General features: G+C 48.3%; 203 protein-coding genes, 17 tRNA genes and 6 rRNA genes (2 of these 226 only partly in view). 149 read left to right on the top strand and 77 right to left on the bottom strand.

The annotated features are described in order from the left end of the window. From fkpB to EK374_RS16140, 13 genes are all read left to right on the top strand, one after another. Positions 1-391, top strand: partial view of an FKBP-type peptidyl-prolyl cis-trans isomerase gene (fkpB, locus tag EK374_RS16200; protein ID WP_127025587.1) — the 3' portion only. Its footprint begins 41 nt before the window's first position; only the last 391 of its 432 coding nucleotides appear in the window; its start codon lies off the left edge, out of view; its stop codon occupies positions 389-391. A gap of 2 nt (positions 392-393) precedes the next feature. Continuing rightward, on the top strand, positions 394-1,323 hold the full coding sequence (gene ispH / locus EK374_RS16195) for a 4-hydroxy-3-methylbut-2-enyl diphosphate reductase (RefSeq protein ID WP_127025586.1): 930 nt from the start codon (positions 394-396) through the stop codon (positions 1,321-1,323). Positions 1,324-1,493: 170 nt separating this feature from the next. Beyond that, on the top strand, positions 1,494-2,021 hold the full coding sequence (locus tag EK374_RS16190; RefSeq protein ID WP_127025585.1) for a GspH/FimT family pseudopilin: 528 nt from the start codon (positions 1,494-1,496) through the stop codon (positions 2,019-2,021). 12 nt (positions 2,022-2,033) lie between these two features. After that, the gene (pilV, locus tag EK374_RS16185; RefSeq protein ID WP_127025584.1) at positions 2,034-2,456 is read left to right on the top strand and encodes a type IV pilus modification protein PilV; all 423 of its coding nucleotides are present in this window, start codon (positions 2,034-2,036) and stop codon (positions 2,454-2,456) included. Continuing rightward, complete coding sequence (locus EK374_RS16180) at positions 2,453-3,385, top strand: PilW family protein (RefSeq protein ID WP_127025583.1); 933 nt, start codon at positions 2,453-2,455, stop codon at positions 3,383-3,385. Before pilV ends, EK374_RS16180 begins: the two co-directional genes overlap by 4 nt. A 2-nt stretch (positions 3,386-3,387) precedes the next feature. Continuing rightward, positions 3,388-3,918, top strand: a complete 531-nt coding sequence (locus EK374_RS16175) for a pilus assembly PilX family protein (RefSeq protein WP_127025582.1) — start codon at positions 3,388-3,390, stop codon at positions 3,916-3,918. Positions 3,919-5,028: 1,110 nt separating this feature from the next. Next, the gene (locus EK374_RS16170; RefSeq protein ID WP_407691847.1) at positions 5,029-7,392 is read left to right on the top strand and encodes a pilus assembly protein; all 2,364 of its coding nucleotides are present in this window, start codon (positions 5,029-5,031) and stop codon (positions 7,390-7,392) included. Beyond that, a complete protein-coding gene (locus EK374_RS16165; protein ID WP_127025580.1) occupies positions 7,392-7,817 on the top strand; it encodes a type IV pilin protein in 426 nt (141 codons plus the stop codon). Before EK374_RS16170 ends, EK374_RS16165 begins: the two co-directional genes overlap by 1 nt. 63 nt (positions 7,818-7,880) lie before the next feature. Next, positions 7,881-8,372 carry a prepilin-type N-terminal cleavage/methylation domain-containing protein gene (locus tag EK374_RS16160; RefSeq protein WP_164731898.1) on the top strand — a complete coding sequence of 164 codons (492 nt, stop codon included), beginning with the start codon at positions 7,881-7,883 and terminating at the stop codon, positions 8,370-8,372. A gap of 1 nt (position 8,373) precedes the next feature. Then, entirely contained in the window at positions 8,374-9,315 is a 942-nt protein-coding gene (locus EK374_RS16155; RefSeq protein ID WP_127025578.1) for a PilW family protein, read from the top strand. 12 nt (positions 9,316-9,327) lie between these two features. Beyond that, positions 9,328-9,711: a hypothetical protein gene (locus EK374_RS16150; RefSeq protein WP_127025577.1), complete on the top strand. Its 384-nt coding sequence runs from the start codon at positions 9,328-9,330 to the stop codon at positions 9,709-9,711. After that, positions 9,698-11,254 (top strand): hypothetical protein, encoded by a 1,557-nt coding sequence (locus EK374_RS16145; RefSeq protein WP_127025576.1) that lies wholly within the window; start codon positions 9,698-9,700, stop codon positions 11,252-11,254. Before EK374_RS16150 ends, EK374_RS16145 begins: the two co-directional genes overlap by 14 nt. Then, positions 11,251-11,655, top strand: coding sequence for a type IV pilin protein (locus EK374_RS16140; RefSeq protein ID WP_127025575.1), 405 nt, complete (start codon positions 11,251-11,253; stop codon positions 11,653-11,655). Before EK374_RS16145 ends, EK374_RS16140 begins: the two co-directional genes overlap by 4 nt. Here the strand turns inward: EK374_RS16140 and EK374_RS16135 are convergent. Next, positions 11,652-12,176, bottom strand: a complete 525-nt coding sequence (locus EK374_RS16135; RefSeq protein WP_127026574.1) for a GspH/FimT family pseudopilin — start codon at positions 12,174-12,176, stop codon at positions 11,652-11,654. The two genes, EK374_RS16140 and EK374_RS16135, sit on opposite strands and share 4 nt — an antisense overlap. 162 nt (positions 12,177-12,338) lie before the next feature. On the opposite strand from EK374_RS16135, the gene EK374_RS16130 reads away from it, so the two are divergent. Both EK374_RS16130 and glnB read left to right on the top strand, forming a co-directional pair. Next, on the top strand, positions 12,339-13,952 hold the full coding sequence (locus EK374_RS16130) for an NAD+ synthase (protein WP_127025574.1): 1,614 nt from the start codon (positions 12,339-12,341) through the stop codon (positions 13,950-13,952). A 7-nt stretch (positions 13,953-13,959) separates the two neighbouring features. Then, positions 13,960-14,298 (top strand): nitrogen regulatory protein P-II, encoded by a 339-nt coding sequence (gene glnB / locus EK374_RS16125; protein WP_053425941.1) that lies wholly within the window; start codon positions 13,960-13,962, stop codon positions 14,296-14,298. A 68-nt stretch (positions 14,299-14,366) separates the two neighbouring features. Here glnB and ettA read toward each other — a convergent pair whose 3' ends face one another. Beyond that, positions 14,367-16,028, bottom strand: coding sequence for an energy-dependent translational throttle protein EttA (gene ettA, locus EK374_RS16120; protein WP_127025573.1), 1,662 nt, complete (start codon positions 16,026-16,028; stop codon positions 14,367-14,369). Between the two features lie 162 nt (positions 16,029-16,190). Here ettA and EK374_RS16115 point away from each other — a divergent pair, with 162 nt between their 5' ends. The 3 genes from EK374_RS16115 to EK374_RS16105 all read left to right on the top strand — a co-directional run bounded on the left by EK374_RS16115 (position 16,191) and on the right by EK374_RS16105 (position 18,254). Continuing rightward, the gene (locus EK374_RS16115; protein ID WP_127025572.1) at positions 16,191-16,544 is read left to right on the top strand and encodes a DUF2750 domain-containing protein; all 354 of its coding nucleotides are present in this window, start codon (positions 16,191-16,193) and stop codon (positions 16,542-16,544) included. A gap of 272 nt (positions 16,545-16,816) precedes the next feature. After that, a complete protein-coding gene (locus EK374_RS16110) occupies positions 16,817-17,371 on the top strand; it encodes a glutathione peroxidase (RefSeq protein ID WP_127025571.1) in 555 nt (184 codons plus the stop codon). A gap of 136 nt (positions 17,372-17,507) precedes the next feature. After that, positions 17,508-18,254, top strand: coding sequence for a sulfite exporter TauE/SafE family protein (locus EK374_RS16105; RefSeq protein ID WP_164731897.1), 747 nt, complete (start codon positions 17,508-17,510; stop codon positions 18,252-18,254). A gap of 15 nt (positions 18,255-18,269) precedes the next feature. Here the strand turns inward: EK374_RS16105 and rnhA are convergent, their stop codons facing one another. After that, positions 18,270-18,740, bottom strand: coding sequence for a ribonuclease HI (gene rnhA / locus EK374_RS16100; protein WP_127025569.1), 471 nt, complete (start codon positions 18,738-18,740; stop codon positions 18,270-18,272). 65 nt (positions 18,741-18,805) lie between these two features. Between rnhA and dnaQ the strand changes: the two genes are divergently transcribed. The 7 genes from dnaQ (at position 18,806) to EK374_RS16065 (ending at position 22,700) form a co-directional block, all read left to right on the top strand. Next, positions 18,806-19,510 (top strand): DNA polymerase III subunit epsilon, encoded by a 705-nt coding sequence (gene dnaQ, locus EK374_RS16095; RefSeq protein WP_127025568.1) that lies wholly within the window; start codon positions 18,806-18,808, stop codon positions 19,508-19,510. Beyond that, complete coding sequence (locus EK374_RS16090; RefSeq protein ID WP_127025567.1) at positions 19,498-20,895, top strand: TIGR03503 family protein; 1,398 nt, start codon at positions 19,498-19,500, stop codon at positions 20,893-20,895. The genes dnaQ and EK374_RS16090 overlap by 13 nt, the downstream gene beginning before the upstream one ends. A gap of 108 nt (positions 20,896-21,003) precedes the next feature. Further along, positions 21,004-21,080: transfer RNA gene (locus EK374_RS16085), tRNA-Asp, on the top strand. Between the two features lie 19 nt (positions 21,081-21,099). Then, positions 21,100-21,176, top strand: a tRNA-Asp gene (locus EK374_RS16080). Between the two features lie 28 nt (positions 21,177-21,204). Continuing rightward, positions 21,205-21,281: transfer RNA gene (locus EK374_RS16075), tRNA-Asp, on the top strand. 42 nt (positions 21,282-21,323) lie between these two features. Continuing rightward, a tRNA-Asp gene (locus EK374_RS16070) sits at positions 21,324-21,400 on the top strand. A 149-nt stretch (positions 21,401-21,549) separates the two neighbouring features. Next, positions 21,550-22,700 (top strand): IS3 family transposase gene (locus EK374_RS16065; protein WP_127019331.1). Its coding sequence is split into 2 segments (ribosomal slippage): positions 21,550-21,787 and positions 21,787-22,700, totalling 1,152 coding nucleotides; the frame shifts between segments, so codons are not numbered across the junction. 994 nt (positions 22,701-23,694) lie between these two features. Here the strand turns inward: EK374_RS16065 and EK374_RS16060 are convergent. Further along, a complete protein-coding gene (locus tag EK374_RS16060; protein ID WP_127025566.1) occupies positions 23,695-24,060 on the bottom strand; it encodes a cupin domain-containing protein in 366 nt (121 codons plus the stop codon). Between the two features lie 114 nt (positions 24,061-24,174). Between EK374_RS16060 and EK374_RS16055 the strand changes: the two genes are divergently transcribed. The 4 genes from EK374_RS16055 (at position 24,175) to rrf (EK374_RS16040) (ending at position 30,954) form a co-directional block, all read left to right on the top strand. After that, entirely contained in the window at positions 24,175-25,038 is an 864-nt protein-coding gene (locus tag EK374_RS16055) for a LysR family transcriptional regulator (protein WP_164731896.1), read from the top strand. 1,032 nt (positions 25,039-26,070) lie between these two features. Continuing rightward, positions 26,071-27,605, top strand: a 16S ribosomal RNA gene (locus EK374_RS16050). Positions 27,606-27,885: 280 nt separating this feature from the next. Next, a 23S ribosomal RNA gene (locus EK374_RS16045) occupies positions 27,886-30,763 on the top strand. Positions 30,764-30,839: 76 nt separating this feature from the next. Further along, positions 30,840-30,954 (top strand): 5S ribosomal RNA (gene rrf, locus EK374_RS16040). Together the 16S, 23S and 5S rRNA genes form the textbook arrangement of a ribosomal RNA operon. Positions 30,955-30,997: 43 nt before the next feature. On the opposite strand, the gene EK374_RS16035 is transcribed toward rrf (EK374_RS16040), so the two are convergent. From EK374_RS16035 to EK374_RS16020, 4 genes are all read right to left on the bottom strand, one after another. Next, entirely contained in the window at positions 30,998-31,489 is a 492-nt protein-coding gene (locus EK374_RS16035) for a C-glycoside deglycosidase beta subunit domain-containing protein (protein WP_127025564.1), read from the bottom strand. Positions 31,490-32,299: 810 nt separating this feature from the next. After that, positions 32,300-33,478 (bottom strand): acetyl-CoA C-acetyltransferase, encoded by a 1,179-nt coding sequence (locus EK374_RS16030; protein ID WP_127025563.1) that lies wholly within the window; start codon positions 33,476-33,478, stop codon positions 32,300-32,302. Beyond that, positions 33,475-34,146 (bottom strand): CoA transferase subunit B, encoded by a 672-nt coding sequence (locus EK374_RS16025; RefSeq protein ID WP_127025562.1) that lies wholly within the window; start codon positions 34,144-34,146, stop codon positions 33,475-33,477. Before EK374_RS16025 ends, EK374_RS16030 begins: the two co-directional genes overlap by 4 nt. Positions 34,147-34,155: 9 nt before the next feature. Next, positions 34,156-34,857 (bottom strand): CoA transferase subunit A, encoded by a 702-nt coding sequence (locus tag EK374_RS16020; RefSeq protein ID WP_127025561.1) that lies wholly within the window; start codon positions 34,855-34,857, stop codon positions 34,156-34,158. 113 nt (positions 34,858-34,970) lie between these two features. Between EK374_RS16020 and EK374_RS16015 the strand changes: the two genes are divergently transcribed. The 3 genes from EK374_RS16015 to EK374_RS16005 all read left to right on the top strand — a co-directional run bounded on the left by EK374_RS16015 (position 34,971) and on the right by EK374_RS16005 (position 38,283). After that, on the top strand, positions 34,971-35,870 hold the full coding sequence (locus EK374_RS16015; RefSeq protein WP_127025560.1) for a LysR family transcriptional regulator: 900 nt from the start codon (positions 34,971-34,973) through the stop codon (positions 35,868-35,870). Between the two features lie 223 nt (positions 35,871-36,093). Further along, positions 36,094-37,113, top strand: coding sequence for an oxidoreductase (locus EK374_RS16010; protein ID WP_127025559.1), 1,020 nt, complete (start codon positions 36,094-36,096; stop codon positions 37,111-37,113). Positions 37,114-37,116: 3 nt separating this feature from the next. Then, positions 37,117-38,283, top strand: coding sequence for a serine hydrolase domain-containing protein (locus EK374_RS16005; protein ID WP_127025558.1), 1,167 nt, complete (start codon positions 37,117-37,119; stop codon positions 38,281-38,283). Between the two features lie 28 nt (positions 38,284-38,311). Here the strand turns inward: EK374_RS16005 and EK374_RS16000 are convergent, their stop codons facing one another. Together EK374_RS16000 and EK374_RS15995 are read right to left on the bottom strand one after the other, a co-directional pair. Further along, positions 38,312-39,406, bottom strand: coding sequence for a GGDEF domain-containing protein (locus EK374_RS16000; protein WP_164731895.1), 1,095 nt, complete (start codon positions 39,404-39,406; stop codon positions 38,312-38,314). A 316-nt stretch (positions 39,407-39,722) separates the two neighbouring features. Further along, the gene (locus EK374_RS15995) at positions 39,723-40,976 is read right to left on the bottom strand and encodes an HD-GYP domain-containing protein (protein WP_127025556.1); all 1,254 of its coding nucleotides are present in this window, start codon (positions 40,974-40,976) and stop codon (positions 39,723-39,725) included. 172 nt (positions 40,977-41,148) lie between these two features. On the opposite strand from EK374_RS15995, the gene EK374_RS15990 reads away from it, so the two are divergent. The 3 genes from EK374_RS15990 to moeA all read left to right on the top strand — a co-directional run bounded on the left by EK374_RS15990 (position 41,149) and on the right by moeA (position 46,053). Next, positions 41,149-41,889, top strand: a complete 741-nt coding sequence (locus EK374_RS15990) for a HesA/MoeB/ThiF family protein (RefSeq protein ID WP_127025555.1) — start codon at positions 41,149-41,151, stop codon at positions 41,887-41,889. A 223-nt stretch (positions 41,890-42,112) separates the two neighbouring features. Beyond that, positions 42,113-44,800, top strand: coding sequence for a nitrate reductase (locus tag EK374_RS15985; protein ID WP_127025554.1), 2,688 nt, complete (start codon positions 42,113-42,115; stop codon positions 44,798-44,800). Further along, entirely contained in the window at positions 44,797-46,053 is a 1,257-nt protein-coding gene (gene moeA, locus EK374_RS15980; protein WP_127025553.1) for a molybdopterin molybdotransferase MoeA, read from the top strand. Before EK374_RS15985 ends, moeA begins: the two co-directional genes overlap by 4 nt. Here the strand turns inward: moeA and EK374_RS15975 are convergent. From EK374_RS15975 to EK374_RS15915, 13 genes are read right to left on the bottom strand one after another with little or no spacing between them, the layout of a single operon-like run. Beyond that, entirely contained in the window at positions 46,050-46,724 is a 675-nt protein-coding gene (locus EK374_RS15975) for an ATP-binding cassette domain-containing protein (RefSeq protein WP_127025552.1), read from the bottom strand. The genes moeA and EK374_RS15975 overlap by 4 nt on opposite strands. Then, entirely contained in the window at positions 46,721-47,404 is a 684-nt protein-coding gene (modB, locus tag EK374_RS15970; protein ID WP_127025551.1) for a molybdate ABC transporter permease subunit, read from the bottom strand. Before modB ends, EK374_RS15975 begins: the two co-directional genes overlap by 4 nt. Beyond that, the gene (gene modA, locus EK374_RS15965) at positions 47,404-48,186 is read right to left on the bottom strand and encodes a molybdate ABC transporter substrate-binding protein (protein ID WP_127025550.1); all 783 of its coding nucleotides are present in this window, start codon (positions 48,184-48,186) and stop codon (positions 47,404-47,406) included. The genes modB and modA overlap by 1 nt, the downstream gene beginning before the upstream one ends. Further along, the gene (locus EK374_RS15960; RefSeq protein WP_127025549.1) at positions 48,173-48,724 is read right to left on the bottom strand and encodes a molybdenum cofactor biosynthesis protein MoaE; all 552 of its coding nucleotides are present in this window, start codon (positions 48,722-48,724) and stop codon (positions 48,173-48,175) included. Before EK374_RS15960 ends, modA begins: the two co-directional genes overlap by 14 nt. After that, entirely contained in the window at positions 48,725-48,973 is a 249-nt protein-coding gene (gene moaD / locus EK374_RS15955; protein ID WP_127025548.1) for a molybdopterin converting factor subunit 1, read from the bottom strand. Then, entirely contained in the window at positions 48,966-49,469 is a 504-nt protein-coding gene (gene moaC, locus EK374_RS15950; protein ID WP_127025547.1) for a cyclic pyranopterin monophosphate synthase MoaC, read from the bottom strand. The genes moaD and moaC overlap by 8 nt, the downstream gene beginning before the upstream one ends. Next, entirely contained in the window at positions 49,469-50,017 is a 549-nt protein-coding gene (gene moaB / locus EK374_RS15945; RefSeq protein WP_127025546.1) for a molybdenum cofactor biosynthesis protein B, read from the bottom strand. The genes moaC and moaB overlap by 1 nt, the downstream gene beginning before the upstream one ends. Continuing rightward, complete coding sequence (mobA, locus tag EK374_RS15940; RefSeq protein ID WP_127025545.1) at positions 49,990-50,592, bottom strand: molybdenum cofactor guanylyltransferase; 603 nt, start codon at positions 50,590-50,592, stop codon at positions 49,990-49,992. The genes moaB and mobA overlap by 28 nt, the downstream gene beginning before the upstream one ends. Before the next feature lie 9 nt (positions 50,593-50,601). Continuing rightward, the gene (moaA, locus tag EK374_RS15935; RefSeq protein ID WP_127025544.1) at positions 50,602-51,606 is read right to left on the bottom strand and encodes a GTP 3',8-cyclase MoaA; all 1,005 of its coding nucleotides are present in this window, start codon (positions 51,604-51,606) and stop codon (positions 50,602-50,604) included. Positions 51,607-51,621: 15 nt separating this feature from the next. Next, on the bottom strand, positions 51,622-52,857 hold the full coding sequence (locus EK374_RS15930; RefSeq protein ID WP_127025543.1) for an NAD(P)/FAD-dependent oxidoreductase: 1,236 nt from the start codon (positions 52,855-52,857) through the stop codon (positions 51,622-51,624). Between the two features lie 30 nt (positions 52,858-52,887). Then, positions 52,888-53,733 carry an ABC transporter ATP-binding protein gene (locus EK374_RS15925; protein WP_127025542.1) on the bottom strand — a complete coding sequence of 282 codons (846 nt, stop codon included), beginning with the start codon at positions 53,731-53,733 and terminating at the stop codon, positions 52,888-52,890. Between the two features lie 8 nt (positions 53,734-53,741). Continuing rightward, positions 53,742-54,728 carry an ABC transporter permease gene (locus EK374_RS15920; protein ID WP_127025541.1) on the bottom strand — a complete coding sequence of 329 codons (987 nt, stop codon included), beginning with the start codon at positions 54,726-54,728 and terminating at the stop codon, positions 53,742-53,744. A gap of 12 nt (positions 54,729-54,740) precedes the next feature. Further along, positions 54,741-56,099: a CmpA/NrtA family ABC transporter substrate-binding protein gene (locus EK374_RS15915; protein ID WP_127025540.1), complete on the bottom strand. Its 1,359-nt coding sequence runs from the start codon at positions 56,097-56,099 to the stop codon at positions 54,741-54,743. 423 nt (positions 56,100-56,522) lie between these two features. On the opposite strand from EK374_RS15915, the gene EK374_RS15910 reads away from it, so the two are divergent. Continuing rightward, entirely contained in the window at positions 56,523-57,254 is a 732-nt protein-coding gene (locus tag EK374_RS15910; RefSeq protein ID WP_127025539.1) for a FadR/GntR family transcriptional regulator, read from the top strand. A gap of 45 nt (positions 57,255-57,299) precedes the next feature. Here the strand turns inward: EK374_RS15910 and araD1 are convergent, their stop codons facing one another. Both araD1 and EK374_RS15900 read right to left on the bottom strand, forming a co-directional pair. Beyond that, a complete protein-coding gene (gene araD1 / locus EK374_RS15905) occupies positions 57,300-58,295 on the bottom strand; it encodes an AraD1 family protein (RefSeq protein WP_127025538.1) in 996 nt (331 codons plus the stop codon). Between the two features lie 171 nt (positions 58,296-58,466). Continuing rightward, positions 58,467-59,426 carry a glycoside hydrolase family 43 protein gene (locus tag EK374_RS15900; RefSeq protein WP_127025537.1) on the bottom strand — a complete coding sequence of 320 codons (960 nt, stop codon included), beginning with the start codon at positions 59,424-59,426 and terminating at the stop codon, positions 58,467-58,469. A 230-nt stretch (positions 59,427-59,656) separates the two neighbouring features. Between EK374_RS15900 and EK374_RS15895 the strand changes: the two genes are divergently transcribed. The 15 genes from EK374_RS15895 to EK374_RS15825 all read left to right on the top strand — a co-directional run bounded on the left by EK374_RS15895 (position 59,657) and on the right by EK374_RS15825 (position 79,580). Beyond that, positions 59,657-61,396, top strand: coding sequence for an IlvD/Edd family dehydratase (locus EK374_RS15895; RefSeq protein WP_127025536.1), 1,740 nt, complete (start codon positions 59,657-59,659; stop codon positions 61,394-61,396). A 71-nt stretch (positions 61,397-61,467) separates the two neighbouring features. Next, positions 61,468-62,238, top strand: coding sequence for an SDR family NAD(P)-dependent oxidoreductase (locus EK374_RS15890; RefSeq protein WP_127025535.1), 771 nt, complete (start codon positions 61,468-61,470; stop codon positions 62,236-62,238). Between the two features lie 73 nt (positions 62,239-62,311). Continuing rightward, on the top strand, positions 62,312-63,910 hold the full coding sequence (locus tag EK374_RS15885) for an aldehyde dehydrogenase (NADP(+)) (RefSeq protein WP_127025534.1): 1,599 nt from the start codon (positions 62,312-62,314) through the stop codon (positions 63,908-63,910). 1 nt (position 63,911) lies between these two features. Further along, entirely contained in the window at positions 63,912-64,958 is a 1,047-nt protein-coding gene (locus EK374_RS15880) for an aldose epimerase family protein (protein WP_127025533.1), read from the top strand. A gap of 100 nt (positions 64,959-65,058) precedes the next feature. Then, positions 65,059-66,006 (top strand): ABC transporter substrate-binding protein, encoded by a 948-nt coding sequence (locus EK374_RS15875; protein WP_127025532.1) that lies wholly within the window; start codon positions 65,059-65,061, stop codon positions 66,004-66,006. Between the two features lie 47 nt (positions 66,007-66,053). Continuing rightward, positions 66,054-67,589 carry a sugar ABC transporter ATP-binding protein gene (locus tag EK374_RS15870; protein WP_127025531.1) on the top strand — a complete coding sequence of 512 codons (1,536 nt, stop codon included), beginning with the start codon at positions 66,054-66,056 and terminating at the stop codon, positions 67,587-67,589. Positions 67,590-67,606: 17 nt separating this feature from the next. Continuing rightward, positions 67,607-68,704 carry an ABC transporter permease gene (locus EK374_RS15865; protein WP_206099227.1) on the top strand — a complete coding sequence of 366 codons (1,098 nt, stop codon included), beginning with the start codon at positions 67,607-67,609 and terminating at the stop codon, positions 68,702-68,704. Further along, positions 68,704-69,675, top strand: coding sequence for a galactofuranose ABC transporter, permease protein YjfF (gene yjfF / locus EK374_RS15860; protein ID WP_206099226.1), 972 nt, complete (start codon positions 68,704-68,706; stop codon positions 69,673-69,675). The genes EK374_RS15865 and yjfF overlap by 1 nt, the downstream gene beginning before the upstream one ends. Continuing rightward, positions 69,672-70,607, top strand: coding sequence for an SMP-30/gluconolactonase/LRE family protein (locus tag EK374_RS15855; protein WP_127025528.1), 936 nt, complete (start codon positions 69,672-69,674; stop codon positions 70,605-70,607). The genes yjfF and EK374_RS15855 overlap by 4 nt, the downstream gene beginning before the upstream one ends. Then, positions 70,600-71,586, top strand: coding sequence for a glycoside hydrolase family 43 protein (locus EK374_RS15850; protein ID WP_127025527.1), 987 nt, complete (start codon positions 70,600-70,602; stop codon positions 71,584-71,586). Before EK374_RS15855 ends, EK374_RS15850 begins: the two co-directional genes overlap by 8 nt. Positions 71,587-71,754: 168 nt before the next feature. After that, entirely contained in the window at positions 71,755-73,080 is a 1,326-nt protein-coding gene (locus EK374_RS15845; RefSeq protein WP_127025526.1) for a M16 family metallopeptidase, read from the top strand. Continuing rightward, positions 73,077-74,495 carry a M16 family metallopeptidase gene (locus EK374_RS15840; protein ID WP_127025525.1) on the top strand — a complete coding sequence of 473 codons (1,419 nt, stop codon included), beginning with the start codon at positions 73,077-73,079 and terminating at the stop codon, positions 74,493-74,495. Before EK374_RS15845 ends, EK374_RS15840 begins: the two co-directional genes overlap by 4 nt. 83 nt (positions 74,496-74,578) lie before the next feature. Beyond that, positions 74,579-75,784 (top strand): DUF3142 domain-containing protein, encoded by a 1,206-nt coding sequence (locus tag EK374_RS15835; RefSeq protein ID WP_127025524.1) that lies wholly within the window; start codon positions 74,579-74,581, stop codon positions 75,782-75,784. Positions 75,785-75,788: 4 nt separating this feature from the next. Further along, positions 75,789-77,948 carry a hypothetical protein gene (locus EK374_RS15830; protein ID WP_127025523.1) on the top strand — a complete coding sequence of 720 codons (2,160 nt, stop codon included), beginning with the start codon at positions 75,789-75,791 and terminating at the stop codon, positions 77,946-77,948. Positions 77,949-78,068: 120 nt separating this feature from the next. Beyond that, complete coding sequence (locus EK374_RS15825; protein ID WP_325049671.1) at positions 78,069-79,580, top strand: glycoside hydrolase family 43 protein; 1,512 nt, start codon at positions 78,069-78,071, stop codon at positions 79,578-79,580. Between the two features lie 61 nt (positions 79,581-79,641). On the opposite strand, the gene EK374_RS15820 is transcribed toward EK374_RS15825, so the two are convergent. From EK374_RS15820 to EK374_RS15805, 4 genes are all read right to left on the bottom strand, one after another. Then, a tRNA-Gln gene (locus EK374_RS15820) sits at positions 79,642-79,716 on the bottom strand. A 59-nt stretch (positions 79,717-79,775) separates the two neighbouring features. Then, positions 79,776-79,850, bottom strand: a tRNA-Gln gene (locus EK374_RS15815). 27 nt (positions 79,851-79,877) lie between these two features. Continuing rightward, positions 79,878-79,962: transfer RNA gene (locus EK374_RS15810), tRNA-Leu, on the bottom strand. A gap of 23 nt (positions 79,963-79,985) precedes the next feature. Next, positions 79,986-80,062: transfer RNA gene (locus EK374_RS15805), tRNA-Met, on the bottom strand. Between the two features lie 254 nt (positions 80,063-80,316). Here EK374_RS15805 and EK374_RS15800 point away from each other — a divergent pair. Then, the gene (locus EK374_RS15800) at positions 80,317-81,867 is read left to right on the top strand and encodes a POT-type proton-dependent oligopeptide transporter (RefSeq protein WP_127025522.1); all 1,551 of its coding nucleotides are present in this window, start codon (positions 80,317-80,319) and stop codon (positions 81,865-81,867) included. Positions 81,868-82,387: 520 nt separating this feature from the next. Here EK374_RS15800 and EK374_RS15795 read toward each other — a convergent pair. The 8 genes from EK374_RS15795 to lolB all read right to left on the bottom strand — a co-directional run bounded on the left by EK374_RS15795 (position 82,388) and on the right by lolB (position 90,294). Then, positions 82,388-83,701: an IS4 family transposase gene (locus EK374_RS15795; protein WP_127025521.1), complete on the bottom strand. Its 1,314-nt coding sequence runs from the start codon at positions 83,699-83,701 to the stop codon at positions 82,388-82,390. 138 nt (positions 83,702-83,839) lie between these two features. Then, positions 83,840-84,931 carry a redox-regulated ATPase YchF gene (ychF, locus tag EK374_RS15790; protein ID WP_127025520.1) on the bottom strand — a complete coding sequence of 364 codons (1,092 nt, stop codon included), beginning with the start codon at positions 84,929-84,931 and terminating at the stop codon, positions 83,840-83,842. Between the two features lie 69 nt (positions 84,932-85,000). Then, the gene (pth, locus tag EK374_RS15785; RefSeq protein WP_008899749.1) at positions 85,001-85,591 is read right to left on the bottom strand and encodes an aminoacyl-tRNA hydrolase; all 591 of its coding nucleotides are present in this window, start codon (positions 85,589-85,591) and stop codon (positions 85,001-85,003) included. Continuing rightward, positions 85,591-86,193, bottom strand: a complete 603-nt coding sequence (locus EK374_RS15780) for a 50S ribosomal protein L25/general stress protein Ctc (protein ID WP_127025519.1) — start codon at positions 86,191-86,193, stop codon at positions 85,591-85,593. Before EK374_RS15780 ends, pth begins: the two co-directional genes overlap by 1 nt. Before the next feature lie 196 nt (positions 86,194-86,389). Continuing rightward, positions 86,390-87,703, bottom strand: coding sequence for an IS4 family transposase (locus EK374_RS15775; RefSeq protein WP_127025518.1), 1,314 nt, complete (start codon positions 87,701-87,703; stop codon positions 86,390-86,392). A 130-nt stretch (positions 87,704-87,833) separates the two neighbouring features. Further along, positions 87,834-88,769, bottom strand: coding sequence for a ribose-phosphate pyrophosphokinase (locus tag EK374_RS15770; protein WP_233280404.1), 936 nt, complete (start codon positions 88,767-88,769; stop codon positions 87,834-87,836). A gap of 80 nt (positions 88,770-88,849) precedes the next feature. Then, entirely contained in the window at positions 88,850-89,695 is an 846-nt protein-coding gene (ispE, locus tag EK374_RS15765; RefSeq protein WP_127025516.1) for a 4-(cytidine 5'-diphospho)-2-C-methyl-D-erythritol kinase, read from the bottom strand. Continuing rightward, the gene (lolB, locus tag EK374_RS15760) at positions 89,683-90,294 is read right to left on the bottom strand and encodes a lipoprotein insertase outer membrane protein LolB (protein ID WP_164731894.1); all 612 of its coding nucleotides are present in this window, start codon (positions 90,292-90,294) and stop codon (positions 89,683-89,685) included. The genes ispE and lolB overlap by 13 nt, the downstream gene beginning before the upstream one ends. A 99-nt stretch (positions 90,295-90,393) precedes the next feature. Here lolB and hemA point away from each other — a divergent pair, with 99 nt between their 5' ends. From hemA to EK374_RS15695, 13 genes are all read left to right on the top strand, one after another. Then, positions 90,394-91,641, top strand: a complete 1,248-nt coding sequence (gene hemA, locus EK374_RS15755; RefSeq protein WP_127025514.1) for a glutamyl-tRNA reductase — start codon at positions 90,394-90,396, stop codon at positions 91,639-91,641. A gap of 19 nt (positions 91,642-91,660) precedes the next feature. Next, positions 91,661-92,752, top strand: coding sequence for a peptide chain release factor 1 (gene prfA / locus EK374_RS15750; protein ID WP_127025513.1), 1,092 nt, complete (start codon positions 91,661-91,663; stop codon positions 92,750-92,752). Continuing rightward, a complete protein-coding gene (prmC, locus tag EK374_RS15745; RefSeq protein ID WP_127025512.1) occupies positions 92,739-93,611 on the top strand; it encodes a peptide chain release factor N(5)-glutamine methyltransferase in 873 nt (290 codons plus the stop codon). Before prfA ends, prmC begins: the two co-directional genes overlap by 14 nt. Positions 93,612-93,883: 272 nt before the next feature. Further along, positions 93,884-94,699 (top strand): prolipoprotein diacylglyceryl transferase, encoded by an 816-nt coding sequence (gene lgt, locus EK374_RS15740; RefSeq protein WP_127025511.1) that lies wholly within the window; start codon positions 93,884-93,886, stop codon positions 94,697-94,699. Between the two features lie 69 nt (positions 94,700-94,768). Beyond that, positions 94,769-95,005, top strand: coding sequence for a DUF3303 domain-containing protein (locus EK374_RS15735; RefSeq protein ID WP_127025510.1), 237 nt, complete (start codon positions 94,769-94,771; stop codon positions 95,003-95,005). Positions 95,006-95,037: 32 nt separating this feature from the next. Next, positions 95,038-95,442 carry a DUF1801 domain-containing protein gene (locus tag EK374_RS15730; protein WP_127025509.1) on the top strand — a complete coding sequence of 135 codons (405 nt, stop codon included), beginning with the start codon at positions 95,038-95,040 and terminating at the stop codon, positions 95,440-95,442. Positions 95,443-95,612: 170 nt separating this feature from the next. After that, a complete protein-coding gene (locus EK374_RS15725; protein WP_127025508.1) occupies positions 95,613-97,166 on the top strand; it encodes a response regulator in 1,554 nt (517 codons plus the stop codon). Between the two features lie 82 nt (positions 97,167-97,248). Further along, positions 97,249-97,623 carry a SirB2 family protein gene (locus EK374_RS15720; protein ID WP_127025507.1) on the top strand — a complete coding sequence of 125 codons (375 nt, stop codon included), beginning with the start codon at positions 97,249-97,251 and terminating at the stop codon, positions 97,621-97,623. 49 nt (positions 97,624-97,672) lie between these two features. Then, positions 97,673-98,458, top strand: a complete 786-nt coding sequence (locus EK374_RS15715) for a tetratricopeptide repeat protein (RefSeq protein ID WP_127025506.1) — start codon at positions 97,673-97,675, stop codon at positions 98,456-98,458. Positions 98,459-98,628: 170 nt separating this feature from the next. Continuing rightward, positions 98,629-99,480 (top strand): 3-deoxy-8-phosphooctulonate synthase, encoded by an 852-nt coding sequence (gene kdsA, locus EK374_RS15710; RefSeq protein WP_127025505.1) that lies wholly within the window; start codon positions 98,629-98,631, stop codon positions 99,478-99,480. A gap of 121 nt (positions 99,481-99,601) precedes the next feature. After that, positions 99,602-99,677: transfer RNA gene (locus tag EK374_RS15705), tRNA-Phe, on the top strand. A gap of 49 nt (positions 99,678-99,726) precedes the next feature. Continuing rightward, a tRNA-Thr gene (locus EK374_RS15700) sits at positions 99,727-99,802 on the top strand. Between the two features lie 10 nt (positions 99,803-99,812). After that, positions 99,813-99,888: transfer RNA gene (locus EK374_RS15695), tRNA-Phe, on the top strand. A gap of 74 nt (positions 99,889-99,962) precedes the next feature. Here the strand turns inward: EK374_RS15695 and hxpB are convergent. Beyond that, positions 99,963-100,631, bottom strand: coding sequence for a hexitol phosphatase HxpB (hxpB, locus tag EK374_RS15690; RefSeq protein ID WP_127025504.1), 669 nt, complete (start codon positions 100,629-100,631; stop codon positions 99,963-99,965). Positions 100,632-100,824: 193 nt separating this feature from the next. Here hxpB and EK374_RS15685 point away from each other — a divergent pair, with 193 nt between their 5' ends. After that, positions 100,825-102,648, top strand: coding sequence for a M61 family metallopeptidase (locus EK374_RS15685; protein ID WP_164731893.1), 1,824 nt, complete (start codon positions 100,825-100,827; stop codon positions 102,646-102,648). A 17-nt stretch (positions 102,649-102,665) separates the two neighbouring features. Here the strand turns inward: EK374_RS15685 and EK374_RS15680 are convergent, their stop codons facing one another. Continuing rightward, positions 102,666-103,658: an extracellular catalytic domain type 2 short-chain-length polyhydroxyalkanoate depolymerase gene (locus tag EK374_RS15680; RefSeq protein WP_127025502.1), complete on the bottom strand. Its 993-nt coding sequence runs from the start codon at positions 103,656-103,658 to the stop codon at positions 102,666-102,668. 184 nt (positions 103,659-103,842) lie between these two features. Here EK374_RS15680 and EK374_RS15675 point away from each other — a divergent pair, with 184 nt between their 5' ends. After that, positions 103,843-104,619, top strand: coding sequence for an MBL fold metallo-hydrolase (locus EK374_RS15675; RefSeq protein ID WP_127025501.1), 777 nt, complete (start codon positions 103,843-103,845; stop codon positions 104,617-104,619). Positions 104,620-104,634: 15 nt separating this feature from the next. Continuing rightward, positions 104,635-105,159, top strand: a complete 525-nt coding sequence (locus EK374_RS15670) for a 2-amino-4-hydroxy-6-hydroxymethyldihydropteridine diphosphokinase (RefSeq protein WP_127025500.1) — start codon at positions 104,635-104,637, stop codon at positions 105,157-105,159. Here EK374_RS15670 and EK374_RS15665 read toward each other — a convergent pair. Next, the gene (locus EK374_RS15665) at positions 105,040-105,732 is read right to left on the bottom strand and encodes an SDR family NAD(P)-dependent oxidoreductase (RefSeq protein ID WP_127025499.1); all 693 of its coding nucleotides are present in this window, start codon (positions 105,730-105,732) and stop codon (positions 105,040-105,042) included. The two genes, EK374_RS15670 and EK374_RS15665, sit on opposite strands and share 120 nt — an antisense overlap. Before the next feature lie 175 nt (positions 105,733-105,907). Here EK374_RS15665 and EK374_RS15660 point away from each other — a divergent pair, with 175 nt between their 5' ends. The 4 genes from EK374_RS15660 (at position 105,908) to gpt (ending at position 110,262) form a co-directional block, all read left to right on the top strand. After that, positions 105,908-107,524, top strand: a complete 1,617-nt coding sequence (locus tag EK374_RS15660) for a methyl-accepting chemotaxis protein (RefSeq protein WP_127025498.1) — start codon at positions 105,908-105,910, stop codon at positions 107,522-107,524. A 323-nt stretch (positions 107,525-107,847) separates the two neighbouring features. Then, positions 107,848-109,050, top strand: coding sequence for a phosphopentomutase (locus EK374_RS15655; RefSeq protein WP_127025497.1), 1,203 nt, complete (start codon positions 107,848-107,850; stop codon positions 109,048-109,050). 13 nt (positions 109,051-109,063) lie between these two features. Continuing rightward, positions 109,064-109,768: a purine-nucleoside phosphorylase gene (deoD, locus tag EK374_RS15650; RefSeq protein WP_127025496.1), complete on the top strand. Its 705-nt coding sequence runs from the start codon at positions 109,064-109,066 to the stop codon at positions 109,766-109,768. A gap of 17 nt (positions 109,769-109,785) precedes the next feature. Then, complete coding sequence (gpt, locus tag EK374_RS15645; RefSeq protein WP_127025495.1) at positions 109,786-110,262, top strand: xanthine phosphoribosyltransferase; 477 nt, start codon at positions 109,786-109,788, stop codon at positions 110,260-110,262. Between the two features lie 55 nt (positions 110,263-110,317). Here the strand turns inward: gpt and EK374_RS15640 are convergent, their stop codons facing one another. Continuing rightward, positions 110,318-111,442 carry an endonuclease/exonuclease/phosphatase family protein gene (locus EK374_RS15640; RefSeq protein ID WP_127025494.1) on the bottom strand — a complete coding sequence of 375 codons (1,125 nt, stop codon included), beginning with the start codon at positions 111,440-111,442 and terminating at the stop codon, positions 110,318-110,320. 394 nt (positions 111,443-111,836) lie between these two features. Between EK374_RS15640 and EK374_RS15635 the strand changes: the two genes are divergently transcribed. The 13 genes from EK374_RS15635 to EK374_RS15575 all read left to right on the top strand — a co-directional run bounded on the left by EK374_RS15635 (position 111,837) and on the right by EK374_RS15575 (position 128,993). Further along, the gene (locus EK374_RS15635) at positions 111,837-115,016 is read left to right on the top strand and encodes a TonB-dependent receptor (protein WP_127025493.1); all 3,180 of its coding nucleotides are present in this window, start codon (positions 111,837-111,839) and stop codon (positions 115,014-115,016) included. Positions 115,017-115,134: 118 nt separating this feature from the next. Next, on the top strand, positions 115,135-115,767 hold the full coding sequence (gene udk / locus EK374_RS15630; protein WP_127025492.1) for a uridine kinase: 633 nt from the start codon (positions 115,135-115,137) through the stop codon (positions 115,765-115,767). Positions 115,768-116,071: 304 nt separating this feature from the next. Then, positions 116,072-117,286: a NupC/NupG family nucleoside CNT transporter gene (locus tag EK374_RS15625; RefSeq protein WP_127025491.1), complete on the top strand. Its 1,215-nt coding sequence runs from the start codon at positions 116,072-116,074 to the stop codon at positions 117,284-117,286. 13 nt (positions 117,287-117,299) lie between these two features. Continuing rightward, positions 117,300-118,253 carry an isopenicillin N synthase family dioxygenase gene (locus tag EK374_RS15620; RefSeq protein WP_127025490.1) on the top strand — a complete coding sequence of 318 codons (954 nt, stop codon included), beginning with the start codon at positions 117,300-117,302 and terminating at the stop codon, positions 118,251-118,253. 204 nt (positions 118,254-118,457) lie between these two features. Then, positions 118,458-118,541 (top strand) — tRNA-Leu (locus EK374_RS15615). Between the two features lie 28 nt (positions 118,542-118,569). Beyond that, a tRNA-Leu gene (locus EK374_RS15610) sits at positions 118,570-118,653 on the top strand. Positions 118,654-118,831: 178 nt separating this feature from the next. After that, complete coding sequence (locus tag EK374_RS15605) at positions 118,832-120,463, top strand: methyl-accepting chemotaxis protein (RefSeq protein ID WP_127025489.1); 1,632 nt, start codon at positions 118,832-118,834, stop codon at positions 120,461-120,463. A 577-nt stretch (positions 120,464-121,040) separates the two neighbouring features. Beyond that, a 16S ribosomal RNA gene (locus EK374_RS15600) occupies positions 121,041-122,576 on the top strand. Positions 122,577-122,783: 207 nt separating this feature from the next. Continuing rightward, positions 122,784-122,860 (top strand) — tRNA-Ile (locus EK374_RS15595). Positions 122,861-122,904: 44 nt separating this feature from the next. After that, positions 122,905-122,980 (top strand) — tRNA-Ala (locus tag EK374_RS15590). A gap of 196 nt (positions 122,981-123,176) precedes the next feature. Beyond that, positions 123,177-126,058, top strand: a 23S ribosomal RNA gene (locus tag EK374_RS15585). A gap of 76 nt (positions 126,059-126,134) precedes the next feature. Next, positions 126,135-126,249 (top strand): 5S ribosomal RNA (gene rrf, locus EK374_RS15580). A 701-nt stretch (positions 126,250-126,950) separates the two neighbouring features. Beyond that, a complete protein-coding gene (locus EK374_RS15575; protein WP_127025488.1) occupies positions 126,951-128,993 on the top strand; it encodes a methyl-accepting chemotaxis protein in 2,043 nt (680 codons plus the stop codon). A gap of 88 nt (positions 128,994-129,081) precedes the next feature. On the opposite strand, the gene EK374_RS15570 is transcribed toward EK374_RS15575, so the two are convergent. The 5 genes from EK374_RS15570 to EK374_RS15550 form a co-directional block, all read right to left on the bottom strand. Next, the gene (locus tag EK374_RS15570) at positions 129,082-129,972 is read right to left on the bottom strand and encodes a hypothetical protein (RefSeq protein WP_127025487.1); all 891 of its coding nucleotides are present in this window, start codon (positions 129,970-129,972) and stop codon (positions 129,082-129,084) included. Between the two features lie 3 nt (positions 129,973-129,975). Continuing rightward, the gene (locus tag EK374_RS15565) at positions 129,976-130,842 is read right to left on the bottom strand and encodes an isocitrate lyase/PEP mutase family protein (protein ID WP_206099225.1); all 867 of its coding nucleotides are present in this window, start codon (positions 130,840-130,842) and stop codon (positions 129,976-129,978) included. Positions 130,843-130,937: 95 nt separating this feature from the next. Beyond that, the gene (locus EK374_RS15560; protein WP_127025486.1) at positions 130,938-131,870 is read right to left on the bottom strand and encodes a polysaccharide deacetylase family protein; all 933 of its coding nucleotides are present in this window, start codon (positions 131,868-131,870) and stop codon (positions 130,938-130,940) included. Next, positions 131,870-132,811 (bottom strand): polysaccharide deacetylase family protein, encoded by a 942-nt coding sequence (locus EK374_RS15555; RefSeq protein ID WP_127025485.1) that lies wholly within the window; start codon positions 132,809-132,811, stop codon positions 131,870-131,872. The genes EK374_RS15560 and EK374_RS15555 overlap by 1 nt, the downstream gene beginning before the upstream one ends. 17 nt (positions 132,812-132,828) lie before the next feature. Then, positions 132,829-133,494 (bottom strand): isochorismatase family protein, encoded by a 666-nt coding sequence (locus EK374_RS15550; RefSeq protein WP_127025484.1) that lies wholly within the window; start codon positions 133,492-133,494, stop codon positions 132,829-132,831. Positions 133,495-133,627: 133 nt separating this feature from the next. Here EK374_RS15550 and EK374_RS15545 point away from each other — a divergent pair, with 133 nt between their 5' ends. Together EK374_RS15545 and EK374_RS15540 are read left to right on the top strand one after the other, a co-directional pair. Beyond that, positions 133,628-134,812, top strand: coding sequence for an acyl-CoA dehydrogenase (locus EK374_RS15545; RefSeq protein ID WP_127025482.1), 1,185 nt, complete (start codon positions 133,628-133,630; stop codon positions 134,810-134,812). Positions 134,813-134,901: 89 nt separating this feature from the next. Then, positions 134,902-135,615, top strand: coding sequence for a GntR family transcriptional regulator (locus tag EK374_RS15540; RefSeq protein ID WP_127025480.1), 714 nt, complete (start codon positions 134,902-134,904; stop codon positions 135,613-135,615). A 44-nt stretch (positions 135,616-135,659) separates the two neighbouring features. On the opposite strand, the gene EK374_RS15535 is transcribed toward EK374_RS15540, so the two are convergent. From EK374_RS15535 to EK374_RS15525, 3 genes are read right to left on the bottom strand one after another with little or no spacing between them, the layout of a single operon-like run. Then, a complete protein-coding gene (locus EK374_RS15535; protein ID WP_127025478.1) occupies positions 135,660-136,010 on the bottom strand; it encodes a c-type cytochrome in 351 nt (116 codons plus the stop codon). A gap of 16 nt (positions 136,011-136,026) precedes the next feature. Beyond that, the gene (locus tag EK374_RS15530; RefSeq protein WP_127025476.1) at positions 136,027-136,530 is read right to left on the bottom strand and encodes a LeuD/DmdB family oxidoreductase small subunit; all 504 of its coding nucleotides are present in this window, start codon (positions 136,528-136,530) and stop codon (positions 136,027-136,029) included. Continuing rightward, positions 136,527-137,822 (bottom strand): 3-isopropylmalate dehydratase large subunit, encoded by a 1,296-nt coding sequence (locus tag EK374_RS15525; RefSeq protein ID WP_127025474.1) that lies wholly within the window; start codon positions 137,820-137,822, stop codon positions 136,527-136,529. The genes EK374_RS15530 and EK374_RS15525 overlap by 4 nt, the downstream gene beginning before the upstream one ends. 163 nt (positions 137,823-137,985) lie before the next feature. Between EK374_RS15525 and EK374_RS15520 the strand changes: the two genes are divergently transcribed. The 21 genes from EK374_RS15520 to EK374_RS15415 all read left to right on the top strand — a co-directional run bounded on the left by EK374_RS15520 (position 137,986) and on the right by EK374_RS15415 (position 160,473). After that, positions 137,986-138,759, top strand: a complete 774-nt coding sequence (locus EK374_RS15520; RefSeq protein WP_127025472.1) for an enoyl-CoA hydratase/isomerase family protein — start codon at positions 137,986-137,988, stop codon at positions 138,757-138,759. Further along, positions 138,759-139,178, top strand: coding sequence for a PaaI family thioesterase (locus tag EK374_RS15515; protein ID WP_127025470.1), 420 nt, complete (start codon positions 138,759-138,761; stop codon positions 139,176-139,178). The genes EK374_RS15520 and EK374_RS15515 overlap by 1 nt, the downstream gene beginning before the upstream one ends. A 108-nt stretch (positions 139,179-139,286) precedes the next feature. Then, positions 139,287-140,018, top strand: a complete 732-nt coding sequence (locus EK374_RS15510; protein ID WP_127025468.1) for a hypothetical protein — start codon at positions 139,287-139,289, stop codon at positions 140,016-140,018. After that, positions 140,015-141,217, top strand: coding sequence for a class I SAM-dependent methyltransferase (locus EK374_RS15505; protein WP_127025466.1), 1,203 nt, complete (start codon positions 140,015-140,017; stop codon positions 141,215-141,217). The genes EK374_RS15510 and EK374_RS15505 overlap by 4 nt, the downstream gene beginning before the upstream one ends. Continuing rightward, positions 141,214-141,576 (top strand): hypothetical protein, encoded by a 363-nt coding sequence (locus EK374_RS15500; protein ID WP_127025464.1) that lies wholly within the window; start codon positions 141,214-141,216, stop codon positions 141,574-141,576. Before EK374_RS15505 ends, EK374_RS15500 begins: the two co-directional genes overlap by 4 nt. Positions 141,577-141,580: 4 nt before the next feature. After that, the gene (locus EK374_RS15495; protein WP_127025462.1) at positions 141,581-142,966 is read left to right on the top strand and encodes an MmgE/PrpD family protein; all 1,386 of its coding nucleotides are present in this window, start codon (positions 141,581-141,583) and stop codon (positions 142,964-142,966) included. Between the two features lie 10 nt (positions 142,967-142,976). Further along, complete coding sequence (locus EK374_RS15490; protein ID WP_206099223.1) at positions 142,977-144,347, top strand: MmgE/PrpD family protein; 1,371 nt, start codon at positions 142,977-142,979, stop codon at positions 144,345-144,347. Positions 144,348-144,351: 4 nt separating this feature from the next. Next, positions 144,352-145,758: a phenylacetate--CoA ligase family protein gene (locus EK374_RS15485; RefSeq protein WP_127025460.1), complete on the top strand. Its 1,407-nt coding sequence runs from the start codon at positions 144,352-144,354 to the stop codon at positions 145,756-145,758. Between the two features lie 13 nt (positions 145,759-145,771). Continuing rightward, a complete protein-coding gene (locus EK374_RS15480; protein ID WP_127025458.1) occupies positions 145,772-147,121 on the top strand; it encodes an amidase in 1,350 nt (449 codons plus the stop codon). Between the two features lie 12 nt (positions 147,122-147,133). Further along, positions 147,134-148,303 carry a CaiB/BaiF CoA transferase family protein gene (locus EK374_RS15475; RefSeq protein ID WP_127025456.1) on the top strand — a complete coding sequence of 390 codons (1,170 nt, stop codon included), beginning with the start codon at positions 147,134-147,136 and terminating at the stop codon, positions 148,301-148,303. A gap of 469 nt (positions 148,304-148,772) precedes the next feature. Further along, positions 148,773-149,339, top strand: a complete 567-nt coding sequence (locus EK374_RS15470; RefSeq protein WP_127025454.1) for a hypothetical protein — start codon at positions 148,773-148,775, stop codon at positions 149,337-149,339. 99 nt (positions 149,340-149,438) lie between these two features. After that, complete coding sequence (locus EK374_RS15465) at positions 149,439-150,152, top strand: hypothetical protein (RefSeq protein ID WP_127025452.1); 714 nt, start codon at positions 149,439-149,441, stop codon at positions 150,150-150,152. A 253-nt stretch (positions 150,153-150,405) separates the two neighbouring features. Then, complete coding sequence (locus EK374_RS15460) at positions 150,406-150,720, top strand: REDY-like protein HapK (protein WP_127025450.1); 315 nt, start codon at positions 150,406-150,408, stop codon at positions 150,718-150,720. 2 nt (positions 150,721-150,722) lie between these two features. Continuing rightward, the gene (locus EK374_RS15455) at positions 150,723-151,565 is read left to right on the top strand and encodes an SDR family NAD(P)-dependent oxidoreductase (RefSeq protein WP_127025448.1); all 843 of its coding nucleotides are present in this window, start codon (positions 150,723-150,725) and stop codon (positions 151,563-151,565) included. 56 nt (positions 151,566-151,621) lie between these two features. Continuing rightward, complete coding sequence (locus tag EK374_RS15450; RefSeq protein ID WP_127025446.1) at positions 151,622-152,500, top strand: polysaccharide deacetylase family protein; 879 nt, start codon at positions 151,622-151,624, stop codon at positions 152,498-152,500. Beyond that, entirely contained in the window at positions 152,497-153,333 is an 837-nt protein-coding gene (locus EK374_RS15445; protein ID WP_206099222.1) for an HpcH/HpaI aldolase/citrate lyase family protein, read from the top strand. The genes EK374_RS15450 and EK374_RS15445 overlap by 4 nt, the downstream gene beginning before the upstream one ends. An 18-nt stretch (positions 153,334-153,351) precedes the next feature. Beyond that, positions 153,352-153,870 carry a MaoC family dehydratase gene (locus tag EK374_RS15440; protein WP_127025444.1) on the top strand — a complete coding sequence of 173 codons (519 nt, stop codon included), beginning with the start codon at positions 153,352-153,354 and terminating at the stop codon, positions 153,868-153,870. A gap of 26 nt (positions 153,871-153,896) precedes the next feature. Further along, the gene (locus EK374_RS15435; protein WP_127025442.1) at positions 153,897-155,072 is read left to right on the top strand and encodes an acyl-CoA dehydrogenase family protein; all 1,176 of its coding nucleotides are present in this window, start codon (positions 153,897-153,899) and stop codon (positions 155,070-155,072) included. A 14-nt stretch (positions 155,073-155,086) separates the two neighbouring features. Beyond that, the gene (locus EK374_RS15430) at positions 155,087-156,277 is read left to right on the top strand and encodes a CaiB/BaiF CoA transferase family protein (protein ID WP_127025440.1); all 1,191 of its coding nucleotides are present in this window, start codon (positions 155,087-155,089) and stop codon (positions 156,275-156,277) included. 60 nt (positions 156,278-156,337) lie between these two features. Then, entirely contained in the window at positions 156,338-157,501 is a 1,164-nt protein-coding gene (locus EK374_RS15425) for a CaiB/BaiF CoA transferase family protein (protein WP_127025438.1), read from the top strand. Between the two features lie 338 nt (positions 157,502-157,839). After that, entirely contained in the window at positions 157,840-160,473 is a 2,634-nt protein-coding gene (locus tag EK374_RS15415; protein ID WP_164731891.1) for a TonB-dependent receptor, read from the top strand. 470 nt (positions 160,474-160,943) lie between these two features. On the opposite strand, the gene EK374_RS15410 is transcribed toward EK374_RS15415, so the two are convergent. The 15 genes from EK374_RS15410 to EK374_RS15340 form a co-directional block, all read right to left on the bottom strand. Further along, positions 160,944-161,612, bottom strand: a complete 669-nt coding sequence (locus tag EK374_RS15410) for a hypothetical protein (protein ID WP_127025432.1) — start codon at positions 161,610-161,612, stop codon at positions 160,944-160,946. Between the two features lie 20 nt (positions 161,613-161,632). Next, positions 161,633-162,673, bottom strand: a complete 1,041-nt coding sequence (locus tag EK374_RS15405) for an alpha/beta hydrolase family protein (RefSeq protein ID WP_127025430.1) — start codon at positions 162,671-162,673, stop codon at positions 161,633-161,635. Next, complete coding sequence (locus EK374_RS15400; protein WP_164731890.1) at positions 162,666-163,616, bottom strand: alpha/beta fold hydrolase; 951 nt, start codon at positions 163,614-163,616, stop codon at positions 162,666-162,668. Before EK374_RS15400 ends, EK374_RS15405 begins: the two co-directional genes overlap by 8 nt. Positions 163,617-163,630: 14 nt before the next feature. Continuing rightward, complete coding sequence (locus tag EK374_RS15395; RefSeq protein WP_127025426.1) at positions 163,631-164,551, bottom strand: hydroxymethylglutaryl-CoA lyase; 921 nt, start codon at positions 164,549-164,551, stop codon at positions 163,631-163,633. An 8-nt stretch (positions 164,552-164,559) separates the two neighbouring features. After that, positions 164,560-165,759, bottom strand: a complete 1,200-nt coding sequence (locus tag EK374_RS15390; protein ID WP_127025424.1) for a CaiB/BaiF CoA transferase family protein — start codon at positions 165,757-165,759, stop codon at positions 164,560-164,562. 94 nt (positions 165,760-165,853) lie between these two features. Further along, positions 165,854-166,879 (bottom strand): hypothetical protein, encoded by a 1,026-nt coding sequence (locus EK374_RS15385; protein ID WP_206099221.1) that lies wholly within the window; start codon positions 166,877-166,879, stop codon positions 165,854-165,856. Further along, positions 166,866-167,642 carry a maleate cis-trans isomerase family protein gene (locus EK374_RS15380; RefSeq protein WP_127025422.1) on the bottom strand — a complete coding sequence of 259 codons (777 nt, stop codon included), beginning with the start codon at positions 167,640-167,642 and terminating at the stop codon, positions 166,866-166,868. The genes EK374_RS15385 and EK374_RS15380 overlap by 14 nt, the downstream gene beginning before the upstream one ends. 45 nt (positions 167,643-167,687) lie before the next feature. Further along, positions 167,688-168,893: an FAD-dependent oxidoreductase gene (locus tag EK374_RS15375; RefSeq protein ID WP_164731889.1), complete on the bottom strand. Its 1,206-nt coding sequence runs from the start codon at positions 168,891-168,893 to the stop codon at positions 167,688-167,690. A 13-nt stretch (positions 168,894-168,906) separates the two neighbouring features. Continuing rightward, positions 168,907-169,494 (bottom strand): isochorismatase family protein, encoded by a 588-nt coding sequence (locus EK374_RS15370; protein WP_127025418.1) that lies wholly within the window; start codon positions 169,492-169,494, stop codon positions 168,907-168,909. Beyond that, complete coding sequence (locus EK374_RS15365; protein ID WP_127025416.1) at positions 169,475-170,305, bottom strand: alpha/beta fold hydrolase; 831 nt, start codon at positions 170,303-170,305, stop codon at positions 169,475-169,477. Before EK374_RS15365 ends, EK374_RS15370 begins: the two co-directional genes overlap by 20 nt. Beyond that, entirely contained in the window at positions 170,302-171,741 is a 1,440-nt protein-coding gene (locus tag EK374_RS15360; RefSeq protein ID WP_127025414.1) for an aldehyde dehydrogenase family protein, read from the bottom strand. Before EK374_RS15360 ends, EK374_RS15365 begins: the two co-directional genes overlap by 4 nt. Continuing rightward, entirely contained in the window at positions 171,738-173,180 is a 1,443-nt protein-coding gene (locus tag EK374_RS15355; RefSeq protein ID WP_127025412.1) for an aldehyde dehydrogenase family protein, read from the bottom strand. The genes EK374_RS15360 and EK374_RS15355 overlap by 4 nt, the downstream gene beginning before the upstream one ends. Beyond that, on the bottom strand, positions 173,177-174,448 hold the full coding sequence (locus EK374_RS15350) for an acyl-CoA dehydrogenase family protein (protein ID WP_206099220.1): 1,272 nt from the start codon (positions 174,446-174,448) through the stop codon (positions 173,177-173,179). The genes EK374_RS15355 and EK374_RS15350 overlap by 4 nt, the downstream gene beginning before the upstream one ends. A gap of 32 nt (positions 174,449-174,480) precedes the next feature. Continuing rightward, entirely contained in the window at positions 174,481-175,215 is a 735-nt protein-coding gene (locus tag EK374_RS15345) for a hypothetical protein (RefSeq protein WP_127025408.1), read from the bottom strand. Further along, positions 175,212-176,912, bottom strand: a complete 1,701-nt coding sequence (locus EK374_RS15340; RefSeq protein ID WP_127025406.1) for a carbon-nitrogen hydrolase family protein — start codon at positions 176,910-176,912, stop codon at positions 175,212-175,214. Before EK374_RS15340 ends, EK374_RS15345 begins: the two co-directional genes overlap by 4 nt. A 108-nt stretch (positions 176,913-177,020) precedes the next feature. Between EK374_RS15340 and EK374_RS15335 the strand changes: the two genes are divergently transcribed. Further along, complete coding sequence (locus EK374_RS15335; RefSeq protein WP_127025404.1) at positions 177,021-177,722, top strand: hypothetical protein; 702 nt, start codon at positions 177,021-177,023, stop codon at positions 177,720-177,722. Between the two features lie 3 nt (positions 177,723-177,725). Next, positions 177,726-179,072, top strand: coding sequence for an MFS transporter (locus tag EK374_RS15330; RefSeq protein WP_127025402.1), 1,347 nt, complete (start codon positions 177,726-177,728; stop codon positions 179,070-179,072). A 48-nt stretch (positions 179,073-179,120) separates the two neighbouring features. Here EK374_RS15330 and EK374_RS15325 read toward each other — a convergent pair whose 3' ends face one another. After that, positions 179,121-179,561 carry a DUF2141 domain-containing protein gene (locus EK374_RS15325; protein ID WP_127025400.1) on the bottom strand — a complete coding sequence of 147 codons (441 nt, stop codon included), beginning with the start codon at positions 179,559-179,561 and terminating at the stop codon, positions 179,121-179,123. Positions 179,562-179,586: 25 nt separating this feature from the next. Then, the gene (locus EK374_RS15320; RefSeq protein WP_127025398.1) at positions 179,587-180,354 is read right to left on the bottom strand and encodes a GntR family transcriptional regulator; all 768 of its coding nucleotides are present in this window, start codon (positions 180,352-180,354) and stop codon (positions 179,587-179,589) included. 254 nt (positions 180,355-180,608) lie between these two features. On the opposite strand from EK374_RS15320, the gene EK374_RS15315 reads away from it, so the two are divergent. Both EK374_RS15315 and EK374_RS15310 read left to right on the top strand, forming a co-directional pair. After that, positions 180,609-181,271, top strand: a complete 663-nt coding sequence (locus EK374_RS15315; protein WP_127025396.1) for a hypothetical protein — start codon at positions 180,609-180,611, stop codon at positions 181,269-181,271. 7 nt (positions 181,272-181,278) lie between these two features. After that, positions 181,279-181,926 carry a glutathione S-transferase family protein gene (locus EK374_RS15310; protein WP_127025394.1) on the top strand — a complete coding sequence of 216 codons (648 nt, stop codon included), beginning with the start codon at positions 181,279-181,281 and terminating at the stop codon, positions 181,924-181,926. 112 nt (positions 181,927-182,038) lie between these two features. On the opposite strand, the gene EK374_RS15305 is transcribed toward EK374_RS15310, so the two are convergent. Genes EK374_RS15305 through EK374_RS15290 form a run of 4 tightly spaced genes read right to left on the bottom strand, consistent with a single transcriptional unit; the run spans position 182,039 to position 185,785 of the window. Beyond that, positions 182,039-182,536, bottom strand: a complete 498-nt coding sequence (locus tag EK374_RS15305) for a flavin reductase family protein (protein ID WP_127025392.1) — start codon at positions 182,534-182,536, stop codon at positions 182,039-182,041. Between the two features lie 20 nt (positions 182,537-182,556). Next, complete coding sequence (locus EK374_RS15300) at positions 182,557-183,531, bottom strand: hypothetical protein (RefSeq protein WP_127025390.1); 975 nt, start codon at positions 183,529-183,531, stop codon at positions 182,557-182,559. A gap of 26 nt (positions 183,532-183,557) precedes the next feature. After that, on the bottom strand, positions 183,558-184,943 hold the full coding sequence (locus EK374_RS15295) for an FAD-dependent oxidoreductase (protein ID WP_127025388.1): 1,386 nt from the start codon (positions 184,941-184,943) through the stop codon (positions 183,558-183,560). A gap of 26 nt (positions 184,944-184,969) precedes the next feature. After that, entirely contained in the window at positions 184,970-185,785 is an 816-nt protein-coding gene (locus tag EK374_RS15290; RefSeq protein WP_127025386.1) for a red chlorophyll catabolite reductase, read from the bottom strand. A gap of 186 nt (positions 185,786-185,971) precedes the next feature. On the opposite strand from EK374_RS15290, the gene EK374_RS15285 reads away from it, so the two are divergent. Next, positions 185,972-187,192 (top strand): aromatic ring-hydroxylating dioxygenase subunit alpha, encoded by a 1,221-nt coding sequence (locus EK374_RS15285; protein WP_127025384.1) that lies wholly within the window; start codon positions 185,972-185,974, stop codon positions 187,190-187,192. 82 nt (positions 187,193-187,274) lie between these two features. On the opposite strand, the gene EK374_RS15280 is transcribed toward EK374_RS15285, so the two are convergent. Further along, positions 187,275-187,865 (bottom strand): hypothetical protein, encoded by a 591-nt coding sequence (locus EK374_RS15280; RefSeq protein WP_206099219.1) that lies wholly within the window; start codon positions 187,863-187,865, stop codon positions 187,275-187,277. A gap of 95 nt (positions 187,866-187,960) precedes the next feature. Between EK374_RS15280 and EK374_RS15275 the strand changes: the two genes are divergently transcribed. Continuing rightward, positions 187,961-188,767 (top strand): SDR family NAD(P)-dependent oxidoreductase, encoded by an 807-nt coding sequence (locus EK374_RS15275; RefSeq protein WP_127025382.1) that lies wholly within the window; start codon positions 187,961-187,963, stop codon positions 188,765-188,767. An 81-nt stretch (positions 188,768-188,848) separates the two neighbouring features. Here the strand turns inward: EK374_RS15275 and EK374_RS15270 are convergent, their stop codons facing one another. Together EK374_RS15270 and EK374_RS15265 are read right to left on the bottom strand one after the other, a co-directional pair. Next, positions 188,849-189,535: a hypothetical protein gene (locus EK374_RS15270; RefSeq protein ID WP_127025380.1), complete on the bottom strand. Its 687-nt coding sequence runs from the start codon at positions 189,533-189,535 to the stop codon at positions 188,849-188,851. Then, entirely contained in the window at positions 189,525-189,995 is a 471-nt protein-coding gene (locus EK374_RS15265; RefSeq protein ID WP_127025378.1) for a VOC family protein, read from the bottom strand. Before EK374_RS15265 ends, EK374_RS15270 begins: the two co-directional genes overlap by 11 nt. A gap of 69 nt (positions 189,996-190,064) precedes the next feature. Here EK374_RS15265 and EK374_RS15260 point away from each other — a divergent pair, with 69 nt between their 5' ends. Genes EK374_RS15260 through EK374_RS15230 form a run of 7 tightly spaced genes read left to right on the top strand, consistent with a single transcriptional unit; the run spans position 190,065 to position 196,307 of the window. Further along, positions 190,065-190,919, top strand: a complete 855-nt coding sequence (locus EK374_RS15260; RefSeq protein WP_164731888.1) for an NAD-dependent epimerase/dehydratase family protein — start codon at positions 190,065-190,067, stop codon at positions 190,917-190,919. Next, positions 190,920-191,708, top strand: coding sequence for an SDR family NAD(P)-dependent oxidoreductase (locus EK374_RS15255; RefSeq protein ID WP_127025374.1), 789 nt, complete (start codon positions 190,920-190,922; stop codon positions 191,706-191,708). It abuts the gene before it with no gap. A 16-nt stretch (positions 191,709-191,724) separates the two neighbouring features. Then, entirely contained in the window at positions 191,725-192,543 is an 819-nt protein-coding gene (locus tag EK374_RS15250; protein WP_127025372.1) for a hypothetical protein, read from the top strand. A 23-nt stretch (positions 192,544-192,566) separates the two neighbouring features. Continuing rightward, positions 192,567-193,886, top strand: coding sequence for an MFS transporter (locus EK374_RS15245; protein ID WP_127025370.1), 1,320 nt, complete (start codon positions 192,567-192,569; stop codon positions 193,884-193,886). After that, entirely contained in the window at positions 193,886-194,647 is a 762-nt protein-coding gene (locus EK374_RS15240; RefSeq protein WP_127025369.1) for an alpha/beta hydrolase, read from the top strand. Before EK374_RS15245 ends, EK374_RS15240 begins: the two co-directional genes overlap by 1 nt. A 4-nt stretch (positions 194,648-194,651) precedes the next feature. Continuing rightward, a complete protein-coding gene (locus EK374_RS15235; RefSeq protein WP_127025367.1) occupies positions 194,652-195,428 on the top strand; it encodes a maleate cis-trans isomerase family protein in 777 nt (258 codons plus the stop codon). 6 nt (positions 195,429-195,434) lie between these two features. After that, positions 195,435-196,307 carry an isocitrate lyase/PEP mutase family protein gene (locus EK374_RS15230; RefSeq protein WP_127025365.1) on the top strand — a complete coding sequence of 291 codons (873 nt, stop codon included), beginning with the start codon at positions 195,435-195,437 and terminating at the stop codon, positions 196,305-196,307. 4 nt (positions 196,308-196,311) lie between these two features. Here EK374_RS15230 and EK374_RS15225 read toward each other — a convergent pair whose 3' ends face one another. Further along, positions 196,312-197,013 carry a Crp/Fnr family transcriptional regulator gene (locus tag EK374_RS15225; RefSeq protein WP_127025363.1) on the bottom strand — a complete coding sequence of 234 codons (702 nt, stop codon included), beginning with the start codon at positions 197,011-197,013 and terminating at the stop codon, positions 196,312-196,314. 336 nt (positions 197,014-197,349) lie between these two features. On the opposite strand from EK374_RS15225, the gene EK374_RS15220 reads away from it, so the two are divergent. Together EK374_RS15220 and EK374_RS15215 are read left to right on the top strand one after the other, a co-directional pair. Then, the gene (locus EK374_RS15220) at positions 197,350-198,102 is read left to right on the top strand and encodes an electron transfer flavoprotein subunit beta/FixA family protein (protein ID WP_127025361.1); all 753 of its coding nucleotides are present in this window, start codon (positions 197,350-197,352) and stop codon (positions 198,100-198,102) included. Next, the gene (locus EK374_RS15215) at positions 198,099-199,031 is read left to right on the top strand and encodes an electron transfer flavoprotein subunit alpha/FixB family protein (RefSeq protein WP_127025359.1); all 933 of its coding nucleotides are present in this window, start codon (positions 198,099-198,101) and stop codon (positions 199,029-199,031) included. Before EK374_RS15220 ends, EK374_RS15215 begins: the two co-directional genes overlap by 4 nt. Positions 199,032-199,102: 71 nt before the next feature. Here the strand turns inward: EK374_RS15215 and luxS are convergent, their stop codons facing one another. Next, a complete protein-coding gene (gene luxS, locus EK374_RS15210) occupies positions 199,103-199,612 on the bottom strand; it encodes an S-ribosylhomocysteine lyase (protein ID WP_127025357.1) in 510 nt (169 codons plus the stop codon). 255 nt (positions 199,613-199,867) lie between these two features. On the opposite strand from luxS, the gene dnaK reads away from it, so the two are divergent. From dnaK to EK374_RS15195, 3 genes are all read left to right on the top strand, one after another. Next, positions 199,868-201,775 (top strand): molecular chaperone DnaK, encoded by a 1,908-nt coding sequence (gene dnaK, locus EK374_RS15205; protein ID WP_127025354.1) that lies wholly within the window; start codon positions 199,868-199,870, stop codon positions 201,773-201,775. Positions 201,776-201,875: 100 nt separating this feature from the next. Next, positions 201,876-203,006, top strand: coding sequence for a molecular chaperone DnaJ (gene dnaJ / locus EK374_RS15200; protein ID WP_127025353.1), 1,131 nt, complete (start codon positions 201,876-201,878; stop codon positions 203,004-203,006). A gap of 144 nt (positions 203,007-203,150) precedes the next feature. Continuing rightward, positions 203,151-203,957, top strand: coding sequence for a M48 family metallopeptidase (locus tag EK374_RS15195; RefSeq protein WP_127025351.1), 807 nt, complete (start codon positions 203,151-203,153; stop codon positions 203,955-203,957). 97 nt (positions 203,958-204,054) lie between these two features. On the opposite strand, the gene EK374_RS15190 is transcribed toward EK374_RS15195, so the two are convergent. Continuing rightward, positions 204,055-205,374: a Na+/H+ antiporter NhaC family protein gene (locus tag EK374_RS15190; RefSeq protein ID WP_127025349.1), complete on the bottom strand. Its 1,320-nt coding sequence runs from the start codon at positions 205,372-205,374 to the stop codon at positions 204,055-204,057. 285 nt (positions 205,375-205,659) lie between these two features. Here EK374_RS15190 and EK374_RS15185 point away from each other — a divergent pair, with 285 nt between their 5' ends. The 6 genes from EK374_RS15185 (at position 205,660) to EK374_RS15160 (ending at position 213,238) form a co-directional block, all read left to right on the top strand. Continuing rightward, complete coding sequence (locus tag EK374_RS15185) at positions 205,660-206,814, top strand: iron-containing alcohol dehydrogenase (RefSeq protein ID WP_127025348.1); 1,155 nt, start codon at positions 205,660-205,662, stop codon at positions 206,812-206,814. Positions 206,815-206,901: 87 nt separating this feature from the next. Beyond that, positions 206,902-207,711, top strand: a complete 810-nt coding sequence (gene dapB / locus EK374_RS15180) for a 4-hydroxy-tetrahydrodipicolinate reductase (protein WP_127025346.1) — start codon at positions 206,902-206,904, stop codon at positions 207,709-207,711. Between the two features lie 196 nt (positions 207,712-207,907). Beyond that, positions 207,908-209,038 carry a glutamine-hydrolyzing carbamoyl-phosphate synthase small subunit gene (gene carA, locus EK374_RS15175; protein WP_127025344.1) on the top strand — a complete coding sequence of 377 codons (1,131 nt, stop codon included), beginning with the start codon at positions 207,908-207,910 and terminating at the stop codon, positions 209,036-209,038. 27 nt (positions 209,039-209,065) lie between these two features. Beyond that, complete coding sequence (carB, locus tag EK374_RS15170) at positions 209,066-212,287, top strand: carbamoyl-phosphate synthase large subunit (protein WP_127025342.1); 3,222 nt, start codon at positions 209,066-209,068, stop codon at positions 212,285-212,287. Next, entirely contained in the window at positions 212,284-212,760 is a 477-nt protein-coding gene (gene greA, locus EK374_RS15165) for a transcription elongation factor GreA (RefSeq protein ID WP_127025340.1), read from the top strand. The genes carB and greA overlap by 4 nt, the downstream gene beginning before the upstream one ends. Positions 212,761-212,827: 67 nt before the next feature. Further along, entirely contained in the window at positions 212,828-213,238 is a 411-nt protein-coding gene (locus tag EK374_RS15160) for a hypothetical protein (protein ID WP_127025338.1), read from the top strand. On the opposite strand, the gene yhbY is transcribed toward EK374_RS15160, so the two are convergent. Further along, positions 213,235-213,531 carry a ribosome assembly RNA-binding protein YhbY gene (gene yhbY, locus EK374_RS15155; protein WP_008900389.1) on the bottom strand — a complete coding sequence of 99 codons (297 nt, stop codon included), beginning with the start codon at positions 213,529-213,531 and terminating at the stop codon, positions 213,235-213,237. The two genes, EK374_RS15160 and yhbY, sit on opposite strands and share 4 nt — an antisense overlap. Positions 213,532-213,615: 84 nt before the next feature. On the opposite strand from yhbY, the gene rlmE reads away from it, so the two are divergent. The 17 genes from rlmE to EK374_RS15070 form a co-directional block, all read left to right on the top strand. Next, entirely contained in the window at positions 213,616-214,245 is a 630-nt protein-coding gene (gene rlmE / locus EK374_RS15150) for a 23S rRNA (uridine(2552)-2'-O)-methyltransferase RlmE (protein WP_127025337.1), read from the top strand. An 80-nt stretch (positions 214,246-214,325) separates the two neighbouring features. Then, positions 214,326-216,236, top strand: coding sequence for an ATP-dependent zinc metalloprotease FtsH (ftsH, locus tag EK374_RS15145; RefSeq protein WP_206099218.1), 1,911 nt, complete (start codon positions 214,326-214,328; stop codon positions 216,234-216,236). A 72-nt stretch (positions 216,237-216,308) separates the two neighbouring features. Next, a complete protein-coding gene (folP, locus tag EK374_RS15140; RefSeq protein ID WP_127025333.1) occupies positions 216,309-217,151 on the top strand; it encodes a dihydropteroate synthase in 843 nt (280 codons plus the stop codon). After that, positions 217,144-218,478: a phosphoglucosamine mutase gene (gene glmM / locus EK374_RS15135; RefSeq protein ID WP_127025332.1), complete on the top strand. Its 1,335-nt coding sequence runs from the start codon at positions 217,144-217,146 to the stop codon at positions 218,476-218,478. The genes folP and glmM overlap by 8 nt, the downstream gene beginning before the upstream one ends. An 83-nt stretch (positions 218,479-218,561) precedes the next feature. Beyond that, positions 218,562-219,308 carry a triose-phosphate isomerase gene (tpiA, locus tag EK374_RS15130; protein ID WP_127025330.1) on the top strand — a complete coding sequence of 249 codons (747 nt, stop codon included), beginning with the start codon at positions 218,562-218,564 and terminating at the stop codon, positions 219,306-219,308. Continuing rightward, a complete protein-coding gene (gene secG / locus EK374_RS15125; RefSeq protein ID WP_127025328.1) occupies positions 219,308-219,646 on the top strand; it encodes a preprotein translocase subunit SecG in 339 nt (112 codons plus the stop codon). The genes tpiA and secG overlap by 1 nt, the downstream gene beginning before the upstream one ends. A 19-nt stretch (positions 219,647-219,665) precedes the next feature. Next, positions 219,666-219,750 (top strand) — tRNA-Leu (locus tag EK374_RS15120). Positions 219,751-219,958: 208 nt separating this feature from the next. Further along, a tRNA-Met gene (locus EK374_RS15115) sits at positions 219,959-220,035 on the top strand. 259 nt (positions 220,036-220,294) lie between these two features. Then, positions 220,295-220,750: a ribosome maturation factor RimP gene (gene rimP / locus EK374_RS15110; RefSeq protein WP_008900382.1), complete on the top strand. Its 456-nt coding sequence runs from the start codon at positions 220,295-220,297 to the stop codon at positions 220,748-220,750. Between the two features lie 28 nt (positions 220,751-220,778). Beyond that, on the top strand, positions 220,779-222,275 hold the full coding sequence (nusA, locus tag EK374_RS15105) for a transcription termination factor NusA (RefSeq protein ID WP_127025326.1): 1,497 nt from the start codon (positions 220,779-220,781) through the stop codon (positions 222,273-222,275). 26 nt (positions 222,276-222,301) lie between these two features. Beyond that, positions 222,302-224,980, top strand: coding sequence for a translation initiation factor IF-2 (gene infB, locus EK374_RS15100; protein ID WP_127025324.1), 2,679 nt, complete (start codon positions 222,302-222,304; stop codon positions 224,978-224,980). Positions 224,981-225,068: 88 nt separating this feature from the next. Continuing rightward, positions 225,069-225,497, top strand: coding sequence for a 30S ribosome-binding factor RbfA (gene rbfA / locus EK374_RS15095; protein WP_127025322.1), 429 nt, complete (start codon positions 225,069-225,071; stop codon positions 225,495-225,497). Further along, positions 225,497-226,438 carry a tRNA pseudouridine(55) synthase TruB gene (gene truB, locus EK374_RS15090; protein WP_127025320.1) on the top strand — a complete coding sequence of 314 codons (942 nt, stop codon included), beginning with the start codon at positions 225,497-225,499 and terminating at the stop codon, positions 226,436-226,438. The genes rbfA and truB overlap by 1 nt, the downstream gene beginning before the upstream one ends. A gap of 100 nt (positions 226,439-226,538) precedes the next feature. Then, positions 226,539-226,808: a 30S ribosomal protein S15 gene (gene rpsO / locus EK374_RS15085; protein WP_046519467.1), complete on the top strand. Its 270-nt coding sequence runs from the start codon at positions 226,539-226,541 to the stop codon at positions 226,806-226,808. A 547-nt stretch (positions 226,809-227,355) separates the two neighbouring features. Beyond that, positions 227,356-229,488, top strand: coding sequence for a polyribonucleotide nucleotidyltransferase (gene pnp, locus EK374_RS15080; protein WP_127025318.1), 2,133 nt, complete (start codon positions 227,356-227,358; stop codon positions 229,486-229,488). Further along, entirely contained in the window at positions 229,469-230,386 is a 918-nt protein-coding gene (gene nlpI / locus EK374_RS15075; RefSeq protein WP_127025316.1) for a lipoprotein NlpI, read from the top strand. Before pnp ends, nlpI begins: the two co-directional genes overlap by 20 nt. A 76-nt stretch (positions 230,387-230,462) precedes the next feature. Next, positions 230,463-230,686: the 5' end (the start) of a hypothetical protein gene (locus tag EK374_RS15070; protein WP_127025314.1), read on the top strand. 937 nt of this gene lie beyond the right edge of the window; the window shows 224 of its 1,161 coding nt (coding positions 1-224); its start codon is at positions 230,463-230,465; the stop codon falls past the right edge of the window.

Raw genomic sequence — 230,686 nt, 5'->3', positions numbered from 1 at the left:
TATTAAATTATCCGATGGCAGCGCCGCCGAAAGCACCCGTGTGCATAACAAACCGGCCAAATTACAAATGGGTGATGGCAGCTTGTCGCCCGCTTTTGAAGCTCAGTTAGGTGGTATGGCGGCTGGCGATAAACGTACTTTTACGCTGGCACCTGAAGATGCCTACGGTATGCCAAACCCTGACAATATTTATTATGTCGACCGCAGTAAATTCTCGAGCGATGCTCCGGCCAAAGTCGGCATGATCGTGGGTTTTGCTATGCCAGACGGTTCTGAATTGCCGGGCCTCATTCGTGACGTGGTGGGCGAGTCTGTTACTGTGGATTTTAACCATCCACTGGCAGGTCAGACTCTGACCTTTAGTGTTGAAATCGTACAGGTTATCAATTAATTATGGATATCTTACTCGCCAATCCACGGGGTTTTTGTGCAGGTGTTGATCGTGCTATCAGCATAGTGTCGCGTGCGCTGGAAATTTACGAACCGCCTATTTATGTGCGCCATGAAGTGGTGCATAACAAATTTGTGGTTGATGGTTTACGTCGTGCCGGTGCAGTTTTTGTCGACGAGCTGGACGAAGTGCCGGACGATGCCATCGTTATTTTCAGTGCCCATGGTGTGTCACAGGCCGTACGTGAAAATGCGAAACAACGGGGTTTGAAAGTATTTGATGCGACCTGCCCTCTGGTGACTAAGGTACATATGGAAGTCACTCGTGCCAGTCGTAAAGGCATCGAATGCATTTTGATTGGCCATGCCGGACACCCTGAAGTCGAAGGCACTATGGGCCAATACGATAACGCCGAAGGTGGTATTTATCTGGTTGAGTCGGTCGAAGATGTCGAACAGTTGCAGGTGAAAAATCCGGCTGCTTTATGTTTCAGCAGCCAGACCACCTTATCCGTAGATGACACAGCGGATGTGATTGACGCACTGCGCCAACGTTTCCCAGATATTGAAGGGCCGCGTAAAGATGATATTTGTTATGCGACGCAAAACCGGCAGGACGCAGTACGTGAACTTTCCGCCAAAACAGAATTATTGCTGGTGGTCGGTGCGAAAAACAGCAGTAACTCAAATCGTTTGCGCGAACTGGCTGAAAAAATGGGGTGTCGCTCTTACCTGATTGATACCGCTGCGGATATTCAGCAGGACTGGCTAAAAGATGTCAAATCTGTCGGGGTTACAGCAGGTGCTTCTGCGCCTGAAGTACTGGTGCAGCAGGTTGTGCAGCGTTTGACTGAATGGGGTGGCAAACAAGTGATTGAACATCCTGGCCGTGAAGAAAACGTGATTTTTGCTGTGCCGGCAGAGCTTCGCTAATCCCCTCATTCTGTACTCCTTTTCTTTTTGTTTACCAGCTATCTCTAAAGTTCAGGCTTTAGGGATAGCTGCAGTATTGGCTTCCTAGCGCCCTTCAGATCTTTTGCTATGCTTAAACCCTTGGTCCATATCAGCAGATATAAGCAGGTGGCTATGGGAGTAGTAAACAAATGGATGATCGTCCTTTGTTGCAGCGACAAAACGCTTTTACCCTGATTGAACTAATGATCTCTATTCTGGTGCTAATGGTACTTGTAGCTGTTGCTGTGCCGTCATTTACTGATCTATTGGCTCGAAACCGCTTGTCGGGTCAGGCTAATGAACTACTTTCTGTGATCCAGCTGGCCCGATCTGAAGCCATTAAACAAAATCAAACCATACGTTTATGCAAGGCTAATGCAGAGCTGAGTGACTGTTCGGCAGCTTCAGGATCCTGGAGTGGCTGGCTGATCATAGATACAGCCTCACCAGCTACTGTGATCCGGGGGGGGCGTTTTGATGCTCGACTGATCATCAGCGCGGCTTTCACCGAACTGCGTTTCAGTGGACAAGGCCTGATCCGAGGTCAAAATAACCAACCGTTGAATTCAGCCTTTGAGTTATGTGCCGATGGTGCTGAATTTGACGACAATGGCAGGACCCTGACTTTCTTATCCGGTGGGCGCAGCAGTATTCAGCTGTCCCAGTGCGGCAGCTAAAAAGGAGCACTGATGCGTAGCCATTGCAACCGTTGCTATCTCCAGCGTTACCGCCAACAAGGCATTGCATTGATAGAAATTCTGATCTCTGTGCTGGTGCTGGGCATAGGTTTATTGGGTATAGCCGCGTTGCAAAGCAGTTCAGTGCGTTATAGCCAAAGTGCTCAGGAGCGCACTACAGCTTTGATACTGGCCGGCACTTTAACTGAGATCATGCGATCAAACCCTGATGTGGCACGCTCTGGCTCTTACGCCGGAGATTGTGAGTCTGAACTACTGGCTGAATGGGCATTGCAGTTACAAGCTGCTACAGGCACAACCACTTGCCCTGAAGTGGTGTGGGATGCAGGGGCCGGCGTTTATACCATCAGCATCAGTTGGCAAGATGAGAAGGTGACAGGGTCTACCAATTTTGCCATGCAGGTTCGGCCATGAAACAGCAACTGGGTTTTACTTTATCCGAACTGATGATCGCCATGGTGTTGGGCTTGTTGCTGACGGGGTCAGTGATTGGGGTTTACTTATCCAATAGCAAAACGGCCGAACTGAATGCCGTGCTTGGTGAGTTACAAAACTCCAGTCGTACCACCTTTGAGCTGATGGCAAATGATATCCGGCGCTCCGGCTACATAGGCTGTGGCAACGCATCCCGCGTTGTTAATGTGCTCAATGCCGCCAATGTGGCGGGTTCTGCCTGGGCTATCTGGAATGGTGGTATTGAAGGCTTTGAACAACCAGCTCCTGCTATCAACGGCGTTAGTCCGCTCTCTGATACGGATGCTATCCGACTGATGTTTGGCTCTGGTCGAAGCTACAGTGTGGAATCGCATGACGCGGCGCTGAGTCAGTTGGTTCTTAGCACTGAGCATCAGGTTCAAAACGGCGACTTACTCATGCTGTGTGATGAGGGGTTAAGCAGTATTTTCAGCGCCAGTGGCACAGATTTAACCAGCGTGTTCCATGAAGCTAACGCCGACAATTGCACCTCGGGCCTGGGATTTCCATTGTTGTGTGATGGCGCTGCCGGCACAGTAAAACAATATGCAGTGAATGCGATGCTGATGAATTTTGATTCTGTCAGCTGGTACATTGCAGCCAGTACCGATCAACAAAGTACATCCTTGTTTCGGGTCAGAAACAACAGTGCGGCGGAAGAAATTCTGTATGGTGTAAGCGATTTACAGCTGGAGTTTATGGACGAGCGCAGCAGAAGCTGGCGTGATGCTGATCTGGTCGTGGACTGGATGGACATTATTTCAGTGCGGATTTCTTTGCAGTTTATTGCTACCGGCGATTCGGATCTGCAGTTACCTGAAGAGATGAGCAGGATGAACTACCAGATCAGCATCAGGAACAGGATTTAGCTATGCAAACAGCCCAGCGCCTGCCACTTTGTCCTGTCTGTCAACAACAAGGAATCGCCTTGATTGTCAGCTTATTACTGTTGCTGGCCATTACGCTGGTTGCTGTCAGCAGTATGCAATCAAGTTTGTTGCAGGAGCGAATGAGTGCCAATTTATACGACCGGCAGTCCTCTTATCAACAGGTAGAAGCTGCGTTGCTTGAAGCTGAGGAGATGTTAAATGTCAACGATCCTGTGGCTCTGATTGATAGTGCCGGAGTCTATGATTTACCTGTAGCTGGGGCTGATGATCGCTGGAACGACAATGGTTTGCTGTGGTTATCCGCGACTGCGCTGAACGATAGCAATGAAACCGGTGCAGAGTTTCTGATTGAATACATGGGAGACTGGCCTTATCCACCGGAATGCGCTGATGTCGCCAGCAAAGATAAAATTTCGGTAGGGTGTTTATCACCTACTTTCCGTATTACGGCACGCACAGTGTCGGACAACGGCAGAGCTGCTGTCATGCTGCAAAGTTTGTTCAGACGTTAAACTGCAAAGGCTGATGTAATGAAAATAAATACATCCTGCACAAAATTTATGCTGGTGAGCCTGATGATCACCAGCTTCTGTAGTCTGGCGGCGCTGGATTTAACTTCCCCGCCACTGCAAACCGGCAGTTCAGTCGAGCCTAATATCATGTTTATGATTGATGACTCGGGTTCCATGCACTGGGAGATCACACCTGATTTATATGCGGACGATCCGCATTATGTCTATCCCAGAGTCACAGGGCTTTATGGTGATTCAGACGCAACGCATCAGGTGGTGTCGTTTCGGGATGAAAGTAATGCAACTAACCTCAATGCGGCCAATAACAATGAAGCGTTATTTGCAAGAGCGCTGCGCTCTTACGCACTGAACAAGTCTTACTATAATCCGTCAATTACCTATAAACCCTGGATTAAAGCTGACGGTACGTCTTTTCCAAACTCCAACCCGGCAGCCGCTTATCACCATCCGTTTCGAACCTTCAAAGGCAGCCGTAACCTGACAGTGAATGAAACCTCCAGCGCAGGCTGGCGCTATTGCACTATAACCTCAACAGCAAAAACGAATTGTCAGAACGTAACTGCCAGCCGGACTTTTTACCCTGCTGTGTATTACAACCATACAGGCGGCAGTTTATTTACCTACACCAATTATCAGCGTATAGAAATTAACGCTGCCACTTTAAGCTACAGTGGCGAAGGCCGGATCAATCGCACCGATTGCACTGCAGGGACCTGCAGTTATGCGCAGGAAATACAAAATTTTGCCAATTGGTATACTTATTACCGCTCCCGATTGTTGGCTTCACAAGCAGGCATAGGCCGCGCATTTTCGACCCAGACTGAAGCTTTACGGGTTGGTTTTGGGGCGATAAACAAAGGTAGCAGTACTGTTGATGGAGCTGCTGTCAGCACAGTGATCAACGGCGTGCGGCCTTTTACGGGCGCTGACAAACAGAGTTTTTATGATCAGCTGTATGAGCGGGTCTATGACTACAACGGCACACCTTTGCGCAAGGCACTCAATGATGCGGGTTTGTATTTCTCCAGAACAGACAATAAAGGACCCTGGGGGGGGACGCCAGGGACAGACGATGACTCCCAACATATTATGTGTCGCCAGAGTTACAGCATTTTGATGACAGATGGTTACTGGAGTGAAGACAGTGCCTCTCAAGCACAAACGGCTGCTGCGCGCTCTAATAACGATGGCAGTACCAGCAATAATCAAACGATCAGCAAACCAGGCGGTACCTCCTACGTGTATGCGGCAACCGGGCCTTTTTCTGACAATCGCAGCAATACGCTGGCCGATGTGGCTATGTACTATTGGAAACGGGATTTACGCACCGACCTGGATAATTTAGTTCCCACCAGCCCGATTAATCCGGCATTTTGGCAACATATGGTGACTTTTGGTGTTGGGCTTGGTGTGGAAGGCACCATAAGTTCAGCTACAGCTTTTAACGCGATAGGGGCAAGCAGCGCCATATCCTGGCCAGATCCTCTGGCAACACAACCTGCCAAAATTGATGATTTATTACATGCTGCAGTCAACAGCAGGGGCGGCTTTTTTAGTGCGGCGGATCCAGATGCCTTTGCCACAGGTTTGTCCAATACCTTATCCGCTATTATTGCCCGGGTCGCTTCTGGTTCAAATTTAGCCGGCACTACCACTTCTTTGCAGGCTGAACAAAGTGTGTATCAGGGCCGCTTTAACAGTGGTGACTGGAGTGGTGATCTGGTGAATTACAACATTGAAGACACCACTAGTTATGTCTGGAGTGCGGCTGAAGAAATGCCGGACTGGGACGACAGGGTCATTTACTTTGGTAAAACAGAAACCACAGCGGATCTATTTGTCTGGGCGAACTTAACCAGTGGCGTCGGGAGTCAGCAGGCCGCTTTAGGTAGCAGCAATGTGGTGGATTATATCCGCGGTAACACCGCGTTGGAGCAACAAAATGGTGGCAGTTATCGCAATAGATCCACTGCTTTAGGCGATATTGCCAACTCCTCTCCTGTTTACGTGGGCGCACCGGTTAATTTTAATTACCACTCTTACAATTGGCCCGAAGCCAGTAGCTATAAAGCTCATGTGGCTACTTACAAAAGCCGCCAGCCACTGATTTACGTTGGGGCCAATGACGGTATGCTGCATGCGTTTAATGCCACAACAGGTGCCGAAGCTTTTGCTTACGTGCCGCGACAAATGCTGACTGCTGCGACAAACCTTAAAGCTCTGAGCGAACCTAATGTCAGCGGGGTGATCCAAAAGGATTATTTTGTTGATGGCACAGCCGTTTCCGCCGATGTGTATTTTGATGGCGGTTGGCGCACAGTGTTGGTGGGCAGCACAGGGCGAGGTGGAAACAGTATGTTTGCTCTTGATATCACCGATCCCGGGCAAATCAGCGCAGCCAGTTTATTGTGGGATAAAAGTTTTCCGCAGTTAGGGATCACCACTGCCAAACCTATAATCACCCGTTTAAACAATGGTAAATGGGCCGTGGTTATTGGTTATGGTTACAACAACAGCACGGGCCGGCCAGGTTTGTTAGTGCTGGATATTGAAACTGGCGAATCCATGGTCAGCGGGGATGGTTTGGAAGTCACAACCGGTTCAGGCGATACAGGTTTAGGCCAGATTGAAGGCTGGGATTACAGCAAAAACGGCAACACCGACTGGTTTTTTGCCGGAGATTTACAAGGCAATGTCTGGAAGTTTGACTTGTCGTCGAATAACCCGAATAACTGGACTATAGCCTATGGCGGCGGTCCCTTGTATCAGGCAGAAGATGCTGCAGGTGATCCTCAATCTATTACGGGCGGCATAGCTCTTGGTTCAGAACCTAAAACCGGCAAGTTGTGGGTGTTTTTTGGCACAGGTCGCTATCTGGAAACTCCAGACCCTCAGCTGGATGATGAACAAAGCTGGTATGGTGTTATGGATGGTATAGCCCTGTCAGGCCGTACTTTACTTAAGGAGCGCATACTGAGCAATGTTAACCACAGCAATGGCACCGAAGGGCGCACTGTATCTTCTTCTGCCGCCAACGATATGGCGGGTTTTAAAGGCTGGTTTATCGACTTACCTGACGAGCGCGAGCGCATAGTGTCTTCGCCCCGTATAGTAGGCACTACCTTAGTGGTGAACAGTATTATTCCCGACAGTAACGTGTGTAACCCTGAAGGCGATGGCTATGTGATGGCGGTGGATCCTTACCATGGTGGTCGGCTGAAGTATCACTTTTTTGATATTTCCGGCGATGAAAGCTTTAATCAGGACGACGGCGTGACCGAAGATGATGAAATTTTAGAACTGTCCGGAGTGCGTTTTGACAGTATGCCGACTGAACCATTGTTTTTTGAAGATAAAATGGCGGTAGGTTTAGCCGACACCAATGTGGTGAATTTAGACGTAAACACTCAAATCAGACGTGGCCGCGTGTCATGGCGCGAGGTAGACAACTAATGCAAACAAGCAAAGAGCGTGGCTTTTCCCTGATTGAGCTGTTAATTGCTATCACCATAGTGGGCACTTTAACCGCTATAGCTGTGCCCTCTTATCAGGGCTATATGCTAAGCAGCGCCAGAGCAAGCGCCACCGCCTGCTTGTTGGAATACGCTCAGTTTATGGAAAGGGTGTATACCACCAATATGACCTACGCCACCAACAATGGTGAAACAACAGAGTTGCCAGAGCTGCAATGCAGCAACGACTTATCTGAGCGTTTCAGCTTTGATGTCGACGATTTGGACAGCCGCACTTTTACGCTGACCGCAACGGCCACAGGCGCTCAAAGTAATGACGATTGCTCGTCCTTAAGTTACAACCAGGCGGGGATAAAAGGCGCTAACGGTGGTACTGGTGCGACCATTGTGAAAAAGTGCTGGTAAAATTTGACCTTTTAAGGAACGGAGGTAAATTTAAGGTAAACGGATTTTGACAGGCGAATGGATATGCCAAATGCCTCAGGTTTTAGCTTAATCGAAGTTCTGATCAGTTTATTGTTGCTGTGTCTGACAGGGCTTGGTGCTTTAAGTGCATCCTTGTTTGCACGTCAGCAAGTTATTATGGCAACACAGCAAACCATAGCTTTGTCTCTGACCTCTGAACTGGCTGGCCGGATGGCAAGTCATAATAGTTCTGCTGAATTCTATGAAGGAACGCATCCGCTCTGGACCACAGAGCAGCCAGCTGATTGTACTGAAAACCAGCGTTGTGATGCAGAGCAGTTAAGTCAGTTTCATTTATACAGCACCTTAAGCGCCTCTGGTCATCCGGAAACTTTACAGCTATTGCAGCAACCCACACTTTGCATTCGTCAGCAGGCCACTCAGACACTGGTGCAGTTGAGCTGGCGTTCTCAGGCTAAAGTTCAGATACAGAGGCCGGCTTCTGTCTGTGAGCTATCACCCGATCGGCTGCAAGTCTCTGTGGTGGTGCCTTGAGATGCGCGGTTTCACTTTACTGGAGTTGCTGGTTAGCCTGACTTTAGGTCTGCTGTTGATGACCTTTTTGATTGGGACTTTATTTGCGACTCAGCAGTCCAACCGTCAGACTCAGCAATTGGTGCAATTGCAGCAAAATAGTCAGATGCTGGTCAGTTTATTTCAGGCTGAATTACCGAATCTGATGTTTTTTGCCGGACGTAGTCTGGCTGATGTCGCACATGCTTCGCATCAGTTACCGCCAGTATTAGGCGACTGTGTGGCTGAGTTTGATACAGGTAGTTTTCCCGTTAAAGGCCAACCTTATCTGAGCTTGTATGCGCAGCTGGTGCAGCGACACAAACATCTGAATTGTGTAAGCCAGCCTAAAGCCGGCTCTGAATTATTGCAGTTCAAACGTATTGTTGGCAACAGTGTACTGGCAACTCAGATGCGTGCAAATCGGTTTTATTTCGAAACCTCAGCAGCAAGCAGCCGTTTTGTAAATAGCTCCAGTGCTGAGTTAACCCCTGACTCAAGGTATTGGCCGCTCAGCCATCAGGTTTTTTATATCAGCGAGCAAAAACATGCAGGTGACACTATACCAGTACTGATGCGTAAACGATTAATCCGCAATGCTGCTGGCCAATCCATCATGGACACAGACTCTATTATGGACGGTGTTGAGAGGATGCATTTTGAATTCGGCTTAGATGCCAATTTAGACGGGCAAGTGGATTACTACCTGAGCACAGAACAGATGCAGCCAGAGCATTGGCAGCAACAAAAGCACCGTATCATCAATATTAAATTTTATCTGCTGTTACGTAGTTTAGACGAAGATTTTAGTTACCAAAATAACCAGCTTTATCAGATGGGACAACAGTGGTTCAAGGCCCCTTCTGACCCGTTTCGACGCCTGTTAGTCAGCAGTTCTGTGGCATTTAGCAACACACGCTTATAAAAGGAGGTCGTTATGATGTTCAGTTCTAAAGGTTTTATCCTGGTTACTACGTTGGTGTTGATGCTAATTTTAAGCTGCATCACCATACCTATGTTGGTTCAAACACAGTTGAGTCAGAAGTTGGCAGGCAGTGCCACTTTATCTGTGCAATTAAAACAGCAGACTCAAAGCAAGCATGCCCGGCAATTAGAGCAACTCAAACAAGGTATGTTTGAGTCTGGTGTTTTTGTGTTGGCACCTTGTCCGGCACTTTATGCCGCCTGGAGCAGTGTCTCGCTGCATTGCGAGTGGCATGAGCTGCGAACTACAGAACAGTCCGCCTACCAGCAGCACAGTATTACCAGCTTTTTAGTCAGGCAGTCTTTGCCTGAAGGGGACTGGGATGGGGTTCTATAAGTTTGGGCTCATTTTATTGCTTTGCAGTCATCAGCTGTTTGCAAGCAGCTACTGGAGCCATCTGCCGGGTTTTGGTTCTGTGCAACTGACAGAATTGGATCCGCAGCAGCACCGAATGTTGTCTGTACATTTGAAGTTGAGTGATGCCGACACCAATGAGTGGCTCAGTCGTCTTCCTGAGCTGCTGGACACCTTATCCTGCAGTACTGTTGATGTACAAAGTCAATCGTTGCCCGCTTATATTGACGCTGGTTACAGGGTCGTTAGTTACGCTGGGGTGTTGAAATTTAACACGGATGATAAAGACAAAAGTACGGTCTGGTGGTTACCCTGGTCGCAGTTACCCTCGCTATCAGAGCTGCAGATTAAACTGACTGATCCGGCTGTGCAGATCCATCAGCCTTTGTTGCTTACAGAACAGGAACTGAAACGCGAAGGCCAGTTTATTATTGTCAGCGGCAGTAGCAGCCTGACTTATTTTGCGTTAGAACTCAACACTATGCATTTACCTGAGCTCTTGTGGTCCATTAGTTCTGCAGATGTTGGTTTTGAAGCTTTAACCGGAGCTATGGCACAACCTGTATTACTGACCGAGCAAAGCTCCGGGTTTGAAAAGGCTGCTTTGTCGCTTTTATTACCAAATACAGCAGCAACAGAGCAGCGGTCTTTGGTATATAAAGTGGAAGCACTCACAGGAAGGCTGCAAAGCCAGTTAGTTGCACAACAGAAGATGACTGAACTCTCCGGTGCAGTCACTCTTTACGATCAAAATAGAGATTCTGTGCCGGAGACTTTGTTGTTCAGCACAAAATCTGGTCAGCTCTGGCAAACTCAGATTGATGGAAATCTGTTTTATAACATGCAGTTGATTGCCGATCTTTCCGGGCTTGAGCTTAGCGATGTGCAATTTATCCGCACCTTGTATGCTGCAGTTCCTGTCGGCGGTTCAGCCAGCGATTTTCATTCCAGACGCAGCCAGTGGCTGGTATTACTCAGCGCTTTGCAGCATGACCAAAGTGTTTTTGTAGTATTGAAACACCAAGCTGGATCAATTCTGCAAGCCTCAGATTTAGTTAGTCGAACTGTGCCAGCTGCGCCAGCTCTTGCCGTGTTAACTGATCAAGAGTGGCAACAGATCCAACAAAAAAACGGTTGGTACAGTCCGTTAGTTGGTCGGTTGAGTCATGCCCCCGTTGTGGTGGCCGGAGTCGTTTATATGAGGGCGCTTAATCCAGCTTCTGAGCAATTCTGCAGTATGGAAAATGCGACTTCAGTTTTATTGGCCTTACACTTACATCACGCTTCTGTCCTCTATAGACCAAAGGTTTTTCCGGCAGAGAAAGCAACGGGAACGCTGGCGGTAAAAGCAAATACTGAAGGTGGTTTTGCATTAATTGATCAGCATCACCAGCAGATTTTGATTGAAAATATAGTGGAGATCAGCCCTGATTGTACCCATTGCAGCAGCACTATGAAACAAAGCAGCTTCCCGCGCTGGCAGTTGATAGGCACTTATCATAGTGAAGAAGGAGCTTATGAATGAGGTGCAGACAACAAGGCATTGGCATGATTGAACTGCTAGTCGTGCTGGCTATTATGGGGATTCTGGCTTCGGTGTTATTACCTGGTTATCAGGACCATGTATTAAAAAGCTACAGAGCAGAAGCCATGCAGGAATTGTTAAAAGTGGCTGGTTTACAGGAGATGTTACTGGTGGATCAGCGCCGATACAGCGCAGATCTTACGGAGTTAGGTTTTGCAGCTAAGCAGTATGTCACCGAATCAGGCCGTTATAAAATCAGTGCTGTGGTGACTGAGCAAGGCTATCAGTTAAAAGCTCAGGCACAACAAGCGCAGGCGGAAGATAAGAGCTGTCAGATCTTCTTGTTGAACAGCTATGGTCAAAAAAGCAGTGAGCCAGAAACTGGTTGCTGGAGTTATTAAGGTGAATAAGGGCAAGGCGTATTTTCTTGCCATAACCGGCTACGCCCGGCCTGGCTAATGCTCAATCTGAAATGCCAGCGGTAGTTATCTTTACTGCAATACACAAAAGTACCGGACTCTAATAAATCCAGACTGCCGTCACCGCGAAATTGCAGTGACGGTCTGTTATAAAACAACTGATGACTGTTAACCGGATGTTTGAGTTCACGCAATAACAGGTCCTGCCAGTTTTTTAACGCTTTCTGATGCAGTTGAATAGGGGCTGCATTCCAGTCGGCACTGCATACCTGACCCACGCGCGGGCAAATCTGTACTGGATATTGTTGGGCTATTGCATGCACTCTGGCATACGCCAGATGCTGGCTGAGCTGGCGCATAAAGTGCTCTGCCTGCAGGCGCTGCCAGACTTCCCGCAGATTAGGCATGCCAATAGCGGACACTATGGCAAGAATAGCCAGTACCAATAAAACCTCAATCAGGCTAAAGGCATTTGATGATTTGGCGGGACTATATGCATTCATCTGCAAAAAACTCCCTGTGGATCTGTCTGACAGAGTTTAGTTGCATTTATGTTAAATATCTAAAATCGCAATGGGATCTTGCTTATCAAGATGCTTGATTGAGTCTGGCGTTAAAAATCGCTACCATAGCGGCAGTTTTTTCATCCTTTAGTGCAGGTTCAGATGTCCTCTGCTGTCTCTATTACCCTGGTACAGCAGCCCTTTATTGTGGCTGCTGTGGCGCAAAACACCGCAAAAGTGCTGGAGATTGCCACAAGCAGTCAAAGCGATTTGTTGTTATTTCCTGAGCTGACCTTAACAGGCTACCCGCCAGAAGATTTATTGCTGCGCGGCGACTTTCAGTTGCTGGTCGAGCAAAGCCTGCAGCAGATTTGTGCGGCTAAGCTGCCAAATACACTGGTTGTCGGTCACCCATGGCGCGATGGCGAAGCCTTATATAACGCAGCTTCTGTCATTCAAAACGGTGAAGTGATAGCCCGTTATTACAAACAGGCACTGCCCAATTACGGTGTCTTTGATGAAAAACGTTATTTTACTGAAGGCACAGAAGCTAGTTGTTTCGAGCTGAAGGGCCAACGTTTTTCAGTGCTGATTTGCGAAGATGTCTGGCAGGGCGCTCCGGCTGCTTTGGCCAAAGAGCAGGGCGCAGATTGGGCTTTGGTATTAAACGCTTCACCTTATGAAATAGGCAAAGCCCAGCAGCGTGAAGCCTTATTACAAACCTTAGCTAAACACCTGCATTTAGGTTTTGTCTATGTCAATAACGTCATAGGTCAGGACGAGCTGGTGTTTGATGGTCAATCGCTGGTCGTCAGCCCGGATGCGCAATTACTGTTTCGTGGTAAAGCCTGCGAGAGCGAACTTGCCACAGTCAATTTAGCGGCCCGTGGTCAGCAATATGGTCATGTAGAGCTTGCACCACGCTTATCGGTTGAAGCTGAAGTTTATGCAGCTTTAGTGATGGCCACCCGCGATTATATTCAGCACAACGGTTTCCCTGGCGCAGTGCTGGGGTTATCCGGTGGTATAGATTCGGCTTTAACGCTGGCGATAGCCGCAGATGCAATAGGCGCTGACAAAGTACAAGCCCTGATGCTGCCTTTTGCTTATACCTCCTCTATGAGTGTGGAAGATGCCAAAGCTCAGGCACAAATGATGGACGTTGAGTTTGATTCAGTCTCTATTGAGCCTATGTACAACAGCTTTATGGGTCAGCTGACGCCTTTGTTCAAAGGCAAAGGCAAAGATACGACAGAAGAAAACCTGCAAGCCCGTATTCGTGGTGTGTTGTTGATGGCGATGTCGAATAAAACTGGCCGTATGCTACTCACTACAGGCAATAAAAGTGAAAACGCTGTAGGCTACTGCACTTTGTATGGCGATATGTGTGGTGGTTTTGCGGTCATTAAAGATGTGCCAAAAACGCTGGTGTATCGTTTAGCAGAGTATCGCAACAGCATTTCTCCTGTGATCCCACAACGGGTGATAGACCGTCCACCATCGGCTGAGCTGGCGCCGGATCAAACCGATCAGGACAATCTGCCGCCTTACGATGATTTAGATGCAATGATTGAAGCTTATGTCGAGCACGACAAATCGCTGCCCGCCATAGTGGCGATGGGCTATGATGAAGCAACAGTTCGCAGGGTGTTAAACCTGATTGATATCAACGAATACAAAAGACGCCAGTCGGCCGTGGGTCCAAAAGTGACCAGCCGCAACTTTGGTAAAGACAGAAGATACCCCATCACATCGTGGATGCGGAAACAGCGCTGAGGAAGTCATGAAAAAAGTTGAAGCTATTATTAAGCCTTTTAAATTAGACGATGTACGCGAAGCTCTGGCCGAAATTAATATCACCGGCATGACAGTCACTGAAGTCAAAGGTTTTGGCCGCCAGAAAGGCCATACCGAACTGTACCGTGGTGCTGAGTATATGGTCGACTTTTTACCTAAGGTAAAAATTGAACTGGTACTGCCGGATGAACAAGTAGAGCGCTGCATTGATGTGATTATCAAAACAGCCCAAACAGGCCGCATTGGTGATGGCAAAATTTTTGTGTTTGATGTGGAGCGAGTGATCCGTATCCGCACAGGCGAAGAGAACGAAGACGCAGTGTAAAACCAAAGGTTAAAAAAAGGGGTAAAGCCATTGGCTTTACCCCTTTTTCGTTAGATCTCCGTTTACTCTTAGATCTTCTTGTATTTAATGCGGTGCGGTTGCATTGCATCTGAGCCGTAAGTGGCCTTCATCCAGGTCTCGTAGTCTGAATAGTTACCTTCGAAGAAGTTCACCTTCCCTTCGTCGCGGTAATCCAGAATATGAGTGGCAATACGGTCAAGGAACCAACGGTCGTGCGAGATCACCATGGCACAGCCAGGGAAGTCGAGTATGGCGTTTTCCAGAGCACGTAGGGTCTCAACGTCCAAATCGTTGGTCGGTTCGTCGAGTAACAGCATGTTGCCGCCCGCTTTTAACAGCGCCGCTAAATGCACACGGTTGCGCTCACCACCTGACAACTCGCCGATAAACTTCTGCTGATCGTTGCCTTTGAAGTTAAAACGACCGACATAAGCGCGGCTTGGAATTTGGAAGTTACCGATCTGCAAAATATCCTGACCGTTGGAGATTTCCTGCCATACGGTATTTTTTGGATCCATGCTGTCGCGGAACTGATCTACGCTGGCGATTTGTACTGTTTCACCGACTTCAATAGTACCGGCATCGGCTTGTTCAGAACCTGTGATCATCTTAAACAGAGTGGATTTACCCGCACCGTTCGGGCCGATGATACCCACTATGGCGCCTTTTGGAATGCTGAAGCTTAAATCGTCAATCAGGACGCGGTCGCCAAAAGTTTTACGCAGGTTCTTCACTTCCAGCACTTTGTCGCCTAAACGTGGTCCAGGCGGAATAAACAGCTCGTTGGTTTCATTACGTTTCTGGAAATCCTGGCTTTGCAGCTCTTCAAAACGGGCCATACGGGCTTTGGATTTGGCATGGCGGCCTTTTGGATTGGTACGTACCCATTCCAATTCCTGTTTGATAGAACGCTGGCGTGCGTTTTCACTGCGTTCTTCCTGCTCCAGACGGGCATCTTTTTGCTCTAACCATGAAGAGTAGTTACCTTCCCATGGAATACCTTCACCACGGTCCAGCTCTAAAATCCAGCCGGCGACGTTATCGAGGAAATAACGGTCGTGGGTAATGGCCACTACAGTGCCGGTGTAGTCGTGCAGGAAACGTTCTAACCAGGCGACAGATTCAGCATCCAAGTGGTTAGTAGGTTCGTCCAGCAGCAGCATGTCTGGTTTTTCTAACAGCAAACGACAGATCGCCACACGACGGCGTTCACCACCTGATAAGTGCTTCACTACAGCATCCCAGGCGGGCAGACGTAAGGCATCCGCTGCACGGTCCAGGATATTGTCGAGGTTATGACCATCTTTAGCCTGAATAATAGCTTCCAGCTCACCTTGTTCGCGGGCTAAAGCGTCAAAGTCTGCATCTTCTTCTGCGTAAGCTGCATACACCTGATCCAAACGGGTTAAGGCGTTTTTCACATCAGCAACGGCTTCTTCTACCACTTCACGCACAGTTTTTTCCGGATCAAGCTGAGGTTCCTGCGGTAGATAACCAATATTGATACCGGCTAAAGGACGGGCTTCACCGTCAAACTCTGTGTCCACGCCTGCCATAATGCGCAGCAAGCTGGATTTACCTGAACCGTTTAAACCCAAAACACCAATTTTTGCACCTGGGAAAAACGACAGCGAAATGTCTTTTAAAATAGTGCGTTTTGGCGGCACTACTTTCGACATGCGGTACATGCTGTAAATATACTGAGCCATAAGAGTCACTCATCTTGTTGGTTAGAATGCGGCAATTGTACGTTATTTTTAAAAAACAGGGGAACAGAGCACAACAGGAAAGGGGATTTTAATTCGTCTTTAATCTGGTTTTCTGCTCTAATAGTAGCAATTAAACTAACAGTTCAGATAAAGGTGGTTGCCATGGGCGAATATTCACATGATCCGGTGTTTCAAAATTTTATTGCTGAAGCCAAAACTCATGGTGTGGTTTGGACTTTAGCCAATGGCGAAGATTTATTGGTGGTTGAGTCTGTTGATTTTGAAGACACAGACGTGATGCCATTCTGGTCTAGCCAGGAAGCGGCTTTAGTACACTGCTCTGAAGAATGGTCTGACTACAAACCAGAAGCTATTCCACTGGATGTATTTTGTGAAGGCTGGTTGCAAGAAATGTACGATGACGGCGTACTGATCGGCACCAACTGGGATGAATCTTTAAATGGCCCTGAAGTAGAGCCGCGTGAAATTTTAGAAGCTTTGGCTTTAGTGCAATAAAGCCAGGTGAACGAAAAGGCGACTCAGGTCGCCTTTTTTGTCCTCGTCGTACTTGCAGCTACAGCGTTGTTGACTGCGCGCTCTCGCTCCAGTCACATAGCTGACTATGTTCCCGGAGACTCACGGGCTTGTCGCCTAGCTGCAACAGCAATTACTTTGAGGATAGATTACGTGAAATAACAGCCTCAGATAGCCGGTCTGTTGTTAAAGCTCAGATCCAGCATCTGACTTGGTCCGTATCAATTCATATCGTTTAATCACAGGAGCTAATAATGAAAACAATGAAGAAAATGCTGACTGCGGCACTGCTGCTCAGCGCAAGCGGCGTCGCTTTTGCCAATAGCTGTGGCGAAATTTTGGGCCATTCCCTGCCGCAGTTACGTAAAAAGGAAACGCTGGATTTATGTGAAACCTACAAAGGCAAAACCTTACTGATTGTAAATACCGCCAGTAAATGTGGTTTTACGCCTCAGTTTAAATCTCTGCAATCTTTATACGAAAAGTACAAAGATCAGGGGCTAGTGGTGCTGGGGTTCCCATCTGATGATTTTATGCAAGAACATGACGACGCGGAAAAAACGGCTGAAGTTTGTTACATCAACTACGGTGTAACTTTCCCCATGTTTGCCACCAGCGCTGTGCGTGGTGATGACGTGAACCCGGTATTTAAAGCCTTAATCGCCAAAACTGGTGAAAAGCCGTCCTGGAATTTCAACAAGTATCTGGTTAGTAAGGACGAGCAGCAGGTTAAGCACTTTGGCAGTAAGGTGTCACCAGATGATGCTGATTTTGTTAAAGAAGTGGAAGCTTTATTAAAAGCTGACTAAGCCGTTTAATATCGCATGCCAAAGGTCAGCTGATGCTGGCCTTTTTTTATTCTGTTTGTTCAAGATGAAGTCTGCTTGCTTATTCCTTTATTGGAGCTTAATATTTCTTTTAGTTATTAAAACGGTCTGGTTTTTTATGTCGGCTCTGGTACTGATTTCAGCCTTAATTATCGGCTTAAGTGTGGGATTATTAGGTTCAGGCGGTTCAATTCTGACCGTGCCTGTGCTGGTGCATTTAGTGCAGCTGCCGGAAAAAGTGGCCATAGTCTCGTCTTTGGGTGTGGTGGCTCAAATCAGCTTTATCGCTTTATTGCCTTATCTGTGGCGTCGTCATCTCGATTTTTCCTTATTTAAGCGTTTTGCGGTTCCGGCTTTTTTTGGCACTTTACTGGGTGTTGCTTTAGCTCAATGGCTGCATTCTTCTGTGCAACTGCTGATCCTGGCAGTTTTGATGTTAGGCAGTGCGGCTAATATGTGGCGTAAGACCATTTGGCAGTGGCAGATCCAGTCGCCCTGGCTATTGGCTGCTCTGGCGATGTCTTTAGGTATGTTAACTGGTTTGGTGGGGGTTGGCGGTGGCTTTTTAATAGTGCCGTTATTGCTGGCAGTCACTGTGATCCCGATGTCCGGAGCTATAGCCTGTAGCCTGGCGCTTATTTTTTTGCAAAGCAGCACAGGTTTTATCAGTCACTATTGGCTAATGTCGGTGCAAGGTCAGACTTTACCGCTGGAGCTGATTGGCTGGTTGGGCTTGATAGGTGCTTGTGGCAGTCTTTTTGGCATTATTTTGTCCGCTTACATTCCACAGCTCTGGGTGCGGAAAACCTTTTCCGCACTGTTGGTTGGTACAGCAGTTTCGCTGCTTTGGCCAATCATCCGCTGATAGTTCTGGGCCAGATCAAGCGGAAGGCTGAAAACCCTCGTCCACTGCTGTGGCCTGATGGGTTGCAGCAACGCGGGCCAGTTCATCACAACGTTCGTTCTCCGGATGTCCTGCATGGCCTTTGACCCAATGCCAATTCACTTTATGGCCCTGACAAGCAAGGTCTAAACGGCGCCATAAGTCCTGATTTTTCACAGGCTCTTTCTGACTAGTTTTCCAGTTGTTTTTTTTCCAGTTCGCTAGCCACTGGGTAATACCCAAACGCACATATTGGCTGTCTGTGGTTAAATCGACCTCACAAGGTTGTTTTAAACTTTCCAGACCTACAATAGCAGCCAGTAACTCCATCCGATTATTAGTGGTTTGTTTATAGCCTGCAGACATTTCTTTTTGGTGTTGCTGGTAGCGTAACACCACGCCATAACCGCCCGGACCGGGGTTTCCAAGACAAGAACCGTCTGTATAGATAGCTACTGTTTTACGCATCGATGCTTCCCACAACTGAAATCGGCGTATAATCTAACGTAAAAGCGCTAAGAACACGAATCAGAATGCTGAAAAGACAGATAGTACTCGACACCGAAACCACAGGTTTAAGCCCGCAGGAAGGCCATCGCATCATTGAAATTGGTTGCGTGGAGCTGATTAACCGCCGCCTGACCGGCAATAATTTCCATGTCTATTTGCAGCCTGACAGATTGATTGATCAGGAAGCCATAGCGGTTCATGGTATAACCAATGAATTTTTAATTGGTAAACCACGTTTTGCCGAAATAGCTCAGCAGTTTTGCCAGTACATAGCTGGTGCTGAACTAGTGATCCATAACGCCGTGTTCGACGTTGGTTTTATCAATCACGAGTTTAATCTGCTACGCCCTGCGCTCGCACCTGTCACAGACATCTGTGGGGTGCTGGATACGTTAAAAATGGCGCGTGAGGCGCACCCAGGGCAGAAAAATAACCTCGATGCCCTATGCCGTCGTTACGACATCAACAACAGCCACCGTACCTTACACGGCGCCTTGTTGGATGCTGAAATTCTGGCTGATGTCTATCTGGCGATGACAGGTGGCCAGGTCAGCTTAAATTTAGCCAATGACGAGCAAGCAGCTGCCCAACAAAATGTAGTGGTAGGGCAACTTAAACGCACCAGTCGTTTACCTGTGGTGTTTGCCTCTGAAACCGAATTGCAGTCGCACGAGCAACGTCTGGATCTGGTACAGAAAAAAGGAGGGAGCTGCTTGTGGCGAAATTAATTCATATCCTGTTGTTATGTTTTAGCCTGCAGTTGATGGCGCAGGAAGCCACTACTACAGAAGCTACGGCGACAGCAGAGTTGGAAGACCAAACAGGCTTAAGTCTGTTGCCTGATTTACCAGCAAAAAACCAAATTCCCTTGTTTGATAACAGATTCCGCATCGATTATGAAGTGGAAGAAATTACTATGGTGTTTTTCCGTAAACGCGGTTCGGCTTCGGTCATTTTAGTCAAACCTGATGGCAGCAAAGTGAATGTCATTAATGCCGATGATCAGGATATTCAATGGTATGACGATAAAACCTACGATTTGATCAAAATTAAAAAACCGACACCTGGTCCCTGGCAGGCGCTAGGACAAATTCTGCCAGAAAGCAAAATTATGGTGCTGACAGACATAGAGTTAAAAGTGGATCCTTTGCCTGATCACTTAATGACAGGCGAAACCATTAAAGTCACAGCGACCCTGACCAATGGCGGTAAGCCAATAGTTGCAAAAGACTTTCGGGATTTATTGCGCCTTGATGTGCTTTTTATCAGCAGCAATAATGCTGAGTATGAGAATTTTGGTGCTGGTGTGATCGAGCTCACTACTTTAGCGGATGACGGCCGTAATTTTGATGAAAAGCCACGAGATGGTATTTTTACCGGCGAATTCAGGCTGGATATGAAACCAGGGCAGTGGCAACCCAAGTTTGTTGTGAAGACGCCGCTATACACCCGGGAAGTAGTTCAGGAACCTGTAATTCTGCACAAAAGCCCTATCAGTTATGATATAGCTCAGGCAACCAAAGCTGAAGATTTGCATTGGCTGACTTTTAAAGTGACAGATCCGATGCTCAACCCAAATTCTGTCGCTTTACAAGGCAAAGTGCGCTTTCCAAATAACGAAGTGCAGAGTTTTACCTTGGGTGAAAGTGCTGAAGTGGATAAAAAGCTGAAAATTGTTAATTATGCCAGTGGCACTTATAAAGTAGACAGTACCTTGTTTGCTCAGACAGTTGCTGGGCGTGATGTCGTTATTACTTTGCCTCAGGCGTCTTTTGTTGCTGAAGTGGTTGAGCCAGAACCTGTGGCACCAGTTGCTACCGACGGAGGCGATGCTACCCCAGCTGCTCCTGTTGAACCTGTAGTGCAAGAAGAAACGTCTTTCCCTTGGGTTTTAGTGATCCTGAGTAACATTTTTATTTTGGGTGGTGGTGGTTTTGCGATCTGGATGGTGGCCACTGATCGTTCTTTTAAGACTTTGTTTGCGAGAAAGAACAACTCAATGGATTTGGATTCTCTTGCTATGCCTGGGGCTGCTGAAGCAAAAATGAACAACGCGGCACAAAAAAACGCCAAGAAGAACGACATTATGGAACTTTCTTTACCGGATGATTAAGGAATAAACAAAAGCGGCAAAAAAGTCGTTGACGGCCCTCCGGTGAATCCGTATTATTCCCGCCGCACCGCAGCATACCCAATTGAAAATGCTGCAGTGTATTGGCGCGGAGCGGTAGTTCAGTCGGTTAGAATACCGGCCTGTCACGCCGGGGGTCGCGGGTTCGAGTCCCGTCCGCTCCGCCAATTTAATAAATGCTTCTTCGGAGCGGTAGTTCAGTCGGTTAGAATACCGGCCTGTCACGCCGGGGGTCGCGGGTTCGAGTCCCGTCCGCTCCGCCACTTAAGCATTTATCGTTTGTCTGATTCCGGAGCGGTAGTTCAGTCGGTTAGAATACCGGCCTGTCACGCCGGGGGTCGCGGGTTCGAGTCCCGTCCGCTCCGCCAATTCAGCAAACAAGCCATTAGAGCCTAAGCTCACTCCAGCGCGGAGCGGTAGTTCAGTCGGTTAGAATACCGGCCTGTCACGCCGGGGGTCGCGGGTTCGAGTCCCGTCCGCTCCGCCATTTTACTGGTGTAAAGACCAGTAATAAAATCAACCAGCCTTGAGCTGGTTTTTTTATTAGCCGCCATCCTTGGCGCTCACTCTGTCTGAATCGACCAGAGTTTCCTAGACACAAAATAGCATTACAATGCAGTGTGTTAAGGGGGACAAATGACGACAAAACGGTTTCCAGAAGAATTTAAGATTGAAGCAGTCAAGCAAATTACGGAGCGCGGCCATTCTGTGGCGAGCGTTGCGAAGCGTTTAGACATCTCTACAAACAGTCTTTACCTGTGGCTTAAAAAATACGGCAGCAACAGCGAACATTATCAACAGGTTTCTGAGCAGGAAGCCAAGATCCGTGAGTTAGAGAAACAACTGAAACGGGTGACGATGGAACGCGATATATTAAAGGAGGCCGCCGTGTACTTTGCCGTGGAGTCAAAGAAAAGTACACGTTCATAAAATCCAGACTGGCTCACTATCCGGTGCAACTGATGTGTCAGGTGCTGAATATTCAGCGCAGCGGGTTGTATGCATGGTTAAAACAGCCACATTCTGGCCGGACCTTGGAAGACAACCGCTTGTTAGGGTTAATTAAGCATTCGTGGCTGGAAAGTGGCTGTGTTTATGGCTATCGCAAAGTCACCAGCGATTTGAAAGATTTAGGCGAACGATGCAGTAAAAACCGCGTGGCCAGGCTGATGAAGCAGGAAACGCTGAGTGCGCAAGTGGGATACCGCAGACGGAAAGGCCACTACCATGGCAAGCCTGCGGTGGTGGCGCAGAATGTGTTGCAACGCGAGTTTGATGTCACAGAACCGAATCGGGTTTGGGTCACCGATATAACTTACATCAAAACCCATGAAGGCTTTCTGTATCTGGCGGTCGTACTGGACTTGTTCTCGCGTCAGGTTGTTGGTTGGTCGATGCAGCCGAGAATGGATGCGGATGTGGTGCTCAAAGCGTTACTAATGGCGATCTGGCGCAGAAAACCCAAGCAGGAAGTCCTTGTTCATTCCGACCAAGGCAGCCAGTTTACTGGCTACGAATGGCAAGGCTTTTTAAAAGAACACAACCTCAAAGCCAGTATGAGTCGTCGCGGTAATTGCCATGACAATGCGTGTGCAGAAAGCTTTTTCCAGTTGTTAAAGCGAGAGCGGGTCAGGCGAAAAGTGTATGTAACCAGAGAAGAAGCGAAGTCGGATATCTTTAATTACATCGAAATGTTCTATAACATCAAACGCAAACATGGGTACAGTGGTGATCTGCCTCCTGCTGTATTTGAAAAGCAGTACTTTATGAGGCAACAAACTGTCTAAGAAAGTCTGGTCGATTCAGTCGGACCAACGCTAGGCGTTGTACATAATTCGGTCATCTGGCGACAGCAGTTCAGTCGGTTGCTCTCTGTTACAACTAGGCCGGCCTGTCACGCCGGGGGGCGCGGGTTCGAGTCCCGTCCGCTCCGCTATTTTATTTCTGATGTATCTATCTGATTTAATTGAAGTTTATGCTAAAAACACTGGGTTTCAAAACACGGTATTTCTGCCTTTTTGGACACAAAAAGTCACCAAAGTGTCCAAAACGTGCCCAAAGCCTAAATCGGCCGGGGATCAATTCTAAGTGGAAAAAACACCATTTAACGCCTGCTAATCCCTTCACATTTTGTTTACTAAAAGTCTCCGGCTTGCTGTATATAAATCAATAAGTTAGCAAATCCACTTTGTAAAAAATACGGTGTCCAACGGTGACCAAAAAAATCGCATAATGCTGAGTTCTGTTTTCATAAAAATGAATATAAACAAGAAGATAGATGGCTGGTTTGGTGACCAATCATGGTGACCAACTATGATGCTACGATTTTTAAATGGCATTTTTATTTGTTATTAAAATCACTTTTTCAAGGCGATGTGTCAGATCAAGTCGAGACTAATTCAGGTACTCTGAGCTGTCAGGACAAGCCGCTTTTGAAATTTTCGGTATCCCCATGACAGCAGGATTTAATCTGTTGCTTTGAAACCAGCCAGAGCCAATGCTTCAGGAGTACAAACTACTTCTTTCGCGATGCTAACAACAGGATTCCTCGTATGCAGCTTTTCGCTAGTTTGGTTGACTGACTAATTTGTGGAAACTACTTTTGCAATCTTAATTCAAAGCATGGCAGGGACGTGCTTCCCGATCTCTGGTTTCAAAGAAAGCAAAAAGATTAACTTTTTCACTTTCCTTTAACGCAGTGGCAATTGAACTAACAATAGTATCCAAGGCTGCTTGGTGTTTCTAAAAAATAGCGGCCTGAATTTGGAATGTGCTGTTGCATCAGATCCAAACGTTATTTGCCGCTGTCAGTTCATGACCAGTCTCACCTGTATTAATGATGCCTTTAGGTTCGATTAACATGACATGGCATTCTTGATCTGCATAAGGCCTGTGTTGCACTCCTTTCGGCACCACTAGTAACTCTCCTGCCTGCAACTCGATAGTTTGATCACTGAACTCAATGCACATAGATCCATGCAGCACCAAAAAGGTCTCGTCGGTATCCTCATGCTGATGCCAGACAAAACTGCCAAGAAATTTCACCAGTTTAAACTGATCATGGTTCATTTCTGCAATCACCCGTGGAGCCCAGTGATCAGAAAATAAACTCAGTTTGTCGGCAATCTGGACTTTTTGAATAGACATAACGGTCGCTCCGTATTTTGCTGTAAAAATGAATGCTCAGTGTAAGAACGCCCTTTTAATTAGTGAATCGAATAGTTATGATTCATGATATTAAAAATATTAATTGGTTGTCAGATGCGAGATCTGGAAATTAGTTTGCTTCGTTGCTTTTCGCTGGTTGCCCGCTTAGGAAATATGACGGAAGCATCGCGGTTATTACATCTGAGTCAGGGGGCTGTCAGCCTGCAAATTAAAAAGTTAGAACAGCAACTGGACACTCTGTTGTTTAACAGAAGTAAAAAAGGACTGGAACTAACTCGCCGAGGAGAACACTTATTTGCGCTGGCGCAAAACCTATTACAACAGCATGATCAACTTTGTGCCGAATTTAACGGGATACGACTGAGCGGTACTGTGCATATAGGTCTACCTCCTGATTTAGTCAGAGCTTGGTTACCCAAAATTTATCTGCTTCTGCAGCAGGAGTTTCCTCAACTTGATGTTCAGGTAAAGGCTGCTGGATCAATTGTATTGAAGCAGGAAGTCGATCGTGGTGTATTAGATCTGGCACTGGTGGAAATTGCCACCGATCAGGTGCTATCAGGAGCATTGCTCCGTGTTGAACCATTAGTTTGGATTGGTGCGCGTTTTGGTAAAGCCCGATTGATGGAGCCTTTACCGGTGTCATTTGTGCACGAGGACTGTGTATTTAAAGCCGCAATTCGACAGCAACTGGCTTTTCATCATCATGATTATAAAGTCGTGCTTGAAAACGGCCATCTTGAAACAACATTGACGGCAGTACGGGCAGATATGGCAGTAACGGCTCAACTGCGCTCTACAATCACGGACGAATTTCAAATAATTGATGAGCTTCCTCCCTTACCTGATTTTGCCATTCATCTCTACAGTGGCGATCGTCCGCTGCGCGCTGCAGCGTTAGTGTTGGCGGATACTCTGGTGAAATTGCTTGGCAAGAGTAGTCTGTACCAGAACTAAATAAGAAATAGCTTATAACTGACGTTAGCTCGCATGAATGGAATCGTGTCAAGGAGCATTTTCATTGTAGCATTGCTATGGTTTTGTATTATGAAGCATCTGAATACGGCTTTTGTCTTTGTCCTGTACCTCACAAAAAGCGTTTACAGGCCTAATGTGATGACTTGCATCCCGTCATGACTTAGGAAGATGTGACCAAACCAAAGAACCCGAATAATCATGTCTGTAAAAACATCAGCTGTAGATCTTGGAGAGCTCAACACAGGGCAGCCTGGTTGTCCCTGTTGGACAAGAGTCGGCTTCCCCTGATTGTGACCTTGAGTAGTCTGTGAGCTTTAGCTGCGGATTGCTGAGAAATGTTAAGTACCGCGCTTTGGTTGCAAAATACGAGTACGGTTATACATTCAGAAATAAGATTTTCGGGCATCGAGAGTTAACGCATGGATGATAACGAATTAGAAATTGAGGTGATTACGTCTCCGCACGATCCTATTGTAGGTGCTCACGTGGGCGTCAGAGTCTGGCATAAAGTATCAGGGCTAACAGACGAGAGTTCTTCAGAGGCAACGCAATATGCGAACAGGCTCAGAGCAATGGACCGGCTGAAAATGCAACTGATGCAAGTCAGTTCTGGAAATTGAAAAAACTGATCAAAATCACTTTTATAATTAGTAGATGCTTTATAGGTATTGACCTCAATATGGATTATGCGCTGTGAATAGCCTAGGTATCCAACAGGAATGCTCAAAAATGAAGCAAAGTGAGTTGAATTTGTGGATTTAATAAATAAATTCAAAACACTGGCTTGACATAAATTCTGTGGAGTGTAAGATGCGCCTCCTCGCTGAACGAGGTCTTAACCGGTTCAGCACAGCTCTTTAACAATAAGCAATCAATCATCTGTGTGGGCACTCACGGTTTAGATTCTGCAGCGAGCAATCGCACAAAGAATATATATCAGTGAAGTGACTTACATAGAAATATGTTTTAAGTCAGTGATACTGAGCAGCTACTTCGGTAGCAATTAAACTTTAATTGAAGAGTTTGATCATGGCTCAGATTGAACGCTGGCGGCAGGCCTAACACATGCAAGTCGAGCGGATGAGGGGAGCTTGCTCCCTGATTTAGCGGCGGACGGGTGAGTAATGCGTAGGAAGCTGCCCGATAGAGGGGGATACCAGTTGGAAACGACTGTTAATACCGCATAATGTCTACGGACCAAAGTGTGGGACCTTCGGGCCACATGCTATCGGATGCGCCTACGTGGGATTAGCTAGTTGGTGAGGTAACGGCTCACCAAGGCGACGATCTCTAGCTGGTTTGAGAGGATGATCAGCCACACTGGAACTGAGACACGGTCCAGACTCCTACGGGAGGCAGCAGTGGGGAATATTGGACAATGGGCGCAAGCCTGATCCAGCCATGCCGCGTGTGTGAAGAAGGCCTTCGGGTTGTAAAGCACTTTCAGCGAGGAGGAAGGGAGTTGTGTTAATAGCGCAGCTTTTTGACGTTACTCGCAGAAGAAGCACCGGCTAACTCTGTGCCAGCAGCCGCGGTAATACAGAGGGTGCAAGCGTTAATCGGAATTACTGGGCGTAAAGCGCACGTAGGCGGTTAGTTAAGTTGGATGTGAAAGCCCCGGGCTCAACCTGGGAATTGCATTCAAAACTGGCTAACTAGAGTATGTGAGAGGGGGGTAGAATTCCAAGTGTAGCGGTGAAATGCGTAGAGATTTGGAGGAATACCAGTGGCGAAGGCGGCCCCCTGGCACAATACTGACGCTGAGGTGCGAAAGCGTGGGGAGCAAACAGGATTAGATACCCTGGTAGTCCACGCCGTAAACGATGTCTACTAGCTGTTCGTGGTCTTGTACTGTGAGTAGCGCAGCTAACGCACTAAGTAGACCGCCTGGGGAGTACGGTCGCAAGATTAAAACTCAAATGAATTGACGGGGCCCGCACAAGCGGTGGAGCATGTGGTTTAATTCGACGCAACGCGAAGAACCTTACCTACTCTTGACATCTACGGAAGACTGCAGAGATGCGGTTGTGCCTTCGGGAACCGTAAGACAGGTGCTGCATGGCTGTCGTCAGCTCGTGTTGTGAAATGTTGGGTTAAGTCCCGCAACGAGCGCAACCCCTATCCTTAGTTGCCAGCGATTCGGTCGGGAACTCTAGGGAGACTGCCGGTGATAAACCGGAGGAAGGTGGGGACGACGTCAAGTCATCATGGCCCTTACGAGTAGGGCTACACACGTGCTACAATGGTACGTACAGAGGGAGGCAAGCTGGCGACAGTGAGCGGATCTCTTAAAGCGTATCGTAGTCCGGATCGCAGTCTGCAACTCGACTGCGTGAAGTCGGAATCGCTAGTAATCGCAAATCAGAATGTTGCGGTGAATACGTTCCCGGGCCTTGTACACACCGCCCGTCACACCATGGGAGTGGGTTGCAAAAGAAGTAGGTAGCTTAACCTTCGGGAGGGCGCTTACCACTTTGTGATTCATGACTGGGGTGAAGTCGTAACAAGGTAACCCTAGGGGAACCTGGGGTTGGATCACCTCCTTACCTAAAGCAGACTAGTTCGTGTAGTGTCCACACAGATGATTGATTGATACGTAGAGCAAACAGACAAGCTAGAGCGATCCCGCTTAACGCCACCATTCCTTGTGAATGAATACTGTTTGAAAACTCAAAAACAACCATTCTTTGAAAGAATTGTTCTTTTTGAGCTTTATGCTCGAAGTGCTCTTTAACAAATTGGCAAGCTGATAGAAAGAAAACAAGGTAAAACAATTTAGTTGTGAACCTTATCACACCTATAACTTCAGACATTTTGGGGTTGTATGGTTAAGTGACTAAGCGTACACGGTGGATGCCTTGGCAGTCAGAGGCGATGAAGGACGTGCTAACCTGCGAAAAGCTGTGAGAAGTCGGTAAGAGACGTTAGACTCACAGATGTCCGAATGGGGAAACCCACCTGATTTATCAGGTATCGTATGATGAATACATAGTCATACGAGGCGAACCGGGAGAACTGAAACATCTAAGTACCCCGAGGAAAAGAAATCAACCGAGATCCCCTTAGTAGCGGCGAGCGAACGGGGGCTAGCCCTTAAGTTGGTAAAGCGTTAGTGGAAGGCTCTGGAAAGTGCGGCGATACAGGGTGATAGCCCCGTACACGAAAAGGCTTTATCAATGAAAACGAGTAGGACGGGACACGTGGTATCCTGTTTGAACATGGGGGACCATCCTCCAAGGCTAAATACTCCTGACTGACCGATAGTGAACCAGTACCGTGAGGGAAAGGCGAAAAGAACCCCTGTTAGGGGAGTGAAATAGAACCTGAAACCGTGTACGTACAAGCAGTGGGAGCCCACTTGTTGGGTGACTGCGTACCTTTTGTATAATGGGTCAGCGACTTACATTCTGTAGCGAGGTTAACCGAATAGGGGAGCCGTAGGGAAACCGAGTCTTAACTGGGCGAATAGTTGCAGGGTGTAGACCCGAAACCGGGCGATCTATCCATGAGCAGGTTGAAGGTTGGGTAACACTAACTGGAGGACCGAACCCACAAATGTTGAAAAATTTGGGGATGACTTGTGGATCGGAGTGAAAGGCTAATCAAGCTCGGAGATATCTGGTTCTCCTCGAAAGCTATTTAGGTAGCGCCTCGAGCGAATACCATTGGGGTAGAGCACTGTTAAGGCTAGGGGGTCATCCCGACTTACCAACCCTTTGCAAACTCCGAATACCAATGAGTACTACTCGGGAGACACACGACGGGTGCTAACGTCCGCCGTGAAAAGGGAAACAACCCAGACCACCAGCTAAGGTCCCAAAGTCATGGTTAAGTGGAAAACGATGTGGAAAGGCATAGACAGCTAGGAGGTTGGCTTAGAAGCAGCCACCCTTTAAAGAAAGCGTAATAGCTCACTAGTCGAGTCGGTCTGCGCGGAAGATGTAACGGGGCTAAACCATGCACCGAAGCTGTGGACTTGCACTATGTGCAAGTGGTAGAGGAGCGTTCTGTAAGCCGTTGAAGGTGACTCGTGAGGGTTGCTGGAGGTATCAGAAGTGCGAATGCTGACATAAGTAACGATAAGGGGAGTGAAAAACTTCCCCGCCGGAAGACCAAGGGTTCCTATCCCATGCTAATCAGGGTAGGGTAAGTCGGCCCCTAAGGCGAGGGCGAAAGCCGTAGTCGATGGGAAACGGGTTAATATTCCCGTACCGACAATACTGCGATGGGGGACGGAGAAAGCTAGGCAGGCATGGCGTTGGTAGTCCATGTGAAAGTGCGTAGGAAGGGGGATTAGGCAAATCCGGTTCCCTATATTCTGAGACACGAGACGAGCCACTAAGGTGGTGAAGCTGTTGACGCTACGCTTCCAGGAAAAGCCTCTAAGCTTCAGGTATTGTCGACCGTACTCGAAACCGACACAGGTGGTCAGGTAGAGCATACCAAGGCGCTTGAGAGAACTCTGGTGAAGGAACTAGGCAAAATAGTACCGTAACTTCGGGAGAAGGTACGCTCTTGTGTGTGAAGGACTTGCTCCGTAAGCATATGAGAGTCGCAGTGACCAGCTGGCTGCAACTGTTTATTAAAAACACAGCACTCTGCAAACTCGTAAGAGGACGTATAGGGTGTGACACCTGCCCGGTGCCGGAAGGTTAATTGATGGGGTTAGCGCAAGCGAAGCTCTTGATCGAAGCCCGGTAAACGGCGGCCGTAACTATAACGGTCCTAAGGTAGCGAAATTCCTTGTCGGGTAAGTTCCGACCTGCACGAATGGTGTAATGATGGCCAGGCTGTCTCCACCAGAGACTCAGTGAAATTGAAATTGCGGTGAAGATGCCGTATACCCGCGGCTAGACGGAAAGACCCGTGAACCTTTACTATAGCTTGGCACTGAACATTGACCCTACATGTGTAGGATAGGTGGGAGGCTTTGAAGTTGGAACGCCAGTTCTGATGGAGCCGTCCTTGAAATACCACCCTTGTATGTTTGATGTTCTAACGTGGGTCCCTGATCGGGATTGCGGACAGTGTCTGGTGGGTAGTTTGACTGGGGCGGTCTCCTCCTAAAGAGTAACGGAGGAGCACGAAGGTTGGCTAAGTACGGTCGGACATCGTACGGTTAGTGCAAAGGCAGAAGCCAGCTTAACTGCGAGACAGACACGTCGAGCAGGTACGAAAGTAGGTCTTAGTGATCCGGTGGTTCTGTATGGAAGGGCCATCGCTCAACGGATAAAAGGTACTCCGGGGATAACAGGCTGATACCGCCCAAGAGTTCATATCGACGGCGGTGTTTGGCACCTCGATGTCGGCTCATCACATCCTGGGGCTGAAGTCGGTCCCAAGGGTATGGCTGTTCGCCATTTAAAGTGGTACGCGAGCTGGGTTTAGAACGTCGTGAGACAGTTCGGTCCCTATCTGCCGTGGGCGTTGGATGATTGATTGGAGTTGTTCCTAGTACGAGAGGACCGGAATGAACGAACCGCTGGTGTTCGGGTTGTCATGCCAATGGCACTGCCCGGTAGCTATGTTCGGAACGGATAACCGCTGAAAGCATCTAAGCGGGAAGCCGGCCAAAAGATGAGTCATCCCTTGTACCTTGAGTACACATAAGGGTCGTTGGAGACCACAACGTTGATAGGTGAGGTGTGGAAGCGCAGTGATGTGTTAAGCTAACTCATACTAATTGCCCGAGAGGCTTAACCATACAACGCCCAAGGTGTTTGTTGGTGTGATAAAGAATTCTATCGGTTTGCTTGTTAAAGACATAAAAACAGTTTTTGCCTGGTGGCAATAGCGCTGTGGAACCACCTGACTCCATTCCGAACTCAGAAGTGAAACGCAGCCGCGACGATGGTAGTGTGGCAGATGCCATGCGAGAGTAGTTCACCGCCAGGCTCCCAATAAATGGAAAAGCCCTTCGCGAAAGCGAGGGGCTTTTTTATTTACTTCGAAATCGGTGGTGGGCTGTGTAGATATCGTTGGTAAAGCTGTAGGTCGAGACCCCTAACTGAGGGCCTGAGATGGCATGGTTTGGTAATACTACGAGTTTGGCGGAAGAACTAAAAGGAGAGTCGCAATACGGAACAGGGATATAAGGGCGTCTGATATTTATCGTTACATCAATCTGGTAAACACCTGCTGTTGCCACTTTTTCTAATGGCACCGTAATGGTCGCCATTTCATCAAGCTGCCAGCGACCCGTTACTGTAGTTTGTAGCTCGTTGTGGCTGTAAACCTTGTCTTGTAAGGTGACCAACACCACTTCTCTGGGGTATTTATTGCCATTGATCCAAACATCAACTCCGATAAGTAAGCTTGCCTGAATGCCTCGGTAGTTTGGATTTCTGACTTTAAATTGCAGGCCGGGTCTACCGTCTGCAAGTGTTACAGCTGAGCAGCCGCGAGATTGGATTACGTTTGTGTCTAACATGCCTTTATCCTTGTTTATTATATATTTTGCAGCAACTCACTATTGCTTAAAGCCGTCCATTTATAAATTTATAAATGGGATCTATAGATAACTTAAATATAAGTGGCAGATAAATTAATTAGTTTGCATAGGTACTGCTGCGTTTCAATTCTGCTTACGTCATGAAAAAATCTGTTGGGTGGAATCTTGCGGCTAGTAAATCAAGAGTGGGAAATGACATTTTCAAAGCTCGATATTTCTTCATTGAGGCGCGTTTATTTGCGGCCGGATACGACTTCATGCCTCCATTAATACTGGACTTGGTAATCGACAGCAATCAGTGGATCTTCGTTTTAGGTTCTATTGCATTGTTTTTCAGGCGAGGTTGCGGTTTTTGCCTGAAAAATAGCCATAGTTAGGGGGTATTTGTATCGATTGAACGACAGAATAGAGAATACTGACTGCATTGAGTCCACCCTTCACTTTGAGTTTTTCCTTTGCCTTTGCTATCAGACCTCCGGATTTGGTTGGCGCTGGGATGTGCTTAGGGTTGTGTTTTTTGCAAGCGAGGTTATCTGAGTTACCGCGAAATATGATTGGTTATTGTACCTGTGAGCAGGGGGGCCGGAATTTACATAGTGATAAGCCGATAGCAATATTAAATCAGCGGTGCAGTAAAAAGGGGGCACTGGAGTTCTGAGGTATAGACGGCTTTGAGTTTGCCGCTGCAATCTGACACTGCTTCAGCTACTAAGAAGGCTAACTCTGGCGTCAGTGAGAAAGAAAAGCCAAAGCTGAGGCTTTGGCTAAGAAGGCTGCCGCTTCTGCAGATTAAGTCCGGCTGACCAACATTGCTATTCCCATACCGCCACCTATACATAAAGTGGCTAAACCTTTATCGGCTTGTTGCTGGTGCATAGCATGCAATAGTGTCACTAAAATACGGCAGCCAGAGGCTCCAATAGGATGTCCCAAAGCAATGGCTCCACCATGAATGTTTACTTTGGCCGGTTCAAGTTGCAAATCCTGACTAACGCATAATGCCTGAGCAGCAAAAGCTTCATTGGCTTCTATTAAATCGACCTCAGCCATCTGCCAATTCGCTTTTGCCAGTACTTTATGGCTGGCGGCTATAGGACCGCTACCCATCAATTCCGGAGCTACGCCAGCGCTGGCTGTCGCTACTACATAACCCAATATAGGCAGGCCAAGCCGCTTTGCTTTTTGTTCACTGGCCAGAATAACAAAGGCAGCACCGTCATTTATACTTGAAGCATTTCCTGCGGTAACTGTTCCCTCTGTTTTAAAGACAGGGCGCAAAGTACTGAGTTTCTCCAGGCTGCTGTCAGGCCGTATCTGTTCATCCGTTTCAATCAGCTGGCTTTTTCCTTTAGACAAGGGAACTTCAAGCGGAATAATTTCCGCTGAAAATGCCCCTTGTTGTTGTGCGCGGGCGGCTTTTTGCTGCGAAACTAACGCATACTGATCTTGTTGCTCGCGACTAATCTGCCACTGCTGAGCAATATTTTCGGCAGTGATCCCCATGTGATAACCACCCAGAGCATCGGTCAAACCGTCGCTAAGCATGGAGTCGACCAACTGCCAGTTGCCCATTTTGATGCCTTTGCGGCTTTGGGGTAGCACATGTGCAGCCTGGCTCATCACTTCCTGCCCACCAGCTACAACTAGTTCGGCGTCTCCATTTGCTATGGCTTGCATGCCCAATTGCACAGCTTTTAAGCCAGAACCACAGACTTTGTTAACAGTCGTCGCCGGTACCTGTTGCGACAAGCCAGCGCGCAATGCTGTTTGTCTGGCTGGATTTTGTCCACACCCAGCGGTAAGTACCTGGCCGATAATTACTTCGTCGATTTCGCTCACGAGACCAGGGATTTTCTCCAGCATCTTGCGCAACAGTTGGCTACCAAGCTCGACTGCAGTGAGCTGAGCGAAGGCGCCGCCAAAGCTACCAATAGCGCTGCGCTGTGCTGCAATTATAGCGACCCTCATACAAGCTCCTGCTGAAAGGACATCACTGGCACTGTCTCTGGCACAATCAATTTGCCGGCGGTTTTGGCTACAACTTCTTCAACGCTGACGCCCGGTGCAAGTTCTTTTAAGACAAAGGCATTGTTGGCAACTTCCAGCCATGCTAAATCAGTCAGGATATGAGTGACGCAGTGTTTACCTGTCAAAGGTAAAGTACAGGCGGGAAGAAGTTTGGACTCACCGTCTTTTGAGGCATGCGTCATCGTCACTATGATGTTACTGGCACCTGCAACCAGATCCATGGCTCCGCCCATACCTTTCACCAGCTTACCCGGGATCATCCATGAGGCGATATTGCCTTGCACATCCACTTCAAATGCGCCTAACACCGTAAGATCGACATGACCACCCCGAATCATGGCAAAAGATTCGGCTGAAGAGAAAATTGCTGCGCCTGGTACTGCGGTCACTGTTTGTTTGCCTGCGTTAATCATGTCGGCGTCTACTTCGTCTTCAGCCGGGAAAGGACCCATACCTAACAAGCCATTTTCTGATTGCAGCATAACGTTTATAGTGGCCGGTACATAGTTGGCTACCAGGGTTGGAATGCCTATACCCAAATTCACATAGTAGCCATCCTTCAGCTCACGAGCGACTCGCATGGCCATTTGTTCTCTGCTTAGTGCCATTGGTATTCCTTACTCTTGTTTGACTGTTCGTTTTTCAATGCGTTTTTCAAAACGCCTCTGGATCACACGGCTAACATAAATACCTGGCGTGTGTATATGTGCCGGATCAAGTTCGCCGGGTTCAACAATTTCCTCTACTTCTACTACTGTAATTTTGGCTGCAGCAGCCATCAGCGGATTAAAGTTTTGTGCTGTGTGGCGATATATCACATTGCCATAGCGATCGGCCTTCCAACCTTTGATAATGGCAAAATCTCCGGTGATAGCCTGTTCCAGAATGTATTCACGTTGGCCAAAGATCCGGCTTTCTTTGCCTTCGGCCACCAGCGTGCCTGCGCCCACTGCGGTATAAAAAGCCGGGATCCCTGCGCCACCCGCTCTTAATCGCTCAGCTAAAGAACCTTGTGGAGTAAGCTCTACCTCCAATTCGCCGCTGAGCAGTTGCTGTTCAAACAGTGCGTTTTCGCCAACGTAGGACGAAATCATTTTACGAATTTGTTTATCTTCCAGCAGCAAGCCCAAGCCAAAACCATCAACGCCACAGTTATTGGACACCAGGGTCAGATCGCGGGTATTCCGGTTTTTGATCTCGGCTATCAAATTTTCAGGAATGCCGCATAGTCCAAATCCACCAGCCAGCAGCGTCATTCCATCCGTCAGGCCGCTGAGTGCTTCGCTGTAGCTATTCACTACTTTATTAAATCCCGCCACCTTCACTCCCTTTTCAATTCGTTATTAAGTTTCTATTGAGGTTTTTAGTTTGCATGACATTGTTTAATAAATTAAATTAAAAATAATGAGAGATTGATTTGGATAATTAATTAATGACGTTAAAACAGGTGCAGGCTTTTCTTGCTGTAGCAGCCAGTGGAAATTTTGCTGATGCTGCTCAGGCTATGTTTCTTAGCCAGCCTGCTTTAAGTTTGATCATTAAAGCCTTTGAAGAGGAATTAGGTGGCAAGCTGTTTTTGCGCAGTACCCGTCGGGTAGAACTGACAGCAGAAGGTGAAGCTTTTTTACCAAGGGCCAGAGAGTTGCTGGCGCATTGGCATAGCACCACTGAAGATTTGCGTCTGAGAATGGCATTAAAAAAGGGAAAGATTGCCGTAGCAGCGATGCCATATTTTGCAGCTACAGCTTTGCCGTCTTTGCTAAAACGCTTTAAACGCTCGTATCCGGATCTGCAAATAGAAATTCACGACGTTGTTGCCGAAAAAGTGGTGGAGTTAGTACAGGCGGGCTCGATCGAGCTAGGCATCACCTTCGAACCAACGGCACTCAATGGTTTAGAGTTCGCACCATTGTACCGAGATCGTTTTGTTGCGGTGCTGCCGGCAGATTATCAAACCAGCGGCAACCGGATCAGCTGGCGGGAGCTTTTAACGTCAGATTTCATCACTTTACAGCATCCTTCAGGTATCCGGAGCAGTATCGAAGCTGAGTTGGCAAAAGAAGGTATAGAGTTTACAGTGGCCTATGACTGTCATCAGCTTGCAACTATAGGCCAGTTAGTTGCGAATGACTTTGGTGTTGCCGTTATTCCGTCTTTGTGTAGCAAGCAAATGAACGACTTAGGATTGAAATGTTTGCCTATCACTGAGCCTGTGATTGAAAAATCCGTCGGATTGTTAAGCCGGCCAAAAAACTTACTTTCAGTCGCAGCGCAAGCTATGTACGAACTGGCTTTGAAATCATATGGCTCAGATTGGCCTCCTCAAGACTGATCCAGCACTTACTGTTCAGTAATAATGAAGCTGTGTGCCGGTGATAAAACCCACCAAGGCCTGATCTTTTCTGGCTATTTAGCCAGGCAGCCACTGTCGGTGAACCCAAGCAGACGTGATGGTTCAGTTTTGTCCAACCTCTAGAGCAGTTGTATTTTTCCCCTCTTGATGCAGAGGTCGTATTAGAATGCATGCCTATGCCCGAAATCATGCAGGAGCATCCATGATCAAAACCGCCGTTATTGGCTATGGCTTGTCTGCCAAAACCTTTCATTTACCTTTTATTTTGCTACAACCAGAGCTTGAGCTGGTGGCGATCAGCAGCAGTCAGCCTGAACTCCGATTGGAGTACCCGCAGCTTACTCACTATCAAAATGGTGATGAGCTTATTCGTTTGTCCGATGCAGATCTTGTGGTGATCACGTCACCTAATGACAGTCATTACCCGTTGGCAAAACAAGCTTTACTGGCCGGAAAACATGTGCTGGTGGAAAAACCTTTTGTGTTGACGGAGGCGGAGGGGCGGCAGCTGTTTGAGCTGGCTGAGCAACAACAACGCCAGCTTTTTGTTTACCATAACAGACGGTTTGACGGTGACTTTCTGACGCTTCAACAGTTGCTTGAGTCTGATGAACTTGGACCTATCCGCTATTTTGAATCGCACTTTGACCGTTTCCGGCCTGTACCAAGGCAGCGCTGGCGTGAACAGCAAGGAGCTGGCACCGGTATTTTGTATGACTTAGGGCCACATCTGATTGACCAGGCTATCGCATTATTTGGTGCACCAGAAGCACTAACTGCACGCTGCCGGGCTTTACGTCAGGGCAGTGACACTGTGGATTATTTTCATTTGCTGCTGCATTACGCTGATAAAGAAGTGGTGCTGCATTCCAGCCCTTTTTGTGCGCTGCCAACCACTCGTTTTATTTTGCAGGGTGATTTAGGTTCTTACCATAAAACAGGCTTGGATCCACAGGAAGATGCATTAAGAGCTGGTCAAAAGCCTGTGGGTGCACACTGGGGATTGGAGCCTGCAGCCATGTATGGCGTAGTGGCTAACGCCGATGGACAAAGAACTTATCCAACCCTGGCCGGTAACTATCAGTTGTTTTATCAGCAACTGGTGGCCACTTTACAACAAGGGAAAGCCAGCCCTGTATCGGCAACCGAAGCGTTGCAGGGTATTCGGCTGATAGAGTTGGCACTGCAAAGTCAGCAACGTGGTCGCACTGTGGAGTTCTGAACTATGCTTTCTGCTGCAAGTAAACAGCTGATCTCTGGCGCTCTGTTGTTTTGTGCTTTGTTTCCTGCTTTGGCGCAAAGCCAGCAGGCACCACAGACTCAGATCCCCGCTTATCAAACTGCGGCGTCCGATACTTTTCTTCCGCAGCAAAGGCCAGCAGAGCAAGGGCTGAATGAACAGGTATTGCAGCAACTGCTGCTGCAAATTCAGAACAAAACCAAGCCTGGTTACCAGCAGGTGCATAGCCTTCTGTTGTATAAATCCGGTGCTTTGGTGGTCGAGCTCTATCAAAAAGGCAATAACGACTTTATCAACTTTGAACTGGGAATAAAATTGGTCAAAGGTCAGCAGGATTTTGTCTGGTCTATTGAGCAACCCCATTATGTTGCTTCAGTGACCAAAGCTGTAACTGCCACTTTAACTGGCATTGCTTTAAAGCAGACAGGTTTGACTATCGACAGTACGCTGGCCGAGCTGTTACCACAGCATCCTGTGATCAAAGCTGATCCGCTAAAAGCCAGTATTAGCCTGCATCAGTTATTGTCGATGCAGGCCGGTTTTGTCTGGGATGAATGGACAGGCGATGATTTAATCCAACTGTGGCAACAGCAAAACTTTGTCGATTACCTGCTGCAACAACCTAATAACGGGCCTGGCAAAAGCTGGGTTTATAACAGTGCTTTACCCAACCTGGTATTACATCTGTTGCAGCAACAGCTAAAGCAGCCGTTGCAGCCATGGGCTAAACAGCAGCTATTTGATCAATTAGGATTTAGCCACTACCGCTGGGATACTCAGCCGGACGGTGTACCTGAAGGCTCGGCTCGTTTATGGCTGACCCCACGCGATATGCTCAAATTAGGCATTTTGTATTTGCAGCAAGGGCAGTGGCAAGGTAAACAGCTGCTGCCATCTGGCTGGGTGCAACAAATGACCAGTCGTCAGGCCAGCAGCCCAGCTGGTGATTACGGTTATTATTTCTGGCTACGACAGCAGGATGGAGTTTCTTATTACACAGCTGAAGGGGATGGTGGTCAGTATATTGCTGTATTTCCGACTCTGGATATGGTGTTGGTGCTGACTCAAGGCAATTACCTGCAATGGCCTCTGTATAAATCTCAGGCCGATCGTATCATTCAACATCTGCTGAGCAGTATCAGAGCCAGTTGATCTGTTGAGCGCAACAGAAACCGTATTGTTAGTCTGCTACTGCAGCACAGGCTTTGTTGCGTCCTTCAGCTTTTGCTTTGTACATAGCGTTATCTGCCAGCGTTAGCAAATGCTCAGCTTTGGCTCCGGGATATACAGTGATATAACCCAAACTGGCGCTGAGTTCTATCGGCTGGTTTTGCCAAATCAGCTGGCAGCCAGCCAGAGTCATTCTTATTTTTTCGGCGATCAGAGGAAGCTCTGTCGCTGCAACTCCCGGAAACAATAATAAAAACTCTTCGCCACCATAGCGGCTGACCAAATCCTGAGTGCGTACTACCGCAGATAAAGTGGTCGCACAGCGGCGCAGGGCTGCATCTCCGGCATCATGGCCTAAACTGTCATTGATCAGTTTAAAGTGGTCTAAATCCAGCAAAATCAGGCTGTAACTTTGCTGCTGCTTTTGCCACAGCTCATGCGCTTCCTGCAGCTTTTTAAGTACAGCTCTTCTGTTCCATAAGCCTGTTAGTTGATCCCGTTCGGCAAACTGGCGGATTTTAGCCACTAAGCGCGCTAAAGCCCCACCAATCATCACTATATTAATGGCCAGAGTCAGCAGGATATAAGACCACAACAACGGCATAGCTTCCGCTTTATTTGTTGCTACAAAATTGTCTGTATTCGTTTCTGGCCAGAGCAAAATTAAAGTACGGGCGAAAAAAATAGCGGTCACAATAAACAAAGGGGCAGACATCAGGCAAGCCGCAACAAAACCAAAATCCTTTTGTATGGCCTGAAAATTATGTTGGCTGGCTGAGTATAAAAATACAGTGGCAGTGACTGAAAATACCACGCCCAAAAAAATCGGATGCAGTTGTTGTAACTGGCCTGCCAGCATCAGCAGACTGGTGAGTCCTAACAGCAGACAATCGCGTTTAACACTCGAGTGCAGTTTAAATAGCTGTTGAATACCCCAGCCAATCAGCATAAAACTGGACAGTATGGCGATATCAGCCAGAAACCAGTTCAGTAAACTGGCGTTGGTTGTTCGTAAGGTTAATAAATAGACACCCGCGCTTAAGGATATATTTGCGAAAAAAAAGCGGATACTGGCTTTGGGGGCTATACGTAGTGGCCGGGTCATAAGACCCCATGCAATACCTGCGATCAGGGCCAACAACCAAATGAAACAGATCAGTAACTCTGATCCAAGATGATTATTCATAAATTTTTAGTTCTGTCCGGCGGGCAATAAAACCACTTTATTGAGCGCTTTAAGTCGTCTGCAAAACAGCAGTGTAAAAATTCAGCGTACTACATCCTGACAGCTGATCATTGATTTGTATACAGGAGCAAAACAGAGCTTTACAACTGGTCGGACATTATAAAGCTAAACAGGGCATTCTCGTAGCAAAAAAAAGCCACAACTTTAGTCAATAGTCCGAAGTAGTTGACCCGACTCAGTTTTTTTGTTGCACAAAGTAACTGACTTGAGCTCGTGGATTTAAATAGGCAAAAACCTCAGGCGGTAAGGCTTTGGGTTTGATCACTTTTTCAATTGAAAGTTTATTGGCTTCCAAGGGCACGATGGCAGCTTCAAGCCGTGGCACATCGGCATCATAAATCAGTACGTTAGGGTAGAGCATGGATTCAGAATTGACCGCCATGACGATACCGACCCGTTTATCTGACAACATCACTACAGTGCCAGGCGGATAAACCCCCATCATCTTAATCATGACCTTCATTTCCAGATCGCCAAGTTTGCCTTTCATTGTTTTAAACATGACAGACAAGGCATGATGGGGTGAGCGGGCCTGAGTCATATCAGCCGGATGACAGAGGTTATCAAACTCATTTACGACAGCGACAATGCGGGCCAGCTTGTTAATTTCATCTGCTTTTATACCTGCCGGATAACCACTGCCATCCAGGTATTCATGATGCTGTTCTACTATGGCCTTGGCTTCAACCGGAAATTGTTGGGTTAGGCCAAGCAACTCCAGTCCCAGTTTGGGATGCAGTTTTAAAAAATTCAGCTCGGGTGTGGTTAAAGGCGTGGTTTTTCGCAAAATCTGGCTGGGTATTTTCAGTTTTCCGATGTCGTGAAACATCGCACCTAAACCTACCCATTTCACTTCATCAGTGCTGCATTTTAAGTTTTTTGCCAGCATCATCGCCAGAATAGACACGTTTAGGACATGGAAGTACATCGACTCCTGCTCTTTGCCGGCCTGAGAAATCAGGTGCAGTACCAATGCATCTTCACTCAAAATGGTATCGGCCAGGTTGCTGATCAACTGGGTAGCATCTTCAATGGCATTCAGTGGGCGCCCCTGAACTTTGGTCATCAGGTTGCGGACTTGCGCCATTGACTGAGCAAAAGCTTTTTCAGTTTTTTGCAGCTCTCGTCTGTGGGCTTTGGCTTGTTCTATGCGTTGCTCTTTATCCAGTTGCATTTCAGTGCGTAGTTGCACATCTTCTAAATCCTGACTGACAGAACATTCGGTGTTGTCTGTTACCGGTTCAACTACAACAGAGCTGCGCTCCGGATAAAAATACACATAATCCAGTTCTAATGACAAAATAATCCGCAATTGCTGAGCTGATTCCACCACCAGTTTATTGGTCAGAAAAGGATGTTTCATCCAGCCTACAGGCAACTTGATGGCGTAGCCCAGCTTAATATCTTTTGGCGCTATTTTCACTGGCACTTGTACTACAACCTCTGCTGAGTAGTTAATCCGGACACTCTACCGGCGGCTTTATAATAGAGAACAGCATCAAAGGCAATATGGGTTTACTGTTTTTATCACTTTCATGTGCTGGCACAATAAATGCTCACATTTTATGGAAGTTCAGAGCCCGAGTTTTAAGGCGTTACCTATGACAGAGCAATTAAGGTATAGCAGGCATTTTCTGTTATCGCAGTGGGATGAAGAGCGTCAGTTGCAACTGGCGGAAAAAAAAGTCCTGCTGGTCGGTCTGGGAGGTGTCGGTTCTGCTGTAGCGCCTTATCTTGTCAGCTCTGGCCTTGGCCACTTAACACTGGTGGATTTTGACCAGATTAGCTTAAGTAACTTATCCCGTCAGTTGTTGTATCAGGATGCCGATCTGGGGTTGGCTAAAGCCGCAGTGGCAGCGGAAAAGCTGCAACTGATTAACCCCCATTGCATGCTGCAAAGCTGGCATGAGCAAGCCACGGCTGATAGCCTGAATCACAGGCTGGCTGAGTTTGATTTAGTTTTGGATTGCACCGACAACCTTGTCACCCGCCAGCAATTACAGGCGGCCTGTTATCAGCAACAGAAACCTCTGCTTACTGCTGCTGCAGTGCGGCTGGAAGGTCAAATCAGTTATTTTCCTGTATCTGCTACTGGTCCTTGTTATTGTTGTTACAGCAGTGCTTTGGCCGAGCAGGAATTCAGTTGTCTGGATCAAGGGGTGTTATCGCCTTTGGTCGGAGTGATTGGCAGTTTAGCTGCGCTGGAGACGGTAAAGATTTTAGCTGGTTTAGGTTCTGAACTGGCAGGCAAACTCTGGTGTTTTGATGCCTTGTTTAGTCAATGGCAACAATTGAAAATTGCTAAAAATCCGATTTGTCCTGTGTGTTCTGTTGCGCTATAAATCGCGCACAACTGCACTTTTTTAGGTCAGTCTGCACCAGAATCATGCCCTTTTTGTTGTGACCATCCAGTTGATCAGGCTGCAACCAGCCAAAACTCCACAGACTGAGGTTGGCATCGGCTTTGCTTAAGCTTTACTCAACTATATGAGCAAAGGCGCTCGTCTTACTGTTTCTTTTTTTGGATGCAGGGACGGGCGTTTTTTTATTGGAAGAGGAAAAGGCATGCAACTGCAAAGCACGTGCCCATACTGCGGCGTGGGTTGTGGCATAGTCGCCGATCAGCTAAGTGAACTGAGAGTGTCAGGTGACGCCAGCCATCCGGCCAACTATGGCCGTTTATGTGTCAAAGGCTCAGCTTTGGCCCAGACCTTAGGTGAACAGGGGCGTTTGCTGGCGCCGAAAGTGGCTGGTCAAACGGTCAGTTGGCCTGAAGCTATAGACACTGTAGCCAGCCGGCTTAGCGCAATTATTGCGCAGTATGGCCCAGGCTCTGTGGCTATGTATTTGTCAGGCCAGTTGCTGACCGAAGATTATTATGTCGCCAACAAGCTGATGAAAGGTTTTATTGGCAGCCCTCATGTCGATACCAATTCCAGACTCTGCATGGCTTCTACTGTGGCTGGTCATAAACGCGCTTTTGGCGCCGATATAGTACCGGGCTGTTATGCCGATATTGAGCTGGCGCGTTGTTATATTCTGGTTGGGGCCAATATGGCCTGGAATCATCCGGTGTTGTTTCAGCGCATTCAGGCCAGCAAACAGCAAGACCCCAGCCGGAAAATTATCGTGATAGACCCACGTCGCTCGGCCAGCTGCGAGGGGGTTGACTTGCATCTTGCGCTGAAACCCGGCACTGACCTGTTGTTATTTAATGGCTTGTTGAGCTTTCTTGCCAAAGAAAACCAGCTGGATCACGACTTTATCCTCGCCTATACCCAAGGTTTTGCCGAAGCACTGGCGACTGCACAGCAACAAGCCGGCACTATAGAGCAAGTGGCTTTGGGCTGCGACTTACCAGCAGAGCAAGTGGCAGCTTTGTACCGTGCTTTTGTCGATGAGCCTCTGACCTTAACTTTGTTTTCGCAAGGGGTAAATCAGGCGCAAAACGGCACAGATAAAGTCAACGCTATTATCAACTGCCATCTGGCCACTGGCCGCATTGGCAAAGCAGGTAGTGGGCCTTTTTCTTTAACTGGTCAGCCCAATGCCATGGGCGGGCGCGAAGTGGGGGGGCTTGCTAATCAACTGGCGGCCCATATGGATTACAGCCAAAACGCTGATATCGAACTGGTGCAAGAGTTCTGGCAAGCGCCGAACATCTGCCGTCAGCCAGGTTACAAAGCGGTGGATTTATTCGCCGCCGTAGAGCGCGGCGATATAAAAGCCATCTGGATTATGGCGACTAATCCAGTGGTCAGCATGCCGGAAGCCGACAGGGTGAAAGCCGCTTTAGCAGCCTGTCCATTGGTGATCGTATCCGACATTGTAACTCACACCGACACCATAGACTGCGCTGATATAGTATTGCCTGCCACAGGCTGGAGTGAAAAAGACGGTACTGTCACCAATTCAGAGCGGCGTATTTCCAGGCAGCGCGCCTTGTTACCAGCACCTGGGTTAGCCCGGCATGACTGGCAGATTATCTGTGATGTGGCTCAGGCTATGGGCTTTGCTGATCACTTTAACTTCAGCGGGCCTGCCGCTATTTTTGCCGAACATGCCGCTTTGTCAGCTTACAAAAACCATGGCCAGCGGGCTTTTGATTTATCCGGTTTAACGCAGCTAACAGTACAGCAGTATCAGGATTTAGCGCCTGTGCAATGGCCGGTCAATAGCAAATATCCGCTCGGGGCCTCTCGTTTAGGCGCGGATGGCCAGTTTTATACCGCCTCTGGCAAAGCAGGTTTTATTGCGGTATCGCAACAACAGCCTGCTGAGCTGGCAACTGATCATCTGCTGCTGAACACAGGTCGTATCCGGGATCAGTGGCACAGCATGACCCGAACTGGCCGCGCTGCTTCTTTGCTACAGCACAGAGCCGAGCCTTTTCTGGAGCTGCATCCACAGGATGCGCAGCTGCTGGGCCTCAGCGATGGTGGTCTGGCTCGTTTATCGAATTCATTAGGCCAGATGGATGCCCGGGTCCGGCTGACGGAAGCTCAGCGCAACGGCGAATGTTTTGTGCCTATTCATTGGACAGAGCAATTTAGCAGTCAGGGCCGTTGTGATGTGCTGGTGCCTGCTTTAGTCGACCCGGTGTCAGGACAGCCCGCATTAAAACAAGCTCAGGTACAAATTCAGCCGCTTGCTCTGTATTGGCAGGTTTGGCTGATGCTAAAACCAGAACTGGATGAGCGGCTCTGGCTTTTATGTCGCAGCAGGGGTTATGCCAGCAAACAAAAACACAGTCGGACTGTGCTTTATCAGCTGGAACTGGCAGAACTTGAGCTGGCCACTACAGCAGGTGGCGGGCTGGACCCAACAAAACTGCAGCAGTGGTTGTGCTCTTTAGCTATTCAGCCAGAGTTGAGTAGTCAGGCCTTAGCCCTTGGTCATTACAGAGCTGCAGCTTTTGAAGCGGAGCAGTTAAGTTGTTGTGTGTTTATCAGCCCGGCACCGCTGAATCTAGCTGTGGAGTATCTGGACCAGCAATTTAATAAAGAACTCAGTCTGAACGAAAGACGTCAGCTACTGACAGGCCGCAGCAGTTCTGGCGAGGCGCAAAGTTCAGTAATTTGCAGCTGTTTTCAGGTGCGTGAAGCCTCAATTTGTGCGGCTATTCGGCAAGGTTGCCATAGCTATCAGCAACTGGGGCAGCAGCTGAAATGTGGCACCAATTGCGGTTCCTGTATTCCTGAATTAAAAGCCCTGATTGCCGCAGAGCTTAGCCTGCATGGAGAAACATTATGAGCCACAGCGTTATGAACAGCAGCGCCTGTTTGCAGCAACAGAGTTTAAGTTTGGCAGAGGCGCTTGAGTTGATGCTGTCTGAAGTACAGCCAATGACACCACAGCAGTATTGCCCACTACCACAACTGCTTGACAGAGTGCTGGCTGAAGCAGTCTATAGTCCTGTAGCTATGCCGGCTTTTACTCAATCAGCTATGGATGGTTATGCGCTGCGTTATGAGGATCTTCAGGCTGGTAGAGCTTTAGAGCTGGTTGGCATTGTATTGGCTGGCCAGCAAGCGCAAAACCCGTTGCAAGCAGGACAGGCCATGGCGGTGATGACGGGCGCCGCTATTCCGGCTGGTGCTGATACAGTGCTGATGCAGGAATATTGTGTGGTTGTTCAAGGCAAACTCCAGCCCGATCCACTGCAGCGTTACAAAAAGGGCGATCATATCCGCTGGGTTGGCGAAGATTTAGCCGCTGGTGCCTTGTTATTTGCCGCGGGTCACAGAATGGGCGCTTTGGATTTGGCAGTGTTAGCTGCTTCAGGTCTGGCTGGAGCCCAAGTCTATACCCGGCTGAAAGTGGCCTATTGTTCCAGTGGTAATGAGTTAACTGAACCTGGTTTGCCGTTAAAACCCGGCCATTGTTACGATGCCAACCGCTATTTATTGCACGCAGCGTTACAGCGGCTGGATTGCGAAGCCTTGGATCTGGGGGTTGTACCGGACAATCCGGATCTATTGCGACACACTTTTTTACAGGTAAGTAACGACGCTGATGCATTGATTTGTTCTGGTGGCGTGTCGGTCGGCCAGGCTGATTTTACCCGTCAGGTACTCACCGAACTAGGACAGGTGCAGTTCTGGCAGGTGGCCATCAAGCCGGGTAAACCTTTTGCCTTTGGCAAATTAGGCCATTGCTGGTTTTTTGGTTTACCAGGTAATCCGGTGTCTGCTGCTATTACGTTTCAGCAACTGGTGTTGCCAGTGTTAGAACAAGCTGCTGGTGTAGTGGCTGTGCCCGAAACCCATGTTTATACCACCGCAGCGGCAGATTTTGCTAAAAAAACCGGGCGGCTGGAGTTTCAGCGTGCGCATTTTTGCACTGAACAAGACTCAGGCTCCGTAGTGCCTGCCGCCAGTCAAAGTTCTGCGGCTTTAATTGAACTGGCGCGTGCTGATACCCTGGTGGTGTTGCCCGCTGCAGGTTCAGGCGTCAAAGCCGGGGAGCAAGTATTGTTACAGCCTTTGGCCTTTTGTTTGCGCTAAATAGCATAAAAGATCCGGCTGGGGTCTGGTGATGACAGCTGCTGTTGCAGCTGCAACTTGCCTTGTTTTAACCAGATAATTTCATCGCAGTGCAGGCATAAATCTTCCATCTGGTGACTGACCCAAAGCAGCATAAAACCTTGTTGTTGCTGATAGTGTTTCAGCTTTTGCAGCACTGCTGCTTTTTGTTGATGATCCAGATGGGCCAGCGCTTCATCCAGCAACAGCAGGCGGGGTTTGGCGATAAGCGCCTGAGCCAAGGCCAGTTTTTGCTGCTGCCCTGAAGACAGCTGTGACGGATACAAGGCCAGAAGTGACTCTAATTCAAAGTCCTGAATAATTTGCGTGATATCTGCAGTGGATTGGCTCCAACGGCTGGCCAGTTGTAACTGTTGCAGTGCAGTTTTATGTGGCATTAATACAGCTTCAGGTGCCAGATAGAGCGCTTTACGTTTTGATAACGGCTGCTGAAATGAGCCTTGTTGCCACAACTCGTCATCAACACTGCAAAACGCTGCGGCTGCAGGGAATAATCCGGCTATGGCTTTAAGCATCGAGGTTTTACCACTGCCGGATTGACCATAGATGCCAATCCTGTGATTGGTAAGCTCTACTTCTAGGAGCAGAGAAAAGTTGGTGGCTGACCAGTTCAGCTTTAGTTTCAGACTCATTGCTGGCTCCTCTGTTGCAGCCCTCGCTGTTGCTGATACAGCCAAAACAATACAGAAAAAGAAAACAGCAATAACAAGCCGGATAACAGATGGGCGCGGGCATAATTCAGGCTTTCGACCTGATCATAAATCAGCATCGACAGCAGCTGGGTTTGGCCCGGAATATTGCCGCCTATCATCAGCACTATGCCGAATTCGCCGAGGGTATGGGCAAAGCTTAAAATAAAAGCGCTGACAAGAGCAGGGCGGCTTAAAGGCCAAATGAGCTGAGCCACTAACTGCCAGCGGTTGGCACCTAAGGCCTGGCTTTGCTGTAGTAAATCCTGAGCGATTTGGCCAAAGCCCTGTTGCAGCGGTTGCACCACAAAAGGCAAAGAATACAACATAGAGGCAAGGACTAACCCCTCAAAACGAAAGGCCAAAGCTTCAACCCCCATCAGGCGTAATAACTGGCTAAACCAGGAGTCCGGACTCAGTAACAAGACTAAATAAAAACCTAAGACGGTAGGGGGTAAGACCAAAGGCAAGGTCAGTAGGGCATTGATTGCATTACGGCCTGAACTTTGGCCCCTGCTCAGCCACCAGGCCAGCGGTGCGGTCAGTAGCAGTAATAGCAGGCTGCTCAGTAGCGCCAGTTTGATTGTCAGCCATAAGGCTTGCCATTCGGCTGGATACAGCATTAGTGCTGCACCATTTTAAAACCCGCTGCAGACCAAAACTGCTGTTGTTTTGCAGCCAGCATCCAGTCTAAAAATGTTTTGATTTCTGGTTGGTTGGCATCGGGCCGGTAAAACCAGCTATGACGGATAGCCGGATATAAATGCCTGGCTACCACGTCGGTTCGGCCCAGCTTTTGTAACAACTGCAACTGCTGCTGTTGGGCTTGTGGTAATAACTGCTGTAGCCTTGTCTCTGGCAATAATGCGTGACCGATGAAACCTACTTCGGCCTGACCTGTACTTAGCATATGCAACACCAAAGCAGCATTGTCGCTGCGGCGAATTTTAGGCTGTAGTTGTGACCAAAGTGCATGCTGCTGCAAATAGGCCAAAGCGGCTTTGCCATAAGGCGCGTGGTTTGGATCAGCTATGGCTATATGTTGGCTTTGCGCCAGCGCTTGTTCTGCAGTTTCAAAACGATGGTGATACCAAATCACTAACTGGCCCTGACCATAGATGCCTGTCTGGCAGTGCTGCATTAGGCTGCATTGTTGCAGCAAGTTGTTGGTGTACAAAGAGTCGGCCGCCAAAAATAACGAAAAAGGCGCGCCATGCTGAATTTGTTGACTGAGCTTGCCGGAGGAGGCAAAGACCGGCTCGATATTAACGCCGGTTTCAGCCTGATACTGCTGCAATAGCAATGGCAGTACTAAGCGCAAATCCGAAGCCGCCGCTATCAGCTGTGCAGCATTGGTACTGCAACTGAAGATCAACGCAGCAAAAACTTGCTTAAGGCCGCGCATCTGTGGCCTTTAACAGCAGTGGTAACTGTTCCGGGTTGTACCAACGCCGGGCCGCGACCAGATCGCTGTCTTTTGATTGCAACCACTGGCTTTGTAGCTGGTGCTGTTGTGGGTATAAATGGTGCTGTTTTTTCCAAAAGGGTGCCTGGCTTTTAAGCTGATCCATTAAAAACTCCGTGGCGGCAAAACTATCAGCTCTGTGTGGTGAGCTAACGGCCACCAGCACGATTTGTTCATTTGGCCCCAGCAGCCCTGTTCTGTGGAACAGCTGAATATGCTGCAAAGGCCAGCGGCTGGCGGCTTGTTCAGCCAGTTGCAGTAACACCCGCTCTGTCATGCCCGGATAATGTTCCAGCAATAAAGCGCTGGTGTGTTGCGGGTTTTGGCCTGCATCGTCCAGTTGAAACTGCCGTACTTTACCGACAAACAGACAAATAGCGCCACAGTCCGGACTATGGCTAAGTAACTGCTGATAAACAGCTGCAACGGCAAAGTCTTCTGTTTGTACCCGAACTTCAATCTTGCAACTGAAAGACATTCAGCCTCCTGTCACCATAGGAAAAAACGCCACTTCATCACCTTGCTGCAGTGGATGGTCCGGCCCAACAAGTTGCTGATTGACCGCCTGCAATATTTGCCGCTCGCACAGCTGGCGCAACCACAAAGGGCTGGTTAAGGCCAGTTGTTGTTTTAGCTCTGCCACTGTTAAAGGCTGATGCAACACTAGCTGCAATTCACGGGTCGCCAGCTCTTCACGCAAACTGGCAAAAAACACCACTTTAAGCATCTGCTGTTTCCTTCTGTATATGGGGTGACAGCCAGAGCCCGGATTTACCACCTTGTTTTTCCAGCAGTTGCACAGCACTGATTTGCAGGGCTGGGTCTACAGCTTTAACCATGTCGTACAAAGTTAAAGCCGCAATACAAACCCCTGTCATGGCTTCCATTTCAACACCCGTATTGGCTGTGACTTTGCAGCAGCACTGAATACGAATTTGGCCTTTGGCCTGATCCAATTGAAAATGCACCTGCACCTGGCTCAGTGGCAGAGGGTGACACAAAGGGATCAACTGACTGGTTTGTTTGGCTGCCATAATGCCGGCAAGACGGGCTGTTGCCAGCACATCGCCTTTTTTTACCAGTTGCTGTTCTATCAGTTGGATCACCTGGCTGGTGGTGTGCAGCAAGGCTGTGGCTGTAGCTTGCCTGGTGGTCACTGCTTTTGGGCTGACATCGATCATAAAAGCCTGACCGCTTTGATCCAGATGAGTGAGCTGTTGCATCAGGCGCTCCTTGGCTGGCATAAAGTCACAGCGGAGGCTTTTAAATGTGGTACTAAATTACAGGGCTTGTGCCGTGAATCCAGCTGATCCAATAAAATCAAATCCCAACCTGTGGCACAGGCGTTGGGTGACCCAGGTAAGCAAACAATCAGGGTTTTATTGGCTAAACCGGCCAAAGCGCGCGACTGAATAGTAGAGCTGCCGACCTGCTGCCAACTCAACTGACGAAACGACTCACCAAAACCAATAATTTCTTTATCCAGCAAAGGTTTAATCGCTTCTGGTGTTGAGTCGCGCTCGGTAAAACCTGTGCCACCTGTCAGTAAAATTACCTGAATAGCAGGCGAGATAAGCCATTGCGAGACCAAAGCCCGAATCTGATACAGATCGTCTTTGACAATACGCCGCTCCGCCAGCTGATGGCCTGCCTGGGTTAAACGCTCGACCAGGCAATCCCCAGAACTGTCGTTATCCGGCGTTCTGGTGTCGGACACCGTCAGCACTGCGATGGATAAAGGCGTTAATAAGCTACTGAACTGAAAGGCCATAGATTCTCCCTGGCGCTTTGGTGCTGGCGCCATTCTGTGATGGTATTGAGGTTAAACAGCTGCTCCGGCGACGGGCAGGGCGTTTGATAAACTTGCCATTGTTGTTGCAATTGCCAGAGTGAACACTCTGAACCCCCTTGCTGCAATTGCAGCTCCAGGTAGTCGAGCATGGCTTCTGAACGGCGCAGCACACAAGGCATAGTGCTCTCGGTAAAAGCGCTGATATCGCCCTGATGCCGCTGCACTAAAGTTTCCAGCAAAGCCGGACTCAGGCCGGGCATATCGACAGGGATCACCAGATTCAGCTGGTGTTTACCCAGAATTAAACAGGCATGAATACCGGCCAGCGGGCCTTTGTCAGGCCAATGATCGGCAATGGCGCCTGCTCTGTTACCACTGAGTAAAATTTCGCTGGCACCGGCCTGAATTAGCAGCAGTTGCTGGTGTTCCAGCAAGGTCGGTGCCATACCTTGCCAACGATAAGGTGAAGCTTCATAACGCATTAAGGCTTTGTCCTGGCCCATTCGGCTGGACTTGCCACCACAGAGTAAAATTGCGCTAAAGTTTTCAAGCATTTTTCCTCCTTAGCCACCTATCATGGCGAAGTCCCGGGTTGCGCCCGGGTTCTGTTGGTGTAAAAAGTGGCTGGCTTTTTTCTGCTGAACTTGCAGCTGTAACCAGCTTTTGAGTTGAGCAGCAGGCTCGCTCAGTAAAGGCCGCAGGTTTTGGTGTTGTTCGGCAAATAAACACAAAAATAACTGACCTGTGCTGGACACCCGCAACCTGTTGCAACTGTCACAAAAATCTTGCTGGTAGGGGGTAATAAAACCTAAACGGCCGGGATAATCCGGGTGCTGGTATTCGCGGGCCGGGCCTGAAGTAGCGGTTTTTGTTAAGGCGGTCCAGCCTTGTTGTTGCAGTTGTTGTTCAAGCTTCTGGGCCGATAAATGCTGTTGACGAAAAAACGCCACACCGCTTTGGGTTTGCATCAGTTCGATAAAACGTAAGGTCCAGTTTTTCTGCTGCACTAAAGTCTGAAAGTCACTCAAGGCCGCTGCATTGTGTTGTTTTAACAGCACAGTATTGAGTTTAATACTGTCAAACCCCAGGCTGTCTGCCAGCTCCAGCCCTGCCATAATTTGTGGCAATTTATCCTGACCTGTCACCAGCTCAAAAGTGGCTCTGTCCAGACTGTCGACACTAACCGTCAGTTGATCCAAACCTGCTTGGCGCCAGTTGCGCACTTCTTTTTCTAGCCGGTAACCATTGGTACTTAAAGCCACAGTCTGAATGCCGGGAATAGCTTTGACTGTGTTGATAATGGCGGTTAAGTCTTTACGTAAACTGGGTTCTCCGCCTGTGATCCGTACTTTGCTGGTGCCAAGTTCAGCAAATACAGTCACCAGCTGTTTAATTTCCTGCAGGCTTAATTCGGTTTTCATTTCGCAGTGGCTGCCATCCGGCAGGCAATACAGGCAGCGAAAATTACATTGCTCTGTCACAGATAAACGCAGGTAACCAAAGCTACGGCCAAAGCTATCGGTTAAAGCGCTGGTGCTCTGTGATGAAACGGCTAACTGGTGCTGCATATCAGTCCTTAGCATTTAAGCCGCAATTTGCGCTGAACCAAATACTGCTGGGCCAAACAACAGCTCTGTACTGCAATGGATCACAGTGCCTTGATTAATCAGTCCGGCATAAAAGCCAGATAAGCTGGTATCCCCTAAACAGACAGCGCCAACAAGTCGCTGCTCTGCATCCAGCCAGAGTCTGCGGTAGTCGTGATGCTGCTGATCCTGATAACAAAGCTGCTGCAGAGTGGGCTTTGATACTAAAGCCGGAATATCACCGCAGGAGCTTAATTGAATACCGCTGATTTTAAGCTGGGTGCTGCTGTCGGACGGCTGATAGCTGGCGTGTTGGCCTGCTAATACCGCGGCTAACACCATCGCCTGAGCGGTAATAGGGGCCACCAGGCCAAAGGTCTGTTCACCCAACTGGCAACATTCACCTAAGGCAAACACTGCGGGGTCTGAGCTACGTAACTGGGCGTCGACACAAATACCTGCATCGGTTTTTAATCCGGCCTGTTGCGCCAATTGAATATCAGGACTGATACCAAGTGCCAGCACCAGCACATCAGCTTTTAGTTCTGTGCCATCAGTCAGTACTAAGCCACTGAATTTGTCATCCTGTTGCAGCAGCTTTGCTACTGTGGTGTTGGTGAACAGCTGCAGGCCTCTGAGCTCCAACCGTTGCTGCAATAAAAGCGCTGCTGTTGGGTCGAGCTGGCGATTTAGCAGATAAGAGCTGCGTTGCAACAAAGTGACTTGCATGCCTTGTTTGCGTAAACCTTCAGCCGCCTCCAGACCTAAAAAACCACCGCCCAGCACTATGGCTTTGCCGCCTTTGGCTGCCACTTCACGCAACTGTGCTAAATCCTGCCAGTTTCTGAAGCTGCAAAGCCCGGCCATACCAGTGTGAGCATAAGCCGGTTTGGTTGCTTGCGCGCCCACAGCCATGACCAGTTGCTGATAGTGCACTACTAAGCCACTGCGGCTAATCAGCTGTTTTTTGTCTTTATCCAGATGTACTATGGCGTCATTCAGCACCAGTTCTATGCCGTGCTGCTGATACCAGTCGGCAGAGCACAATTCTGCTGCTTCGTCAGCAAGCTCGCCAGCCAGTAGTGAGGACAGCAAGACTCTGTTGTAGGCTGCTTTGGTTTCAGCACCAAACACCAGAATACGGGCAGGCCGGCCTGGCTGTTGCACCAATTCAGCCAGCAATTTATGACAGGCCATACCGTTACCAATAATGACTAAATCTGCTGCTTTCATTGCTTGCTCCTTGTCGCCTTATACTGAAGCTCAGGCGCTGGCCTGAGTTTTTTGCTGCTGTTTTTCTGCTCTTTTACTACCCAAATCTTCCACTTTGCGCTGCTTTTCATACAAAAAGCTCAGCACCTGATGGCGGTAGTGGTTATAAGTCGGATCATCGGCCAGTTGCAGTCTGTGGCGCGGGCGAGGCAAATCGACTGTTAAAATTTCGCCTATAGTGGCGGCCGGGCCATTGGTCATCATCACAATGCGGTCGGACAACAGCACGGCTTCATCCACGTCGTGGGTGATCATCATCACAGTGGTATTTAGCTGCGCCTGAATATCCATTAACGAATCCTGCAAGTGAGCGCGGGTTAACGCATCCAAAGCGCCAAAGGGTTCATCCATCAACAGAACTTCAGGTTGCATCGCCAAAGCCCGAGCTATGCCGACCCGTTGTTTCATACCGCCTGATATTTCATTAGGCCTTTTATCCAGCGCATGGCTCATATGCACTAAGGCCAGATTGTGTTCCACCCAATCTCGAATTTCTGCTTTGGTTTTTTTGCCCTTGGACTGCTGTTTTACCGCCAGCTCGACGTTTTGATACACAGTCAGCCAAGGTAATAATGAATGGTTTTGAAATACCACAGCCCGCTCAGGACCTGGCTCTGTGACTTCTTTCTGATTTAAAATCACCCCCCCAGCACTTGCCTGATGTAGACCGGCGACAATATTCAGCACTGTGGATTTACCACAGCCGGAGTGACCAATCAGGCTGACAAACTCGCCTTTTTTAATATGTAAATTGACGTTTTGCAGTGCTACAAAAGGGCCTTTTTCGGTCGGGAAACTGATGCCTACCTGAGTCAGTTCTAAATGAGTTTTTTGCATACAAGCTCCTAGCGGCTGACCGCTGTTTTATCCCAGTTCACTTTGCGCTGTAGCATCAGCATCAGCCTGTCCAGCGCAAAACCCAGCAGGCCAATCACCAGCACTGCGACACAAATCCGGCTCAACGAGTCGGACGAACCATTCTGAAATTCATCCCAGACAAATTTGCCAAGCCCGGGGTTTTGCGCCAGCATTTCGGCGGCGATAAGCACCATCCAGGCAATACCCAAAGACAAACGTAAACCGGTAAAAATCATCGGCACAGCAGAGGGAAGCACTATGATGCGCAGGTGCCGCCACCAGCTTAAGCGCAGCACTTTACTGACATTGAGTAAGTCCTGTGGCACCTGGCTGACGCCTACTGCAGTGTTTAATAAAGTGGGCCAGAGCGAACACAGCATCACTGTGCACACCGACACTACAAAAGAGCGACTGCCCCAGGCTGAGCTTAAATCCACCGAGCTGACAATTAAGGTCACCAGCGGTAACCAGGCCAAAGGTGAAATAGGTTTAAACAGCTGAATGAGCGGGTTAAAGACCTGATACAGGTTGCTGCTTAGGCCAATCAAAATGCCGAGCGGTATAGCAATCAAGCTGGCCAGCACAAAGCCGGTTAATACCGTTTGCAGGCTGGTCAGAATTTGTGAAAAAAAGGTCGGTCTGGCGCGGTACGGCAAGCTGGGTAATTCAGCTTGTGGATCGGCAGCCAATAGAGCGGCATTGCGCTCTTGCTGGCGTTGATAAAACGCATCTTCTCTTTGCTGCTCAGCCTGATATTCATCCATCAACTGCGACCACTGGGCCGCTGCCTGGGCTGGCCCCGGAAATTGGCCCAACGAGGTTTGGATTTGGCTGGACGCCAGTTGCCAGCACAAAACAAACACCAGCAGGCCACTCAAGGTCAACAGACTTTGTTTCAGCTGTTTACGCCAGAACAGCAAAGAACTGAACTGGCTTTGCCACTGGTTAAAGCCCGGGTGGTGCAGAATTTTCATCTCAAGCTCCTGTTAGTTTTTGGCTGCGGCCACGTTTGGCGTAGTTGCGCTTTGTTGTCCTATCGCAAACTGCTGCAAATAGGCGTTAGGCTGAGTTGGGTCAAAGTTTTTGCCATCGATAAAGCCGGACGCTTTGCCTGGTCTGGTTAAAGCAGCGGTTTTAAAGTCGATAAAATCAGTCGCTTTTAATTTGCCTTCGGCAATCAATTCAGCAGCAGCCTGTTGATAGGGTTCTGGCTGAAACACCTGCTGAGCTTGTTGCAAATACCAGGCATCGTCCTGAGCATTAGCAATTTGGCCCCAGCGGCGCATTTGCGTCAGGTACCAAATTGCATCGGCATAAAAGGGGTAGGTGGCGTGATAACGGAAAAACACATTAAAATCCTGTTGCTGACTGGCTTTACCTTGTTCAAATTCAAAAGTACCTGTCATGCTGCGGCTTAAAATGCCTACGTCTGCGCCGACATAATGCGGCTGAGCGATCATTTTTGCCGCTGCAGCTCTGTTGGCATTGTTGTTTTGATCCAGCCAGTAACCCGCACGCAATAATGCTTTAATCAGTTTGATATGGGTGTTCGGATTGGCTTTGGCCCACTCTGCTGTCACGCCCAGCACTTTTTCTGCCATAGCGCCGTGCAGTTGCTCATTGGTCACCAGCACCACACCTAAACCTTTTTGCACTGCCTGTTGATTCCAGGGTTCACCTACACAAAAGCCCTGCAAAGTACCAGCTTCCATAGTGGCTGGCATTTGAGGTGGCGGAGTCACTGAAATCAGTAACTGCGCTTGCAACTGGCCTGAGTTATCGCCTTGCTCTGGTGCATAAAAACCAGGGTGAATACCACCAGCGGCCAGCCAGTAGCGCAGTTCATAGTTATGGCTGGAGTAAGGAAATACGGTACCAAACTGCATGGTTTTGCCTTGTTCAGCATAAGCTTTTAAGGTGGTTTGTAGCACTGAAGCCGATTGCGCCTGACCTGCAGCCGATTTTTGCGCTGCAGGTACTTGCTGCCATATAGCTTTAGAGACGGTGCAGGCATTGCCATGTAAATCCAACACCAGGCTGGTTTGTAGTCTGGCCTGACTGCCTAAACCGGCAGAAGCTGCTACCACTTGTCCTGCCAGCATATGAGCTGCATCGAGTTGGCCGTCTGTCACTCTATCCTGTAACACTTTCCAGTTGGCCTGAGCTTCTACACTGACAAACAAGCCTTCATCTTCAAAAAAGCCTTGCTCCAGCGCTACAGCCAAAGGTGCCATGTCGGTCAGTTTGACGAATCCTAAACGCAGGTCAGTTTTTTCTGCAACTGCAGCTTCTGCCTGACTCAGGCAACAGGCGCCGAGCAACAGAGTAAGAGCTATACGTCTCATAGATTTTCCTCAAAAAAAAACGCCATCTGTCTGACCCCGAAAACCGGAGACAAGCAGATGGCGTCTTTGCCAAAAGATGATTATTTAACCGCAGCCAATGCGATAACAAAATAAAGCAGTTCTTATGCCATCTTTTAAATCTTTATATTTTTCATTTGGTTAGTTTTATTTTTGCTGATGCTGTAGCGCTGAAACATCGAAAGCTTGCGCTGTGATTGTGCAAAAACGCACCAAGGCGGAACAGCAAAGGCGGCTATTGCTATTTGCTAACCTAATGCCTATGATTTTTTTGCTTTTAGAATGAAAAACTAATGAAATCAGACTGCTGTTAGGTTTTTTAGCAGCAAATCGGTTAACATAAATCCTATTGTAGTAAGAATTTGTTTTTGGCCTGAATTGCAGGTCGATGTTTAGGGGATCTGCATGGCAAATCAGTTAAAAAGCCGGCCTCAAAGTATTCATGGCTGGGTTGCGGAAGAATTGGGGACCCGTATTGTCAGTGGCATTTATTCACCAGGTGAATATATTCCGAATGAAACCACTATAGGTGAAGAGTTAGGCGTGTCTCGCACTGCGCTGCGTGAAGCTTTTAAAATTCTGACCTCCAAAGGTTTGCTGGAATCGCGGCCTAAATTGGGTACCCGAATTCGGCCGCGTAAACACTGGAATATGTTCGACAGCGAAATTTTAAGCTGGTGTTTTGAATCCAAGCCATCGCCACAGTTCTTTATTTCTCTATTTGAAATTCGCGAAATTTTTGAACCAGCAGCAGCAGAGCTGGCAGCTAGAAACCGCAGTGAAGAACAATCCGCCACTTTAGGCGCAGCCTACGATGCGATGGAAAAAGCTGAAATTGGCACTGATGCAGTGTTCTCCAGCGATTTAGACTTTCACATGGCGGTTTTGGACGCCACCAATAATGAATTTATGATTTCGTTGGGTATGACAATACAAACTGCTCTGATGGGCTTATTCCGTTTAAGCAGTGCTATTGCAGAAGAGTATGTCGATTCATTACCGGGTCACAAAGCTGTGTATCAGGCCATAGCATCAGGCGATGCCGCCAAAGCCAAAATTGAGATGTTCCAGTTACTGGCTAAATCAAAAGAAAATTTAGAGTATGCTTTAAAAAATCTGGCCAAGCAGCCGGATTAAACAACAAGGGGTCAGGTAACAAAGTTCACCGACCCCTTTTCACTGCTACAGCGTTTTTACCTTCACCGGTGTCTTATTGTCGACAGCCAAAGTATTCCGCAGCGGTAAGCCAAAGAGCGGAGCTTCAATTTCAAACAGATCACCAGGCTGAGTTTCTATGCCATCACCAACACTTAAAGTGGCAGTGCCAAAATAATGCAGATGGGCATCACCAGGGCGGCAAAATAAATCGTATTTAAAGTGGTGATGCTCCAGATTACTGATGCTGTGCGACATATTGTCTTCACCGCTGACAAAAGCTTTTTGCCACAGTAATTTACCGTCGCGGTAAATACGTGAGGTGCCTTCAATATGAGCTGGCAACTCACCTAGCAAGAGTTCAGGCCCTACTGCACAAGGCCGCAATTTGGAATGCGCCAGGTATAAATAATTCAGCCGTTCAGTTTTGTGATCGGAAAATTCATTGCCTAAAGCAAAACCAATACGCCAGGGCTGACCTTCAGCATCATTGATATAAACCCCAACAATTTCAGGCTCTTCGCCACCATCTAAAGCAAAAGAAGGAGAGAGCAACTGTGCACCGGGGGATACCACTATGCTGCCATCCCCTTTATAAAACCATTCAGGCTGCACACCTGTTTCCCCTGCAGCAGGTTTACCGCCATCCAGACCCAACTTAAACATTTTCATCGTATCTGTCAGCTCAGCCACTGCTTTGCCGCTGGTTTGAGCATGCATAGTAGCGCGGGTATCGGCGCTGCCCAAGTGAGTCAGCCCTGTGCCTGTCACTAGCAAATGGGCTTGATCCGGATGATCAAAAGGCGCCAATAAACGTCCTTCGGCTACTATGGCCTGATAATCCAGTTTCTGGTCACTAACCAGCTCTGTGACCAGCTGCTGCAATGGTTTATTTGCAGACAAAGCCTGATTCGCCAACTGATAGACAGTCTGGACACCACTTAAAAGCTGAACCTCTGTGCTGGATAACACCAGAGCCACAGCGCGTTGCTGCTCTGGTGTCACAAATTGAATTAAACGCATCGCACATCCTCGTTAATTTTATATTTGTATTACAATAAGATTAATATCTGTTTTCTATACTCTATTGTCAAGCAGAACTGTAGGGGCGGGTCTTGCACCCGCCCGTCTATTGATACCGCGGTACTAATGGAAGTGCCGGGACAAGCCGCTGCCTCTACTACCCGCCATTTATCAGTTCTGCTCCTTGTCCAAACCTTCACTGGTCATAATGACGCGTTTTAAAGTGCCATCTTTGTTGTAATACAACCGATCGATGGCCACAGAACGGCGAAATTCACCGCCATCAGGCTGAGCTGCTCCTGTGTGGTAAATAAAATAATCTTTGCCTTTAAATTCAATAATAGCCTGATGGTTAGTGGGGGAATTGCCTGCTACTTCGTTCAGGATGTCCTGATAAACCCAGGGGCCGGAGATTTTTTTACTGGTGGCATAAACAATTTTCTCCGGAAAGCCTGAAGCATACGACAGGTAATACAGATCGGCTTTTTTATGCACCCAAATAGCCTCGGTAAAATTGGGCAGATCCAAATTTTGAATTGGGCCATCCAGCTCTGTCATGTTGGCTTTGAGTTTGGCGTAACGGGGTTTGGTATTGCCCCAAAACAAATAGGCCTGACTGTCGTCATCAATAAAGACCGAAGGGTCTATATCATCCCAGTCGATGTGGGTGTCGGTCGTCATATCGTTGGTAATAAGCGCAGTGCCGCGGGCATCTTTAAAGGGCCCAAGTGGGCTGTCACCTACAGCAACACCAATAGCAAAACCATTGATACTGGCGTGGCGTACTGTGACATACCAATAAAACTTGCCATTTTTTTCAATCACCTGAGAGGCCCAGGCATCGCCCTTCGCCCAGCTGAAATCTTTGGCCTTGAGTTTAGCGCCATGGGCTTGCCAGTTTTTCATGTCTTTGGAGGAAAACACCAGCCAGTCATGCATGACAAAAAAGGTTTTATTGTCTTTGGCTTCGTCATGGCCCGTGTACAAATAGACCGTATCGCCCACCACTAAAGCAGCCGGATCTGCAGTACGTACATCAGTAAAAATAGGATTGGCGGCCCATAGTTGGAAGCTCACCAGACCCAGTACTAGGCTTCGCAGTAAAAAGGTAAAAATCTGAACGTTTTTCATAATACCCCTGTCGTGATTTAATGATAATTATCTTATAGTATTACTAAATGAGCCGAATGTGCAAAAGTTGCACAAATCAGGGGCAGGAAAAAATTCTAATTAAATCAATGCAGAATGAATAAATCTGCACAGCTTTGGTGAAAATTTTTTACGAACTGCTTGAACTTAGGCTTCAGCTTGATGTATTAGTAATACAATATTATTAAATTAAATTGCTTCAGGATTCAACTATGGCCCAAGACGAAAAGAAAAAAGTGCAGCTTCGTTCTGCCAGCTGGTTTGGTACTAACGACAAAAACGGTTTTATGTATCGCAGCTGGATGAAGAATCAGGGTATTCCTGATCATCACTTTCATGGCAAGCCGGTGATTGGGGTTTGTAATACCTGGTCTGAGCTGACGCCTTGCAATGCACATTTTCGTCAAATCGCCGAACGGGTCAAAAATGGTATTCGTGAAGCAGGTGGTATTCCGGTTGAATTTCCAGTGTTCTCCAACGGTGAATCGAATTTACGTCCAACCGCCATGTTAACGCGCAACCTCGCCGCTATGGATACTGAAGAAGCAATCCGTGGTAACCCTATTGATGGTGTGGTGCTGTTGGTGGGCTGTGATAAAACCACACCAGCTTTATTAATGGGCGCTGCAAGTTGTGACTTACCCACAATAGTAGTCACAGGTGGCCCTATGTTAAATGGTAAACACCATGGCAAAGACGTCGGCTCAGGCACGCTGGTTTGGCAGGCTCATGAAGAATATAAGGCTGGCCGTATTACGCTGGAGCAGTTTATGGATATGGAAGCCAGCATGTCACGTTCTGCTGGTACCTGTAATACCATGGGCACTGCTTCTACTATGGCCTGTATGGCGGAATCTTTAGGCACCAGTTTGCCTCACAATGCGGCTATCCCTGCTGTGGATTCACGCCGTTATGTGCTGGCGCATTTATCCGGTATGCGTATTGTTGATATGGTGCATGAAGATTTAAAACTGTCGAAAATCCTGACTAAAGACGCCTTTATTAATGCTATTCGTACTAACGCTGCTATAGGTGGTTCTACTAATGCGGTGATCCACTTAAAAGCCATAGCCGGTCGTATTGGTGTGGATTTGTCTTTGGATGACTGGTCACACGGCAAAGGTGTTCCAACCCTGGTTAACCTGCAACCGTCCGGTAAATACCTGATGGAAGAGTTTTATTACTCAGGTGGTTTGCCTGCAGTGCTGCGCCGTTTAGGCGAAAACGGCATGCTGAATAATGACGCGTTAACTGTAAATGGCAAAAGTATTTGGGAAAACGTCAAAGACTCTGAGTGCTACAACGACGATGTGATCCGCACTATGGACAATCCACTGGTGGCCAGTGGCGGCATTTGCATTTTACGCGGTAACTTAGCACCTCGTGGTGCTGTGTTAAAACCTTCAGCAGCCAGCCCGCATTTACTCAAACACCGTGGCAAAGCAGTTGTCTTTGAAAACTTCGATATGTACAAAGCCCGCATTAATGACCCAGAGCTTGATATAGATGAAAACAGCGTGATGGTGCTGAAAAACTGTGGGCCAAAAGGCTACCCAGGCATGGCTGAAGTCGGCAATATGGGGTTACCTCCTAAGGTGCTGCAAAAAGGCATTAAAGATATGGTGCGTATTTCAGATGCCCGCATGAGTGGTACAGCTTTTGGTACTGTCGTACTGCATGTCACGCCTGAAGCCATGGAATTAGGGCCTTTAGCTGCAGTGCAGGAAGGGGATTATATTCAGCTGGATGCCCACAATGGCGTGTTGCATCTGGAAGTGTCGGACGAAGAAATCGCCGCACGTTTAGAGAAATTAAAAGCCACGCAGGTGATTATGCGCACTGGTGGTTATATGGAAATTTATCGCGAACGGGTATTACAAGCCGATGAAGGCTGCGACTTCGACTTTTTAGTCGGCTGTCGTGGTGCTGCAGTGCCAGCCCATTCGCATTAGTTTAGGCATTAGGCCAAGCCTGTCAGGTGGGTGGTGCCAGCCTGACAGGCTATTTTATACGAGGCAACAGAATGAATTTAACCAATCACTACCCCAGCCTGAAAGGTAAGACAGTATTTATCAGTGGCGGTGGTTCAGGCATTGGTGCTTGTCTGGTCGAAGCTTTTATCGATCAGGGCGCTAAAGTAGCTTTCGTTGATATTTTAGAAACTGAATCTAAGGCCTTAGTGGCTAATTTAACAGCAAAATACCCAGAGGCCCGGCTAAAGTTTTATGCCTGTGACTTGCTGAATATTGATGATTTAAAGCAGGTAATAGAAGAGGTTAAACAACAGCTTGGTGCTATCGGTGTATTAATCAATAACGCAGCCAGCGATACCCGACATAACTTCCTTGAAGTGACACCGGAATATTGGGACCAGAGGGTTAACATCAATTTACGTCACCAGTTTTTTGCTATTCAGGCTGTCTATCCACAGATGAAGCAACTGGGGGGCGGCTCCATTATCAACTTAGGCTCAATGAGCTGGTATGAAAGTCAGGGCGGCATGCCGGGTTACACCAGTTCTAAAGCCGCTGTGTTGGGGTTAACCCGGGGTTTAGCCCGGGATCTGGGGCCGGATAAAATCCGCGTCAATACCTTAACACCGGGCTGGGTGATGACAGAACGTCAGTTGAAGTTTTGGGTGAACGAAGAAACAGCACGGGATATTGAAAAAAATCAATGCGTCAAAGACAGCCTTATGCCGGAAGATGTGGCAGCTATGGCGCTGTTTTTGGCTTCCGACGACAGCAAATTGTGTACTGCACAAAACTTTATTGTGGACGGTGGCTGGATTTAATTGCTTACGCAGTGTTTCAGCCGCTTTTTTTACCACCACTTTTTATGACTTAAGAGTAAACAAGGGTTTAGCAATGATGATTACAGGCCAACAACTGATTAACGGGCAATGGGTGCAAGGCGAAGCGGGTCAGTACCAGGCGGTCAACCCAGCTGCTGCAGCTTTTATTGAACCTGTGATGAGTTATGCCAGCAAAACTCAGGTGCATCAGGCTGTGGCTGCCGCTGCAGCAGCTGCACCGGTTTTTGCGGCTACGACACTTGAACAGCGTGCCGCCTTTTTAGAATTGTGCGCCGATGAAATTATGGCTTTGGGTGATGTATTGCCAGAGCGTGTTGCATTGGAAACAGGTTATCCAAAAGCCCGTGGTGAAGGCGAACGTGCCCGCACTGTCAATCAGCTGCGTTTATTTGCATCTTCTATCCGCTCTGGTGAATACCTGAATATTCGTATTGATACAGCCTTGCCTGAACGTCAGCCTTTACCTCGTCCTGACTTGCGTTATACCAATCAGCCGATAGGCCCTGTAGTGGTATTTGGTGCCAGTAACTTTCCTCTGGCCTTTTCTGTGGCTGGTGGTGATACAGCTGCTGCTTTAGCTGCGGGGTGCCCTGTCATAGTCAAAGGTCATAACTCACACCCCGGAACTTGTGAGCTGGTCGCACGTGCTTTACATAAAGCTGTGCAAAAAGCCGGTTTACCTGCTGGCGTATTCTCTCTGATCATGGGTTCTGGTCGAGAAGTAGGTTCTGAACTGGTGGTTGCGCCAGAAGTAAAAGCTGTAGGTTTTACCGGCTCTTTAGCTGGGGGCATGGCGCTGTTTCAGCTAGCCAATAACAGACCTGAACCTATACCTGTGTTTGCTGAAATGGGTAGCGTCAACCCTGTGGTGCTGTTGCCACAAGCACTGGATCAAAATGCCGAAGGGATAGCAGCTGGTTTTGTTGGTTCTTTAACTTTGGGGGTGGGCCAGTTTTGCGTCAATCCTGGTGTGGCTGTGGCGATTCAAAGCCCAGCGCTGGACAGGTTCTGTGCTGCTGCATCCGCTGCTTTAGCCAAAGTACCAGCTGGTGTCATGCTGAATGAAGGCATAGCTGCGGCTTATCAAAAGGGGACAGCGCATTTGGCCGCTCAATCCGGTGTTGAGCTGGTTGGCAGTGGTGAAGCTGTGGGCGATAAAGCAGGCTTCTGCACTCAGGCTCAACTCTTTAAAGTCACAGCCGAAGCCTTTTTAGCCAATCCACATTTGCAGGAAGAAGTCTTTGGTCATGTCTCTGTGCTGGTGAGCTGTGCCGATCAGGCACAATTACTCGCCGTAGTGCGGACTTTAAAAGGTCAACTGACTGGTACTTTACAGGCCACAGCAGCAGAACTTGCCACTCAGGCCGAACTTATCAGCCTGCTGCGCCAAAAAGTAGGCCGTCTGGTGGTCAATAACTTCCCGACTGGTGTGGAAGTTTGTGATGCCATGATGCATGGCGGGCCTTTCCCTGCGGCCACTGATGCCCGTTTTACGTCGGTAGGTACGGCCTCTATCGCCCGTTTTGTCCGTCCTATTTGCTTCCAGAATTACCCGGCAGAGTTATTGCCACCAGAGCTGCAAAACGCCAATCCATGGGGCTTGCCTCGTCTGGTGAATGGCGTAAAAACCAACGCAGCGGTTGACGCTTAACATGGGCTTTGTCGTCACTACCGACACTGTGCAGGTGGCTGCGTTAAAGCGGCCCTTGCAGCTGATTAAGCTGACTAATCCTGCAGGACTCTGTGTGACCTTAAGTAATTTGGGCGCGGGTTTATGGTCAGTGTTGATGCCAGAGCCTTTAACAAACAAGGCTGTAGAGCTTCTGCAAAATTATCAGGACCCGGGCCAATTCGCCCGCAATCCTTATTATTTTGCGGTGACTATAGGTCGCGTGGCGAACCGCATTGGTGCTGCCGCTTATATGCACAAAGGCCAGGTGCTGTCTTTGCTTGCCAATGAAGGGCCCAATCAATTGCATGGTGGCCCTGATGGTTTAGGCAGTCGCTTCTGGGATTTTGATATAGACCAGCAAAAAGACAGAGTCAGTGTCACTTTTCGTATCACCAGCTTAGAGGGCGATCAAGGTTTCCCTGGGCAGTTGGATGTGCAGCTGTGTTACACCTTGCTGGCGCATCATGAATTGGTGCTGGAATACAGCGCTGTGTCAGATAAAGACACTCCGGTCAGTCTGACCAATCATGCCTATTGGGCTATTGGCGGAGTAGGTCAAAACACTGTACTTGAACAGCAATTGCAGCTGGATGCTGACTTTGTTCTGGCGTTGGATAAACAACTGGTGCCCACAGGCGAGTTAGTGCCGGCAGCCGGTGCTTTTGATTTTAAAGCAGGCAAGCGGATAGGCAAGGATATTGGATTGCTTGAAAACGGCTATGACCATTATTTTGTATTGAATAAAGATCGTGATCAGAACAGAGCAGCGGCTTTAGTACGGGATGCTGTTTCAGGTCGTACTCTGCAGTTGTTTACTGATCAACCTGGTATTCAGTTTTATAGTGGCAATTTTCTCGATGGCAGCATAGTAGGTAACCAAGGCAAGCCAATAGAGAAATACGCGGCTTTATGTCTTGAGCCTCATGGCTACCCAAATGCGGTCAATAAAGCAAATTTTCCAACAGCTTTGCTGAAAGCAGGGCAGTTATACCGGCAGTGCAGCCGTTTTGTATTGGGGTATAGCTAAGGTTTTCTAACAACAGTTTATAAATACAGAATTCAATCACAGCAGGCCTGCCATTTAAAAATATTATATGGGTCTGTCAGTAGACAAGGGGAGTCGACGTATGAAGATCAAATCTCTAGTTGCAGGTCTTGGCCTGTGTTTAGTTTGTCACAGCAGTTTTGCCACCACTATAGGTTTTGCTCAGGTGGGGTCAGAAAGCGGCTGGCGTACCAGTTTTTCTGAATCAGTGAAAGCTGAAGCGAAAAAACGCGGCATCGATCTGAAATTTTCAGATGCGCAGCAAAAACAGGAAAACCAAATCAAAGCTGTGCGCAGTTTTATTGCGCAGGGCGTGGACGCCATTATCATAGCCCCAGTAGTCGAAACCGGCTGGACTCCAGTGTTGAAAGAAGCCAAACGTGCCCGTATTCCTGTGGTAATAGTAGACCGTAATGTGCAGGTACAGGACGAGTCGTTATTTGTGACCCGCATTGCCTCTGACTTTGTCGAAGAAGGTCGTAAGGCGGCCAACTGGCTATTGAGCCAACCCCAGGCCCAGCAGCAATGCAATATCATCGAGTTACAAGGCACAGTAGGAGCTACGGCTGCCATAGACAGAGCCAAAGGTTTTAACGAAGTGCTGGCAAAACACCCGCAAGCTAAAATTGTCCGCAGTCAAACCGCAGAATTTACCCGCGCCAAAGGCAAAGAAGTGATGGAGTCGCTGTTAAAAGCGGAGCAGGGTGGCAAAGGCATTTGTGCACTCTGGGCTCATAACGATGAAATGGCTTTAGGCGCTATTCAGGCCATTAAAGAAGCCGGCCTGAAACCAGGCAAAGACCTGCTGGTGGTCTCGGTAGACGGTGTGCCGGATTATTTCAAAGCTATGGCGGACGGTGATGCCAATGCCACTGTAGAGCTGAATCCACATTTAGGTGGCCCGGCTTTTGATGTGATTGAAGCTTATCTGAAAGGAAAAAAAGACACAGCCAAATTGATCAGCACCACAGGAGATTTATTCCTGCAGGATACGGCTGCCGCTGAGTATGAAAAAAGACGCCTGAACTAATTTATTTTGTAGCGCCAGCCAATACGGCTGGCCTTCAGGAGAGCCTGATGTCAGAACAGAACAACAGCAGCGCCCTGCCAGTGCTGCAACTGCGGCAGATCGATAAAAATTTCCCCGGTGTAAAAGCACTACAGCAAGCTCAGTTGAGTTTATATGCCGGTGAAGTGCATGCCTTATTGGGTGAAAATGGCGCCGGTAAATCCACTTTAGTCAAAGTGATGACCGGCGTGCTGCAAAAAGATGCTGGCGAGATGCTGTTGGATTCAACAGCTCAAAGTTTTGATTCACCTAAAGATGCGCAGAAAGCTGGCATCAGCACTGTGTATCAGGAAGTGAATTTACTGCCGAATTTATCTGTAGCCCATAACCTGTTTTTAGGTTCAGAACCTAAGCGTTTTGGCCTGATAGATAAAAAAGCCATGGCAGAGCAGGCCAGGCAATTACTACGTACTTTTGGCCTGGCTATTGATGTCACAGCCCCTCTGTCTGAGTTTTCTGTCGCAGTGCAGCAACTGGTGGCTATAGCCAGAGGCATAGCCCCGAAACGTGGCGCGGCTTGCACCAAAGTGCTGGTGCTGGATGAACCCACGGCTAGTCTGGATGCCGACGAAGTCCAAAATTTGTTTCTGGTGCTACGCCAGTTGAAACAACAAGGGGTGGCCATAGTTTTTATTACCCACTTTTTGGATCAGGTGTATCAAATCAGCGACCGCATTACGGTCATGCGTAACGGCTGTTTTGTCGGTGAATACCAGACGGCCAGCTTAAATAAAGCTGAACTCATTGCCGCTATGCTCGGCAAAGAACTATGTCAGCAGCGTCATCAGGCGCCTTGTCTGGCAGTGGAGCAGTCAGAATCTATTTTAACAGCGCGGCAGTTAAATTCTGGCCAGTCTGTGCAGCAGCTGGATCTGGATTTACCTGCGGGCCAGGCTGTGGGTTTAGCGGGTTTATTAGGTTCAGGTCGTACTGAAATTTGTCGTCTGCTATTTGGTTTGGATCAAGTCGATAGTGGCACTTTAAGTTTTGCAGGTAAGCCCATTAAACTGAATAATCCGGCACAAGCCATAGCCCTTGGTATTGCGCTTTGTCCTGAGGATCGTAAATCCCAGGGCATGATTGCGCCTTTATCCATCCGCGAAAATATCAGCTTAGCGCTGCAGGCCAAACTAGGTTGGTGGCGGGTAATTTCGAAAAAGAAACAGCAGCAACTGGCTGATTTTTATATTGATAAACTACAAATTGCCACACCGGACGCCGACAAAGCCATAGGTCAGCTCAGTGGCGGTAATCAGCAAAAGGTGATTCTGGCACGCTGGCTGGCGGTAGAGCCTCAGTTGTTGTTACTAGACGAGCCAACCCGCGGTATCGACATTGGTGCTCATGCTGAAATACTGCAGCTGATCCGTCAGCTTTGTCAGCAGGGGATGTCTTTATTGGTAACGTCATCCGAGTTGGAAGAACTCACCGCCTTTTCCAGCAAAATTGTGGTCATGCGTGACCGCAAAAAAGTAGCAGAACTCAGCGGTGAGGATCTGGATCCAGATCGCATTATGGCTGCAATAGCGGGAGCCAGTGTATGACGACCGAAGGAGTAATTTTGAACTCAAGCCAACCTGAACACCAAAACGCCGGGCAATCCAATGCGGAGCAACTCAAGGCTGCCCGCCAGGCGCGTTATAGCCCTGGCCAGTCGGCGCATAAATTCAGCTTATACCTCTATCCTTTAGTGGCTTTAGCCTTGTTATTGCTGGTGAATCTGCTGCTGGACCCACAGTTTTTTTCACTGCAATGGCAGGATGGTCGTTTGTATGGGCCTTTGATTGATATTGTAAACCGCAGTGCGCCTGTGGCTTTGCTGGCCATCGGCATGAGTTTAGTGATAGCCACAGGTGGCATTGACTTGTCGGTTGGTGCTGTGATGGCTATTTGCGGCGCAGTGTGCGCTAACTTATTAGTGCTGGGTGACTGGTCTATTCCGACTGTGATAGGCCTGGCTGTACTGACAGGTTTAGCTTGTGGACTGGTGAATGGCTTTATGGTCAGCTATCTCGGTATTCAGCCCATAGTGGCGACTTTAGTCTTGATGGTGGCGGGTCGTGGTGTGGCGCAGCTATTAAACCAGGGCCAGATTGTCACCTTTCAGAACCCTGACTTTGCCGCTTTAGGCTCAGGCTCCTTTTTAGGCTTGCCTGTGCCTGTCTGGCTGGTATTGCTGGCGCTGCTGATTATGCAGTTGCTATTGCGACGCACCGCTTTAGGCTTATTTATCGAAGCTGTAGGCTGTAATGCCAAAGCCAGCCGTTATTTAGGCATAGATGACAGAGGCATTAAGCTGACAGTGTATTTGCTGGCCGGTGGCTGTGCTGCGCTGGCTGGTATTATCGCCACCGCTGATATTCAGGGTTCGGATGCCAATAACGCTGGTTTATGGTTAGAACTGGATGCCATTTTAGCTGTAGTGATAGGCGGAGCCGCTTTAACGGGCGGGCGTTTTTCTCTGCCTCGGGCCGTGATAGGAGTACTGATTATTCAGGCTTTGAGCACCACCATAGTGGTCAGCGGTTTGCCTTCCAAATTTAACTTATTGATCAAAGCTTTAGTGATATTGCTTGTGCTAATGTTGCAGTCGGAATTGTTTCGCAACCAGCTAAAGGCTTTGTTTAGCTTTGGCAAAGCGCGTGGAGGTAAAGCCTGATGTCCCGCACTTATTTACCTTTGTGGATCACTTTTGCCCTGGTGTTGTTGATGTTTGGCGCTGGTGCCAGCCAGTTTGATGGTTTTGCCAGTCTGCGAGTGGTTACTAACTTAATTAGCGACAATGCCTTTTTGCTGGTGACTGCTTTGGGTATGACTCTGGTGATTTTATCTGGTGGCATTGACCTGTCCGTCGGCTCAGTGATTGCCTTAAGCGGCGTGGCGGCGGCTTTATTGATAGGGCCTTATCAGTGGCATCCACTACTGGCTTTTGCAGTGATATTGCCCTGTGCTGCGCTTTTTGGTGCTGGGATGGGCGCTTTAATTCAGTACTACCAATTGCAGCCTTTTATTGTCACTTTGGCTGGTATGTTTTTGGCGCGCGGTGTGGCAACGCTGTTGAGTGAAGAGTCTGTGGCTATTGAACATCCGTTTTATGATGCAGTGGCCGAGTTTGGCCTGGAGCTGCCGGATGGCGGCTGGCTGGGTGCCACATCTTTGCTGACCATAGCGCTGGTGCTGTTGATGTTGGTACTTACTCACTACAGTCGCTTTGGCTCTTATGTCTATGCTTTAGGCGGAAATAGCCAATCCGCTCAACTGATGGGTGTTCCAGTGGCCCGCACTACTATTTTGCTGTACGCCTCAAGCAGTATGCTGGCGGCCATGGCTGGTATTATTTTTAGTTTTTATACCTACTCAGGTTATGCGCTGGCAGCTGTAGGTGTCGAGCTGGATGCTATAGCAGCAGTAGTGATAGGCGGTACCTTACTGACAGGTGGCAGCGGTTTTATTATCGGCACTGTGTTGGGGGTATTGCTGATGGGCCTTATTCAAACTTATATCAATTTTGACGGTAGTTTAAGCAGTTGGTGGAGCAAAATAGTCATAGGTGGCTTGTTGTTTTTCTTTATCGCTTTGCAAAAGCTACTGAGTAAAAAATTACAGAATAAAACCGGAGGCCACGCATGAGCGAGTTCACCTTATTGCACAGCATCCCGCTTAAAAACAAATTAGGTGAAGGTATTGTCTGGCATGTCGCTAGCCAGTCGGTCTGGTGGACTGATATTCATGGCCGCTTTTTGTATCAGTTGTTTTGGCCTTCATTGCAGTTAAATACCTATCCGCTGCCAGAACGCATCAGCTGTTTTGCCTTACTCAACCCAGCTGACCCCATGCGCTCTGACTATTCGATGCTGGTGGCCTTTGAGTCGGGTTTTGCATTGTATCAGCCCGAAAGTCAGGGCATCTTTTGGTTAGCTAAACCTGAAGCACATCTGTCCGGTAACAGAATGAACGACGGTCGAATCGACCGTCAGGGCAGGTTTTGGGCCGGCACTATGCGTGAAGTTGATCAAGGGCAAACCGGCACTTTATACCGGCTGGACCAACAAGGTTGTCATGCTGTGATCTCCAACTTATTAATACCTAACAGTCTGTGCTGGAATAAAAACAGTAGCCTGATGTATCACGCCGATTCTCCCACTGGAGTGATTTATAGCTATGGCTTTGATGCAGAACAAGGCACAGCTTCACAGCCACAGTTCTTTGCTAGCGTGCCTGATGGCGCTGAGCCCGATGGTGCTGTCATAGACGCGGACGATCATCTGCTCTGCGCTTTATGGGGCGGCGCTGCGATAGCCCGTTATTCGCCTTCAGGGCAGCAAACTGCTTTACACGCTTTACCTGCCAGTCAGCCAACTTGCCTGGCTTTTGGTGGGCCTGAGCTGGATCTGCTGTTTGTCACTACAGCGCGTCAGGGCTTAACAGAGGCACAACTGGCGGCTGAGCCTGATGCAGGTAGTTTATTGATTTATCAGTCTGCTTATCAGGGCTTACCAGAGTCTGAACTGGCCGTGCAGGATTGGCTGGCTTTGCAAAAAACTGGGGGTGCTGATGTTTAAGTTTTGTAGTGGTCTACTGATAAGCCTGCTGAGTTTTTATGCACTGGCGCAGGATGCAGAGCCTTTGATTAAAAACCGCGCCGATCCCTGGGTGTACAGAGCGGCTGCAGATTCTTACTACTTCACGGCCTCAGTACCAGAATTTGATCGCATAGAGCTTAGATACAGCTCCAGTATTAAAGGCCTGGCTCAGGCTACACCCAAAATTATTTGGCGTAAAAAAGACAAAGGCCCAATGAGTGCTAATATCTGGGCGCCTGAACTGCACCGTATAGACGGCAGCTGGTATATCTACTTTGCTGCAGGCAAGGCGGAAGAGCCTTTCCATATCCGCACTTATGTATTGAAAAATAACTCTGCCGATCCATTACAAGGGCAATGGCAAGAGCTGGGGCCACTGAACACTGGCTGGGATAGTTTTAATCTGGATGCGACTCACTTTGAGCATCAGGGCCAGCATTATCTGATCTGGGCACAGCAGGATAAAAACAAAAGCTACAACAGCGCTTTGTGGATAGCCAAAATGCGTAGCGCTACAGAGCTTGAATTGCCCGCTACTTTACTGACAGAACCCACTCTGGACTGGGAGGTTTTGGGTTATAAGGTCAACGAAGGACCAGCTGTGCTGATTAAAAACGGCCACGTCTGGCTGGCTTATTCAGCCAGTGCCACCGATCACCGCTACGCTATGGGCTTGCTAAGTGCAGCAGCGGATGCAGACTTATTGAAGACAGAAAGCTGGAGCAAAGCGCTCAAACCGGTGTTTTATACCAACGACAGCCTCAAACGTTTTGGCCCTGGCCATAACAGCTTTGTGTTAGCCGAAGATGGTGTCACCGATTTAATGTTCTATCACGCCCGTGATTACAAAGAAATTCAGGGCAATCCATTGCTGGATGGCAATAGACATACCCTTGTGCGGCCTGTGTACTGGACAGACAAAGGCCAGTTAGATTTTGCGCAGGATAAACCTGACTAAAGTATTGCTCCGCTGTGCGTCAGCAAAAAATACACGCCTTGTAACAATTTTGTTGCAGGGCGTTTTTTGTTTTTCGTTTAGTCTTAGACTTTTGTTTTGCTGATGCTTTTTTTAAAAGGCTAACCAAGGCAGAGTAAAACGTTGATAAAACAAAGGCAGGGAGAGAGTATGAAGTTAAAACATTCAGCTTTGGCGCTGATGCTCGGGCTGACCATCAGTTCAGCGCAAGCAACTGAAGCCAAAGATATTCAAAGCTTTACGCTTAAAAATGGTATGAAAATTCTGGTACTGGAAGATGCATCTATTCCTAATGCCAACAGCTATTTATTCTGGAAAGTAGGTTCGCGTAACGAACATCCGGGTATTACAGGTATTTCGCATTTTTTTGAGCATATGATGTTTAATGGCGCGAAAAAGTACGGCCCAAAGATGTTTGACCGTACTATGGAAGCCGCAGGTGGCGCCAATAATGCTTACACCACAGAAGATTTAACTGTTTATACCAACTGGTTTCCCGCCAATGCATTAGAAACTATTTTTGATTTAGAAGCTGACCGCATAGCTCATCTGGATATCAACGCCAAAATGGTCGAAAGCGAACGAGGCGTTGTTGCTTCTGAACGCACCACAGGTCTTGAAAACTCCAATTTCCGTACTATTCAGGGCGAAATGAAAGGGGTGGCTTTTCAGGCCCATCCGTACAGCTGGTCTGTGATTGGTCATGAATCAGATATCAAAGCCTGGACTTTGGACGATTTAAAGCGGTATCACAAAACCTACTACGCACCGAACAATGCTGTGATGGTGGTGGCTGGTGATGTGAAACTCTCTGAAGTAAAGAAGCTGGCAGAGCAGTATTTTGCTCCTATTCCATCTCAGCCTAAGCCAGAGGACGTGCGCACTGTTGAACCAGAACAAAAAGGCGAGCGTCGGGTTTATGTGCAAAAAGCGTCGGTGACCAGCCCTAACTTATTGCTAGGTTTTCATATCCCAGCCAGTTCCAGCCCAGATTATTATGCGCTGGATTTGCTGAACTCCATTTTAGGTGAAGGTAACAGCTCACGTTTATATCAGGGCCTGGTCGACAAAGAGCTGGCAGTGGATGTATTCAGCTATTTGCCGATGTCCTTCGATCCAAATCTGTTTTATCTGATGGCTATCGCCAGCCCTGGTGTAAAAGCTGCTGATCTGGAAACTGCGTTCATTGCGGTGATCAACAAAGTAGCCAAAGAAGGTGTCAGCCAGGACGAACTGGAAAAAGCTAAAAACCAAAAATTAATGCAGTTCTACCGCGAAATGGAAACCATCAATGGCAAAGCCGATATTATCGGCACCTACGAGCTGTATTTTGGCAGTTATCAAAAATTGTTTGATGCACCAAAAAATTATCAAAAAGTCACTCCTGCTGATATTCAGCGCGTGGCACAAAGCTACCTGAAAAAATCCAACCGCACTGTTGCTGTGCTGGACTCTGCTGAGGATAAAGATCTATGAGCTATTTCACAAAAACTCCTAAAGCGGCGGCGCTGGTTTTACTAAGCTCTTTTGTTTTTGCCTTGCCGGTTATGGCAGAGCAAGCAAAAAGCCATAGCAGCTTCCAAATGCCAGCTTATGAGCAATTGAAGCTGGATAATGGCCTAACGGTATTTTTATTGCCGCAACATGAAGTACCATTAATTACAGTGCAGGCCACAGTACGTGCTGGTGCAGTCAACGACAAAGTGGCGGGTTTATCCCAGTTAACCAGTCAGGCTTTGTTGTTAGGTGCTGGAGGTAAAACCAAAGCAGAAATTGAACAACTGGTCGACTTTTTAGGTGCCAGTTTAAACAGCGATGGCTCTATGGAAGGTTCCAGTCTGCGCGCCAACTTTATGGCCAAAGACACTGAGCAAATGCTTGCTGTACTGCATAGTGTGCTGACTCAGCCCAGTTTTGACCAGACGGAGTTTGATAAGTTAAAAGCTCGTCAAATCGCCGCTGTGGCCCAGGCGAAAGAAAGCCCGCGTATGGTGATGGAGCAGTACTTTAATAAACTGGTATTTGGTTCTCACCCTTATGGCAACGCTAGTTCAGGCACCGCAGAGTCATTAAAAGGTATCAGCCAGGCGCAGGTAAAAAACTTCCATCAAAGCTTTTATCAGCCAGGTAATACCGCCATCAGCATAGTGGGCGATTTCAAACCTCAACAGATGAAAGCTCAGCTACAAAAAATCTTTGCCAGTTGGAAAAACGGCGACGCGGTGAAGCAACCCGATTTAACGGCCGCTTTACCAAAGGCAAAAAATGCCAAAGTGTTGCTGGTGAACAAAGCTGATGCAATAGAAACCACTTTTACTATCGGTGGTGTTGGTATTAAGCAAGATAACCCGGATTATGTAGGTATCTCAGTGGTCAATACTGTACTGGGTGGCCGTTTTACCTCTTGGTTGAATGACGAGCTTAGAGTGAACTCAGGTTTAACCTACGGCGCCCGTTCTGGTTTTGATCGGTACTCTGCCAGTGGCACTTTTAGTATCGGTAGTTTTACTAAAACTGAAAGCACCAAGGCCGCTGTGGATTTAGCTTTAAAAACCTACCAGCGCTTATGGGATCAGGGCATAGATCAAGCGACGCTGGATTCAGCTAAAGCTTATGTCAAAGGCCAGTTCCCGCCTCGTTTTGAAACCAATACGGCCTTAGCTGGTTTGTTAGGCGATATGTACCTGTATGGTTTTAATCAGGACTTTATCAACAGTTTCCAAAGCAAGGTAGACCAACTGACAGTGGCTGAAAGCAAGCGTTTGATCAACAGCTACTTTCCAAAAGATAAGCTGCAATTTGTGCTGATTGGCAAAGCAGAAGCTATTAAAGACATCGCCAAAAATTATGGTGAAGTCACACAAGTAGAAATCACCGCCGACACTTTCTAGTGACGCGGGACCATAAAAGGATGGCCCTGCAGCAATGCAGGGTCTTATACTCAAGGCACAGCCTCTTTAGATAAGTACGTCGCTTGAATCTTCAGTTCAAAATAATCAGCCTGTTGTTTAGTCTTTGGGTGTTGTGCTCTTGCACTCCACAGCTCAATTCCACTTTTTCTCAGCATATTTATATCTGGCAGCGCGTCTGGAACTCAGAACATGCGCAAGCTTTGGCCCAAAGCAAAGCTGACTTCAGTGTATTGAGAGTATTAGGCTTACAGCTGCATCAGACAAAAACCGGCCCGGTCTGGACACAAGCTAAGGTTGGTTTACCGCTGCTCTCTGCTGATGGACGGGCTGTACAGCTAGTGGTGCGCTTCGATGGTCAGCTCAAACTCTTACCAAAAGCAGTGTTGCAACAAAAAATACTGACGCTGCTGCAATTGTGGCAACAGCAAGGTGTAAAGGTCACTCAACTGGAGCTGGATTATGACTGTGCCAGCAGCCAGCTCGGCGCTTATGCGCTCTGGATAAAAGAATTACGTCAGGTGTTGCCTCAGACTCTGGCTTTAAGCATAACGGCTTTACCGGACTGGTTAGGCAAGCCGGGTTGGTCCGAGTTACAACAGCAGATTGATGAACTGACCTTACAGGTGCATTCGGTTATATCGCCTGAACAAGGCTTGTTTCAACCAGAGCTCGCCAAAAGATGGGCGCAACAATTGGCGGCAAAGGCACAAAAGCCATTTTATATTGCTGTGCCTTCCTATCATTCTGCATTGTTAAAACAAGAACAGGGCTGGCTTGTTGAGAGTGAACAAGCATTGCAAAGTCAAAGCGAACGACAAGAGTTATGGCTGGATGCTTTAGCAGTGCAGGGCTTTAGTTTGTGGTTAAAGCAGCAAGACTGGCCGCTGTTGCAGGGGCTAGCCTGGTTTCGTTTACCTTTGCCATCCGATAAACGCAGCTGGTCCTATTCCCAATTACAGGCAGTCAGTTCGGGTAAAACGCTCACGGCTGACTTGAAATTAAGTTTGCATGGTGAAGCTCCGCAGTTTGAACTGGTGGCAGAAAACCATGGGTTTGTAGCCGCACCATTACCTGCAGAGATCAACTTGTCTGGCGCTTTGTGCAGTGCTGCAGATGCGGTTTCCGGGTATATGCTACAGCGTGCAAAGGACAAGAATCAGTTGCGTTTTGTTTTAGCTGAAGCTGGAACCATGGTGCAACCTCGTCAACGTTTGGTACTGGGCTGGGCGTCTTGCCAGAGCTTAACCCTTTGGGCATTTAAAGGATGATTGTATGCTGAAATTTAATAAAGCCTTGCTGCTTAGCAGCATGACCTTAGCTGGCAGTGCGCTGGCCTGTGGACCAGACTTTCCAATGATGCTGAGTTCGGACAGAGCCCAAACTTTTGCTGTACTGACAGAACCTGTATTTTTAGTTGAAGTTCAGGCTCTGGCCTCAGCTGTGCCTGATTTCTCTGCTGTGTCAGCAAAACCTGATGCCGTTGTATTTGAAGACTCCTACGATTATCAGAATGACAAGTGGCTCAGCGCCACAGAACAAGCTGAACAGCAGTTACTGACCAAAGAGCAGGCTCTGTTGGTAAAACAGATGCGGCAAAGTGCTACCGCACAGCAGGCTTTAGCTGCAGGTGAAGCTTTGCCGGCTGAGCTGCGTTTCTACACCGCAGGCGCTGTGGCTTTTACCCAGAAAGATTACGGGCAAGCTATTCAATTATTTCGCCAGGTGCTGGCTTTAGCTGAAGACCAGCAACAACAAAGACGTAGCTGGGCTTTGTATTCACTGGGCCGGGCCTTATTAAAGCAAAAAGTATCAGAGCAAAACGATCAGAACCAAACTACTGAAGTTTCAGCATTGTATAGCCAGTTACAGCAAGAGGTCGCGGCCGGATTAGCGGATCCTCTGCAGCTGGCAGTGGCGAGCTTAGGTGAACAGGCCAAACTAGCCAAACAACAAGGTGATTGGGCGGGCGCTATAGGATTATATGCAGCCCAAAGTCGCTGGAGTGAAAGTGGCCGCGCGTCTTTATTGTGGTTAAGTAAAGAGCTGGCTGCTATGCCGGATCAGGAGTTAATGCCTTTAGTGCAAGTTCCTGCTGTGGCTGCTTTATTAAGCCGTTACCTGATGACACAGTTCAGCGCTTTAAGTTATCTGGAACCAGAACAGTTGCAGCGTTTGCTGGTGGTGCTAAATCAAGTACCGGATATTCAACTGAAAAATGCCACACAACTTGCCACAGTGGCGTATCAGCAAGGCCAGTTTGCGTTGGTAGAGCAGTTATTGCCTCATTTGGATCAAACGGTTTTGGCTTTCAGCTTGCAGGCAAAAATGGCATTAAAAGCCGGAGATACAGCCAAAGCTGCAGAGTTTTATGCTAAAGCCAGTAAATCTTTTACCCCCTTGGCTAAACAAGCTGATGTAGCAGTACAACAGGATTATTACAGTAAACCTTCAATAGCTGAGCTACAGCAGCAACAGTATTGCCGTGTTCAGGCTGAACAGGGCATTCTGGAATTAAGCCGCGGTGATTATTTGCAGGCCATCACTTTACTGACAGCTGCAGGCATGGAGTACTGGCAGGATACGGCATATATCGCAGAGCGGGTTTTGACGCTGGATGAGCTAATAAGCTTTACCGCTTTACATCCTGTGACTGCGGTACCAGAAAAAGCGCAGTGGCATTATTTTGGTGATACACCAGTAGAAGTTTTATTGCATCACTTAACCGCGCGACGATTGATGCGCGCTGGTGAATACCAGCAGGCTCAGGCCTATTTTGTCGAGCCGGAATTAAAGCAACTGGCAAAGCGTTATCAGCAGCATGCAGAAAAAGCCGCAAGCAGCTGGACCGACAATGCCAAAGCTCAGGCCCTATTTGAGCAGGCAAAGCTAGCCAGAGAGCATGGCCTGGAGTTGTTAGGTTTTGAACTGGCGCCCGATTATCAGGTGTTTTATGGGCAGTTTGAGCCTTACGAATTTGATGCGAAAACACCGGCTTTGCCTGCAGCAGAGTTACAGCGTTTAAACAGTTCAGGTTCAACCTACAGCAACAGATTCCACTACCGGCAACTGGCCGCCGAATTATCCGCGCAAGCCGCAGGGCTGCTACCACAGAATAGCCAGGCTTTTGCAGCAACGTTGTGTTATTCCACAAAATGGCTATTAATACGTCAGCCAAAGCTGGCAAAAGGCTTTTATCAGCAGTACCTGCAACAAGGGCCTTATGTCAGTTGGGGCACTGAGTTTGGCCAACACTGCCCTGAACCTGATTTTGTCGCAGCAAAACAACGGCAGTACGACAACTGGAAACAGCAATTACGCCTGTCAGCCAGGCCTTTTAAGTTGCCTATTTATGCTGCCGCTGTATTGGCGCTAGTGGGGCTGGGTTATCTGTTTTGGCGGCGTAGAACACAAAAGCAGGGCAGGCCTTCATAGCGCCTGGATGACTTCTGTTATTAAGTTTATTTGTAATACAATAATATTGAATTATTATTAACCCTGTCTGTTTCAGACGAGCCAGCAGCATAGCTGGCCTATCCAATATGACAGGGGATTATGATGACAATAGTAAAGTTTAAAAAAGCGCCTTTATGGCTGGCGCTTAATTTGATTTTGGTATCAGCTTGTGGCGGTTCTGGTGGTTCTGAACCTGCTGTAACGCCGCCAACTTCGGGTAATCCACCGCCAGTGGTGATACCTCCACCAGTAACGAATGCGCCCACTTTTACTAACGTGGCAGTGCATGACCCGTCCGTGATCAAAGTAGGTTCAGACTTCTATATTTTTGGCTCGCACTTAGCAGCGGCGAAGTCCACGGATTTACAAAACTGGACCCTAGTGGCCGATGGCGTCAATGCCAACAATAAGCTGATGCCCAATGCCGCCACAGAAATCAAAGAAACCTTTGACTGGGCTCAAACTTCAACGCTTTGGGCAGCTGATGTGATTGAAATTGGTGGCAAGTTTTATATGTACTACAACGCCTGCAAAGGCGATTCACCACGCTCGGCTTTAGGTATTGCAGTGGCAGACTCAGTCGAAGGGCCCTACAAGAACCAACAGCTGTTACTGAAATCCGGTATGTGGGGCGAACCCAGCGAAGATGGTTCAATTTACGATGCCACCATTCATCCGAACGTCGTAGACCCGGATGTGTTTTTTGATAAAACCGGCCGCTTGTGGATGTTGTATGGCTCCTATTCGGGTGGCTTGTTTATTCTGGAGCTTGATAAAGCAACAGGAATACCTTTACCGGACCAAGGCTATGGCAAACACCTGATGGGGGGGAATCACAGCCGGATAGAGGGCGGATACGTGCTGTACAGCCCTGACAGCGATTATTATTATCTCTTTGTATCTTTTGGTGGCCTGGATGCCAATGGTGGCTACAACATACGTGTAGCGCGATCCAGTAATCCTGAAGGCCCTTATTTTGATGCACTTGGCAATTCAATGGCTGACGTAAAATCCAACCCGGCTTTGCCTTTGTTTGACGACGCCAGCATAGCGCCTTATGCCGAAAAATTAATGGGCAACTTTTTATTTGAACGTAAAAGTGGTGAGGCCGGTACAGGCATAGGTACTGGTTATGTCTCGCCTGGTCATAACTCGGCTTATTACGATGAAAGCTCAGGTCAGTACTTTCTGATGTTCCATACCCGCTTTCCACAGCAAGGGGAGCAGCATCAGGTGCGGGTGCATCAGATGTTTATCAATAAAAACGGCTGGCCAGTGGTAGCGCCGCACAGGTATGCCGCCAACACTGACAAAACAGTGACGGCAGAGCAGTTGGCTGGTAGCTACAAGCTGATTGAGCATGGCAAAGATATTTCGCCCGACATTAAAAAGCCGCTCAGTATTAACTTGTTGGCCAATGGTAGTATCAGCGGTGAGAAAACCGGTAGCTGGGTGTATGGCACTAATCAGCAGATCAGCATTAACCTTGATGGCAGTGGCAGTTATGAAGGAGTGGTATCACGGCAGTGGCATGAAACACCAGCCAAATGGACTGTAACTTTTAGTGCGTTATCCACTGAAGGAAAAACAGTTTGGGGTTCGCAGAACTAGCCAATAACAAAACTGAAATAGCAGAAAAGAAAAAACCCAGCCGAGGCTGGGTTTCAATTTATGGCAGGGGTACAGGGATTCGAACCCCAGAATGGCGGGATCAAAACCCGCTGCCTTACCGCTTGGCTATACCCCTGCAGAACTGTTGTAGCTAAAATTGTGTAATTTGATGATTACACTGCCACTTCAATTAAATGGCAGGGGTACAGGGATTCGAACCCCAGAATGGCGGGATCAAAACCCGCTGCCTTACCGCTTGGCTATACCCCTGCAGAAACTGCAGAATTCTTACTTGCTTGGTGCGGAAGAAGAGACTCGAACTCTTACGCCTCGCGGCGCTGGAACCTAAATCCAGTGCGTCTACCAATTTCGCCACTTCCGCTAACACTGGACGAACAAATTAAGTGGTGGCTACAGCGGGAATCGAACCTGCGACCCCAGCATTATGAGTGCTGTGCTCTAACCAGCTGAGCTATGTAGCCACTATGTCTTAGTTGTCCTAAGCAAGTGGCGCGTATTATGCTCATCAGGCTTTTTTGCGTCAACCGTTTTTTTATCACATCTTTGTCTATTCGGTTTGTTTGCTGGTTTTCTATGCAAGTTGGTGTTAACACAACCAGTTTTTTCGCTTTTTCTGCTGCTGGTTTGGGATTATACGACTGATGGGGTAGTATCGGTTTGTACTTAAAACTAAAAAATAAGCTGCTTTTATAGAGAGCAAGCCAGAGGAAAACTCATGTCCACAGATGTAAAACAGGCCCGTTGGCCACGACAAATCCCCTACATTATTGCCAGTGAAGCATGCGAACGCTTCAGCTTCTACGGTATGCGCAATATTTTAACGCCATTTTTAATGACGGCTTTGCTGTTAGCTGTGCCTGAGCACCTGCGAGCAGGCGAAGCCAAAGACGTATTTCACTCTTTTGTGATAGGCGTTTACTTTTTCCCTTTATTAGGCGGCTGGCTAGCAGACCGTTATCTGGGTAAATACAACACTATTTTATGGCTGAGCATTGTGTATGTGATTGGTCATTTGTTTTTGGCTTTGTTCGAAACCAGCAAAGAGGGCTTTTACACCGGCTTGTTTCTGATAGCGCTGGGGTCGGGGGGCATTAAACCCTTAGTTTCTGCTTTTATGGGCGATCAGTTTGACCAGAGTAATAAAAAACTGGCGCAAAAAGCTTTTGATATCTTCTATTTCACCATTAACTTCGGCTCCTTTTTCGCATCCTTATTAATGCCGCTAACACTGAAGCACTTTGGTGCAGCCGTGGCTTTTGGTATTCCGGGTGTACTGATGGCACTCGCTACCTTGTTTTTCTGGTTGGGCCGCAGCCGTTATGTGCATGTTGCACCAGAACCTAAAAATCCACACAGCTTTTTAAAAGTAGTGAAAACTGCTTTATTGGCGAAAGAGCAAGGCAAAGCCAATGGCGGCTTTTATCTGGCTTTAGTAGGTTTTGCGTTAGCGCTGTTTAGCTTAAGCCAAACCCCAACTTTAGGTTTTGTCGCAGCCTTTTGTTTAGCTTTAGTGCTGGTGATGGGCTTTGGTGGTGCAGGTGCAGCTATTCAGTTGGAAAGGGCACGAGGTGTGCACCCTGATATAGCCGTAGATGGTGTGCGCTCCGTGTTGCGTATTCTTATTCTGTTTGCTTTGGTGACGCCGTTTTGGTCTTTGTTTGATCAAAAAGCTTCGACCTGGATTTTACAAGCCAATGAAATGAGCAAACCACACTGGTTTGAACCTGCCATGATGCAGGCGTTAAATCCATTACTGGTGATGTTGCTGATCCCTTTTAACCATATAGTGCTGTATCCGCTGTTGGAACGTTGTGGCGTGCGTATTACTGCACTGCGCCGCATGGGCGCCGGTATTGCCTTTGCGGGCCTAAGCTGGATTGTAATTGGTTCAGTGCAACTGGCCATGGACGGCGGCACTGTGATGTCTATTGTCTGGCAGGTATTGCCTTATGCGCTGCTGACTTTTGGCGAGGTTTTGGTATCAGCCACAGGGTTAGAGTTTGCCTACAGTCAGGCTCCTGCAGCGATGAAAGGCACCATTACCAGCTTCTGGCAGTTGTCGGTAACCGTAGGTAACTTATGGGTGCTTTTAGCAAATAACAGTATTCGCAGCGAAACCGTGTTGTCGCATGTAGCCTCAACCGGCTTGTCGCAAACCGCATTTTTAATGTTTTTCTTTGCAGGTTTTGCGTTATTAGCCGCTGCTGTTTTTGCGCTTTATGCCCGAAGTTATACCATGTTGGATAACTATAGGGCTGCGGCTTAGTCTGGTGAAATGTGGTGTGCGCTGTAGTGGGTTATGTCGCTGCGGGAAGGGCATAGTCCACGCAGACACGCCGTGAATACATCCATGTAGGCTCGTGTTTCGCTATCCTTGCGAAACACGGTCTGCTTAGAACTATACCCATCCTCGCTTTTGAGGCTGCCGGATAGTAGATTAATCGCCGTGGTATCAACTCAAAACTCGGGGCACACCGCTAGGCTTTACTCCAGCGTTTAATTTTTGAGTAGGGTTATAGTCCATCACTCGATTCATCTTCAAGTTTTTCAGTAATTGCTTTAGGCATTTCCAATTGCCTCATTACGTATTGCAGCATCACCTAAAAGTAAAAGGTTTTCAACCCCCGCCGTGTAGGTTATGGGGAAACAATGCAATACTATAGCCGTATGGTTAAATCGTGATTAGATGGTGTTGAGTAAAAAATAGATTGAAAATGCAGGCTCCGTTGCAACCAACAAAAAACCGGACTAAAAAGTCTAATGCCAGTCAGTTAAGCTGACTGGCATTATTTTTTGTACGCATATTTACTCGGTTTTCGTTTCACTTGCCTTGGATACATGCGCTCTTCACGCCGGAACGGCAAGATAAAAAATTCGGCTTTTCGAGTTAAGTCATCCAGCTCTTTTGGAATATGGTGGGCGCTGATTAAGGTAAACCCATGCTCAAATAAGCTGACTATGGCATTCGCGCATAAAGTAAAACTCAGCTCATTAGGGTAAATACCTGGCAAGGTTTTCGCCATCCTTACCATCTGGTTACGGATAAGGTTGTAGCACAGCAGTACTCCCCACAGCTCTTGCTTGACCATGTCTGATTTCTTGCTTCGTAGCGTAAATTCGCTGTCCAGCAGATGCTGCTTCATCTCCCGATAACCCAACTCGATTTCCCAGCGCTGACTATATAAATCCACAATTTCATCGCCCATGAACGCTTTGGTATCAAGCATTGAGGTCAGGATAAAGCACTCTTTGCCTTTGATTTTTTTCTGCAGTAACCGCGCTTCCATATACTCCGGCAAGCACTGCCATTTCTTTCTTGCCTGAGGACTTGTTGTCAGTCGTACCAGGTAGTCCTGCTTTCCAAGCTTTTCTATCACTTCATACTGAGTGCCTTTTTTCAGCGGGATAAGCCAGTGCCGGTTTTCTCCTTTACTCTGCCATGCGTGCAGCAGGCCTAACGAATAAAACCCACGGTCAAATAGCGTCAGGCTGTTGTCCGGCGTATTTTCAACCAGTTGCTCTGCCAGCACCATTTCATTGGTGCTGTACCCATCCATGGCAGCGTTCACCAGCAAATGACTGGTCAGTTCCATCTGACACACCATTCTGACCATGGGCCAGGCTGATTCGCCTGCTGTTGTTTTTGGCTTCGTAAAGGCGTCTGTATTTTCCTTTGTATCTGGTGCACGCCAGACGACTCCGTCCACCCCCAGTAACTGCAGTCCGCACCAGCGTGGGTGTTCGGCTTCCTTGTGCCACAGCCTTTGGGTGTGATGAAACACCTGCCGCATCGCTTCAAAACCCAACCGCTGCCTCCCCTGAACAACAGCGCTGGGGGCCACCAATTCACGTCGACCGGGTAGCATAATTTGCATTTTATCTGCAATGCTCCAGACATCTTTACCACGATAAAGCGCCATACCAAGTACGACCAACACCAAGGATTCTAAGGGCAATCGACGACGACGCACGGTCGCGATACCAGCCTCTTCAAGGCACTGGCTGATAAATTCTTCGGGTAAAAGCTGGTGTAATGCACCTGTGTTCAGGTTTGTTGGGAAATAGCGATTGGCAAGGGTTAAAGCGGTAACTAATTGCATAGAAAAAGGCCTGCGACATCTCTGTTGCAGGCCTTTATACATCAACCACTGGATCGGTCAACCGATCTGATATTTGCTTAACTGATCGGCATTAGACTAAAAAGTCCGGTTTTCAAAGCTAACGTAAAAACTAAAAGGTTAAACGTTAAACAAGAAATGCATCACGTCGCCGTCTTTACAGACGTAGGTTTTACCTTCCACGCGCAGTTTGCCTGCTTCTTTGGCACCGGCTTCACCGTTACAGGCGATAAAGTCGTCGAATGACACCACCTGAGCACGGATAAAACCTTTTTCGAAGTCGGTGTGGATCACACCAGCTGCCTGTGGGGCTGTGGCGCCAACCGGGATAGTCCAGGCGCGTACTTCTTTAACACCAGCAGTGAAATAAGTGTGCAGGTTCAGCAGTGAATAACCACCACGGATCACGCGGTTTAAACCTGGTTCAGTTAAGCCCATAGACTCTAAGAATTCAGCTTTTTCGTCGTCTTCCAGCTCAGATATTTCTGATTCAATAGCAGCACAAACTGGTACTACGATAGCGCCTTCTTTGGCGGCAATTTTACGCACTACGTCTAAGTGTGGGTTGTTTTCAAAACCATCTTCCAGCACGTTGGCAATGTACATGGTAGGTTTGATAGTCAGGAAGTTCATGTAGGACACCAGCGCTTTATCTTCTGGTGACAATTCCAGCTGGCGTAAGGTTAAGCCTTGCTCTAAATGCGCTTTTACTTTTTCCAGCACTTCAATTTCAGCTTTGGCGTCTTTATCACCGGCTTTGGCTTTTTTGCTGACGCGGAAAATGGCTTTTTCAGCACTGTCCATATCAGCCAGTACCAGTTCCATATTTATGGTGTCTATGTCATCTGCTGGGTCTACTTTATTGGCAACGTGGATTACGTTGTCGTCTTCAAAGCAACGTACCACGTGGCCTATGGCGTCGGTTTCACGGATATTAGCCAGGAATTTGTTGCCTAATCCTTCACCTTTAGAAGCGCCTTTGACCAGGCCAGCTATATCCACAAACTCCATGGTCGTTGGCAGAATGCGCTGCGGGTTAACAATAGCAGCCAGTTGGTTCAGACGTGGATCCGGCACTGGCACCACACCGGTATTTGGTTCGATAGTACAAAACGGGAAGTTAGCCGCTTCAATACCAGCTTTGGTCAGTGCGTTAAACAGAGTGGATTTACCTACGTTTGGTAAACCAACGATGCCACATTTAAAACCCATGGGTGTTTCCTTTGTGCTGTAGACGGCAAAGCCGTGCTGTTTGCGAACCGGACGCGCTTAAACTTTGGCTTAAGCCGCGCTAAAACTATGTAATCTGTGCTGCGCTTTAATTAAGCCATCGCTTAACCAAAGCTCAAAACAACGCATCGATTCATCCAGAGCTTCATCAATCAGCTTCTGTTCGGATTGCGGTGCTTTGCCCAGCACATAACCTGTGACTAGATCTTTGTGGCCAGGATGACCAATGCCCAGTCGCAGGCGATAAAAATTGGCATTATTGCCGAGTTTACTGGTGATGTCTTTTAAACCGTTGTGACCAGCATGGCCACCACCCAGTTTAAATTTCGCTACTCCGGGCGCTATCGCCATTTCGTCGTGAGCCACCAGAATATTTTCGGGTAAAAGTTTATAGAACTGCGCCATAGCTGCAACGGCTTTGCCACTTAAATTCATGTACGTAGTGGGGACCAGCAATTTATATTCCTGACCCTGTGTAACAAATTTACCAGTCAGGCCAAAAAATTTACTGTCAGGACGAAGAGATACGTTATAGCGGCGGGCTAGTTGTTCTACAAACCATTGACCTGCGTTGTGGCGGGTCTGGCTGTATTCTGGGCCTGGATTACCCAGGCCCACAATTAACTGAATTGCTTCAGTCATTACTCAGCTGTGTCTTCGTCTGCTTTGCCAGCAGGCTTGTTCACAGTAACAACGGCTTGGTCATGACCAGCGCCTTTGGCTAACTCAGTGATAGTTACGCCAGCAGGAACTTTCAGGTCTGACAGGTGCAGTGTTACACCAACAGCAACATCAGCTAAATCCACTTCAATGAATTCTGGCAGGTTCTGTGGTAACACAGTGATAGCCAGTTCGTTGATGTGGTGAGCAACTACGCCACCTTTTTTCACAGCAGCAGCTTCGTTGATGAAGTGTACTGGAACTACAGTGTGTAACTCGTGGCCAGCTTCTACGCGTTGGAAGTCAACGTGCATAACTTTTGGCTTGAACGGGTGACGTTGCATAGCTTTAACGATAGCTTTCACTTCTTCACCGCCAACATTGATAGTCAGGATGTGAGTGTAGAAACCTTCGTTAGCCTGAGCTTGTAACAATTTAGAGTGATCTAAAGTGATAGACAGAGCTTCTTTGTGACCACCGTAAATGATAGCTGGTACTTTGTCTGCGTGACGTAGGCGGCGGCTCGCACCTTTCCCTAAATCAGCACGGACTTCTGCATTTAACGTGTAAATGGCGTTTGACATGGTATTCTCCAAAAATTAATAGACCCTGAGTTCCGCGACCTGACCCCAGGAAGAAGCTTTTCTGCTTGGCGAACCTAAATTCAGCCGACGCAAAAAAGCGCGCTATGGTATCACTGGAGCTTTAAGGCTGCAAATGAAAGCTACAAAAAGAAAAGGCACCAAACGGCGTAATGCCAGTCAGTTAAGCTGACTGGCATTATTTTTTGTACGCATATTTACTCGGTTTTCGTTTCACTTGCCTTGGATACATGCGCTCTTCACGCCGGAACGGCAAGATAAAAAACTCGGCCTTTCGGGTTAAATCATCCAGCTCTTTTGGAATATGGTGGGCGCTGATTAAGGTAAATCCATGCTCGAATAAGCTGACTATGGCATTCGCGCATAAAGTAAAACTCAGCTCATTAGGGTAAATACCTGGCAAGGTTTTCGCCATCCTTACCATCTGGTAACGGATAAGGTTGTAGCACAGCAGTACTCCCCACAGCTCTTGCTTGACCATGTCTGATTTCTTGCTTCGTAGCGTAAATTCGCTGTCCAGCAGATGCTGCTTCATCTCCCGATAACCCAACTCGATTTCCCAGCGCTGACTATATAAATCCACAATTTCATCGCCCATGAACGCTTTGGTATCAAGCATTGAGGTCAGGATAAAGCACTCTTTGCCTTTGATTTTTTTCTGCAGTAACCGCGCTTCCATATACTCCGGCAAGCACTGCCATTTCTTTCTTGCCTGAGGACTTGTTGTCAGTCGTACCAGGTAGTCCTGCTTTCCAAGCTTTTCTATCACTTCATACTGAGTGCCTTTTTTCAGCGGGATAAGCCAGTGCCGGCTTTGCCCTTTGCTCTGCCATGCGTGCAGCAGCCCTAACGAATAAAACCCACGGTCAAATAACGTCAGGCTGTTGTCCGGCGTATTTTCAACCAGTTGCTCTGCCAGCACCATTTCATTGGTGCTGTACCCATCCATGGCTGCATTCACTAGCAAATGACTGGTCAGTTCCATCTGACACACCATTCTGACCATGGGCCAGGCCGATTCGCCAGCTGTGGTTTTTGGCTTCGTAAAGGCTTCTGTATTTTCCTTTGTATCTGGTGTACGCCAGACAACTCCGTCCACCCCCAGTAACTGCAGACCGCACCAGCGTGGGTGTTCGGCTTCCTTGTGCCACAGCCTTTGGGTGTGATGAAACACCTGCCGCATCGCTTCAAAACCCAACCGCTGCCTCCCCTGAACAACAGCGCTGGGGGCCACCAATTCACGTCGACCGGGTAGCATAATTTGCATTTTATCTGCAATGCTCCAGACATCTTTACCACGATAAAGCGCCATACCAAGTACAACCAACACCAAGGATTCTAAGGGCAATCGACGACGACGCACGGTCGCGATACCAGCCTCTTCAAGGCACTGGCTGATAAATTCTTCGGGTAAAAGCTGGTGTAACGCACCTGTATTCAGGTTTGTTGGGAAATAGCGATTGGCAAGGGTTAAAGCGGTAACTAATTGCATAGAAAAAGGCCTGCAACATCTCTGTTGCAGGCCTTTATACATTAACCACTGGATCGGTCAACCGATCTGATATTTGCTTAACTGATCGGCATTAACCAAACGGCGCCTTTTTTAAATCTTCAGTCTGAAATTAGTCAAACATTGAAGAGATAGACTCTTCGTTGCTGATACGACGGATACATTCGGCCAGCATATCGCTTAAAGTCAGCTGTTTTACTTTGCTGACTGCGCGCATTTCTGCACTCAGCGGAATAGTGTCAGTAATGATCAGCTCGTCAATCACTGAGTTTCTGATGTTCTCAGCGGCAGTACCGGAGAAAATCGGGTGAGTGGCGTAAGCAAATACACGTTTTGCGCCTTGTTCTTTTAAGGCTTCAGCGGCTTTGCATAAAGTACCGCCTGTATCAATCATGTCATCGACAATAATACAATCACGATCTTTCACATCACCAATGATATGCATCACCTGAGACACGTTGGCCTTAGGACGACGTTTATCGATAATGGCTAAGTCAGCATCGTTTAACAGTTTGGCGATAGCGCGGGCACGCACTACACCACCGATATCCGGAGATACCACTACTGGTGCTACGAATTCACGTTTGCGCATATCTTCCAGCAATACCGGGCTACCAAAAACGTTATCCACTGGTACGTCGAAGAACCCCTGAATTTGCTCAGCGTGTAGGTCAACCGTTAATACACGGTCTACACCAACGCTTGATAAAAAGTCAGCTACTACTTTGGCAGTGATTGGCACACGGGCAGAGCGTACGCGTCTGTCCTGACGGGCATAGCCAAAGTAAGGGATAACAGCGGTAATACGACCGGCAGAGGCGCGGCGTAAGGCGTCTACCATCACAATGAGTTCCATCAGGTTGTCATTGGTTGGGGCGCAAGTAGACTGGATAATAAAAACGTCAGATCCCCTGACGTTTTCATTGATTTGTACACAGACTTCACCGTCACTAAAACGGCCGACTTCGGCATCGCCCAGCTTGATATATAAACGGCTGGCTATCTTCTTGGCGAGTTCTGGTATGGCGTTACCAGCGAAAATCTTCATGTCGGGCACGGTAGGATCCTCAGGGCAGTTTGTGAGTCCGGTTAATAATGCAGCAGGCTTTTTATGTCGCCTGCTGTGCGTCATACGGCTTGTTCCAATTCAGTCAGGACAGCAGACTGATTGACCCCTTTAGCAACAAAACCACGCCATGATGGTGGCAGTTTTGCTAGGGTTTGACGGGCACTTAATTCATCCTGGAACTCGGCAAACACGCTGGCGCCGGTACCTGTCATTCTGGACGGCGCGTATTCTATCAACCAGTCCAGCACCATTGCAACCTCGGGGTAGAGCCGTTTCACCAGAGTTTCGCAGTCATTTTTCCACTGACAGTCTAGTAGATCTTTCACCGACATGATGGGCGTGTTGCGGATTAAATCAGGATGGCCAAAGACTTCCGCCGTGCTGACATGCAGTTCCGGCGTCACAATCAGGTAATATTTTTCCGGCAAACTGATGGGTTGTAATTTTTCTCCGACCCCTTGGGCAAATGCCGTTTTTCCGAACACGAATACAGGCACGTCGGCACCTAATTTTAAGCCGAGTTCACACAACGCTGCGTTCGACAGCTGCAGTTGCCATAACTGATTCAGAGCCAGCAAAGTGGTTGCAGCGTCGGACGAACCGCCACCCAGGCCACCGCCCATAGGCACTTGTTTATCCAGATGGATCTTTACCCCGGCGTTTTTAGCTGCCAAGGGTTGTAATAACTTCGCAGCGCGAACCACTAAATTACTGTCGTTTTCGATGCTCTTATCTGAACAATTAAAGTGGATTTCACCGTCCCTGGTGAGTGTGAAACTAAGCTGATCACCACAATCCAGCATTTGAAACAAGGTTTGCAGATTGTGATAACCATCGGCCCTGCGGCCTGTGATATGTAAAAATAAATTCAGTTTGGCCGGAGCTGATAAGGTTAAAGTTGCCATTTACGCACCACCAGCTTAATACGGCTACCATCGGTTTTAGAGTCCAGCAGAATAAGTTTGGGTAAAGCTAAAGCATCAGGGAAAAACTCGCGGTAACTGACTTGCCAGTCCCGCTGTTGGCTGTCTTTCAGCGTAAAACTGGTTAAACGGCCTTGCGCATCCCACTGATGATTAAAACTTTCCTGGCTTGCTACACCTTTAAGCCACAACGGCATTTCTTCAATAGGTAAACTCCAGCCGGATAAATAATCCAGCAGGGCACTGGCTGACTGGGCTTTATGAGTTTCACCATCTGCTTTGACCGTAGCGCCACGGGCATCGGTTTCCAGTTCAAAAACACTGATGCCCACAAAGGTGGTCATATTGGCCTGAAAATAAGGCCCTTGTTGTTGCCAGTTTAAACTGCCGCTGACACTTTCTTCAGGTGATTTTACATTTAAGGCCCCAGCCAGAGTAAACTCCTGTAATTGCTCTAATTGCAGTTGTCTTTGTTGGGCTGATAGGGGAATAACTGGTTTTAGCTGGCTGCTGTTGCTGGCACAACCTGTCAAAATCAGACTGAAAACTACAAAACAACCAGTTTTTATCGCTGCAAACACACTAATTCCTTCTCTACGCTTTTTTTAGTTTGGGCTTTTTCGTACAATTCGCCCTCTTTTGACTAACGCCGGTTTTTTCGAAACGGGCCAAACAGGTGAATGACCATTTTTGCTTTAGGTATTAATCATAAAACTGCACCTGTCTCCTTACGTGAGCAGGTCGCTTTTGCGCCTGAACAAATTTTGGACGCCTTAAGGGATCTGACGACGACGACCCAGGTGTCTGACGCTGTGATTTTGTCTACCTGTAACAGAACTGAGCTGTATTTTAGCGGCAGCCCTGAACAATCGAAACAAGTAATTGACTGGCTGAGCAAATTTCATCAGCTCGACCTGGCCGAATTGCAGCATCATTTATACCTGCATCAGGATCAGCAGGCCAGCAGTCATTTAATGCGGGTGGCCTGTGGTTTGGACTCCTTAGTGCTGGGTGAGCCACAAATTTTGGGGCAAGTGAAGCAGGCCTATAGCCATTCGCGTCAGGCCGGCACTATTAATCCGGCTTTTGAGCGCTTGTTTCAAAAGACCTTTTCAGTGGCCAAGCAGGTTCGTACTGAAACTGATATTGGTGCCAGTGCCGTATCTGTCGCTTTTGCAGCAGTCAGCCTGGCGCGGCAAATCTTCGGTCAGCTCGGCAAAGTCAAAGTGCTGCTGATTGGCGCTGGTGAGACCATAGAGCTGGTAGCCAAACATTTATTAGAGCAGGGCGCAGAAAAAATTACTGTAGCGAACCGCTCTTATGACAAAGCGGCGGCTTTAGCCAGCCAGTTTAACGGTGAAGCCGTCAGTCTGGCCCAGGTGCCCCAAGCTTTGGCCAATGCCGATGTGGTGATTAGCTCCACTGCCAGTACTTTGCCTATTGTTGGTAAAGGTATGGTGGAGCAGGCGCTGAAGAAACGCCGTCACAAGCCAATGTTTTTTGTCGATTTAGCTGTGCCACGTGATATTGAAGAGCAAGTAGCCGAGCTGGAAGACGCCTATTTGTATACAGTGGATGACTTGCAATCCATAGTGCTGCAAAACCTGCAGAACCGTCAGGAAGCGGCGGCTGAAGCTGAGCACATGATTTTGCAGGGCGTCAATGAGTTCAATTCGTGGCTGAGTTTGCATGGCCAGTTGGACGTAGTGCGCGACTATCGCGACAAAGGCGAAGCCATACGTGACGAACTGCTGGCTAAAGCGGGCAAACAAATTGCAGCAGGGCAGGACCCGGAAAAAGTATTAGCTGAACTTGCGACTAAACTCAGCAACAGGTTGATGCATGCACCAACCAAGGCGCTGCGGCAGTTACTGCAGGACGAGCAGCCTCAACAACAATCTTTGATCAACACTTTGTTAGATCTGTAATCAGGTAAATAGAAACAACATGAAAGAATCGGTGTACCGCAAACTCGAAGCTCTGGTCGAACGTTATGAAGAAGTTCAGGCGTTATTAAGTGACGCTGGCGTAATTTCTGACCAAAGTCGTTTTCGGGAACTGTCCAAAGAGTACAGCCAACTGGAAGAATTGAGTAAGGCTTTTGGTTTGTATCGTCAGGCGCAGGACGATCTAGCCAGTGCTGAAGAGATGATGAAAGACTCAGATCCGGATATGCGTGACATGGCGCAGGAAGAATTCAAAGCCGCCAAAGAACGTATAGAGCAACTGGACCAGGACTTACAAATTCTGTTGTTACCTAAAGATCCAAACGACAGCAACAGCTGCTTCCTGGAAATTCGTGCCGGTGCTGGTGGTGATGAAGCTGCAATTTTTGCCGGTGACGTGTTCCGTATGTACAGCCGCTTTTGTGAACGCAAACGCTGGAAAGTAGAAATTGTCAGCTGCAACGACGGCGAACACGGTGGTTATAAAGAAGTGATCGCCAGCATTCAGGGCGAAGGCGCTTACGGTATTTTGAAATTTGAATCCGGTGGTCACCGCGTACAACGTGTACCGGCCACTGAATCTCAGGGCAGGGTACATACTTCAGCTTGTACTGTGGCCATTATGCCGGAAGTACCAGAAAGCGAAGCCATCGAAATTAACCCTGCTGATTTAAAAGTAGATACCTACCGCGCCTCTGGTGCCGGTGGTCAGCACGTGAACAGAACCGATTCTGCTATACGAATCACTCACTTACCGACTGGTATAGTGGTGGAATGTCAGGACGAACGTTCGCAGCATAAAAACCGCGCCCGAGCTATGAGCGTGTTGCAGTCGCGTATTCAGGCGGCTGAAGATGAAAAACGCCGTTTACAGGAAGAATCCACCCGTCGCTCATTAGTCGGCAGTGGTGACCGTTCCGAACGCATCCGTACTTACAACTTCCCGCAAGGCCGCTTAACGGATCACCGTATCAACCTGACCATCTATCGTTTATTAGACGTGATGGAAGGTGATTTAGACCTGGTGATTGGTCCACTAAGTCATGAACACCAGGCCGACTTGTTAGCTGCTTTGGCTGATGAAAACCGCTAATAGCCTGACTCTGACGCAGTGGCTGCAACAAGCCACTGCGTTACTGACTCCTCTGCTTGAAACCGGCCCTGTACCTGCAGATGCAAAACAGGAAGCGCGGCGTATGCTGCTGGAAGTGCTGGATATTAATGCCACTAGCTTGATGCTGTATCCAGAGCGCGAACTCAGCGAATCCCAGTTGTTGCAATTGGAGCCCGTATTAAATCGTCGTCTGACCGGTGAGCCTTTGGCGCATATTCTCGGCTATTGGTATTTCTGGGATTTTAAACTCGCTGTAGCCCCTTGTACTTTAATACCAAGACCTGATACCGAACTTTTAGTGGAACAGTCGTTAGCTTTGCCTTTGCCTGCCAAAGCCAAAGTGCTGGATTTAGGCACTGGAACCGGAGCTATAGCTTTGGCCTTAGCCAAAGAAAAGCCAAACTGGACCCTGACCGGTGTTGATTTACAACCAGATGCTGTAGAGCTGGCAAAGCAAAATGTTCAGCAATTGGCGTTAGCTAACTGCCAGATCAAACAAAGCAGCTGGTTTGACGCTGTGGCTGGCGAGCAGTTTGATTTAATCGTCAGCAACCCGCCTTATATAGATGCCCAAGACCCACATTTAGCTTTAGGCGATGTGCGCTTTGAACCCGACTCGGCGTTAGTGGCACCAGAGCAAGGCCTGGCTGATATCCGCCATATTTGCACCCAAGCCCCACAATTCTTAACGCCATCCGGCTGGTTATGGCTGGAACACGGCTACCAGCAAGCCGAGGCCGTACAACAGATCCTAACCGACGCAGGTTTTACCTCTGTGCAATCGGTAAAAGACTACGGTGGTCAGTGGCGTATTAGCGGTGGACAACTTCCCGCTTAAGTTTGGATTTATCTTTCCTTAAACTACTTATCCTGAAATCTGCTGTAGGAGCGTGGTTTATCCGCGCCCTTCAGACCTCTAAGGTTGTATCCATATGCTTTTATTGGGTTATTGCTGAATAAAGAAATATGAGCTAATTTAGGTACTTGCGTGGCAAGGTTATTAAAATAAATGACCGTGACTATCGATCTTTACCTTTATTTTTTGTGTCTGAATTTAAGTACTGTTTAATACCTAATATCAGACACTCATTATTGAGATGAATAAACATCATGATCATTAACTGGAGTTTCGATCCTGTTTTAGTATCTGCCGGGCCCTTCGCAATAAATTGGTATGCATTATTATTTGTTGGCTCCTTTCTTGTTGGTAAAGCCATACTAAGCCGGATTTTCACGCTTGAAGGTGTTCCACAGGAGAATGCCGAACGCTTATTTGTATATGTGTTACTGGGCGCTATTATTGGGGCCCGCTTGGTTCATTGTGTGTTCTATGATCCGCAATACTACCTTGCAAACCCATTAGCAATATTTCGCACATGGGAGGGAGGGCTTGCCAGTCATGGTGGAGCGGCCGGAATTCTTATTGGTCTGTGGCTTGGTGTCCGCAACACCGCACCTCAGCTAACCTTCCTGTGGATAGTTGACCGTATCAGCATCCCTGCGGCACTCGGCGCTGTATTTGTGCGGATAGCCAACTTCCTGAACTCTGAGATTGTTGGTGTTCCGACAGGAGCTGGATGGGGAGTTATATTTGAGACTGTAGATGAACTCCCTCGGCATCCAACTCAGCTGTATGAGGCTGCGGCTTACCTGATTGTTTGTTTGATATTACTTGCCATCTATCGGCGTTGTGGCCGCGACACACCTCAAGGTTTGATGTTTGGGGTTTTTATGACTCTCGTATTTTCAGCACGCATAGTGGTTGAGTTTTGTAAGACGTCCCAGGCCGTATATGAATCAGGGCAATTCTTGAGTGTGGGGCAGTATTTAAGCTTACCTTTTGTTGCTTTGGGAATAGCGTTGGTGCTTTGGTCAATAAAGTATCCGACTGGTTTTCCTGCTGTGTCGATAAAAACAGCACCGTAATGATCGAGCGCCAGTGGCTGTTCCTGTAGATCAACGTCAATAATGCATAACCTGACATAAGGACATATTTTGAAAAAATACATGGTAGTAGAAAATTTCAAGCCTGGGCTAATGGCAGAAAACTACAAAGTGTATAACGCCAAAGGGCGTCAGTTTCCTGATGGCTTGTACTACCTAAATTCATGGGTGAATGCGGAGAAAAACATCTGTTTTCAGCTGATGGAATCGAATGACGAAGCTCTGTTTTACCAGTGGTTTAAGACCTGGGAAGAGTTTGTTGATTTTGAGCTTTATCCTCTTGATTAAGCTTGATGCCCCCTTACTCATTTGAGCGCGAAATGACACCTGACATCCGTGCTAAATTCTCCAGCTATCCGTTAGCGGCACAAAAGCAGCTTGAAGAGGTACGCCGACTTATCCTTGCTGTTGCAGAGGAAAATGCGTTAGGCGCAGTGGAGGAAAGTCAAAAATGGGGGCAAGTCAGTTATCTGGTCAAAGGTGGTAGCTCGATTCGAATCGACTGGAAGCCAAAAGATCCTGATGTTATTAAGGTCTATTTTCATTGCCAGACCAGCTTGGTTGAAACCTTCAGGGAAATATACCGGCAGGAATTTGACTATGAGGGTAATAGGGCTATTGTTTTGCCATTAACTGCTGAAGTGAATGGCGGACCGCTAAAACATTGTTTGCAGCTGGCATTGAAGTACCATAGCCTGAAACACCTTTCATTACGTGGTGTTTGAATTGTGGCTATGCTTATTAGAATACATAGCTCAGTCAACAAAGCGGCATCTTCAAAGAAGAAGATTATAAAATATTTATATTTTCAACGACTTTGCTTTGACCCATCCCTGTTTAGCGCATATAAATAAACACAAAGCGATAAAAACGCAACAAGCTAAAGGAGTGCGGTATGGCAAATGATTTTTTATTTGCTGAGGAACCCGAGGAAGTTGTACAGATTTCCCGTGGCAGTTGGAAAGTACTTATAGTGGACGATGAGCCAGAGGTTCATGCTGTTACTAAACTGGCATTAAGTGACTTTTCTTTTCAGGGTAAACACCTTGAATTTATCAGCGCCTACTCAGGCCGCGAGGCCAAAGAAATGCTGGCTAAGCATACGGATGCTGCCATCGTACTCTTGGACGTGGTGATGGAAACCGATGATGCTGGTTTGCTGGTGGCCCGTTATATCCGCGAAGATCTGCATAATCATTATGTGCGCATTATTTTACGTACCGGCCAGCCGGGCCAGGCGCCTGAACGGCAGGTGATCGTTAATTACGATATCAACGACTACAAATCTAAAACTGAGCTGACGGCACAAAAGCTCTTTACTGTGGTGATGTCTAGCTTACGTTCTTACCGCGATATTCTGGCTATTGACCACAGCCGTCAGGGCCTTGAGAAAATTATTACCGCCTCTGCTGATTTGTTTTCAGCTCATTCGATGGAGCAGTTTATTGATGGTGTCTTGCAGCAATTAACTTCTATTTTAGGCTGTAACGACAATGCCTTGCTGGTGACCTCATCGTTAGTAGCTGGCAATATTAATGAAGACGCAGACCCTGAACGTTTGGTGGTGTTTGCTGGTTTAGGTCAGTTTGAAAAACAAGAAGGTAAACACATCAGTGATGTGCTGGAACCGGCTTTACTGGACGCCTTTCATCAGGCGCTGAACAGCCGCAGCATTGTGTATCGCGACAATTACCTGGTGGCGTACTGCACCAGTAAATTTACCTCAGGTTCTTTATTGTATGTGTCTGGTTTGCCAAATCAGATAACAGACACACAAAAGCGCTTAATTGAACTCTTTTCACAAAATGTACAAATTGCCTATGAAAATGTGCAGCTACAAAGCGAAATTGAAGATACTCAACGCGAAATTGTCTATCGCTTAAGTGAAGCTGTTGAGCACAGGTCTATCGAAACAGGTAATCATGTCAAGCGGGTGGCTTTTATTTGTTACGATCTGGCCAAAGCTTATGGTTTACCAGAAGAAGAAGCTGAAAAGCTTATGTTTGCTTCGCCTTTGCACGATGTAGGTAAAGTCGGCATTCCTGATGGCATTTTAAATAAACCTATGAAGCTGCATGGTCAGGAGTGGGAAGTGATGAAAACTCATGCCAGCATAGGCTATGAAATTTTAAAGAACTCCAAACGCACTATTATTCAGGCTGGCGCAGTGATAGCGCAGGATCACCATGAAAAATGGGACGGTTCAGGTTACCCCAGTGGTAAAAAAGGCGAAGAAATTCATATTTATGGGCGTATTGCTGCTTTAGCTGATGTTTATGATGCATTAAGGCACAGACGCTGTTATAAATCGGCCTGGACTCTGGAGCAGGTGCTGGAGAAGATCAGCAGTGAGTCAGGCAAACATTTTGACCCTAAACTGGTCGAAATCTTTAAAACCCGGGTCGACAAACTGGAAGCAATACTGCAAAAATACCCAGACGAAGAATGAGTTTTACTCATCGGTGATTCAGGCCACCTGCGGGTGGCTTTGTTATTCTGCAGACGTTAAATATCTTTAAGGACTATTTCTTATGAATATGGCATTAAAACATTCGCATATGCTGTTTATTGCGCTCAGCGTGTCTTTTCTGGCGGTACGGTTTTTATTGAGTTTGAGAGCACCGGCTTTACTGCAAAAAAAGTTCTTTAAAATTGCGCCCCATGTAGTGGATACCTTTTTATTGTTAACAGCTATTGGCCTGATGCTGACTATTCAGCAATACCCGTTTCAAGCACCATGGCTGACAGAAAAACTCTTTGGTTTATTTGCTTATATTGGTCTGGCGATGATGGCGTTAAAAGGCCGCACTTTACTGATGCGTTGGGTGGGCTTTGTTGGTGCTTTAAGCTGGCTGGCGCTGGTCGCTAAAATAGCTGTTACTAAAACCCCACTGTTTTTGGGTTAATTGAGAGACTCTTTTTTGTGATGTCCTTTTTTGTTGTATTGGGTAGTACATGAAATATGAGTTAAAGCAGCAGGGTTTGGCCCTGCTTGAGTTGTTGTTAGAGATAGAACAGCAGTGGATTGATGCCGGACAAATTCAGCAGGCAAGAGAATGCTGGTTGGCTATGGCTCCGGCCAGCGCTGAAAAAATGCCGACTATGAATGCTCTGGCCCGTCATGTGGAGAACTTCTATCAGGATGCCTTTTTTACCCCACCTATCAAACCTTTGCTGATTGAAGAGATGCATCAGCCCACCTTACTAAGTTACGCCATTAGTCAGCGTGAAGCCGACCCTTTAGTGCTGGTATTGCTGCTGCTATGCTGGCTGCAACAAGCGGGTTTTGAGAGCGATATAGTGCGCTATAAAGGCGAATATTTAGTACAGGTGCATTTATCTAAATCTGAGAAAGTATGGGTAGACCCACACACCGGCGCCTGGCAATGTTTGTTGAGTCCTGAAAATGGCTTGGCGTTGAGTATCACTCAGGAACTGGCAACACAAACTGTGGATTTTTCTGCTTTCTGTGCAGGGCTTTGGCAACTGCAAAAGCAGCTGTTGCTGGCATTGGGTAAACGTGAACAGGCGATGGCAGTGGTGCAGCATTTACTGGACCAAAAGCCAGGGGATCCTTATTTACATCGCGAGCGGGGGTTATTGTCTGAGCTGTTGGATCATTGGTCTTTAGCGATCAGCGATTATCAGTATTTTGTTGATCAAAAACCGGATGACCCTTCGAATGATCATATGAAACAACAAATCCGCCAGCTGTCGTCCTACCCACAGTGGCTGCATTAGAGGTATCATACCCTTCTTACTTGAAGCCGCAGCTTTGTTGACGGCGCGTGCTCGGCCCAGTCACATAGGACAACTATGCTCCTGGGGGCTCACTCGCTTGTCGCCGCCCTGCAACTTCAATTACTTTGGGTATTAGCACAAGCAACGGTATTTTGTCTGAGGAATTGAAAGTGACAAACCAACATACTATTCAGGTTGGCGCTATTGAAGTCGCCAATAACAAACCTTTTGTGCTTTTTGGTGGCATGAACGTTTTAGAGTCGCGTGATTTAGCCATGCAAGTGGCGGAATACTACGTCAAAGTCACAGAAAAGCTGGGCATTCCTTATGTTTTTAAAGCCTCTTTTGACAAAGCCAACCGTTCTTCTGTGCATTCGTACCGTGGCCCAGGCATGGAAGAAGGTTTAAAGATTTTTGAAGAAATTAAAAAAACCTTTAACGTACCGCTGATCACTGACGTGCATGAACCTTATCAGGCCGCTATTGTGGCTGAAGTGGTGGATGTAATTCAGTTGCCGGCTTTTTTAGCTCGTCAAACTGATTTAGTCATAGCTATGGCGCAAACCGGTGCTGTGATTAACGTGAAAAAACCACAGTTTTTAGCACCGCACGAAATGCGTCATATCATCACCAAGTTTCAGGAAGCGGGTAACGATAAAGTTATCCTTTGTGAACGTGGCTCCAGCTTTGGCTATAACAATCTGGTGGTCGACATGCTGGGCATGGACGATATGAAGCAATACGCTCCGGTGATTTTTGATGCTACTCATGCGTTACAGCGTCCGGGGGGCCGTGCTGATTCTGCTGATGGCCGTCGTGCTCAGGCGGCTCAATTAGCCCGTTCTGGTATGGCTTTAGGTTTAGCTGGTTTATTTATCGAAGCACATCCGAATCCAAATGAAGCCAAATGTGACGGTCCTTGTGCTTTGCCACTGAATAAACTGGAAGCGTACCTGCAGCAAATGAAAGAATTGGATCAGTTAGTCAAATCTTTTGCGCCTTTGGATACATCGGCAAATTGATGGAAAAAGGCGGACAAAACTCTTAAAAAATGTCCGCTTTGTTCAAGTATTAAGCTAACGATTCAAGCAACTAAAAAATAAGTTGACTTGGATCGCCGAAATCCGTTTAATACCCCCCGTTGCCCAGATAGCTCAGTCGGTAGAGCAGCGGATTGAAAATCCGCGTGTCGGTGGTTCGATTCCGCCTCTGGGCACCACAAATTTTGTGATGTGGTTGCTTTGTAATCCTGTCACCCAGTTTAGGTTGCCGCTTTAGCTCAGTTGGTAGAGCAACTGACTTGTAATCAGTAGGTCATCCGTTCGACTCGGATAAGCGGCACCATTCACGTTACGCCCAGATAGCTCAGTCGGTAGAGCAGCGGATTGAAAATCCGCGTGTCGGTGGTTCGATTCCGCCTCTGGGCACCATAAAAAACAAAAAGCCCGTCCTTGTGACGGGCTTTTTGTTTTCTGTCATTCAGTAGGATGGAGCCTGAATCCAATTACTTCTGCTCAAATCCCCAGCTCTGAAAATGCGCTGCTTCTATGTCGCTAAAACACTTTAAACGGCTTTCGGCCTGATCGTATTCAGCTCTGTGCCAGTGATGTTCAGCAGGTAATGCAACTACTTTCATACCTGCTGCTTTGGCTGCTGTTAAACCTGTGACTGAGTCTTCAAATACCAGACAATGTTCTGAAGCCACACCTAACTTGCTGGCAGCTAAATGGTAAATTTCTGGCTTGGGTTTGCCTTGTGTAACCAACTCAATAGAGCAAAGCGCCTGAAAATAAGGGCGGATTTGTAGTTTATCCAGCACAGTATTCATCAGTGAGCCTGGTGAATTGGTGGCTAGTGCCACTGGAATTTGCCAGCTTTGCAGTTGCTGCAACAGCTCCACTACACCTTTTTTCACGACACCACGTTCCATTACTGCAACCGCCACGTAATCAATCACAGCCTGTTCGGCTTGTTCAATGGTAAAACCCTGCCATGGTGAATGCTTAAACCACAATTCTGTGACAGAGCGGGTGGTCATACCGCTGGTTTGTGAGGTTATAGCAGGATCTAGTGTGACACCTAACTGACGAAACACATGCTGCTCGGCTTCAGCCCAATAAGGTTCAGAATCAATCAGCACCCCATCCATATCAAAAATAACTGCCTGAACCACCTGATTGCTCCTTCTGTGCTGTATCAGGCTGTATTATTCAACAGCCACAAGCTCTGCACCACAGCTTTATCGATCTTTATGGACGAAATTCTGTACATGGCTTTGTTTTTGCGATGAAGTGCAAAGATGCAGATTGGAGTGTGCCATCAATTGCTCTATGGTAGAGCGATACACTTTAAGAAAGGATATTGTAGTGCGCCTGTTTTTTGCCTTGTCTTCTTTTACTTTGGTTAGTTTCAGCCTGCTGGCGGCAGATAATCCGGTTCAAGCTGCGGTAAGTTATCAGTTGTCTTTTAATAATGCCGCGCACCATGAAGCCGCTATTCAGGCCCGATTTGATGGTGTCAGCTCTGCTAATTTGTTGCTGAGTATGAGCAGTGCTTCCCCTGGCCGTTACGCCCCTCATGCTTTTGCTAAAAATATCTATGATTTAAAAGCCACTGACAGTACAGGCAAAAGCTTATCTATGCTGCGCATCAGTCCAAGCCAGTGGTCGGTCGGGCAACACAATGGCACTGTGATTGTGAGTTATCGTCTGTACGGTGATTGGGGCGACGGTACTTATAACCAGATAGATCGCACTCATGCCCATTTAAATATGCCTGCCACTTTATTGTTTGCTCCGGATTATGCACAACAAAGCGCTTCGTTACGTTTTGAGTTACCCGACGCTCGCTGGAAAGTAGCAACTCAGCTGCAGTTGCAAGCGGATGGCAGCTACATTGCGCCAGACTTGCAGTATCTGATGGACAGCCCGGTTGAGTTAAGTGCTTATGGCCAGCGCAGTTGGACAGTAGCGGATCAGCAGTCTGAAGCCACTATTCATCTGGCTTTGCATCATCAGGGTACAGAGCAACAACTGGATACCTTCACTGAAAAAGCCAAAGCCGTAGTAGCAGAGCAGGCAAAAATATTTGGTGAGTACCCCAAATTTGATTATGGCCAATATGTGTTTATTGCCGACTATTTGCCTTATGTAGATGGTGACGGTATGGAGCATCGCAATTCTACTATTCTGACCGACGAGCGTTCATTACTCGAAGCGAATTACGCCCAGATAGAAACCTTATCGCACGAATTTTTTCATGCCTGGAATGTGGAGAGGTTGCGCCCAGCCGATTTAGAACCTTTTGATTTCCAGCGCGCCAATATGAGCCGTAATTTATGGTTTGCCGAAGGGGTGACCAACTACTACGGCAAACTGACGTTAAGCCGCACCGGGCATTTTGATTTAGCCACCTATTTAGATAAAACCGTAGCTGCAGTAAACAAAGTGAAACTTTCACCGGGCCGACAGTTTTTCCCTGCCACAGGTATGAGCGAGATGGCGCCTTTTGTTGATGCGGCAGTGTCGGTCGACCCCACTAACTATGCCAATAGCTATATCTCTTATTACACCTACGGAGAAGTACTGGGGCTGGCGCTGGATTTAACCTTACGTGCTGAATTTGAAGGTCTGAGCCTGGATCTACTGATGCGAAAGTTGTGGCAGGACTTTGGAAAAGTGGGGCGTTCTTATACAGAACAGGATCTGCAACAGGCTCTGGCGGAGCTTACAGCCAATCCGGACTTTGCCAGCAACTTCTTTAGCCGTTATATCCATGGTCAGCAATTACCTGATTTCGAAGCTTTATTTGCAGCTATGGGCTTGAAGCTAGCGATAGCTAAACCAACACAAGCCTTTTTAACTGCTGTCACTTTAGTGGAGCAGGATAAGCAACTCAAAGTAGACAGTAATCCGCTGATGGGTACGCCTTTGTATCTGGCTGGAGTGGAAAAAGGCGATCTGCTGTTAAAGCTGGGGCGTTATAAACTGGGCTCTAAAGAGCAATGGGATAAAGCCTTAGCCAGTTACAAAGTGGGAAATACCGCACAACTAAGTTTTAGCAGCCGTGGTAAAACCTATACTACAGAGGTCACCTTTACGGCTGATCCAAGCTGGATTTTGACCGAAAACAAAGAGGCGAGCGCTGAACAGTTAGCGAAAAGGGGGTTGTGGTTAAAAGCCCAGCCTTAGCCAGGCTTCGTCTGCACTTACTTAGCGCTAAGAGACTGAGCTAGTTTTACAACCGCCTGAATTTGCTGACCTTTACGGTTGGCATAATTGGCATCTGTGTAGCCCCACCAGTCCCAACAGGCTTGTGGGTTCATTGGCATCAGGTTGGAGGCGCGGCTTTGTGGATACAGCACCACCAGGTTGTTGCTGTCGGCATAGCGGTTAAAGCCCGCTTTTTCGACATAAGCCATGCCTACCGCATCTGCATGTTGGTTACAACCATGAAAGCTGATATGCAAAGTACAGCTTTGGCCTTGCTCGCAACTTTTGGGCACATAAACAAAACCTTGCTCTGCCATAGTGGCGGCCAGATCTCCTGCAATTTTTTGCTGCTCAATTGGATAAACAGTACCACTGGGGTGATCGGCTGGGGCTTTTAAACCGGCATGAAGAAACTTCAGTGCTTCACCTGCCGCATCATAATTACATTGGCCTAAAAACGGTGCTTCGGAGCTAGTGCACGCGCTGCCTTCGTTTAATGTCGGCATATGGTGAGCGAAGTTTTTATCCTGCACATACCGCAGCTGTGTTGCCGGTAACCACTCTTGGTATTGCTGATACAGCGCATCAGCCACTTCTTTGGCAATCTTTTGATCGGCGGTGCCGTGCAATAACCAGATTTTGCTTTGTTTAATCTCTGCTTCGGACGCCAACAAGCCCTGAACTGACCAGTCTTTTAGCTGCTTATTGATATCAGCCAAAGGAATAGGACTGCCCACTTTATTGATGCAGTGATCCAGAGCTGTCATTAAATTATTCTGCGCACAATACACCGGACCTGCCGCCACTATGGCTGCACCTTTCACCCAATCGGCATGAGCAAGCTGAAACTGCGATGCCATGTAGCCGCCGCTGGATAAACCCGACACTGTGGTTTGGTCTAAATTTAGTTTTAATGCAGGCAAAGCCGCATAAGCTGTGCTGCTCAGAGCAAAAGCGAAAGAAGATAAAACAAAAGGCAAGGTTTTCATCTGAACTGTCCTTTAAAAGCCAAAGCTATAGTGCTTCCATTTTGATCCCTTTAACCAGATGAGGCTATAGCACTAAGGTACAGTAAGTTGTCAGAGCCGCTTCAGTAAAAAGATCCGCTAAAGCGGTGATACAATCTGCAGCAAAAGCCGTACTATAGAAGCACTTTGCTTTGGGTAGAAATAAATGATGTTGTCCAATTCCAATGAACTGTTAATTCTCGGCTGTGGTCATTCAGAATCCGATACCTTGTTTAATAACAATGCATTGGTTACAAATGCCAAAGGAACTTTGCTGATTGACTGTGGCTACACCATCAAACCCGCTTTGTTAGCTCAGGGGTTAAAGCTGCAGGATATAGACGCTGTGTTTATTACCCATGTGCATGCCGATCATATGTTTGGTCTGGAGCGGCTGGCGAATGAAGGCCGTTACAAATACCATAAAAAAGCCAAGCTGATTTTGCATTATGAGTTGTATGACGAGTTATGGCATCAGTGTTTAAAAGGTGTGCTGGCGAAAAATGGCGAGGGTGAAAATGAGCTCTCCGATTATTTTGATCTGGTGCTGTTACAAAACGATGAGTTTGAGCTCTTTGGTAACTTTTACCAGTTGCACAGGGTATCTCACACGCCGGGCAAAGTCTGTTTTGGTTTGATGATTAACCAGAGCATTTTTTATTCCGGCGATACAGTGGCCGTACCACAACTGCTGATGCAGTTAAAGCCCGATATCATATTCCACGATGTGACCTTAACCGAATACAACCCTGTGCATGCCTCTGTGCATTCTCTGCTGAGTTTGTATCCGGCTGAGCTCTGTAAAAAAACCTATTTAATGAGTTATGAAGACCACTGGCCAGACTATCAACAGATGGTGGATCAGCATTTTGCCGGCTTTGCCCGGCAAGGGCAGCGGGTGCTGTTAAGCAAGGAACATCAGACGGATACAGCAGCAAGCTGAGTCACAAGGAGTTTTATGTATTATGTGATTTCGATAGGCTCAAATATTCAGCCTGAACAGCATGTGGCTGCAGCTGTCAGTGCACTGGCCAAAAACTTTGGGTCCTTGTACTTATATCAGCGGGTGTACACTCAGGCGCAATTGGTTGAATCTAATCATGTGTTTATTAATTCAGTGCTGGTGCTGAACTCAAGCCTGATAGCTTCTGAATTAAAAGCGCAACTTTGCCATATTGAAGAGTTATTGGGTCGCGACAGAAGCGATCCCAAACGAAGTGTCAAAGATCGCAGCTGTGATTTGGATATTATTTGGTATCAGGAGCAGTGGTCGGAGGCATGGAAAACTGCACTGACTGAATCTTACCTTCAACAAGTGTTTGATCCAGCCAGTAAGCAAGCACCTATCCAGTTAGGTTGTCAGTTATTTTCCGAGCGACCTGCCGCCATCTATTTTCAGGCTGAGACCGGTGACAAATTTGTTGTCGATCAAAAAACGGACGCCCTGGTAAATTGGCTCGAAACCAGCTTCCTGCGCAATTAAAGTTTGTTGCATCACCTGCTGTTTTTCGCTGCTGCTATGCTCTGGCAAAAACATAATAGGGCCGGGCTGAATACTGTTAACCCGTATTTGTGGGGCATAAGCTTTAGCTGCGGACTTCATTAAGTTCTCAAGTCCTGCTTTGGTGCTGCAATAAAGTGAAAACGCTGGATTTGGGTTTTCACTGTAAATATCAGTGATATGTACAATCAAACCACCGCCCTGAGTTTTTGCTATATGTGGTGCTAAGTGTTGGTTCAACAGTGCAGGCAGCTGCATATGCACAGCAAACAAAGCCTGATAAAAACTCACAGTGTCTTCGGTATGTAACTCATCTTTTTCAAACAAAGATGCGTTATGGATCAACAAGTCGATACTGCTTTGCTGCTGCAGCTGACGAATAGCCGACATAACAGAATCTGCTGACTGATAGTCCACCGCTATTTGCGTTAAATACTGCTGCTGTGGATTGATTTGTCTGGTAAGGCCGAACACCTGATAGCCCTCTGCACTGAGTTTCTCTGCCAAATAAGCGCCCAGACGACGGCTTGTTCCTGTAATTACAGCGGTTTTCATTTACAAACTCCATTCATTCATCAGCAGGAATATACGCAAACCAGCTGCTTTAGTTCATTGCATCAATAATGTCGCGGCTTTACAGCGCGGCGGAACTATTTTTCTCTAAAATTTGGCGGAAAGTCATTCTGTTATCAATACTTAGGAGAGTATTACACCCTTGCAAGGACTCATTATGAATCTGCACAGTATCAGAGTTAAAAGCAGTTTACCTATGCTTATTCTGGCGTTCACTTTATTGATTGTTGTCTCCATGTTCAGCTATTTATCTGGTTTGCAAAAAAGTGCGTTGGCAGTTCAGGCGGATAATTTTCTGCAAGCAATCTCGGTGGTTTTAAACGCTGACCGCGATTTATACCAGGCGAAATTAGCTTCCACTATGTACTTGAGTAAACAAGGTGACAGTGCTGCGCTTGAAGCAGATGTGGAAGACAATGCTCAACAGGTTAAACAGAGGTTTGCTGACTATTTAAAATATTTGAAAAGCTATCCTGATATACAGCAACAGTTTTCCGCTTTTGAGCAGGATTATCAGCTGTGGTACCAAAGTGCTTTAGCTTTACTGCAGGCCAGCAAAGCGGGCAATGCAACGCCTGAACTGATAGCCGAAGAGCAAAAGCAGTTTAGCGCTTTACGTAGTGTATTGGATAAAGCCGGTGAAGCAGCGCTCAATAAATCTATCAGTGAACAGCAAGTGCTAACCTCCGAAATTAGTTTTTTCCAGAACACCACTTATAGCATCACTGCGGTTATCCTGCTGATCGCAGGCTGGTTTAGCTACAGTGTGCCTAAATCTTTGACTACTCAAATTAACGCTTTAACTGCACGTTTATCTGAGATCGCGTCAGGCGATGGCGATTTAACAGCTCGGCTTGATACCAACTCCCAAGACGAATTCGCTGCGTTGGCAGGGCAGTTTAATGGTTTTGTCGCTAACTTATGTCAGTTGATTGCCTCAGTGCTGCAGCAAGCCGCACAGCTGAGCAAACTAACGCAGGTGTTGTCTGAATCTGCTATTAAAACCAATGATATTACCCGTTCATTGAATGTGGCCTCCGATTCTATTGTCAGCGCAGTACATGAAATGACGCTGGCGAACAAAGAAATGGCACAAGTGGCAACAGATTCTGCGCATGAAGCAGATGAAGCCAAAATGAGCGCAGAGCGTGGTTTAGTGGTGGTGACCAGTGTCACTCAAAGCATGGCGAGTTTAACCAAAGATGTGGATAAAGCTCTGGCCTGTTCCGGCGAGTTGGAAAACAGTTCTGAAAACATAGCCTCGGTATTGGATGTCATACGTGGCATTGCTGAACAAACCAATTTATTGGCCTTAAACGCGGCAATTGAAGCTGCCCGTGCCGGGGAGCAAGGCCGTGGTTTTGCCGTAGTGGCCGACGAAGTCCGCACTTTAGCCTCCCGGACTCAGCAAAGCACCAACCATATTCAGGAAATGATCCAAGCTCTGCAAAGCCGGGTGAACGAAGCGGCCACGGCCATTAGCAGTGGTAAAACCAATGCCGATTTAACCGTCAGTAGTTTTTCTCAGGCCGAGCAAGTGTTCCGTGAGCTGCAGCAATCTTCAATTAAAGTGAATGATATGGCGACACAAACCGCTGCCGCCACCGAAGAGCAGGCAGTGGTGTCTGAGGAAATCACCAAGAACCTGTATGCACTGCATGATCAGGCCAGTGCTGCAGGCGATATAGCCAAAGATAATGATCGTTTGTCGAATGAAATTCGCCTGCTGTCTGATACTTTGTTTGGTTTGGTAGGGAAATTCAAAATCAGTTAGCAGAATGTAAAAAGTTGGGATTGCCAAAGGGTGCGTTTTTGCATAAGCTGCGTGCCCTTTTTAATTTTTGCCACTTGTGGCTGGCTGTACCGAACCTCACTATTGTTTATAGCCAAAGTAATTGGAGTTGCAGGGAGGCGACAAGAGCGTGAGACCCCAGGAGCATAGTTAACCTATGTGTCTATGGATTGAGGCGGATGCTCGCCAGAAGGCAAAGTTCACCCGCTAAAATAACTGACTGGGGCGAGAGCTTGCAGTCAACAAAGCTGCAGCTTCAAGTACGAAGGGTATATGATTGGGGTTGATGTAATAGGTAGGTAAGTATGTCAAAGGCAGTAATTTTAGTAATGGATAGCTTTGGGATTGGCAGTGCGCCCGATGCAGCTAAGTTCGGTGACGTAGGTGCCAATACCTTTGCCAGCATCAGCAAAGCGTTTTTTCAAGCCAAAGGCCGCCAATTGCAGTTGCCCCACCTGGCCAGTTTAGGTTTGGTTAAAGCAGGTTTTGCTGCCAGCGGTGAAATGGCATTAGTTGAAGACAGTCCAACTCTACTTGGCAGTTATGGCCATGCCCGTGAATTATCCAGTGGTAAAGACACTCCAAGCGGTCATTGGGAAATTGCTGGTGTTCCCGTGTTGTTTGACTGGGGTTATTTCCACGATAAACAAAACAGCTTTCCTGCAGAACTGATTGACGAGTTAGTACGCCGCACTGGTGTGCCAGGCATTTTGGGCAATTGCCATGCCTCTGGCACTGACATTCTGGTGAAGCTGGGCGATGAACATATCAAAACCGGCAAGCCTATTTGTTACACCTCGGCTGACAGCGTATTTCAGGTGGCCGCTCATGAAGAGCATTTTGGTTTGGACAAGCTTTTGCAGTTCTGTGAAACAGCTCGTGAGCTTCTGGACAGTTACAATATAGGCCGTGTGATTGCCCGTCCTTTCCTTGGTACAGATATCAGCAACTATGCCCGCACTGGGAATAGAAAAGACTATTCGGTTTTACCTCCGGCTCCTACAGTGCTGGATACCCTGACTCAATCTGGCGGTACAGTTGTCAGCATTGGTAAAATTGCTGATATTTATGCGCATCAGGGCATCAGCAAAGAAGTCAAAGCCACTGGCTTAGCCGCTTTAGTGGATAAAACCTTGGCTGAAATGGCGATAGCGCCAGAACGCAGCCTTGTTTTTACCAATCTGGTCGACTTTGATCAGAACTATGGCCATCGCCGTGATCCTATCGGCTATGGTGAAGCGCTGGAGTATTTCGACACTCGTTTACCGGAAATTATGGCTGCACTGGATGAAGATGCCGTGTTGCTGTTAACAGCGGATCATGGCTGTGATCCAACATGGGTAGGCACAGAGCACACCCGTGAATATGTGCCAGTGCTGTTTTATGGCAAAAACCGTGCAGCCAAAGATTTAGGCGAAAGAGCAAGTTTCGCTGATATGGGCCAGACTCTGGCCGACTATTTTGATTTAGCGGCCATGCCTTATGGTCAATCCTTTTTAGCTTCTTAATTTAGAGTAACTCATGGCAACTCCTCATATTAATGCGCCAGAAGGCGCTTTTGCAGAAACCGTATTAATGCCTGGCGACCCGCTGCGCGCTAAACATATTGCCGACACCTTTTTACAGGATGTTGAGTGCGTGAACACAGTACGTAATATGTTTGGTTATACCGGTACTTATCAGGGCAAAAAAGTCAGCGTATTAGGCTCAGGCATGGGTATTCCTTCTATGTCGATTTATGCCACTGAACTGGTAAAGTTTTATGGTGTAAAAAACATTATCCGCATCGGCTCCTGTGGCGGTTTACCGCTGGATGTAAAAGTGCGTGATGTAGTGATCGCTATGGGCGCCAGCACAGATTCGAATGTGAACCGTAACCGTTTAGGTGGCAATCTGGATTTCGCAGCTTTAGCTGATTATGGTCTTTTAGAGCGCGCTGTAGCCGCAGCTCGCGCCAAGAGTATTGATGTCAAAGTAGGTAACTTATTTACTTCAGACTTATTCTATAACCCGGATCCAACTTTATTTGATCGCCTAGAAAAATATGGTGTGTTGGGTGTTGAAATGGAAGCTGCTGGTTTATACGGCGTGGCCGCAGAGTTTGGTATTAAAGCGCTGGCCATTATGACGGTGAGCGACCATATCCGTACCGGCGAAGCTTTGAGTGCCGAATTGCGTCAGACCTCGTTTAACGAGATGGTCGAAATCGCTTTGGCTCTGGTTTAAGGATCTGAGGAACTGTTATGTCACTGACCACCAACAAAATGTTTTATGTGTCATGGGAAGCTTTTCACAGAGCAACCAAAGAGTTGGCTAAAGGCTTATTAAACCGCGATTTTGACAGCATAGTAGCAGTCAGCCGTGGTGGTTTAGTGCCTGCAGCTATTCTGGCGCGCGAGCTGGATATTCGTGTGGTGGACAGCATTTGTGTCTCCAGCTACGACTATGATCAACAACGTGAATTAAAGGTATTGAAAGATGCTTCTTTGGCGGATAGCCCACGTTTATTGATAGTGGACGATTTGGTTGATACTGGCGAAACAGCAAAAGCGCTGCGGGAACATTTTCCTACCGCTTGTTTTGTCACTGTGTATGCTAAACCTCAGGGCAAACCGCTGGTTGATCACTATGTGACAGACATAGAGCAGGACACCTGGATCCAACTGCCATGGGATATGGAGCTGGCTTACAGCGTGCCACTGGCTGAGCAGAAATCTTAAGTGATGTACTAAGCAAAAAAACGGAGCTGTTAGGCTCCGTTTTTTTATCTGTTTATTATTTAGTTAATTTAAGCTTTACCCAAACCAAACGATGATCTGAACTGGCGGACCTGTCAGCCACTAATTCATAAAATGGTTGACCAGTCGCTGGCCAGAACACGCCGCTGGATAACACATTAAAACCTGATTTGGATGGCAGTACATAGTCTGCTCGCATCCGCCAGCCTGCAGTGTGAGTCGCAGCATATGGGCTGTCAGGGCTATGCGCCTTACCACCAGCACTTTGTGGCGTAAAGCTGCTATCAACCCTAGGGTGCATCAACAAGTTACCTATACCTTCTTTATAGGCATTGCCTTCTACTGGCGACGAATTTAAATCACCAAGGATCACAAAGCTTTTATCTTCAGCTAAACCACCTTTTTGGCCTCTGTCATCATAGATATAACTGGCTTTCTCCGGGCTAAGGTAGTCAGACCAAAACCGCACTTCGTCATGGTTACGTTTGCCGTTTCTGTCCTCTTCACCGTCAAACACAGGCGGAGTAGGGTGACTGATCAGCACATGCACAGACTTTTTATTCACCAGTACGGGCACATCCCAATGTGCTTTTGATGACAGTGGCATTAACTGCCATGCATCAGCACTGTACCAGGGAGAACCATCGGCTTTTGTTGTTTGCAAAGCGCCCGGCATATCTTTCCATTTAAAATGCTGGAAGGTTCTGACTCTGCTACTGTCTATAGGATACTTCGACAACAACATCATGCCGTACTGACCTGGATACTGACCAAAACCCCAGGCGTCTGAACCTTTATTAGTTAACTGGCCGTCATTGTCCAAATCAAAACCGCTGGGTTGACCTGTGTTGACGGTGCTGTAGTAAAAATAAGGGTAATCGATGGTTTTACCATCAGCACTTTGCGCTTTGTTTAAATAGTTGCGGATAAACAACTGCACACCGGCTTTTGGGTCTTCGATGTAATCAAACTCATTCAGCAACAGAATGTCGGGCTGGGTTTGTTGCACTATAGCCGCGATGTTTTTTATTTGGGGATGATTCCCATCAGCGAGCAGAGTACTTAAAACTTGTGGACTTCCCGCCACACCTTTGGCCAGATAGTTCTCAGACTCCATGCTGACATTAAAAGTAGCGACAGTCAGTGTTTGCTCTTTAGCCATAGCTATTCCGCTGAATGAGAAAAAAGAAGTAACTAAAATAGATGAAAAAATATAATTCATAATTAACAGCCAATTAAATATTTAAGCAAGCATATCCTGAATCAGCGCTAAAACCCAGTTTCCGCGGTGATTTTGCTTTGGGATAAGTTGTTCAGCATTAAACAGAAAATGCTGTTGATTAAGCACAGCAAATGTACGATTTTTACAGTTGATATGTTACACTTGCGTGACAAATCGGACCTGACAACCAAAGTTGATCTTAGTTCAACGGCAATCTGGTTCGATGTAAGAAAAACGTAATAAAAGTTCGATATAGTTGTCGCCCAAATTGAAAGCAGGAAGTTTTCAGCTTGGCTGAAACATAAAATTTACAACTACCAGGTGAAGAAATCATATGAAAATTAAATATTTGGCTCTAGCTGTTGCAATCGGTGTTGGCGCAACTAACATCGCATCAGCAAGTGATACTACCAGCTCGATTCGAGGTGCTTTGACTTCTCCAGCCGGACAAGTTGTAGCTGATGCCAAAGTTGAAATTGTGCACGTTCCTTCAGGTTCACGTGTCGTTACGACAAGCAACTCGTCAGGTGAATTTTCAAGTTCAGGTTTACGTGTAGGTGGTCCGTACACTGTGACCATCACTAGTCCTGAAGGTGTTAAAAGCTACGAAAACTTATATTTGTCTTTGGGCAATGGCTTAAGACTTGCTGCTCAGTTAGAGCCTACTTCTGTTGAGCGTATCGCCGTTACTGGTAGTTCTTTGAATATCGCCAGCAACACAGGCGCAAGCAGCTTCTTCGGTGAAGAGGCAATCAAAAACGCACCAAGTTTTAACCGTGATCTGAAAGATATCATTCGTAACAACCCGTTGGTCAACGTCAATGGTGCTGATGGTACTATTTCTGTTGCAGGTACCAACCCACGCTTTAACAACATCACTGTTGATGGTATTTCAATGAACGACGATTTCGGTTTAAACATGACCGGATATCCGACAACTCGTTCTCCAATCTCTTTAGACGCTATTGATCAAATCATTGTTGATACCTCTCCGTTCAAAGCCAAAGACTCAGGCTTTCAAGGCGCAAAAATTAACGCTGTAACGAAGTCTGGTACCAACGAAGTGAAGGGTTCGTTTTTCTATGAATTTCAGAACGACTCTTTAGCAGGCAAAGCGCCTAAAGCCACTAGTGGTATCCTGAACGGCGATAAAGCTGCACTGGATTTTGATGAGAAGACATTTGGCACGACCTTGGGCGGAGCTATTGTCGAAGATAAATTATTCTATTTCGTTTCTTACGAAAAGTTTAAAGGTGAAACTACAGGCTGGGGTCCGTCAGGCGGCACTGGTAGCTTTATCAACACAACTACCGCTTCGGTAACTCAATATGATGAATTAAAGCGCATCGCTTCAGAAGTTTATGGTGTTGATGTCGGCGAATATGCCGTCAATCCGGAAACTGAAGAAGAAAAGCTGTTAATGAAGTTGGACTGGAACATCAATGATAGTCAGCGTGCTGCATTCACTTATCAATATAGTGATGGCAACCAAATTAACAATACAACAGACTCAACAAACGAACTGAAATTGTCATCTCACTGGTACGATAAAAATGAAAGCTTAGAAAGCTATTCATTTAAACTTTATTCAGATTGGACTTCTGAGTTTTCAAGTCAGTTTAGTTTGACCTATCAGGATAACGCCACAGATCAAACTCCAGGTAGTAAGCTGGTTGGTGATGTACAGATTTATCCTAACTATGCAGCAGACCGTAACACCTCAATTTCTTTTGGTGCTGACAACTCACGTCATGCGAATGACCTGGATAAGAAAACTATTGTTGTTGATTGGGATGCAGATTACTTATTAGATGACCACAAAATTAGCTTTGGTTATAACTTTAAGCGTTTAGATATCTATAACGAGTTTGTACAAAACTCGCTGGGTGTTTGGGTATTCCGCTCTATGGCTGATTTTGAGTTAGGTAACGCATATTCTTTCCGTTACAACAACTCTCCTACGTTGAACACAAAAGATGCTGCTGTTTCTTTCGTTCGTGATGAGCATGCTTTATATGTGCATGATGAGTGGGCTGCAACAGAATCATTACTTGTAGATGTTGGTCTGCGTTACGAGCGTCTGGCTTCTGATGATTCGCCAGTCAGCAATCCGGATTTTGTTGCCGCAACAGGGTATAACAATACTGAAAACTTAGATGGACTGGACATTTTCCTGCCGCGTCTTGGCTTTAAATGGGATGCAACAGAAGATTTAGTAGTTCGCGGCGGTGTTGGTCGCTTCTCTGGTGGTAGCCCATCAGTGTGGTCTGGTAATGCTTACGGTAAAAACGGTCTTACGCAGGTCGATACTCAAACTATCACCAGTAGCAATGCACGGTTTGGCTCTCTGTTAAGAGGAATGGACATTACTCAGATCCCTCAGCAGATCCTGGATTTTGTGCAAAACAGTGACGTGACCTCAGAAGTGAACTTGAATGATCCTAATTTCAAATTACCTTCAGACTGGCGTTTCCAAATTGCAACAGACTACAACGTAGATATTCCATATATTGTGGATGATGCGATGTGGACTGTTGAATACACCTACAAAAAACCAGAAAACACAGCATTCTGGAAAGACATCACTATTGGCGATAAAGTAGGCACTACTCCGGATGGTGGTCGTGACTTGTATGTTAGACCAGCTGATACGAACTATCGCAGTCTGATGTTAACAAATGCTGATGATGAAGGACGTTCGCACATTATCTCTACTTCATTGTTTTCTAAGTGGGATAACGGTATATCTCTGAATACTTCATACACCTATTCAGATATTACTGATGTGACAGTTGGTACCTCAAGTACTGCAAGCAGTAACTATGGTAACAACATTACAATCAACCGTAACGAATCTTATGTTGGAACCTCTCCGTTTGAGACTAAGCACCGTTTCCTGATTAACTTAGGTTACGAAGCAGAGTTTTTTGCAGGTTATAAAACTAAGTTCAATTCTTTCTTCGAGCGCAGAAGTGGTAAAGCTTTGTCTTTCTTAGCTTTTATGAGTTCTGGTTCAAACGCTGTGAACTTTACTGGTCGTGAGAGTTCTGGTGGCTTAGTCCCTTACATCGCTAAAGCTGGTGATGCAGCCAATGGTGTTGTTCGTTACACTGGTGGTACTACAGAAGAGCAATATTTAGCTTTTGTTGATGCTTTAGGTCTGTCAGGTTATGGCGGTGGTTATTTACCTAAAGGTGTAGCAAACTCTCCATGGGTTACTACATGGGATGTGAGCATTCGTCAAGAAATCCCTGGCTTTGTTATGGATCATAAAGGCGAAGTTTATGTAACTATAGATAACTTCCTGAACTTTATTGATTCGAGCAAAGGTCATGTATTTGACACCTCATTTGGATCTTTAAGCCCGTTTAACTACAACATCGGTGCTGATGGTGTTCATGAACTTTCTTTACCTAATGCTTCATTCCAGCAGCAGGCTATCCAAGGTTATGATCGCGTTAACGAGAAAGAATCTGTATGGCGCTTAAAAGTCGGTGTGAACTACCGCTTCTAATCTGAAGCTTTACAGCCTTAAACTAAAAATGCCGGTGTAATACCGGCATTTTTTATTTAATCAAAAGCTAAAATCCGCGATAATGCCGCAAGTTTGAAATTCAAGTAGAAGTGACACTGTGCCTAAAAGTACCATTATTGCTATTGCCGGCGCCTCGGCTTCTGGCAAAAGTTTATTTGCATCCACTGTTTATCAGGAATTAGTAGCGGAGTTAGGAGGGGAGCGCATTGCAGTATTGGCGGAGGACGCCTATTACCGTGATCAGGCACATTTGTCTTTTGATCAGCGCACCCTGACGAATTACGATCATCCTGCCGCTTTTGAGCATGAATTGCTGGCGTCACATTTACAGCAGTTAAAAGCTGGTAAAGCTGTATCTATGCCGCAGTACTGTTATAAAACTCATACCCGTAAAGCTGAAACTATTACTGTACACCCAGCTAAAGTCGTTCTGGTGGAAGGTATCTTATTGCTGACCGACGATAAGTTGCGGCAGCAATTTAATATTACCGTCTTTATGGATACACCTTTGGATGTGTGTTTATTGCGCCGCATCAAGCGTGATATGGAAGACAGAGGTCGTAGTTTAAGTTCTATTACTGAGCAATACGAAAACTATGTGCGTCCGGCATTTTTTGAGTTTATTAACCCGTCCAAACAGTATGCTGATTTGGTGGTAACCCGTGGTGGTAAAAACGAAATTGCCATCGATATTATCAAAACAAAAATTCGTCAGTTATTGCAGGAATAACCTCATTATCTTCAAAGGTAAAACAACAGTCAGAGCTGCGTTTTGGCTGTTGTTTTCTAACTGCTATCTCCAACAACATTTGCTTTGCAAGCTTTTCACATCTGCTGCTATAATCGCCCGGCAAAACGTCAAGTTTAGACAACCCCTGAACAGCAACTACAAGTGTTTGAAGCCGGCTACGGTGGTTAACACTCCCGCTCGGAAACTGTAACTACTTGATCTTTTGATGCTATTCTAGGATTTGGCATCACAAGAACAAAAATCTGCGCCTTCTATGGCCAGACCCTATATCCAAGGAATAACTATGATGAGTTTGGTTGGCATTCTTGCCATCTTAGTAACTGCGTATTTAGCTTCGGCTAACAGAAATCGCATCAAATGGCGCACTGTCGTAGGTGCTTTTGCGATCCAGTTGGCAATCGGTGCTTTTGTGCTTTATGTGCCTTTTGGTAAAGATGTGCTGTTAAGCATTTCTGCCTTTGTTGGCAATATTATCTCCTATGCTCAGTCCGGCATTATCTTCTTATTTGGTGATGCGGGTGCGCAGAAATATGGCTTCGTTTTTGCCATTCATGTGCTGACGGTCATTATCTTCTTCTCTTCATTAATCGCAGTGCTGTATCACATAGGGGTGATGCGTATCATCATCACTGTGTTAGGTGGTGGTTTGCAAAAGCTGCTTGGCACCAGTCGACCTGAGTCTATGAGTGCTGCGGCCAATATCTTTGTAGGGCAGACAGAAGCTCCGCTGGTTGTTCGTCCTTTTATTCCCACTATGACCCGCTCAGAATTATTTGCGGTGATGGTAGGGGGCTTGTCTTCAGTAGCAGGTTCTGTGTTAGCGGGCTATGCCGGTATGGGCATTGAGCTAAAGTACCTGATTGCCGCTAGTTTTATGGCAGCCCCAGGTGGCTTACTGATGGCGAAACTATTACTGCCGGAAACTGAAACACCTAAAAATGATTTAACTGATATTGGTGTGGTTGAGAAAAATACTAACGTGATTGATGCCGCCGCCTCAGGAGCAGCCAGCGGTTTACAACTAGCATTAAACGTTGGCGCTATGTTGTTGGCTTTTGTTGGATTAATTGCATTAGTGAATGGTTTAATTGGCTGGTTGGGGACTTTAGTTGGCTTTGAAGGTTTAACTCTGCAGTTAATTTTTGGTTATATTTTCCAACCACTAGCATTCATCTTAGGTGTGTCCTGGGAAGAAGCTCGTTTAGCGGGTAGCTTCATTGGCCAGAAATTAGTCATAAATGAGTTTGTGGCTTATCTGGACTTTATCCAGTATGTCAAAGCCGGACAGCTAAGTGAACACACACAGATTATCGTCACTATCGCTTTATGTGGTTTTGCAAATTTCTCATCGATTGCCATTCTGTTAGGTGGCTTAGGAGTGATGGCTCCGAATCGTCGGTCAGATATTGCAGAGCTGGGTTTAAAAGCTCTATTAGCTGCTACTCTGGCTAACCTGATGAGTGCGGCAATAGCAGGCTTTTTCTTTTCGTTAAGTTAAATAGGTTATAACTATGACTCAACAACAAGTCCCTACGTTGGACATCAGACGGTTTGCCACCGACAAAGACACCTTTGTTGCCGAGATTGGCAAGGCCTACACTGAGTTTGGATTCTGTGGCATTAGCGGCCATGGCATTCCGGATGAAGTTGTGGACAATACCTACAAAGCAATTAAGAAATTTTTTGCTTTACCGACTGAAGTAAAACAAAAGTATCATGTGCCTGGCCAAGGCGGCGCACGTGGTTATACGGGATTTGGTGTTGAAAAAGCCAAAGACAGTAATCACCCGGATTTAAAAGAATTCTTCCACGTTGGCCGTGAGTTATCAGGCCCGGCACCACACCCAAGTTTGTATCCAAACCTGTGGCCGTCTGAAGTGGCAGAATTTAAAGACGCAACCTACGGTTTATACTCTGCGCTGGAGAAGTTAGGTAATACAGTACTGGAAGCTTTAGCTTTATTCTTAAAGCAGGATCAGGCGTATTTTGCCGACAAAGTGAATTACGGCAATTCGATTTTGCGTCCAATTCATTACCCGCCAATTCAGGATACCTCTACTCAGTCTATCCGTGCAGGTCAGCATGAAGATATCAACCTAATCACTTTATTGGTTGGATCACACGAATCTGGTCTGGAAATTCTGCGCCGTGATGGTAGCTGGTTACCTGTGACTACTATTGAAGGCACAATAGTGGTCAATATTGGTGATATGTTGCAGCGCCTGACCAACCATCTGTTGCCTTCGACTACTCACAGAGTTGTCAATCCGGCTGGAGCTGCAGCTGGTCAGCCACGTTACTCTATTCCGTTTTTCATGCATCCGAATCCGGACTATGTTATCGAAACTCTGGATAGCTGTATCACTGCGGATCAACCAAACCGTTACCCTGAACCTATCAATTCAAACGACTACCTAATGCAGCGTTTGGAAGAAATTGGGTTAATCAAAAAAGCCAAGTACTGATAGTTCGAGGCTTCCTCTGATTAAAAGGCGAACATCAGTTCGCCTTTTGTCTTTTTATCTGTTTTTTAAATGGGTATCCGACGTAAAAGCTAGCACTTTGCTGAATATTTCAGCAGTGGTGGTAAAAACCACTGAAAATTTGCATCAGACAGTTGACGATTGCCGACTTGACGCATAACATGCACGCCGTCAACGACGCTTTGCGCCGCGGTGGTGGAATTGGTAGACACACTAGCTTCAGGTGTTAGCGCTTCACGGCGTGGGGGTTCGAGTCCCCCCCCGGCACCAAACTTCGTTGACAGAGACAAATTGAGTTGCCGCGGTGGTGGAATTGGTAGACACACTAGCTTCAGGTGTTAGCGCTTCACGGCGTGGGGGTTCGAGTCCCCCCCCGGCACCAACTCTCTTTAAACCTATATTGCCCTCCATTATTACCTATCGCTTTATACTCTCTATCAAATAAATACTGCTTTTTGAGTTATCTTTCTAAATTGATGTTAATTTGATTCACGCTTGCTATTTCCTATCTTCAGCCTACTCTTTACAAAACAAATAGATACGTCTTGTACAGGTTGGCTATGTTAAAAAATCTGAGTATCAAAACCCGTCTTTTTGCCATAGTCGGCGTGGCCGTTCTTGGTCAAATTCTGGTGTGCTGGTTAGTCCTTTCTGGTTTAAAGCAAAGTATTCTGGAAGAGAAACGACTCTCCACTCTTTATTTGTCGCAAGTTGCAGTTGCTTTAGTCAATAACTATCACAGTAAAGTAGGTACTGGAGAGTTAGACGAAACTAAGGCAAAACAACTGGCCTTAGCCGAACTGAAATCCCTTCGCTATAAAGAAAACGACTATTACTTTGTCATTGATCAGCAGGTCACAATGCTGATGCATCCATTCAGGCCTGATCTGGATGGTAAAGATGTTGCCAGCTTCAAAGACAAACAAGGCGAACCTCTGTTTCAGAATATGGCGGATGGGGTTGTCGATGACGGTTCACATTCAGTGTTCTATAACTGGCCTAAACCAGGTGCTACCGAAGAAGTGCCCAAAATTACCCATGTTGAGTTATTTAAACCCTGGGGTTGGATTGTTGGGACTGGTATCTATATAGATGATGTCGAGGCCTCTTTTTATGAGGTTGTCATGCAGCTTGCTGTCCTGGTCTTTTTGGTTGTTGGCTTGATGTTGGCGTTAAGCTGGTATGTGACACGTTCTGTCGTAAAACCTATGATTGATGTTGTCGCTGCTATGCAGGACATAGCTTCGGGCGATGGCGATCTGACTGTCAAACTTAGTTATGACGGCAAAGATGAATTAGCTGCACTGGCTACAGCATTTAACCTTTTTGTCGGCAAAATCCGCCAGTTAATTGCTTCAGTAGGCGTCACCGCTTCTGATGTCAGCGACAGTGCATTGGATGTAGCCCGTATTTCTCAACAAATTTCCAAAGAGAGTGTGCAGCAACAACAAGAAACCGATATGGTTGCTACTGCTATTACCCAAATGAGTTCGGCTATAGCTGAAGTGGCACAAAGTGCTGAACAAGCCAATCATGAAACTGGTCAGGTTGAAAGCTTGGTTCAGCAGGGCATGAAGCTAATGAAAGCTTCAGTAGAGAGTATTCATACCCAAAGTCAGACGATAGAACAAAGCTCGCTAGTCGCTTCCTCTTTATATAGCTCGTCACAAAATATCAGTCATGTACTGAACATCATTAATAAGCTGGCAGATCAAACTAACTTACTTGCACTCAATGCTGCTATAGAAGCCGCACGAGCAGGTGAACATGGCAGAGGTTTTTCAGTGGTCGCAGATGAAGTTCGCACCCTGGCGCATCAAACGCAAAAATCGACTCAGGAAATCTCCGGTATTATTGCTGAGTTGCAACAAGGTACTCAGCAAATGACTGCTGCTGTACAGGAAAGTAAAACTGCAGCAGAGCTGAATATCAATCTGGCGGCCCAGGTTCAGCAAGCATTGACGGACATAGCCAATTCAATAGCGCAAATTTCGGATATGAATGCGCATATCGCCACAGCAGCTGAACAACAAAGTGCTGTAGCTGGCGAAGTGGATCAGAACGTACATACTATTAGTCAGTTAGTACATCAGACGGCTGGGGCTATCAAGGGGAGCGATCAATCCACACAACGCCTAACTCAGCTGAGCCAGGATCTAAAAGATTTGGTGAAGCAATTTAAGGTGCAATAACAGTTTTTATTCGCTAGCCGCCATTTCTGTAAATAAAACGGGAAAAAAGGTTTCTTTTTTGCCCGTTTTGCTTTTTTTCTGAGCGAACGCTCACGGATATCATCAAATTGTCATTTTAGGTGTTGCGTCGGAATTAAAACTCCCTATAATGCGCGCCATGCCAACGGGGTGGTGCGAAAGCAGCTCTGGGGTGGTTTTGAAATGAAGTGAAAAATGATGCAAAACATCGCTTGACACGGAGTTGAAAATCACTAAAATGGCCGCCTCGCAACGCGGTGGAGTCGAAAGGCTCAAAAGTGAAGCGAAGCGCGTTGAGTAGGTGGGTTTGATAAATAATTTCAAGACGCTGGCTTGACACAAATTCTGGGAAGTGTAAGATACGCCTCCCGCTGAGCAAGGTAATAACCGGTTCGGCACAGCTCTTTAACAATAAGCAATCAATCATCTGTGTGGGCACTCACGGTTTAGATTCTGCAGCGAGCAATCGCACAAAGAATATATATCAGTGAAGTGACTTACATAGAAATATGTTTTAAGTCAGTGATACTGAGCAGCTACTTCGGTAGCAATTAAACTTTAATTGAAGAGTTTGATCATGGCTCAGATTGAACGCTGGCGGCAGGCCTAACACATGCAAGTCGAGCGGATGAGGGGAGCTTGCTCCCTGATTTAGCGGCGGACGGGTGAGTAATGCGTAGGAAGCTGCCCGATAGAGGGGGATACCAGTTGGAAACGACTGTTAATACCGCATAATGTCTACGGACCAAAGTGTGGGACCTTCGGGCCACATGCTATCGGATGCGCCTACGTGGGATTAGCTAGTTGGTGAGGTAATGGCTCACCAAGGCGACGATCTCTAGCTGGTTTGAGAGGATGATCAGCCACACTGGAACTGAGACACGGTCCAGACTCCTACGGGAGGCAGCAGTGGGGAATATTGGACAATGGGCGCAAGCCTGATCCAGCCATGCCGCGTGTGTGAAGAAGGCCTTCGGGTTGTAAAGCACTTTCAGCGAGGAGGAAGGGAGTTGTGTTAATAGCGCAGCTTTTTGACGTTACTCGCAGAAGAAGCACCGGCTAACTCTGTGCCAGCAGCCGCGGTAATACAGAGGGTGCAAGCGTTAATCGGAATTACTGGGCGTAAAGCGCACGTAGGCGGTTAGTTAAGTTGGATGTGAAAGCCCCGGGCTCAACCTGGGAATTGCATTCAAAACTGGCTAACTAGAGTATGTGAGAGGGGGGTAGAATTCCAAGTGTAGCGGTGAAATGCGTAGAGATTTGGAGGAATACCAGTGGCGAAGGCGGCCCCCTGGCACAATACTGACGCTGAGGTGCGAAAGCGTGGGGAGCAAACAGGATTAGATACCCTGGTAGTCCACGCCGTAAACGATGTCTACTAGCTGTTCGTGGTCTTGTACTGTGAGTAGCGCAGCTAACGCACTAAGTAGACCGCCTGGGGAGTACGGTCGCAAGATTAAAACTCAAATGAATTGACGGGGGCCCGCACAAGCGGTGGAGCATGTGGTTTAATTCGACGCAACGCGAAGAACCTTACCTACTCTTGACATCTACGGAAGACTGCAGAGATGCGGTTGTGCCTTCGGGAACCGTAAGACAGGTGCTGCATGGCTGTCGTCAGCTCGTGTTGTGAAATGTTGGGTTAAGTCCCGCAACGAGCGCAACCCCTATCCTTAGTTGCCAGCGATTCGGTCGGGAACTCTAGGGAGACTGCCGGTGATAAACCGGAGGAAGGTGGGGACGACGTCAAGTCATCATGGCCCTTACGAGTAGGGCTACACACGTGCTACAATGGTACGTACAGAGGGAGGCAAGCTGGCGACAGTGAGCGGATCTCTTAAAGCGTATCGTAGTCCGGATCGCAGTCTGCAACTCGACTGCGTGAAGTCGGAATCGCTAGTAATCGCAAATCAGAATGTTGCGGTGAATACGTTCCCGGGCCTTGTACACACCGCCCGTCACACCATGGGAGTGGGTTGCAAAAGAAGTAGGTAGCTTAACCTTCGGGAGGGCGCTTACCACTTTGTGATTCATGACTGGGGTGAAGTCGTAACAAGGTAACCCTAGGGGAACCTGGGGTTGGATCACCTCCTTACCTAAAGCAGACTAGTTCGTGTAGTGTCCACACAGATGATTGATTGATACGTAGAGCAAACAGTAAAAGCGGTATCCGCGAGGATAACGCAGGATGTTTGGTTTAGCGCAAAGCGTAGCCTGAGCGAATGAAGGAGTGTACGAAAAGTACATGACTGAGTGAGCGATGGTTGCAACGAAGCGATAAGACAAACAGACAAGTTAGAGCTGGTCTGTAGCTCAGGTGGTTAGAGCGCACCCCTGATAAGGGTGAGGTCGGTAGTTCGAGTCTACTCAGACCAACCAATTCGCTGCAAGTCAGCTTGACAACGAATGAACCAATGTAGATTGGGGTTATAGCTCAGCTGGGAGAGCGCCTGCCTTGCACGCAGGAGGTCAGCGGTTCGATCCCGCTTAACTCCACCATTACTTAAGAAGATTCTGAAAGTAAATACTGTTTGAAAACTTAAAAACAACCATTCTTTGAAAGAATTGTTCTTTTTGAGCTTTATGCTCGAAGTGCTCTTTAACAAATTGGCAAGCTGATAGAAAGAAAACAAGGTAAAACAATTTAGTTGTGAACCTTATCACACCTATAACTTCAGACATTTTGGGGTTGTATGGTTAAGTGACTAAGCGTACACGGTGGATGCCTTGGCAGTCAGAGGCGATGAAGGACGTGCTAACCTGCGAAAAGCTGTGAGAAGTCGGTAAGAGACGTTAGACTCACAGATGTCCGAATGGGGAAACCCACCTGATTTATCAGGTATCGTATGATGAATACATAGTCATACGAGGCGAACCGGGAGAACTGAAACATCTAAGTACCCCGAGGAAAAGAAATCAACCGAGATCCCCTTAGTAGCGGCGAGCGAACGGGGGCTAGCCCTTAAGTTGGTAAAGCGTTAGTGGAAGGCTCTGGAAAGTGCGGCGATACAGGGTGATAGCCCCGTACACGAAAAGGCTTTATCAATGAAAACGAGTAGGACGGGACACGTGGTATCCTGTTTGAACATGGGGGGACCATCCTCCAAGGCTAAATACTCCTGACTGACCGATAGTGAACCAGTACCGTGAGGGAAAGGCGAAAAGAACCCCTGTTAGGGGAGTGAAATAGAACCTGAAACCGTGTACGTACAAGCAGTGGGAGCCCACTTGTTGGGTGACTGCGTACCTTTTGTATAATGGGTCAGCGACTTACATTCTGTAGCGAGGTTAACCGAATAGGGGAGCCGTAGGGAAACCGAGTCTTAACTGGGCGAATAGTTGCAGGGTGTAGACCCGAAACCGGGCGATCTATCCATGAGCAGGTTGAAGGTTGGGTAACACTAACTGGAGGACCGAACCCACAAATGTTGAAAAATTTGGGGATGACTTGTGGATCGGAGTGAAAGGCTAATCAAGCTCGGAGATATCTGGTTCTCCTCGAAAGCTATTTAGGTAGCGCCTCGAGCGAATACCATTGGGGGTAGAGCACTGTTAAGGCTAGGGGGTCATCCCGACTTACCAACCCTTTGCAAACTCCGAATACCAATGAGTACTACTCGGGAGACACACGACGGGTGCTAACGTCCGCCGTGAAAAGGGAAACAACCCAGACCACCAGCTAAGGTCCCAAAGTCATGGTTAAGTGGAAAACGATGTGGAAAGGCATAGACAGCTAGGAGGTTGGCTTAGAAGCAGCCACCCTTTAAAGAAAGCGTAATAGCTCACTAGTCGAGTCGGTCTGCGCGGAAGATGTAACGGGGCTAAACCATGCACCGAAGCTGTGGACTTGCACTATGTGCAAGTGGTAGAGGAGCGTTCTGTAAGCCGTTGAAGGTGACTCGTGAGGGTTGCTGGAGGTATCAGAAGTGCGAATGCTGACATAAGTAACGATAAGGGGAGTGAAAAACTTCCCCGCCGGAAGACCAAGGGTTCCTATCCCATGCTAATCAGGGTAGGGTAAGTCGGCCCCTAAGGCGAGGGCGAAAGCCGTAGTCGATGGGAAACGGGTTAATATTCCCGTACCGACAATACTGCGATGGGGGACGGAGAAAGCTAGGCAGGCATGGCGTTGGTAGTCCATGTGAAAGTGCGTAGGAAGGGGGATTAGGCAAATCCGGTTCCCTATATTCTGAGACACGAGACGAGCCACTAAGGTGGTGAAGCTGTTGACGCTACGCTTCCAGGAAAAGCCTCTAAGCTTCAGGTATTGTCGACCGTACTCGAAACCGACACAGGTGGTCAGGTAGAGCATACCAAGGCGCTTGAGAGAACTCTGGTGAAGGAACTAGGCAAAATAGTACCGTAACTTCGGGAGAAGGTACGCTCTTGTGTGTGAAGGACTTGCTCCGTAAGCATATGAGAGTCGCAGTGACCAGCTGGCTGCAACTGTTTATTAAAAACACAGCACTCTGCAAACTCGTAAGAGGACGTATAGGGTGTGACACCTGCCCGGTGCCGGAAGGTTAATTGATGGGGTTAGCGCAAGCGAAGCTCTTGATCGAAGCCCCGGTAAACGGCGGCCGTAACTATAACGGTCCTAAGGTAGCGAAATTCCTTGTCGGGTAAGTTCCGACCTGCACGAATGGTGTAATGATGGCCAGGCTGTCTCCACCAGAGACTCAGTGAAATTGAAATTGCGGTGAAGATGCCGTATACCCGCGGCTAGACGGAAAGACCCCGTGAACCTTTACTATAGCTTGGCACTGAACATTGACCCTACATGTGTAGGATAGGTGGGAGGCTTTGAAGTTGGAACGCCAGTTCTGATGGAGCCGTCCTTGAAATACCACCCTTGTATGTTTGATGTTCTAACGTGGGTCCCTGATCGGGATTGCGGACAGTGTCTGGTGGGTAGTTTGACTGGGGCGGTCTCCTCCTAAAGAGTAACGGAGGAGCACGAAGGTTGGCTAAGTACGGTCGGACATCGTACGGTTAGTGCAAAGGCAGAAGCCAGCTTAACTGCGAGACAGACACGTCGAGCAGGTACGAAAGTAGGTCTTAGTGATCCGGTGGTTCTGTATGGAAGGGCCATCGCTCAACGGATAAAAGGTACTCCGGGGATAACAGGCTGATACCGCCCAAGAGTTCATATCGACGGCGGTGTTTGGCACCTCGATGTCGGCTCATCACATCCTGGGGCTGAAGTCGGTCCCAAGGGTATGGCTGTTCGCCATTTAAAGTGGTACGCGAGCTGGGTTTAGAACGTCGTGAGACAGTTCGGTCCCTATCTGCCGTGGGCGTTGGATGATTGATTGGAGTTGTTCCTAGTACGAGAGGACCGGAATGAACGAACCGCTGGTGTTCGGGTTGTCATGCCAATGGCACTGCCCGGTAGCTATGTTCGGAACGGATAACCGCTGAAAGCATCTAAGCGGGAAGCCGGCCAAAAGATGAGTCATCCCTTGTACCTTGAGTACACATAAGGGTCGTTGGAGACCACAACGTTGATAGGTGAGGTGTGGAAGCGCAGTGATGTGTTAAGCTAACTCATACTAATTGCCCGAGAGGCTTAACCATACAACGCCCAAGGTGTTTGTTGGTGTGATAAAGAATTCTATCGGTTTGCTTGTTAAAGACATAAAAACAGTTTTTGCCTGGTGGCAATAGCGCTGTGGAACCACCTGACTCCATTCCGAACTCAGAAGTGAAACGCAGCCGCGACGATGGTAGTGTGGCAGATGCCATGCGAGAGTAGTTCACCGCCAGGCTCCCAATAAATGGAAAAGCCCTTCGCGAAAGCGAGGGGTTTTTTTATTTACTTCGAAATCGGTGGTGGGCCATTCGAGCAGGGCATTCCCCATGCGACAAAAACGTCCGGAACGTTTTTGGACCGCCAACGGCGGGTCCCGCAGGGACGAACCCCACGGACGGGGTGAGCAACGTAGTTCACCGCCAGGGTGAAACAGGGAATTCGGGACGCAAACAGTTTTGCGTCACGCCTGTTTCACGCCTTGAGCTCTGCGACCAAACTGCCGGGAGCAGTTTGGGACCGCTTCAGCGGGTCGCGAAGCGACGAGGCCCAGGATGGGTCGAGCAATGGCCGGACAAGACGACCTGCTGCCACCTGACCTGAACCCCAGGATGGAGTGAGCACAAAAACGTCCGGAACGAACTGGAACGGCGAAGCCGGCCCGAAGGGTGGAGGGCAGGACGCCCGCAATAAAGTAGTTCACCGCCCCCGAATTCAGAACAAATCCGCTCAAACCAACACCCAAAACTGCTCAACTCTCAGACAAAAATAAAACTCAGCGGCCCCAAAATAACCCAACCGCACCAAAATCACCCATTAATACGCACCAATCTGATACATCTAAATCATTGATTAATTTCACTTATTCACCTAAGTAAATTCAGTGGTAAAACCAGCAGCTTTATGTTTTTATAATGCGGTATCCATTTGGGGGTTGTTATGTCTTACATTAAAAATCTATCCATAAAACAAAAACTATTAATGGCGGTAGGTGGCTCAGTTGCAGTGCTGTTATTGCTCTCTGCGCTTTTTACAGTGAACCATTTAAGCCAGCTGACACGCCAGCAAGTGCAGGCTGAGGTTGACTCATTAGTCACTACTGAATCGGTGAATATAGGCAAGTTTTTTGCTGAGTATGCGCAGGTTGCCCGTACTTTTCTGGAGGCTCCGCAGTTTCAGGCCTGGTTTCAGGCTTACCCGGGCCGTAATGCCGAATTGAATTCAGTGCCTGGTTATCAGGACATCAACAACAGTTTTATTAAGATCAGTGAGCGGGATCCCAATATACTGTCGGCTTTTTTTGCACTGGATCGCAGTGCTGAATACTTCAGGGAAAGCTCCAGAACGGGCGTGGATAAAGAAGGTCCGGATGCCGGGGATGTCAGCAAGGGCTATTTTGCAACCCAGCGCCCGTGGTACAAATTAAGCCTTGAGCACAATAAGTTTTTTGTCGGCTCACCTTCTGCTGATTTCACTACGGGTATTGTGTCAGCTGTAGTGGAAGGGCCAGTGTATTTACCTGACGGGACTTTATTGGGTGTCGGTGGTTTGGATCTGCATTTGGATAAGCTGGGTGAGCAGGTAGAACGTATCCGTTATCAGGGGGAAGGCTTGCCATTTTTGCTTGATAGCGTGGGGCAGGTCGTGCATTTCTCTAAAGCAGCAGGAATTGAAGTTAAAGCCAATGATCCGCTGGACCTGTTAGATAAAAATATTGCTGGTACAGCAGGTTTCAGCGCAGTTGCACGAGCAGCCAAAGAGCAAAAATCTGGTTTTACCAAAGTCAGTTTGTCAGGCAAAAGTTATTATGTGTCGTATAAGCCTGTCAGTCTGGAGTTTCCTAAAATGAACTGGCTGGTTGGTTTATTAATACCTGCAGAGCTGATTGAGACGCCAGTACAACAAGCTACGGGTTGGGCGTTGTTTGCTACCTTGCTTATGCTGGCAGTCATCACGCTGGTTGTGGTGCTGACAACACAACGTATTATCCGGCCTTTATCTGATTTAACTGTGGCGATGAAAGATATCGCCAGCGGTGAAGGTGATTTAACCCGCACACTGGCTATTCAAAGTTCGGACGAAGTTGGTGTTCTGGCTCAGCATTTCAACAGCTTTATTGGCAAGTTGCGTTTGTCTTTACAAAGTACTTCCGAGCAATCTGCTTTGGTGCACCATTCCAGTCAGCAATTGAACAAGGTGGCGTCACAAACGGATCAGGAAATTCAGAACAATAAATTGCAAATTGATGCAGTGTCTGCTGCTGTGACCGAAATGTCGGCCACTGTGCATGAAATTAGCCGCAACGCTCAGGAAACAAGCTCTGCTGCTTCTGCTGCGCAAAAGCGTGGTTCTGAAGGTTCTGCGTTATCGCAGGCTGCATTACAGGATATGTCCGCTTTGGCGGGCACTATGTCTGATGCTGTGGATGTTGTGGTGGGCTTAGCAAAAGAATCCGAAAATATCGGTGCTGTGGTGGATGTGATCAAAGCAATCGCCGATCAGACCAATTTATTAGCCTTAAATGCAGCTATTGAAGCTGCGCGTGCTGGTGAACAGGGCCGTGGTTTTGCGGTCGTAGCGGATGAGGTTCGTTCTTTGGCAGGACGTACCAGCGAAAGTACTGGGCATATCCGTTCTATGGTGGAGAAGCTACAAGCCATTGCCAAAGAAGCTGAGTTGAAAATGCAGCAAGGCCGGGAGCAGACTCAGTTAAGTTCAGAGCGGGCAAAAGCCATGCAAGGTGCGTTATTCGCTATAGGGCAGGCGATTGAAGTGGTGCAGCAACAAAGCTCGCAAATTGCAGTAGCGACCCAGCAACAAGGTGTAGTGGCAGAAGATATTAATCAGAATCTGCACCGTATTACCCAACTGGTGGATACCACTGCAGCTCATGCCGCTGAGTTAACTTCTGAGGCACAACAATTGGATCAGGCCGCTACGACGTTAAGTTCTGTAGTGTCCCAATTCAGAATTCATAGTTAATCATTGAAGCAGCACAGGCATTGGCAACGGAACCAGTGCCTGAGCGCTACTGAATGAACTTTACAAGGCTATTCAGCACTATGATGCTTCAGCCCTCCACCAACTCAATCAACTCACCTGCAGTGCCAGTCAGTAAAATAAAGCGATCAGAAGGGTAATAAGGGTCATGAAATTGATGAATGCTGGCGCCTGTTAAAGCGGCAACCCGGTCTAAGTCTTTACAGATACAACTGATCAGCGCTATGCCTGAAGGCAAGCTGCCTGCGGCTTTGGTCAGAGGTAAAGCTTGCGGCAGTTCATCTATTTCAAACAAACATAAACCATCAAGCTGCAAGGTTGCCACAGGGTATTGCTGGTCGGGGGCTTTCTGCCAAGTTTTGTTTAGTACGGTAATTTTGGTGTTGAACAGCAAGGCTTTATCGGCATTGTGTAAGTTCTGATAAAAGTCGACTGCGGCCTGCCGGTCTGGTACCGCCAGCACCGGAATAAAAATACTGGCGCTGAAGTGACGGGTTTGCGGCAGTTCAAAGGGGGGGACGGGCCGCTGTATTTCCGTCAGGTAGCTGACTTCGCCTGCAGGTCCTATCACCTGCATTGCTTTGATGGCATCACTCAATTGCAAGTAGGCCGGTTCCCCCATCACTGTGAACTGCTCCGGATCAATGGCAGTGCGCACTGCATCCACATTGGCGACATTGGTTTCCAGTGCCAGCCAGCCTTGCCGTTGCAGCGGCTTATTGTCTGGTGCATTGGGGTCTTCAACCATTCGTAACCAGGGATCGCTATTGGCGGCGGCCAGTATCTGCAGCCTGTTACCACAGAGGTCCGGCGCTTGCCAAAACGCCGCTAAGGCCTCGCTGACCGTGCCTTGATAGCTCAGTGTAAAACCCAATTGCTGGCAGTAGGCCAAACTGGTCTGATCAAAATGCCTGGTCACTAGCGTTGCACCCAGTATAGGCCCGAGCTGGCGTTGGCTCATGGCTTAGCCCTCATACTTTTTACCGTTGCTCAGAATATCCTCTGTCCCAAGCAACTTATTCAGACTTGTTAAATCCAGCATCTTATCGCGGTAATTTTGGGTGCTGCCTTCGGTTTTCAGTGTGGCCAAAAAGTTCTGCGCCAAAAAGCTATAAGCCCGAACCAGGGCGCCAGGGAAAATCACCAATTGATAGCCTAACTTTTGTAAGTCTGCTGCTGATTGCAACGGGGTGTTACCGCCTTCCACCATATTGGCCAGCAGCGGTACTTTGCCTTCAAAGTAGCTGTTCATATGCTGCATTTGCGCCAGCGATTCTGGGGCTTCAATAAAAAGTACATCAGCACCGGCCTGGTAGTAAGCGTCTGCCCGCTCCATGGCTTTGTCAAAACCTTCCACTGCGATAGCGTCAGTGCGGGCAATAATGAAGGTATCGCTGTTCTGGCGGCTATCGGTAGCGGCTTTGATTTTTCCGACCATTTCTGCGGTTGAAATCAGCGATTTTCCTTTCAGATGGCCGCAGCGTTTTGGCATTTGCTGGTCTTCTAACTGAATAGCTGAAGAACCTGAGCGCTCAAACAACCGCACAGTGCGCTGCACATTAATGGCATTACCAAAACCGGTGTCAGCATCAACAATGATAGGTAAATCAACACGTTCGCGGATCAGCGCTATGGTTTCTGCCACTTCACTCATCGACACTAAACCTATATCAGGGCGACCCAGTCTGGTGTAAGCAATGCTGGCCCCTGATAAATACATAGCTTTAAAGCCAGCTTTCTCAATCAAAGAGGCGGACAAGGCGTCATAGCCACCCGGCGCCAGCAGAATATCGGGGCCTTTCATCAGGTCGGCCAGTTTTTTTGCATGCATACTCTATCCTGTTGTTCGCCGCCGATGCGGCGAACTCTTAGTTAAGGTTGGGATTAACCTGCTGTGGTTAAGTTGTTGTGGTCAATGCACTCTGATTAAGCGCCCGCCTGCTGCTGTGCGGCAAAGGCCTGCACTATGTCACTGCCCGACGCATTCCACACCGGCTGTTGGCTCAGATACGCCAGTAGCTTTTCCAGATAACCAATCCGATGCGGCTGACCAAGCAGCCAGGGGTGAATATTCAGCGCCAACAAGCGGCCACCCTGAGTCGTGGCTTCCTGCAGCAGTAAATCGCAGGCGTCTTCAATTTGCTGGACATAAGAGGATTCGCTGTGCAGGTTATTGCCGAGAATAAAAAAGTCTTCCAGTTCAGTGGAAAGCGGCAATGCCCACAGCGGTTTTTTGCTGTGAGTGTAACGATAGGGCATGTCATCATTGACCCAGTCGGCACAGTACTGAATACCTTGCTCTGCCAGCAGTGCCAATGTGTGCTCGCTTTGGTTACGTGCCGGACTGAGCCAGCCGGTAATGGGCTGGCCTGTTAAATCACGTAAGGTATGCAGCGAACGGCTGATCAAGGCTTGTTCCTCTGCCTCTGGCATACCACCATAGTGCAGGCTGTCCATATTCCAGCCATGGCAAAGAATTTCATTCCCCCGCTCTTTCAGCAGGTTCAGCAGATATGGAGTGCGCAGTGCCAGCTCGCTGTTAACGGCAAAAGTGGGAGTGATGCCGTATTTATCCAGCGCAGCCAACAGCCGGAAAATACCCACTCTGTTGCCATAATCGCGCAGGCTGTAGTGGCGCAGATCCGGGTAGGGCATAGTCATGCCACCCGGCACTTTATAAGGTTTACCCTGCTGATTAAGCGGATAAAACTGCAGGCTGATATTGACCCACAGCGCCAGTGGTTTATTGCCGGGCCAGCGCACTGCTGGTCGCTCTGCCAGCATAGACCAGTCGTAGTAGTCATGGTCCATGCCATAACGGCGTAGCGGGTAGCTTAAATGAGAGTCGTCCAGTGCCATTATGCAGCTCCTTGTTTCGCAGCTATATCAGCCAGGGCTGTGTCGTAATAATGCTGACGGTAGTAGTCGGCAATCTCACGGCCTGTGGTGATCCAGACATCAGGGTGGCTGGTAATGTAATCCAGCGCTTCCTCAAAGGCTTTAAGCCGGTGCGGGCAGGCCACCTGATAGTTATGGGTAGGAATGCACATAATGGTGCCGGATTGCTCGCCTTCAGCGTACAGGGTGTCAAAATTATCTTTTAACATCTGACCATAACGACGCGGTTCAACTTTATTTACCACATAAGCAATGGTGTCGTTCATTTCCAGAGAATAAGGAATAGAGACAAAACGTTTATTGCTGCGCAGCTGAATAGGGGTGGGCTGATCATCATGAAATAAATCGCAGGTGTAAAAGCCTGCCTGGTCACCAAACAACTCTGTGCCCACTTCGGCAAATAAATCCAGCGTCAGCTCGGAATGCGACAAAGCCGGAGCTAAATAGCCGGCACAATGCTGGCCGGTATGGCGATAAATACTTTCGATGGAATCGCGGATCATGTCGCGTTCCTGCTGCTCCGACATGCCGTAGGTATAGCGGGTGTTGTAAATGCCGTGGCTGAAAAACTCCCAGTTGCGCTCTTTGCACATGGCAATGATTTCCGGGTGATGGTCGCATAAGGCGGTTGATAAACTGATGGAGCCACGAATGCCGTATTTGTCCAGCAAAGCCATTTGCCGCAGGTGGCCCACTCTGTTGCCATAGTCACGGATACCATAACCCTGTATTGCCGGAAAGGGCTGAGGCCAGGCTTTGCGGTGTGGGTTATCTGGCGGGTTCAGCTCGTAAAATTCAATATTGGGCGCCAGCCAGAACGCCAGCTTTTTGCCACCTGGCCAACGAATTTTCGGCCGGTTTTGATAGGGCCAGTACTGATAAAACCCCGGATCTGCTTTCATGCTTGCCTCCTTTATGCTCAGCCTTGCTGACGAACCCAATCCAGCACAGTACTGACGTCCAGCACATCGGCATACTTCAACGCCAGATCGGTCAGATTGGCGTAGTGGTAACTTTCATGTTTATCGGCGACACATTGCTCCGGCACTATGGTGCGGTAGCCGCGTGACAGCGAGTCCACCGCTGTGGCGCGGATACAACCTGAGGTAGAACCACCCGTCAGGATCACAGTGTCGACCTGATGCCATACCAGCAGGGATTGCAATTGAGTTTCAAAAAAAGCTGAGGGCATTTTTTTGCAGTAAATCACATCGCGTTGCGGATCGATCTGCAGTCGCTCATCAAAACTGGCGCGTTCAGAACCAAACTTAATATTTTGCAAGGAGTCCGGTGTATTAGTGCGGGTGCCCCAGACGCCGGCATCTTCGCCTGACTGCATATAGGCAACATAAGTCCAGACCACAGGCCAGTTCAGGCGGCGGAACTGGGCAGCGAGTTGATTGACATAATGCAGCTGCTGTGGGTCGGTTTCATAAGCGCTGTTAAATTGCCCGACTGCGGTATAGGCCTTTTGCGGATCGATATTCACCAGCACAGCTTTTTTGCCAAAACCAAACAATTTACGGGTCGGATTGTTTTTCACCTCCGCATAAATTTCTTTTGCAGTTTTTGTTGTGGTTTCCATAATTCACCCCTTGCCAACCCAAGATGAAAAAAATACTACGACATGAAACCCGCTGTTTAATTGACAAATATCAGTCCAAGCCACAATTGTATCTACTACCATGCCGGTAAATTACGATGATTCGAGGTGCACTGTGAGTAATGGCGTATTAAGTAACTGGGACGATATTCTGCTGTTAAATGATCAGCTGTCGGAAGAAGAGCGGCTGATCCGGGATATGGCTCACGACTTTTGTCAGCTAGAGCTGATGCCTGGCATTCTGAAGGCCAATCGCGAAGAACATTTTGACCCTGACGTAATGCGCCGTTTTGGTGACGTTGGCTTACTGGGCGCCACCATTGAAGGCTATGGCTGCTCGGGCGTTAACTATGTCAGTTATGGTTTAGTGGCGCGCGAAGTTGAACGAGTAGACAGTGGTTATCGCAGTGCAATGAGCGTGCAGTCCTCCTTAGTGATGCATCCTATTTATAAATTTGGTAGCGAAGCGCAGCGGGAAAAGTATTTACCAAAACTGGCCAAAGGCGAGTGGATTGGTTGTTTTGGTTTAACTGAGCCTGATTCAGGTTCGGATCCGGCCAGTATGAAAACCAGAGCGAAAAAAGTACCTGGTGGCTATCGCCTGACCGGCAGCAAAATGTGGATCACCAATTCGCCGATCGCCGATGTGTTTGTGGTCTGGGCAAAAAATGAAGCCGAAGACAACGCCATTTGCGGTTTTGTGCTGGAAAAAGGCATGGCGGGTTTATCAGCACCAAAAATTGAGGGCAAGTTGTCGCTGCGCGCCTCTATTACAGGTGAAATCGTCATGGACAATGTATTTGTGCCGGACGAGAACATGTTCCCAGAAGTTCGAGGCTTAAGAGGGCCATTCAGTTGCCTGAATATGGCGCGTTACGGTATTTCCTGGGGCGCTTTGGGGGCGGCGGAATTTTGCTGGCATGCAGCACGGCAATATGGCCTGGATCGCAAGCAGTTTAACCGGCCTTTGGCGCAAACTCAGTTGTTCCAGACCAAGCTGGCGAATATGCAAACCGAAATCAGTCTGGGCTTGCAAGGCTCGTTAAGGGTTGGCCGCATTATTGATACGGGGCGCTGGGATCCCACCATGATTTCACTGGTCAAACGCAACAACTGTGGTAAGTCGCTTGATATAGCCCGTATGGCGCGTGACATGCACGGTGGCAATGGCATAGCGGATGAATTCCACGTGATCCGTCATATGATCAACCTGGAAACCGTCAATACCTACGAAGGAACCTACGACGTGCACGGGCTGATTTTAGGCCGGGCGCAAACCGGATTGCAGGCGTTTTTCTAAAGCGGATAAAGGCGCAGACTGCAGACTATAGCCAGGTAAACTGAATCGCTTGGAGCAATAGCCTGAGCGCTTTAGCAAGAGGCAGCATCATGGCAAAGTACCGTGCTTTGGCACAACAACTGACAGAAGACATCCTGTCCGGCCTGTTTCCACTGGGCGCTGTGCTGCCGACTGAACGTGAACTTTGCCTGCGCTGGCAGATCAGCCGGCATACAGCGCGTGAAGCACTGCGTAGTGTCGAGCGGGTTGGTTTAGTCAGCAGGCGACAGGGCTCAGGTACCGTGGTGGTGCGCACCAGTCTGCCGGAGCGCATTAATCAGTTTGTTAGCTCAGTGCAGGATGTGCTGCAGTTTGGTCAGCAAACCCGGTTCAGGCTGGAGCAGTGTGAGTTGATCCAGGCCGACACTGGTCTGGCTGAATTATTGGGTACTACAGAAGGCACGGCTTGTGTGTATTTAGGTGGCGTCAGAACTGATCCGTACAGCAATGCCGCCATTTGTTATACCCAGATTTACCGTATTGACCAGCAGGATGCCACCACCGAAGCGCTGAAAAACAGCAGCACAGCGGTGCAAACTATGGTGAATATTTTACAGGCCAGCCGCATAGGTAAAGTGGAACAGCAGTTGTCCGCCAGCCTGATGGACAAAAGCTACGCCAAAGCGCTGCGGGTTGAAGAAAATTCGGCAGCCATGCGAATAAGCCGCCGTTATTTTGATAAAAACCAGCAACTTATTCTGGTTGCTCAAAGCGTTTACCCGGCACATCGCTATAGCTACAGCCATGTGCTGTTACCGCAATAACACTGCGCTTTGCAGCACTATGTTTAATTCCCATTGCTCCACTATTAATTTTTAGCAGCTGGTAAAGCGGCAAAATAAGCTGACAGCAATTCAATATCGGCATCAGACAGTGCGCTGGCCTGAGCTGACATCAGTGCATTGGTTTTTTCACCACCGCGATAGGCCAGCAAAGCCGCTTTTAATTCGGCCTGACTACGTCCTGCCAACGAAGGATAAGCCGCTATTGCCGACACTCCCTGCTGGCCATGACAAGAGGCACAACTGACAGCGCGGCTTTGGCCCTGGCGCAGTAGTTGCTGCTTCGGATCGGCAGTGTCTGAAGCCATAGGCGGCTGCTCGGAACAACTGCTGATCAGCATACACATCAGCAAAGCACACACAGAGTTTGTTTTCATAAGGGCTCCAGGCTGGCTATTCTGCTTTTTTGGCAAAACGCTGTTTGAGATGCGGCATCAGGCCACCTGCGGCCAGGATCTCCATCAATTGAGGCGGAATGGCCTCACAGCTAAATTGCTGTTGCCGGCTGTGGTTGGTCACCAGGCCTTGTTTCAGATCGACACTAATGTGATCGCCTGGCGCCACGTCAGCAAGTGCCGGGCAAAACAGTACAGGCAACCCCAGATTCAGCGCATTGCGATAAAAAATACGGGCGAAGGATTTAGCCACTATGGCGGCAACACCCAGTTCAACCAAAGCCTGAGCGGCTTGCTCGCGGGACGAGCCAATACCAAAGGCCTCTCCGGCGATCATAATGTCGCCTGGCTTGACCCCACTGGCAAAGTGCGGATCCACTGCTTCTAAACAGTGAGCCGCCAGCTCGGCAATACTGCCTTTCATATAGGCACCTGGTGCTAACAGGTCGGTATCGATGTTGTCGCCAAACACCCAGGCTTTGCCGCTGATTAAGCTATTCATAGGACTGTCTCCATCAGAAGTTCACGAGGATCGCTGATCACTCCTGTGACCGCTGCGGCGGCCACGCTGTAAGGAGAACCCAGATAGACATTGGAATTAGGGGAACCCATACGGCCTTTAAAATTACGCGAGGTAGACGACAGGCAGTTTTCACCATTGGCAATAGCGCCAGCTCCCATGCCAGCGCAGGCACCGCAGCCGGTTGGCAGCAGAATAGCGCCTGCTTCGGTCAGTGTGGCCAGTGTGCCATCTTTGGCGGCGGCTTCTGTGGTTTTTAGTGAAGCAGGGGCTATTAACAGTCGGGTCCCTGTAGCCACTTTACGGCCTTTGAGAATGCTGGCTGCCATATGTAAATCGGATAGTTTGGCACCGGTGCAGGCTCCTATATAGGCCTGATGGATAGGTACTTTGTCGTATTCGGTGACAGCTTTGGTGTTTTCCGGACTATGAGGCGCGGCAATCTGTGGCGCCAGTTCACAGGCGTTAAAATGATGCACGCTGTGGTACTGGGCCTGGCTGTCGGTACGCCATTGCAAGGCATCTTCTGCCGGAGTTTTACCTGTGTTGCGGATCCAGTTCAGGGTGGTGTCGTCGGCTTCAATAATACCGGTTTTACCGCCCAGCTCCGCCGACATATTGCACAGCACCATACGTTCATACATCGACATGGCCGCTACGGTTTCGCCGCCAAATTCCATCACTTTGTAGTTATTATTCATGCCTAGTCTGGCACATAAAAACAGCATAATGTCTTTGGCACTGCAGCCGGGCTGCAATTGGCCGCTCCAGTTAATTCGCACTGTTTCCGGTACTTTGATCCAAATCTCACCTGTCGCTAGTACCCCAGTCATTTCGGTGGCACCTATGCCGACCATAAAAGTGCCAAAAGCACCGCCGGTCGGAGAATGTGAGTCGCCGCCCACTAAAAACATGCCTGGCTGTAAATGGCCTTGTTGCGGCAACATGACATGGCAAATGCCCTGCATATCATAAAAATGACCTATCTGCTGCTCGTTGGCCCAGCGTCTGGTTAAGGCCAGAATTTCTGCACTTTCCGGATCAGTGGCTGGCACAAAATGGTCGCTGACTAACACCACTTTGCTGGGATCAAACACCTTAGCGCCTAATTCTTCGAGACGGCTTTTTACCCGTCGTGGCCCGCTGGAATCGTGCATCAGCACTAAATCCACCTGGCAGGTAACCAATTCGCCAGGGCTGACATAATCTTTCTGGCTGGCGCGGGCAATAATCTTCTGTGCCAGAGTTTGTGGTCTGTAAAGCGTTTCTGTCATGGTAGTTCCTGTACTGCTGAGCTGTGTTTTGCCTTGTGGCAAATTAGGCTGCGGTCGAGGTTGTCGCCGTAGTTCAAAGCGTGGTATCACAATAAAAGAAACTGCGCGGCTAAGATATTGGCTGGCGCGAACAAGGTTGGTTTTACTCTGGGAATTTTGATAAATGTCATGCATAACACTGAGCGTCAGCGGCAAAACTGCCACCTTAACCATTTCGCGGGCGGAAAAACGCAACGCCTTTACTCAGGCCATGTGGCAGCAATTGGCGGACTATTGTGATGAGCTGGAGCAGCAGATCAAACCCCGGCTGCTGTTGGTGACTGCTGCTGGTGATCAAGCCTTCAGTGCTGGTGCTGATATACAGGAATTGGCCAGCTTGATCGCTAATCCAGAGCAGATGGCGGCCAATACCGCCATAGTGCAGCAGGCGCAGCTTAAGCTGCAGCGCTTGTCCTGCGCCACTATTGCGGTGATCAATGGCCTTTGTGTTGGCGGCGGTATGGGCATAGCACTGTGTTGTGATATCCGGCTGGCCGCTGATCATGCCCGTTTTGCTATTACGCCATCCAAACTGGGCTTGTTGTACAGCATTGAAGACAGCCGCCGTTTGGTCAACAGCTTAGGCGAATCCCGAGCCAAGTGGTTACTGTACAGCGGCCAGATGATCGATGCCGCCACCGCCTTGCAATGGGGCTTGCTGCATCAGGTGGTCAGTGCTGAGGATTTAGCCCAAACAGCAGCTGACTATAGCAACAGTCTGCTGAAGGTCAGTGCCGTGTCGGTGCGTGGGATCAAACAAACTCTGGCTCATCTGGGCGGCGACCCGGAGTACCCTGAGCAGCGGGTACGACCTTTGTTTGCTGAAGCCTTTGAGCAACAGGATTTTAAACAGGCTGCCGCAGCTTTTATCAATAAGCAGCAAGTGGAGTTTGATTGATGGAATGGACGGAACGGTTAGCAGCAGATGGCTTTGCGCCATGTAACCAGAGCGAAGGCTTTTCCGCTTACATCGGGCCTTTTTATGAAAAAAGCAATGAGCAGCAGATGGTGCGTGCGCTGCCGATCCGGGATTGTCATTTAAACCCCGAAGGGGTGGTACATGGCGGTGTGCTGCTGGCTTTCGCCGATTTTGTGATGTACCGGGCCATAGGTGATGTGGTGGGGCATCACATCAAATTTGCCACCATAAACCTGAACAGCCAGTTTCTGGCGGCGGTTAAACCTGGTGATCTGCTCTGTGGTCATGGCCGCATTGTGCGGCAAAGCCGCAGTGTGATTTTTGCCGATTGTGAGCTGTACACCAGCCAGCGCACTGTGATGACAGCCAGCGGTATTTGGAAAGTGTTAGGTCAATAACCCGCAACGCTGGCCCGTTTGGCTCTATTGACAAAGATCAACGCGTTTGAGTTTTTGCTCAGTCACTATTTGCTCATCCAAAAGGAGTTATTTGGCAGAGCATTTTCCATGAAACATCGTACTATTCGCGGCACTATTCAATACACCAGCAAAAAGCCAGAGCGCTTTGGCAAGGAAAGGGGCAGGGAGTATTTCAGCCTGACCCGCCAGTTGGACGGGGTTATGCTGTTGCACGCTCATTGTGAAATTGACGACGAGCCGAATGTGGTGCGCGATGTGGTACTGGCGATGCAGCCCGATGCCAGCCCGATCGATTGCAGTGTGCGCATTAGTGTTGGCGATCGCTACGAAGGCAGCGGTTGGATGCGCTTCGCTCAGGGTTATGTTGAATGCGAAAGCCACAACCAGCGTGATGGCCGTATCAGCCAGCGGGTTGAAATCACAGAGCCGGTCAAATGGCTGCAAGCCCATCCTATAGTGGGTGATGCCCAACTGCTGCGGCTTTATGATCTGTCCGCCGGACCCGGCAAAGTGTTTTTCCCTAATTTGTTTTTAACCTCCCCCGATCATCGAGGTGCCACAGGGCCTTTGCTGTTTAAAACCGGTTTTGGCCTGCGTTATGTTGGCGAAGAACAGATCAGCATTGCTGCCGGCAGTTTTAACGCCCGGCATTTTCAGCTGGTGGATACTGCTGGCAACCTGCCGGAAGAACACCCGCCTTATGACGTCTGGTGTACCGCGGACGACGACTATCTGTTTTTAAAAGCCGGGGTCGCTGGCTATATGCAAACTCATTACGAATTAACCCATTACGAAATTATTGCCGGGGGATTAGCATGAGCCAAAACAAAACTCTGCCGTCCTGGCGCGCTTTAACCAGTCATGAAGTGATGCCAGAGGCCAATCACGATGACGTGGCGCGGCTGAATGTGTTAACCCATCTGAATTATCATTTAGGCAGCAGGGTGTTACCCGGCGTAAAACAAGCTTTTGAGCAGCATGTGAAGCCTGCTTTTGTAGCGCAACAGCAGCGTGAGCCTGAAACTCGCCACGAAATTCGCCAGGCTATGCTGCAAAACGGCTATTTTCAGTTCTGGAGTGCGCTGCGCCGCAGTGCAATGGAAATGCGGCATCAGACCGGGCGTATTGTCGCTTTGCGTCAGGCGGATGCCTTGTCTGCTCAAGTGGCGGCACTCAACGCCAGTGCACCCCACAGCTTAGCGCTTGACGCTACAGTGCAGGTTCCGGCCAATATCAGTGAGGTGGATATTCACTGTCAGCCGGGCTGTTACTATCAGGAATACTTCGAGGCGGATGTCACAGTAGCCGCTAGTTATGATGTCGGGCTTTTTGTCACCACAGCCGGTTTACTTGGTGGCTTAAGCGATGGCGGCGGCCAGGCTATTGTCAATTGGCTGGCGCTGCAACACCCTGATTTTAAACCTAAACGTATTCTGGATATTGGCTGCACCATAGGCCATAACATTGTGCCATTAGCTCAGGCCTTTCCCGACGCTGAAGTGATAGCTATTGATGTGGCGCGCCCTTGTTTGCGTTATGCCCATGCACGTGCTGTGGCGCTGGGTGTCAGTAATATCAGCTTTGTGCAAGCCAATGGTGAAGACCTGCCGCAGTTTGCCGACGAGAGTTTTGATTTAATTACCACGGCCATGTTCTGGCACGAAACCTCGCACAGCGCTATGCCTAATATCCTGCGCACCATTAACCGTTTGCTGAAACCCGGTGGTTTAACTCTGCATCTTGAACAGCCGCAATACCATCAAATGGGCCTGTACGAGCAGTTTATCCGCGACTGGGATACCTACTTCAACAATGAACCCTATTGGGGCCCTATGCATGATCTGGACTTGCCCGCCATGCTCAGTCAGGCCGGTTTTAATGCAGCAGACATGTTTGATGTGGGCGTCAGAGCCAAGGTAGACGAACGTATTTTTGGCAAGCGTGAAGCGGGAGAATCGGGCGAAGACTATGGTCGCGCTCCGGTATGGAATGCCTTCGGATTGTGGAAAAAACCATGAACAGCAACGACATAGATAAAATTGAACTTTCAGGCACTAAAGCCAAAGGCCAGCGGCCCTGGTTTTTGCAGGACAAACAAACCGAGCAGGTGCTGTCGATAGCCATGGCGCTGGCAACTGAACTGGCGGTCACCCGTGAACGCCTTGCGACACTGGAAGCTGTGCTGCAACAGCAGCACATTCTGACTGCGGATGCCATCGAAGCCTACCGGCCATCCAGCGCCGAAGTGGCAAAGCGCAGCGAAGCTATTCAGCAGTACTGGGCGCAGATCCTTCGTGTGGTTCAACAGGACAAAGAAGCACTGAGCGCAGGCGACAAAAGCATGGAACAACTCCAGGCTGAACTGACGAGTCGTTAAGTTGATGAATGGCATTAGCTCGCTGACGTCACAACTGATCAGTCAGGTGTTGGCCAAAGCCATTAGCCCAGCCGATCAGCAACGTGCCGCTTTGCATGTACTGGACTGGTTGAGTTGTGTGGCCGGTGCTTTACCTGCAGCTGCTGCAGCACCTTTTCGCCAGCTAGCCACTGAACAAAGCGGCGACTTTACCGCCTTGTGGACCAGCAGCACCAGTCTGGAAGCTGCACTGGCGTTTAATGCGGCGCTTGGCAATGTGCTGGAAATGGACGATGTGCACCGCAGTTCGATACTGCACCCTAGTCCTGTGGTGATCCCGGCGGCTTTGGCGATGGCGCAATACACTAAGGCCAGCTTGCCACATTTTCTGAACGCAGTTTTAGTCGGCTATGAAGTCAGTATTCGCATAGGCAGGGCCATTGGCCGCAGTCACTACCGTTATTTTCACAATACGTCCAGCTGTGCTGTATTTGGTGCTGCTATGGCGGCTGGTTATTTGCTGCAGCTCAATCCGCAGCAACTGGTATGGGCGCTGGGCAATGCCGGCAGCCGTACCGGTGGCCTTTGGCAAATGCGTAACGAGCCGGTATTTACCAAGCAATGGCATAACGCAGAAGCGGCCAAAAGTGGCGTCAGTGCTGCACGTTTAGCTAAAGCGGGCTTAACAGGCCCGGCCTATATTCTGGAGGGGCCACAAGGGCTGTTTGCGGCCATGTCGCAGGATGCCAAACCAGAAGCTGTGCTGGCTGCAGAGCGGCAGTGGTTAGCGCATCATTGCAGTTTCAAACCCTGGGCTGCCTGTCGTCATGCACATCCGGCGATCGACGCTGTCAGTTCTGTGCTGTCAGCGGCCGGTTTACACCAGCTGAGCACTGAAGCCGTCCAGTCTGTCGAGATTGGTTGCTATCAGGACGCCTTAACCTTTTGCGATAAAGTGGCGCCTTATACTGAGCAGCAAGCCAAATTCAGTATTCAACATGCTGTGGCAGCCCGCATCCTTTGGGGCGAGCCGGGGCTTTCACATTATCAACCAGATGTGTTGCAGTTGGAGGGCGTTAGCCGGTTGAGGCAACGTATTCAGCTGCAGCTGGATCCTGCCTTAGAGCAGGCCTATCCGGCACATTTTGGTGCCAGTTGCACGCTGGTGTTGCAGGATGGCCGCCGCTTTGAGGTACGCCTCGCTGATACGCTGGGCGATCCGGAACGGCCACTCCACATTGAGCAACTGCGACAAAAAGCCAGCAGCTTGCTGCGCCATGGTGGTGTAGCAGCACCACAGATCAGCGCACTGTGTCAGTTGCTGGCGCCGCCGCAGTCTGAATTGCTAGCTGCTGATACCAATCCGCTATTTAGCCTGCTGGAGCCCCCTTTTTCTGTTCAAACTCTGTAAGGATGAGTGCGTGAAATCTGCGATTGATGCTGTGCTTGACCATATGATGGCGTGCCGTTACGACAGCTTACCTGCCTCCGCTATTGCGGCGGCGAAAATCTTTATCACTGACACGCTGGCGGTTGGTTTAAGCGGCAGCAGAGTCAGCACTGTAGCGCAGGTCAAACAAGCGGTTGCTGGCTGGGGAGACGCGCACCAGGCCCAGGTTTGGGCTACAGGTGAATGGTTACCCGCGGGCAGCGCGGCTTTAATTAACGGTTTTCAAATTCATAATCAGGAATGGGATGCAGTGCATGAAAAAGCGGTAGTGCATCCTATGGCGACTATTCTGTCGGCCTTGATGGCTTCTGCGCAGCAGCATCAGCTATCCGGTAAGCAATTGCTGCTGGGGCTGGTGGTGGCAGTGGATGTGGCCACCTCCATTGGCAGTGCTGTCACGTCCGGCCTGAAGTTTTTTCGCCCGGCCTGTTGTGGTGCTTTAGGTGTAGCTGCCGGCATCTGCGTCATGCTGCAGCTGGACAGAGCCACCAGCCATAACGCTTTGGGTATTACCTACAGCCAGCTGAGCGGCACTATGCAGGCTCATGTGGAAGGCTCACCTATGCTGGCGATGCAGATAGGCATTAATGCCCGAGCTGCAATGCATGCAGTGGATTTAGCCCGCGCAGGTTTTAGTGGCCCAAAAGACATACTGCATGGTCCTTTTGGCTACTTTAAGCTGTATGAAAACGAGCATGATATCGAAGAGTTTTTTCGTCGTTTAGGCCCACAGCATCAAATAGAACAGGTCAGTCATAAACCTTATCCGACCGGCCGGGCTGGCCATGGTGCTGTGGATGGACTGCTGCAACTGCGAGCGCAGTATGGCTTTAGCAACGAAGCGATAGCCGCTATTCATATTGAGGGCACACCGCTTATTCTGCGGCTGGTCGACAGACCGGTAAAACAGGGCATGGACAGCAGCTATGCCAAGCTTTGTCAGGGCTATATTGTCGCCTGTGCTTTGTTAAGCGGCACAGTCAGTGTGACCGATTTTGATGCCGAAGCGCTGCAAGACCCGGCCCGGCTGGCATTGGCAACTAAAGTAAGCATGTCGCTGAATCAGTGCACAGACCCCAACGCCTTAGCGCCACTGACGGTGAAGGTCACTCTGACCGACGGTACTGTATTGCAGCAGCATTTACCCGCTGTGCTTGGTCACCCGCAGCGGCCTATGAGCCCCTTACAGCAACAACAGAAAAATGCCGCTGCTATTGCCAGTTGCGCTGTGCCTTTTTCAGATGCTGACTGGCAGGAATTGATAAATGCCATAGACCAGCTGGAGCAAGTCCAGAATAGTAATGCTTTGGTCTCACTATTGATAAGTCAGCACTACAGGTAAACCGATGCAAGCTTCGTATCCCACTTATTTTGAATCTTTTGATTATCAGGCGATGTTACGCGACTACCCTTTGGGCGAGGCGTTATTTCAGCAGTTCCGTGGCATGACCACGGCCGATTTACAGGCGCTGCAAAACCAGCGTTTTATGCAAGTGGTGCAACGGGCCTGGCAAATTCCATTTTATCAGCGCATTTGGGGGCAGGCCGGGGTAACGCCTGCAGATATCCAAAGCCTGGCTGATATCAGCAAACTGCCGCTGATTTCAAAAAGCGACATTATGGACAGCGTAGAGCGCTTCCCGCCTTTGGGGGACTTTCACGGTATGGATTCCATACCGGCTGAGCAGCGTCCTCCGATGGTATTTCATACCACCAGTGGCACCACAGGCACGCCTCAGCCGCTGGTGTTTGGCCCCAAAGGCCGGGAAGTTCAAGGCTTACTGGTGGGCCGCAGTTACCGTTTTATGGGCTTAAAACCAGCGGCAACTATTCAAAGTTGTTATGGCCACGGCATGATCAACGGCGGCCATTACATTCGCGAAGCGGTGACGCACTACACCAATGCGACTTTTCTGTCGGCAGGCACTGGGGTGGAAACCCGTTCGGCCCAGCAGGTGCAGCTGATGAAAACCTTTGGTGTGAACGTACTGGTTGGTTTTGTCGATTACATTAAACGTTTATCCGATGTGGCGCGCGAAGAAGGTATAGAGCCTGGCAAAGATATTAAAATTGATATGATTATTGGCCACCTCGGCATGGAAAGCCGCGACAGTATTGCCAAAGCCTGGGGCAACCCTGAGTTATTCGACTGGTACGGCGTAGGCGATACCGGCTGTATTGCGGCCGAAGGGCCGGACCACGACGGCATGCATGTGTGGGAAGACGCGCATTATCTGGAGCTGTTGGACCCGGACACCGATCAGCCGATAGCCGAAGGCGGCTGCGGCAATATGGTGGTCACCTGCCTGTATAAAGACGATCTGTACCCTATTATTCGCTTTAACACCCATGACATTACCGAACTGGTGCCTGGGCCGAATCAAATGGGGCTGCCATTTCGCCGTATTCGTGGCTTTATGGGCCGCAGCGACAATATGGTGAAACTGCGCGGCATTAATATTTATCCGCAAGGCATAGGGCCCATGCTGGAAGAACGCACCGAATTTTTGGGTGAGTTTATCTGCAAGGCCGTGCGCGATGCCAGCGGCCGCGACGATATGATTGTGCTGGCTGAAGTCAGCACAGCTGCACCGCAACGGGCTGCTTTACTGGATGATTATCGCGCTTTGCTGAAGCGTAAAATTGGCATTGAAGTGCTGGTGGAGCTGGTAGGCGAGGGCGAGCTGACGCCTCTGACTCAGGTGGATGTGCGGCAAAAACCTATCCGCTTGCTGGATCAGCGGTTTAGCTAGTGGATGAGCAGCGATGACAGATAAACCCGATAGTCAGTTAATCAGTGCCGATTTTGTGCAGCAGCGGCAATGGCTGGACAGTGGCAAGTTGTCTGCTGCCGAATTAATGGCAGCGCAGCAACTGGCGATATCCCGTTTTAATCCGGTACTGAATGCGTTTATTTGTCAGACCGACGTACTGCCAAGCCAGGGGAAGCCGCTTTCAGGCTTAACCTTGGCAGTAAAAGACAATATCGATGTAAAAGGCTTAGCAACCACAGCAGGACTGCAGGTTCGCAGGCAGACAATAGCGCGACAGGATGCCTTTGTGGTGGCCAGGCTCAGAGCAGCCGGAGCCAGTCTGGTGGGCAAACTGAATATGCACGAAGGTGCACTGGGTGCGACTAATCACAATAGTCATTTTGGCGATTGTCATAATCCGCACCGGCCTGGTTTTACGCCGGGTGGCTCGTCCGGAGGTTCTGGTGCTGCAGTGGCTGCTGGTATGGTGCCAGTGGCGCTGGGATCGGACACTATGGGATCGGTGCGTATTCCGGCCTCGTACTGCGGCGTGTTTGGTTTTAAACCCAGCCGCGGTGGAGTCAGCAATCAGGGCACAGTGCCTTGTGGCCGCATCATGGACAGTATTGGGCCACTGGCTCGTTCGGCCCGCGACTTAAGCCTGGTCGCTGAAAAAATGTTAGCGTTCGACCCGAACTGCCCGCTGGCGGTGCGGATCAGTCGCAGCAAAAAATTGCCGGACAAGCTGGTGTTGCTGGTGCCGGAAGATTTAACCGAACTGGATATTGCCGCCGATATCATTGCCGATTTTAACTACAACCTGCAGCTGTTCCGCGATATGGGCGCCGTTATCAGGCCCATAGCGTTACGGCATTATGGTTTTGCTGCCGCCCGTCGCGCTGGTTTACTGATCTGTGAAAGCGATATGAGGCTGGAATACGCCGCTGAGTGGCAACACCACAAAGAGCAATTTTCCCCCTATTTGCAGGCCTTACTGGCCTACCCGGAGCGCAAAACGGCCATTGACTACAGCACCGCACTGAATGTGCTGGAACAAGCCACTGTAGCTGCAAGGCAATGGCTGGCGCATGGCCACTTTATGCTATTGCCCACAGCGCCGCAGCGAGCTTTTTCGCTGACCGATACCGTACCTGCCAATCAGGCCGATTTAACCAGTTTTGCTAATCAGGCTGGCTTGCCTGCGCTGAGTATTCCTATGCTGAGCTTGCAGCCATTACCGGCCGGTATGCAGCTGGTGGGCCCACATGGCAGCGATTTTCAGCTGTTGGCGTTGGCAGAGTTGTGGCAGCAGCACAGTGGTTTTGTCTATCGTTTGCCTGCAGCTTTGCGGGCCTTGTGTTAACAGGAGAACAGCATGGCCGGACCTTTACAGGGCATTAAAGTACTGGATTTAAGCCGAATTCTGGCCGGTCCCTGGTCGACTCAGGTGTTGGCAGATTATGGCGCGCAAGTCTGGAAAATTGAAAAGCCGGGCGAAGGGGACGACACCCGTCAGTGGGGGCCGCCGTTTTTACTGGACGCAGAGGGCAACAGCACAGGCCAATCCGCCTATTTTCTTTGTGCCAATCGTGGCAAGTTGTCGCTGGCTATTGATATCAGCAGTGAACAAGGCCAGCAGCAGATCCGCGCTTTAGCATTGCAAGCCGATATTCTGGTGGAGAACTACAAAGTAGGGGGCCTGGCGAAATACGGCCTGGACTACGCCAGCCTGCAGCAGCTGAATCCCAGGCTGATTTATTGCTCTATCACCGGCTTTGGCCAAACCGGCCCCTATGCCGATAGGGCTGGCTACGATGCGATGATCCAGGGCATGGGCGGCCTGATGAGCCTGACCGGCGAACGCGATGACTTGCCAGGTGGTGGCCCGCAAAAAGTGGGGGTTGCTGCGGCCGATTTAATGACAGGTATGTACGCAGTGTCCGCTATGCTGGCGGCTTTGTATCACAGAGAACGCCACGGCACAGGCCAACATATCGATCTGGCGCTGCTGGATACACAAGTGGCTTGGCTGGCGAATCAGGCATCCAATTATCTGGTAGCAGGGCAAGTACCCACCCGGCTGGGCACGGCTCATCCAAATATAGTGCCGTACCAGGCGATGCAATTGCAGGATGGTTTTATGTTACTGGCGGTGGGCAACGACCGGCAGTTTCGCAGTTGCTGTCAGGTATTGGGCTGCGCTGAACTGGCGGACGACCCGCGCTTTAGCAGCAATGCGCTGAGGGTGCAGCACCGGCAGACCTTAATAGGCTTGTTATCGCCTTATTTTATGCAGCGCACAGTGGATGAACTGGTGACTGCATTGTCAGAAGCCCATGTGCCCTGCGGCCCCATCAATACGCTGGATAAAGTATTTGCCGACCCGCAAGTGCAAAACAGAGGCATGCAAATCAGTGTGCAACACGCCAAAGGCTACCAGGTACCGCTGGTCGCCAACCCGGTGAAGTTTTCCGCCACCCCCATCAGCTACCCGCTGGCGCCACCAGAACTGGGCGAGCATACAGAGTTGGTGTTGGGGCTTTAGGGGAGAGCAATACCCGTACTGTCGGCAGCAAGTCAGATAACTGACTTGCTGAAATCCCGCCTTCACCCTGCTGGACAGCGTCTGCTAACGCAGTTGTCCGGCCGTTTCCTGAATTCAGTTGTATAGTCACTTTGTGCCAAAAGCGGATATTGCCTGTACTACTGGGCGAATACACAGTGTTATTTGCTTTCAGCACAAAACAGGCACGCTTTGTACAAGCTAACAGGCACATTTATCTGTTGCTGAAAAAGAAAAAACACTCTAATTTAGATACTTAGAGTGGGCCAACCTAAAAATAACAGGCCAGAGAAAAGAAATACTGTGCCAGCACGCTTTGTTCGCAGCTAGTAGTGGTTGATTGTGATTAATTGATTTTTATTAATAAGTTAATGCTGGCATGCCATCTGGTAGAACCAGGCAAATCGTGCCAGCACAATATACAAATGTTAGGCATACAGGGAGTATATAGATGGATTGGTTTTTCAAGTTGATTAGAATCGCTGGTGTTAACTTTCCTGTTGCAGCGTCCCTTGTGCAATTGCAGGCTGAGATTGATTCGGTGAAAACTGCCAAATTAATTGAAACACTCCGCGATCCAATTAGCTATATGCACGAAGATATACAAGCTGTATCAATAAAAATTTATGAGCAACTGAAGGCAGATGACTCTGCAATCTTGTATTTTCCTGAAGAGTTCTACAGTAGATATAGCCGTGCAATTGCAGCCTTAAACTCGCAAGGGTATCTAACTAAAGAAAATGCTGCGGGCTGTAAATTTCCACTTTCTATACAACTAACAGATCCCTCTTACATCATGTATATGTGCAATTTGGCGGAACAATCCAACAAGATGAATGAAATAACATCAATAGTTGATAAATGTGAGGTTGGGTCTTGGCTAGACGGAAAAAAATTGGCCCAAGAAATTGGACTGCCTACAACCGTCGTTAGAAGTATATTTAGCATCTATGAGTCAAAGGGTTATGGCTATCTGTCAAAAGAGATCGGTGCATGTATGTATATAGGGCAAGCCTAACAAGCGCCATCAAAAACGCGCCCGCTGGGCGCTCGACTCGCAACAAGTTGCTCGCGTTTGTGGCGGGCGTTATATTAAAACGAGAAATAAGGAGATTTCGTGAAATTATCAAATATATTAATTAGTATTCTGACCGCCACTACTATATCCGCTGGATTTGCTGCATATAAATTTCATCATGCTAATGAAAAGCATGTAAAGGACTATGCAGTTCTCAGCGAGCTAAATCTCCAGTTGACTGAAGATTTAAAAAAATTCAAAAGTGATATTTCAGCTTATCAATTAGAATTACAAAATAGTGAAATATCACTTGCTTTAGTGAATAAAGAGCTATTAGAACTAAAGAAAGTTTCTGTATCACAAGAAAAAACAGATGTTCCTGATGCTCAACCAAGAAAAGTAGAGTCTTTGGCATCCGATAATATAGAAACAAAAAATGATACCGATGTTTTATTGGCTTTTACTAATAGAATCAGAAGCGGAGAAAGTATTGTAGATACAGCGCTTAAGCAACTTAGAGAAGAAGATGTTGATGGGAGTTGGGCGTATGAATACGAAGCAAATATCCGCAATTTTATTGCGGCAGACAAAGAGAATAAATTTGATATTCAAGAGCTAACTTGTAAAAAAACTATCTGTGAGTTAAAACTCTTGGCGAATGATAATAATGCAATGTACCTAGGTGCTTTATTTTCTAAAGCGCTTGATGAGCAAGATTGGAGAGATAAAAGTGCTCCCGTCATATTTAACCATAAAGTCAAAAATGGGGTTATGACAATTCTGATAGGTAGGGACAAGCATAGTCTCAAGTAAGTTTCTTTATAACAAACGCTGGCAAAATCGGCCACTAGGTGGCTGGGACTTCAACCGCAGTGTGGGGTCCGGCCTGTGCTGCGCGCATTATGTCCATTTTTCGCTCTAAGCCGTCCACTCCCCCCAGCTTTTACTCCCCCAAGCCCGTCATTTGCCTCTCTTTGTCAAATGTCAATTCAGCCGCCTCTGGTTGATAGACACCCCGCCAGGGGCTGGTTAGATTTGTCCGGACAATTCAGGTTCGGAGATAACCATGACAACTTTAGTGGTGCTGTTTAACTTAAAAACTACAGCCGACCAGGCCGCGTACGAACACTGGGCTAAAACTACGGATTTACCTGTGGCTGGTGCTTTGCCCTCTGTGGATGAGTTTCGTCTACTGAAAGCTCAGTCCTTGCTGATGAGCGATAACAAACCGCCTTACCAATACATTGAACTGATCCGCGTGAATGATATGGCGCAGTTTGGCCAGGATGTCAGCACTGCTGCTATGCAAAAAGTAGCGGCCGAGTTTCAGCAGTTTGCCGATAGCCCATTGTTTATTCTGACCGAACAAGTCGGGGGCTGATGATGGCGCACTATGCAGATTTAGCTGGCAAGGTGGCGGTGATTACCGGCGCTGGCCGCAAACTGGGCTTAGGTGAAGCCATGGCCAAACGGCTGGCGGCTGAAGGCTGCAAAGTGGTGATCACCGATATTGGCGCACCTGCTGGCGAGCATTTGCCGGAAGGAGCTATTGGCAGCTCGCAGGAGATGCTGGACATAGTGGCAGAAATTCAGGCTGCTGGCGGTGAAGCTGCTGCTGTGGTGTGCAATGTACTGAACGCGGTAGAGGTGCAGGCTGCAGTGCAGTTTGCAGTGCAGCATTTTGGCCGCCTGGATATTTGGGTCAACAACGCCGGTGTGGGTTATTTGATGAAACCTATCCTGGAGATGGACGTGGCCGAATGGGATACGGTGCTGAACGTCAATCTGCGTGGCAGCTTTTTGGGTATTAAGTACGCGGCCGAGCAAATGGTGAAACAAGGGCAGGGCGGCAAGATCATCAATATTGGCTCGCAGGCGTCCAAATCGGCTTTTGCCCATGCATCGGCTTATACCACCTCCAAACATGGCATGACAGGGTTAACCCGGGTAGCGGCGTTAGAACTGGGATGCCATGGCATAAATGTCAATCAGATTTGCCCCAATCACATCACTACCGGGCTTGGTGCCTGGCAAAACGCGCATTTTTCACAAGTCACAGGCAAAGGGTACGACAAGTACATGCAGGATATGCGGGATCGCATTCCATTGGGCCGCCCTGGCTTGCAGCAGGATATCGCTAAAGCCTGCGCCTTTTTATGTTCCGACCAGGCCATTTACATCACAGGCGAAGCGATGAATGTGTCAGGTGGCGAAGAATACCATTAACCCTGGAATTAACTCTTAAAGCGGCCTGCCGTCTGGCGGCCTTACAGGAAGCAGCGATGACAGCGCAATACTCATGGCCAGACAACGCCCGGCTGGCGTTATCTGTGGTAGTGAATGTGGAAGAAGGCTCCGAATACAATGTGAAAGACGGCGATGCCGGTATGGAGCCGGTGGACGAACTGCAGGTGCATGTAAAAAAGCCTATCCGCAATTACGGCAATGAATCGAATTATCAGTACGGCCTGAACGAAGGTGCTGAGCGTATTATCCGCCTGCTTGACCAGTATCAGATCCGTGCCAGCTGGTCGGCTGCTGCTGTCAGTCTGGAGCGCGCACCCTGGCTGGCGCAGGAGATTCGCCGCCGTGGCGATGAAACCTGTGCTCATGGTTACCGCTGGGTGCATCAGTTCCGCATGAATGAACAGCAAGAGCGTGAGTTTATCCGCGCTGCCGTCAGCAGTATTGAAAGCAGCACAGGCAAAAGACCGCTGGGCTGGCTGTCGCGTTATTTATATACCGAAAACACCCGTCGCCTGCTGCAACAGGAAGGCTTTTTATACCATATGGACGACTACAGCGCTGATGCGCCGTTCTGGGCCGCTGTGAATGGCTCAGAGCAACCAATGATTATCCTGCCTTATGCCATAGACACCAACGATATGAAAATGTGGGTGGCGGCGTCGTACACCCCTGAGCAGTGGCTGAAATACGCCAAAGACAGCTTTGACGTGCTGTACAGCGAAGGTGAGCATAAACCGCGGATGATGAGTCTGGGGCTGCACTTGCGCATTATTGGCCGGCCGGGCCGGATCTGGGCTTTGGAAGAGTTTTTCCGCTATGTGCGCAGCAAACCCGGAGTCTGGTATGCCAGCCGTGAACAAATAGCCAGCCACTTTCAGGCGCAGGTGCCAGCTGCGACCGGAGCATTGGCATGATGCTGCTGCGCTCCTTATTGTTTGTGCCAGGCAACAGGCCAGAGCGTTTTGCCAAAGCGCTGGGCGCAGGTGCCGATCTGATCTGTATTGATTTGGAAGATGCTGTGGCGCCTGAACAAAAACAAGCAGCCAGACGCAGCGTGCAGGACTATTTGGCCTCGTTACTTCCTGCCGATCGCAGCCGTATTTGTGTGCGGATCAATGCCTTGTCAACCGCCTGGGGCGAGCAGGATCTGCAGGCCTTTAAGCAATATCCTCCGGCAGTGCTGATGCTGGCGAAATGCCAGAGCGCGCTGGATGTGCAACGGGCCGCTATTACGCTGCCGGTGCAATGCAGGCTGATTGCGCTGATCGAAACTATTAGTGGTTTGCAGCAGGCCAGCACCATTGCCAAAGCCAGTAAATCGCTGGTGGCACTAATGTTTGGTGGCGCTGATCTGTCGGCGGAGCTGGGCTGTGACTTCAGTTACGAGCCTTTGCTGTTTGCCCGCAGTCAGCTGGTGCTGGCAGCTGCTGGTGCTGGTTTGCAGCTGATTGATGTGCCTTTTATCGATGTAGACAACGAAAAGGCGCTGCAGGCCGAAACCAAAAAAATCAAAGCGCTGGGCTTTACCGGCAAAGCAGCGATCCACCCGAAACAGGTGGCCGCTATTCATCAGGCCTTGCTGCCAACAGTTGCACAACTGGACTACGCCAAAGCTGTACTGGCCGCCACAGCCAATCACAGTGGCGGCGTGCTGGTGGTGCAGGGACGGATGATAGACAGGCCGGTGATCCTGGGCTGTCAACGCATTTTGGCTTTTGCCGGTGAGCGGAACGGCGATAACTGTTAACAATAAGTGAGAGAGAACATGGTACAAAATATTAAGCAAATCAGTGAGAAACGTTTTCGTGAATCCTTCGGCAGACATTACGAAGAGTTCAACATCGGCGATATTTACGAGCATCGCCCAGGCCGCACTATCACTAAAACCGACAATACCTGGTTCACTCTGCTGACGATGAATACTCACCCTATGCACTTTGATGACGAATACGCCAAAGCTAGTGAGTTTGGTAAGTGCATTGTCTGCTCGCCGCTGACTGTGGCGCTGATGGTGGGGATGAGCGTGACTGATGTCAGCCAGAAAGCCATTGCCAATCTGGGCTGGGACGATATCAAGCTGACGCACCCTGTGTTTGAAGACGACACCCTGACGGCTGAGTCGGAAGTGCTGGATAAACGTGAATCCAAATCCAGACCTGGTGCAGGCATTGTCACGGTCAAAACCACAGGCTTTAACCAGCATGGTGTGGTGGTGTGCAGTTTTATCCGAAAAATGCTGATCGCCAAACAAGGCTATTCGGTTGAAGACAAAGTGAATTACTAAAAGTGAACTACTAAGGCGGATACACCATGGCAGAGCAGTACAGTAAAGAAGATGAAATCGCCATTCTGGATATGATCAACAAATGGGTGGAAAACGAAGTCCGGCCCATCGCCCAGGAATACGATCAGGCCGATAAATACCCGCATGAGCTGGTTGCGCAAATGAAAGAGCTGGGCCTGTTTGGTGCCACTATTGGCCAGCAGTATGGTGGCCTGGGTTTGCCAGCGACCATCTATGCCAAAATTGTATTAAAGGTGGCCTCCGCCTGGATGGCACCGAGCGGCATTTTTAACTCTCATCTGATCCAGGCCTCCGCCATAGAACGGGCTGGTACAGCAGCACAAAAAGAGCGCTTTTTACCGCGGATGGCCAGCGGTGAATTACGCGGTGGTGTAGCCCTGACCGAACCCAATGCCGGTACTGATTTACAAGCTATACGTGCCACCGCGGTGCGCGATGGTGACCACTATATTCTGAACGGCACCAAAACCTGGATCACCAACTCATTAAACGGTAACTCACTGGCCGTATTGGTAAAAACCGACAGCAGCATTCAACCGGCGCATAAAGGCACCAGTATGTTTATTGTCGAAACCAAAGACGGGCAAGGCAATTTTAAGCCTGGTATTAAAGTGTCGAAGCTGAAGAAAATGGGTTATCGCGCTATTGATACCTGTGAGGTGGTGTTTGAAGACTGCAGAGTGCCGGCGGCCAATCTGATTGGTGAAGTGGAAGGCCAGGGTTTTGTGCAGGCTTTAGGTGGGCTGGAATTAGGCCGTATTAATGTGGCCGCCCGCGGTGCTGGTATAGCGCTGGGGGCGATGGAGCTGGCGGTACGTTATGCGCAGGAGCGTGAAGCTTTTGGCAAAGCCATTGCCAATCATCAGGCCATTCAGCTGAAGCTGGGTGAAATGGCGGTGCAGGTGGAAGCAGCCCGTTTGCTGATTGAGCAGGCGGCGGCTAAGTACGATGCGGGCGAACGCTGCGATATGGAAGCTGGTATGGCCAAGTTCGCTGGTTCTGAAGCTGGTGTGTTTTGTGCCAACGAAGCCATGCGTATTTTTGGTGGTTACAGCTACTCGGTGGAGTACGACATTGAGCGCTACTACCGCGACGCCATGCTGATGTGTATCGGCGAAGGCACCAATGAGATGCAGCGCATTATCATTGCCAAACAATTGATTGAACGTTACAAAATTTAACGGCGGAACTCAGTATGAAAACATTGCCGCTGCAGGGCGTTCGCATTATTGCGGTTGAACAATATGGCGCCGGGCCTTATGGCTCGATGTTTTTGGCTGATCTGGGCGCGGAGGTGATCAAAATTGAAAATCCGGCCATAGGCGGCGATGTGTCGCGCCAGACCGGGCCGTTTTTTCTGGGTGACAACGACAGCTACTTTTTCCAAACCTTTAATCTGAACAAAAAGAGCCTGACGCTGGATTTAAAGCAAGCCTCAGGCCGGCGTATTTTTGAGCAGTTGGTGCAAAGTGCCGATGCGGTCACCAATAACTTACGTGGTGATCAGCCTGACAAGCTGGGGCTAACCTATCAGGCGTTAAAGCAGATCAATCCGAAAATTGTCTGTGGTCATTTGTCGGCCTATGGCCGCGACAACGACCGCGCCAACTGGCCTGGTTATGACTACTTAATGCAGGCCGAAGCAGGCTTAATGTCGTTAACCGGCGAACCTGGCCAGCCACCGGCCCGTTTTGGTGTGTCTATGGTCGACTTTATGACAGGGGCTGTGGCTTCGCTTGGGCTGACTGCCGCGCTGTTGGGGGCGCATCGCACCGGCCAGGGCCGCGATGTGGATGTGTCGTTGTTTGATGTGGCTTTGCATCAGTTGTCGTACCCCGCCACCTGGTATTTGAATCAGGGTCATGTCACAGAGCGGCTGCCGCGTTCAGCCCATCCGGCTACTGTGCCTTGTCAGCTGTATAAAACAGCCGATGGCTTTATTTTTCTGATGGCGATGACCGACAAGTTCTGGCAGGTGCTGACCGATCTGCTGGCAGAGCCAAAGCTGAAACAGCCGCAATTTGCCTCCTTGGCACTGCGGCGTGAACAGCGTGATGAGTTAACCCGCGAACTGGATGCGGTGCTGAGTACTGAACCGACCGCTTATTGGCTGGAGAAGCTCAAAGGCCATATTCCTTGTGCGCCTGTGCTGGACTTGCCGCAAGCCCTGACCAACCCTTATATCCGCGATATTGGCATGGTGCGCACAGTGCCACATCCGCAGCAGGCGGATATGCAAATTCTGGGTTGTCCAATCAAAATCGACGGGCAGCGCATGGCAGGCAAGGCGGCAGGTGAGATGGGGCATGACACGCAAGCGTTGCTGGCTGAGCTTGGCTACAGTGCGGAACAAATCGCTGCTTTGCGTGCTGAGGGCGCCATTTAGCCGGGCTCTGTAGTTGCAGGCACGACGGTGCTGATGATGTGATGATTCAGGAGAATAACTATGAAATTGCAAGGGATCCGGGTATTGGATTTATCGCTGTTCCTGCCGGGGCCGCACTTTACCATGATGATGGCCGACCATGGTGCCGAAGTGATAGCACTTGAGCCTGCCGGTGGCGAGCCGGTGCGCGCTATAGGGTTGAAGCAAAATGACCAGTCGGTGTGGTTTCGTAATGTGTTTCGCGGTAAAAAAAGTATCAATCTGAACCTGAAATCAGACGATGGCAAAGCTGCCTTTCTGAATTTATGTGAAACCGCAGACGTGCTGGTGGAAGCCTTCCGGCCCGGTGTGATGAAACGGCTGGGGCTGGATTACGACACCATCAAAGCTGTTAACCCTGGTATTGTTTATTGCTCTATCTCCGCCTATGGCCAGACCGGGCCAAAAGCGCTGCAACCTGCACATGATTTAAGTATTCAGGCCGACTCAGGAGCGGTGTTTATTAACGAAGGTCAGGACGGTAAACCGGCAATGCCTGGCATGCCAGTGGCCGATATGGCAGGCAGCCTGATGGCTTTTTCCGGCGTATTGATGGCGCTGTTGAAAAAACAGCAAACTGGCACAGGCGATTACCTTGATATTTCGATGCAGGATTCGCTGGTAGCCTGGTATGCCAATGTGATGGGGCCACCTTTTGCACAGCAGCGTTCTGCCGTTGTAAAACAAGAACGCAGCTGGGGCGGTTCGGCTTTTTATCAGATTTACCAAACGGCCGACGCGCATTATCTGACGCTGGGCGGCAGTGAATTGAAGTTTGCCGAAAATCTGCTGACGGCACTTGGCAGACCCGACTTGCTGGCACTGTGCAAGTTAAGTCCGGGGCCTGAACAGGATCCGGTGAAAGCTTTTTTACGCGATACTTTTTTAAGCCAGCCTTTAGCACATTGGCAGCAGTTTCTGGCGCAGATTGATTTGTGTTGGGCACCGGTGCGTGGCTTGAACGAGGCCATTCGCGACCCGCATTTGCAGGAACGCGGCATGCTGCTGACGGATGAAGAAGGCAGTTTGCACCTGGGTGTGCCGATTAAATACAAAAATGAACCTGCCAGACCGAATTTTCGCTTACCGCTTTTTAGTGAACATACCAAACAGCAACTGACAGCACTGGGTTACAGCGATGCTGAGATTGATCAGATGCAAGCCAAGGGGGCTTTTTTAGGTTAAAGCTGTCGCATTTTTAGTTTTTAGATCAATACCAGTCAAAGCATAAGCCCAAAATCAACAGCGGATTTAGGGCTTATTGCCTTAGACCCGCTATCAAAGGCTCAGAAAAATAGTTCAGTAAAATTAGCTTAACGTTTTGTTTTATTATGACTTTTTTTATCCGGACATCTTTCAATAACCCTGAGCAATATGTTATTCAAATAATCTTTGCGTTGAACACAATTTGTTCGTTGACATTTGATATATAATGATATCATTATAACAATGAGTCGAGCCAATGCAGTATCGGTTACGTCCAAAAATAAAAATTAAAAATGCAACATTGGGAAGGTGATCCTATGTCAACAACATCATTCAGGTTAGGGTATCCGATACTGCTAGGTGCGCTTGTTATGGACGGTTTACAAGCACAGGAGCAACAGGTTGAGGAACCAGCAAAGCAACAAGAATCAGTTAAGCAAGATGAATCGGCAGAAGCCATTGAACGAATTATAGTGACAGCACGTTTCAGGGAGGAGTTGCTTAATAAAATCCCTGTTTCCGTTAGCTCCTATAGTGGTGAACAAATGGTCCGTACCGGGCTTCGTAATGTCAACGACATTATCGATGCCACACCGGGCGTCACCTACGACTCTATAGGTGGTATGGCGTCAGGTAGTCCTGTTATCCGTGGTCTGGCGCAGCCAGGTCTGGTAGGAGATGAAACGAACGTTGCGGTCTTTATTGACGGTGTGTATGCGTCGGGGCGCGATGCAACTTTTCTGCCTTTTGGCGGATTACAACGTGTTGAAGTAGTGCGTGGACCTCAGTCTGCTATCTACGGTCGCAATGCTTTTGCTGGTGCGATTAACTACATTACTAAAGACCCTACAGACAAGTTTGAAGGTGGTATTGATACCTCAGCTGGTACTCACAGCATGCACAACGCGCATTTTTATGCCAGTGGTGCCTTAACTGAAAATTTCAAAGCCAGACTGGATTTAAGCGACTCCAGTTCAGGATCAACTATCCGTAACACCAATACCATCACCGGTGAAAAGATAGATGACCGCCGGCTGGGTGAATCTGACAACGAAATGGCTCGTTTAAAACTGGTCTACGATACTGACACCACCAAAGTAAGTTTGGCGCATACCATTATTGATACCAAAGAATCCCCACGCGCTACTGCACACGTAAAGCACAATGCCGGCTATGGTATCCGTAACGTCAGCCAGGAATTGGGGGTATTGATTAAAGGGGTGCATGTAAATCAGAACGCGCAAACCGGCCAATGGGAATTTATTGCCCCCTGGGTTTATACTGGCGATCCGCAAAAATACATAGGTGTGGTTGATAACGAGCTGTGGACAGAGAGCTTTGCTGGTGTAGCTCCTGAAGCAACAGGCACTAAGCGTACGGCTGACCGCACTAGCCTGGTTGTTGAACAGAATCTGGAAGAGTTTTCTATCACTTATCTGGCTGGTTTCAACAGCTCAGAGTATGACATTAGTCTGGGGCAATTGAATAACTATGCTGGTATGGCCGTATTGCCAACCGCAGTGGTTCAATCTTTACCCTTACCAACCAAACCAGCTTATGTGCAAACATCATCGTCTGCTGCAAGCGGTTTAACTTTCTTCACTGGGCTGCAGGGTTACGATGTGGGTGGCCAGCCTAATGATGACAGACAGGAATATAGCCATGAATTGCGCTTTACTGGCAGCCACAACGATATTGATTGGGCGACAGGGGCGTTTTACAGCAAGCTGAAGCTGGAACAGAGCACGAATATGGGGGTTATAGGCGCCGATCCTTATTCAGCTATGATCCTGAACGCTTTTGGCAATGGTTATGAAACCAACGGTTTGGCGATGTTGCAGGGCACTTATTACGATACGGTGACTAAGTCGGTCTTTGGTTCTGCTGAATTTAGCTTAACCGAAAAACTGACCACGGCGCTGGAAGGCCGCTGGACCAATGAAGATAAATTTGCTGATAACCATACGGACAGCCGTGCGCCTGGTATTTTGTTCCCAACAGGTGAAATGGATGGTTCATGGAGCTACTTTACGCCTCGTCTGACCTTTGATTATGACGCCAACGAAACGACTCTGTATTACGTCAATATTGGTAAAGGCGCTAAGTCTGGCGGTTTAAACGGCTCTGCTGAAGGTGAAGAAATGACCTTTGAACCAGAGCAAAACTGGACGTACGAGGCAGGTATCAAATCTTTCCTGTTTGATAGCAAATTACGCTTCAACTTAGCTGCTTATTATATTGACTGGGATAAGCAACAAGTGCGCGATTTCTCTACATTGGGTAATCAGGCCAATGCAGTACCAGCTGTAATAGTAACCAACCTCGGTAAAACTGAAGTGGAAGGTATAGAGCTGGATGGTCGTTGGCAGATCACGTCGAACTTCGGCTTGAATTTTGCGGCGGCATACAATGATGCCTCAGTGGTAAAAGGTGGTTTAGGCCCTGAATTTGGTTTCCTTGATTATGAAGCTCAGGGCATGAAAGGAACTCCGTATACAGTCACTCAAACTGCAACAGTCGTCAGTACTACTCCGCCGCGATTTGGTGTGGTTGGCCAGATCCAGGTACCGCCGCCTGGTACTCTGGTATCTGACGGTGATGTATCAGGCCGTAAAATGCCTCGTACGTCAAAGGTTACAGCTAAGTTGAGCGTTGACTACGTGCGTGACTGGGGCTTTTTAAACAGCTTTTCTGAGTTGTCAGTCAGTTATCGCTCCAGTCAATATCTGGATGCGTTAAACCTGACCGAGTTACCTTCGTCTCATACAGTCAAAGGCACTATAGGTCTGGAAACCAGAAACATTCGTCTGAGCGTTTTTGTCGACAATATCACCGACAATGATACGCCTTCAGGCGGCTATCGTAAGTACTTGTGGAACAGCAAACCTCAGTTTGTGGTTGAACCGCGCATGGGACGTATGGCTGGTGTGAACTTCGCTTATAAGTTTTGATCCTGGATTCTCCTCTGGAATTGCCCTGGCTTAAGTCGGGGCTTTTTTTTAGCTCTCGCAAATTAGGCTTTATTCAGCGTGGTAAACCACATAAAGAAAGCGCAAAGCCACAGTCTCCGGGCATAGTCCCGGACTCAAATCTACAGTTTGTGGTCTTCATTGGAGTTCTCTGGCTGGGGGCGGTCAAAGCGCTTGCTGTCGCTGCTGCCAGTCAGGAGCAGAGGATTTTTACTGGCTACCCTTTGTGATTGGTATCCGCTGCGTTGCAGACTGAGCCGCTGGCAGTGTCATTTTGCTTAACCCTAAGGCTGTCGTTAGCGCTACTGCTGTCAGCAAAGTTAAAGCCATGCATTAAAGCTGGCTGATGGTTGCTTGGTGGGGGAAAGGTTGGCTGCTTAATCCTGCCATTACTGAATATGACTGGATTAAGCAGACACTGTTCGGGTTGAGAACAACATTAAGTGCGGGGATTAAGGCGCAGAATAAAAGCGTTTTTCGGTATGCAGTAAAGCGGCAATAAATACCACTTCAGCGAAGTTACCTAACAAAAAGCCATAGGTAAAAGCCACGCTGGCGGCATTGATGATAAAAATAAACAACGCACCGGCAAACAACCAGTACCAGCCGGTTTTACGCCACAGATAGCCAGCCCAAATCATCAGAAACAGGTTGGTAAAAATAGTGCCTAAAGGCGGCGTTTTACTGACAGAAGCAAAACGCTCCATCACACCAAACAGGTGATCGCTCATACCTACGGTTTTGCTATTGAGTTCCAGCATCAGAATTTCATACCAAATGCCGTAGGTTAAACAGCATAGGGTGACCAGCAAAAATAAAACTTTCACCCAGAGCTGGCGAATTGCAGGCAGTTGCAGATGGCGCAGCAGGCTGAACATATAAATACTGAGCAAAGGCAAGACAGTACCGTGGATCCACCAGCGTGGGTAGCTCCAGGCTTTTAACCAGTCGGCAGCTCCATACAAGGTATTGAGCAGCAAGGCTGAATTGTCGTACAACACTCCGGCCAACAGAGCTCTGAGTATCCAGATCCGTAGTGGGGCACTGGCGAAGGTAAAAGAAAAGCGCATCAAAGCAGCATGAGCCAGTAAATAGCCAGCATAGATGACTGTCAGCGGCATAAAGATTCTCCTGAACGTTATTATTTTATAAACAGGCTGGCAAAGCCCTGAGTGGCCTTAGTGATTTGATTTTGCTGCAAAAATTCCGTGGCTTTTGGGTCTTGTTTAACATAGCTGTTCAGAAAAGCAATGGAGACAGACTGTAACAGTTTAAATTGTGCCAACTGTGGTGCCTGATCACGCTTTGGTCTGCAGATCAGATTGCCGTAGTAATGGTCGGCACCTGCGATGACCAGCGCGTACTGATCACCGGCAGGTGCAGTCTGGTGTGACATTAAATGCAGTTTATAGTCAGGGAAAAAGCGTGGTTCCACATCCCAGGTACCTGTGGTGACCAGCATAGGTTTGTCGATGGATTGCCAGCTCTGCTCTGTGATTTCATCAAACATCGGGCCTGGCGGTGATATAGCCAATACGGCTTTTACCGCCTGCGGTTTGTCCAACAGCTGCTGCACTGGCCGCTGGCGTTTTTGCTCTGTATCAAACAGAGTGGCGCCGGCAAACAACTGTGCGGTATAAGCTCCAAATGAATGGCCAGTAATGGCAATGGTGTTGTGATCTAAGCTGACCTGCGCCGGTAACAGTGCATCCAGTTCAGCCGGGTGGTTCAGCAGCAGGGCTATATCCTGCACTCTTTGTTCAATCAGCTTTAAATTGCCATACCGCAGAGCTGCCAGAATGCCGGACGCCATACCGCAGCAGTCGTCGTGGTTCAGGCTCAGAATGGCATAACCATGTTTGGCCCAATGTTGTAACAGTGGTTCGTATTGCAATTGATCCGACCAATTGCCATGTGAAAACACCAACAACGGATACTGCCCAGGCTGAGCAGGGGCAAGCAGCCGGACTGACAGCTCGCGTTGTTGCACCTTTATTGTCTGAACCTGCGAATCCGACAGCGCTATATCGGGCGCTGTTACGCCGTATAAAGCAGAGATCTGCGGTTCTGTCAGCGGCAACTGTCCAGGATCAGGTAAAGGCACGGGCTCTTTGCTGCACGACATTAAAAACAGCAAAACACCGCTAAGCAGCAGTGTGCGACAACGGGCTGTTTTATTCACTTCGTGGCTCCTGTTGCAAAAAGTTCAGTAAATCCTGCAGGCTTTGTGCTGGTTGTTCCAGAGCCAGCACATGGCCTGTTTTGGGATAAATCCGGGTTTCTACCCGCACTGATTTGGTTAAATGCTGTTCAAAGGAGGCGGTCAACGCGACGGGCAACTGTGGGTTATTTTCGCCCCACTGGATCAACACCGGTGCAGTAATTTGCTCCAGCTGTGGTGCTGCGCCACCTTCCTGAAACTGGCGAATACGTTGCATTTCAGCGGCTCTGTTGCCACTGCGGCGAAATGCGTTGTGAAAATCGTCTTTGATCTGAGCTGTCAGCTGGTGTTTGTCATACACCATCCATTCCAAAAAGGCATCAAAGCCCATTTTAGGCAACAAATACAGCAGATAGTCGGCCCAGCCGGGCAAATCCTGACCACGTCCGCCCCTGCTGTCGGCTTTGCGAAAACCACCGGAGTTTTGCAGCACAAGGCTCGTTACTTTTTCCGGATAAAGTGCAGTGAAGGCAATGGCAATATTGCCACCCAATGAACTGCCCACAAGCACGGCTTTATCGATATTGAGCTGTTGCAACAGACCATGCAGTAAGGCGACATCACGCGCCGTGCTGTAGTCATTATCCAGCGCCGGACCTGTCAGACCATGCGAGGTTAAATCATAACGTATCACCCGGAAATGCTGGCTGAGTGGCTGCGCCCAGGCATCCCACATGTTCTGGGTAAAAAAATGCGAATGCAGCAGCACAATCGGCTGCCCCTGGCCTTGATCCTGATAATACAGCGGTTGGCCATCCACCATTGCCAGTTGCATTTGCCCGGCCTGATACTTTTCCAGCATGGTTTCTGCCGGGATATCTGTATAGCGCAGCAGCACATATCCGACATAAGCGGCTACCAGCAGCAAAATGGCTGCGAAAAAACCTAAAATCCAGCGCCACATAGTTGCTCTCCACCTTAGCTGATTGATTTTCCGGCGGCTAATTGCAATTGCCGCCATTTGTGTGCTCTGCCACCTGTTGCCTGAGCTGTTAAGGTACCGGCCAGATGACCGGCCATAAACAGCCGTTCTGCGTCTATCCCTGTATCCAGCCCCATTTGCTCGAGCATCATCACCAGATCTTCGGTCGCGACATTACCTGTTGCACCAGGTGCAAAAGGGCAACCGCCCAAGCCACCAATACTGGAGTCAAAGTGACGAATACCACTGTCCAGCGCTGCTGCAACGTTGGCCATGCCCATAGCTCTGGTGTCATGAAAATGGCAAGCCAGCGGAGTGTTCTGGCCCTGGCTGTGCAAAGCGGCCAATAGCTGTTTTACGCTGGCCGGATTCGCTGCACCTATGGTGTCGGCCAGTACCAATTGGTTGGCACCTATCTCCTGCAGTTGGTGTTGTAAGCGTTGGACTGAACTGACAGGAGTTACGCCCTCAAAGGGACAATGCCAGGCCACGGCTATGCAGGTCAGCACATCAACCTGATCAGCTTTGGCCTGAGCCAGTATTTCTGCCAGTTGCTGCACGCTGCTTTCTATACTTAACCGCACATTTTTCTGGTTCATAGTTTCAGTGGCGCAGACCACAAATAACACCTGATCAGCACCAGCCTGTTGCGCCAGCTGATAGCCTTTGAGGTTAGGCACCAGCACCTGCAGTCTGGTATCGGGTTTGCGAGGTACAGCCGCCAGTACCTGATCGGTATCTGCCATAGCAGGCACAGCTTTAGGGGAGACAAAAGCTCCTGCCTCAATTTGCTTTACGCCCGCATCAATCAAAGCGCTGATCAGTAACACGCGCTCTCTGACTGTCAGTATTTTGCTCTGGTTTTGCAGGCCATCGCGTGGCCCTACATCGGTAAGGTAAACCCTTTCTTTGGCCATCTGCTTGCTCAGTTGATAATTTGTTGCTGGCGTAATGACTCGATACTGTCCTGCGGCATGCCCAGCAAGGTGCGCAATATCTGTTCTGTATTCTGACCAATATGGGGCGCCGGACTAAAGCTGTCTTCGTCAGTGCGCGACAATTTAATCGGGTTGCCTGGAGCTTGTGTTTTAGCGCCATCCGGATGGTAAATATCCACCACCATATTGCGATAACGCACCTGAGGATCATTCAGCGCGTCGCTGAATTTGTTCACTGGCGCACAAGGAATACGGGCTTGTTCCAGTAAGGTGATCCAGTGCTTGTTGGTGTTGGTGGAAAAAATGGCATTGAGTGTACTGTCGATAAAGTCTTTATCGGCATAACGGCCTGGCTGGCCGTCGTATTTGGCGTCGGCAAAAGCCTCCACATCAACCACTGTTTTCAGGTTTTGCCAGAAGTTATCCGTAATAACGGCGACAATAATATGCCCATCCTGGGTTTTGTAGCTGTTATAAGGCACATGCACAAAATGGCCGTTGCCGATGGGAAACGGATTTTCGCCGGATAAAAAGTGCATAGTGGCCATATAGTTCAGCAGTGAAATTTGGCAATCGAGCATGGAAATATCCACATGTTGGCCTTTGCCACTGCCAAAGCGCTCAATCAGTGCAGCCTGAATACCCATCACAGCAAACATGCCGCCGGCTAAATCGCCAATAGGAATACCTGCTCTGAGTGGCGTATCTGGCGAGCTTCCTGTGATAGACATACCGCCACCGCAGGCCTGAGCCACCTGATCAAAAGCCGGACGATTTGCTCCCGGGCCTTCAGAGCCAAAACCGGTAATAGTGCAGGTAATAATAGCGTCGTTGTGCTGGCGCAAGGTTTCATAATCTATCCCCAGACGTTGCGGGACTCCGGGGCCAAAGTTGCTGACGACCACATCGACCTGCTTCACCAGTTGATAAAACAGCTCTTTGCCTTGTGCTGTTTTCAGATCCACTGCCACTGAGCTTTTATTGCGATTGAGGGTAATAAAATATGCGCCAAAGCCGTGCAGTGAATTAGCAGGATCTGTAGCCAGTAATTTGCGGGTACCTTCGCCCTGCAAAGGTTCTACTTTGATCACATCTGCGCCCATGTCGGCCAACAACATAGTGCCGTAGGGGCCAGACAACATGTGAGTGAGATCGAGTATTTTTACACCGGCCAGAGGTTTGTTCATAGCAGCACCAGTAATTATGAGTCATTGGTATAACTTTATATCAATTGAGTTTATATGTAAACAGCAGATCGCTTGGCCATTGGCTTGTTAGCGGTTAAAGCTGTTGTTTTGCAGCGACTTTTTGTATCAGGTTAAGCACTAGCCTGTAGCACAGCAGCAGGGCCAGTCCAAGCAGAGTCAGCAGGATCACACTCAGATAGAGTGCGCCCGGTACGCGGAAAATTTCAGTCAGGCGTTGCCAATGCTGGGCGTAATAGCCAAGCATCGCCAGTACAAAACCCAGTTGCCACAGCACTATGGTACGGGGACGCCAGCCCAGACCATAAATTTGCGTGACTATAAATACCACCATAAAACCAAAGGCAAACATTTCAGGCTTGCCACCCTGCAAAGACAGCCAGGCCACCACAGCACCATGCACCAGCACAAAGCTTTCCAGCAGCACTTTCCAGTATTTATCAGTATGAAAGCGGGTGAAAAACAAGCTGCCTTGTAGCAGCAGTAACAAGGTGTAGAAATTACCTAGCAGGTGCCCTGCTGTCATTTCTATAGGGTGAAACCAAAAGGTAAAAATAATGGCCCAGGAAAAATAGTAGCCGTGGTAGCGTTTTATGCTGTCGCGTAGTCTGTCGATCAGTGGCAGCTTTTTACCAAAGACTAAACCCCGTCTTTGATGTTCCAGCATTAACACCAGTACCAACAATAAAATGACAGCAAATTGTGGAATGAATACATGCACATCCTGTGCTAAACCGTCATAGCTGAATTTGGTTTGGGCTATATGCAGCAGCACAAAAAACAGGTTCACCGCAATGGCCTGCAGATTAAAGCGATGCAATCTGGTGCTGTAGCCTGGTTTTAATTGTTGTGCGCGGTAAATTAAATACCAGATGGCCAACTGGTGGCCGACAAAGCAGATCCAGGGCAACAGCCTGCTAAGCAGACTGGGCTCTGGCAACTTCCAGTAATACCAGGCAAAACCGGTATCAGGCAGAAAATCGATATGCGCGCTATAAGGGCCGACGAGCAGCATCAGGCCGGTCAGTAACACGCAAACAAAGATGGCTACAGGCAATGAAAACCGCAGTACTTTGTGTTTTATCGATTCAGAATTCTTCAAGCAGCCGTCCTTGTCCGGTAATTTTGTCGTCTATGCCGCAGCTGCGCAGCGCATGCCAGACTGTCGCCACGTTGATAGGTAAAAGTGGCTTACCAAGGATATGCTCGAAAGTAGGAAACAGATCAACAGTGGATAAATTAGTGCCACATTGCACTATGGCATCCACATGATCTGCATCCACTTCATAGATAGCGTCTATCACGTCTTTAATGGAGGTTTCGGCAATAGCAGTAGCGGATGGCCGGTTTAAGCCTTTGACTTTATGTACTTTAAAACCAATATCCGAGAAAAAGCGGATCACGTTGTCATCGCCGACCTGAGGGTAGGGCGTGATCACCGAAATGGTTTTAGCGCCAAATTTTTCCAGTGCCATCCGGGTCGCAGTGGCGCCTGTGGTCAGGCCTATATCACCAATTTGATCGCGGATTTCCTGTTCAAAGCGGATATTGCCTTCCAGTCCGCCCCAAAAGGTTTCAGCGCTCATGCCCAGCATAATATGCTTCACATTGGCGCTTAATACATTGCGCACTGCGTAAGGGATTTCTGCCCGCATAATGTCGAGAAAACGCTCAAATACGGTGTTTTCGTTGTCACCGGTTTTGGCCACTTCGTCGGCCCAATTGCGTAATTCGATCCAAAAACGGGAAGGGTGCCAGGTGACACCGTCCAAGCCGAAGCGTTGTAAATCGTATTCCACTCCGGTATTGGTGGATGGAATGATCACGCCAATTTGAGCGCGACGGGCAATCTGATAATTTTGCATGCTACACCTTTGAATGTTTTGAATTTGCTGCAGATCTGGCCATTGTTATGCCTGTTGTAAACTTTCGCGCAGGCTGCTGAACATGGCGCGTTCCATAATAAAAGCTTTGGCTTTCACCGGATCGGCAGCCGTTTCCATAAACCATTGCTGGCGTTTGGCCTGCAATTGCGGATCTTTGGTCTCCATCAGCTGTTTGTTCTGAATGGTATGCTGCTGCACAAACTGCACTGCTAAATCTTTGCGCTGACGCTGGTATTGCGCCAGCAAGGCCCCGGCATCGGCGCCTTGTTTTAAAATGGCGGTTAGCTTTTCTGCCAGATTAAACGCATCATGCAAGCCACCATTCATTCCCATGCCACCCAGTGGGTTATTGATATGAGCGGCGTCGCCGGCCAGTATGACCCGGCCCTTCACATAGTGCTCAGCTACCCGCTGATGCACGTTGTACAAGGTGCGATGGCCAATTTGATAGTCACCGGCTTTGGCATGCAGATGCTGCAGTCTGGCCTGAATAAAGTCGTCGGTCAGGTACTTATCGAGGTTGGTTTCTGCCGGATCGGTGGGCCATAACACCCGCCAGATTTTTTCGGTCCGCAGCAACACACACCATTCGTCCGGATCAGAGATGTAATTGACATAAGATAAGTTGTCGAACACCTGTTCAAACGGAAAAGGCGTGCTGACCACCAGAAACTTCTCGTCGTAAGTAAAACCTTCGTAGCCTATGCCCGCCACTTTACGGACTTTACTGGAGGCACCATCGCAGCCGAGTAAGTAGCAAGAGTTCAGAATTTTTTCACCATCGCTGGTCTGTACTTTGACGCTGACACTGTCCTGATGTTGCTCGAAATCCACCACTTCATGGCCAAACAACAATTGGGCGCAGGGATAGTTTTGCAGCTCTTTTGCCGCCAGACGGGTCATTTCATACTGTTCAAGTTGCAGCCTGAACGGAAATTGGGTTTCGTCTGCGATCAGGTTCATATCGAACTCAGCTACATCACCATTTTTGCGGTCGCGGTACTGATAACGTTGTACTTTCAGGCCCTGAGCTATCATGGCTTGCGCTATACCCAGGCTATCGAGCATTTCCAGCGAAGGTGGATGAAAAGTCGAAGCGCGCAAATCCACCGGCAGCTGCTGGTGTTTTTCCAGCAGGATCACTGGAATATTTTGCCGGGCCAGATAGAGTGCTGATAAACAACCAGCCGGACCGGCTCCGGCTATCACAACAGGTAAAGCAGACATCATAAATTCTCGCTTATTAAGATAATTGCTGAAGAATGTTGTCAGTACTGACCACATCGGCATATTTAGCGTGCATATCAAACAGATTGGCCTGATGGGCGGCTGGATTGCGATCGCCAACCGCCTCTGCAGGCACCTGCACCGGAAAATTGTGCTGCATAGCATCCAGCACTGTGGCCCGCACGCAGCCACTGGTGGTCAGGCCTGTGACTACCACAGAATCGACACCCAACTGGCGTAACTGGCTGGCTAAATCCGTGTTAAAAAACGCACTGGCGCCATGTTTTTTAATCAGCACTTCACCGGGCAGCATTTTTAATTGCTCATCCACCTGCACCCACACCGAATCTGGTGTCAGCAGGTTCAGCGCTGGGATCCGGGCGCGAAATACATGGCCTGCATTGCTGTCTTCGTACACCACAGTGGTAAAGAACACAGGTAAGCCTTTGGCGCGAAACGCTGACAGTAAGTGCTGGTTAGCAGCAACTACGTCCGGACAGTGGCTGCCGAGCGGACAGGCCGGGTCGGTAAAGCCGTTGATCATATCAACCAGTATCAGGGCCGGCTGTTTGCCCAGCGGTAAACTACGACGCACCAGATCCATCGACGGAACTCCTAAGGCAAAAATCAATAATGAGTTGGCTGACTTGTGCAGCAGCCTGTTCGCAGACATAGGTACCAAAGTCACCTATGTCTGCCACCTCGGCATGGCGCAATAAGGCCTGACTGGCGGGCAGCGCAGTGCGCAAAGCATCGCGTTGCCCGGCAAAAAGTAAAGTCGGGCAGTTGATCTGTGCCAGTGCACTGGCAAAATTATGGCTGACAACAGCGCGGTATAAAGCCGGGTAACCTTGCGCCAGTTGCAGTGCCGACAGACTTTCCCGCAATGAAACTGACAGCGCCACACTCTGGTCTTTGTTACGGATAAAGTGCCAGAGTTCAGTTAAAAACTGCCCCGAGTCTTCGGCTTTGGCTGGCAGGTTGAAGCGCTGTAATTGCAGCTGTTGTGCCGCCGACAACAAAGGTGGCCCTGATAACACCAAAGCCACTGCTTGCGGCCAGTGATAGGCCACCAGTTCAGCCGCCACGCTGGCGCCGGTATGATGGCCAAACAGGGACAAAGGCCGCTCTGCCAGCTTAAACTCAGCATTTAGTGTGGCGGCGATGCTGGCGGCAATCGCCTCGATACTGTAGTCGTTCAGTGCATCTGATTGTCCGCAGCCAGGCAAATCTGGCGCAATACAGAAAAACTGTTTGCACAGCAGCGGCATCATTGCTTCGTACATCACACTGTGGCTGGGTGCCTGGTGCAGCAAGACCAGAACAGGTGCATTGCTGTTACCGCAGTAGCGGTAATGTAATTGGCCTGATGCCATGTCGGCATAGCCGCGGCGGATAGTGGCAGGGCTGCTCATAGCGTTTCGTTCAGCTCCATACTGATCCACTTCAGCTCGGTAAATTCTTCCGTGGAGTAGGCGCCACCGCTTCGGCCTATACCCGAGAGTTTGCTGCCACCAATAGGGGCCAGCGCATTACTCTGGAAGGCGTGCATACCTATATGCACTGAGCCTGCGTTGATTTGTTTAGCGGCCTGCAGGGCTGCATTGAGGTTGGTGGTCAGTACCGCAGACGACAGGCCGTACTCGCTGTCATTTACCTTATCGATACCATCGGCTAAATCTGTGGCTCTGACCACACAGAGCACAGGGCCAAACAACTCTTCGCGCCAGGCGCCGCATGTCGCAGGTGTATGCAGTAACACTGTTGGTTGGAACACCAGCCCCTGATGGGGTTTGCCGCCTGTCAGTACGCTGGCGCCTTGTGCTATGGCTTCATCGACATAATGCTGAACTTTGTTCAGTGCATTTTGGTTGATCAAAGGGCCATACTGGGTTTTTTCATCGCGTAAATCACCCAGCCACAGCGCTTCTGCTGCTTGCTTGAGCGCACTGACAAAATCGTCAAAAATTGCGTCTTCCACTACAGCTCTGCTGTTGGCCATGCAAATTTGGCCGCTGTGGGTAAAAATACCCTGTGCCACTATATGAGCCGCTTTGACCGGGTCGACATCATTGAGTACCAGCACTGCACTTTTACCACCCAGTTCCAATTGGGTTTTCACCATACGTTTGGCGGCAACAGCGCCCACTTTTTGGCCAGTGGCGGTGGAGCCGGTCAAGGCAATACAGTTGACTTTTGGATGGTCGGTTAAAGCGGCGCCGCATTCAGCACCAAAACCTGTTAATACCGCCAGAGCTTTGGCCGGAATACCGGCTTCCAGCAAAATTTTGCCGTACTCCAGCGCGATAAGCGGCGTTTCTTCGGATGGTTTAATCACTATGGCATTGCCGGCTGCCAGTGGAAAAGCACTCATTTTGCACAGTAATGACAGTGGAGCATTGTAAGGTGACACTACCGCAACTACACCAATTGGCTGGCGAAACACCATCGAAATCCGGTTTGGGTTGTCGTTTGGAAAGGTATCGCCATACAGGCGACGGGCTTCGCCGGCAGCTGTGCGCAATAAGTCCACTGTGTAGCGTATTTCATTGCGCGCTTTGGTAATAGTAGAGCCGCTTTCGTCAATCAGCAGATCAAGCAGACGCTCCATGCCTTGTTGTTCCAGCAGATCCGCCGCTTTCAGCAGGCAAGCTTCCCGGCGCGAAGGCGCCAGTGCAGACCACTGTGTAAATCCTTCACAGGCCAGTGTCACGGCTTTGTCTACATCCACAGCTGTAGCCATAGCAGCTTGTCCTATTACCTGGCCATCCGCCGGGGCTAACACCGCAAAGTAGCCGCCATTTGAGGCCTGGCAGGACTGGCCGTTGATCAGTAATTCGCCGCGAATCATCCTGCCACTCCTATCACCCTGGTGCCCTGGAAGAAGCTGAAGGTTTCCAGCGCACCTTCGTCACCCAAACCACTTTTGCCCCAGGCCGGTCTCGGAGCCATAGGGTTTAGGTTAAACAGGCTGACGGCATTAATTTTCACCATGCCCGAGCGGATTTTATTGGCAACTTGCCAGGCTTGTTTTTCTTCTCCAAACACATAAGCAGCCAAACCATAAGGGGTTTGGTTGGCCAGTGCTATGGCTTCGCTTTCGCTGTCAAAGGTATGCCAGCAGGCGACAGGGCCAAAAATTTCTTCCAGGGTTTGTTCTGGCGCTAATCCCAGTACAAGAGTAGGGGATAAGAAGTAGCCGGTATCAGCTAAGCTGGGATCTGCAACTTTAACAGGCTGCAGCACCTGCGCACCCAGTTGACGATAAGACTCAATAGCTTGGGTAATATGCTGCCAATGGGCTTTATGCACCAATGGGCCCATCTGGGATTGTTCATCCAGTGAATTGCCCAGCACCACCTGTGTGAGTCGGCTGAGCACTTTCTCCAGCAATGCCGAACTTATCTCCTGATGCACCAGAATACGGCCCAAAGCGCGGCACCACTGTGCATTCATGGTTGTCATTCCTGTGACTATAGCTGCAGCGGCCTGATCAAGTTGTGCGCTTTTCAGCACCACTAAAGGGTTGTTTCCGCCCAGTTCCAGTTGAACCGGTTTTATCTGTTCCCCACAGCTGCGGCCTATGGCTGCGCCGCCCTGGGCTCCGCCGGTAAAGGATACACAGGCCACTCTGTTGTCATCGACCAACAAGGCGCCTACTGCTGCGTTGCCATGCAGCAACTGAAATACGCCAGGAGGTAAATCAGCTTCAGCAATAGCTTCTGCGATCAGTTGGGCTGAGCCGGCTGCCCATTCTGAAGGCTTAAAAATGACACAACAGCCTGCAGCCAACGCACTGGCAATTTTATGGCAGGCGATGCCTGAAGGTGCGTTCCAGGGAGTAATAATGGCGGCCACACCTAGTGGAAGGCGTTGTATGGCAATATCACTATAGTTACCCGGCATATATCTCACAGATCCATGGCTTCGCAGTATGTCTGCAGATGCACGAAAAGCTGCAGCGCATATGCTTGCGACCTGACGGGTTAACTGGATCACGACGCCGTTTTGCAGCGAATCCAGTTGTGCTATCTGTTCTTTTTTCTGCTCCAGCAGCTGTGCTATTCGTAACAGGTAGGCAGCGCGTCGTTCGGGGTCAAGGCAAGACCAGTCGTTTGCATCAAAAGCCTTACTGGCTGCTTCCAGTGCTTGTTCTGCCTGAATTTTGCTGCTGCTGGCCTGATAGCCTGTCAGTTTGGCATTATTCGGGTTGGTCAGAGCGACAGTTGTGGTTTCTGTCGCACACCAGTGTCCGGCTATGTAGTTTTGAAAAACAGGTAAGGTACTCATGGTGCTTTTACACCAAACTGAGCTTGTTCGTAACCATCGGTTTCCATTTGTGCGGCCATCAGGCGACCCCGTTCCGCAGGGAAAGCTTGCACCAGCGCCATTGCCATGTCGCGTAAACCTTTGGCCGCTGGGCTCTGGTTGTTAGTGCCGGTAGTGCCGAGGCATTTCAGTGCATTTACCGCCAGTTTAAAGCCATATTCTGCAACCTGGCCTTTGCATAAGCGCCAGCGTTTAACGACTTCGTGTTTTGGTAAAATTTCTGGCTCTGCCGTTTCCAGCTCTAACTGGCGACGTAACCAAAGGGTGGCGGTTTCCAGATCCGCCATCATTTCGCCGATCAGTTGCTGATGCATAGGAGAGCTGGCGATAGTGGCGTCGCTGTCACCAAATTTACTGCTGGTGAGGATCTTCAGAGTGTCGCGGTAGATGGTGACGGCCTGGCCTAAATACACGGCTATACCAGCGAGCTGGTTACCGACAAAACTGCCGCGGCTCATTTGCATACAGCGGGTAAAGGCGGCAGGTACTGTCAGGGCGTCGTGGTCAGCCACAAAGACATCTTTGAGGATCAAACCATGAGTGGCGGTACCGCGCATGCCCAGCGCATCCCATTTTTGCCGCTCGCTGACGCCTTCTGCGTCGCGGTCAATAAAGAAAGTACAAAGACCACTGGCGTCGTTGTAGCCTTCCAGGCTGGCTGTCACCAGATAACGGTCAGCAACCCCTGTGGCACAACCAAAACTTTTTATGCCGGACAACAGGTAGCCACCGGCCACTTTGACTGCTTTCGTGCTGATGGTAATAGCTGCAGTTTGCGATTTTACGGTTTCGCTGGCGAAATTAGCCAGCCATTGACCATCGCGTCCCATGCTATACAGTACTTTTTCGGCAAAGGCTTTGACCAGTGGAATTTCCTGTTCAGTAAACAAACCTGCTTCAATTGCTTCCAGTGCTAACAAACCACGTGAAGCGGACGAGCAATGGAAAAAATAGGCCAGCGCAGTGGAAGGGCAAACACTGCCTATCGCGAAAGTGGCCGCTGCCAGATCACGCAGTCCGCCGCCGAGACCACCGTATTGTTCCGGAATAATAAGGCCAAGTAAGCCAGCCTCACTCAGGGTTTTGACATGGCCCGGATAAAAACTACCATCACGATCAACCTGAAGAGCTACTTCTTTTAACGCCGGTAATACCGCTTCAACTTTGGCGGCCCGGACTTTTTCAGCAGCCGACATCCGTTCGACAAACTGCTCTGCTGTTAATTTCATCATTATCCTCGCAAGGCCAGCTGGCCCGTTAACTAAAGAGTGTTACCTTGTAGTAAAGCCCGTAATTGCTGCCCGCTGGCCAGGCCGATTAAGCCATCAATCCTATGCCAGACCGGATCAATCTCCGTGGAGAAGATGGCGGCCCTGTTGGCTTTGTCACGCTGCTGCAGACTGCTTTCACTGACAGGAGACGCGACAGTGTCGGCGACCAACTTTTGCCAGTGCTGCAGATACTGTTGTACGTAGTGTCCGATTTGGCGAAAAGCTGTTTCATTGGCACGGTGTACCAGCATCCAAGGGGACATGGTGGCACGTTGGATTGGGGATACGTGCGCAGGCGCCAGGCCTTCGATGGCTTCGGCCTGCTGATACACTCCACTGAGTGGCTTGAATACCTGGTTCATGTAGCCGGTATGCTCGGCTAAATCGACTCGAGGGATCAGATCAAGGTGAAACGAGTAGTGGTCGCCTGCTTTGACTGAGTCGAGTGTAAAATGAGGTACGGCGCTATGGCTTTGGGTAAAGGCGAAGATCATATGTGAATCCAGCTGCATAGCAGGCACCACAATAGAACAGGTCACCAGCATGGCTAAAGGATCTCCATGGAATACCCGGACAAAACCCACAGGCCCTTGCACCATAGGCAGCTGGCTTGATAGCACCATGTAGGGGCCGCCTTCAGCAGCATGGCGTTCAGTTAAACCAAAATGGCTGACTATCGAGTCCAGTGTGGTATCACTTAATTGTTGTGGTAATGAGGTGCTCATGTTCGGGTTCCTTCTGGATGGCTTGGGCTGACCACCGGCTGCATAAATTGCCATGGGCGGTTGGCCAGTAAATCAGTGCGGTGTGAGCACACTTTGTTGGCTGCGGCGCGTGGATGAATTGTCGCGATCAATAAAGCACTGTCTGGCTGGCGCACTATGTCCGGCGCACTGAGCAAGCCGTCAAACTGGCGTGTCTGCCACTGCGTCATCAGGGTAAAATCCTGCTGTAAAGAGCAAATCAGGTTATTGGCGCAGTGGCGATCCGCTGCAATCAGATTAATGCGGTTTTCGGCGGCCCGTTCTACCAGTCCTGTACTGACCAGCCACAACTCTTGTAATGCCAGCGGCACCAAGACTATTTCAACACCTTGTAACGCCAGTAAACGGAAACTTTCCGGATAAATCGCATCGTCTTCACACAGCACAGCCACTTTACCGTGCGCGGTGTGGCAAACTTTAAAGCTATTGGCCTGAGTCAGGCCGCTATGGCGCTGGCTGCGGTGCACCTGTCCTTGTTGATAGAGAATACCTTGCTGGCTGATCAGCACAGCCAAATGCCTGGCGCCTTGTTCTGTATCTATGATAGTTGTAGCAATGTAAGTGTCGGCCAGCAGTACCTTTTGTAACTCTTTTACCAAAGCTGCTGATGTTTCAGCAGCTTCGCCAACGGACATGTCCGTTGATACGGCACAAAGCTCAGGCAGGCAGATCAGCCGTGCTTTATCAGCCTGCAGGCTTTCTACCGCTGCTACGGCAGAAGCTATAGCCAAAGCGCCGCTGCCAGTCACACTGGCTGCTGCTGCGATCACGCTGTCTGCGCCAGTAAAGCTGGGTAATTTTTGTGTGACCGGGTCTTGCACTAAAGGCTGGTATAAGTCGATGCGACGATCTGCGAATACATCTGTGCCATCCGGCCGATTTTTGTCTGTGGCCTGTGACAAGTCTATGTCGGCATAGATAATTTCTTCACTATGACCCGCTATGGCCAGCACTGTGCCATCCGGTGCCACAATTTGGCTGTCGCCGGCACCGCTTAAAAATTGCACTGGGATATTAATAGCGGCAGACACAGGTTCCAGCATCACCTCTGGGATCAGCGGGCCCACTTTATTAGCTGCAATGACAAAGACTTTATTTTCTGCTGCCCGCACAGGGATATGCAGATTACCTTCGTCTATGGCAAAGGAGTTCAGACTGTTACACAGCAGCTGGGCGCCGCGTAATGCCAGGCAGCGTGGCGTTTCATTGATCACTCCATCCATACAGGCATAAAGCGCCAGTTTGCCAAAAGGGGTGTCGACTATTGGACCTGGCTGCGTGGCTCGCTGTAAAAAGTCATTCTCGTGGCCAATCAATACCTGCTTATCTGCTTGAGCTAATAGTTCGCCTGTTGGTGAATACAATAAACTGGTGCCCGTAACCTTGTTGTCTGGCCGTCTGACCGTACAGTTAATCACGACATAAGCACCAGCCTGCTGCGCTGCCTGCGCTATGGCAGCTAAAAATTCCCCTTCCAAATCCACCGAAACCTGATAGCAGTGCTCTGCATTGTCATACCAGGAGTTGTGATTACAAAATTCCGGTAGCACAATAAGATCAGGTTGTTTTTTAGCGGCTTCTGCTACTATCGATACGCACTTGATTAGGTTTGCCGCCACATCATTTGTGGTGGCAAACTGCGCTGCTGCAACTTTCATTATTTTCCCGCCTTTAGTGATCGCTGTGCATAAAAAGTCTGTAGATATAGACACAATGTATGATTAGTATGTCATTATGTCAATACGGTACTTTAAGAGGAATTTGCTATGTATCAATACAGTCTGGTTTTAGCCTTAACTGATTATATTCCCATCATTTTTTCTGGACTGGGATTGTGGTTTACTGCCAAAGCTATAGAGCAACATGAGGCGTCTATAGCCAGATTAATGCGCTGGGCTACCTTATTTTTGGTGATGGGAGGGCTGTGTAAGGCAAGTTGGAAACTACTGATAGCCTCAGTGGATGTAAATTTGATCTGGTTGAATCATGCACTCTTTATGTTTATGGCTCCGGGTTTTACCTTTATTGCTTTTGCCATGTGGGCTGGACGCAGACAGTTGGCTGGCAAGCCACTAAAAGCCACGGCCTGGCGCTGTCCGGCATCGGCTACTGCTCTATTTGCGCTGTTAGCTGTGGGCGCAGCTATAGCGCAGGATGGCGGCCGTACCTGGTTTTTTATATTGCTGCTGCAGCTGACAGTTGCCAACATTCTCTTTACCTGGCACGCCACTAAATACAGTGTGATGCGGCAAAACCGACTGGCTGGTGTGCTCTATGTGCTGAATATCATTGGTGTTTTTGCCATGTCCGGTTTTGCCCGTGTTGGCGATTCCAGTGAAGCCTTCCAATGGCTGGCGCAATTAACCAACACAGCAACTCAGGGCAGCCTGGCGCTGGCTGGCTGGTTACTATGGAAAAAACAACATCAATCCTCAGCAATGGGCACTCTAGCAGGCAAGGGAATTTAACTTATGCATGATAATTACCAGCGCGGCACCACCTTTCTTGGTGTAAAAACCAGCCCCGGCGTGTCAGGGCTGAATATGACAGTGTTTTACGCTACCTGCCTGGCTTCTATATTGCTGGGTACCTTTATGAATGCTTTTCAGCCGTTTTTATTCAGCGAAATTATGGCGATCCCAAGGGAGCAGCATGGTGTTCTGAGTGGTAAGCTCAATTTCGCCGGTGAAATCGCCATTATTGCGACCGTTGGTCTATGGGGCGCAGTGTCTGACACTGTAGGCCGCAGGCTGGTGATGACGCTGGGCTTTATTTTGGTGGGATTGGCATTTTATCTTTATCCTTCTGCCGGATCAGTCAATGAACTGATGGCGTACCGGGTGATTTATGGTGTTGGTATTGCCGCTGCAACCTGCATGATTGTTACGCTGCTGGCTGACTTTGCCGAAGATAAAAACCGTGGTAAGGCGGCTGGTTTTCAGGGGATTTGCAACGGTATAGGTGCTGTGTTGGCCTTGTTTGTCTTGCTCAGACTGCCACAGATTTTTCAGAGTCTTGGCCAGGATGCAGTGCAGTCCGGATTCAGTACTTACTATATAGTAGTGGCATTTGCGCTGGTGATGGCGTTGCTGTCATGGACAGGCCTGAAATCCAGAGCCTCAAAACATGATACACCGAAGATCCCGTTGCTGAGCATGGTGGTGAATGGTGTGAAGGCTGCTAAAGATCCCGGTATTGCTCTGGCCTATGGCGGCGCTTTTATTTCACGGGCTAATCTGACCATAGTTGGCGCTTTTATGACGCTGTGGTTGTCAAACCATGGCGTAGCGGAAGCGGGGATGAATGCTGCTGATGCTTTGAAAAAAGCAGGTATTGTGGTGGCTATTGCTCAGAGTGTGGCTTTGTTCGGTGCGCCGTTTTTTGGCATTCTGACCGACAAAATCAGCAGGGTGAATGCATTGCTTATTGCTTTGTTTATCTCGTTTGTTGGTTATACCAGTACTTACTTGATCAGTGATCCGTTTGGCTCCGCCATGTTAGTGGTGGTCGTCATTATAGGACTGAGTGAAATAGGTGCCATTATTACCTCAGGCGTGCTGATAGCGCAGCAAACTCCGGCGGCTAATCGTGGTGCAGTGATTGGCATTTTTAACTTAAGTGGCGCTATAGGTATTCTGGTATCCAGTCTGATTGGTGGTTATTTGTTTGACCACTGGGATTACTCTGGGCCTTTTGTATTTATAGGTTGTTGTGCACTGTTGGTGGTGATTTGGGGCTTGATAGTGCGGCATAAGGTGGTGCCTTATCAGACAAAGCTTCCGGTTGAAACTGAAGCGGCGTTAGAACCTCAGGCGTAAAGTGAAAGTCCCGGCTACCGCCATCAGGTTGTAGCCGGGATTTGTTTATTAAATATTGACTATATCAAGCTGGTGACTGGTATTTTTTTCGTCAAACACAAATACCGCGTCTTTAAAGCTTGGTGGACCCATCTTGCCTTTGGCGTTGTTGGAGATGCCAACAGGCTCACGTGGTATACCAATCCAATTGGTTTTCAGTTCGTTATTGCTATCGGTATCGTGATACACCTGTATGGCATAACTGCCGTATGCTAAAGGCAATGCGACTTCGGCATTTGCCAGCAATTGGGCGGCAGGAACCTTTTGCTGTAACAGTATTTCTTCCGCTTTATCCGACATCCAGTTTTTGCTGTTGCTGTACACCTGTATAACGACTTGTCCTTTATCAGAGCTGATGCCCTTGATCGACAGGTTCAATGTTTCGGCTGTCGCCAATGGACTGACCAACAGAGCAAGAGCCGACAGACAGCAACGAAATTGTATAGTCATAACAAAGATCCTTTTTTGCCAAGTATTATTTCATAGAAAACTGCATTTCAAACTGATACTGATCAGGCCTGTACAGCGCATACATATGATCAATCAGTTGACCTTTTTCATCATACATAGACCTGTCCAGCACCAATAATGGCCTGCCAACAGGGACTTCTAAATGGGCACCTGTATCAGCGTTTGATAAGGTTGCAGTGACCGATTGTTGTACTCTGTCCAGGGCTATACCCATTTTGCGGAATATATCGATACGTGACATCTTGACCAGATTGTCTTCGTTATAAAACTCACCGATATCACGGGTCCAACTGACAAAATAACCAAAAGGCTTACCATCAGCGCAGCGCAAACGTACAGACTGCACCAGTGTATCGTTCGGGCCTAAACCAAACCTCTGTTGAATATCCAAAGGTGGTACCAGTTTGGCGAAAGTTAAAGATTGCACGACAGTTTCCTGTCCCATCACTTTTAAACTATCGAGTAAGGCGGCTAAGGGCGCCTGCAAATGTTCTGCTCTGTGCTTGTAGGCAACATGCGAACCTTTGCCACGTTGACGGGTGATATAACCTTCAGCCGCCAGTTCATCCATAGCCCGCTTTGCTGTTATACGGGATACCTCAAAAGCTTCTGAGATCTGGTGTTCAGTTGGCATTTTCTCGCCATGGGGAATGTCGCCATGATGTATTTTTTCTTTCAGATACAAATACACCTGATGGTAAAGCGGCGTGGGTACATTGTTCCACAAAGCCGATTTCAGCCTTGAATCAGCTAACAGTTCTTCAAATGTCATGATTGCCCTTCGTTCTTGTGTTTGGCTGCATAGATTGGCATTAAGCACTGCCCTAAATGATATAACAATAAATCAAATATAGCTAACAATCTTGCTTATGCCAGACGTTTTTTACCCTAAGTCAGCAGCGGCAGTTTTAACCTCAGCTTGCGGTTTGTCAAATTGCCCCTGCGCTAAATATGTAAAGCTATAGCATCAATCTAATGTACTCAGCATGCCAGTACAGACCTCCATTCTAAAGGTTTTGTTAACATATGAATGATCTATTAATTATAAAATTGCTACACCTGTTGTTTTTCGTCTACTGGCTGGGTGGAGATTTAGGCACTTTTTACGCCTCCCGTTTTTTAGTGCGCCGGGGACTAAATACGCAACAACGCAGCATTGCGTTCACTATTATGATGGGCGTTGATCAGGGACCCCGGCTTTGCATGCCTTTAATCCTTGCATCAGGCATACATTTGGCTGTTGGCATGGGCATGATACAGGCCCCGGCTGCTCTGGTGCCGCTGGTCTGGCTGATTGCATCTGGCTGGTTCGCTATGGTGCTGTTACTGCATTTTGGCCATGGCCGGTCTTATGTGCCCTCATTAACCCGCTTCGATTTTATCTTCCGTATTCTGATGATCCTGTGCTGCGTTGGCGCTGCTACGGCAGGCAGTGCCGCTGCGTTGATGACAGATCGGATGGCGGTGAAGTTAGTAGTTTTTGCCGCATTGGTTGCGTGTGGGTTGGGGATCCGGCTAAGTCTGAAACCTTTTGGCCTGCTGTGGGCGCAAATGCTGAGCCAGGGGATCTCTGAACAAGGCGATAGTCAGCTGCGCGCGGCGCTGGCAAAGGCGCGTCGCTATGTTTATTTAATTTGGGCTGGATTGCTGGTCAATGCTGCCATAGGTATTCATTTAATTAGTCTATAGGTGTGGAATGAAATTACTGAATTCTGATCTGTCGCCCTATGCGGGCAGGGTACGTATTTATCTGCGAATGAAAGGACTTGCGGTGGATATAGTGCCACCTGATGTGCCACTGCGAACCGTCGAATTTTTGCAGAAATACCCTTTTGGCAAGATCCCACTACTGATTAATGACGATGGTGGCTCTCTGGCCGAATCCTGGAGCATTATGCAATATCTGGAGACTTGTTACCCTGAGCCGCCACTGCAACCGGCTGATAACTGGCAACAGGCACAAATGAATGCGCGTGGCCGTTTTGCTGATACGCATCTGGCACCCGCCGCTTTTCCGCTGTTTGGTCAGTTGATGGGCAGGGGCCAGGTGGATCTGCAGGCGCAAATCGAGGCTATTAAATTTGAACTGGGTAAAGCTGATGTGATTTGGCGTCAGATAGGCGCTTTGCCTGAACGCGCTGTTGATTTGGCTGATATTGCATTGTTGCCTGTGCTGTATTTTGTGCTGGCCTTACCCAAACTTCTGGGCTATCCGCATGATTTACTGAGTGGTTTTCCAGCATTACAACACTGGTGGCTGCAGATGCAACAGATTGAGGCGGTCAAACTCAGTCTGACTGAATTGGAAAATGCTTTTAAAGCGATGAGTGCAAGAAGCGCATAAATACCAATGTTTAACAGAGGGCTGCAGCAGATAACTTCCGTTGCAGCCCTTTTTTATATCAGAAGGTATATGTTTACTGTCGGGACTGTTCTGACCACAAGAGCGCTCTGGCTTAAGCCAGAGCAGCCTCTTCCAGCAGAGCATAACGGCCGCGATGAAACAGCAGAGGATTATATTCTGTGGCTTTAAAATCCAATACTCTGCCAACCAGAATAATATGATCGCCGCCTTCGTATTGATGTTCTGTCTGGCACTGGAAACGAGCGCAATACTCTGTTAGCAATGGCACCCCAGCTATGCCCTCTGTAACACTAACTCCACTGAATTTATCCGCACCCTGACGGGCAAACTGGTTGGATAAATCCTGCTGGTGCCCAGCCAGCACATGAATGGCGTAGTGCTTTGCCTGAGTAAAGGCCTGCAAAGATAAGGCGCGTTTATCAATACTCCACAACACCAGCGGTGGGTCCAGTGAGACTGAATTAAAGCTGCTGGCCGTCATACCCACCTGTTCACCTGTGGCCGTCAGGCAGGTAATAATAGTGACGCCGGTAGGGAAACATCCCAGCGTCTGGCGAAACTCGCGACTGTCAAAGATTGGATTATGCATAGCGCACCTTGGGTTGGGTGTTAAATGGATGCGTAATTGGCTTTGAGCACATTGTCGCCAGGGTGCCAGTCCAATACACCAAAGGCAGTGTATTTTTCCTTGTTACCCTGATAAAAGTTCCAGACCGAGCACAAGGTGAAATTTTCATCTAACAGCGTATCGCGGCTTTTCAGTTTGAAAGGTTCGCCATAAAAATGCTGAGTGCTCCACAGGTAGCGGCCATAAGCGCGGCCATTACCAAACACATCAGGCCCTTCAAACTTATGCACCTGGTTGGTGCGGCTGCGCTGATAACTAAAGGTGCGGTTAATTATGCCTGTCATTTGTACTGTTACTTTGGCACTGGTCAGTGAAGTGGGGAGGTAGTCGATGATGACAGCACTGGTTCCCAGTAATTCCTGATGTTCATCGTACACCTCAAACTCACCACGCCACTGGCCCGCCAGTTTGACCGGTAAAATAAAGGGCGCGCTGGCACGTTGTTGTTCTTGCTGTAAAAAGTTTTCAACAAAGGCCTGAGTGTCTTTATTGTCGGCGTGATCCTGAGTTACCACATACAGGCCGTTAAACACAGCAACCAGAGTGTCGGCTTCAAATAACTGTGAAGAGTACACCTGCAGGCCTTGTTTTGGCAGGATCAGGTTGACCGTGCGCAAATCAGTATTCCAGCCGGGGGAGTAATAGTTGGAGTCAACCAGTAAGCCATAAGGCCTGCCTGATCCAACAAAGTCCGGGCCGCAGTACACGCGGTTGCTGTCACTGTCGATCACACCAAACTCGAAACGGGCACCCGCGGTATCAAACCTGTTGCGCAGTGGGCCGCTATTACGGAAGTTGGTTTCCATCCAATAGGTGGTGCGGTCGCCTTCAAACACACTGGCGCGGTTTACTTTATTAAATCCGGTATGGTTACCTTCGGCGTCAAATACAGAGGGCAAGCCATGCCATTCGCCTGTGATAGCTTGTTGAAATTTACTGGGTTGTTTCGCTGACATAGTACTCATCCATCATAATTAAGTGGTTATTCCGGTAAAATGGCCGGACACTGTTTACTAAGTTCCTGGCTAAGGCTGGTTTGGTCGCCGGTCAGGGCGTATCCCAACAGATGGCCTTGCTGGCTGATAAAACGTGCTTTGACACCGCTTGGCTTATCAACATCAATATGCCATTCGCCACTTTGGCTGCAGGCAGGCAGATTGACGACAACAGGGTGCAAGCTGGTTTTCACTGAAACCGGCATCACGCCGTAGCTCACCGCAGTGGCGTTGCCATTCAGAGTCTTCGCCAGAGCTTTGACCTGCGCTAGCAGCGGTAACACGTACACCAGCACAGTACCGTCTACTTCAGCGCCATCACCTATGGCGTAGATATCGGTTTGTGAAGTTTCAAGATAGCGGTTGGTGACAATACCATTGTTGGTGCTGATCCCGGCGAGTTGCGCCAATCTGAGATCAGGCCGCACACCAATGGCACTGAGTACCAGATCGGTTTCGATCCGCTTGCCATTGCTCAGCTGCGCAAAGAGTTGGTTGCCTTCCCGATGCAGCCCTTGCAGCAGGCTGCCAAAATGACAATCTGCGCCTTTGGCGATAAAAGCCTGAGCCAGACGGCTTGAGGCTGCTTGAGGTAACATCTGATACAGCGGACCTGCCAGTGCATCCACTAGCGTCACCTGATACCCGGCCTGCAGTAAGTCATTGGCATATTCACTACCAATTAATCCGGCCCCTGATACCAGCACACGTTTTTTCTGGCTAAGCAAGGTGCGCAGTTTGGCGTAATCCTGCAAGGTGTTGACGTTGATCAGTTCAGCTGCAGCGTTGCCGGTTAATTTCAGCGCTATGCAGCTGGCACCTGTGGCCAGCACTAATTTTCCATAGCGGTAGCGGGCACCATTTTGCAGTTCAATGTACTTTTCAGTGGCATTGATTGCAGTAACAGTACTGAAAATATGAATATCGGCCTGATAGGTTCGCGCCATTTGTTCCGCGCTGGCTTGCACCAGCTCTGCTGCCGTTTTTTGCTTGCTAAAGCCGGTAGAGAGCTGAGGTTTAGAGTAGTAACTGCCATCGTCTGCAGTAAAGAGGCTGACGGGGCTTGCCGTATTCAGCTCCCGCAAGGCTTTGAGCAGATTGTAACCAGCCAGACCAGTTCCGATGATCACAATGGGCGCTTCATCCGATGCCGCAGCTGCGACTACAGCGTTGCTTTGCTGTTGCGCAACTTGGGGTATCGTTTTGGCCACCATGTCAAAATCGCTTTTACCTACCCCACATTCCGGACATAGCCAATCATCGGGTATGTCCTGCCAGCGGGTGCCCGGCTCAATGCCGTCCTCTGGAGCACCTTTGGCTTCATCATAAATCCAGCCACAGACCTGGCATTCCCACACTTGATAAGACGACATACTACACCTGCCTGCGAAGTCTTAAGTTAGTTACCATCTGGCCGTGGCAATGTGCGATTGCCGCCCCATAAAGTGGCCACCATTTGTTCGGCAGTTTCACGGCCAAATAAACGTTCAGCCAGATTATTCGCCGGATCCCGCAGGCAAATATTACGACGTATAGTTTGATCACGTTCCATCAGCTGTGGGCGTTGCTCCAGTGGAGTTTTTTCCGCTTCGTCCACCCATTTCAGCCACATATCAAGGCGTTCATGTGCTATTTTTTCAACAATATCAATTACTTCAGGATCCGGATCCGCACAATAACCAACAGCTGTCGGTGTCATAGCGATGCGGGTGTACAAGTCGCGGCTGATAAAAGGCTTAAAGCGTTTATCGGCCTGTAAGCTTAGATATTCGCCATTCACCGGTTCGTAGTACTTGTCGGTGTAGTCGATATCTGCCAGCAGATCGGCGCGGGGAATAAAATCCATGTACAGAAACAAGTCCGGTATGGTGCCCAGCGCAAAGCCAAAGTTAGGGACCAGATACTGGGGGCCGAGGCTTATCGTAATATGCATATTGGTAAAGCTGGATTCCGGCGAGCCTATGTACGAATGAATAAGCCAGTCAATTTCTTTGCCTGAATAGGCTTTCAGACTGCCTTCACCTGAGGTTTGCGACAGTGTTTTGTAATCCTGAAAGGATGCACAGCACGGATCGAGACTTAATTCGAAACGGGCATGAATTTTCGCAATCATCTTTTCTGTAATACCCCAAAGCCGTTCAAATACAGCTCTGTTGTTCACCGAAGGATTCGCTTCTACCAGCTCAATAACGGATTTCAGTATTTTTTCGCCCATAATAATTTCCGGTTGCCATTTTAATTTAAGTGATAATGTTATATTAATATATCAAAATGGCAATAGGCAAAGTTTTTTCAGTTATCCTTAGCTAAAATAAAAAAATCATGGGTATCAGTGAACCAATAGTTTGTGTTAAACATATATCAATGTGTTATGAATTGACGTCTAAGAGGACACCAGAAAATGCTCATCAATCTGTGGTACGTGGCAGAATGGTCTGACAAAGTAAAAGACAAGCCTGTAAAAACAAAGCTACTAGGACAGGACCTGGTATTGTTTCGCGATCTCACCGGCAAAGTACATTGTACCGCCAATGTGTGTTTGCACCGGGGTGGTTCGTTGGCCGGAGGTTGGCTGAACGAAAAACGTGATTGTGTGGTATGCCCTTACCATGGCTGGGAATATGACGGCAAAGGCAAGTGCAAAAAGATCCCGTCAGAAGGGAAAGATTTTGTTGTTCCGCCGCGTTTCCGTATCGATGCTTACCCGGTCGAAGAACGTTATGGCATGATTTGGGTCTTTATGGGCGATTTACCTGAAGAGGAACGTTACCCCATCCCTGATTTACCACAATATGGTGATCCGGGTTGGCGGGGTTTACCTGCCGAATACACCTGGAAGGCTGAAGCCTCAAGGGTTGTAGAAAACGGTATTGATATAGCGCATGCCTCTTTTGTGCATCCGGTATTTGGTTACCCAAGTACAGCACCAGATAACTACATTGATTCTGTTGAAAAACATGAGTGGTGGGGCCGCTCCACCAACGTGATGTATCCGCCACAACTTAAAGGTGGTTTTTTGGGGTGGCGTAAGTGGGTTCGTAAAGACAAGCAGGAAACCCGCGTGCATCCTGAATGGCAATTGCCTGGAATGGTCGTACGTATTCAGATTGATTTGCGGCCCGGCTGGCAAATTGTGATGTTCGATGCCAATACGCCGGTCGACGAACATACCACCAGAACCTTTGCCTGGCAGTTCCGCTCCTTTATGAAATCTAAGTTATTTGATAAGAGCTCACACCGCCGTCTGGTGACTATTCTGGAAGAAGATGCCCGTATAGTGGAAGCCACTAATCCGTATTATTTGCCGGAAACTCTGGCCAATGAAGTCTCGGTAAAGTCGGATAAATTTATGAGTACCTTCCGTATGGCAAGGCGTAAGTTAATTGAAGAAAAAGGCTGGCATATTGATTTTGCTAAACGTGACAGCTATCAGGGACGTACCGTATTAACTGTACCATCACCAGTTCGCCGTGAGGCGGCAGAGAATGGCCAGAAGTGGGTGTTTGAGGCTATGCCTCTGGTTCCGGCGGTGAAGCAGCCTAAAGAGTTAAAAGCTTTTGAAAAAGCCGTCTCTGAATTAACCACAGATTCTGCGAATTCTGTTGAAGTCATTGTTGACTGAGTCATCTTTATCGCTGAAATCTCAGCACCTTTAATGCTCTGGACGAGCATTAAAGGTGCTGTTTTCTAGCCAGAAACACCAGTTAGCTTTTAACTAAATGCTGCCAAATCGTTGATCTAAAAGGTTCTTCGTGCACCGGGCCTTCAGTACCTCTCGGATCGAGCGCGTGCCGTTGTTTACTGCATGGCGATAAACGTGTGCCTTTGGCTGTTAAGGTTCTTACCGCTTTACCGTCCCGATACAACACGGTATGGCGTATGCGCTGGCCAGGTGCGGTCAGAATTATAAAATCCGGCTCCATATACACATCAGTTCCCTGATCCAATTGTCTGGCATTAAAGGTCAAAATACCGCTACCGCCGGACATGCCTACATTTTCATAAGCGCCATCACCCAGCGGATCAAACACCAATAAGCCATCTTTCATGCGGGCAGTAAAGGTTTTTGCGCAAGCTGGCCTGCCGCGAAAATGTACGTTGGTCAACCAGAGTTGCTCACCGTCAAAGTCTATGTAGACCAGATTATCAAAAGGGGATTGCCCCGGAGTACCGCTGCCCGCTGCAGTGTCATCCGCTAAGGGCCTGCCGTCTAATTCAAACAGCTCCACGCTGTCATGCCAAATACCACGCATTTGCATCAGGGTATGTCCTACGCTGCCTTCGGCAAATTTCATCTTCGTGTTGCTCCTATTAAGAAAGTGCTGATGTTGTCTTGCATTATGCTGAGTTTGTTTGTATTAATGTTATATCAATAATTAAGGAGGAAAGCATGAAAAATGTTGTGATCACCGGCAGTACCCGCGGAATTGGTTATGGTTTGGCCGTTGAGTTCCTGAAAAAAGGCTGCAAAGTGATGATTTCCGGTCGGGATCAATCCAAAGTTGATCTGCTGGTCAGTCACCTTGGCGAACAGTTTGGTAAGGACAAAGTGGTGGGGTTGGCCTGTGAAGTGAGTTCAGCTCCAGCCTTAACGGCCCTATGGCAAGGCGCTGCAGCTGCATTTGGTCAGGTCGATATCTGGATCAACAATGCGGGCATCAGTATCGACCGGCAACCTCTGCATCTGCAACCGGCGGCTGACTTGCAGCGGATTGTCGATACCAACCTGACCGCTGTGTTGCTGGCCAATAGCATAGTGCTGAGCGGCATGCTGGCGCAGGGCAGTGGCCAAATCTGGAATATGGAAGGTTTTGGTAGTAATGACGCAACGCAGCCTGGTATGGCAGCTTATGGCGCAACCAAAAGGGCTGTGACTTATCTGAATAAAGCACTGCAGAAAGAAGTCAAAGGCACTGCTGTGCAGGTCAATACCCTGAGTCCGGGCATAGTGGTCACAGATTTATTATTGAGTGATTACGATCTGAAATCTGAGCAGTGGAAAAAGGCGCGGAAGATTTTCAATATACTGGGTGACAAAGTTGAAACCGTCACGCCTTGGCTGGTTGAGAAAATACTGGCGACGGACGGTTCCGGCGCCAAAGTCGCCTGGCTGACTGGCGGTAAGGCGTTCCGGCGTTTTCTCACTGCTGGTTTTAATAAACGCGATCTGTTTGCTGATTTGCCTTCTGCATCCTAGAACACCACTGTGGCTTGCTTTACTGCTTCACCCATGGATGGGGGCAGTTTCACGTAGCGCAGAGGCTGGCTTAGTGCAGATTTAACCTGGCAGTATATGATTGTTGATTTGCCAGAGATGCTCAGCGTCCTGTTGCCAGTGGTATGCCATTAATAGCCCTAGGTCGTTCAGGACAAAACCCGCATTTTTCTCCTGATAATGCCCTCCTCTCATACCAAAATGCTGCCCGTCGTTTGCCTTGTCAACCATCCTGAAACTTTGTCTGTGATCCAGCTTAGGTTGCAGCTTATGTTCAGCTGCTGTGCTTATTTCAATATCAGGCAGTAACAACTCGCAGTAATTCTGTTCCAGTGCTTGCAACATAGTGCCGCTGAAAATACGTAATAAAGGGAAGAAGTGCCAATTTGGGCCAACAGTGCCTTGCCATTCTTGGTGTGCCTGACGGCAATACCATGTCGTCTCTGTGATCAGGTAGCTGGCTTTTGCTGGCGCAGTGCCGCCTTGCTGATAGTAAAGCTCGCAGTGTTGCTGCGGGCCAAGTTGTTGCCAGTCTGCACTGAGCAACAATTGGTACTGCTGACTGCTACGCAGGCTTTGTATCAGTTGTGCGCCTGCCGCAGTGCGGCCTGTGCGCCATGGCTCAATAATATCAGTCGCTTTGCCATTGAGATGATAACTAAAGTAGCCGTGCTGCAGCCATTGGCTGTCCGCTGCCGTGGTGAAATAGGAGTTTAGTGCGCTGATGGCAGAGCCATGATTAATATTCATTTATTTCTATCAGCTCTATTAATTGTCCACCCGTGGTGGCTGGATCGAGATACACCATTTTTTTCTGGCCAAACTGTACCAGTCCGTTGGGAGTGACATAACCAGGATAAACACCTCGATGTGCCAGCAGCTGAAGTGCGGCACTTAAGTCAGACACCCGCCATGCGACATGATTGATGCCGGCCTGGCCACTTTGCATGGCTAACATCAGTGTCAGATAAGGGTCAGCTTTTGGCTGGATCAATTCAATCTCCTGACCGGCAACGGTAAAAAAGGCGAATAACACCGGCGAACAATCTTGCTCTGCCTTGGTGGCCGGAACACGGCGTATGGTGCTGCTGTCGACATCATACAGCTGCTGCCACTGCTGTAGTGCGGCCTCAAGATCGGCAACGACAAAACCAACATGCTGCAAACCCAAAATAAGATTTTTTAATTCAGTGTGCGCTAAAACTGTCATAAGGACTTGTATCGCTTGTTAAAGTATATATGATATAACAATAATACATTATGAGGTTGGATGCTAGCGATGAATATTCTGATTTTAGGTTTAGGCCATATTGGCAAAGCCCTGGCCAGTGAACTGAAAGCCTTAGGGCACAATGTCAGCGGTACGACCACAACGGCTGAAAAGGTGTCGGCTTTATCTGAGCTGGTTGACAAGGTTTATGTATTGAAAGGGCAGGAGGGCGAAAAAGTAGCTGCTGCCGCTGAAGGCGCTGATCTGGTGATAGTTACCGTAGCTCCCGATGTGCGTAAAACCCGTAGCAAAGAAGAGCGCGAGCAGCATTACCATCAGGTGCTGGAATTAAGTTGTCAGCATGCTGCAGCTGCTTGTCCCCGGGTGATTTTTCTGTCGTCTTTTTCTGTTTATGGTGATGGTGGCCCTGGGGATGATCCTATTACTGAATTGACCCCGACCGGCAATCACGAAGAACCTTCATCGAAATACTATCAGGCCGCAGAGCGTTTTGTACTGCAAAGCCCAGAGGGCTGTGTGCTGCGTTTCCCGGATATGTATGGCGCTCCGGGCGATATGGATTTTCCAACCCGGGTAAAAATGGCACTGGATTATTTTGGTGGTAAAACAGTGTTCTCTGCAGATGCGCCGCTTTACGCTATTCATTTTGCCGATGTGGTACAGGCTGTGCTGCACAGCATCAAACAGAACCTCAATGGTGTGTTTAATGTCTGCGACAACAGCAGGGTTCCTCCTTCGAATCAAGAGGTGTTCTCGGCTATTTGTCGTGCCCATCAATGGCCGGAATTAAGCTATCTGGGGCAAATCAAAGCACCCAACCGTAAAATATCCGCTGATAAAATTGCTGCCACTGGCTATAGCGTGCAGCAGAGCGATCCCAATACAAAATGGCTGGAGTCCTAAATGAACATTGTTATTACAGGGGGCACTAAAGGTATAGGACGGGCGTTGGCTGAAGAATTCTGGCAACAAGGCCATCAGGTGCTGGTTTGTGGTCAGAACTCTGCTGAGCTTCAGGCTCTGGCAAAGAGCAAAGGTGGCGAACGTTTTTATGCCACGTCCTGCAATATCCGTGAGCTGGCTCAGGTGGAATCTTTGCGTGATTTTGCTCTGCAGCAGATGGGCAGCATAGATATCTGGATTAATAACGCAGGTTTGGCAAAAACGACCAACAGTATTTTACAAACTTCGCAACAAGACCTCGAGACTATGGTAACAACCAACATTTTGGGCACCATGCAATGTTGTCGGGTGGCTGCTGTACTGATGCTGGCTCAGGGCTATGGCAAAATTTTCAATATGCTCGGTGGTGGTTCAGACGGAGAATATTTTGCCGGTATGGGGGTCTATGGCAGCACTAAAAGATCGCTGGATTATTTCAGTACTGCACTGGCGAAAGAGCTGGCTGGCAGTGGCGTGATAGTCGGCAGGATCCGTCCAGGCATGATCATTACCGAAGGTGTGGTACGCGAAGCAAAAGCTGACCTGGCTAATTTTCAGCGCCGCCGTCATTTCGCCAACCTGATTTGTGATGAACCTGAAACTGTTGCGCCTTATCTGGCCGCAGAAATACTCAAATGCAATAAATCGGGCCACAAAATTGCCTGGTTATCCAGCTTAAAGATCAGCTTGCGCATGCTGCGTGGTCTGGTCAACAAACCTCAAGATAAATTCAGCCGCTATGGCTTGTAACGCGGAGTAGATTGTGATGTCAGTGAATAAAGAAACCAAAACGCTGGATGAATTTCTGGCTGAAAACCCGAATGTCGATGTGACTGAGTACTGGCGACGTTGCTGGGGTATTTTGACGGCGTTAAAAGATAAAATCGCCGCCCGTTTTCCGCATCTGGAACAGCATCCTTCTACTTTTGATCGCGAGTATTACACCTCACCTAATGGGGAATGGGAAGGCAGCTATAAGGCCTGGAGTGGCCAGGGCGTGGAGTGGTTAGTCAATTCCTGGATTGGTAATCGTCAGGCCAGTATTCTCGATATGAATACCACCGCATTTCTGGACCAACAAACAGATGTGCCCCATCTGGTGATTGTGTTTGGTACTGTGCCGCACCTGTTTTGTTACTGCGACTACACCCCGCGTCGTAACCTGCTGACAGACATCAATTATCTGGATAAGTACTTCAATGATGAAGTCAACGACTGGTATATGAAACTGCGCAGCAATCCAAACTTCCACTGGTCTGTCAGTCATGGCCAGTATATGCGAGCACTCAATAATCCGGCCACCCAAAGTCTGATGGGGGAGCTGAATCACGCCAACATCGATATCTTTGAAACCTACCTGCATGAAATGGTGGACCGCTGGTTAGGCTGGCTGGATCAGGCTACTGCTGTGCCTGAAGCAGAGCGGACCCTGTTACAGCAGCACGACCATACCATTCGCGAAATGTGTTATCGCCGTGATCCAATGAACAAACTGGCGGTGAAAGTCTTTGGTGAAGAAGAAGTGGCCCGTATGGTGGACCTACGTATGGGCAGTGAGCAAATTAAGCAACAAAAGCGTTATTAACAACCAAAGGTCAGGGGGAGCAAATGAACAAGAGAATGCTAGGCATTTCATTAGTTGATGGCGTGAAACGGCGGAACCTGTTGTGCTATTTGTTTGTTGCTTTGTTATCTTCCGGTTATGCAGGGGCCATGGCTATTTTGCAACCAGGTCTGCTGCAGGTGATGGGGATCCCTCTGGAACAGCAAGGCAAACTGACCGGCTTGTTAGGTGCCATTCAGGAAACTGTCTTTATCCTGCTACTGGCGGTGTTTGGCGCGCTGGCCGACAAGTTCGGCCGCCGTATCATTTATGCCACGGGTTTACTGGTTTGTGCTCTGGGTTTTGTGCTCTATGGTACAGCCAGCTCAGTGACTGAATTGGTGTTCTATCGTGTGATTGTGGCCATAGGCTCGGCGGCTATGCTGGGCATGATGGTGACAGTAATAGCCGACTACACCGAAAACAGCACCAGAGGCAAAGCCAATGGCTTGCAAGGTTTTGTCGCTACGTTAGGTGCTTTTATTCCACCGGTTCTGGCCAGTTTTCCGCGTTTATTTGTTGATGGAGGATTTAGCGAAACTCAAGCTCAGCAAGCAACTTTTGCACTGACCGGTGCTTTGGGGGTTGTTGCGGCCATAGTGGCATGGTGTGGTTTATCGCCTTTGGTGGGCAAAGTGCATCAGCAAACGAAAACCAGTGTGGGACAGATGCTTAGGCAAGGCGGTGCTGCGGTGAAGGATCCGGCCATAGCTCTATCTTACGGCGCTGCTTTTATCTCACGTGGTGATTTAGCGGTTACCGGTGCCTTTCTTGGTTTATGGCTGGTGCAGCATGGCACAGCACATTCAGGCATGACACCCAGTCAGGCCATGCAAAGTCTGGCTGTCCCTGCCGTGTTGACCGTGGTCAGTGGCGCCATGATAGGGTCGCTGCTGATGGGATTTATTATCGACAAAGTCAGCAGAGTCAGGGCCGTCACTATTGCTTCTGGTTTAGCAGCACTGGTGTATTGCAGCATGTTTTTGGTCACAGATCCGACAGCTGGCTGGGTGTTTCTACTGCTCTTTGCCATGGGAATAGCGGAAATCAGCGCTTTTGTTTCCAGTCAGGCGCTGGTGGGAGAGCGGGCACCTGCCGCCAGCCGGGGGGCTGTGATTGGCTTTTTTGGTGTCGCTGGTGCTGTAGGCATTTTAGTTGGCACAGCGGGCGGTGGTTATTTGTTTTCAGTGGTTGGCCCGGCGACACCTTTTGTGGTGTTTGGCGCACTAAACGCTGTGGTATTTGTCTGGAGTTGGTGGGTTAGAACCGGCACAGTTGTAGAGAATAAGCAGTATGCAGCTTCTGCTGTAAAAGGAGTTTCGTGATGATCAAAAAACTGATTTTGGTTTTTATTGCCCTGGTGGCATTACTTTTTGCTGGTGTCGCAGCCTGGATGTCTGTGCCTTTTTCTTATCAAAAAGATCTGACCGCTGCCGCCTTGCACAGCGATCAGAGGATCAGTGTAGGTTTGTCGCCCTGGTTGAGTTTTACACCTGCATCGACTGAACCCAGTGAAGGCATTATTTTTTATCCGGGAGGCAAAACAGCGCCAGACACTTTTGCGCCTGTAATGCGGGCTTTGGCGGCTGAAGGTTATCTTGCTGTCATAGTGCCGATGCCCTTGAATACGGCATTTTTGGGCATAGACCAAGCTGCAGAGGTTATGGCAGCTTATCCGCAGATCAAAAGCTGGCACCTGGTGGGGCATTCGCTGGGGGGGGTTGCTGCAGCCGAATTTGCCAAAACGCATGCCGACCGTCTGGCCAGCCTGATATTCTGGGCTTCTTATCCTGCCAGTGACTTACACTCTCTCCCAATTGCTACTGTGTCAATCGCTGCAGCGCTGGACGCTGAATCAACGCCGGAAAAAATTGCCCTGAACAAGCCCAAATATCCAGCCACTACTCTGTTTATTGAAATGCCGGCGGCCAATCACTGGCAGTATGGTTACTTCGCTGACAGCCTCAATACCGAAAGCAAGTTACGGGATAGGCAAAGCCAGATTGATGAATTACTGCAACATACCCTTACTTTTATCCGACAGCAGCACACCGCATCGACTGCTGCTATGCAAACAAAGGAATAATCTGATGACACTTGATTACTATGGCTATCGTAAAAAGTTCGCTGTACTGGTGCCTTCAACCAATACAGCTGTGGAACTGGAATACAACAAAATGCGGCCTGAAGGTGTGGTTTTGGCCACCAGGGGTTGTGTCATTCCGCCTTTTAAAGTAACCAACGAGCAGCAATTTGTCGAAATGGTCAAAGCCATTGGTGCAGCGACTGAACAAGGATTACGGGATGCGCTGACTTGCCGGCCCGATCACGTCATTTTTGGCTATTCCGCAGAAACCTTTTGGGATGGCAAGCAGCGTTCTGACCGCGAATTCGCCCGCTACAATGCCATAGCCCAGGAGATTGGTGGCTGTAATGTAACCTTCGGTGCTCAGGCCATTATGGATGCATTAAAATGCTACCCAGGGGTGAAAAAGATTGGGGTGATCACTCCTTATATGCCGGTCGGCGATCGTCAGGTGGTGACCTTTATGCAAGACATTGGCTACGAAGTGGTGCGCATTCAGGGCCATTGCTCACAAGGTCCGGTAGAGATTGCCCATGAGAGCTTTGGTAAAACCCGTCAGTTAGTGCGCGAGGTAGACGGTGATGACGTTGATTTAATCCTGCAGGCCGGTACCAACCTGTACTTTACCGAGCTGGCTGCACAATTGGAATGCGAACTGGGTAAACCTGTGCTGGCTATCAATGCACTGACGTTCTGGCATGCGTTACGCTCCAATGGCATTACCGATCGTATTCATGGCTTTGGTTCCTTGTTGTCTGAACATATTGCTATACCGGAGTAAGCCGCCATGTCTGTATCCCTGAAGCAGTTGTTGCAGAGTGAGCATCTGCTGAAAGTCCCTGGTATTTATGACGGACTGTCGGCGCAACTGGTGCAACAGGCTGGTTTTAGTGCGGCTTTTGTCTCAGGCGCCTGTGTATCCTTTAGCCGCTTGGGTAAACCCGATTTGGGATTAGTGGATTTAGCTGAGCTAACGCTCTGTGTCGGCCAGATCCGCGAAGTGGTCAATTTGCCGCTGATTGTCGATATGGATACCGGCTTTGGCAATGCGCTCAATACCCAAAGGTCAGTCAAAGTGCTGGAGCGCGCTGGCGCTCAGGCACTGCAGATTGAAGATCAGTTGATGCCCAAACGCTGTGGTCATATGAAAGGCAAGCAGGTGATCCCGGCCAGCGAAATGGTGGGTAAATTAAAAGCGGCACTGGATGCCAGATGCAGTGAAGAAACCTTGATTTTCGCCCGCACTGATGCACTGGGTGTGAACGGATTTGAGGATGCGCTTGAGCGTGCTGAGCAGTATCTGGCGACAGGGGTCGACGCGATTTTTATCGAAGCGCCACAGACACTGGCACAGATGCAACAAATCAGCCGTCAGTTTGCCGGCCGTATCCCGCTTATTCATAACCTGGTTGAAGGCGGTAACAGTCCTGTGCACAGCGGCGGGCAATTAGCTGAGTTGGGCTACCGTATTGCACTTTATCCGGCCGCTTTACTGAATAGTTTTATCCCACGTGCTGAACAGCTGTTGGCTCATATTGCCCATCAGGGCGAGACACACTCCTTAAAGGCAGAGATGATTGATTTGCATGGTATCAATCAGCGGTTGCGGGCGGATGATTTTTTACAACAGGCCAGCCGCTATAGCGAAGGCCTGTTGTAACAGCTTAAATATCAGCAAATTCCTTCAGTGCTGCACTGTCCAGCACTGTGATTTTGTAGTTGTTTTCGATATTAATGATGCCTTGTTTCTTCAGGTGGCTAAAACCACGGCTGGTGGTTTCCAGCGACATCCCTAAATAATCGGCTATGTCCTGCCTGCCCATGGGCAGGAAAAAGCGATTGGTGCCATGGCCGATACGGTGCGCCATATCGAGAATAAGATGCGCCAGCCGCTGATGTGCCGTTTTCTGCCCCATAATAAACATCTGATCCAAAATGTAATGCAGCACGTGGGTGGTAAATTGGTGAAAGCGTTTGGCAATAGTGGGGTAGCGATCAAAGATGCTTTGAATAATCTTCTTATTCATTTTTATCACAGTGACATTATTCAGTGCCTTAGCGCTAAAACTGTAGACAGAAAATTCAGACAAACCTAACAGATTGCCGGTGAATAAAAAGGCAAACACATGACGAACGCCTTTGCTGGTTGAACGCTCCAACATAATGGCACCGGAAATCGCCACATATACATAATCGCTCGGATCGCCTTCCTTAAAAATGTAACTGCCTTCGCGCACCGTCACTTCCTGTGCACATTGCGACAGTTCGTCGAGGAACAGCTGATCGCCGTCCACTTCATATAAGTTTTTGCCAAAAAGTGAAGCTAGTGAGGTTTTTATCGAAACCTTGGAAGTGTCCAGTGTCATTACTACCTGTTCCTCAAAATGTCATCCGTATTGAAACGACTGCGGCTTTTTCGTTAACTCTATGCTTGCCAGTGTATGCTGAAATTGTCCAGACAATTTGACAAAAAGCAAAGAAAAACAGCAGGGGGCTAAACTATGCAGTAGCCCAACCTCTGAAAATGCGTCGGTAGAAAACAACATTGAAGTGAGGGCTGTTGTTTTGCCATTGCACTTGATAAAAGGCAAAAGCCTCGGGTCCTGGGTTTGCAATGCAGCAGGGCCAACTATACGCTGCCAGCTAAAGTTGTCCGTACATATTTTGACAAGCAGCACAAACAACAGCTGGCAGGGGGAAAGATGAAAATACTGGTCCCGGTAAAACGGGTAATAGACTACAACGTAAAAGTTAAAGTGAAGTCGGATGGCAGTGGTGTGGATTTAACCAACGTTAAAATGGCGCTGAATCCATTTTGTGAAATCGCCATCGAAGAGGCAGTACGCTTAAAAGAAGCTGGCACTGCAACTGAAGTGGTGGTGGTCAGTATTGGCAGCAATGCAGCGCAAGAGCAGCTGCGTACCGCTCTGGCTTTAGGGGCTGATCGCGCAATTTTGCTTGAATCTGAGTTGGTGCTTGATTCACTGCAAGTGGCGAAATTAATCGCCAAAGTGGTTGAAACCGAGCAGCCGCAACTGGTAATCATCGGCAAACAGGCGATCGATTCTGACAACAACCAAACAGGCCAGATGCTAGCTGCTTTAACTGGTATGGGCCAGGGTACCTTTGCGTCAAAGCTGGTGATGAATGCGAACTGCGTACAAGTGACCCGTGAAATCGATGGTGGCTTGCAAACCGTTGAGCTGAGCCTGCCTGCTGTGGTCAGCACTGACTTGCGCTTAAACGAGCCGCGTTATGCCTCCTTACCCAATATTATGAAAGCTAAGAAAAAGCCGCTGGAGATTAAAGCCGCTGACAGCATGGGCGTGCTGCTTAAGTCAAATATCAGCACACTGAATGTCAGTGCGCCGGGCAGCCGCAGCGCTGGCGTGATACTGGGATCCGTCGCTGAACTGGTCAGCAAATTAAAACAAGAAGCCAAGGTGATAGCATGACAGCCTTAGTAATAGCAGAACACACGAACAGCCAATTAAAAGCCGACACCCACAAAGCGGTGCAAGCAGCTCTGTTAACGGGAAATGAAGTCGACCTGTTGGTAGCTGGTGCCAACTGTGACGCTGTAGCTCAGGCCGCAGCCAAACTCAGTGGGGTGCGTAAAGTACTGATAGCGGATCACAGGGTCTATCAACATCAATTGGCAGAAAATGTTGCAGCTTTAGTGGTTGAGTTGGCGGCCGCTTACAGTCATATACTCGCGCCTGCGACCAGCCATGGTAAAAACCTGTTGCCTCGGGTAGCCGCCTTACTGGACGTTGGCCAGCTGTCTGACATTATCTCGGTAGAAAGCGCAGACACCTTTGTGCGGCCTGTCTATGCAGGTAACGCCATCGCCAGAGTGCAATCAAGCGATGCGGTCAAAGTGATCACAGTGCGCAGCGCCGCTTTTACTGCAGTTGAAGAAAATGGCAATGCGACAATAGATGTATTGAGCATAGCCAAAGATGCTGGCGTATCGCGTTTTATCAGCGAAAGCCTGACCCAATCTGAGCGGCCAGAACTGACGGCTGCCAGAGTGGTTATTTCCGGTGGACGTGGTATGCAAAATGGCGATAACTTCAAGTTACTCGAAGGCATTGCTGACAAACTGGGGGCTGCTATTGGAGCCTCCAGAGCTGCAGTGGATGCGGGTTTTGTGCCCAACGATATGCAGGTGGGACAAACCGGTAAAATTGTTGCGCCGGATTTATATATAGCGGTAGGGATCTCTGGAGCTATTCAGCATTTAGCGGGGATGAAGGATTCCAAAGTGATAGTGGCTATCAACAAAGATCCGGAAGCACCGATTTTTCAGATTGCAGATTATGGCGTAGTGGGGGATTTATTCAGCCTGCTGCCAGAGTTAGAAGCAGCATTGGCCTTATAGGTTTTTGTGCAGAATTGAATAGTGTAGTCAGTAGAGAGTCAGGCCCTTGAGCCTGACTGCTTCAATCCATCTTAGCTGTTTTTCAAAAACTCAGCGGACAGCTTTAATTCGTCGTTTAAATTCACACCTACACCACGGCTGATGATGTTCTGGGCAATTTCTTTGGCTTCAGCTAAAGAATGCATCTGGGCTGTGCCACATTGATAAATGTTCAGCTCAGGAATTTCAGACTGGTTTTGTACTGTCAGCACATCGGCCATAGCGGCTTTCCATGCTGCTGCCACACGCTGCTCGTCCGGTGTACCAATCAGGCTCATATAAAAACCTGTGCGACAGCCCATTGGGGAAATATCGATAATTTCTACGCCATCGCCATTTAAATGATCACGCATAAAACCGGCAAATAAATGCTCCAGTGTATGAATGCCTTTTTCTGACAGGATTTCTTCGTTAGGCACGCAAAAACGTAAATCAAATACAGTGATGTCATCACCTTTGGGTGTATTCATTTTTTTAGCCACGCGCACAGCAGGTGCTTTCATAATGGTGTGGTCAACGGTAAAGCTATCTAATAAAGGCATGATCTTTCTCTCTGTTCAGGCTCATAGTCTGGTAATTAAGCAGGATTATACGCCGCAATTGCTTTTTGGGTTAAATGCTTTTCTGTTCTATCGCCTTAGTTTCGGCGCTAATCAGTGGCTGAACCCGCCTTTTTGCTCATTTATCGCACAAACGATAAATTTTTTTAAAAAAATAACCTTGAATCGAATAGGGGTAAACCCCATTAACTGGTCAACACAATTTTAATTGTACAGATTAATAAGCGGAGAGTAGTTATGGGTAGAATTATTGGTATTGACTTAGGTACAACAAACAGCTGTGTGGCTATTTTAGATGGCGACCAGCCACGCGTTCTTGAAAACGCTGAAGGTACCAGAACCACTCCTTCCATCATCGCTTATGCTGAAGACGGCGAAGTATTAGTTGGCCAGCCAGCCAAACGTCAGGCTGTGACTAACCCAAAAAATACTTTGTTCGCAATTAAGCGTTTGATTGGTCGTCGTTTTGAAGATGCTGAAGTTCAGCGTGACATCAAAATCATGCCTTACCAGATTGTTAAGGCTGATAATGGTGACGCCTGGGTTGAAGTTAAAGGCAAAAAATTAGCTGCACCACAGATTTCTGCGGAAGTGCTGAAAAAAATGAAGAAAACTGCTGAAGATTATCTGGGCGAGCCAGTGACTGAAGCGGTAATCACTGTTCCTGCTTACTTCAACGATGCGCAACGTCAGGCGACAAAAGATGCCGGCCGTATCGCTGGTTTAGAAGTAAGACGTATCATCAACGAGCCAACAGCAGCAGCGCTGGCTTATGGTATGGATAAGAAAAAAGGCGACACCAAAGTTGCAGTCTATGACTTAGGTGGTGGTACTTTCGATATCTCTATCATTGAAATCGACGATGTAGATGGCGAACAGACCTTCGAAGTATTAGCAACCAACGGTGACACTCACTTAGGTGGTGAAGACTTTGACTCTCGTGTGATCAACTATTTAGTAGACGAGTTCAAAAAAGAGCAGGGCATTGACCTGCGTAACGATCCACTGGCGATGCAGCGTTTAAAAGAAGCTGGCGAAAAAGCTAAGATCGAACTGTCTTCTGCTTCTCAGACTGAAGTGAACCTGCCGTATATCACTGCAGATGCCACTGGTCCTAAGCACTTAAACATCAAAGTAACCCGCGCTAAGCTGGAATCTTTGGTAGACGATTTAATTCAGCGCACTATCGAGCCGCTGAAACAGGCACTAAAAGATGCTGACCTGTCTGTAAGTGATATCAACGATATCATTCTGGTAGGTGGTCAGACTCGTATGCCTAAAGTTCAGGAAGCGGTAACAGCCTTCTTCGGTAAAGAGCCACGTAAAGACGTGAACCCTGACGAAGCTGTAGCTGTGGGTGCAGCGATCCAGGGCGCTGTATTATCAGGTGACGTGACTGACGTTCTGTTGTTAGACGTAACTCCATTGTCTTTAGGTATCGAGACTATGGGTAGCGTGATGACAGCCTTGATTGAGAAGAACACCACTATCCCAACCAAGAAGTCACAAACTTTCTCTACTGCGGATGACAACCAGTCTGCTGTAACTATCCATGTGCTGCAAGGTGAGCGTAAGCAAGCGTCTGCCAACAAGTCACTGGGTCAGTTCAACTTAGAAGGTATTCGTCCGGCTCGTCGTGGTGAGCCACAAATCGAAGTTACTTTCGACTTAGACGCCGACGGTATTCTGCATGTGTCTGCTAAAGACAAAGACACAGGTAAAGAGCAGAAGATCACTATCAAAGCTTCTTCAGGCTTATCAGATGAAGAAGTGGAACGTATGGTGCGTGACGCTGAACTGAATGCTGAAGAAGACAAAAAGTTTGAAGAATTAGTGCAAACCCGTAACCAGGCAGACGCTTTAGTGCATGCAACCCGCAAGCAAATTGAAGAAGCTGGTAACGACTTAGCCACTAACGACAAACAAGAGATTGAAGCTGCTGTTGCTGCGCTGGAAACTGCCATCAAAGCAAACGATAAAGCTGAGATCGAAGCTAAGACTCAGGCTCTGATCCAGGCTTCTCAGAAACTGTCTGAAGTAGCTCAGGCGAAAGCGCAACAAGGTGGCGCTGAACCTCAAGCACGCAATGCTGCTGGTGATGACGTCGTCGACGCTGAGTTCGAAGAAGTTAAAGACAACAAATAATCATTGTGTCTGTGGGGTCGCCTCTTTAAGATGCGCCCCATACCAGAGTTAATTTGAGCGGCCGCCTTGTGCGGTCGCTCCTCTATCAAGATGAGTTGTTATGTCGAAGCGTGATTATTACGAAGTGCTTGGCGTCGAAAAAGGCGCTGACGATAAAGAAATCAAAAAGGCCTATAAACGGCTCGCCATGAAATATCACCCGGATCGAACTCAGGGTGATAAAGCTATGGAAGAGAAGTTTAAAGAAGTGCAAGAAGCCTATGAGATCCTGTCGGATGACCAGAAGCGCGCTGCGTATGATAACTATGGTCACGCTGGTGTGGATCCAAACCGTGGCGGCGGTGGCGGTGGTGCCGACTTTAACGACATTTTCGGTGACGTTTTTGGTGACATCTTTGGTGGTGGCCGTCGTGGTGGCGGGCAATCCCGTGCCCAACGTGGTTCAGACTTACGCTACAACCTGGAGTTAAATCTCGAGGATGCTGTACGGGGTAAGTCGGTTGAAATTAAAGTGCCAACCTGGGTGTCCTGTGATGTCTGTGATGGTTCAGGCGCGAAAAAAGGCACTCAAGCCAAATCCTGTCCAACCTGTCATGGAGCTGGACAAGTCACTATGCGTCAGGGCTTTTTTGCTGTGCAGCAAACCTGTCCGACTTGTAGTGGTCGCGGCAAAATTATCCCGGACCCATGTACTAAATGTCATGGCGATGGCCGCGTAGAAAAGACCAAAACACTGTCGGTGAAAATCCCGGCTGGCGTGGATACAGGTGACCGTATCCGATTAGCAGGTGAAGGTGAAGCTGGGCAGTTTGGTGCACCGGCTGGTGACTTGTATGTACAGGTGCATGTCAAAGAGCACCCTATCTTTGTGCGTGATGGCAACAACTTGTATTGCGATGTACCCATCAGTTTCAGTACTGCTGCTTTAGGTGGTGAAATTGACGTACCAACTTTAGATGGTAGAGTCAAGCTGAAGATCCCTGCTGAAACCCAAACTGACAAAATGTTCCGTCTGCGCGGTAAAGGTGTGCAGTCGGTCCGTGGTGGCGGTGTAGGTGATTTGGTCTGTAAAGTGGTGGTGGAAACCCCTGTCAACTTAAGCGACAAGCAAAAAGACTTGATGCGACAGCTGGATGAAAGCTGGGCTGGAGACAGTGAAGCTAAACACAGACCTAAGTCAAAAGGCTTCTTTGATGGTGTGAAAAAGTTTTTTGATGATTTAACCGGCTAACATCTGTTTTCTGCAGATACTGAATGAAAACCACCTGCCGGTGGTTTTCTTTTTTCAGATGCCGCACAATAACTGAACTTATTGGAGCTTTTATAGTTCTATTAGCTGCCGTTTCAAGTACGAAAAGAAAAGAAGGATCATTTGATGCGTACTAAGTTAGTGCTTCCCTTGCTAATTGCCAGTGTCTTAATCGCCAGTTGCACTCATTCACCTACTGGTCGTCGCCAGCTGATGTTATTTGATGACCAAAAACTCAGCGCTATGGGTATTCAGACCTTTGAAGGCATGAAAGCTGAAACCCCGATCAGTAAAAATAAAAAAGTGAATCAGTATGTGCAGTGCGTCGCCAATACCCTGCTCAAACATACCGATGCCAAGTGGCAACAAACCCCCTGGGAAATAGTGGTGTTTGAAGATGATCAGGTCAATGCTTTTGCTTTACCTGGCGGCAAAATGGGCGTGTATACCGGGCTTTTGCTAGTGGCTGATAACCAATCGCAACTGGCGGCTGTCATAGGTCATGAAATTGCCCACGTCATGGCTGGACACAGCAACGAGCGTTTATCCAGCGACCAGTTTATTTCTACCGCATTAACAGTGGCTGACAGCGCATTAACTGTTGCTGGTACGCCTTATCAGCAACAAATGAAGACTGCCTTTGGCTTAGGCGCTCAAGTGGGTATAGCACTGCCATTTAGCAGAGCTCATGAAACCGAAGCCGATATTATGGGGCTGGAGCTGATGGCTAAGTCAGGTTTTGTACCTACGGAATCTGTGAAGTTATGGCAGAACATGGCGGCGAAAGGAAGTGGTTCAACGCCACAGCTGTTATCCAGCCACCCTGTGCCGGACAACAGAATAAAAGAGTTAAATAAGCATATGACGGTGGCAGAAGGCTATTACCAGCAGCGCCGCAGTCAGGGGGCCTTGCCGAATTGTAGTAAAACTTAAAATTCAAATAACCGGGCCAGCTTAATGCTGGCCCGATTTTTTACATTTTGCTGTCCAGCAAAATGCTTGCCGAGGACATCATCGCCTCATATAGACGTTAAACATCGCTCCGGTCGATTTTTTCTACCAAAATGCGTGCAATGGCAAAGACCGCAAGTATTAAGCAATAGTAGCTGTTGGTGACCACATCCCATGGAGACAGGCCAAAGCTGGCACCTAATAATAACGCCTGAGCGCCATAAGGCACTAAGCCTTGTGCTATACAGGCAAATACATCCAATAAGCTGGCGCTGCGTTTAGGCGTGATTTGGTGATGCACAGCTATATCTTTACTGACATCGCCTGTGACGACTATGGCGACAGTGTTATTGGCAATACACAGGTTACTGACAAAAGCCAGAGCGGCGATAGCCAGTTGTTGAGCTTTATTGCCGGCCAATTTCAGTTTTAAAGCCAATGCCGTCACATGGCTGGACAAATACTGCAAACCCCCTTGTTGTTTGACAAATTCACCCAAAGCGCCCACCAACATCGACAGCAGGAAAATCTCCTGCATTGAGCCAAAACCTTTATAAATGTCTTTACCCAGGTTTGCCAGTTGATAGTCGGCCAATACGGCCCCTTGCAATGCGGCTAACACTATGCCCAGAAGCAGAACAGCAAATACGTTCATCCCCGCCACAGCCAGAATAAGAATAGCGGCATAAGGTAAAACTCCTGTCCAGCTAAAGTCTTTGACTGTTACTTGAACCAGGCTTTGCGCTAAAACAGCAAATAAGGCCAGTGTCAGCACTGCAGCAGGTAGGGCTATTTTCAGGTTTTCTCTGAATTTGTCTTTCATTTCCGCACCCTGAGTGCGGGTGGAGGCTATGGTGGTATCAGATATGATAGACAGGTTATCGCCAAAAATTGCACCACTTAACAGTACCCCTGCCACTAAAGCGGGCTCTAACTGCGCTTGCGTGCTTAAACCCACTGCTATTGGGGCTAAAGCACCTATAGTCCCCATCGAAGTACCCATAGCCGTCGCCACTATGGCTGAAATTACAAATAAGCCGGGTAATAAAAATTCGGCTGGAACTAAGGATAAACCTGCATTAACCACAGCGTCTACGCCGCCCGTTGCCTGAGCTACAGTAGCAAAAGCACCTGCCAGCAGGTAAATGATACACATAGTAATAATATTGCTATTACCAGCACCTCGTACCAGAACGTCAATAGATTCGGTCAAGGGGGCCTTATAAAGCCAAATTGCCAACACCAGAGCGGGAATAATAGCCACAGGCCCAGGTAACTGATAAAAGGCATAATCAACCCCTTGCGACTGCAGATAAAGTCCTGTGCCTAAGAACAAGGCAACAAATAGCAGCAAGGGCAGCAAGGATAAACGTGCTTGCTGTTTTTGCGATAACGTCATGAGTTTTCCTCTAAACCTGAAAGGTTTTAAAATTTTCCGGAATATAGAGACGTCCAGAAGTCCTGTCAAATATTAAAGCCGACTAAGCTATAGCCAAACTAATAAAAATGATTGCATCGGATCACAAGTTTCATAACAAACATGGAGCCTAAATGACTTAAAATCAGCCTAACCGAATTCAGGCGTTTTGCCTACGGTAGAAGAAAAAACCAAAAGCAGCTTGAACTTAGTGCCTTTTAGGCCCATATCCATCCATGAATTTTTGTTTCACTCACCGGAGCTACTATGTTTAACTTTTCTTACCAGAATCCAACCCGAATTGTGTTTGGTGATGGCCAAATTAGCCAGTTGAGCCAGTTGATCCCAACAGGAAGTAAAGTACTACTGACCTATGGTGGTGGTTCTATTAAGCAAAACGGTGTGTATCAACAGGTGACAGATGCGCTGAAAGGGCACAGTTATCTGGAGTTCTCTGGTATTGAACCTAATCCAAGTTACGAAACCTTAAGCAAAGCTGTTGCTTTAGTGAAAGCGGAAAAAATTGATTTTATATTAGCTGTAGGCGGTGGCTCTGTCGTGGATGGCAGCAAATACATCGCAGCAGCTGCACTGCTGGAGCAAGATGGCTGGGCCATTTTAGAAAATAAAGTACGAATTAAAGCAGCATTGCCTCTGGGCTGTGTGCTGACCTTGCCAGCGACTGGTACAGAAAGTAATGCCAATGCGGTGATTACCCGCCAAAGCACTCAGCAAAAGTTGGCATTTTCACACCCAGCAGTCTATCCGCAGTTCGCTGTTCTTGATCCAAAAGTCACCTACAGCTTACCAGCTAAACAAATTTCCAATGGCGTAGTGGATGCTTTTGTCCATGTCATGGAGCAATACCTGACTTATCCGGTCAATGCTGCTGTGCAGGACAGATTTGCCGAATCTATTTTACAAGTGCTGATAGAAGAGGGGCCCAAGGCCTTAAATGAGCCAGAAAATTATGATGTCAGGGCTAATGTGATGTGGGCAGCCACTATGGCTCTGAACGGTTTGATTGGTGTTGGAGTGCCGCAAGACTGGGCGACTCACGGCTTAGGTCATCAGCTGACTGCATTATACGGCTTAGATCATGCTCAAACTTTGGCTGTAGTGCTGCCGGCCTTAATGCAGCAGCAACGCGCCACCAAACGTGACAAATTGCTGCAGTACGCCGGCAGAGTCTGGGGTTTGCAGCAGCAGGATCCTGAGCGCCAAATTGATGAAGCCATCCATCATACCCGTGCCTTTTTTGAGCAAATGGGGGTGCCAACCCGCTTGACCGCTTATGGACTGCCAGCCTCTTCAGTGGACGAGCTGATGGCCAAAGTGATGAGCCAAGGTATGGATAAGCTGGGTGAGCATGGCGATATCGACTATAGTGCCAGCCGGGCCATTTTTACCGCAGCGGTATAAAAGAGCACGGCAGTTTGGGGTTGCATATCGCTCCCGACTGCCGTTTAATAGCGCCCGAATCAACCTAGCCAGTCACAGGAACAATAGATGAGTACAGTAGGTATCTTAGGTGCAAACGGCCGTATGGGCAGAGCTTTGGTCAGTGTAGCTAAAGAGCACCAATTGCCAATCACTGCTGCTACTGTGCGCGCCGGTTCAGCTTTAACAGGCATGGATGCAGGTGAATTGGCCGGTTGTGGCAAATTGAACCTACCTTTTATAGAAACCTCTGTAGCTGCTTTTGATTCAGCTGACATTTGGATTGATTTTACTATGCCAGACGCCATGCTACAGCATCTGGAGCTGGCGGTGCAGGCCAAAAAAGCGTTGGTGATTGGTGTGACTGGCCTCACAGATAGTCAATATGCTGCAGTACAACAAGCCTCCCAGTCTATTCCCATCGTTTGGGCGCCTAATATGAGTGTCGGCGTTAACTTATTACTGCATTTGGTAGAAACTGCAGCTAAGGTAATGGGGCACACCGCTGATATTGAAATTATTGAAGCGCATCACAGATTTAAAAAAGATTCACCTTCAGGCACAGCTATGGCTATAGGCCATCAAATTGCCAAAGCTTTGGATCGTAATCTCTCCGATGTTGCTGTCTATGGCCGTGAAGGCATGATGGGCGAGCGTGATCAAAAGACCATTGGTTTTGCGACGGTCAGAGGCGGTGACATTATTGGTGACCACACTGCACTCTTTGCGGATTTGGGAGAACGGCTGGAAATAACCCATAAAGCTTCCAGTCGCAGTACTTTTGCACAAGGTGCATGGCGAGCAGCACTTTGGTTGCAAAATAAACAGCCAGGACTTTATTCTATGCAACAAGTGCTGGGTTTGGCCGACTTAGCTTAACTTTTTGAGCAATATGTTATAAAAATGCGATCAAAGCGTCATTTTTATAAAATATCAAAAAAGAGTTAGACCAAATAGCTCAAATCGCCTAGAATAGTCAGGTTTGCCTAAGCAAACGTGGATACAAAAATTCTGGGTCAAAACGGGTGGTGAACAACAATGTTTTTCCCCCGTTTTCTGCTGTTTGGAGGTTATTTTGACTAAGTCCGCCCTGCTCGTACTGGAAGACGGCACCGTATTTCGCGGTACAGCCATTGGCGCTGAAGGTATTTCTGTTGGAGAGGTGGTATTTAATACCTCGATGACCGGGTATCAGGAAATCCTCACGGATCCTTCCTATGCTGAACAAATCGTCACTCTGACATATCCTCATATTGGAAATACCGGCACAAACGATGAAGATGAGGAATCTGATAAAATCTGGGCCAAAGGCCTGATTATCCGTGACCTTCCTTTGTTAGCCAGCAATTTCCGTAATCAAGCCTCTCTTAGTCATTATCTTAGCTCCCGCAATATTTTAGGCATCGCCGATATAGATACCCGTAAGCTGACCCGTATTTTGCGTGAAAAAGGCGCACAAAACGGCTGCTTAATGGCTGGTGATAACTTAGACGAAAACAAAGCTTTAGAACTGGCTCGTGCTTTCCCTGGTTTGTCCGGTATGGACTTAGCCAAAGAAGTTTCAGTGAAAGAGTCCTATCAATGGACTGAAGGCAGCTGGACTTTAGGTCAGGGCTTCGCTAAACCAGATAATTCAGCCTTTCATGTAGTTGCCTACGATTTTGGTGTGAAACGTAATATTTTACGCATGTTGGCCGACCGCGGTTGTCGTTTAACTGTAGTTCCGGCTCAAACTTCTGCTGAAGAAGTATTAGCACTGAACCCTGACGGTATTTTCTTATCCAACGGTCCTGGTGACCCGGCTCCTTGTGATTACGCCATCAAAGCCATCGAAACTTTCCTGACCACTGATATTCCAGTGTTTGGTATTTGTTTAGGCCACCAGTTACTGGCGTTAGCCAGCGGTGCCAAAACGATTAAAATGACAGTAGGTCACCATGGTGGTAACCATCCGGTGAAAAATCTGAATACAAACAAGGTGTTAATCACAGCGCAGAACCACGGTTTTGCTGTAGAAGAAGCCACTTTACCTGCCAATTTACGTGCCACTCACAAGTCGTTGTTTGATGGTACCTTGCAGGGCATTCACCGTACCGATAAACCAGCCTTCAGCTTCCAGGGCCACCCTGAAGCCAGCCCTGGTCCACACGAAGCCAGTGAATTGTTTGACCACTTTATCGAATTGATGCAACAGCGTCAGGCTTAATTGAGATAAGAGAGACAGAGAATAGCTATGCCAAAACGTACCGATCTTAAAAGTATTCTTATCCTCGGCGCCGGTCCTATTGTGATTGGTCAGGCTTGTGAGTTCGATTATTCAGGTGCTCAAGCCTGTAAAGCATTAAAAGAAGAGGGTTACCGTGTCATTCTGGTGAACTCTAACCCTGCCACTATCATGACAGACCCGGAAATGGCCGATGCAACCTACATCGAACCTATCCACTGGCAAGTGGTAGAAAAAATCATTGAAAAAGAACGTCCATGTGCAGTGTTACCGACCATGGGCGGTCAGACCGCATTAAACTGTGCGCTGGATTTAGAGCGTCATGGTGTGCTGGCAAAATACAATGTCGAAATGATTGGCGCTACCGCTGACGCCATCGACAAAGCAGAAGACCGCAGCCGTTTTGACAAAGCAATGCGTTCCATTGGTCTGGCTTGCCCGCGCGCAGGTCTGGCTCATTCGATGGAAGAAGCCTATGAAGTACTGGAAAAAATTGGTTTCCCGTGCATTATTCGTCCGTCATTCACTATGGGTGGTTCAGGTGGCGGTATTGCTTACAACCGCGAAGAATTTGAAGAAATCTGTACCCGTGGTCTGGATCTGTCACCAACCAAAGAGCTGCTGATTGATGAGTCTCTGATCGGTTGGAAAGAATACGAGATGGAAGTGGTCCGTGATAAAAACGACAACTGCATCATCGTCTGTTCTATCGAAAACTTCGACCCTATGGGTGTGCATACCGGTGACTCTATCACTGTAGCGCCAGCTCAGACCTTAACGGATAAAGAATACCAAATCATGCGTAACGCCTCTTTGGCAGTGTTGCGTGAAATTGGTGTGGAAACCGGCGGTTCAAACGTGCAGTTTGGTATTAATCCTGAAGACGGCCGTATGGTCATCATAGAGATGAACCCTCGTGTATCACGCTCTTCAGCTTTAGCTTCTAAAGCCACAGGTTTCCCTATTGCTAAAGTGGCAGCCAAACTGGCTTGTGGTTACACACTGGATGAACTGGCCAACGATATTACTGGCGGCAAAACACCTGCGTCGTTTGAACCAAGCATCGACTACGTTGTGACCAAAGTGCCACGTTTTAACTTCGAAAAATTTGCTGGTGCCAATGACCGCTTAACCACTCAGATGAAGTCTGTGGGTGAAGTGATGGCGATTGGCCGTAACCAGCAGGAATCGCTGCAAAAAGCTTTACGTGGTCTGGAAATTGGTGTTTGTGGTTTAGATCCAATCATTGACATTCAAGCTCCGGAAGCCAAAGAGAAAATCATTCGAGAACTGCGTGAACCTGGTTCACACCGTATTTGGTACATAGCAGATGCCTTCCGTATGGGCATGAGCATGGATGAAATCTATGCGCTGACCAAAATTGATCACTGGTTCCTGATCCAGATTGAAGATCTGCTGAAAGAAGAAGCAGCTGTGCAGGCTGCTGGTTTTGCCGGTTTAGATGAAAAACGCTTAAAAGTATTAAAGCGTAAAGGTTTCGCTGATAAACGTCTGGCTGATTTGTTAGGCGTGGCAGAAGGTGAAGTCCGTAAAAAACGTCACAGCTTCGGTCTGCATCCAGTGTACAAGCGGGTGGATACCTGTGCTGCTGAGTTTTCATCTAACACAGCTTATATGTACAGCACTTATGATGAAGAATGTGAAGCTGCACCAAGCAATCGTGACAAGATCATGATTATTGGTGGTGGTCCAAACCGCATAGGTCAGGGTATCGAATTTGACTACTGCTGTGTGCACGCTGCGCTGGCCTTACGTGAAGACGGTTACGAGACTATTATGGTCAACTGTAACCCAGAAACCGTATCTACAGACTATGACACTTCCGATCGTCTGTACTTTGAATCTATTACGCTGGAAGACGTGCTGGAGATTGTCCGTAAAGAACAGCCAAAAGGCGTTATTGTTCAGTACGGCGGTCAGACACCATTAAAATTAGCCCGTGCTTTAGAAGCGAATGGAGTGCCAATTATTGGTACTTCACCCGATGCCATTGACCGTGCAGAAGACCGTGAGCGTTTCCAGCAGGCCGTTGAACGTTTAGGTTTAAAACAGCCACAAAACGCTACAGTCACCAGTCTGGAAGAAGCTATTGCCAAAGCACCGGCCATTGGTTACCCAATGGTAGTACGTCCATCTTATGTATTAGGTGGCCGCGCCATGGAAATTGTCTATGACGATCAGGACCTGCGCCGTTATATGACGGAAGCGGTCAGTGTGTCGAACGACTCTCCGGTACTGCTGGACCGTTTCCTTGATGACGCCATTGAAGTGGATATCGACGCCATTTGTGACGGAAAAGAAGTCATCATCGGCGGCATTATGGAACACATTGAGCAAGCCGGCGTGCACTCAGGCGACTCAGCCTGTTCTTTACCACCACACAGCTTATCTGTTGATGTACAGGACAGAATGCGTGAGCAGGTGAAAAAGTTGGCGCTGGAGCTGGGTGTGGTCGGCTTAATGAACACTCAGTTTGCTGTCAAAGATAACGAAATTTATCTGATTGAAGTGAACCCTCGTGCAGCCCGTACTGTGCCATTTGTATCAAAAGCTACAGGTGTGGCCGTGGCTAAAGTGGGCGCCCGTTGTATGGCTGGCCAGTCTTTAGCATCGCAAGGTATTACTAAAGAAATCATCCCGCCTTATTTCTCTGTGAAAGAAGTTGTGATCCCGTTTAACAAATTCCCGGGCGTAGATCCAATCCTTGGACCTGAAATGCGTTCAACAGGTGAAGTGATGGGCGTGGGTGATACCTTTGCTGAAGCTTTCGCCAAAGCAGAGTTAGGTGCTGGCACTGTGATCCCAACAGGTGGTCGTGCTTTACTTTCAGTGCGTGACAGCGATAAAGTGCGCGTTGTTGAATTGGCCAGAACTATGGTTGAGCTTGGTTTCGAGCTGGATGCAACTGGTGGTACTGCCAAAGCTTTAGAAGCAGCAGGCATTGAATGCCGTACTGTCAGTAAAGTGTTTGAGGGCCGTCCGCATATTCTGGACCGTATTAAAAACGGCGAATACAGCTATATCGTCAACACCACAGAAGGTCGTCAGGCTATTGAAGACTCTAAAGTGTTACGTCGTGGCGCGCTGCAACATAAAGCCAACTACACCACAACTTTAAATGCAGCTTTTGCAACCTGTAAGGCGAATGCGGCCAATGCCTTTGCCACTGTTGCATCAGTGCAGGAATTACATAAGAGAGTAAACGGATGAGTCAAATCCCTATGACTGTTGAAGGCGCCCAACGCTTGCGTGACGAGCTGCATGAGCTGAAGACAGTAAGACGCCCGGCTATCATTCAAGCGATAGCCGAAGCGCGTGAGCATGGTGATTTAAAAGAGAATGCGGAATACCACGCAGCCCGTGAACAACAGGGCTTTTGTGAAGGCCGCATTCAGGATATCGAAGCCAAGTTGTCCAATGCGCAGATCATTGATATCACTAAACTGCCTAATAATGGCAAAGTGATTTTTGGTGCCACTGTAACCATTCTGAACCTGGATACGGAAGAGGAAGTTACCTACCGTATTGTGGGTGATGATGAAGCGGATATTAAAAACTTCAGGATTTCGGTGAATTCGCCTATAGCCCGCGGTTTAATTGGTAAAGAAGAAGAAGATGTGGTCACTATCAATACCCCAGCCGGTATGGTGGAGTTTGAGATCACTCAAGTACAGTATTTATAAGCTGTATAGCTAAGAAAAAGGCGGCTTAGGCCGCCTTTTTATTCTCAATAATCCAGAGCTGATAGAAATGCAAAGAGGCCAGACAAAAGCTTATCAACTGAAACTGATAGACCAGGTGCTATGGGTTCAGGTTTTTGGTGTATCTACGTTATTGGGAACTGAAGAATACATCAGAGACTTCAGAGCTTTGGTTGTTCCTGTTACCGCGAAACCTTGGGCCATTGTGTTAGATATAAGAAAGTGGCAAGCGAGTCCTGCACAATCTTTTGAGTTACTCAAACAGAATTCTGTTTGGGCAATTGCCAACAATTTGCATCATGTGGAATTGTTGTTACCAGCAGATGAAATGCTGACCTGGCAGTATTTAAAAGCGACTGAAGTGGAGAAACCAGCCTATTTGACCAGACATATTGCAGAGGATGAAGAGTCGGCCCGCATGTTTTTGCAGGCCGCAGGTTACTTAAAAGGCGCTGATTAACCTTTTGGAATATGTAACTTTTTCTCTTTGGCAGCGCGGTAGATCACCAGAATATGGCCAATCACCTGCACTTTTTGTGCTTTGGCTTCGCGCACTATAGCGTCCATGATAGCGACTTTTTCTTCGCGATCGATGCTTGGAACTTTCACTTTGATCAGTTCATGGTGCTCTAACGCCAAATCGATTTCGGCCATAACGCCTTCAGTTAATCCGTTACCACCCAACAGAATGGTTGGTTTTAACTCGTGTGCTTTGGCTTTTAAAAACTGTTTTTGTTTATTACTAAGGTTCATATGTGTAGATTTTCCGTGTTGGAAAGCTTGAAATTACACTATTGTACCGCCATCTTGCTATGAAGACTATTTAAGAGTACTCAGATGACAAAGAAAAAACGTTCCGCCAGCTCGTCTCGCTGGTTACAGGAACACGTAAGCGACCCTTTTGTGCAAAAAGCACAAAAATTAGGGCTACGTTCCCGGGCTGCTTTTAAGCTGGATGAAATTCAGGATAAAGATAAACTGATCAAAACAGGCATGACGGTCGTAGATCTAGGGTCAGCACCTGGCAGTTGGTCGGCGCGAGCTGCAGAATTAGTAGGTCAGTCAGGTTGTGTTGTGGCTTGTGATATTCTGCCGATGGACCCTTTAGCCGGTGTGGCTTTTTTGCAGGGGGACTTTCGCGAAGACGCTGTATTAAACGCCTTGTTAGAGCGTATCGGTGGTCGTAATGTGGATGTGGTATTGTCCGATATGGCACCCAATATGAGTGGTAACAGCACAGTGGATCAATCCAGAAGTATGTATCTGGTCGAACTGGCGCTGGAAATGTGTAACAACGTATTGAAGAAAAATGGCAGTTTTGTTGTCAAAGTATTTCATGGTGAAGGCTTCGAGGCCTTTGTGCAACAGGTTCGCAGCGTATTCACCACTGTACGGATCCGTAAACCAGATTCGTCCCGGGCACGTTCCAGTGAGACATATATCGTGGCGACAGGCTTTAAAGTCTAGTAAAGTAGCGGTAGGTTTAGCGTATCGTAACCGTTTTTTGTAACTATTTTCGTAACTGAGAGGTTCTCACCTTGAGTGACATGGCAAAAAATCTCATCGTATGGCTGGTTATCGCCGTTGTATTGATGTCGGTATTTAATAGTTTTGGTCCTGCTGATAAAGCAGATAAGCAAATGAGTTATACCCAGTTTCTGAAAGAAGCCAATCAGGGCCAGATCCGCGAGGTGAAGGAACAAAATGGTGTGATCACTGGTGTAAAGCGTTCTGGCGACCGTTTTGAAACTGTGATCCCAACTGGCTACGATCCAAAGCTGATTGATGACATGTACAAAAATGACATCACCTTCTCTGGTACCGCACCTGAGAGTCCAAGCATGCTGGGGCAGATTTTTATCTCCTGGTTCCCAATGCTTTTACTCATAGGTGTCTGGATTTTCTTTATGCGCCAGATGCAGGGTGGTGGTGGCAAAGGCGCTATGTCCTTTGGTAAGAGCCGTGCCCGTTTAATGGGCGAAGATCAAATCAAAACGACTTTTGCTGACGTTGCAGGTTGTGACGAAGCCAAAGAAGAAGTGACTGAGCTGGTGGATTATTTGAAAGACCCATCACGTTTCCAGAAGCTGGGCGGCAAAATACCAAAAGGTATTTTAATGGTTGGCCCACCAGGTACAGGTAAAACTCTGTTAGCTAAGGCTATTGCCGGTGAAGCTAAAGTGCCGTTTTTTGCTATCTCTGGTTCTGACTTTGTGGAAATGTTTGTAGGTGTCGGCGCCAGTCGGGTACGTGACATGTTCGAGCAAGCGAAAAAAGCTGCTCCTTGCATTATCTTTATCGACGAAATTGACGCCGTTGGCCGTCAACGTGGCGCAGGTTTAGGCGGTGGTCATGACGAGCGTGAACAAACCTTAAACCAGATGCTGGTGGAAATGGATGGTTTTGATGGCAATGAAGGCATCATCATTATCGCTGCTACCAACAGACCAGATGTATTAGATGCTGCTTTATTAAGACCGGGCCGTTTTGACCGTCAGGTAGTCGTAGGTTTACCTGATGTACGCGGTCGTGAACAAATTCTTAAAGTGCATATGCGTAAAGTGCCGTTAGGTGACGATGTCAAAGCCAGCGTGATCGCTCGTGGTACTCCTGGGTTCTCTGGTGCCGATTTAGCCAACTTGGTGAACGAAGCTGCATTGTTTGCCGCCCGCGGTAATAACCGTGTTGTTGGTATGGAAGAGTTTGAAAAAGCTAAAGATAAAATCATGATGGGCGCAGAGCGTCGTTCTATGGTGATGTCGGAAGCTGAAAAAGAAATGACGGCTTATCACGAAGCAGGACACGCTATTGTAGGTTGTTTGGTGCCGGAGCATGACCCTGTGCACAAAGTGACTATTATTCCTCGTGGCCGTGCTTTAGGTGTGACTTTCTTCTTACCGGAAGCCGATGCCACCAGCATCAGCCGTCGTAAACTGGAAAGTAAAATTTCGGTGGCTTACGGTGGTCGTCTGGCAGAAGAGTTGATCTACGGTGGTGATGCTGTATCAACAGGTGCTTCGCAAGACATCAAATACGCTACCTCTATAGCACGTAACATGGTGACGCAGTGGGGCTTCTCGGACAAATTAGGTCCGCTGTTGTATGCCGAAGAAGAAGGCGAAGTATTCTTGGGCCGCAGTATGGGCAAAGCGAAGAATATGTCTGATGAAACGGCCAGCATTATTGATTCTGAGATCAAAGCTATTATCGATCGTAACTACAACAGAGCAAAAACTCTGATTGAAGAAAACATGGATATTTTGCATGCGATGAAAGAAGCGCTGATGTTGTATGAAACTATTGATTCCAGACAAATTGATGACCTGATGAATCGTCGCACCGTTCGCCAGCCTGAAAACTGGGAACCAAAAGACAAAAATAAAGGCTCTAACAGCGGTGATACTAAGCCTGTTGATGTTGTGAGTCCGTCAGAGCCATCCACAGAAAACCCTCTGTAAAGTTCAATTCTGACTAATTAAACCCCGGGAATTCCCGGGGTTTTGCTATGTGCAGGATGAAGGAGTATTTTTATGTTATTGCAATTGCCCCGTCATCGTCAGTTGGATATATCCCATCCTAAAGTGATGGGCATTTTAAATATCACGCCGGACTCATTTTCTGATGGTGGCCGTTTTATTGGCAAAGATGCTGCGATCGCACAGGCTAGAGCCATGCTTGCTGCAGGCGCTGCTATTTTAGATATAGGGGGCGAGTCGACCCGCCCAGGTGCAGAAGAAGTCTCAGTACAGCAAGAGCTCGACAGAGTCTTGCCCGTGATTGAAGCTATTCGCTCTGAACTGGATTGCGTCATCTCTATTGATACCTGCAAATCGCAAGTGATGAAAGAAGCCGTGGCCACTGGTGCTGACATCATTAACGATATTAAAGCTCTGTTAGATCATGGTGCGGTTGAAGTGGCTGCCGCTGCGCAAGTGCCTGTGTGTTTAATGCACATGCAGGGGCAACCCAGAACTATGCAACATTCACCTCTGTATCAGGATGTGGTAAAAGAGGTGGGGGAGTTTTTACAGCAAAGAGCAGAAGTTTGTATCGCCGCAGGCATCCCAAAAAGCCAGATTATTCTCGACCCAGGTTTTGGTTTTGGTAAAAGTCTGCAGCATAACTATCAGCTGTTAAGTCAGCTTTCAGACTTGCTGGGATTAAATTACCCACTGCTGGTCGGAATGTCGCGTAAATCAATGATTGGTCAGTTAGTACAGGTTCCGCCAGAGGAACGTTTGGCAGGTAGTTTGGCCTGTGCCACAATAGCAGTCATGAAAGGTGCCCGTATTATTCGCGTGCATGATGTTAAAGAAACTGTACAAGCTGTGGCTATAACTTGTGCCACCTTATTTGGAGTAGAGCATGTCTAGGAAGTATTTTGGCACTGATGGTGTACGTGGCAAAGTGGGCGAGTTTCCAATTACGCCTGAATTTGCGATGAAGTTAGGTTGGGCCGCTGGTCGGGTGTTATCACAGCGTGGTACCAAAAAAGTATTAATTGGTAAAGACACCCGTATTTCGGGTTATTTATTAGAAACCGCGTTAGAAGCTGGTTTAGTGGCTGCGGGCGTCGATGTACGTTTATTGGGACCAATGCCAACGCCCGCAGTGTCCTACCTGACTCGTACTTTCCGTGCTGAAGCCGGTATTGTCATCAGCGCATCGCACAACCCTTATTATGATAACGGTATTAAGTTTTTCTCAGCTGACGGTACTAAGTTACCTGATGACGTAGAGCTGGCTATTGAAGAAGCGATGGAACAGCCTATGGTTTGCGAATCGTCAGAGCGTTTAGGTAAAGCCATGCGTATTGACGATGCTGCCGGTCGCTATATAGAGTTCTGTAAAAGCCATATGCCAAACCATCTATCCTTGAATGGTTTAAAAATCGTACTGGATTGTGCCCATGGTGCCACTTACCACATAGCACCGAATGTATTCCGTGAATTAGGGGCAGAGGTTCAGGCCATAGGCGTTAGTCCTAATGGTTTAAATATTAACGACCACTGTGGTGCCACTCATACTGATCTGTTGCAACAAACAGTGGTTGAAACAGGTGCTGACTTAGGTATCGCCTACGATGGCGACGGTGACCGTGTGATGATGGTGGATCACACAGGCCGGGTGATTGATGGCGACGAAATCGTCTATATCATTGCCCGCAATGCACAAAAGCTGAATAAGTTGCAGGGTGGAGTAGTGGGTACTCTGATGAGTAATATGGGGTTAGAGTTGGCCTTGGCCGAACTGGGTATTCCATTTGCACGCTCTAATGTTGGTGACCGTTATGTGGTAGAGATGCTGGCACAGAAAAACTGGCGTATCGGCGGTGAAAACTCAGGTCACGTATTGAACCTGGATCATGCTGGTACGGGTGACGGTATTATTGCCTCCATTCAGGTATTAACTGCGATGCTGGAAGCGAAGTTGTCGCTGGCTGATTTGGCGCAGGGCATGACCAAGATGCCACAAGTGCTGGTGAACGTAAAATTTGAAAAAGGCACTGCACCTTTAGAAAACTTACACGTCAAGAAAGTCATACAGCAAGTTGAACAGGATTTGAACGGCCAGGGGCGTGTTTTGATCCGAAAATCAGGTACTGAACCCTTAATTCGTGTAATGGTAGAAGGAAGGATACAAGACGAAGTACAACAATATGCGCAAAAAATAGCCGATGCAGTGAAGATCGCCAGCTAAAAACTGCTAATTTAACCGTCAAGTCTTGTCTGAATGGGTGAGGTTAGTTACTATCTCGCCCGTTTTAATTCAGAGGCAACAACATGAGACAACGTAAGCCGTTAGTGGTCGCTAACTGGAAAATGAATGGTAGCCTGGATCTGGTGCAACAGATGTCAGATGCTCTGTCTGTGTTAAAACAACCTCTGCCTGATATTTTGATCTGCCCTCCGGTAATTTTTCTATCCTACTTTCCAAAACATGCCAATTATAAATTGGGTGCTCAGAATATGAGCGAACAGTTAGTGGGGGCCTTTACCGGTGAAATCTCTGCGGATATGCTACGAACCGCTGGTGCATCGCATGTGATCATTGGTCATTCAGAGCGCCGTGCTTTGTATGGTGAACTGGATTCTGTGATCAGCCAAAAAGTGAAAGTGGCCGTAGATGCTGGCCTGACGCCAATACTTTGTGTTGGTGAAACTTTGCAGCAAAGAGAAGAAGAAAAAACTTTGCAGGTTCTTGCACGGCAATTAGATGCGGTGTATGCTGCGCAGCCTCATTTACTGGCGCATTCTGTGGTAAGTTATGAACCGATTTGGGCTATAGGCACAGGTCAGACAGCAACACCGCAGCAAGCTCAGCAAGTGCATCAGTTCATACGCCAACATTTGGCGCAGTATGATGTACAGGCAGCAGATGCGGTGAAAATTATTTATGGCGGCAGTGTCACTGCTGCTAATTGTGAAGCCCTGTTTGCAGAGGCGGACATAGACGGCGCCCTTATTGGTGGCGCTAGTTTGAAAGTGGCAGATTTTTCTGCGATTTGCACAATGGCAAAGGATTCATAATGTACGAATTGTTTATTGTATTGTATCTGTTAGTCGCATTAGCGCTGATCGTTCTGGTGTTAATCCAGCACGGTAAAGGTGCTGATATGGGCGCGTCATTTGGTGCCGGCGGTTCAGCCACTATTTTTGGCTCTTCAGGTACAGGTAACTTCTTAACTCGTACTACGACAGTACTGGCAACGTTGTTTTTCGCTTTAAGTCTGTTATTGGGTAACCTGAGTACAGGCCGTGTGAAAGCTGTAGACGAATGGCAGGATTTATCTGTGCCTGTCGAAACTAAAGCAGCTGACGCAGTAGAAGAGAAAAAGCCAGCATCAGATATTCCTGTAGGGAACTGATTGCACCTCTGATTTTTTAGCCGAGATGGTGAAATTGGTATACACGCTACCTTGAGGTGGTAGTGCCTTCGGGCGTGCGGGTTCAAGTCCCGCTCTCGGCACCAATATACAAAGCACGGCAAGCCCATAAGTACATCCAAGCTGATTGGAGTGGCGGCACGGCGACAAGCGACAGAGAACCCATGAACATAGTTAAGCTATGTGATTGGGTCGAAAGAGCACAGTCAACAAAGCAGCAACTTCAAGCACGAAGGATAGAAACTAAGCTTGCGATAGTCAGACCAGGACTATATAATGTGCGTCGCTTACGGACGCGGGATGGAGCAGCCTGGTAGCTCGTCGGGCTCATAACCCGAAGGTCGTCGGTTCAAATCCGGCTCCCGCAACCAATTTTTTACTGATCAATTAAACTTCTCAAGTTTCATTAAGCAGCAAAATTGTAACCGTAAGATGCTTTTGTTAAGCAGAAGCTATGCCCAGGTCAAACAGTTCGCTGTGAAGCCTACAGAATTCAGGACTTTGATTGGCGATATCAGAGTCCAGTCAGCTCTAAAGTCGCCCCGAAATTTCGGGGCGTTTTTATATCTGGCGACAAGGTTTTACTACTATTCTGGGCTCTATGCCCTTTTTTTATTTCTGGAGGTCTCTTTGACTAAACAAGAACAGCAGTTAACTGAGCTGTTAACGCCAACAGTAGAAGCCGCAGGCTTTGAGCTGGTCGGCATAGAGTTCGTTCGTGCTGGACGTCACTCTATTCTGCGGGTTTATATTGACCATCAGGATGGCATTACTGTGGATCACTGCGCCACTGTAAGCCGTGAAGTGAGTGCGTTGCTTGATGTTGAAGACCCTATCCCGAATGAATATTTCCTTGAAGTGTCCTCTCCTGGTTTAGACCGCCCACTTTTTACTCCTGCTCATTTCGCCAAAGTTGTTGGCCAGATCATTGAAGTAAAATTGGCTATTCCGCAGGATGGACGCCGCAAATTTAAAGGCCTGCTGACACAAATCGAAGACGATATGTTAGTAGTGGAAGTGGATGGCAAACTCTATCGTTTGCTGATGGATAACGTAGATAAAGCGAACGTAGTGCCAGTGTTCTGATACACGGGTCAAAGCGAGGCAAAATAATATGGCTAAAGAAATTTTATTAGTAGTTGACGCGGTATCGAACGAAAAATCAGTTCCGCGCGAGAAAATTTTCCAGGCGTTAGAGTACGCGTTAGCGGCTGCCACTAAAAAGAAAAACGAAGGCGACATCGAAGTCCGCGTAAGCATAGATCGTAAAACCGGTGCCTATGAAACTTTCCGCCGCTGGTTGGTGATCCCGGATGACCAGGTACAAGAACATCCGTACCGCGAAATCACCTTGTCTGCTGCTCAATATGACGAACCTCAATTAAAAGTAGGCGATTATGTTGAAGAGCAAATCGACTCTATTACTTTTGACCGTATCACCACGCAAATGGCGAAACAGGTCATAGTGCAAAAGGTCCGTGAAGCTGAGCGTTCACAGGTAGTGGAAGCTTATGTCGATCAGGTTGGCGAATTAGTCACTGGCGTGGTTAAGAAAGTAAACCGTGACAGCATCATCGTCGACTTAGGTAACAATGCAGAAGCTATGTTAGCTAAAGAAGAGATGTTGCCACGTGAGACTTTCCGTCCGGGTGATCGTATCCGTACTTTATTATATGAAGTAAAACCAGAAGCCCGTGGTGCTCAGCTGTTTTTAAGCCGTACCCGTCCGGAAATGCTGATCGAATTATTCCGTATCGAAGTGCCGGAAATCGGCGAAGAGATGATCGAAATCCGTGGAGCTGCCCGCGATCCGGGTTCACGCGCTAAGATTGCAGTGAAAACCAATGACCGTCGTATCGACCCTGTGGGTGCTTGTGTCGGTATGCGTGGTTCACGTGTTCAGGCTGTGTCCAGCGAGTTAACGGGTGAGCGTGTTGATATCGTTTTATTCGACGACAACCCGGCTCAGTTTGTGATCAATGCCATGTCTCCGGCCGAAGTGGCGTCCATCATAGTGGATGAAGACAAACACTCTATGGATATAGCCGTCGAAGACAGCAACCTGGCCATGGCCATAGGTCGTGCTGGTCAAAACGTCCGTTTAGCCAGTCAGCTGACCGGCTGGGAACTCAACGTGATGACAGTGTCTGCAATGAAAGCCAAACACCAGGAAGAAAATGCCAAGGTGTTGGACTTGTTTATGACGGCGCTGGAAATTGATGAAGATTTTGCTGGTGTATTAGTAGACGAAGGCTTCTCCACTTTAGAAGAAATCGCCTATGTACCAGTCAGCGAACTTCTTTCTATCGACGGATTAGATGAAGACACGGTAGAAGAATTACGTAAACGTGCTAAAGCCGTATTAACCACACGTGCTCTGGCCAGCGAAGAATCACTGGAAGGCTCTGAGCCTAGTGAAGCATTAGTTAATCTGCCAGGTGTTGGTACCCACACAGCTTATGTGTTGGCCAGCAAAGGTGTCATCACTCTTGATGATCTGGCAGAGCTTGGGGTAGATGATTTGATTGAAATCGAAAAAATGACTGAAGAAAAAGCGGCAGAGCTGATTATGGCTGCCCGCAATATTGTTTGGTTCAGTGAAGACAAATAAGTGGGTCAACGGAGGTAAAAACTGACATGGCAGATGTAACCATAGAAAAACTGGCCAGTGACGTCAATACGACTGTTGATCGTATAATCCAACAGTTTGCGGATGCAGGCATAACAAAACACGCAGGCCAAATGGTCAATGAGGAAGAGAAAAAAACTCTTCTGGATCACTTAAGTCGAGCCCACGGTGGTCAGTCCGCTGAACCGTCCAAACTGACGTTAGTGCGTAAAGAAAAAACCACTCTGAGTGTGGCTGGTGGCGCTGGCCGCAACCGCGAGATTCAGGTTGAAGTGCGCAAACAAAAGACTTTTGTTAAACGTCCTTCTGGCGAAGAAGCTGCAAAGCTGGCTGAAGAGGAACGTATTGCCGCTGAACAAGCTGCAGAAGCAGCAAAACGCGAGCAAGAGCGTTTAGCTGAAGAGCAAAAAGTGAAAGAAGAAGCTAACCGTAAAGCGAAAGAAGAAGCTGAACGTAAAGCGGCAGAACAGAAAAAACGTGACGAAGCTAAACATGCTCAGTTAATGAAAGACGATCCGGAAGAAGCGGCTCGTCGCGCAGCGAAAGAAGAAGCGAAGCGTGAAGCTGAGCGTATCAAAGCGCAACAGGAAGCTGAATTGTTACGTAAAATGGAAGCTGAAGCCAAACAGCAAGCTGAAGCCGCACGTCGTTTAGCTGAAGAAAACGCCGAGCGTTGGGCCAAAGAAGAAACCAAGCCGGCAGAAGAAGCTGATTATCACTTAACCAGCAACGTGTACGCTAAGCAAGCTGAAGACGAAGTGGATGCCCGTGAAGAACGTGGTGGTCGTCGTACTACGAAAAAAGCTCCGGCTGGTAAAGCGAAGAAAAAAGATGATGTGGATGATAAAGACGCCTTTAACCGCGCTAATCGCCACAAGAAAAAGAAAACACCAGTTAGCATGCAGCATGGTTTTAACAAACCAGCTCAGCCGGTAGAACGTGAAGTCAAAATTGGCGAAACCATCACTGTAGCTGAATTAGCTTCGAAGATGGCAGTTAAAGCTTCTGAAGTGATCAAAGTCATGATGAAAATGGGTGCTATGGCAACCATTAACCAGGTGATTGATCAGGAAACTGCAGCTATCGTTTGTGAAGAAATGGGCCACAAGTTCACTCTGACTAAAGAAAACGAGCTGGAAGAAGCGGTCATGTCAGACCGTGAAGGTCAGGGCGAGTTAGAGCCTCGTGCTCCTGTTGTTACCGTTATGGGTCACGTTGACCACGGTAAAACTTCGACACTGGATTACATCCGTAAAGCAAAAGTAGCAGCTGGCGAAGCCGGTGGTATTACTCAGCACATCGGTGCATACCATGTAGAAACTGAACGCGGTATGGTGACCTTCCTGGATACACCAGGTCACGCGGCATTTACTTCAATGCGTGCCCGTGGTGCCAAGGCAACAGACATAGTCGTCCTTGTTGTGGCTGCAGACGATGGCGTGATGCCACAAACCAAAGAAGCTATTCAGCACGCGAAAGCGGCTGGCGTACCCTTGGTTGTTGCAGTGAACAAAATGGACAAACCGGATGCAGATCCGGATCGCGTTCGTAACGAATTGTCTCAGTACGGCGTTATTTCTGAAGAGTGGGGCGGTGATACTCAATTCGTGCCTATCTCTGCAAAAACAGGCATGGGTATAGATGACCTGCTGGAAGCTATACTGAACCAGGCTGAACTGTTGGAATTAAAAGCAGTGAAGAAAGGTCTGGCTCGTGGTGTTGTTATTGAATCACGTCTGGACAAAGGCCGTGGTCCTGTGGCATCCATCCTGGTTCAGGAAGGTACATTGCAACAAGGCGAAATCGTGCTTTGTGGTTTTGAGTACGGCCGTGTTCGTGCGATGCGCGATGAAAACGGTAAAGAAATCAAAGTGGCAGGCCCATCTATTCCGGTAGAGATTTTAGGTCTTTCCGGTGTGCCGCAAGCTGGTGATGAAGTGACAGTAGTGAAAGACGAGCGTAAAGCCCGTGAAGTAGCACTGTACCGTCAGGGTAAATTCCGTGACGTCAAACTGGCTCGTCAGCAAAAATCTAAGCTGGAAAACATGTTTGCCAACATGTCTGAAGGCGATGTGGCTGAACTGAACATAGTTCTGAAAGCTGACGTACAAGGTTCTGTGGAAGCAATCAGCGAGTCACTGAGCCGTCTGTCGACTGATGAAGTGAAAATCAAAATCATCGGTAGTGGTGTGGGTGGTATTACTGAAACCGACGCAACGCTTGCAGCTGCATCATCGGCTATCATCATCGGCTTTAACGTGCGTGCCGAAGGCACTGCCCGTAAGATCATTGAAGAAGAGAACCTGGACTTACGTTACTACAGCATCATTTATGAACTGTTAGACGAAGTTCGTGCCGCCATGACAGGTATGTTAGCTCCTGAGTTCAAACAACAGATCATTGGTCTGGCTCAGGTTCGTGCAGTGTTCCGTTCACCGAAGTTTGGCGCTATCGCAGGCTGTATGGTGACCGAAGGTGTGATTAAACGTAACGCACCAATTCGTGTACTGCGTGACAACGTGGTTATTTTCGAAGGTGAACTGGAGTCCCTGCGTCGTGTTAAAGACGACGTCTCCGAAGTACGCAACGGCTTCGAGTGTGGTATCGGCGTGAAGAACTACAACGACGTGCGTGAAGGCGACCAGATTGAAGTGTTTGAAGTGGTTCAGGTTGAACGTACTTTATAAGCACTTTAAGTTGGCAAATTTAAAGTTGAAGAGATCGGCAGGGGCTTAGGCCCCTGTTTCTTTCTGCTCACATGTGTTGGAAAGAATTATGGCTAAAGAATTTACCCGGGTAGACCGTCTGTCGCAGCAAATGCAACAGGAAATCGCAGTGATTTTACAACGTGAAATCAAAGACCCACGTTTGCACAATATGATTACCGTGTCTGACGTAGACGTATCGCGTGACTTATCGCACGCCAAAATTTATGTGACTTTTTTAGGCTTAGAAGCCGACAAAGTAAAAGCGAACCTGGATATTTTAAACGACGCCTGTGGTTATATCCGCAGTCTAATCGCTAAACGCATTCAGGCCCGTATAGTACCTACGATACGTTTTTACTTTGACCAGTCGTTGGATCAGGGTATTCGTATGGCCAACCTGGTCGAACAGGTACGCCGCGAAGATGACAAACGCCGTATTGAGGCGGGTCAGGAGCCTGATCGTAAGCCTAAAGTGGCGCAGGACGAGGAAGAGTAATGGCGCGTCGTGCAGTCCACGGCATACTGTTACTGGATAAGCCGTTAGAAATTTCCAGCAACGGAGTTTTGCAGCGGGTGCGCTGGTTGTATCAGGCGGAAAAGGCAGGTCATACCGGAGCTTTGGATCCGTTGGCCAGTGGTTTATTGCCGATTTGCTTTGGCGAAGCCACCAAGTTTTGTCAGTTCTTACTGGACACAGACAAAACCTATCTGGTGACAGCGCATTTTGGTTTACGTACCGACACCAGCGACGCTGCAGGCGAAATCATCAGCCGCAGGCCTGTAACTTTTGATCAGGCCATGCTTGAGCAGCAAATGCAGCAGTTCCGTGGTCCTGTGATGCAGGTTCCGACTATGTTTTCTGCTCTGAAGTACCAGGGGCAGCCGCTGTATAAATATGCCCGTCAAGGCATTGAAGTACCTCGTGAAGCCAGGCCAATCACTATTTTTCGCTTTGAATTGCAGCAGTTTGACGGCGAATACGCCAGCTTTCTGGTGCATTGCAGCAAAGGCACTTATATCCGTACCTTGATTGATGATTTAGGTGAAGCTTTGGGCTCTGGCGCTTATGTCAGTGCGTTGCGCCGTATTCATGTTGGCCCTTTTCATGCGGCACAAATGCTGACGCAGGAAGACCTGGTGCCGCTGAACGATAAGCAGGATTGGGCTGGTTTAGATGCGTTGCTGCTGCCTATGGATTTAGCCTTAACTGACTTACCAGAGCTGCAACTGAATGAAGCCCAACAAAAGCGTTTAGTGCATGGTCAGACTGTGCTGTTAACTGAATCTGAACTGGCCGATTTAGGCACAGAAGCGGCTGACGCTATTAAACTTTATGGCCCTGCGCAGCAGTTTATTGGTGTGGCTTCGTTAGACTCAGGTGTACTGTCGGTTCGACGTTTACTCAATACCAGTGTGTGGCAAGCACCAGCATTATAATTTTGCTTGTAAGACTTTAAGAAAGCGCATAGAATGCGCGCTCATTTTCGTTGTTGCTGGATTAGTGGCCGGCACAACATATCTCTCTATTGGAGGCTCTATGTCACTAACTACAGCTGAAAAAGCGCAAATCTTAGCAGATTTCGCTGTTAAACAAGGCGATACCGGTTCACCAGAAGTACAAGTTGCATTATTAACTGCAACTATTGCTAAGTTACAACCGCACTTTGCTGACCACAAACACGATCACCACTCACGTCGTGGCCTGTTACGTATGGTTAGCCAACGTCGTAAGTTATTAGATTACTTAAAAGGCAAAGACGCTCAGCGTTACGCTACTCTGATCGAGCGTTTAGGTCTGCGTCGTTAATTCGCAGCTTATGCCTGAAAAAGCCAGTCCTAGACTGGCTTTTTACATTTTGCTGTCCTGCAAAATGCCCTTTGGGCCAGCTGAAGCTGTTAAAAATCGTTCCAGACGATTTTTTTATTCGCCGCCATCCATGGCGCTCACCCTGTCGGGCCATCGTCGCTTCGCTCCGATATTCACAAAACGGCAGGATAGCCGTTTTGCACAGCTTTAGCTGCCGAAGGCGAACATCATGGACGATGTGAGTCAAAATCGCTCCAGGCGATTTTTTACATTTTGCTGTCCTGCAAAATGCCCTATGGGCCATCGTCGCTTCGTTCCAATGTTCAAAATCGCTCCAGGCGATTTTGTGTATTTTGAAGGTTAAAAATTCATACCGATGCAACTTAATGCCTTCATGATGTTCTTACCGCCCGGACATGCTTAAATTTTATACCCTGCGACTCTGGTGCCAGCTATCTTTTAAGCCCTGTAACAGGCTATACTGTGCCGCGAAAAACAGACCAAAAGACTCCGCGAAAAAACGCGAAAAATAGAAAGGAAATAATCAGTGAACCCCATCGTAAAATCATTCCAGTTTGGCCAACACACTATTACTCTGGAAACCGGCGTTATCGCCCGTCAAGCTGACGCGGCTGTATTGGCCAGCATGGGTGATACCTCTGTGTTAGTCACAGTGGTAGGTAAAAAACAACCTAAACCTGGTCAGGATTTCTTCCCTCTGACCGTAAACTACCAGGAAAAAACTTATGCGGCAGGCCGCATCCCTGGTGGTTTTTTCAAGCGTGAAGGCCGTCCGTCAGAAGGCGAGACGTTAATTTCACGTTTAATCGACCGTCCAATCCGTCCATTATTCCCTGAAGGCTTCACCAATGAAGTTCAGGTTATTGCCACTGTAGTTTCAGTACAACCTGAAATTCAGCCGGACATTATCTCTATCATCGGTACTTCTGCTGCGCTGGCTATCTCTGGTATCCCGTTCAGTGGTCCATTAGGCGCGGCTCGTGTTGGCTATGTAAACAACCAATACATATTAAACCCATCAGAAGCTGAATTAAAAGACAGCAAATTAGATTTAGTCGTAGCTGGTACTGCAAACGCTGTACTGATGGTTGAATCTGAAGCTGGTGTGTTATCAGAAGACGTGATGTTAGGTGCTGTGGTATTTGGTCACGACCAGATGCAAACAGTGATCAACGCTATCAATGAATTTGCCGCTGCTGCTGCAAAACCAGCCTGGAATTGGGTTGCTCCTGCTAAAAACGAAACGCTGAGCAGTAAAATTGCAGGTCTGGCAACAGCCCCTGTTGGCGAAGCATACCGTATCACTGAAAAAGCCAAACGTTACGAAGCTATTGGCGCTATCAAAGCTGAAGTTTTTGCTCAAATCAAAGCTGAGTTAGCTGAAGGCGAGAGCTTTGACGAAACTGAAGCCAACGAAATTTTCCACAACCTGGAAAGTAAAATTGTACGTAGCCGCATTATCAAAGGCGAGCCACGTATCGACGGTCGTGACAACGAAATGGTTCGTGCTTTAAGCGTGATGACTGGTTTATTACCTCGTACACACGGTTCAGCTTTGTTCACTCGTGGTGAAACTCAGGCGTTAGTGACCTGTACTTTAGGTACTGCCCGTGACGCGCAAACTGTTGATGATTTGCTGAGTGAAAAAACCGACCACTTCCTGTTCCACTACAACTTCCCTCCGTTTTCAGTAGGTGAGACGGGTATGGTAGGTTCTCCTAAGCGTCGTGAAATTGGTCACGGCCGTTTAGCGAAACGTGGTGTAGCAGCAGTAATGCCTGATTTCAACGACTTCCCGTACACAGTACGTATGGTATCTGAAATCACTGAATCTAACGGTTCAAGCTCTATGGCTTCTGTTTGTGGTTCTTCATTAGCGCTGATGGATGCTGGTGTACCTATCAAAGCTTCTGTTGCCGGTATCGCTATGGGTCTGGTGAAAGAAGGCGACGATTTCGTAGTTCTGTCTGATATTTTAGGTGATGAAGATCACTTAGGTGACATGGACTTTAAAGTGGCTGGTACTACTGAAGGTATCACTGCACTGCAGATGGATATCAAAATTGAAGGTATCACTCGCGAGATCATGCAGATCGCGCTGAAACAAGCCAAAGCTGCCCGTATCCATATTCTGAATGTGATGGATCAGGCGATCAGCACTCACCGTGAAGAGCTGTCTGAACATGCTCCACGTATCTACACTTTAAAAATCAACCCGGAAAAAATCCGTGATGTGATTGGTAAAGGTGGTGCTGTGATCCGTCAGATCACTGAAGAATCTGGTACTACGATCGAAATCGAAGATGACGGTACAGTGAAAATCGCCGCGACTAACTCACAAGCTGCCAACATTGCCATCAACAAAATTGAAGCTATCACAGCTGAAATTGAAGTAGGTGCGGTGTATCAGGGGGAAGTAGTACGTATTGTTGACTTCGGTGCTTTCGTTAACGTTCTGCCAGGCAAAGACGGTTTAGTTCACATTTCACAAATCTCTGATGAGCGCGTGAGCAATGTAGCAGATCACTTAGCTATAGGTCAGAAAGTGGCTGTGAAAGTGATGGAAGTAGACAAGCAAGGTCGTGTGCGTTTAAGCATTAAAGAAGCTCAGGACAAGCCTGCAGCTGTTGAGTCTGCCGATGCTGTTGAAGCTCAGTAAGGTCTCTGACCTGACCAAAAGTGCAGTGCTGCTTGCAGCACTGCTGGCTCTGGGCGCTTGCGCCCAGAAACCTTCAACTGAAGTAGCTGTACTGGTGGAGAATCCACTGGCACCAGAACCAGTTCCTGCCTCTTACCGCACTGAAATCGCGATAGCGCGAATTTCTGAGCTGTTGACCAAAGCCGAAACTACAGATGAACAACGTGCCCGGTTATTTTACGACCGTGGTGTGATGTATGACAGTGTAGGTTTGCGTTCTTTGGCTCGCTTTGATTTTCTGCGGGCTTTGCGATTACAGCCTGATATGGCGGATGCCTATAACTTTATTGGTATTCACCATACCTTAGTGGGCAACTACACCGAAGCCTATGAGTCATTTGATGCTGCTTTAGAGTTGGCACCAGATTATGATTATGCCTATTTAAACCGGGGTATAGCTCTGCTGTATGACAGTAAAACCGATCTGGCCGTAGGCGACTTTGAGTCGTTTTATCTGGCTAAGCCAGAAGATCCATACCGCTCATTGTGGTTGTATTTTGCTGATGCCAAGTTATCCGTACCTGAAGCTCAGGCGCGTTTAGCCTTGAATCAGACGAAGTTGGATCAGGACCATTGGGCCAGCAACATAGTAGCTTTTTATCTGGGCAAAATTTCAGAAAAAGAGTTATTGGACAGCGCAGTCAATGTTAATTCCGATCCACAGCAACTGGCTGAACGTTTATGTGAAGTTTATTTCTATCTGGCCAAATGGCACGAACAACAAAACCCAACTAAGGCGCTGGATTACTATAAAAAAGTACTGGCAACTAACGTGTATGAGTTTGTTGAACACCGTTATGCCCGCATCGAAATGAACAGGCTGCGTGGTTTAGATGCAGATCAAGCCCCGGTTAACTAACAGACTGATGCGACTAAAGAAAAAAGCCGGTTCTCTGGCTTTTTTTTATCCACGTTCTTGTTCAAAACTATTGCTGATGTTTGGGTTATTCATCTGTTTGTTTGGCTGTGAGCCCGCACTTGAGCATTGGCCTGAACAGCAATTAATGGATGAAGCGCAACAAGGCAATGGAGCTGCAGCATTAATACTTGCGAAGAAGCGTGAACTGCAGGGGGACTCGCACGCTGCCCTGAACTGGTATCAAAAGGCTGTGGATGCCGGGCTTACCAATCAGCTTGCTGCTTTAATTGCGCTGAAACA

The organism is Rheinheimera mangrovi (assembly GCF_003990335.1).
Taxonomy (GTDB): domain Bacteria; phylum Pseudomonadota; class Gammaproteobacteria; order Enterobacterales; family Alteromonadaceae; genus Pararheinheimera; species Pararheinheimera mangrovi.
The sequence above is the reverse complement of the archived record's forward strand: the minus strand, read 5'-3'. Positions and strand labels throughout refer to the sequence as shown.

What these genes read in the sequence shown, in the direction of transcription:
- ispH (WP_127025586.1), top strand. Translation starts at nt 394, where the DNA reads ATGGATATCTTACTCGCCAATCCACGGGGTTTTTGTGCAGGTGTTGAT.
- EK374_RS16190 (WP_127025585.1), top strand. Translation starts at nt 1,494, where the DNA reads ATGGATGATCGTCCTTTGTTGCAGCGACAAAACGCTTTTACCCTGATT.
- pilV (WP_127025584.1), top strand. Translation starts at nt 2,034, where the DNA reads ATGCGTAGCCATTGCAACCGTTGCTATCTCCAGCGTTACCGCCAACAA.
- EK374_RS16180 (WP_127025583.1), top strand. Translation starts at nt 2,453, where the DNA reads ATGAAACAGCAACTGGGTTTTACTTTATCCGAACTGATGATCGCCATG.
- EK374_RS16175 (WP_127025582.1), top strand. Translation starts at nt 3,388, where the DNA reads ATGCAAACAGCCCAGCGCCTGCCACTTTGTCCTGTCTGTCAACAACAA.
- EK374_RS16170 (WP_407691847.1), top strand. Translation starts at nt 5,029, where the DNA reads ATGTGTCGCCAGAGTTACAGCATTTTGATGACAGATGGTTACTGGAGT.
- EK374_RS16165 (WP_127025580.1), top strand. Translation starts at nt 7,392, where the DNA reads ATGCAAACAAGCAAAGAGCGTGGCTTTTCCCTGATTGAGCTGTTAATT.
- EK374_RS16160 (WP_164731898.1), top strand. Translation starts at nt 7,881, where the DNA reads ATGCCAAATGCCTCAGGTTTTAGCTTAATCGAAGTTCTGATCAGTTTA.
- EK374_RS16155 (WP_127025578.1), top strand. Translation starts at nt 8,374, where the DNA reads ATGCGCGGTTTCACTTTACTGGAGTTGCTGGTTAGCCTGACTTTAGGT.
- EK374_RS16150 (WP_127025577.1), top strand. Translation starts at nt 9,328, where the DNA reads ATGATGTTCAGTTCTAAAGGTTTTATCCTGGTTACTACGTTGGTGTTG.
- EK374_RS16145 (WP_127025576.1), top strand. Translation starts at nt 9,698, where the DNA reads ATGGGGTTCTATAAGTTTGGGCTCATTTTATTGCTTTGCAGTCATCAG.
- EK374_RS16140 (WP_127025575.1), top strand. Translation starts at nt 11,251, where the DNA reads ATGAGGTGCAGACAACAAGGCATTGGCATGATTGAACTGCTAGTCGTG.
- EK374_RS16135 (WP_127026574.1), bottom strand. Translation starts at nt 12,176, where the DNA reads ATGAATGCATATAGTCCCGCCAAATCATCAAATGCCTTTAGCCTGATT.
- EK374_RS16130 (WP_127025574.1), top strand. Translation starts at nt 12,339, where the DNA reads ATGTCCTCTGCTGTCTCTATTACCCTGGTACAGCAGCCCTTTATTGTG.
- glnB (WP_053425941.1), top strand. Translation starts at nt 13,960, where the DNA reads ATGAAAAAAGTTGAAGCTATTATTAAGCCTTTTAAATTAGACGATGTA.
- ettA (WP_127025573.1), bottom strand. Translation starts at nt 16,028, where the DNA reads ATGGCTCAGTATATTTACAGCATGTACCGCATGTCGAAAGTAGTGCCG.
- EK374_RS16115 (WP_127025572.1), top strand. Translation starts at nt 16,191, where the DNA reads ATGGGCGAATATTCACATGATCCGGTGTTTCAAAATTTTATTGCTGAA.
- EK374_RS16110 (WP_127025571.1), top strand. Translation starts at nt 16,817, where the DNA reads ATGAAAACAATGAAGAAAATGCTGACTGCGGCACTGCTGCTCAGCGCA.
- EK374_RS16105 (WP_164731897.1), top strand. Translation starts at nt 17,508, where the DNA reads ATGTCGGCTCTGGTACTGATTTCAGCCTTAATTATCGGCTTAAGTGTG.
- rnhA (WP_127025569.1), bottom strand. Translation starts at nt 18,740, where the DNA reads ATGCGTAAAACAGTAGCTATCTATACAGACGGTTCTTGTCTTGGAAAC.
- dnaQ (WP_127025568.1), top strand. Translation starts at nt 18,806, where the DNA reads ATGCTGAAAAGACAGATAGTACTCGACACCGAAACCACAGGTTTAAGC.
- EK374_RS16060 (WP_127025566.1), bottom strand. Translation starts at nt 24,060, where the DNA reads ATGTCTATTCAAAAAGTCCAGATTGCCGACAAACTGAGTTTATTTTCT.
- EK374_RS16055 (WP_164731896.1), top strand. Translation starts at nt 24,175, where the DNA reads ATGCGAGATCTGGAAATTAGTTTGCTTCGTTGCTTTTCGCTGGTTGCC.
- EK374_RS16035 (WP_127025564.1), bottom strand. Translation starts at nt 31,489, where the DNA reads ATGTTAGACACAAACGTAATCCAATCTCGCGGCTGCTCAGCTGTAACA.
- EK374_RS16030 (WP_127025563.1), bottom strand. Translation starts at nt 33,478, where the DNA reads ATGAGGGTCGCTATAATTGCAGCACAGCGCAGCGCTATTGGTAGCTTT.
- EK374_RS16025 (WP_127025562.1), bottom strand. Translation starts at nt 34,146, where the DNA reads ATGGCACTAAGCAGAGAACAAATGGCCATGCGAGTCGCTCGTGAGCTG.
- EK374_RS16015 (WP_127025560.1), top strand. Translation starts at nt 34,971, where the DNA reads ATGACGTTAAAACAGGTGCAGGCTTTTCTTGCTGTAGCAGCCAGTGGA.
- EK374_RS16010 (WP_127025559.1), top strand. Translation starts at nt 36,094, where the DNA reads ATGATCAAAACCGCCGTTATTGGCTATGGCTTGTCTGCCAAAACCTTT.
- EK374_RS16005 (WP_127025558.1), top strand. Translation starts at nt 37,117, where the DNA reads ATGCTTTCTGCTGCAAGTAAACAGCTGATCTCTGGCGCTCTGTTGTTT.
- EK374_RS16000 (WP_164731895.1), bottom strand. Translation starts at nt 39,406, where the DNA reads ATGACCCGGCCACTACGTATAGCCCCCAAAGCCAGTATCCGCTTTTTT.
- EK374_RS15990 (WP_127025555.1), top strand. Translation starts at nt 41,149, where the DNA reads ATGACAGAGCAATTAAGGTATAGCAGGCATTTTCTGTTATCGCAGTGG.
- EK374_RS15985 (WP_127025554.1), top strand. Translation starts at nt 42,113, where the DNA reads ATGCAACTGCAAAGCACGTGCCCATACTGCGGCGTGGGTTGTGGCATA.
- moeA (WP_127025553.1), top strand. Translation starts at nt 44,797, where the DNA reads ATGAGCCACAGCGTTATGAACAGCAGCGCCTGTTTGCAGCAACAGAGT.
- EK374_RS15975 (WP_127025552.1), bottom strand. Translation starts at nt 46,724, where the DNA reads ATGAGTCTGAAACTAAAGCTGAACTGGTCAGCCACCAACTTTTCTCTG.
- modB (WP_127025551.1), bottom strand. Translation starts at nt 47,404, where the DNA reads ATGCTGTATCCAGCCGAATGGCAAGCCTTATGGCTGACAATCAAACTG.
- modA (WP_127025550.1), bottom strand. Translation starts at nt 48,186, where the DNA reads ATGCGCGGCCTTAAGCAAGTTTTTGCTGCGTTGATCTTCAGTTGCAGT.
- EK374_RS15960 (WP_127025549.1), bottom strand. Translation starts at nt 48,724, where the DNA reads ATGTCTTTCAGTTGCAAGATTGAAGTTCGGGTACAAACAGAAGACTTT.
- moaD (WP_127025548.1), bottom strand. Translation starts at nt 48,973, where the DNA reads ATGCTTAAAGTGGTGTTTTTTGCCAGTTTGCGTGAAGAGCTGGCGACC.
- moaC (WP_127025547.1), bottom strand. Translation starts at nt 49,469, where the DNA reads ATGCAACAGCTCACTCATCTGGATCAAAGCGGTCAGGCTTTTATGATC.
- moaB (WP_127025546.1), bottom strand. Translation starts at nt 50,017, where the DNA reads ATGGCCTTTCAGTTCAGTAGCTTATTAACGCCTTTATCCATCGCAGTG.
- mobA (WP_127025545.1), bottom strand. Translation starts at nt 50,592, where the DNA reads ATGCTTGAAAACTTTAGCGCAATTTTACTCTGTGGTGGCAAGTCCAGC.
- moaA (WP_127025544.1), bottom strand. Translation starts at nt 51,606, where the DNA reads ATGCAGCACCAGTTAGCCGTTTCATCACAGAGCACCAGCGCTTTAACC.
- EK374_RS15930 (WP_127025543.1), bottom strand. Translation starts at nt 52,857, where the DNA reads ATGAAAGCAGCAGATTTAGTCATTATTGGTAACGGTATGGCCTGTCAT.
- EK374_RS15925 (WP_127025542.1), bottom strand. Translation starts at nt 53,733, where the DNA reads ATGCAAAAAACTCATTTAGAACTGACTCAGGTAGGCATCAGTTTCCCG.
- EK374_RS15920 (WP_127025541.1), bottom strand. Translation starts at nt 54,728, where the DNA reads ATGAAAATTCTGCACCACCCGGGCTTTAACCAGTGGCAAAGCCAGTTC.
- EK374_RS15915 (WP_127025540.1), bottom strand. Translation starts at nt 56,099, where the DNA reads ATGAGACGTATAGCTCTTACTCTGTTGCTCGGCGCCTGTTGCCTGAGT.
- EK374_RS15910 (WP_127025539.1), top strand. Translation starts at nt 56,523, where the DNA reads ATGGCAAATCAGTTAAAAAGCCGGCCTCAAAGTATTCATGGCTGGGTT.
- araD1 (WP_127025538.1), bottom strand. Translation starts at nt 58,295, where the DNA reads ATGCGTTTAATTCAATTTGTGACACCAGAGCAGCAACGCGCTGTGGCT.
- EK374_RS15900 (WP_127025537.1), bottom strand. Translation starts at nt 59,426, where the DNA reads ATGAAAAACGTTCAGATTTTTACCTTTTTACTGCGAAGCCTAGTACTG.
- EK374_RS15895 (WP_127025536.1), top strand. Translation starts at nt 59,657, where the DNA reads ATGGCCCAAGACGAAAAGAAAAAAGTGCAGCTTCGTTCTGCCAGCTGG.
- EK374_RS15890 (WP_127025535.1), top strand. Translation starts at nt 61,468, where the DNA reads ATGAATTTAACCAATCACTACCCCAGCCTGAAAGGTAAGACAGTATTT.
- EK374_RS15885 (WP_127025534.1), top strand. Translation starts at nt 62,312, where the DNA reads ATGATGATTACAGGCCAACAACTGATTAACGGGCAATGGGTGCAAGGC.
- EK374_RS15880 (WP_127025533.1), top strand. Translation starts at nt 63,912, where the DNA reads ATGGGCTTTGTCGTCACTACCGACACTGTGCAGGTGGCTGCGTTAAAG.
- EK374_RS15875 (WP_127025532.1), top strand. Translation starts at nt 65,059, where the DNA reads ATGAAGATCAAATCTCTAGTTGCAGGTCTTGGCCTGTGTTTAGTTTGT.
- EK374_RS15870 (WP_127025531.1), top strand. Translation starts at nt 66,054, where the DNA reads ATGTCAGAACAGAACAACAGCAGCGCCCTGCCAGTGCTGCAACTGCGG.
- yjfF (WP_206099226.1), top strand. Translation starts at nt 68,704, where the DNA reads ATGTCCCGCACTTATTTACCTTTGTGGATCACTTTTGCCCTGGTGTTG.
- EK374_RS15855 (WP_127025528.1), top strand. Translation starts at nt 69,672, where the DNA reads ATGAGCGAGTTCACCTTATTGCACAGCATCCCGCTTAAAAACAAATTA.
- EK374_RS15850 (WP_127025527.1), top strand. Translation starts at nt 70,600, where the DNA reads ATGTTTAAGTTTTGTAGTGGTCTACTGATAAGCCTGCTGAGTTTTTAT.
- EK374_RS15845 (WP_127025526.1), top strand. Translation starts at nt 71,755, where the DNA reads ATGAAGTTAAAACATTCAGCTTTGGCGCTGATGCTCGGGCTGACCATC.
- EK374_RS15840 (WP_127025525.1), top strand. Translation starts at nt 73,077, where the DNA reads ATGAGCTATTTCACAAAAACTCCTAAAGCGGCGGCGCTGGTTTTACTA.
- EK374_RS15830 (WP_127025523.1), top strand. Translation starts at nt 75,789, where the DNA reads ATGCTGAAATTTAATAAAGCCTTGCTGCTTAGCAGCATGACCTTAGCT.
- EK374_RS15825 (WP_325049671.1), top strand. Translation starts at nt 78,069, where the DNA reads ATGATGACAATAGTAAAGTTTAAAAAAGCGCCTTTATGGCTGGCGCTT.
- EK374_RS15800 (WP_127025522.1), top strand. Translation starts at nt 80,317, where the DNA reads ATGTCCACAGATGTAAAACAGGCCCGTTGGCCACGACAAATCCCCTAC.
- EK374_RS15795 (WP_127025521.1), bottom strand. Translation starts at nt 83,701, where the DNA reads ATGCAATTAGTTACCGCTTTAACCCTTGCCAATCGCTATTTCCCAACA.
- ychF (WP_127025520.1), bottom strand. Translation starts at nt 84,931, where the DNA reads ATGGGTTTTAAATGTGGCATCGTTGGTTTACCAAACGTAGGTAAATCC.
- pth (WP_008899749.1), bottom strand. Translation starts at nt 85,591, where the DNA reads ATGACTGAAGCAATTCAGTTAATTGTGGGCCTGGGTAATCCAGGCCCA.
- EK374_RS15780 (WP_127025519.1), bottom strand. Translation starts at nt 86,193, where the DNA reads ATGTCAAACGCCATTTACACGTTAAATGCAGAAGTCCGTGCTGATTTA.
- EK374_RS15775 (WP_127025518.1), bottom strand. Translation starts at nt 87,703, where the DNA reads ATGCAATTAGTTACCGCTTTAACCCTTGCCAATCGCTATTTCCCAACA.
- EK374_RS15770 (WP_233280404.1), bottom strand. Translation starts at nt 88,769, where the DNA reads ATGAAGATTTTCGCTGGTAACGCCATACCAGAACTCGCCAAGAAGATA.
- ispE (WP_127025516.1), bottom strand. Translation starts at nt 89,695, where the DNA reads ATGGCAACTTTAACCTTATCAGCTCCGGCCAAACTGAATTTATTTTTA.
- hemA (WP_127025514.1), top strand. Translation starts at nt 90,394, where the DNA reads ATGACCATTTTTGCTTTAGGTATTAATCATAAAACTGCACCTGTCTCC.
- prfA (WP_127025513.1), top strand. Translation starts at nt 91,661, where the DNA reads ATGAAAGAATCGGTGTACCGCAAACTCGAAGCTCTGGTCGAACGTTAT.
- prmC (WP_127025512.1), top strand. Translation starts at nt 92,739, where the DNA reads ATGAAAACCGCTAATAGCCTGACTCTGACGCAGTGGCTGCAACAAGCC.
- lgt (WP_127025511.1), top strand. Translation starts at nt 93,884, where the DNA reads ATGATCATTAACTGGAGTTTCGATCCTGTTTTAGTATCTGCCGGGCCC.
- EK374_RS15730 (WP_127025509.1), top strand. Translation starts at nt 95,038, where the DNA reads ATGACACCTGACATCCGTGCTAAATTCTCCAGCTATCCGTTAGCGGCA.
- EK374_RS15725 (WP_127025508.1), top strand. Translation starts at nt 95,613, where the DNA reads ATGGCAAATGATTTTTTATTTGCTGAGGAACCCGAGGAAGTTGTACAG.
- EK374_RS15720 (WP_127025507.1), top strand. Translation starts at nt 97,249, where the DNA reads ATGAATATGGCATTAAAACATTCGCATATGCTGTTTATTGCGCTCAGC.
- EK374_RS15715 (WP_127025506.1), top strand. Translation starts at nt 97,673, where the DNA reads ATGAAATATGAGTTAAAGCAGCAGGGTTTGGCCCTGCTTGAGTTGTTG.
- EK374_RS15680 (WP_127025502.1), bottom strand. Translation starts at nt 103,658, where the DNA reads ATGAAAACCTTGCCTTTTGTTTTATCTTCTTTCGCTTTTGCTCTGAGC.
- EK374_RS15675 (WP_127025501.1), top strand. Translation starts at nt 103,843, where the DNA reads ATGATGTTGTCCAATTCCAATGAACTGTTAATTCTCGGCTGTGGTCAT.
- EK374_RS15670 (WP_127025500.1), top strand. Translation starts at nt 104,635, where the DNA reads ATGTATTATGTGATTTCGATAGGCTCAAATATTCAGCCTGAACAGCAT.
- EK374_RS15665 (WP_127025499.1), bottom strand. Translation starts at nt 105,732, where the DNA reads ATGAAAACCGCTGTAATTACAGGAACAAGCCGTCGTCTGGGCGCTTAT.
- EK374_RS15660 (WP_127025498.1), top strand. Translation starts at nt 105,908, where the DNA reads ATGAATCTGCACAGTATCAGAGTTAAAAGCAGTTTACCTATGCTTATT.
- EK374_RS15655 (WP_127025497.1), top strand. Translation starts at nt 107,848, where the DNA reads ATGTCAAAGGCAGTAATTTTAGTAATGGATAGCTTTGGGATTGGCAGT.
- deoD (WP_127025496.1), top strand. Translation starts at nt 109,064, where the DNA reads ATGGCAACTCCTCATATTAATGCGCCAGAAGGCGCTTTTGCAGAAACC.
- gpt (WP_127025495.1), top strand. Translation starts at nt 109,786, where the DNA reads ATGTCACTGACCACCAACAAAATGTTTTATGTGTCATGGGAAGCTTTT.
- EK374_RS15640 (WP_127025494.1), bottom strand. Translation starts at nt 111,442, where the DNA reads ATGGCTAAAGAGCAAACACTGACTGTCGCTACTTTTAATGTCAGCATG.
- EK374_RS15635 (WP_127025493.1), top strand. Translation starts at nt 111,837, where the DNA reads ATGAAAATTAAATATTTGGCTCTAGCTGTTGCAATCGGTGTTGGCGCA.
- EK374_RS15625 (WP_127025491.1), top strand. Translation starts at nt 116,072, where the DNA reads ATGATGAGTTTGGTTGGCATTCTTGCCATCTTAGTAACTGCGTATTTA.
- EK374_RS15620 (WP_127025490.1), top strand. Translation starts at nt 117,300, where the DNA reads ATGACTCAACAACAAGTCCCTACGTTGGACATCAGACGGTTTGCCACC.
- EK374_RS15605 (WP_127025489.1), top strand. Translation starts at nt 118,832, where the DNA reads ATGTTAAAAAATCTGAGTATCAAAACCCGTCTTTTTGCCATAGTCGGC.
- EK374_RS15575 (WP_127025488.1), top strand. Translation starts at nt 126,951, where the DNA reads ATGTCTTACATTAAAAATCTATCCATAAAACAAAAACTATTAATGGCG.
- EK374_RS15570 (WP_127025487.1), bottom strand. Translation starts at nt 129,972, where the DNA reads ATGAGCCAACGCCAGCTCGGGCCTATACTGGGTGCAACGCTAGTGACC.
- EK374_RS15565 (WP_206099225.1), bottom strand. Translation starts at nt 130,842, where the DNA reads ATGCATGCAAAAAAACTGGCCGACCTGATGAAAGGCCCCGATATTCTG.
- EK374_RS15560 (WP_127025486.1), bottom strand. Translation starts at nt 131,870, where the DNA reads ATGGCACTGGACGACTCTCATTTAAGCTACCCGCTACGCCGTTATGGC.
- EK374_RS15555 (WP_127025485.1), bottom strand. Translation starts at nt 132,811, where the DNA reads ATGAAAGCAGATCCGGGGTTTTATCAGTACTGGCCCTATCAAAACCGG.
- EK374_RS15550 (WP_127025484.1), bottom strand. Translation starts at nt 133,494, where the DNA reads ATGGAAACCACAACAAAAACTGCAAAAGAAATTTATGCGGAGGTGAAA.
- EK374_RS15540 (WP_127025480.1), top strand. Translation starts at nt 134,902, where the DNA reads ATGGCAAAGTACCGTGCTTTGGCACAACAACTGACAGAAGACATCCTG.
- EK374_RS15535 (WP_127025478.1), bottom strand. Translation starts at nt 136,010, where the DNA reads ATGAAAACAAACTCTGTGTGTGCTTTGCTGATGTGTATGCTGATCAGC.
- EK374_RS15530 (WP_127025476.1), bottom strand. Translation starts at nt 136,530, where the DNA reads ATGAATAGCTTAATCAGCGGCAAAGCCTGGGTGTTTGGCGACAACATC.
- EK374_RS15525 (WP_127025474.1), bottom strand. Translation starts at nt 137,822, where the DNA reads ATGACAGAAACGCTTTACAGACCACAAACTCTGGCACAGAAGATTATT.
- EK374_RS15520 (WP_127025472.1), top strand. Translation starts at nt 137,986, where the DNA reads ATGTCATGCATAACACTGAGCGTCAGCGGCAAAACTGCCACCTTAACC.
- EK374_RS15515 (WP_127025470.1), top strand. Translation starts at nt 138,759, where the DNA reads ATGGAATGGACGGAACGGTTAGCAGCAGATGGCTTTGCGCCATGTAAC.
- EK374_RS15510 (WP_127025468.1), top strand. Translation starts at nt 139,287, where the DNA reads ATGAAACATCGTACTATTCGCGGCACTATTCAATACACCAGCAAAAAG.
- EK374_RS15505 (WP_127025466.1), top strand. Translation starts at nt 140,015, where the DNA reads ATGAGCCAAAACAAAACTCTGCCGTCCTGGCGCGCTTTAACCAGTCAT.
- EK374_RS15500 (WP_127025464.1), top strand. Translation starts at nt 141,214, where the DNA reads ATGAACAGCAACGACATAGATAAAATTGAACTTTCAGGCACTAAAGCC.
- EK374_RS15495 (WP_127025462.1), top strand. Translation starts at nt 141,581, where the DNA reads ATGAATGGCATTAGCTCGCTGACGTCACAACTGATCAGTCAGGTGTTG.
- EK374_RS15485 (WP_127025460.1), top strand. Translation starts at nt 144,352, where the DNA reads ATGCAAGCTTCGTATCCCACTTATTTTGAATCTTTTGATTATCAGGCG.
- EK374_RS15480 (WP_127025458.1), top strand. Translation starts at nt 145,772, where the DNA reads ATGACAGATAAACCCGATAGTCAGTTAATCAGTGCCGATTTTGTGCAG.
- EK374_RS15475 (WP_127025456.1), top strand. Translation starts at nt 147,134, where the DNA reads ATGGCCGGACCTTTACAGGGCATTAAAGTACTGGATTTAAGCCGAATT.
- EK374_RS15470 (WP_127025454.1), top strand. Translation starts at nt 148,773, where the DNA reads ATGGATTGGTTTTTCAAGTTGATTAGAATCGCTGGTGTTAACTTTCCT.
- EK374_RS15460 (WP_127025450.1), top strand. Translation starts at nt 150,406, where the DNA reads ATGACAACTTTAGTGGTGCTGTTTAACTTAAAAACTACAGCCGACCAG.
- EK374_RS15455 (WP_127025448.1), top strand. Translation starts at nt 150,723, where the DNA reads ATGGCGCACTATGCAGATTTAGCTGGCAAGGTGGCGGTGATTACCGGC.
- EK374_RS15450 (WP_127025446.1), top strand. Translation starts at nt 151,622, where the DNA reads ATGACAGCGCAATACTCATGGCCAGACAACGCCCGGCTGGCGTTATCT.
- EK374_RS15445 (WP_206099222.1), top strand. Translation starts at nt 152,497, where the DNA reads ATGATGCTGCTGCGCTCCTTATTGTTTGTGCCAGGCAACAGGCCAGAG.
- EK374_RS15440 (WP_127025444.1), top strand. Translation starts at nt 153,352, where the DNA reads ATGGTACAAAATATTAAGCAAATCAGTGAGAAACGTTTTCGTGAATCC.
- EK374_RS15435 (WP_127025442.1), top strand. Translation starts at nt 153,897, where the DNA reads ATGGCAGAGCAGTACAGTAAAGAAGATGAAATCGCCATTCTGGATATG.
- EK374_RS15430 (WP_127025440.1), top strand. Translation starts at nt 155,087, where the DNA reads ATGAAAACATTGCCGCTGCAGGGCGTTCGCATTATTGCGGTTGAACAA.
- EK374_RS15425 (WP_127025438.1), top strand. Translation starts at nt 156,338, where the DNA reads ATGAAATTGCAAGGGATCCGGGTATTGGATTTATCGCTGTTCCTGCCG.
- EK374_RS15415 (WP_164731891.1), top strand. Translation starts at nt 157,840, where the DNA reads ATGTCAACAACATCATTCAGGTTAGGGTATCCGATACTGCTAGGTGCG.
- EK374_RS15410 (WP_127025432.1), bottom strand. Translation starts at nt 161,612, where the DNA reads ATGCCGCTGACAGTCATCTATGCTGGCTATTTACTGGCTCATGCTGCT.
- EK374_RS15400 (WP_164731890.1), bottom strand. Translation starts at nt 163,616, where the DNA reads ATGTGGCGCTGGATTTTAGGTTTTTTCGCAGCCATTTTGCTGCTGGTA.
- EK374_RS15395 (WP_127025426.1), bottom strand. Translation starts at nt 164,551, where the DNA reads ATGGCCAAAGAAAGGGTTTACCTTACCGATGTAGGGCCACGCGATGGC.
- EK374_RS15390 (WP_127025424.1), bottom strand. Translation starts at nt 165,759, where the DNA reads ATGAACAAACCTCTGGCCGGTGTAAAAATACTCGATCTCACTCACATG.
- EK374_RS15380 (WP_127025422.1), bottom strand. Translation starts at nt 167,642, where the DNA reads ATGCAAAATTATCAGATTGCCCGTCGCGCTCAAATTGGCGTGATCATT.
- EK374_RS15375 (WP_164731889.1), bottom strand. Translation starts at nt 168,893, where the DNA reads ATGATGTCTGCTTTACCTGTTGTGATAGCCGGAGCCGGTCCGGCTGGT.
- EK374_RS15370 (WP_127025418.1), bottom strand. Translation starts at nt 169,494, where the DNA reads ATGGATCTGGTGCGTCGTAGTTTACCGCTGGGCAAACAGCCGGCCCTG.
- EK374_RS15365 (WP_127025416.1), bottom strand. Translation starts at nt 170,305, where the DNA reads ATGAGCAGCCCTGCCACTATCCGCCGCGGCTATGCCGACATGGCATCA.
- EK374_RS15360 (WP_127025414.1), bottom strand. Translation starts at nt 171,741, where the DNA reads ATGATTCGCGGCGAATTACTGATCAACGGCCAGTCCTGCCAGGCCTCA.
- EK374_RS15355 (WP_127025412.1), bottom strand. Translation starts at nt 173,180, where the DNA reads ATGAGTACCTTACCTGTTTTTCAAAACTACATAGCCGGACACTGGTGT.
- EK374_RS15350 (WP_206099220.1), bottom strand. Translation starts at nt 174,448, where the DNA reads ATGAAATTAACAGCAGAGCAGTTTGTCGAACGGATGTCGGCTGCTGAA.
- EK374_RS15345 (WP_127025408.1), bottom strand. Translation starts at nt 175,215, where the DNA reads ATGAGCACCTCATTACCACAACAATTAAGTGATACCACACTGGACTCG.
- EK374_RS15340 (WP_127025406.1), bottom strand. Translation starts at nt 176,912, where the DNA reads ATGAAAGTTGCAGCAGCGCAGTTTGCCACCACAAATGATGTGGCGGCA.
- EK374_RS15335 (WP_127025404.1), top strand. Translation starts at nt 177,021, where the DNA reads ATGTATCAATACAGTCTGGTTTTAGCCTTAACTGATTATATTCCCATC.
- EK374_RS15330 (WP_127025402.1), top strand. Translation starts at nt 177,726, where the DNA reads ATGCATGATAATTACCAGCGCGGCACCACCTTTCTTGGTGTAAAAACC.
- EK374_RS15325 (WP_127025400.1), bottom strand. Translation starts at nt 179,561, where the DNA reads ATGACTATACAATTTCGTTGCTGTCTGTCGGCTCTTGCTCTGTTGGTC.
- EK374_RS15320 (WP_127025398.1), bottom strand. Translation starts at nt 180,354, where the DNA reads ATGACATTTGAAGAACTGTTAGCTGATTCAAGGCTGAAATCGGCTTTG.
- EK374_RS15315 (WP_127025396.1), top strand. Translation starts at nt 180,609, where the DNA reads ATGAATGATCTATTAATTATAAAATTGCTACACCTGTTGTTTTTCGTC.
- EK374_RS15310 (WP_127025394.1), top strand. Translation starts at nt 181,279, where the DNA reads ATGAAATTACTGAATTCTGATCTGTCGCCCTATGCGGGCAGGGTACGT.
- EK374_RS15305 (WP_127025392.1), bottom strand. Translation starts at nt 182,536, where the DNA reads ATGCATAATCCAATCTTTGACAGTCGCGAGTTTCGCCAGACGCTGGGA.
- EK374_RS15300 (WP_127025390.1), bottom strand. Translation starts at nt 183,531, where the DNA reads ATGTCAGCGAAACAACCCAGTAAATTTCAACAAGCTATCACAGGCGAA.
- EK374_RS15295 (WP_127025388.1), bottom strand. Translation starts at nt 184,943, where the DNA reads ATGTCGTCTTATCAAGTGTGGGAATGCCAGGTCTGTGGCTGGATTTAT.
- EK374_RS15290 (WP_127025386.1), bottom strand. Translation starts at nt 185,785, where the DNA reads ATGGGCGAAAAAATACTGAAATCCGTTATTGAGCTGGTAGAAGCGAAT.
- EK374_RS15285 (WP_127025384.1), top strand. Translation starts at nt 185,972, where the DNA reads ATGCTCATCAATCTGTGGTACGTGGCAGAATGGTCTGACAAAGTAAAA.
- EK374_RS15280 (WP_206099219.1), bottom strand. Translation starts at nt 187,865, where the DNA reads ATGAAATTTGCCGAAGGCAGCGTAGGACATACCCTGATGCAAATGCGT.
- EK374_RS15275 (WP_127025382.1), top strand. Translation starts at nt 187,961, where the DNA reads ATGAAAAATGTTGTGATCACCGGCAGTACCCGCGGAATTGGTTATGGT.
- EK374_RS15270 (WP_127025380.1), bottom strand. Translation starts at nt 189,535, where the DNA reads ATGAATATTAATCATGGCTCTGCCATCAGCGCACTAAACTCCTATTTC.
- EK374_RS15265 (WP_127025378.1), bottom strand. Translation starts at nt 189,995, where the DNA reads ATGACAGTTTTAGCGCACACTGAATTAAAAAATCTTATTTTGGGTTTG.
- EK374_RS15260 (WP_164731888.1), top strand. Translation starts at nt 190,065, where the DNA reads ATGAATATTCTGATTTTAGGTTTAGGCCATATTGGCAAAGCCCTGGCC.
- EK374_RS15255 (WP_127025374.1), top strand. Translation starts at nt 190,920, where the DNA reads ATGAACATTGTTATTACAGGGGGCACTAAAGGTATAGGACGGGCGTTG.
- EK374_RS15250 (WP_127025372.1), top strand. Translation starts at nt 191,725, where the DNA reads ATGTCAGTGAATAAAGAAACCAAAACGCTGGATGAATTTCTGGCTGAA.
- EK374_RS15245 (WP_127025370.1), top strand. Translation starts at nt 192,567, where the DNA reads ATGAACAAGAGAATGCTAGGCATTTCATTAGTTGATGGCGTGAAACGG.
- EK374_RS15240 (WP_127025369.1), top strand. Translation starts at nt 193,886, where the DNA reads ATGATCAAAAAACTGATTTTGGTTTTTATTGCCCTGGTGGCATTACTT.
- EK374_RS15235 (WP_127025367.1), top strand. Translation starts at nt 194,652, where the DNA reads ATGACACTTGATTACTATGGCTATCGTAAAAAGTTCGCTGTACTGGTG.
- EK374_RS15230 (WP_127025365.1), top strand. Translation starts at nt 195,435, where the DNA reads ATGTCTGTATCCCTGAAGCAGTTGTTGCAGAGTGAGCATCTGCTGAAA.
- EK374_RS15225 (WP_127025363.1), bottom strand. Translation starts at nt 197,013, where the DNA reads ATGACACTGGACACTTCCAAGGTTTCGATAAAAACCTCACTAGCTTCA.
- EK374_RS15220 (WP_127025361.1), top strand. Translation starts at nt 197,350, where the DNA reads ATGAAAATACTGGTCCCGGTAAAACGGGTAATAGACTACAACGTAAAA.
- EK374_RS15215 (WP_127025359.1), top strand. Translation starts at nt 198,099, where the DNA reads ATGACAGCCTTAGTAATAGCAGAACACACGAACAGCCAATTAAAAGCC.
- luxS (WP_127025357.1), bottom strand. Translation starts at nt 199,612, where the DNA reads ATGCCTTTATTAGATAGCTTTACCGTTGACCACACCATTATGAAAGCA.
- dnaK (WP_127025354.1), top strand. Translation starts at nt 199,868, where the DNA reads ATGGGTAGAATTATTGGTATTGACTTAGGTACAACAAACAGCTGTGTG.
- dnaJ (WP_127025353.1), top strand. Translation starts at nt 201,876, where the DNA reads ATGTCGAAGCGTGATTATTACGAAGTGCTTGGCGTCGAAAAAGGCGCT.
- EK374_RS15195 (WP_127025351.1), top strand. Translation starts at nt 203,151, where the DNA reads ATGCGTACTAAGTTAGTGCTTCCCTTGCTAATTGCCAGTGTCTTAATC.
- EK374_RS15190 (WP_127025349.1), bottom strand. Translation starts at nt 205,374, where the DNA reads ATGACGTTATCGCAAAAACAGCAAGCACGTTTATCCTTGCTGCCCTTG.
- EK374_RS15185 (WP_127025348.1), top strand. Translation starts at nt 205,660, where the DNA reads ATGTTTAACTTTTCTTACCAGAATCCAACCCGAATTGTGTTTGGTGAT.
- dapB (WP_127025346.1), top strand. Translation starts at nt 206,902, where the DNA reads ATGAGTACAGTAGGTATCTTAGGTGCAAACGGCCGTATGGGCAGAGCT.
- carB (WP_127025342.1), top strand. Translation starts at nt 209,066, where the DNA reads ATGCCAAAACGTACCGATCTTAAAAGTATTCTTATCCTCGGCGCCGGT.
- greA (WP_127025340.1), top strand. Translation starts at nt 212,284, where the DNA reads ATGAGTCAAATCCCTATGACTGTTGAAGGCGCCCAACGCTTGCGTGAC.
- EK374_RS15160 (WP_127025338.1), top strand. Translation starts at nt 212,828, where the DNA reads ATGCAAAGAGGCCAGACAAAAGCTTATCAACTGAAACTGATAGACCAG.
- yhbY (WP_008900389.1), bottom strand. Translation starts at nt 213,531, where the DNA reads ATGAACCTTAGTAATAAACAAAAACAGTTTTTAAAAGCCAAAGCACAC.
- rlmE (WP_127025337.1), top strand. Translation starts at nt 213,616, where the DNA reads ATGACAAAGAAAAAACGTTCCGCCAGCTCGTCTCGCTGGTTACAGGAA.
- ftsH (WP_206099218.1), top strand. Translation starts at nt 214,326, where the DNA reads ATGGCAAAAAATCTCATCGTATGGCTGGTTATCGCCGTTGTATTGATG.
- folP (WP_127025333.1), top strand. Translation starts at nt 216,309, where the DNA reads ATGTTATTGCAATTGCCCCGTCATCGTCAGTTGGATATATCCCATCCT.
- glmM (WP_127025332.1), top strand. Translation starts at nt 217,144, where the DNA reads ATGTCTAGGAAGTATTTTGGCACTGATGGTGTACGTGGCAAAGTGGGC.
- tpiA (WP_127025330.1), top strand. Translation starts at nt 218,562, where the DNA reads ATGAGACAACGTAAGCCGTTAGTGGTCGCTAACTGGAAAATGAATGGT.
- secG (WP_127025328.1), top strand. Translation starts at nt 219,308, where the DNA reads ATGTACGAATTGTTTATTGTATTGTATCTGTTAGTCGCATTAGCGCTG.
- nusA (WP_127025326.1), top strand. Translation starts at nt 220,779, where the DNA reads ATGGCTAAAGAAATTTTATTAGTAGTTGACGCGGTATCGAACGAAAAA.
- infB (WP_127025324.1), top strand. Translation starts at nt 222,302, where the DNA reads ATGGCAGATGTAACCATAGAAAAACTGGCCAGTGACGTCAATACGACT.
- rbfA (WP_127025322.1), top strand. Translation starts at nt 225,069, where the DNA reads ATGGCTAAAGAATTTACCCGGGTAGACCGTCTGTCGCAGCAAATGCAA.
- truB (WP_127025320.1), top strand. Translation starts at nt 225,497, where the DNA reads ATGGCGCGTCGTGCAGTCCACGGCATACTGTTACTGGATAAGCCGTTA.
- rpsO (WP_046519467.1), top strand. Translation starts at nt 226,539, where the DNA reads ATGTCACTAACTACAGCTGAAAAAGCGCAAATCTTAGCAGATTTCGCT.
- nlpI (WP_127025316.1), top strand. Translation starts at nt 229,469, where the DNA reads ATGCTGTTGAAGCTCAGTAAGGTCTCTGACCTGACCAAAAGTGCAGTG.